The sequence below is a fragment of the Flavobacterium aquicola genome, assembly GCF_003385115.1.
Taxonomy (GTDB): domain Bacteria; phylum Bacteroidota; class Bacteroidia; order Flavobacteriales; family Flavobacteriaceae; genus Flavobacterium; species Flavobacterium aquicola.
The window spans coordinates 1-230686 of sequence record NZ_QUNI01000001.1 but is presented as its reverse complement, the minus strand read 5'-3'; the positions used below and the strand labels follow the sequence as shown (position 1 = coordinate 230686).

Here is a 230686-nt window from a genome sequence, read left to right as displayed (position 1 = left end):
GTACAAACGCGGCTTTTTACAAATAAAAAACTAAAAAAGATTGTAAATATTAGAAAGAGTAAGCATTATCAGCAACTAGTTTTGAGGTGATTGTTTCCCTCAAACCAACAACATTCGGCATGTTGGTGTATTTTGTGTAACGGCGTAATCCCATCAACATCATGCGCTGTTCATCGCCTTCGGCAAAAGAAATAATACTTTCTTTTCCTTTTTGTGTAATGATGTCAATGGCTTGATACAAGTATAATTGTGCCATTGCAATTTGTTCTTTGATCTTGTCGGCACTGTTTGTTTTGGCTAATTTTTCAGTTCTCAAAATAGCACTTTCAGCCATATAGATTTCTATTAAAATATCCGAAGCAGCCATTAGCAATTGCTGGTGTCCTTCTAAATCCGGTCCGTATTTTTGAACAGCTCCGCCGGCAACCATAAGGAATGCTTTTTTCAATTTACCGATCATTTCTTTTTCTTCGGCAAACAATTCAGAATAGTCAGGAGAGTCAAATGACGGAATTCCCATTAATTCTTCCTGTACTTTAGAAGCAGGTCCAAGTAAATCAACATGGCCTTTCATGGCTTTTTTGATTAGCATACCAACCGAAAGCATTCTGTTGATTTCATTTGTTCCTTCGTAGATACGAGCAATACGCGCGTCTCTCCATGCACTTTCCATCGGAGTGTCTTCTGAGAATCCCATTCCGCCAAAGATTTGAATTCCTTCATCAGCGCAGTGCTGAACGTCTTCGGAAACTGCTACTTTTAAGATAGAACACTCGATAGCATATTCTTCAACGCCTTTCAATTCTGCTTCTTGATGTGATGCACCAGTGCTTTCACGTTCGGTGATGCGGTCTTCAATGTCTTTTGCAGCGCGGTAAGTAGCACTTTCACCAGCATAGGCATTAGTTGCCATCTCGGCTAATTTTGAACGAATAGCACCAAACTGAGAAATAGCAGTATTAAACTGAATTCTTTCGTTAGAATAATGTACCGCACCTGTGATTACTCTGCGTTGTGCATCTAAACAGGCTGCAGCCAATTTGATACGGCCTACATTCAAAGCATTCATAGCGATTTTGAAACCATTTCCTCTTTCAGAAAGCATATTTTCAATTGGAACTTTTGTCTCATTAAAGAAAACCTGACGGGTAGAGGAAGCACGGATACCTAATTTATGCTCTTCTTCTCCAAAGGAAATTCCGTTATCGGCAGTGTTTTCCAAAATGAATCCAGTAATGTTTTTATCGTCTTCAATGCGTGCAAAAACGATGAAAACAGAACAGAAACCTGCATTCGAAATCCACATTTTTTGTCCAGTGATTTTATAATGCGTTCCATCTTCTGATAAAACCGCTTTAGTTTTACCTGAATTAGCGTCTGATCCTGCTCCTGGTTCAGTTAGGCAGTAAGCACCAAACCATTCACCAGTAGCTAATTTTGGTACATATTTTTGCTTTTGCTCCTCAGTTCCGTAAAGTGTGATTGGCATTGTTCCAATTCCGGTGTGAGCCCCAAAAGCAGTCGAGAATGAACCCGTAGCTCCCGAAATATAATCACAAACTAAAACGGTATTGACAAATCCCATTCCCATTCCGCCATAAGCCTCAGGCACAGCTACGCTTAAGAAACCAAGATCTCCAGCTTTACGCATAGATTCTTCGGTAAAAGCATAGTCTTTATTTTCGAAACGGTTTTTGTTAGGCCAAATCTCTTTGTCCACAAATTCTTTTACAGAGTCACGCATCATCAGCTGCTCTTCATTGAAATCTTCTGGGGTGAAGATGTCTTCACATTTTGTTTCTTTTACGATGAATTGACCACCTCTTGTTTTGTCGCTCATGACTTTATTTTTTTAAATTTTGAATTATAAATTTTAAATTATTTTGCTTCTTGTGATGTTTTAATTATTTTGGTTATTATGTTAATTATGTGCTCAACTTCAATTAAATAGTCATTAATTTCAATTGTTGTTAAATCAGATTTGTCTAATAATCGCAACCAATATTTTGTTTCTCTGGCTTCTTTTGAAGCAATTGACATTTTATGAATAAAATCTTTTCTTGATTGGGCAGCAATTGCTTCTTCAACATTCGCTCCAATACTTGTGGCTGATCGTAAAATTTGTTTAGAAATTATGAATTCATTTTCTTTTTTAAGCTGAACAAAAAGGTTTACTATGGATAGTGCAAAATCGAATGTCTTTGTTGCAATAATATTTTCCTTCATGAGTATTCATTTAAAATTTATTAATTCAAAATTTAAAATAAAATTAAAGCACCTCGTAAATCCCTGCAGAACCCTGTCCAGTCCCAACACACATACTTACGATTCCATATTTATTACCTCTGCGTTTCATTTCGTCAAACAATTGAACAGAAAGTTTAGCACCAGTACAGCCTAGAGGATGACCTAAAGCAATTGCACCACCATTTACGTTAATGATGTCAGGATTCAGGTTCAATTCGCGGGTAACGGCCAATGCCTGTGAAGCAAAAGCTTCGTTCAATTCAATTAAATCGATATCATTTAGCGTCAATCCAGCTTGTTTCAAAGCTTTCGGAATGGCTTTTACTGGACCAATTCCCATAATTCTTGGTTCAACACCTGCAGATGCGAAGTTTACCAAGCGGGCGATAGGTTCAAGGTTTAATTCTTTTACCATTTCTTCACTCATAACTAGGACAAAAGCAGCGCCGTCACTCATTTGTGAAGAGTTACCTGCAGTTACACTTCCATCAGCAGCAAAAACAGCTCTAAGGCCGGCTAATGCTTCCAGTGAAGTTCCTGCTCTTGGTCCTTCGTCTTTGTTTACGACATATGATTTGGTTTCTTTTTTACCATTTTCATTGATGAAAGTCTGCTCCACTGTGATTGGCACAATTTGTTTGTCAAATTTACCTTCAGCTTGCGCTTTCAATGCTTTGTTGTGCGATTGGAAAGCAAATTCATCCTGATCAGCACGTGAAATGTTGAATTGTTTAGCAACCGCTTCAGATGTCAGTCCCATTCCCCAGTAGTAATCCTCGTGTCCCGCTTTTGCGACAGCATAATCTGGAGTAGGTTTGTAACCTCCCATCGGAATATAACTCATGCTTTCGGCACCTCCGGCAATGATACAATGTGCCATTCCAGATTGAATTTTGGCAGTTGCCATTCCTATCGTTTCTAATCCTGAAGCGCAATAACGGTTTACGGTAACACCTGGAACATCATCAACTTTTAATCCCATCAGAGAGATTAAACGTCCTACGTTCAAACCTTGTTCTGCTTCCGGCATGGCGTTTCCAACCATAACGTCGTCAATACGCGTTTTGTCAAAATCAGGCAGTTCATTCATCATGTACTGAATGGTTTCAGCAGCCAATTCATCAGGTCTTTTGAATCTAAAAAGTCCCTTTGGCGCTTTTCCAACTGCTGTTCTATATGCTTTAACTATATATGCTGTTTTCATTTGTTCTATTTTAAATTTTGAATTATAAATTTTAAATTAATTTTGAATTTCGTCGACTGAGGATCATTTAAAATTCAACATTTATAATTTAAAATAATTAATTACGAAGCGGTTTCCCTTTAGTTAACATATACTGAATTCTTTCCAATGTTTTTCTTTCGGTACAAAGTGATAGGAAAGCCTCTCTTTCAATATCCAATAAATACTGCTCAGATACCAAAGTAGATTCAGATAAATCACCGCCTGCCATAACGTAAGCCAGTTTGTTAGCGATTTTTTTGTCGTGCTCAGAAATGTATTTTCCAGCTTCCATTTGATCGGTTCCAACTAGGAACATTCCTAGTGCTTGTTTACCTAACACTTTCACATCGGTTCTGCGGATAGGCTGTGTGTAACCTCCTTCGGCCATTAATAAAGCATGTTTCTTAGCTTCGGCAATCTGACGGTCTTTGTTTACTACGATAATATCTTTACCGTGCTGTAAAAGTCCGGTGTCAAAAGCTTCGTAACCGGAAGTTGATACTTTTGCCATTGCGATTGTCAAGAAATATTCCTGCAGTACATTCAATTCCACGTCATTTTTGCGGAACAAATCAGAAGCTCTCAAAGCCATTTCTTTGGAACCGCCTCCGCCAGGAATAACTCCAACACCAAATTCAACCAATCCCATATAAGTTTCAGCCGCAGCGACTACTTTATCTGCATGCAGACTCATTTCGCATCCGCCTCCAAAAGTCATTCCGTGAGGTGCAACAATAACTGGAATTGAAGAATAACGAACGCGCATCATCGTGTCCTGGAACATTTTGATCGCCATATTCAGCTCATCATATTCCTGCTCAACAGCCATCATGAAGATCATTCCGATATTGGCACCGACTGAGAAATTCGCTGCCTGATTTCCAATAACCAAGCCTTGGTATTCTTTTTCGGATAAATCTATCGCTTTATTGATCGCTTGTAAAACATCACCGCCAATGGTATTCATTTTGGATTGGAATTCTAAGTTCAAAATTCCGTCTCCCAAATCCTGAATAATTGCACCACTATTGCTCCAAACTTTTTTGCTTTCGCGAATGTTGTTCAGGATGATAAAAGAATCTTGTCCCGGAACTTTAGTCTGTGATTTTGTCGGAACATTGTAGAAATAAGTCGCTCCTTCTTTTACAGTATAAAAACTGCTGCTTCCAGATGCAATCATTTCGGTAACCCAAGCAGCAGGCTCAAGACCTTCGGCTTTCATGATTTCGATTCCATTGGCAACACCAATCGCATCCCAAATTTCGAATGGACCATTTTCCCATCCAAAACCAGCTTTCATGGCATCATCTATTTTATATAATTCATCAGATATTTCAGGAATACGGTTAGAAACATAAGCAAACATTCCAGCGAAACTTTTTCTGTAGAATTCACCTGCTTTGTCTTTTCCTTTAACCAAAACCTTAAATCTGTTGATAGGTTTATCGATTGTTTTTGTTAATTCCAAAGTAGCAAAAGAAGCTCTTTTAGCAGGACGGTATTCAAGAGTATCCAAATCCAAAGAAAGAATGTCTTTGTCTACTTTTTTGTAGAAACCTTGTCCCGTTTTGCTTCCGTACCATTTGTTTTCCATCATTTTGCTGACGAAATCTGGAAGTTTGAACAATTCATGCTGTTCGTCTGAAGGGCAGTTTTCGTAAATTCCGTTGGCAACATGCACCAAAGTATCCAATCCAACCACATCCACAGTTCTGAAAGTAGCTGATTTTGGACGGCCGATAACTGGCCCAGTCAATTTATCAACTTCTTCGATAGTTAGTCCCAATTCTTTTACCAAGTGAAACAAACTCTGGATTCCGTAAATACCGATACGGTTTCCGATAAATGCCGGAGTATCTTTGGCAACAACCGAAGTTTTACCCAAGAATTTCTCTCCGTATATGGTTAGGAAATCTAAAACTTCAGAAGAAGTTTGTGGCCCCGGAATAATTTCAAATAATTTTAAGTAACGCGCTGGGTTAAAAAAGTGAGTACCGCAGAAATGTTTTTGGAAATCTTCGCTTCGTCCTTCGCTCATAAAATGAATCGGAATACCAGAAGTATTTGATGTTACCAAAGTTCCCGGTTTTCTGAATTTTTCAATTTGTTCAAAAACTAGTTTTTTGATATCCAAACGCTCCACAACTACTTCGATGATCCAATCTACATTGGCAATCTTAGCCATATCATCCGTAGTGTTTCCAGTTGTGATTCGGCTGGCGAATTTTTGGCCGTAAATAGGAGAGGGCTTCGATTTCAATGAATTAGCCAAATGCTCATTTACCACACGGTTGCGGACAATTTTGCTTTCAAGCGTAAGTCCTTTTTTGGTTTCAGCATCAGTAAGCGCATTTGGAATGATGTCCAAAAGCAAAACTTCAACCCCAATGTTGGCAAAATGACAGGCAATCCCAGAACCCATGATTCCGGATCCGATTACTGCTACTTTTTTAATGCTGCGTTTCATATAATGTTACTATTTAAATTTTGTAAATATGTTATCGCCATTCTTCATTAATTTTTAAGGCTTGGCGATTTCATCATTACTGTTTTCTGTTTGGTTGAATATGTCTTTATTCTGAATTAATTCGTTGATGATTTCGGCTACTTCCATGAAATTGTTGAGCTTTTCTTCCGAGATATGTTTTCGTACCGATTCGTTAAATCTCAAAACGGTATTTTTCGAAAGCTCTCTTTTTTCTTTCCCAAAATCGGTCAGATAAATCAAAACGCCTCTGCCGTCTTCCGGATTTTTCTTTCGGATGATCAGTCCTTTTTCCTCCATCGATTTTAAGGTTCTGGTCAAGCTCGTAGCTTCCATCCCCATTCTTGGCCCCAATGCAGTCGAAGGTGTTCCTTCTTCTCTGTCGATGCTTAATAAAGCAAATCCAGTTGCCATTGTTGCATCATATTTATTGGCCTCTTCGTTGTACATTCTGGATACGGCCTGCCAAGTTGCTCTTAGGATATAATCTATTGTTTTGTTTTTCATAGTACTACTATATCGATTTCAAATGTAATAAAAAAAATACTATGCATGCATAATATTTTATCTATTTTTTTTATTTTTTATAAATATAGATAAAAAACTCCTTTGAAATAGGGAGTTTGCAAAATATTATGCATGCGTTGTATTTTGTTACAACGGTATTAAATATTTTTTAGCGGTCAACTAATAAAAAGATTAAAATTGTGGTTATTTATTTGTTTTTGGGAGGTTTTTATGAAGTATAATTTCGCTGGCTCATCGTTTTTGGATATAAAAGAATATTACAATACGATGAATATCTTGTTATGTTTATTTTTCTTGTTTAAAAAAAAAAAACAGTGAATAATTATCATTTATTTATTAAAAATAATCTTATTTTTGAAAGCCAAAATAAACGAATATACTTCAATGAAGAAACTTTACTATTGCTGCATTCTTTTTGTATTTATCAATGCCTTTTCAGTTTACGGATTCTCTAGTTCCGATACAAATCGGGATGAAACTTTTGAAAAATTAGTTTCACCACCCAATGTCAGCTTTAGTTTTACCAGTGATGCAAGCTGTTCAGGAACTCCTATTATATTTACTTCAACGGTGAGTGGGAGTGGTCCTTTTAAGTATGCATGGGATTTTGGAGATGGAACAACTTCTATAGACAATAATCCTAATCACATATTTAGTGCAACTGGATGCGGATCTCAAAATTTTACTGTAAAATTAACGGTTACTGATAAAAATGGTGAAGTTAACAGCGTAACAAAAACTGTTGCAGTAAAGCAGAAGCCAGACTTGAAATTTACCAATTTAAATGCGGCAGCTGGTTCTGCTACGCCTTTTGAAAAATGCGGTGATAATAATTCAGACCCTAAATATACTATTAAGTTAGGTAACCTTTCCAGCTCAGTTTCTTGTATTGGTTCTTATAATGTAGATTGGGGAGATGGTAATATAGAAGCGAATGTTATTTTTCCTAAAGTGCATACCTATATGAAATTGGGATCTTTTAATATGGTTATTACGGGAGTTGGAAATAGCAGCTGCGAAAATTCAGTTACTTATATTGTTAAAAATTCTAATAACCCAATAGGTGCATTAATAGCTCCAGGAAACACAACAAATCTTTGCGTTCCATTAGCTCCGATGGATTTTGCAATAGGATCATGGGCACTTAACCCTTCTGATACCAATTATCAGGTTAGTTATGGTGATGGCACTGTTCAAAACTACACTCAAGCACAGTTAGAAAGTTCTCCATACTATAATGCTTCTAATCCTGCATCATCACAAAATTTTCCGGTACCACATACATTTAAGCAGTACAATTGTCCTAGTGGAAATACTGTTACATTAACGATATCCACTTCTTGCGGAAGCACCTATCTAACAGCTGGCCCTATTGTTATTTTGGATGTTCCTACGGTGAGTTTTAGTGTAAATCCTATTGCATGTGTTAATACGGCTGTATCTTTTAGTAATACTACAAGAGCTGGATATACAAATGACTGCAGTACTTATAATGTCTATACTTGGGATTTTGGCGATGGAAGTTCAAAATCAAGGGATGTGTATCCAAGTCATGTTTATACAAAACCTGGTACATATACGATTAAGTTATCTGCCGAAACACCATGCGGAATAGGAAATTCGTATACCCAGACTATATGTGTAGAACCGGTACTGCAACCACAATTTACGTATTCAAAAGCATGTGCTTCAGAAAATGTTCAGATAAAGAATACTACCAATACCAGTTTGAGCTGCGGAACTGAAAGCTATTACTGGGAGGTAATTAGTTATTTCGAAGGTTTCTGTGGAAAAGGAAAAGGGCAGTGGTCATTTGCAGATGGAACGGGGGCGTACTCCAAAGATCCAGTTATTAATTTTGGTATGCCTGGAACGTATCAGCTGCAGCTAAGAACCTTAAATTCATGTGGAGTATATCAGTATACTTCAAGAGCGATAGAAGTAAAGAAAAAACCAGTAATTACATTAAGTCCAATTTCGGATTATTGTAATTCAGCAACAATAAAACCTGTGGGGACTGTGGTTGAAAGCTGTTCTCCTGTATCGGAACTCACTTATCTTTGGAGTTTTCCAGGCGGTACACCATCATCTTCTACATCGCTCAATCCAGGTTCTATAAATTATACTAAAAGCGGTAATTATCAAGCGACTTTTAGTGTTACAAATAGTTGCGGTACGGCAACTCTATCAAGAAATTTTTCGGTAGATTTAGTACTTTCACCAGTTATCAAACCTAAAACTGAAAAAATCTGCAGCGGTAATAGTTTTTCAGTAATACCAGTTAGTAACGGGACAGATAATGTCCCGGCAGGAACAACATTTGTATGGTCAGATCCAGTTATATCGCCTGCTGGAGCAGTAAGCGGGGCTTCTGCACAGTCATCTCCGACAACCAGTATTAGCCAGACATTGACAAACAATACTCCTAATCGAGCAACTGTTGTCTATACTGTATCACCAATATCGAAAGTCTGTCCAGGTCCCGATTTTACAATCACAGTTACTGTCGATCCATTAATAGATGCTGGAGAAAGTATAAAAAAAATCACATGCTATGGCTTGAGTGACGGCGCAATTAATTTAAATGTTAAAGGAGGAATTCCTTTTACAACAGGAAAGCCGTATACTTTTTCATGGACAGGTCCTAATGGCTTTACAAGTAATAATGAGGATATATCAAATTTAAAATCAGGGTATTATAATTTAGTCATTTCGGATAACGGTAATTGTCCATTTTCACAAAGCTATTATGTTGATGAGCCGGATTTATTTCAATTTTCGGGTTATAGTACTGATATATCGTGTTATGGACTAAATGATGGGCGTATAGATATTACTACAATGGGAGGAAATCTGCCGTATAAATATGTTTGGACAAAAGATGGAAACCCTTATGCGGCATCTAGCGAAGACCTCAGGAATTTGAAACCAGGTGTTTATGGAGTTACTATTACCGAAGCCAACAATTGTAATATTCTCAAAGAGACTTATACTATTCATGAACCGCCGCTTTTGGAGCTGAGTTTTGTGAGTCAAGTTGATATTCTCTGTTACGGATATTATACTGGAGAAATTAATGTGAAAACAGTAGGAGGAAGAGCTGCAGAAGTAAGCCCAGGTGTTTTTAACTATGATTATAGCTGGACAGGACCAAATGGATTTAGCAGTAATGTTCAGAATCCAAGAAATTTGGCCGCAGGAATCTACAATTTAACCGTTACAGATAATTCTGGCTGTACTGATGAATTACAGGTTACACTTCATCAAAATGATGAAATTAAACTAGATTATACCAAAACCGAAATAGCTTGTTACAACTATTCAGACGCTTCGATAACTATCAATAGTATAACTGGTGGCGTACCATTTGCAACAGGAGATCCTTATATTATAAAATGGAGTAATTTAGGTTCTGGGTTAGTACAAAAGAATTTGACTGCAGGCACATATATAATAACAATTATTGATGCATTAGGCTGTCCAAAAGAATTTACCATAATTATTGATAATGCTCCGGTTTTTAAAATAGATCCAGATGTAAGGCAGATATCCTGTTTTGGAGAGAAGGATGCTCATATCAGGTTAAATCTTGTAGGAGGTCAGGCACCAGTTTCTTTAGTATGGGATGATGATGCGACTGCAGGAATTGAAAGGAATAATCTAGGTCCAGGCAAATATTCGGTAACAATTATCGATGCTAAATCCTGCGTAATTAAAGAGACATATCTAATTATAGAACCCCAATTACTGGAATTGAAAGCTACTGTTTCAAATCCGTTAAATTGTACTGCGGCCGATACAGGAGCTATCAATTTAGTTGTTACTGGAGGCACCCAGCCATTTTCTTACTCATGGTCTAATGGTGCTAAAACCGAAGATCTCGAGAATCTTACACCTGGAAATTACACCGTTACTGTAATAGATGCAAATGGCTGTAAAAAAGAAGAAACCTGGAAGATTGTTCGGTTTGAGCAGTTAACACCTTCGATAGAAGTTTTAACGGATTATAATTGTGATACCAAATACGTTCGGCAGACATTTGTTGGTCATGTAAAAGGCGGCATTCCTCCTTATACTTTAAGCTGGTCCGATGGGGTTGTTACGGGAGCAAATGGAGAAATCATGAACACTAACAATAACGGATTAATATTATTTAGTGTGACAGATAGTTTTGGATGTAAAGCTGATTATCCTTATAACGTAAATACGCCGGTACTTGGAAAAGCCGACTTTTCTACAAGTTCATATGGTAAAGATGTTTACGATCTGTATTCGATCTACGATCCTATTTTGTTTTCCAATCTGGCGACAGGCGATTTTACATCAGTTTCATGGGATTTTGGAGATGGAAATTTTTCTGATGAAGAAAGTCCAAAGCATATTTATACAAGGGAAGGAACTTATATCATAAAACAAGTGGTAACGTATCCGTTCGGATGTCAGTATAGTTTCACTACCACATTAGTTGTAGAAAAAGGATATAGTTTAGTTATGCCAAATGCGTTTACACCAAATGATGATAGATTTAATGACACTTTTGCCCCCGTGTTTCTTGGGTTAACGAATATAACTCTAGAGGTTTTCGATACTTGGGGAGGAATCATTTACTCCGAAAGCGGAGAAAATATTGGTGGCTGGAACGGGAAAATAAAAGGTTCAGATGCCGAAAATGGGAATTATTATTTTAAGATTACCGCAAAAACTTTTTACAATCATACAGTAACCGAAAAAGGAGCACTTACACTAATTAAATAAAAGCAGCATATTTACAATGAGATTAAAACTATTTATTATAATTATTACATGTTGTTTTTACAATGAGACACGGGCGCAAGACCCTATTTTTACGCAGTATTTTTTAGTTCCTGAAACATTAAACCCAGGTTTTTCTGGTTTTATGGAAACAACCTATACAGGTATTATTCATAGAGAACAATGGCCGGATTTAGATTTGAAAATCGCTACAGATTATGTTTTTGTGAATACCTGGAGCGAAAAAATGAACAGCGGATTAGGTCTTAGTATACTAAATCAAAGAGAAAATCTTACTAATTACAATTTTACCCAGATAAATGGTAATTATGCATATAAAGTCAAGATAAGTGATGACTGGGATTTTAGACCTGCTGTCGAAGTAGGTTTTGGTTTAAAGTCTTTTGCGTTTCAAAATTTATTGCTGGAAGATCAGATTAATATTAAATCTGGTAAAAACAATTCCAGTTCAGTCGATCCATTATTGAAAAATGATAAAATTACCTTTTTTGATATTTCCGCAGGGATGGTTTTTAATACCGATGATCTTTGGATTGGTTTATCTGTAAAACATCTCAACAGACCCAATATTGCATTTAATGAAACTGAAAATCTGCCATTAAACACTTTTTTTTCTTTAAGTGCGGGTTATGAATTTCTTTTGGCTGATTACATAGATGTACAGCTGTTTCCCTATGCAACAAAGCTGTTTGTAACATCTAATTATATGCAGCAGGGATATTATAATCGTCTGGATATAGGTGGTTCCATCTTATTCGAAAAAATGTTTTTTGGTTTCACTGCGGTTACAAACCCAGCAAAAAACACTATAAATAACAATGACTTATTGACCTCAGTTAATGTTTTTACAGGATTGCAGTACGAACATTTACGCTTAGGTATATCTTACGACTTTAATACATCCACCATTGGAAGAACGGGAGGAACCTATGAATTATCATTGACCTACCAATTCAATCTTGATAAAAAATGTTTTGGATGCCCTAACTATGTTGGAAAGTAGGATAAAGTTCTTTTTTAAATAAAAGTTAGTATTGCTATAGCTTTTAATATATCAAAAAGTCTATATCTGAAGTTTTTTTACCAAGGTCTGATACTTAATTTTAAAGGGTCTGCAGCAGCTATTTGGAGTTACTTTCTATAAAAAAAATATAAGTCTTATTTGTTATTAAAAAGTATAGCTCTCTTGAAATAAGAAGTTTAGGAAATTTGAATCTTTTTTTTGATTTCAATAATAAAGTATAAAGCATTGGTTTTTGTGCTTAATGTCTAAATGTTAATCTGGATCATTTTCATAACGCATCAGTCCTTTTTGAAGAATTGACTTCATGCGGTTGCGCAAATATTCTGGGCGAAGCACTTCCAGACTGTCCCCAAATCCCAATAAAATACGTTCCAATTCATAATTTTGGATAACGAAAAGATGGATAATAATACTGCCGTCTTCATTTTCCTTAATCAATCGCTGGGATGAATGTAAAGGTTTTGTAATAACATAAGGAGCATTATTGGCATCAATCCAAAGTTCTATCCGTCTAGGCTGTAAACCGGTGTTCACGGTAACACCAACCACGTTTTTGTAATACACTTCGGGATTGAAGTTTTGCTCCAAGTATGGTAAATTCAAATTGTAATCAATCGAAATGATTCGGTCGAGCGCGAGATTTGTAATCGGCTGGTTTTCCTTTCTTTTTCCAATCAAAAACCAGCGATTATTGAATTCCTTCAAAATAAAGGGATGAAAGTCGAAAACTTTTTCTTCAGCCGATTTGAATGATTTATAAGTAATCACCAAAACCACTTTTTTTACAATCGCCTGATAGATTTCTTCCAAAAAATGCAGACCCTTCAAATGCTCATTTTTATCCAAATGAATCACGGGCTGTGTATGCGATTTCTCGGCATAGATTTTATCCTCCAACCGCTGTAAAATATCCGAAACATCATTAAACAAAGAGAAATCCTTAAACTGTTTCAGCATCGAAACCGTTTCAGTCAAAACATTCATATCCGTTTCTGTCAGCGGAATATCCGTTATCGAAAAATCTTCGTCTTCATATCGATAATACTTTTTATCGTACACAACAATTGGCGCATTATACCCCAGTTTTTCACTCCGCATCAGCTGAATATCCATCTGAATCGTTCGTTTACTGATCGGATTATCGCGCCCTTCGTATTCAAACAAGGCTTCCGAACAACATTCGATTAAATCTTCCAAAGTCCATTGCCTGTACTTATTCTGCAGGCATTTGTCAATCGTTTTGTAGCGGATCAAGGCGTTTTTATTTTGTGACATAGTTTTGTTTTATAGTGGTCAGCAAAGTATGTGTTCGTAAATTTTTTGCCACTGATTTCACAGATTTCCACAGATTATTTTTTATAAATCTGTGAAAATCTTTATAATCTGTGGCTTAATTTATCATTTTAAATTTATTTATGATAGTCAGTTTTTTGGGCGTGCTCCAAGGGTCGGGCTGTACACTATATCTTTTGTGGCGAACCCCGCCACAAAAGGATGCCGTTTCCATCCCTCACGCAGTTAAGTGGTTAATAAGGAGATTTCCTTTTCAATATTAGTTCTGGCTTTCTTTTCATATAAACCTCTGAATTCATTAGTTTTAAAAATAAATTCATTTTCCAAAAAATGCTTCAAAGCTTTTGCACGGCCGGGTTTGTACAGAAAATTAGGATAGATGCGGTATTCTTTTCTAATCTGTTCAAAATAGATTTTGTAATCGTACCAATCCTTCGTCAAGATTTTTAAATCAAAATCGATTAACCAATTAATATCTTCAATAGAATTGTGAGCATGAAGCTGTGTCGCACAAATAGCATCAAAAACCAATTGTTTATCAAGCTTTGCGTTTTCGGGTAAAATCGACAAAGCAAATTCGGCGCTTTTCAGTTCATTATCCTTTCTCGAACTGGAATAAACAAAATCATGGTAAAAAATGGAAAACAATATTTCATTCGGACTTTTAAGCTGATTATGATAGCTTTCAAAACTCTCAATCATTTCTTTTAGATGCGTGAGATTGTGATAATGTCTTGATTTTTTGGAATATGCCTTTTCTAAATCAGTCCAGTTCTGTTGAATTTCATTCTCCTTAAAACCTATATTCAGAAGTAAATCGGTATAAATTTTCATCAAATCCATGTTGTTTTTTACCCAAATTTAAAATTCTTTTTTTACTGCGCAAAATAATTGCGCAGTAGTTCTGAAATCTTTGCTCAAGAAATAAAACAATAACCAATTGTCTAATTTTAAAAATCAGAGATTATGAAATTCAATTTTTTATCAAAAGAAAAAACTGCTATAGTTAATCACGAAAAGGCAAAAGCTTTTCCATTAACAGCAGAATATGAATTGTACGCAGCAGTTGTAACTACAAGTTTAAGTGCTTCGTTTTATGAAAAAGAAGATACACGTTTGGAGCGAATAAAAGCTTTAATCCAAAAAAGTAATCCAGTATTTGTAGCCAAGCTTGCGGTTTATGCACGTAATGAAATGCACATGCGTTCGGTTCCGTTAGTTTTGATTGTTGAGTTGGCTAAGATATATTCAGGCGATTCGTTAATCAGCAAAATGATTGTAAACGTAATGCAGCGTGCTGATGAAATAACAGAACTTTTGGCTTATTACCAAATGGCTAATGATCGAAAAGGTGTTAAAAAATTAAACCGTCTGTCGAAACAAATACAGAAAGGTTTGGCAGTTTCTTTCAATAAATTTGATGAGTATCAGTTTGCAAAATACAACCGTGACGGTGCTGTTAAATTAAAAGACGCTTTGTTTTTGGTTCATCCAAAAGCAAAAGACGATTCGCAGCAAGAATTGTTTAACAAAATTGTGAACGATACTTTAGCAACGCCTTATACTTGGGAAACCGAGTTGTCACAATTGGGTCGGTTCAAATACTCGAATGAAGCCGAAAAACAAAAGGCATTCACTCAAAAATGGGAGGAATTGATCGATAGCAATAAAGTAGGTTATATGGCTTTGATGCGAAATCTGCGAAATATATTGGAAGCCAATGTTTCCGGTTTTCACGTAATGAAAGTTTGTGAGTATCTTTCGAATGAAAAAGCAGTTTTGAATTCAAAACAATTGCCTTTCCGATTTTTAGCAGCTTACCGCGAAGTGAAAGAAATGAATTTCAAGTACACTACTATGGTTTTAGATGCTTTGGAAGATGCTGTAATGATAAGTGCTCGAAACATAAAAGGTTTTGATGTAAATACTTCGATTGTGATTGCCTGTGACGTTTCCGGTTCAATGCAAAAAAACATTTCGCCAAAAAGCAAAGTAATGCTTTACGATATCGGTTTGATGCTGGGCATGTTAATGCAAAACCGCTGTCAGAATGTGGTGAGCGGTATGTTTGGTGATACTTGGAAAATAATTAATATGTCAAAACGAAACGTATTGTCAAATGTAAACGAATACTACAGACGCGAAGGTGAAGTAGGTTACGCTACCAATGGTTATTTGGTTTTGGAAGATTTGATAAAGCGAAAACAAATTACTGATAAAGTAATGCTGTTTACCGATGTTCAGATGTGGAATAATGCTTATACCAAAGATAGTTTTGCCAATTCTTGGAACCGATATAAAAATATCGCTCCAAATGCTAAATTGTATTTATTTGATTTGGCTGGTTACGGTCAAGCGCCAATAAATATTCAGAAAAATGATGTTTATTTAATAGCCGGCTGGTCGGATAAAGTGTTTGATGTACTGCATGCTTTAGAAGATAATGGCAGTGCTTTGAATTACATCAACCGAATAGAATTGTAAATTAAAATCTGCTGCGCAGAATAATTGCGCAGCAGTATTTAAATCTTTGTAAAAGATAAGTTCATTGAAAATAAAAAATAAGTGTCGTAGAAAAGAATTTCTTCGTGTCATGAGTTCGAATCTCATTTTCTCTAAAATTAAATTAAAGATGTAGCTCAGTTAGGTAGAGCAGAAATATAGATTCTTTTTGAATGTTATCTTGTTTTAAAAAATAAAAAGAATGTCGTAAATAAGAGTTACTTCGTCTCCATTTGGGGAGGAATAGCGAAGTTGTAAAAGCAGCAAGGCTATCCAGTTCGACTCTGGCAAGACATGCCCCGTTTCTCTTATTGCTTTTTACTTCTTTTTAAAACTGAAAAATGTCGTGTGCCTAGAGTTACTTCGTTTAAGGAATCAAAAACTCTTGCCAATTATTACTTTTTCAAATTATAAGATGCCGTTTATAAAGTGCTACTTCGTTGGTTGATTTCATTAGGTTCGAATCCTAAATTATCACTTATAAGCTATTGCTCTTTAAAAAAGAGTGTCGTCAGGAAATGGTTCCTTCGACCAAAATGAAATTTAAACCATTTCTACATGTAACCTCTTTTAAAAAAATGTATCGTTCCTATGGAACTCTTGATAATGATCGGTTCTTTTGTTCAACGGATTAAAATCCGTTGCTACAACATAGGTCGTTCCTCTGGAACTTTTCTAAAAGAATCAGTACTGTTTTATTATAGAAAGTATATCAAGTTTCGTAGAAACGATTTCATTTTGTAGTAACGGATTTTAATCCGTTGGATTATAAAAATTATCAAAAAGCAAAGTTTCGTAGGAACGGTGCAAATTTTACAAAATGATTTATAAAGAATAAAAATATAAGAAAGCATGACAATCAAAGAAATAAAATATAAAGCTGAAAAAATCTTTGAAAAGAATAAACTTCAAAATGACGTTTATGGATTTCAAATACAGCCAAATACCAAATTTTTAAAGGGCATCAGCAGAAAAGAGATTGATAAATTAGAAACAATTTTTGGATTTGATTTTCCTTGGGAATACAGAGAAATGCTTTTAAATATTGGTGGATTAGATACCCAAGAGATTTCAATCGATCCAGATGGAGAAGTTGAAGTTGAATTTCATAATTTTTTTTATCAGTACCCAAGAGATATTGAAAAAGTACAACATTTGTTTGAGGATATAAATGCAAATATGATGTTTGTAGAAGAAGCTTTAACTGAAGCTGGATTTGATGTTTCTAAAGTTGTGGGATACATACCAATTTATTATCATAGGATACTTGTCGTTTTTAAAAATAAATATCTGTCTCCCGTTATTTCAGCTTGGGGGGCTGATATAATTATATATGGTAATAATTTGGAAGAATATTTAAAGAATGAGTTTTTGAGATATTAGAAACTACGCAAAATAATTACGCAGTACAAAACAACCTTTGTCCCTTAAAAAAATAACAAAAATGAAAACACAAATAAACGGTACAGATATAATAGAATTAGGCTATCCTGAAGGAAAAATAATTGGAATTGCCTTAAAAATAAATAACAAAAGAAACGGATTTACAAGAGACGAAATGATTGCCAATTATAAAAACGTTTTAGAAGCTCCGGAAAATTTTATAGACGATAAAGTTTTCAGCCCATTAGTAATAGCACTGATTGAAAAAGCGAATGAAAAACCTGAAGATTTCATTGCTTTAAATCAAAATCCGAATGCATATTCGGCTTATGGATTAGATCATATCGAAGACGGTGCCAGAAAACAAATGGAAGTGGCAATGAAACTTCCTGTTACGGTCGCAGGCGCTTTAATGCCCGATGCGCATCAAGGTTACGGACTGCCGATTGGAGGCGTTTTGGCAACCAAAAACGCTATTATTCCTTATGGAGTGGGAGTTGATATTGGATGCAGAATGGCTTTGTCGGTTTATGATATTCCTGAGAATTTTTATCTCGAAAATGAGGCTAAATTCAAAAGAGAATTAATTGCGCATTCCAAGTTTGGAGCGGGTCACGGATTTCACGGTCAGTACAAATCAAATCATGCGGTTTTGGAGAATGATGCTTTTAATATGAATCCGTTTGTCAAGAATTTGAAGGATAAAGCCTGGTCGCAATTAGGTTCTTCAGGTGGCGGAAATCATTTTGTCGAGTTCGGAATTATGGAATTTGCCAAAGACGATGCTGTTTTGAATATCCCAAAAGGAAAATATGTCGCTTTATTGACACATTCCGGTTCACGCGGAATGGGTGCTACCATCGCAGGACATTATACCAAAATTGCCAAAGACGTATGTAAACTTCCAGAAGTAGCGAGAAATTTAGCCTACTTGGATATGAATTCACAATTAGGTCAGGAATACTGGATTGCGATGAACCTTGCGGGAGATTATGCTTCGGCCTGTCATGAGATTATCCATAACAAAATGGAGAAAGCTTTGGGCGCATCGATTTTAGCCAAAGTAGAAAACCACCATAATTTCGCTTGGAAAGAAATCTGGAATGGCGAAGAAGTGATCGTGCATAGAAAAGGAGCTACACCAGCCGGAAAAGGCGTGATGGGAATCATTCCGGGAAGTATGACCGCACCGGGATTTTTGGTGAGAGGAAAAGGCGAGGAGAACGCGATTAATTCGGCTTCACATGGAGCTGGAAGACAAATGAGCAGAACCCAGGCAATAAAGACTATTACTCAAACCGAGATGCAAACTATTCTGAAAGACTACGGAGTTACCTTAATTGGTGCTGGTCTCGATGAAGCCCCAATGGCGTATAAAGATATCAATCTTGTGATGGAAGCACAACAGGATTTGGTAGACGTAGTCGCCAAGTTCACACCAAAAATGGTTAGAATGGCTGATGATGGAAGCCGTGAGGATTAATAATCAGTAATCGGTGTAGAGACGCACTGTAGTGCGTCTAACTAACACAACGTATTCTTATTTTATGTCATTCCGACGTAGGAGGAATCACATTAGAGACTCAACAAAGATTGGGAATTTTGATTGCGGAATTACTTGATGAGATTCCTCCTACGTCGGAATGACAAAACAGGGTGTAAAAAACTAGTGCCCCAGCGCCTTAATGGCCAAAAAATAAAAAAATAATTTAAGCTAAATGAGAGCAAAAAAACTTAGAATCTCAGCCTCTCAGAACCTTAGAAACTTTAAAAAAAATGAATACATATATAGATATCGGAATTAATTTAACGAATAAGCAATTCCAAAACGACATAGACGATGTCGTACAAAACGCTTTAGATGCCGATGTATCGCAGATGATACTGACAGGTACAAGCGTAAGAAACAGCGAAGAATCCGCTAAAATAGCGAGGCAGTATCCAGGCGTATTATATGCCACGGCGGGAATCCACCCGCATGATGCGAAAAGTTTTGACGCACAGAGCATTTCAAAACTGCGGAATTTACTAACGCAGAAACACATAGTTTCAGTAGGCGAGTGCGGACTCGATTTTGACCGTGATTTTTCGCCCAGAAATATTCAGGAAGTGTGTTATAAAGCCCAATTAGAATTGGCCATCGAAGTTCAGAAACCTTTGTTTTTACACGAAAGAGCTGCTTTTACACGATTTATGAGTATTACAAATGAATATTTGCCGCAATTACCCAAAGCCGTTGTGCATTGTTTTACAGGAAGTCTGCAGGAAGCGAAGATGTATCTCAATAACGGCTTGTATCTTGGTTTTACTGGAGCCATTTCAGACAGTAAACGTTTTGATCATTTGAAAGAAGTGATTCAATACGTTCCGCTTGACCGAATAATGATCGAAACCGATGCGCCTTTCATGCTCCCGAAAAACACACCGAGTAATCTGTTGAAAAAATACCACGAACGCCGATGCGAACCTGCTTTTCTGCCTTTTGTAGCGGGAACTGTTGCTAAATTTAAAGGAATTTCTTTAGATAAAGTGGCAGAAGAAACAACTGGCAATGCTAGGAAGTTTTTTGGAATTTAGTGCTATTCAATTCGGTTGGCTGGATTGAAAGAAATTATAGAAAGTGTCCATTTTTTTATAGCAGTATAGAACAGGACATGTATATATTTCTTACTTTGTCAAAAAAAACAAATCCATGAAGTTTATATCAAACAGAACTATAATCCTAAAGTCATTTATTGCCGCACTAGCCATATTGGGAATCAAAAATTTTATTTTTAAGCATCTTTCGCTTTATGGGCAGGATTTTCATGACTTGATAGAACTGTCTGATATTACGATAATTTTCACTGGAGCGTTTTTTGTATTCGGGTTATTGCTGGCTGCAACAATGACAGATTTTAAGGAAAGCGAAAAGATTCCAGGGGAAGTGGCTTCTAATCTGGAGGCGATCAAAGATTGGATTTATCTGGCTTTCCGTGCACCGAGAACTGGAACTACCGATTTATGCAGGGAAGAATTAAACAACACTTTTCTGCGTCAGGAAATGCTTGCGATTACCGATGGTATTATTTCATGGATTTATTCCAGCGGCAAAGATTCTACGGTTATCTTTCCGCTGATTCGTAAGTCGAATGAAATTGCCTACTATTTTGCCGAAAGAGGTGTCGATAAAGAAGCCATAAAAGGTATTCAGGAAAACACCAATGCCATGCGGAAACAGCTCACGCGTGCCTATTCGATTTCGAGAAACAACTTTATAAAGCCTGCGTACACTTTGCTTCAAAGCATATTGTTTATAGTGATGTCGCTGTTGCTGATTACTAAATTCAAAAGCCCGTCTGCCGATTATCTGGTGACCTCGGCCATCACTTTTATATTTTGCTATCTGTATTTATTGATTAGCGGTCTGGACGATCCTTTTGATATTTTCAATGGCGAGACCAATGTCGATTTGAAACCCATTGACCGATTCAAACAGCGTTTGGTTTCGGATTTTTTGGTTTGAAAATGAGGTAAGAATAGAATTTGTTTTCCTAACAGGTTTCGAAAACCTGTTAGGTCTTATTTGGATTAATTTGAAAAGAATATGGAAAAGAAAATACTCGATAAATTAAAGGAAATAGAAAAACAGAAAGATGTAGAAATACTTTTTGCTGTAGAATCAGGAAGCCGTGCCTGGGGATTTGCTTCTCCGGACAGCGACTATGATATCCGTTTTATATACAAACACAAACCCGAGTATTATTTATCACTTTGGGAAAAGCCCGACGTAATCGAGTTCATGACCGAAGACGATCTTGATGGTTCCGGTTGGGATTTACGGAAAGCCGTAAAATTGTTAGCAAAATCAAACGCACCTTTGATGGAATGGCTGTTTTCGCCTGTGGTGTATTATGAGAATGAAGTTTTTGCAAAGCAAATGCGGGAATTAGCCACATCGTGTTTTTCGCCAATAGCGGTTTTGCACCATTATTTGGGAACGACAAAGAATTTCATGGAAGTCTGCGAAATGGAAGAAGTAAAATTAAAAAGTTATTTCTACGCCTTACGCACCGCATTGGCTGGAAAATGGATTATAGAAAACAATACATTTCCGCCTGTAGCTTTTGCCGATGTATTGCCAATCGCACCGACAAACATACAGAAAAAAATACTGGAATTACAACAAATAAAAGCCACTCAAAACGAAAAATACCTGCACCCAAAAGAAAACCTAATTACTGATTTTTTACCGGAAACAGTACAATTTAATCACGAGAATGCAAGTAAGTTAGGAATTGGGAAGAAGATGGCTGAGGAGTTGGATTTGTTTTTTAGGGAGATGATAAAATAAAAAAATATGAAAGATTCTTTTGATTTAATTATAGAAGACACAAAAAGATTTAAAGATTATTTCTTAGGTGAAGAAGAACAAAATATATCTTTTCTTCCAAGCTTTAATTCAATTAATATAGTAGTTGGAACAAATAATAGTGGTAAGAGTAGATTTATTAGGAATTTAATGGAATTTGATAAATTTAATGCTGTTGATGACCTTTTAAAAATTAGAGAATTTGTTCCTATTTATAATATGGAGGTAGAGGAAACGAATGTAAAAATCTATGATGCAATATCAAGATTTCAACAAAGAGTCAATAATACATATTATTCTGAATCAGAATATTATAGGGAAAATGTGAAGGTTTTGGTTGCTAATAAATTAATAAATTTGGAAATGACTTCATTAGACAGTTTTTTGACAATTGTAAATAGGAACATTTCAAATCTTCAAAATATAAAACATTTGGGTGTAGAAAATGATTATTTATCTAATTTTAATAAAATTGATAAGAATTTTTATAAAGAATATGAAAATTTTAAAAGTTACTACATTCCTACTTTAAGATCGGCTCATTCATTATTTAATTTCGACTCCGATTTAAATAAATATTCTAAGATTGAAGATGACGTTTATTTATATACTTATTTAAAGAATTACAAAATAAATAATAAAGTTGAAATATTTACTGGTTTACATTTATATAGAGAAATTCTAAATGCGAGAAATTCTAAAAGAGAAACTAGAAATAAATTTGAAAAATTTCAAGACTTTGTTGGAGAGAATTTTTTTGATGGAAAAAAAATAGATATTGTTGCAGAATTTAAGAAAGAATATAATCTTGATGGAAAAAATGATAATGAAATAATAAGTGTCGATATTGAAGGTGAAATAAAATCTAGGGATCTTTGTGATTTGGGAGATGGAATTCAAGCATTAATAATCTTAATGTATAAGATTTTTATGGCTGAGGATAATTCATTTATGTATATTGATGAACCTGAATTAAATCTTCATCCAGGAATGCAGAGATTATTTTTAGAACAAATAACTAATAATAAAGATTTGAAAAAGAAAAATATCACTTATGTTATAACCACTCATTCAAATCATTTTTTAGACTTAACAATTGAAAAAGATAATATTTCTATTTATTCATTTTCAATAAGAAATAATGACTTAGGCGACAATCAGTTTACTATAAGAAATGTAAATAGAGGAGATAATTCATTACTTAAAGAACTTGGTGTAAATAATTCATCAGTGTTCATGGCAAATTGTAGTATTTGGGTTGAAGGAATATCAGATAGAAATTATATAAAAGCATTTTTAAAATCATACTGCGATTCGATTGGAAAATCCTATCCAAAAGAGGATATCGATTTTGCATTTTTTGAATATGCAGGTTCTAATATTGATCATTATATTTTCGAAGACGAAATAGAAGATGAAAAAAAAGAATTCGTTATTAATGATATTAAAGCTCTATCCCTTAGTAACAAGATATTTTTGCTAGCAGATTCAGATGCAGTAACAAAAACGAAAAATAAACAAAAGTTTGAAAGATTAGAAGCTTTACAGAATGCTGAATCGGATAATTTTAAACCTAAAATTATTTGGAATATTAGAGAGATTGAGAATCTTTTAACAAATGAAATGTGGAAAGAAATTCTCATTGAGTTCTGCAATAAAACCTTGGTTAAATCAAATGAAGCTGAAGTTTTATTAAAAATTGAAGAAGCATTGTCTGACGTAAAATATTCAGATTATGAAAAAAAATATGTGGGAGAATTTCTAGAAGTAATAAGAACGAAAATGGGAAAAAGCTCTTCATCATTTATACTTAACCAATCTGCTTATGAAGTTAAGTCAGATGGTTCTTTTGGGACTATAATTAACAAAAGAGAATTAAGTGAGTTAGTTTTTAATAAAAATTTTTCATGGGACATTTTATCTAAAAACAAAGAAATTGAAAAATTAACAAAAGATATTTACGATTTTATTACACAAAAATAATGACCATCCAACACCTAAAATCCCAAAACCTAATCCTCTTCGAAGTAATCTCGGGAAGCCGGTCTTTTGGATTAAACACACCAACATCTGATACCGATATAAAAGGCGTTTATTATCTGCCAAAAGAAAAATTCTTTGGGTTGGATTATATTCCGCAGATTAGTAATGAAACCAATGATGAGGTATATTACGAAATTGGTCGTTTTACAGAATTACTGCTCAAAAACAATCCTAATATTTTGGAGATTCTGGCTTCGCCGAAAGATTGTATTTTGTACAAACATCCGTTGATAGAGCGTTTAAAGCTAGAAGATTTTCTGTCGAAACTCTGCAAAGATTCTTTTGCGGGTTATGCTGTAACGCAGATCAAAAAGGCTAGAGGTCTGAATAAGAAAATCCTAAATCCGTTGCCAAAGGAAAAGAAAAGCCTTTTGGATTTTTGTTATGTTTTGGAAGGTTATAAAACCATTTCGGTATTAGAATTTCTAAAGGAAAATAATTTAAAGGGAGAACAGATTGGTTTGGTCAATCTGCCCAACTCCAAAGGAATGTTTGCGATGTTTTACGATCAGAAGAAAACATTAGGTTACACAGGAATAATTCAGAAAGACAACTCCAATGAAGTTTCGCTTTCGTCTGTTCCCAAAAACGAAAAATTAATCGGTTATTTATCCTGCAATCAGGATGGTTACTCCAAATACTGTAAAGAATACACCGAATATTGGAATTGGATAGAAAAGCGCAACGAAGAGCGTTACAACACCAATCAACAGCACGGAAAAAATTACGACAGTAAAAACATGATGCATACCATTCGGCTTTTGCAGACCGCTGAACAGATTCTCTTAACCGGAAAATTAAACATCAGGGTTTCAAATCGAGAGGAATTACTCGATATAAAAGCAGGAAACAAGGAATATGATGATTTACTTGAAATGGCGGATAATCTAATTGCTTCAATCGAAAACTTTTATAAAACATCGACTCTGCCCGAAAAACCAAATGAGCAAAAAGCCATTCAGACTTTGATTGAGATTAGGGGAGAATTATACAGATAAAAAATGGCTGCTCTTAAAAAGGCAGCCGTTTTTCATTGGTTTATATTTTCTGAATTCTCTTAGGAAACCATCATCTTCACTCCCAGAATATGCTTGCAGATCCCGCGTTTCCCCTGATAGGCCGTAAACCAGTCACAAGTGCATCTTTGCGAATTATGATCTATAATGACCTTGTGTACCACACCGGAACCTTTTACTTTGGCCTCAATATAATTTGATTTTCGAACTACAATTTCAATGTCTTCATTGTCGATTAATTTTTTAGCATTTTTTAATCGGGGATTTAAACTTAAAATTCGTTCGGTTTTAAAAGGCAGTCGTCTGTAAAAATGAGTCCGCTCCGCTACATCATAACCTAATAATCCCATTGAAGACAAGCTGGCGGTAAGGTTTTTCATGGTTCCAAAGTCGATGTCGTTTTCTATTGATAGCATTGTGGGATCAAAAGTTTCATTCGATTTTAGCAGGCTGTTCAAACCGTAAACCCATTCGACAGGAACATTCTCAGACATATTTTCTAATGCTTTTCCCTCCCCCGAAAAACCTCTGTAGGCATCTGGCGAAAAAGCCATGAGTAATTGCATTTTTCCAAATTCACAGACTATAGCACAGGTTTCTTTATCTGATGATTCGTAAACGTAAATTTTATCTACAATTGCCAAAACACCTTCTAATAACCGCAATCTGTGAATGCCTCCAATTCTGGCACTATCCGGAGTCTGAAGCGTTGAAAACATAAATTTACCGGCTCTTTTGGTTATGTAAAATTCGCCTTTCACATTTCCTTTTGGTAAACTTTGAAACAATTGAATGGTTTGTATTTTTGTCAGTTCAAATTGCATTTCCATATCGGCAAGATACAATTGAACGCTTGTTAAACCTTTAATCCAGCGCATTGGCAAGGTTACTTTCTTTTCTACTACTTTGGTTTTGGGGGTAATCACTTGTACTTCCTGATGTCCAACAGCAAGTGTTACTTTTTCATTCTTCTGAATTGCATTCAGGGCATTGAGCATTGGGTCATTAAAATCAACATTGGTCGTTCCGTTGGCAATAAATTCGCCATCAATAGACTCGGGTTTCATATCCAATCGAACATAAACGCCATTGCAGGAAGAAAAACCTTCAAAACGAAGTCTTTCAGCTCCAGCCGAAACAATTGGGTCACGAAGACTTGGTGGAATTGGCCCAAAACTGGAGCGGACCACTTTTGCGATGATGCTCCAGCATTTTGCAGTGACATACGGATCGGTCAAACTTCCCCAAAAAAAGCAGGGAATGTTATTTACTTCTTCTATTTCGGTTTGATGTGCCATAACCAAGCTGTTAATTCCTTTGGCTTTGCTGAGGGTTGAAATCCCTTGATATTTATATTGTAAATCGTTCATTGCAATTAATTTAAAATTTGTTTAACCAATGCTTTCAAAGCGGTATTCTCTTTTAGTTTTTCAAAAAATGCTTTGGTTTTGGCAGTAGGTTTTTGATTTGTTTTTGACAGTACATCAACATAATTCTCGACCATTTTTTTGAAATTCACTGGCAGTTTTTCTTTTAGTTCCAAGTTTTGGAAAATACCGTCTAAAAGTAAAAATAAAGCTGAATTGTGTAATGGTGATATGTCTTTTAAAGTAATTATGGATTCTACAAGTCTGAGTAAAACTCCGTATTTATTTGAAATTAAAAAAGCATTTTTTTCTGCAAATGAATGAATGTCGATAGATTGGTATTCGACTAAATTTATCAAAACTTCTGAGGCTAATAAACGGATATCTTTCTTTTCCTGAAAGAAACAGCAGGCAAAAACGAGTAAGGAAATATCCGAAAACTGAAATCCAGACCGATTGACAATAGTTAAAAAACCTTTTAATTCGTTATTTGTTCCATCCGTTACATGACAGCATTTTTCCAATAGCAGGCAGGCTAAAGGATCGTTATTCTGTGGCATCAGGCTGTTCCAGTGATAGACATTTTCAGCTGAATGCAGTTTGTAATTTCCTGACCACACATTTTTTTCAACTTTTATGAAGGTGTCTAAACTGTAAAGCAAATGAGCTGGTATAGTCTTTTCTTCGGATAGATCAAATCGAAGTTCAGTCCACGAGGGAGATCGAACCATTTCTTTGGTATTATAGTCCTTCCATTCATTCCATTTTTCTTTAAATTCCATTTTAGGTAAAAATGGAGAAGTTACAAAAGGAATGCCGTTCAAGTATGTTTTTTCAAATTCTGCAAAGGTTTCTGTTGGATAAAAAGTCCTTGCTGCCACCGCCCATAATCCAATTTTTTCTGTGTTTGCAGTTGAACCGACTGCTTTTTGAAATAATTTGGTTAGTACTGAACTCGAATTGATGCTTATTTCTTTGGTAACTCCCAGACAAAAAGACAATAATTGTTTCATGTCAGTATCTAATTTTTCCAGTAATGGAAGAGCTTCTTCTACATTTTCGCGTGGCATTCTGCTTATAGCAATACTCAAATCAACAGGGTCGATGCTTTCATTTGCTTTTTGATAAGCAATAATTCTTTCGAGTAAAATTTTCGGAGCAATCCAATGCGGTTTATGAGTAGAAAATGACAATAGTGGTAAAATCGAATTGTCTTTGTTCTTCTGCATCACTTTTTCAATCATTGGCTTTATGGACCGCAGTGTTTTTAGGGTGATATAATCTTTATCGTTTAGTGTATAGACTAGGTTTTTATTTGCAATTTTATTGATTAATAAATTTTTTGTGTAGTTTTTGAGAACGCTTTCAGTATAATTTTTTTGCAGCTGATTCAGATAGGGCTGTAATTGTTGCTCGTAATCACTTGGGAATAAATTTCTCTGAGCTATAAATACATTCAATAAAATTTCAGAATCGAGCACATCTTCTGATGAAAGAAATCGTCCGTAAAGGAATAAAATTTCGTTCCAGTCTTTTGGAATTTGAACGGGTTCAACTAAAAAGTTTACTTTTTCCGGATTGAATTCATAGCTTTTTAATGATGATTCATTTACAATTAATACATCCTCATCCAGAAAATTACTCAGACTGGATTTGACGCTTCCCTGCATATACGAAGCATACTCTGATAATTTTTCTCTCAAAACAGCATCTTTGACATTCCCGATTTTCAGAATTAATTTTGTTACTTTTTCCTGAAGACTCAAATCGGAAATCACATAGATATCAGCCAGTAAAACAGCAATTGGTTTGTTAAGTTTTGAATTATTTTTGCTTAATTTTTCCAAAACCATGATGCTGTTTTTTATCGCAGCTTTGCAGTCACTTCGCATCATTAATGCTTCAAGCCATTCAAAATAAGATTTTGTTTTAAACTTTGGATGATCGTATATTTTCTTAATTAATTCCGATCCGTAATTGGTAATTGTTGGGTTCGAATTATGGAAAAAGGTGAAAATATTTTCTTGAAAAGCTATTAATTCATCAGCTGAAGGCTGTAATTCTTCTATGTTTTTTCTGAATAGCAGTTTCAGATTATTATTCCACTCTTTGGTCTGTATAAGAATGGCATTTTCTAGAAAAGTCTTTTTATCTAATTTGTTTTCAGATATTAACAGCTGAAATGCAATAGACCAAGTATTGTGTTCTCTATAGCTTGCATTTTTATTTTCTCTAAAAGTGCTATTCTGAATATTGGTTTCGTAATTGTATAATTGAGGAATGTCTCTTTCATAAGCGATTTTATCTTTCGACAGAGAATCGATGAATTCACGAGGTTTAATAGTACCTGACCAGCTATTGAATCGGGACAGACACAATGCAGATAATTCCGGATTAAAATTGACAAAATTATTTTCTTCAAGAAAGCGCAAAGATTGATAATCAAAATTGAGCCAATCCGATTTTCTAAATCGATCCAGAAGGTAAAATTCAATCCAATTGGGTTTTGCCCAAAGTAAGATTTCTAAAATTTGAGGATTGTTTTTTGCTCTTTCAAGAAAATTTAAAGCTTCGTCAAAAGATAAAATATCAGTTTTATCAAATATTGCAATGGCACTTAACGTAATAATTTCTTTGATTTTTTCACCACCTCGGATTCCCCAATCCCAATTATTCTTGGTTGTTTTTTTATAACCAGGTTCTAATGACAGATCGATATAAGTCATCCAATAACGCTTGTTTTTTTTGATATGCTTTCGAAGTGAATCTAAATTTCCTTTTGAGTTTTTTATCAAAAAAGGTAAAAGTAATTCTGTTTTTCTCTGTTGTAGTAAAGCATCATATTCATTTAAAATTTCATTGATATTGGAAATTTTACCTGTCTTCGGATCTATTTTTTCTGTAACAATTACTTCACCGCTTTCTGAATACCCTTTTTTTGTTTTTTCTGCCAAAATCTTTTCTGCAGCTTTCAAACATTCTTCAGTACTATTAAAGGTTTTAGTCTGCGAAGTGCCTGAAGTTCCATTTTTACCATAAGTTACGGTATAATTAATTTCAGAAACTTCAATCTGCCAGAATTTATCAGAAGTGCCGTCAATGTATTTTAAGTGCTTTTTCATGTTGAATGATAGATTTGATGCTATATATTGTTCAAAAAACAAATTAAATTTTGATTTCAGAAAGATAAGTATTTTCTGAAAATGACCAAAAGTTTTTAAAATTTTATTACTGATTTTACTTAAAAAAATAAGACAAGACAAACCCATAGATAAAGCATAGCAAAGGCATAGATAGTGTATGAGTAATGTATGAATACAAAATCAGGAATCACGGCTCACTAGTCGTGGTTTTATGTTTATTGCAGTATGTGTTTTTTATAATTCGTCATTTACTGTTCAAGAATTAGATTCTTTTGCGGTAGTAATTTAAGTCCATAAATCATTATAAATAGTGATTTTAATAGTAGGAAAAAGTTGTAATATTGTGTTTGCTTTATTTACAAATCAATTTATAAAAGATGAAAAAATTATTATTAGTAATAGCCATGACACAATTAATGGTTTCCTGTTCCGATGATACATCAGAAACAAAAAAAGAAGAAGAAACTAACAGCGGAAAATATTATGTAGTAGGCAGTAAATATGACCGTAACAGTGAGAATAATTATTCATGGCTTGCAGCTATTTGGGTGGATGGTGTTCCTACGGTATTATCCAATGAAGGATTATCTGAAGCTAATGCTGTTGCCATCTATAATAATGATATATACGTTGCTGGAACCCAGTCTTTGAGTAATGGCAATGATGTACTTAAATTATGGAAAAATAATGCAGCTGAAAGCTTAACTGATGGGAAGTATCGTGTCGAAGCACGAGATTTAGCTGTAAGTGAAGGAAATGTATACATTGCTGGAAACGAATATAAAGGATCGCTGAATACTTCAATTGCAACTGTCTGGAAAAATGGACAAGCTATCCATTTGAGTGATGAAATTTCAGAAGTGAATGCTATTTGTCTTTATAATAATGATGTCTATGCTGCAGGTTATAAAGAGATTGATGGCAAAAAAACAGCAATAATCTGGAAAATTGGTAAAGAAGAAACTATTTTATATTCTGGTGACGATGATTTTGAGAGTATTGCCACAGATATTTATGTAGATGACAAGGGAGTTTTTGCATCAGGAAATATAAGAAATTCGACAAAATCGACTGCCATGCTTTGGAAAAATACTATTGGCACTGCGCTGTCAGATGTGGAGAATTATTCACAGGCTAATGCTTTATTCGTTAATGGTTCAGATGTTTATGTATGCGGCACTGATATCAACACACGCGTGTATACTTTTATAGGTAAAGTATGGAAGAATGGTAATCTTATCAAAGAAATTAGCGGCTATAATTCATTGAATATTAATATTGCTGATAATAAAATTTATATAGCATCATTTGGATTGGACGGCAATGATATTAATTCGGAACACAAGGTTTTTGAGTCAGGACTCGATAATTTAAATTTTACTGAAAAATATAAATTTACTAACGATAAAATAAATGCTGTTTTGGTAAAATAGACGGATTAAGGATGAGATAATTTTGCTTACTTTTCAAATAAAAAAACCGCTCTAATGTTTATAATTAGAGCGGTTTTGATTTAATTATTGTTACCGTATATTTTAGCATAAAGATCTTTGTAAATTTCTTTAATGATCTTTCGTTTCAGTTTTAAAGTAGGAGTGAGGTGTCCGCCGTTTATAGACCATACATCCGGTGTTAATTCGAAACGTTTGATTTGTTCCCAATTTCCGAATTTGGTGTTTAAATGATCTACTTCTTCTTTGATTCGGTCAATTACCTTTGGATTAGAAATGATTTCCTCATTGGTTTTTCCAGCATCAATTCCGTGTAACTTAGCCCATTCTTTAACGAATTCAAAACTCGGCTGAATGAATGCGCCAGGCATTTTTTCGCCATCCCCAATTACCATTATCTGTTCTATAAAACGGGATTGTTTCATAGTGTTTTCAATAAGCTGCGGAGCAATATATTTTCCTCCCGATGTTTTGAACATTTCTTTTTTTCTGTCGGTAATTGATAAAAATCCGTCTTTATCCACATTCCCGATATCTCCCGTATGGAAATAACCATCAATTATAGCTTCGGCAGTTTTTTCAGGATCTTTAAAATACCCCATCATAACATTAGGGCCTTTACAGAGAATTTCGCCGTCTTCGGCAATTTTTATCTCTACATTATTAATGATTTTACCGGCAGTTCCTATTTTAAAACCTTTGTTTCTAAAATCATTTACAGAAATCACAGGTGAAGTTTCAGATAATCCGTAGCCTTCCATAATGTATATTTCTGCAGCGGCAAAAACTCTCGCTAATCTTGGCTGGAGTGCAGCACTTCCATTTACAATTAAATCTAAATTACCTCCTAAACCCGTTTTCCATTTACTGAAAATTAATTTACGGGCTAGTTTTAACTGCAGTTCATACCAAAAACCGTTAACGCCGTAAGGTTCGTATTTTAAGCCGACACCAACAGCCCAAAAGAAAAGTTTCTTTTTGATTCCTGTAAGTTCAGTTCCTTTGCCAATAATTTTTTCGTAAACTTTTTCAATAAGCCTTGGCACACCAGTCATTACTGATGGTCTTACTTCTTTGATATTATCAGATATTTTTTCGATTGATTCTCCAAAATAAATAGAACAGCCGTAAAATTGATAAATGTAAGTCACCATTCGCTCATAAATATGGCAGATAGGCAGGAAACTCAAAGCACGGCTAACACCTGCATTAAAAGGAATTCTGTCGGCACTGTCCAAAACATTCGAAACAATATTTTTATGCGAAAGCATGACACCTTTCGGTCTTCCGGTTGTTCCTGATGTATATATGATGGTGGCTAAATCTTCTGGATTTACACTGTTTTTTCGATCTTCGACAGCATCCTGATTGCTTGTGTCTTTACCAAGTTCCAATAATTCATTCCAGTTTTTGCATCCGTCAACTTCATTAAAAGAAAATACATCTTTCAGAGAAGGAACTTTCGCTTTTATGCTGTTGATTTTATTTACTAATTCTGCATCCGAGACGAATACATATATGGCCTCCGAATGATTTAGGATATACTCATAATCATCTTCGGTAATGGTTGGGTAAACAGGAACATTCTGCGCACCAGTTTGTAAAATACCAACATCCATAATATGCCATTCGGTTCTGTTGTTACTGGAGATGATGGCTATTTTATCATTTTTCTGCACACCCATTCTCAGCAATGCTCTAGAAACTGCATTGGCTTTATCAATATATTCTTGAGTTGAAGTTGCTGTCCAAACCCCATTTTGCTTTGTTACTAAAGCATCTGGTTTATTATAATTTTCTAGCTGATAGTATGGAAAATCAAAAAGACGATTGATGGTTATCATTATGAGATTATTAAATTCTATCGCAAATTAAATAAAAATTAATAATAATTTTTACTTTCGAAAGATTTATTATTACCAATATGATTACAATATTGGTAATCAGCGAAATCGTTTTCTTGAAATTAGCAGATTTGAATGAATTAGATTAATAAATAGAACAAAACGGCTTTAATTATTTTGCTGAATAATTATAAAACAGAAGTGTTTCAAGGTTTTACAGTGTTTTCTTCTTCGGCTGTTATTCTACATATTCTTTTACCCGTTCACCCGAAATGTATATTTTCTTTTTGTCATAATGAATAGAAAATGACTGGGAAGACCATTGGTTTTCGTCTGCAGCTTTAGAATTTGAAGTACTGCTTTTTTTATACCAAAAAGAATAAGAAGCACTATTAAAACCTTCTTTGAAAATAGGAATTCCAGATTCGGAACATTCTATTCCCCAAATAATATTCTCTTTAGTTAGATCTTCATTTTGCATAATTCCGGTTCCATCTTCATTAAGAATTGTTGTAGGCGCTAATTGATTTACATAAGTGTATAAACCTGTAATTGGGTAGCCGATAACCGTTGCGATATAGTGATCTTTTTTGTCACTTTTAATCTTTGTCACTTTGATTTGGGCAAAAGAATGTGCCGCACTCAATACAAGTGCAGTAAGCAGTAAGGTAAAGTTTTTCATGGATGTAGGTTAATTTTAGAAAAAAATTAAAGAGCAATGGGAATTACTTTTTAATTGTGGTTATGTATTTATTGTTGAATTGTAAGCTAAGATAAAACAGAATTTGGAATTAAAAACTACAAATAAGTGTAATTGTACAGATATAAATAGCCTTCCATAAATTCTTTGGTTCCTTTTGGAGAATACTGATAATTTTTTATTTTTTTCTCAATTGCATTTCCATTAGAATCAAGTTTATAAGTGATAACTGTTTCTTGATTTGGAAACTTAGTTGTATTGCCTGAATTGATAGTTATCATGTTAATGACTCTGTTGTTGCGGTCATACTTGTAAATTGTTTTGTAAGCTGCAACTCCCGATTTTGAAGTTAATGATTCTTTTATCAGTCCGTTAGAGTCATAATTGTATTGGCTTACCAAATCGGTAGTTTGGTAATCGATCTGAAAAATTTGATTATAATCATTAAAATGATAAAAATATTCCTTTCTGGCAGTTACTTTTTTAGGCATCCCTTCGAGTAAATCTTCTCCTTTAAACAGAATATTTTTCTTTTGAACATATTTATAATCCACCGCAGAAAATATCGGATCTTTTTCTTGGGCGTTTCCAGTTGTATCTGTTTCGTTTGTTAAAATAGTTGTCTCAATATCGATATGCGATACAAAACCTTTGTTAGTGTAACTGAAGAAACTCTTTTTTGTTAATGAATTTTTAAATGTTTCCTCTATTTCTTTAATTAAGCCATTCTGGTCAAATCTATATTGATTACTTACAGATGCTGAATCGTTTGTTGTACGGCCTTGAATATCCGTTGTGAATTTATGTTCCTGCATTTCTTTTACAGATCCTTTCAATCGCAGCAGCTGGGCGTTTACACCCAATTCAAGCAGAGGATTTGTTCGGATTGAGAAATCAGCAGACTGTGCTGATACAGCATTGATAAAGAGCAGAAAACTTAAAACTAAAAGAGTTTTTTTAAAAAAAATCATTGGGGGCTTTTTTAAAATTATTTTTTTGATTTGAAACTGAAATCCTTAATAAAAAACCCATCTCAAGTGTTACAGAAGGCGGGTTGGCTTGCAAATAAAAATTTAATAGTAAAGTCTTATTTGCTTGTGATACCTTTTCTTTTTTTGGCGAATATAGTTCAAAATTTAATAAAAAAACAGAATAGAATTTATAACGCTGGACTTTTTTTGAACATATTTATATTCGGAATACTAAAATGAATTTTGGAAATATTGCTGTAGATTATTTTTTATATTTCTTTATAAAAAATGTCTGCAAATTCGAGGTCAGAAGCAAGTTTTCTATACTGCAGACTAGCAGTTATAATACAAGTTTGGAGGTATTTTTTCTAGGAAAAAAAAGTTTAAATTTGCTTATGACTAGAAATTTATATTTGCTTTTTGCCTTTTTTTTCATTGGATTTGTAAATGCATCTCCGCTTAAAACGTATGTGTATAATAATGATTATCATCATCTGTCGCATTATTATCAGTATATAGAAGATTGCAATTCGTTTTCATTATCAGAAGTACTTCAGAATTTTAAGGCAGGAAAATTTCAGCATCCTGAACCAGAGAAAGCGTTTAGTTCTGGAATTTCTACCTGCAGTTACTGGCTGGCTGTTGCTGTTAAAAATGGTTCAGGGATAAACCAAAAAATGCTTTGGAGTTTTTATAATAATGCTTTGTCTTTTTCGCTCTACGAATTCAAAAATAATAAACTTGTTTTTCTGGATCAGGCCTCTATGCATGAGGATCTAGATGCGCGTGCTTATCCGGTAAGAAGTATTTCGTTCCCTTTTTATTTAGATGCAGATCAAAGTAAAATTTTGTTTGTCAAAGTAACACCGACAGTTAATAAAAACATTTATTTTCCCACAGGTATTAAAACCGTCGAGGAATTTTTAACCTTCGAACTGGAATTCAGCTACTTGATGGGTAAGTATTTTGGAATTTTATTATTAATTGTATTCATCAATCTGTGTCTGTTTGTAATCTTGAGAAGGAGAATATATTTATACAATGTTTTTTATATTTTCTTTGTTGTACTGTTTCAATTATCCGATTTCCACTTTGATTCTCTCGAAATTCCGAACGCCTTTTTTACTTTTTGGAGTTTCATCAACAAAGATTTTTATATAGCAGTTTCGATATTTTTTTATGTCAAGGTCTTTCAGATTTTTGTAGAGTTTCCTAAAAATTTTCCAAAACTGAATTTGATTCTGAATTATTTAAATTACACATTACTGCTGAGTGCAGTTTTAGTTTTTGTAAATAGTTTTGTATTCCGTCAAAGCTATTATTTTATTCAGTTTGTGAACGTTCTAATCAATTCTATGATATACGTAATAGTTGGATTTATGATGGTCTCAGTTATCATTGGGATTCGATTTAAAATTAAATTTTTCTTGTTATTTGGATTGTCGTTTGTATTCCTGTTTTATGGTTTTCTTGGTTATTTACTGAATACTTTAAATCTAGCAAGTCTGCCAATATTCAGACCGGGAAATCTGATAAACGGTGCGGTTATAGAAGTTTCATTTCTTACTATTTTCTTTATCTACAAGTTTAAACTGGATAAAGAAAAAGCTGCTTCGAAAATAATTTCCGAGATTAGAAAAAACGATGATTTGTCTAAAAAAATGCTTACGATTGAATCAAAAGAGCAGGAAAGGCTTGCACGAAATATTCATGATGAAATTGGTAGTGACATAACTGGTCTTAGACTGCAGCTTGAAAATCATCTGCTGGAAAGTAATATACCTTTGCTGCAGCAGGAACATATACTTGAAAATGTAAAAGCATTATACGAAAAAGTCAGAGATTTAAGTTACTTTATGAAGCCGACAGAATTTAATGTTAATTTTATTGATACAGTAGAAAATCAGGTTTCTTTTTATAGAAAAAATGTAAAAAATGTTGAATTCGAGCTGTTTACAAACGTTAGTGACTCCGATGTTTTTCTGCCCGAAATTCAGACGCAGCTGACCAGAATTATTAAGGAAGCGTGTACAAATGCATTGAAACACTCTATGGCTTCAAAGATTTCAATACAATTAATTTCCGAAAACGGCTCGCTCCTGCTAATGATTGAAGACAACGGTATTGGTTTTAATACTGAAAAAGAGTTTAAGAGCAGCGGTCTAGAAAATATGAAGTCCAGAGTTGCATTTTTAAAAGGAATAATTACTTTGGAAAGCAATAAAAAAGGGACTTCAATAATTATAGAAATTCCATTAATATGACAGAACTGAATTATAATATTGTTATTGCAGATGATCACAAGCTGATCATTTCGGGTATAAATCACATTATTGCCACTAATAATTTGGGGAAAATAATCAGTGAAGTTTATAACGGAGTACAGCTCCTTCAGTTTTTGCAGAATAACACGGTTGATTTAGTGATAATCGATATAAATATGCCCGAATTAAACGGAATTGATGCTGCAAAAAAAATTATAGAACTATATCCTGCTGTTTCAATTTTGATGCTCAGCCAATATGAAAATATTGAATTAATAAGAAAATTAAAAAATATTGGTGCAAAAGGATATTTGTCTAAAAATTTCGAAATCACTGAATTGATAGAAGCGATTAAAACGATAAAGGAAAATGATGTTTTCTTTCCTTCGCTGGATGCAGCTGGAGATATTGTAAAAAAAGATAAGTTTCATCTGAGTGCACGCGAGGTTGAAATTATATCTCTTATTGCCCAAGGAAAAACATCAAAAGAGATTGGTAATGAGCTTATTTTGAGCGAATATACGATTGAAACGCATCGAAAAAACTGTATGCGCAAATTAGAAGTCAATTCTATTGTTACTCTTCTTAATAAAGCAAAAGAATTAGGTTATATTTTTTAACTGCAACGGCTTCTGAATGTAATCAGTACATTTTGTTTAATTTTAAAGATATTTTAGACGCAAAAAAAACCGCCTCTAAATAATAAGAGACGGTTATTGGATAATAATAATTTAAATTATAATACTATTTGTTTGTATTTTCAATCCATTTTTTAGCATTCACAAAAGCTTCGTGCCAAGGCGTAACCTCGTCATTTCTGTCTTTTGGATAATTCGCCCAGTTCCATTGGAAAGTCGAACGCTCAAAGTGAGGCATTGTAACCAAATGTCTTCCGGTTTTGTCACACATCATAGCAGTGTTAAATGCAGAACCATTCGGATTAGCTGGATATCCTTCGTAACCGTATTTCCCAACGATGTTATAATTTGCTTCTGCTTCTGGTAAATTGAATTTTCCTTCTCCGTGAGAAACCCAAACTCCCAAAGTACTTCCCGCTAAACTAGATAACATAACAGAATTGTTTTCCTGAACTTTCACAGATGTGAAAATACTCTCGTGTTTGTGGCTGTCGTTATGAAGCATTTTGCCGTGAATTTCGTGTTCAGGATTAATTAATTCTAGTTCCATAAACAATTGGCAGCCATTACAGATTCCGACAGATAAAGTGTCTTCTCTTTTGAAGAAGTTTTTCAATGCTGTATTTGCTTTTTCATTGTATTTGAAAGCTCCGGCCCATCCTTTTGCAGAACCTAAAACATCCGAATTAGAGAATCCTCCAACAGCTCCAATGAACTGAATATCTTCCAGATTTTCACGTCCCGAAATCAAATCGGTCATGTGAACGTCTTTTACATCAAAACCTGCCAAGTACATAGCATTAGCCATTTCACGCTCGGAATTACTTCCTTTTTCACGAATAATCGCTGCTTTTGGTCTTGGTTTTGAACCGTCAATAATTGGTGCTTTTCCTGTGAAATGAGAAGGGAAAGTATAGTCTAACGGCTGATTTTTATAATTATCATAACGTGCTTGTGCAGTTCCGTTTTTGGCTTGTTTTTGGTCTAATAAGAATGAAGTTTTAAACCATATATCTCTATATTTAGCAATATCCAATTTGCATGGGCCAAAGTCCAAAGTCGCTTCGCTAGTTGCATTTCCTAATTTGAAGAAAGAAACATTGTTGGCTTTCAATTTTGCTTCAACTACTTCGTCAGAATTCGCTTGGAAAACCACAGCGATATTTTCAGAGAAAAGATATTTAATGATGTCTTTTTCTTCAAAAACAGAGAAGTCAATTTTTGCTCCCAAATTCACATCAGCAAAACACATTTCTAATAAAGTAGTAATCAAACCACCGCTTCCGATGTCGTGTCCAGCCAAAATCTGATTGTCTAAAATCAATTCTTGAAGTGTATTAAATACATTTTTGAAGAAAGCAGCGTCTTTGATTGTAGGAGCTTCGTTTCCGATAGCATTCAGTGTTTGTGCTAATGAAGAACCTCCTAATTTAAATTCATCCTGAGACAAATTGATATAATAAATAGAACCTCCGTCTTTTTGTAAAACTGGTTCCACTACTTTTTGAATATCGATACAATTTCCACCAGCTGAAATAATAACCGTTCCCGGCGCAATTACTTCGTCATTTGGATATTTTTGCTTCATCGAAAGTGAATCTTTTCCTGTTGGAATGTTGATTCCTAATTCGATGGCAAAGTTAGAACAGCTTTCAACTGCAGCGTATAAACGAGCATCTTCACCTTCATTTTTACAAGCCCACATCCAGTTAGCAGAAAGGGAAACACCTTTCAATCCGTCTTTAATCGGAGCCCAAACGATGTTGGATAAAGATTCGGCAATTGCAGTTCTTGTTCCCGCAACAGGATCAATCAAAGAGGCGATAGGAGAGTGCCCGATTGAAGTTGCAATACCTTCTTTTCCTTGGTAATCCAATGCCATTACACCCACATTATTCAATGGTAATTGTAATGATCCAGCACATTGCTGTTTTGCTACTTTTCCGCCAACGCAGCGATCTACTTTATTAGTTAACCAGTCTTTACATGCAACAGCTTCCAATTGTAAAACAGCCTCTAAATAAGTTGAAATGTTTTTTACGTCATAGTTCAAACCGCTATAGTTGTAATCAATAGTTTTGTCTGTCATTACAGTTTTTGGAGAACTTCCGAAGAAATCTTCCAAAGCATAATCCATCGGTTTTAAACCTGTAGTTTGCGATTCGAATGTAAAACGGTGGTCGCCTGTAACGTCACCAACCTGATACATTGGAGAACGCTCTCTATCAGCGATTCTTTGTAATGTGTCAATATCTTTCTGGCCAATAACCAATCCCATTCTTTCCTGAGATTCATTACCAATGATTTCTTTTGCAGAAAGAGTAGGGTCACCAACAGGCAGTTTATCCAAATCAATCAATCCTCCAGTTTCTTCAACCAATTCAGAAAGACAGTTTAAGTGTCCACCCGCACCGTGATCGTGAATAGAAACGATTGGATTGTTATCGCTTTCTACCAATCCACGAATGGCGTTAGCAGCACGCTTTTGCATTTCTGGGTTCGAACGCTGGATAGCATTCAATTCAATTCCTGAACCAAAAGCTCCTGTATCTGCAGAAGAAACCGCAGCACCGCCCATTCCAATTCTATAATTTTCTCCTCCAAGAATAACGATTTTGTCGCCTTCTTTTGGTTTATGTTTGATAGCTTGGTCTAGTTTTCCGTATCCAATTCCTCCCGCTTGCATGATTACTTTGTCGTAACCAACTTTGCGGTTGTTTTCTTCGTGTTCGAAAGTTAAAACGGAACCAGTAATCAACGGTTGTCCAAATTTATTTCCAAAATCTGAAGCTCCATTTGAAGCTTTGATCAAAATGTCCATTGGAGTTTGATATAACCATTTTCTTTCGGCTACAGCATCTTCCCAAGCTCTGTTTTCTTCTAATCTTGAGTAAGAAGTCATATAAACTGCTGTTCCCGCCATTGGCAATGAACCTTGTCCACCAGCCAAACGGTCACGAATTTCTCCTCCAGAACCTGTTGCAGCTCCGTTGAAAGGCTCTACTGTGGTTGGGAAATTATGGGTTTCTGCTTTTAATGAAATAACCGAATCAAATTCTTTTACTTCATAAAAATCAGGTTTGTCGGCAGTTTTTGGAGCAAACTGCTGTACTCTTGGTCCTTTTACAAAAGCAACGTTGTCTTTGTAAGCCGAAACAATATCGTTAGGGTTTTCTTGTGATGTTTTTTTGATTAATTTAAAAAGAGAAGTCTCTTTTTCCACTCCGTCAATAACAAAAGTTCCGTTGAAAATCTTGTGACGGCAGTGCTCTGAATTCGCTTGTGAGAAAGCAAAAATCTCAGAATCAGTTAATTTTCTGCCTAATTTGGCTGATAAATTATCTAGATAATCTACTTCTTCCTGACTCAAAGCCAAACCTTCAGCTTTGTTATATGTGGCAATATCATCGATGTCCAGAATTGATTCCGGCTGTATGTTGATAGTGAAAATTTCCTGATCTAACTGATTGAATTTTTGAGAAAGCATCGGATCAAAATCATTGAAATCTGCTGTTGCTGGATGAAATTCTTCAATTCTGATAATGCCTGGAATTCCCATATTTTGGGTGATTTCCACAGCATTGGTGCTCCAAGGCGTAATCATAGTGGCGCGTGGTCCAACAAAAAAATCCGTCAATGCGGATTTCTCTATTTTATTTGCGTCGGCAAAAAGCCAGTTAAGTTTTGAAATGTCTTGAGCTGAAATTTCGTTTTGCGTTTGTACTGCAAAAACAGTTTTGCTTTGGTTTTCAAAGAAATGGATCATTGTTGTGTAGTTTGTTGTATTTAACGGTGCAAATTTAGTTTAAATAAATAGTAAGAGCAAATGCGAAATGCAAACTATTCGGCAAAATGAAATAATAGAAAAAAAGGCCGCAAATTCGCAGATTATATCCATTTAAAATTCATAAAAAAATTTGCGAATTTGCGGTTAATTAAAGTATTACTTTGGAAACGGTTTGCTTTGATATGCTCCCAAATCTGGCGGAAGTGTTCTAGTGATTCCCAAAATATCAAGCGGAATTAAGTAAGCCGAATTTCCTTTCGCGAAAGCAGAAGAAGTATCGTCAATGTTGAAATTATTAATATTTGGGTTAAAGAATTTCGGATCTTTATTAAGTATAATTTCATTGTAATGTAAAGAATCACTATCGAATTGATAAAGAGGATCAGAAGTGTATTTGTTATTAGTGTTGTTGAATTTGAGCAAACAATTGTTGAATTGATAATTAAAAAGCGATTCGGTTTTTTTATCCAAAATCAGTTCATTGGAATATGATCCATAAATAATACAGTTGTTGAATGTGGCTTCAGTTAAGTCTTTTGTTTCTGGAATTGAACCCGCACTATAATTGCTGATGTAGACTGCAGACTGTCCCGGACTCGACCAATTGTTGTTGAAAGTACTGTGTGTAAATTTGTAATTTCCTCCATAAGTACAGGCTAAACTTGCTTGGCCTGTGTAGTTGATTACAATGTTTTCTCCTTCAATCATCGCGTTTTTGGCTTGGATTCCGTAGTGTGTGCAATTGTAAATTTGGGTGTTTTTTATTGAAGTTGTTGTGCCATTATTGCCATCAATCAATAATCCAACTGTTGCGTTTTTTAGCGTAAGATTTTGAATTTCATTATTAGTGCTTCCATTCTGCAACCAAATTGTTCCCCACTGTCCTGGGATGTAAGCGAAATCGGGCTGCTGACGATCACTGCTAAAAATCACTTCGTTTTCCAGTTTGTCTGTAGCAGATTTTGTTCCATTGACATTAATGGATGAATTTTTGGAAACAATAAGACCAGAATTTGCGTGGAAATATACTCGGGATCCTGCGTCAAAAATGACGGTTTCACCTTCGGGAACGGCTGCATATCCGTAAATAACATACGCCTTTTTGTTAGTGAAATGAAGCTCATTGCCATGCAGAGGGTCATTTTTGTCTAAATAAAAACCGCTGATTTTTTCATCACCGATCGGAAGCGTTTCTGTGGTTCCGTCAGCATTTCGTTTCGGATATAACAAAACAGCGTCTTGAACTAAAGTCACCAATTCTACTTTTTGAAGATTGGCGCCGCTGTCAAATTCAATTTGGTCGGTATATAGAAATTCGGCTGGAGTTGTGTTGTCGCTTTCAACTGTCGTTTCTATAAAAATGTATAGACTGTCTTTGGCTAATAGCGTAACATTTTCGAATGTTTTTCCTTGATTTCCCTGAGCACCGTCAATGCTCATTCTGTATTTTGAATTTAAGCCTTTGGCAAATTTTATCTGAGGAATGTTAATATCGTTTTTGGAATGGTTATAGACTTTCAAGGCGTAAGTACTAGAACTCAAATTGGTAAAAACAGTGTCCAAATAAACTGTATCCTTAGAAAAGGTTAAGTCACCTGTACTGGCAGTAGTTTCAAAATCACTGCGGCAGGAGCAGAATGAAAGCAGTATTCCGGCTAGAACTAATAAGCTGATGCGAGGCATTTGGTTTTATTTTTTGTAAAAATATAAAAAAACTTGTACGTATTTGGATTTAATTCGATTGTTGATTTAGCAAATATTCTATTCTTTAAAGATGAAAAAAAAAGCCAGTATAACTTCTGCGGGTTATATCTGGCTGTACCGTATAGTTCTTAAGATGTTACCTATTTCTTGGAGACTCTTACTTTAAAAGCAAAAGTTCCAGTTATTTTTTTAATCGTTTCAGGTGTGTTAATTAAGTATGTTTTCATTTCATATTTACACTGCACTCTAAAAACTGCATAATTAGACTCACTTTTTAAGTATTTTACTGCTACAACTTGGTTATACTCAGTGTCTGACTGCCCTTCAGAACTTACCAGTCTTTTTGTAGTGTCATCGATGCTATTGCCATCTAAGGGAAGTTTTTGCGAAAATTGAAAAGGCTCATTATTGCTTCCATATTCCATTATTTTATGTTTGGATAATATTTTTGCTTTAACAATTTTAGAACTGTCTTTTGGGTACGAAAAATAAAAAGTTTCTCTAGTTGATTCTGATGAAGCAGAAACAGTATATGTGGTATCATTTACTGCATTTGGAAAAAGATCTAATCTATCGCAGTTGATGTAGCGTTCCCAATCGGGTGTTTTAAATGCTAAATGCAGTGTTTCATTGACTTCGGGAGTTGTGCCAGATTCGTCTTTGCCTTCATCACTGCTGCAGGAGCCAAAAAGAATGATTAGGCTGCAAAAAAATAATTTATAAAATTTAGAATTAGATGTAAAGTTTGTCATTGCAGATTTCGTTTTTGTTTAAAATTTAATTTTTATAAAAATAGAGGAATATTTTAAGTCGTAAAATACTCTAAAAGGGGTATTTTCTATTTTTCTGCAATAATAGCAATTTTTGAGTAAAGGCAAAACAGTGCGGGATAAACTGTTTTGTGCCATCTTTTCTATAAATTTACATTTTTAAAATAAAGACACATGATATTCGATAAAGATAAAGTACTCGAATTTTGCAATGCATTTTCCAAAAACACTTTAATGGAAACCCTTAAAATTGAATTCATAGATGCTGGCGAAGGATTCTTATCTGCCAAAATGCCTGTGAATTCAGCCGTTCATCAGCCAATGGGCTTACTGCATGGAGGGGCTTCGGTGGCATTGGCAGAAAGTGTTGGAAGCGCAGCTTCGCATTTTTTTATTGATGCTAAAAATCAAGAAGTGCGCGGTATAGAGATTTCGGCTAATCATTTAAAAAGTATTAGAGAAGGGGTTGTTTTTGGTACTGCACGAATTATCCATAAAGGGAAAAGTATTCACCTTTGGGAAATTAAAATTACAGATGAAGATGGAAATTTAATTTCGCTTTGTAAATTAACAAATATGGTTTTGACCAAAGAGAACAAGTAATGATGATTGATTTTTTTTCTAAAATAAAACTTCATAAAGAACAAAATCTGCCTTTTGTACTTTATTCTAAACCCAATTCCATCGCAGCTATTTGTTTTTTGCAGCAGAATGATGTTTTATATACCGTATCCGATTTTACCGAAAATGGTTTTGTTTTTGCTTCTTTTGATGAAAAACAATTGGTTTTAATTCCCGCAAAGGAATCTGAAATAATAACGGCTGAACTGGAAAATATTGATATTGAGCCAGTCGAAATAGATGATTTGGTTTTTGATGAAGAAGCCAAAATACAATATGAAGATTTAGTTGCCAAAGGAATTCAGGCAATTGAAAACGATGAATTTAAAAAAGTTGTTTTGTCCCGAAGCGAAACTATTGATTTAACTGTCTTTGATTTTACAGTGACTTTTCAGCAGTTAACTCAATTGTATCCAGCCACCTTCAGGTATTGTTTTTATCATCCAAAAATTGGAATGTGGATGGGAGCAACACCAGAACAATTGTTAAAAGCAAATGGTAGTGTTTTTGCAACCACTGCTTTGGCTGGAACACAAAAAGCTAATGATGAAGCTTCCATTTCGTGGGAGCAAAAAGAAAAAGATGAACAGCAGTATGTGACTGATTTTATTGTAAAAAAACTCCATGAGATAGCACTGTCTGTAAAAGTAACAGAGCCATACAATATAAAAGCGGGATCTATCTGGCATATAAAAACCGATATTTCTGGAGTTTTAAACAAAAACTCAACGTTAGGACAGGTAATTGGTGCTTTGCATCCAACTCCTGCGGTCTGCGGTCTGCCCAAAAAGAAAGCAATGGCTTTTATTATAGAAAATGAGAATTATTACCGAACTTTTTACAGCGGTTTTTTAGGTGAATTAAACAGCGGTCTGGCATCTGCTGCCGTAAGTTCTGATTTATTTGTGAATTTACGAAGCATGCAGATTAAAAATAATAAAGCTGTTTTATATATGGGATGCGGTATTACGAGAGAAAGTATTCCAGAAAAAGAGTGGGAGGAAAGTGTCAATAAATCAATGACAATGAAAAGAGTCCTAAATAGAAATTAGAAAACAGCAAATATAAAAAGTAAATAAATTTTTGATGAAATTAGATATACTAGCATTTGGAGCACATCCTGACGATGTAGAATTGGGATGTTCAGGGACTATCTTGAAAGAGATTTCTTTGGGGAAAACAGTAGGAATTGTTGATTTAACTAGAGGCGAATTAGGAACTCGCGGTTCTGCAGAGATTCGCGACAAGGAAGCAAGTGCTGCTGCTGAAATTTTAGGAGTTTCGATTAGAGAGAATCTTAATATGCGCGATGGATTTTTTGTAAATGACGAAAAACACCAATTGGAAGTTATAAAAATGATTCGGAAATACCAGCCAGAGATTGTCCTTTGTAATGCGATAGATGACAGGCATATTGATCATGGAAAAGGGAGTAAGCTGGTTTCGGATGCCTGTTTTTTGTCAGGACTGCTAAAAATTGAAACAGTACATGAGGGTGAAGTTCAAAAACCATGGAGACCCAAGTTGGTATATCATTACATTCAGTGGAAAAATATAGTACCTGATTTTGTTGTTGATATAACAGGATTCACTGATACTAAAATCGAAGCTATTTTGGCATACGGCTCTCAGTTTTATGACCCAGATTCTAAAGAACCAGAGTCGCCAATTTCCAGCAAAAACTTTTTGGAAAGCTTAAATTACCGCTCTAGGGATTTAGGAAGATTAACTGGAGTTGAACATGCCGAAGGTTTTACTGTTGAAAGGTATTTGGCTGTCAATAGTTTAGGAGATTTGAAGTAAAAAAGCTGAATTTTTTTTAATTTTTTGTTTGCAGAAGTAAACATTTGTCTTATATTTGCAACCGCTAAGCACAAATGGTGGTTGTAGCTCAGTTGGTTAGAGCATCGGTTTGTGGTACCGAGGGTCGCGGGTTCGAGCCCCGTCTTCCACCCAGAAAGTAAAAGCCTTGAAGAAATTCAAGGCTTTTTTTGTGGAATAAAGTTTCGTGTAAAATTGTACTGTACTCTTTGAATTCAAATTTTAGTTTTATACTTTAGGTGTGCATTAGAAATTATATCTTTTTAATCCTTAAATCAATAAAATTTAAAATCTATGGGAACATTTTTAATTAGTAAAAGAAGTAATGACGAATTTCAATTTGTTTTAAAAGCAGGTAATGGTCAGGTTATTTTGGCGAGCGAAGGTTATTCGACAAAAGCTTCTTGTGAAAACGGAATAGAATCTGTTAAAAAGAATTCACAAGACGACAATCGATTTGACAAATTAGAAGCTAAAAACGGCAAGTTATATTTTAATTTAAAAGCTGTAAATGGTCAAATTATTGGTTCGAGCGAAATGTATGAATCATCATCAGCTAGAGATAATGGGATTGAATCTGTAAAGAAAAATGCTCCTGATGCCGATGTGAAAGAGGATTTGTAAAAGTATAGCTGTAAAGCAAAAAGCTTCGGATTTATTCGAAGCTTTTTTTGTGGAATAGGTTATATAATTTCTTTTTTAAAGGAAATAGTAAATGTTGTCCCTTCATTAATTTTGCTTTCTACATCTATTTTACCTCCAAGGCTTGTGATGTGATCGTTTACTAAATAAAGGCCGATTCCTTTACTGTCTATGTGATTGTTGAACTTTTGGTGCAGACCAAATATTTTGCCCTTTACAAGTTCCATATCGAAGCCAATACCATTATCTGAAAAAATTAACTGATTTATACCGTCAATTTTTCTGGAACTGATGGTGATAATTGGCGGATATCCAGGATTGGCATATTTGATCGAATTAGTTATTAAATTCAGAAATATACTCTCTAAGTAAGTTTTATTGAAATTTATTTTTTCTAGTTGCGAAAAGTCAGTATTAATTATTGCTTTTGAGGTTTTAATTAATGAGTTTACAGAAAAAATTACCGTATTTAGAGATTCTGCAAAATCTATTTTTTCAATCTGGGCTGTCGACTCATCTTCCTGAATCAGAATGTTTACATAATCGTTTAAAGTTTCTTTTAAGCTTTCGGTAACCAGCTTCAGCATTTCTATAAGATTAAGAGTTTCAGGATCTTCAATTTTGGAAACATCCATAATAGAAAAAATAGCAAGAAGATTGTTTACTGGTGATCTTAAATCGTGAGATGTTGTGTAATTTAATTTCTTAAAATGATTATTTACTTTTGTAAATTTTGTCAGAAGCAGATTTCGTTCATCTTCGAGTTTTTTACGATGTGTGACGTTTTTGGCAACAGCATAAACTAATTTTTCGTCAGGTATAGGCATTGATGTCCATGAGAGCCATACAATTTCACCATTTTTAGTAACGTATCGATTTTCGAAATTAAAAAGGGGGTGGTTTTCAAGTACTTTTTTTCGTGATTTTGATGTGTATTCCCTGTCATCAATAAATTGGAAGTCACTGATAGGTTTTGAAAGCAGTTCTTCATTTGTGTAACCTAATAATTTAGAAACGGCGGGATTAATTTTTCTGAAAAAACCATCATATCCAGCTATACATAACAAATCGCCTGATAACTCGAAAAATTTTTCGAATATGTATTTGCTGTCTGAATTTACAATTGAATTATGATTTCCTGTCATTATCTAAAAATGTTATTGTTTTAAATCTTCGCTGCTAATAGCAGAAAAAAATATCGAAGCATCTTTGATTTCAGCATTGGTTTGTGCTTAAACGGCAATGTATCGCGGGCTAATGTACATATCGTTTAATAGAACTCCAAATATATCTGTCAGTGTTTGGGTTAAGGCAGTTTTTTTAGGGAAACAGATTATTAAAAAAGGAGCTTTAAATTTCTTTTAAGCTCCTTTTTTAATAAAATAGGTGATGTGTTTAATTTATTGGTTTATCCACTACAATTCGTTCAGGCCTATTTGCTAAATCCCAGGCAATTGTAAATGCCAATTGTGTTCTTTTTGCTAAGGCATCAAATTCGATTTTTTCAACTTCATCCGTTTTTTGGTGATAATCAGCATGAACTCCGTTGAAGAAAAATACTGCGGGGATACCAAACTTGGCAAAATTGTAATGATCAGAACGCTCGTAAAAGTGGTTGGGATCTTTTGGGTCATTGAACTTGAAATCCAGATCTAGTTTGGTGTATTTATTGTTTTGAGCAACTGTAATGTTATGTAAATCGGTGGACAATCTGTCTGCACCAATTACATATACATAATTATTAGTATCTGGATGGTCAAAATCACGACGGCCAATCATATCGATATTTATATCTGCAATAGTATTTGCGATCGGAAATAAAGGATGTTCAGAGTAAAAGCGGGATCCATGCAGACCGTGTTCTTCACCAGTTACATGAAGAAATAGTATAGAACGTTTTGGCCCGTGCCCTTCTTTTTTGGCTTTTTGGAAAGCTTCGGCAATCTGCAGAACAGCTACAGTCCCTGATCCATCATCATCGGCACCATTATAAACATCTCCGTTTTTAACTCCTACGTGGTCGTAATGTGCAGAAATTACCAATACTTCATCTGGTTTTTCTGAGCCTTCAATGTATGCCCAAATGTTCTCTGAATCAGGCAGGTTTTGATTACGTTTGGCATTTAAGTAGGAGGCAGGTACTGGCTGGTAGTAACTAACAGCTCCTGTTGGATACGATATTTTACTTTTTTGGTATTGTTCTATAAGATATTTTCCAGCTTTTTTTTGTCCTTTGGATCCAGTATCACGGCCTTCCATTTCATCGGAAGCAATAACATAAAGGCGTGTTTTTAATTTTTCAGCAGTTATGGTATTCATAAATTTAGTTGGATCGTCATTATTGACGTTTTTCTTTTGTGCGAAACAGTTTATAGCAGCAACGAATGCAAATAGAATTGAGGCTTTTTTCATTTATAATTGAGAGTGTTTAAATTTTAAATTGTTATTTTTTCAAAACTTCGTTTAAGAAAAGTATTAAATGTTCGAAAGATCTTTTTGCGGCTTTTTCATTATAAGCAGCCCCTTTTGAATTATCATTGCCTGATTCAGGATTGGTAAAGGAATGAACAGCATTGGCATAATAAATCATTTGCCAATCTGCTTTTGAGTCTCTCATTTCTTTTTGGAAGCTTAAAACTTCTTCGGCCGGCACAAAAGGATCGTCAGCGCCATGACATACTAATATAGGTGTGTTAATTGCTTCAGTTGGTCTTGCAGCATCTTTGCTTAAACCGCCGTGAAAAGAAACAGCCCCTTTAATATTGAGATGAGCACGAGCAGTTTCAAGTGCTCCCGTTCCCCCAAAGCAATAACCAATAACTACAATATTATCTGGATTGGCTCCCGAATCGATAAGCTGCTGTAAAGCTATCGAAATTCTTTTTTGATAAGCTTTGAAATCTTTTTTATAAAATCCTGCAATTTTTCCAGCTTCTGCATTGTCTTTAGGGTAATTTCCTTCTCCGTAAATATCAGCGATAAAGGCATAATAGCCTAATTTTGAAAGACGCTCAGCAGTGTCTTTAGATAGTTTGTCAATTCCATACCAAGCCGGTAATATTAGGATTCCTGGTTTTTGATCTGTCTTTTTTACAGGAGCGATCTTAAAGCCGTTCAAAATTTGGTTTTCATCTTTGTATTGTACCGGTTTTAATTGTCCAAACGCTTGAACAGTAATAAAAACCATTCCGAAAATTATAAGCCCTAAGTTTTTCATAGCTGTATTTTTTACAAATATCTGAATTATTAATTGATAAAAAAAAACCACAAAAAAGATTTATTTTGTGGTTTCCGCAGAAGCATGCTGTATTTTGAAATTATTTATAGACTGATATTCCGCTTAAAAGCACAGCCTAATTCGATTAAGGATTCCGTTTTAGAAATACCGGCAATAGAATCGATTTTTTCGTAAAGTAATCTTCTCATGTGTTCGTGGTCCTTGGCAATCATTTTTATATAAAGAGTAAAAGAACCTGTTATATAGTAGCATTCGGTTATTTCTGGAATTAGTTTTAAAGCTTCAATAACCTTTGCAGAATCTTGGTCTTTTTTTAGAGTAATTCCTGTAAATGTTCCCCAGTCATAACCTATCTTTTTTTCGTTTAAAACAGGTTTGATTCCAGAAATGATTCCCTGTTCCATCAATCGGTTGATACGCTGATGCACCATGGTGTTTGAAATCTTCAGATTATTAGCTATCGCAGAAAAAGCCATTCTTCCATCTTTTTCCAATTCTTTTATGATATTGATGTCAAATTCATCTAATATGTCCATATTCTGCTTTTTTTTAAGTTAAAATCACTTTTTTTAGGGTAAAAGTAATTGTTTTTTATTTATTTTTCCTGTAATGGTTCTTGAGAAGTATTAAAATAACAAGATGACTTATTTTTGTTATATATAATTTATTATTTTTTTTTAAAACGAATATAAAAGTCAAATTTAGCTTTTTATTTGGTTAATAAAAAACATTTGCTACTTTTGTGAGGATATTTTAATAAAATACTTAACAATGGAACATACAGCACAAATGCTTTCTTCAAAATCGGAAGTTTTAATTGAAAAAGAAAATAAATACGGCGCTCATAATTATCATCCGCTTCCTGTTGTTTTGGAAAAAGGAGAAGGTGTTTTTGTATGGGATGTTGACGGTAAGAAATATTTTGATTTCCTATCGGCTTATTCAGCCGTAAATCAAGGTCATTGTCATCCAAAAATTGTTGGAGCAATGGTAGAACAAGCCCAAAAACTAACATTGACTTCGCGTGCATTTTACAATGACCAGTTAGGGGTCTATGAAGAATATATAACCAAATATTTTGGTTTTGATAAAGTACTGCCAATGAACACAGGAGCTGAGGCTGTAGAAACTGCTTTGAAACTGTGCAGAAAATGGTCGTATGAAGTAAAAGGAATTCCTGAAAATCAAGCTCAGGTTATTGTTTGTGAAGGTAATTTTCATGGAAGAACAACTACTATTATTTCTTTTTCGAATGATGAAAGTGCTAGAAAAAGCTTCGGACCTTTTACCGAAGGATTTATAAAAATACCGTATGATGATATTGAGGCTTTAGAGAATGTTTTGAAATCATCGGCAAACATTGCTGGTTTCTTGGTTGAGCCTATTCAGGGCGAAGCTGGAGTTTATGTTCCTAGTGAAGGTTATTTGGCGAAAGCCAAAGCACTTTGCGAAGCACATAATGTTTTATTTATTGCCGATGAGGTTCAGACAGGAATTGCCAGAACTGGTAAATTATTAGCAGTACATCATGAAAATGTACAGCCGGATATTTTGATTTTGGGTAAAGCAATTTCGGGCGGTGTTTATCCAGTGTCGGCTGTTTTGGCTAATAACGAAATAATGGATGTAATCAAACCGGGACAGCACGGATCTACTTTTGGAGGAAATCCTATTGCTGCAGCTGTAGCTATTGCAGCTCTTGAAGTGGTTCGTGATGAAAATTTATCTGAAAATGCACAAAAATTAGGTTTAATTTTAAGAAAAGGACTGAATGAAATTGCGCAGCGTAATCCATTGATCGAATTGGTTCGAGGAAAAGGATTGCTGAATGCCATTGTGATTAATTGTGGTGAGGATTCGGATTTGGCTTGGGATATATGTCTTCGTTTTAGAGATTATGGATTATTAGCAAAGCCAACTCATGGTAATAAAATACGTTTTGCACCGCCATTAGTAATCACAGAAACTCAAATTCAGGAGTGCCTCGCAATTATTGAGAAAGCTTTAAATGATTTTAAATAAGCAGCGAAAGTAGCTGTGAGATATCAAAGTTTCTGATATTTTAAGTTTTATCTTAGAATATCAGAAACTTTGATTCTTTAGAGACTAAAACATTTCAGATTTGATAGGATGACTACTGCTTTGGCTGTCAATTGAATGTGTTTTATATTATTAAGCAAAATTCTAGATTAAAGTCTTTAAGTTTTATACTTGGAGACTTTTTTTGTATTTCAGTATTTTTTTATTCTCCTTTCTTTTTGTTAAATTAATAAAAACATGATTATCGTTATGTATTTGCATTCCAATTATTCTAATAATTCAAAATAATGAACCTATTTTTAGCATTCTAATTATATTGAATGTAAACAGTAAAATAAAACTAGTTTTATACGTATTAATACGTAATTATTACTTATTTTTGTCAACGTACAGTGTTACAAATGGTTCTTAGCTGAATACTTTATAAATAAAGAGATACATAAATGCAAAATACAGAAATCAAAACTACGTGTTCCTATTGTGGAGTAGGATGCGGAATTATTGTAAAAAATGATTCTAAAAATGGAGTGACGGTTACAGGCGATAAAGATCATCCCGTAAACAGAGGAATGCTTTGTTCCAAAGGGATGAATCTGCATTATGTTGTCAATGACACTTCGGACAGGATTTTGTATCCCGAAATGAGATGGAGTAAATCACATCCAAAAGAAAGAGTAAGCTGGGATGCCGCTCTTGACCGTGCGGCAGCTGTTTTTTCTTCTATCATAAAAAAGTACGGACCGGACAGTGTTGGTTTTTACATCTCAGGTCAATGCTTAACCGAAGAATATTATCTGGTTAACAAATTAGTAAAAGGTTTTCTAAAAACTAATAATATAGACACTAATTCCAGACTTTGTATGAGTTCGGCAGTGGCTGGATACAAAAAAACATTTGGCGAAGACTCAGTTCCAATCGCTTATGCTGATATTGAACTGGCTGATACTTTTATGATAACGGGTGCGAATCCAGCTTTTTGCCATCCAATTCTTTTTAGAAGACTGGAACAGCACAAAGAGAAAAATCCTAAAGTAAAAATAATTGTTGTCGATCCTAGAAAAACGGATTCAGCGCTTACTGCTGATTTACATTTGCAGATTCTTCCTGGAACAGATATTGTTTTGTATCACGCTATTGGAAAACGATTAATCGAAAAAGGATATGTTGATTCTGATTTTGTGAAAAACCATACTGAAAATTATCAGTTATATAAAGATCTTGTATCCAGCAGTTCATATGAAAACGCATCTAAAGTATGCGGGGTTTCAGTAAATGAAATCCACTTAGCAGCAGAAATGATTGGCAGGGCCAAAGGATTTATTTCTATGTGGGCTATGGGACTTAATCAAAGTGTTATTGGTGTCGATAAAAATACCGCTTTATTAAATCTTTCGCTGGTTACTGGTCAAATAGGAAAACCCGGATCAGGACCATTCTCATTAACAGGACAGCCCAATGCAATGGGAGGCCGTGAAGTCGGAGGAATGGCTAACTTATTGGCAGTTCATAAAGAATTAAGCAATCCAGAGCATCGCAAAGAAGTTGCTGATTTTTGGGGAGTAGAATCTATTTCAGAAAAACCTGGACTGACAGCAACCGAAATGTTTGATGCTTTAGAATCTGGAAAAATGAAAGCGGTTTGGATTATCTGCACCAATCCGATGGTAAGTTTGCCTGATTCCCGTAGAGTTGAAAAAGCATTGGCTAATGCCAAATTTGTTGTCGTTCAGGATATTTCTCACAGTGCAGATACGGCAAAATTTGCCGATTTATTATTGCCTGCAGCAGGCTGGCTTGAAAAAGAAGGCACGATGACCAACTCTGAGCGCCGTATATCATATCTGCCAAAAGGTATTAACCCTCCAGGAGAAGCGTTATCTGATGTTGAAATCTTATTGAATTTTGCCAAAAAAATGAAATTTTCAGGTTTCAATTTTGAAAATACCGAAGCTGTTTACAAAGAATACTGTCTGATGACAAAAGGCACTAATATTGATGTTTCGTATTTGAATTATTCAAGGCTGAAAAACGAAGGAACTTTTCAGTGGCCAGTTCCAGATTATGGACATTCGGGAACACCGCGTTTATTTTCGGATAAAAAATTCTTTACACCTACAAAAAAAGCCATTTTCAATATTCCGGCTAGCATCAAAAATACATCAGAAGAACCTTCACAGCAATATCCATTTATATTAACTACAGGCCGAATTCGTGATCAATGGCACACTATGACCAAAACTGGAAAAGTGTCGCGATTAATGACACATACTCCAAGTCCTGTACTTGAAATAAATCCTATTGATGCCTATAAGTCAAAAATAAAAAACGGCGATATCGTTGTGGTTTCCAGCAAAAATGGTGAAGTTCGGGTTAAAGCCAAAGTGACCGATACTATAAAAGAAGGTGTTCTGTTTTTGCCGATGCACTGGGGAAAACAGTTGGATAATGATTTGAACAGAACTAACAATCTGACCAATACGCTTGTTGATCCAATTTCTAAAGAACCTGATTTTAAATACACAGTTGTTTCTGTGAAAAAATACGTTAAGCCTTTCCAGAAAATTGCTGTAATTGGTGCCGGAGCTGCTGCTTTCCGTTTTATTCAGAATTATCGTGAAATTAATAATACCGATGAAATTATTGTTTTCTCAAACGAGGAAAATCCATTTTATAACCGTGTTTTATTACCGGAATATGTTACTGCAGAATTGTCTTGGGAAAGTCTTTTGAAAATAAAAGATGATGCCTTAGGACAATTGAACATCACAATGAAATCGGGCGTTGCTATTGAAAATGTAAATGCAACCGATAAAATTATAACAGACAGTCAAGGTATAAAACATCAGTTTGATACCTTGATTATGGCAACGGGAAGCCGTCCTTTCATTCCTGAAAATGCTCAGCTTCATCTGCCAGGCCGTTTTACCATAAGAAAGAAAAATGATGCCGACCGATTAAAAGATTACTTAGACGGAACCAGACTTCCAGCCGAAGAACAGCATGTTGTAATTGTAGGTGGCGGTTTGTTGGGTCTTGAGCTAGCTGCGGCGCTTAAACATAAAAAAGTTAAAATTACAATTATACAAAGAGCTTCCAGATTGATGGAGCGCCAGTTGGACCGTATTTCCAGTAAACTATTGGCTGAAGAAGTACAGTTAAGGGATATTCAGATTTATTTTGATAATGAGGTAAGCACTGTATTTGAAACCGAAAATGCGAACGAAATAGAAATCGCTCTAAAAAGCGGGCGAATCCTAACCGCAAATGCTATTGTTTATACGATTGGAACAATTCCGAATATTGAATTGGCCAAAGAAACAGGATTAGCCTGCGGACGCGGTGTAAAAGTAAATCAGTATTTACAAACCTCCAATCCTGATGTGTTTGCGATAGGTGAAATTGCCGAATTCAATAATCAATTATTCGGAATCACCTCAGCTGCAGAAGAACAAGCTGACATTTTAGCGAACTTTATTGGAGGCGATATCAGCAGTTTTTACAAAGGATCAGTATTGATGAATATCCTGAAACTAGAAGACATCAATCTGTGTTCTATAGGTGAAATTGAAGTGCCGGAAAATGATGATTCTTACGAAGAAATTGTTTTCGCCGATTTAGGAAAACGTTATTATAAAAAATGTATCGTTAAGAATGATTTACTTGTAGGTGCTATCCTGATGGGAGATAAAAACGAATTTGCCGAATTCAAAACAATGATTGAAAGCAAAATCGAATTGGCCGACAAGCGAAATACTTTATTAAGAGGAAGCGGATCAGAAGCTAAACCTGTGATAGGAAAATTAGTTTGTTCCTGCAGTCAGGTTGGACATGGTAATATTGAAGAAACCATCAAAAGCGGTGTAACCAATTTTACAGAATTATGCAAAACCACTGGTGCGGGATTGGGCTGTGGCAGCTGTAAAACCGAAGTTAAAGAAATATTGGCTAAATGTAAATAGGCAGCAGATTTCAGATTTTAGAAAATAAAATTTACAGATTTCTGATTTGTAGCTTTTGAAAAGAGAATGATAGTGGACTATTGTAAAGACGCACTGCAGTGCGTCTCAACTAGTAAAGAAACTATAACTAAAAACTAAAAAAATGGAATTAACGAGACTCATTGTAAAAGGCGGTGTAATTTCTCCAGGAGAATTACGTGAGATTGTAAATATGGGACTAGAACAGGGACTTGATGCCATCTCTTTTGGTTCGAGACAAGATATTATATTTCCAAAAGGATTTCAAGGTAATATTGCCGAAAAAATTGGAAAACATCATTTTGTATATCCAAATGAAAAGAGCGGCAACAATATTGTTTCTTCTTATGTAGCAACCGATATTTTAAGCAATACACCTTGGCTTACGGGAAATAAATTCCTTTATATACTTGAACAATTTAAGGAAAACCCAAAGTTAAAAGTCAATATAACCGATCCCAAGCAGCAAATCGTTCCGTTGTTTACTGGGCACATCAACTTTATAGCCTCACATCACGAAGACTATTGGTTTTTGTATGTCCGCTTACCAAAATGGGACAAAATGGAACTTTTTCCTGTATTGATTTACAGTTGGGATATTGGAAAAATTTACTACGAAATAGAAAAAATACTTCAGGAAGAACCCGATACAATTGACATGATTTTTCAGCTTGTTAGTGAATTGGATACCAATAACAGAACCATCGACCAGCCGTTAAACATTTCGTTTTATCCTTTTCCGTATTACGAAGGGATGAACAGGCTCGGAATCGATCAATACTGGCTTGGACTTTACTGGCGCAACAACCTGTATGATCTGCAGTTTCTGAAAGAAATGTGTGATTTATGTTTTGACTGCAAAATTGGTAAAATATGTATCACTCCTTGGAAATCTTTTATTGTAAAAGGAATTCCAAAAGAGCGAAAACTAGACTGGGAAAAGTTTTTAGGAAAAAAAGGAATCAATGTACGCCACTCACTTCTTGAGCTTAACTGGCATTTGCCTGTGGCAATGGAATGGGCACTGAATTTAAAAACTTTCCTAGTGCGCACGCTTGACCAGTTCGACATCAGTACGTATGGTCTTACCTTCGGATTGTCTGATTATAACCGTGATGGGCATTATTTCACCTCAATAGTAATTGAAAAAAATGATCCGCCAAAAGATCTCGAATCGATTAAAATAAGAGATACTTTCAACGTTTTGCATGCCAAAAGTTTTGACCCGAATACGCGCGAATACATTGTTCACGCACAAGATGTCGATAAACTGGAATTACCCAATATTCTTATCGAGTTAAGTAAAAAATACTTTGAAGAACTAGGAACCAGCGTGCTGGAATTCCAAAATGCAAAAGCTAAAAAAGAGACCAAAACATTAGATATCCATCAATGTCAAGAATGCTTGACTGTCTATAATTCAGAATATGGAGATGTTATTCAAGGCATCGAAAAAGAGACGCTTTTCAAAGATCTTCCAGAGAATTACTGCTGTTCTTTATGTGAAGCACCAAAAAGCAGTTTTATTCCTTTGGAAAAAGCTAAGATTTAATTAAAAAATTATAAGGACTAGTCAGCAGGAGAAGGAGCCAATTCATTGTGAATTAGCTCCTTTTCTTTTGGCTGTCTTGCTGCTTAATCAAAAGCAAAATTCGATAGTTTATAGAGGTGTTGTTTGGAAATTTAAGATTAATAAAATACCTCATTAAGTAATTTTATTTCTTGAAAATTCAATTTTAGAATTTATTTTCAAAAAATACGTACCTTAGCGAACAAATTAGATGAATCTACGTAAGAAATAGAATTGAACAATAAGTATAGTATGAGTGATAAAATTCAAGTAGTTCTCGCGGACGACCACGTTTTTGTGAGAGACGGTATAAAATCATTATTAGAAAACGAAGCTAATATTACTGTTATTGGTGAAGCTACAGATGGTGTTGAAGCAATAACAGCAATAGAGGAACTTAAACCTGATTTGTTGATTCTTGATATAAGGATGCCAAACTTGACAGGTATAGAAGTAGTGGAGCAATTGAGAGGCAAAAATAATTTTGTAAAAATTATTATGCTTTCTATGCACGAATCTGAGGAATACGTATTAAAGTCTATTCAAGCTGGAGCTGACGGATACTTACTTAAAGGATCAAGCAAAGAGGAATTCTTGAAAGCAGTGCATACAGTTTCCAATGGCGGAAAATACTTTAGCGGAGATATATCCTCTATCTTAATTGGACAGCTTACACATTCTTCTATCAATACTGAACCTAAACAAACATTAGGAGAAGAACAGGTAATCACTAAAAGAGAAAAAGAAATCCTCAAACTTTTACTTAGCGGAAAAGGAAATAAAGAGATAGCTGAAGCCTTAGACATAAGTAAAAGAACTGCCGAAGTACATCGTTTCAACCTGATGAAAAAATTAAAAGTAAAAAATCTGATGGAGCTGTCAAATAAAGCTGCAGAATACGCTCTTTTGTAGAATAGGACAATCCTTTTTTAGTAAAAACAAGTGCGTAACAAAAAAAATACGTATAAATACTTAATTATTTTTCAAAAGCTGCGTTTAAGCAGCTTTTGTATTTTACATACTACTTATTTTTGTGTAAAAATTATAAGTATTATGATAGTAACAAATTCCCTTTCATTATCGCACCGAATTTCATTCTTAAGTACTTTATTTGCAGCATCATACTTAATTTGGATGCATGTTATAATGACTAAAATTATTAATGAAAGACAGCCAATCTTATCTAAAGAAAAGGATAAAAGAAATAATACCTTTTAATTACTTGTGTATAACTGCTCTCTAAAACTCTTTAATGGAGAACAGTTTTTATTCCAGTCCAAATTTATATTTTCAAAATAACGGCCTCGAAAAGTGTGGTCCAGAACAATTATGTCCATTATTCAGATATTTTAAATTTTCAACTCAAATCCAATCGCATAGCATTACAAAACAAATCTTGTCAGCATTCTAATAGCTATTGCAAAATAACCAACTGACTTAAGTATTAACTGCCAAAACCAAAGACTATGAGAAAACTAGCCTCAAACTTAATTACACTTTTAGTAATAGTATTTACTGTTACCGGTTTTAGAAGCCCAGAAACAAAGAATCCAATTTTAAAAAAGAAAACGGTATATTGTGGAAGGCGCACGGATGAAATAAATCCCCCAAAAACAAAAAAACTGCCTGTAGAAAAAGCCAATCTCACCATTGGTTTTATAAAACTTACCGATATGGCTCCGTTAGCTATAGCAAAATTCATGGGATATTTTGAAGAGGAAGGACTTATTGTAAACTTAGAAGCACAAGCTAATTGGAGAGAAATTTTAGATAAAGTAATAGACAATCAGCTTGATGGTGCTCAAATGCTTGCCGGACAGCCTATAGCAGCCGCAGTAGGATGTGGCCGTCAAGCACAGCTTGTTACTTCGTATTCTATGGATTTGAATGGAAATGCAATTACAGTTTCAAATGAAGCTTGGGCGAAAATGAAAGACAGTATTCCTCAAGAATATGGAAAACCGGTACATCCCATACCTTCTTATGCTTTGAAACCTGTTTTAAATTTTTATAAGCATGCGAATAAGCCTTTTACATTCGGGATTGTAGGAGCTTATTCAACCCATAATTATCAATTGCGCTATTGGTTGGCAGCAGGCGGAATAAATCCAGGATTTTACAGTAATAGTACTATTCAGGGAAGCATGGGTAATGCTGGTGCAGATGTTCAATTAAACATTACTGCGCCTCCGCAGATGCCGGGAACATTAAAAGCAGGAACCATCAACGGTTATTGTGTAGGTGAACCATGGAATCAGCAGGCAGTTGAAGAAAGCATTGGAGTTCCAATAGTGACCAGTAAAGAAATCTGGAAGAATCATCCCGAAAAAGTGTTTGTAATGACTAAAGAATTTGTTTCTAAATATCCAAATACAGCAACTGCTATTACAAAAGCATTAATAAAAGCTGGGAAATGGCTGGATAATCCAGAAAACCGAAAAGAAGCTACCCGTATTTTATCCAAATCGGCATATGTAGACGGGAGCAAGCGGGTAATTGACAATTCGATGTTAGGCACTTTTGAATTTGAAAAAGGCGATGTGCGTTTAGTACCCGATTTTAATGTTTTCTTTAGATACAATGCTACCTATCCCTATTATTCAGATGGAATTTGGTTTATGACCCAAATGAAACGCTGGGGACAAATAACCGAATCAAAAACTAATGAATGGTACATCAGTAAAATTCAAGAAGTTTACAAGCCGGATATCTGGTTTAGAGCTGCAAAATTATTATTAGAAGAAGGTTTTATTACCGAATCAGATATTCCTGTAACGGATGGTTTTAAACCAGCAACTAATGAATTCATTGATGATATGTTTTACGACGGAAGAAAACCCGTTGAGTATATTAATGGTTTTAAAATTGGTTTAAAAAACTAAATTCTGCTTATCTTTTTTACAAAATACCACAAAACAAATTTCAATTCATTAAAGGCCTGATGTGTTTTTACAAATGCATCAGGTTTTTTGTTTACTATCTCAAAAGAATAAATAATTGTAGAATCATTGACTTGGTTATAATTTATCCTAGGTCATAATGTGCTGTTTTTTAGTATAAAAGAAGAAAAAGATCCATTGTCTTTTCAGAATTAAAAAAATTGCTTTTTACTTTTCAATAATTTTTATTAACGAAAACGATTGATTATGTACTACTTATAATTGATTTCTTCCAAAAGAGTTAATTTTTTCATTAATTTGAATTTTACAAACTGTCATTAGAAAAAATACTTATATTTGTATAAGTATTAATACTTAGTTAAAATAAAAGTAACCTTAATATTTTGAATTATGACAACAGCAAATAAACCAAAATTGACGATAGTAGGAGCAGGGCCTGGTGATTTAGAATTGATTACTTTGAAAGCAGTTAAAGCGTTAGAGAATGCTGATGTTGTTTTATATGATGCTTTGGTTAATGAAGAGTTATTACAGTATGCCAAACAGGCAGAAATTATATTTGTTGGAAAACGTTTTGGATGCCACGCTTACAGCCAAGATCAGATTAATGATTTAATCGTTTCTATGGCTAAAAGTAAAGGACATGTAGTTCGTTTAAAAGGCGGAGATCCTTTTGTTTTTGGAAGAGGAAGCGAAGAAATAGATTTTGCCAGTCAATTTGGAATCGAAACAGCAATTGTTCCTGGAATTTCATCAGCAATGGGAGTACCTGCTTCAAACGGAATCAGTTTGACACAAAGAAAAGTTGCCGAAAGTTTTTGGGTAATAACAGGAACTACTTCGGAACATAAATTATCCAAAGATGTTAGTTTGGCTTCACAGTCTTCGGCTACAGTTGTTATTTTGATGGGAATGAATAAACTGGATGAGATTGTTGCTTTGTACCAAAACAATAGAAACGATGATCTGCCTATTGCCATTATACAAAATGGTACCAAAACCACTCAAAAGAAAGTAATTGGAACTATAAGCACGATAACAAAATTAGTTGAAGAGAACCAAATTGCTTCTCCGGCGATTATCGTTATTGGTGAAGTGGTTAAAAATGCTTCAAAATTGACTTCTTATATGGAAGAGGAGCTATGTTTTGATTCATTTTTGGAAGAAGAATTTATTTTGCAAAATCTAGATGAAGTGATATGATTAAGATAAAATATTTTGGTGCTCTCGTAGCCCGGACAAGACGACGCGGTGAAAAAATTGATTTTTCAGATCTGCCGTTAAGCAGATTATTGTTTGAGCTGGAAAGAAAATATGAACTCGCTCAGTTTCCTTTCAGCGTAGCAGTTAATCAAAAAATAATTGATAAATTTTCGAATCAGATCTTAAAGAACAACGATATCGTTGCTTTGCTTCCTCCTTTCATCGGAGCGTAGCTTTGGTGTTTTTTTTGAAGGATTCTTAAGGATTGTAATTTTTTAGTGTTTTTTCTATTTAAAAATTCATCTTTACAGTATTATTTTATAAATAAATGACATACTTTTGGTTTAGTTAAGCTCTTATTTATAAAAGTAAAATATGAAAAAAAGTATTGTAAGTATTTTTGTTTTAGGTCTGTGTTTCAGTGTACATGGGCAATCTATTGATAAGGTTATTACTTCCAAAGAAGTTTCCCGTATTGAAAAAGTCTTATCTGCAGATGATATGCAGGGGAGAAGAACTTTTACTCCCGGAATTGATAAAGCATCAGCTTTTATAGAATTGGAATTCAAAAAAGCGGGACTGCAACCTTTTATGGGAGCAGCCAACTTTAGACAGGAATTTTCAATGACAGCCTCCAAAGCTGTTTCTTCTAAAATAATTATCGACGGAAAAGAAATTGACAACAATCAAGTCGTTGCATTCTCTTATCAGCCTCAAGTTTCTTTGACAGAGAAAAGCGATATTACCGTTGTTAAAATCAACAAAGGTGATAATCTAGGAAAGAAATTCAATGAATATTACAAGAGTTCTAAGAGTTATCTGGTATTAGTTGATGCTTCTTTTAATAATGTGCTGCCAAATCTTCAGCATATTGACAGAATCACTTCAGAACCTGGAACCAATACTGTTTTGTTTGTTTTTGGAGTAACAGATGCTGCTGCTTTTTCAGTTGAATTGTCTAATACCATTTCGAAAAAGAACCTGAATAATGTGGTTGGAGTACTGTCTGGAAAAAGCAGGCCAAATGAATATGTTGTCTTTTCCGGACATTATGATCACCTTGGAGTGGGTTCGCCGGAAGAAGGTACGCCGCATCCTGCTAATGATTCTATTTACAATGGTGCCAATGATGATGCAGCGGGAAGTACAGCAGTGATTATGCTGGCTAATTATTTCAAAAAACTGAACAACAACGAACGCACTATCATTTTTACAACTTTTACAGCTGAAGAATTGGGAGGTTTTGGTGCTAAATATTTTTCAAAACAGCTTTCTGCCGATAAAGTAGTCGCGATGTTCAATTTAGAAATGATTGGTACGGAATCCAAATGGGGAAAAAATTCAGCTTATATAACAGGTTTTGAAAAATCTGATTTTGGAAAAATACTGCAGAAAAATTTGGAAAAAACGACTTTTAAGTTTTATCCGGATCCATACCCTGAACAGCAGTTGTTTTATCGTTCAGATAATGCTACTTTGGCTAAACTGGGAGTGCCTGCGCATACTATTTCGACATCAAAAATGGATAATGAGCCTAATTATCACACAGCCGATGATGAATTTGAAACATTAGATATTAATAACATGACCGAAATTATTAAATCTATAGCATTAAGTTCTTCTTCTATTATCAGCGGGAAAGATACACCGTCAAGAGTTGATACTACTCAGCTAAGATAGAATTCCGAGATATAAATTATTAAAAAGCAACTCTATTTTGGAGTTGCTTTTTTGTTTATTGTATTAAAATTAATTTACTCATTCAGGAATGTAAAAATGTAGTCATTAATTTCTTTTCTCTGTTCGTTGGTTGCATGGTCGTCCATATTATTGTGAATAGTATTTGGCAGTCTAATGATTTTTATTCCAAATTTTTTCTTTTCGTCTTCAGTGGGTAATACTCCTTCATCTGCTGGCAGATCACTTGAACGCAGTGAATAAACTTTGGGATGATTTGTTCTTGGTAATGCCATTCTTCGATTATCCAAGGTGATGATTTTGTCAGCTGTCTTTGGATATTTTTGAGAAAATAATGCTGTCATATCTGCTCCATTTGAGTGTCCAATTAGTGTTATGTGTTTGAAATCTAAATTTGGATTCGATTTTTTCAGCTCATTTATAACAAACAATATATTATCTGCTCCTCTTTTCCAAAATGGCATTCTGACAATCTGCGGAATTCCAGTTTTAGGAATTAAACTGTCCGTTGGTAATTCGTGCTGTATACTGGCAACGAAATATCCTTTTGAAGCGAGAAAATTTGTTAAATAGGAATATTTTGTATTTGAATTTCCTTTGTTTTGATAATATCCATGACTAAAAATTACAACTTTTTGTTTCTCAATTTGATGATCCGATTTTGGTTTATAAATCACCACTGGAACTTTCCTGTTTCTGGATGTATCAAACAAGTCTGTACTATCCAATACAACTTCAAATGTTTTGTTTTCGGTTGTAACAACCAAAGTTTTTTTATTAGTGAAACAGCTTGTCAGCAGTAGACAAATTAAAATCTGAAGGCAAATATTTTTGTTCATTTTCTGCTAATATTTTCTAATTTGGACACAGGAAACACTTTTTATTTTCAGTTCCTTGCCTACTTTTTTAAGTAATCCTGTCTTTGCATTTCGTTTAAAAACAAAAACATTTCCGCTTACGGCATTCGTTACAATCAGAAATTTTCCAGTTTCATCAATAGCAAATACTCTGGGATGATTTCCTAAAGTAGATTGGTATCCAATCGCTTTTAGTTTTCCGTCATTTTCGATCGAAAATATGGCGATATTGTTTTTCTCACCACGATTGGAGGCGTATAAAAATTGGCCGTCCGGTGAAATATGAATATCGGAACTTTCAAAATTTCCTTTGTAATCTTCTGGATGTGCCGCTATTCTTTGGATACTGTCTAATTTTCCGTTTTCATAGCGATATGCATCTATATGACCTGCAATTTCTTCAATGCAATAAGCAAATTTACCATTCGGATGAAAGGTAAAATGCCGTGGTCCGCCTCCTAAAGTGATTTGGGTAAATGGTTTTTCAGCAGTTACTAAAGGCTCTTTTTTATCTTCTTCAAATTTATAGCATCTGATTTTGTCTGCGCCTAAATCAGGTAAAAAGAGATAATCACAGCTGGGTGAAAAAACGGTGGAATGAATGTGCGAACGCTTTTGTCTTTCGGGGTCGATACTTCCCTCGGGATATTGAAAGTTCTGAGCAACTGGATTTATCATTCCGTTATCGGCAATTGGATAAACCGAGACGCTTCCTTCGGTGTAATTACCGTTAACCAGCCATTTTTCGTTTTTATGAACCGTTATATATACAGGATTTTCCCCGCCGCTGCTTTGACTGTTTATAAAAGTCAGTGTTTTCTCTTCGGGTTTAAACTCAAAACTGCTCACTTTTCCTCCGTTTGGAGTTTTACTTTCGGTACAGGCAAAAACAAACTTTCCGTTTGGCGACAAAGTCAGATAAGATGGGCTTACAATATCTTTTACGGTTGTAATTTTTGATAATTTTCCTTTAATGGTATCCAATTGATAAACATAAATTCCGTCGGTAGTTTTGTCTCTGTTAAATGAACCGAAAAAGACGTAAGTGTTTTGTGAAAATAGATGTTGATAAACGAAAAATGTGATGAATAATAATATTCTTTTTTTCAATTTTTACTGAAGTTTTGTGAGTTTTTAATGCAGTTTATTTGCAGACGAATATAGGAAATAAAATGCAAGTTCAGAAAGGAGTATTATTCAGAATCAGAAAAAATGCCGTTCAGAATTATAAGTTTAATTCTAAACGACAGTGTTTTCAATCGATTTGCATTATGCTTTTTTTCTTTTTGCCTGTTCCGTTAAGATAGTATTCAAATAAGGCGTAATGACTTCTTTAATTTCACTTTCGGAAATGACTAACGCTTTAGGATTTTCTACGAGCTGTAACCAAGGTTTTGGAGCATCAAAATTATAACTTCCAAAAACAATTACCGGCGTTCCTTTGAATTTTACATTTTCATCGTCGGCCAAAACCCATTGATCTGCCCATTCGTATAAATATTTAGCATCTTTTTCCTGTAATCTCATGCAAGAATGCGATGCTGGATAACCAGGTAACTCGTATTGATGGAATCCAATTCCTTTTTTGTTTTCGACATTGAAATTCCATTTTAATTCCCATTCATCATTGAATGTGCTGGTTGTTTCTTCGGCTTTCCAATTAGTAAAGAATAACCCTGTTGGAGTTGGATCCTTTTTTTTGCCCATATTGGTTGGACCGGTACGCATTAAAATTCCATTTTCATAAACAGCAAAAGTTTGAGTTGGGTAAGAAAATAAAATTATTTTATCTATTTCTTCCAACGAAAGTACCTGCAACGGAAAAGGCATATAAAATACAATATCTCCGTTAAGATCTGTCGGAATAATTACAGAATCCATTTTGATGAAATTTTCTTTATCTGTTCTATTTACGGCTAAGGCAATTTCCAGATTCTCTTCGTTTTTGTTTTTTGTAAGCCATTCTTTAGGATTTTCTAAAGTGTAAGAAATACTTTTTGGCTTTTTCCGAATGGGCATTTTTTTGACAGCAGTTGTTACGTCGGTTTTATTTTCGTCCCCATTTTTACAGGATAAGAATGACAGTGTAATGATTCCGAAGAGTAAAATCAATTTTTTCATAATGTTTTTGTTTTATGTAAAAATGATTTAAAAAATGAAACAGAACGTTATATAATTATTCGGAATTATTGTGTTTTTTACATTTTGATTATTGTTGTTTAAACTATTAAATATGGTTTGTTTATTACAGTTGTTTGTAAAAAGTTAAATTTAATTATTGGTTTTCGGAAATATTAATTTCTGCTTTTGAAGCTCAAAAATCAATTCAATAAAAAGATTAAGTAATGATTTAAGTTTTTCAATATCCGCAATTTTTCCTTCTTGATAGTATAAAAGTTGGTATTCGTTTTTAGGGAGCATAGGTTTCCAGATACTATTATGCTGAGAAATTTCAAGATTGCCTTCGATTTGTTTTTGTATTAGTTCTCTGATTTTTTTGTTTTGAAGGAGGCTTTTAACTTTTAATTCATTATTTGATTTTATTATAAATAAATCATCAAATTCTTTTATATCAATTTTTATGTCTTGAGCTCCAAATATTTTTTCAATTGAACTGAGTATATCATTGCGATAGATTTCAAATGTGAAATTATTACGGGAAATAAATGGAACTACAACTCTAGTAAATTCTTGGCTATATTTTCCTGACCATAAAGTATAGTTGTCGAATATAATTTTAAATTCGGAATAGTTGATTTCAGCTCTGTCTGAATGCCAAGATTCACCTTCAATAAATTTACCAGAATGTTCATTTGCAAATATTTCCCAAATATTTATTTTTTTAGGATCGAATATGTTTTGCATACTTTAATAAGTGAAGGTTAAAGGTGATAGCAATTGTTTCGGGGCTTCGAGAAGGAAGTTTTGTGTGCTGATTTACTTTTTATAAATCATAGTCGGAGCCGACTGAGACTTAGCATAAATAGTCACATCGGCAATCGTTACACGATCTGGAGCATTAACTGCATAAGCAATAAAATGAGCAATGTCTTCGGCTAATAAAGGGTCGTAGCCTTCATAGACTTTTTGGGCTCTTTCGGTATCTCCTTTAAATCTGACTTCCGAAAATTCTGTAGCAACTGCACCGGGAGCTATATTTGTAATTTTAATTCCATGCTGGGTCAAGTCTAGGCGCATTCCTTCGCTGATTGCTTCTACTGCTTTTTTGGAAGCACAATAAACTGCTCCGTTGGCATAGGTTTGCTTACCGGCAACTGAACTTAAATTAATGATATGCCCTTTTTTTCTTTCCACCATTTGCGGAATTACGGCTTTTGAAACATATAACAATCCTTTTACGTTTCCGTCAATCATAGCGTCCCAGTCTTCGATATCGCCATTGTCGATAGTAGAAAGTCCGTGGGCATTACCGGCACTGTTTACAAGAACGTCGATATTTTTCCAGTCATTTGGCAATGAATTAAGCTGTAGTTCTACTTCTTTTCTGTCTCGGACATCAAAGATTAAACTGTACGTTTTTATATTTTCTGCTAATGTGCTTTTTAATTCTTCGAGTTTTTCGGCACGGCGTCCGCAGATGATTAAATCATATCCGTTTTCGGCTAATTTGATTGCTGTGGCTTTTCCAATTCCTGAAGTTGCGCCTGTAATTAAAGCTATTTTAGTCATACTTCTTTCTTATAATGGTCTATAAAAGAGTTTAAATTTAAATACTCTTTTGAGTTATATTTATTAAATACAAAGATAAGTTATATGTTGTCAAATAGTTTATTGTATATTAATCGATTATACTACTTGTGTAATTTTGCTTTGTCAGATTAACTGCCGTTTTTTTGATACTTAAGTTTTTGCCATTTGGTAAGCCAATTCTTTTCTACGATTCTTTGTTCCACTATGCTGGCATCAAATTGAGGTGTCGGCTTGATAATTAAGCTGAATAAATCTTCTAAACCATAAGGAGCAATCAGGTCAAGATTGTCAAATTTATCTATTTTTATTGCGATTGAAGTCGCTGTTTCGGGCCAATGGGAAATGGCTTCAAATACATCTTTATAATTTTTGTGCCCGTTTTTTATATGCATACGGGCTTGATTTTTGGCAGACCAGTTTACGTGAGGTATTTTAGATAAGAGTTCTTTTTCTAATCTTTCTTCGTAACTTTTATTGATATTTTCGGGATAATAAAATACAACATCTATATCATAATCAATTTCAGTGTTTTTTATTCCGTGCAGTGAATTCCAAACAGCGTTTCTTATGAAACCTGCACCAATCCAGCAATCATTTAGTTCTAAATCGCGTACAGTTTTTAATATTTCAATATGTTCAGGCTGTTCTTTTATAATTGAAAACAATTGATTTTTGAATTTCATTTTAAAGGATGATCAAGTTTTTAGAATGCCAAAAGTAGTAGAATTAAAGGATGACAGCATCAACAGTAATTATTTAAATAGGAACGTTAAAGGTAATTCTGGTTCCTTCATTTGGGATTGAGTTAAAGAAAACGCGGCCGTTTATGTATTGAATGCGTTCTTTCATGAAGAGCATGCCCATTCCAGATTCGCTGTTTCTTTTTTTCTCTACGGCATTAATATCAAATCCTTTTCCGTTATCATCGACTATGATGCTCAAAAGGGTAGCGCTGTGTGAAAGCTGCACGATAATATGAGTAGAATCTGCATATTTGATAGCGTTGTTTATGGCTTCCTGCGTTAATCGATAAATATTTATTTCGATCAAAGAGTCCAGTCGAGAGTTGAAATCGGTTTTATTGTAGAATAAAATGTTCTTTCCTGTGAGTTTGGAAAGTTCCTGAGTGAGTTTTGAAAGTGCTGAATTTATCCCGTGATCACTCAGTTCAGGAGGCATTAAATTGAAAGTAGCCGTACGAACACCTTTTATGATATCTAGCGATAATTTCTTTAGATATTCTATTTTGACAGCTGCTTTTTCTTTATCGTCCAGATTTATGCTTTCAAGACTGAATTTTAATCCAGTCAGCATCTGGCCTATTCCATCATGAATTTCTCTGGCGATTCTGTTTTGTTCATTTTCTTGATTTTCGACAATTTTGCTCGAAATTATTTTTTGCTGGTTGAATTTGTTTTCAATATTGGCTGTGTTCAAACGTTCTACTTCCTGAACGGCTTTTTTACGTTCGGTAATATCAAAACAGATTATCAACAGTTCTGATTCGTCTTTTTTTATCGTAACCGGAATCATTGATAAATCCAGCCAAAGGGACTGTTCAGCTCGGGTAGTTATGTTTAATTCGCCTTGCCAGCCCCGACGGTTGTTTTGGAGTACGATGCGATCGATAAAAAGCTGTTCATTCTCGATTGGGGACAGGACTTCTCCAAATTTAGTCCCTGTCTGAAAAGGATTATACTGAAGCAGTTTTGAAAATTTTTCGCCAATGTGAATAATGGTTCCGTCGGTTGCAATTCGGCAGTAGAGAAGGGTATTCTCCATTGCGTAATTAAGTGATTTTAATTCTTTGACCGAGTTTTCTTTGGCTTCACTAATAATTTCACTGTTTTGTGCTAATTTTAATGCCTTTTTTTCTGAAGATAAAAGGTTAGAAATAAGGGCTTCGATTTTTTTGGTTGTAGGTTTGAAAATGAATACAAATTCCAGCAGCAAAACAAATAAAGTGAAAGCAAGAATAATGTATTCAGTTTTGCGCTGCAGCGTTACTTTTTCTAATGCTTCACTGTCATATTCGCTGACAATCTGATTCATTTCCGAAAGGAAAACCTTTTCATTGGCGAGCAGCGTTTGTATCAGTTTTATGTTTTCTGGCTCGTTTATATTTTGTTTTTTATTAGCCAAAAACGTATTGGTAACCTTAATAATAGTATCAAAATTAGGTTTTATGTTTTTAAAATATCGGGTAAGGATCGGGTTCTTTTCTTTTGGAAATCCCAAACGATCGCTGCCGTTTACTAAAGCGTTATGGTTTGATTTCCAAAGCAAAATGGTTTTAGAAATCTTGTCGATCTGTGTTGTTTTTTGTAAAGAATCAGTTGCGAAATTGAGGACTAAAATTTCTTTTGTCAATTTTTGGCTGAGCATTCTTTGCTTTCCTGATATGTTTATGATTCGGGAATCGCTAAGCTGGCTGTAAAGATTGTATTGTATAAGGAGCTGGCTTAAAATTACAGTTATGGCAATAGTAATTAAGGCGAAGATGTACATTCGCCTTAATTTTTTGAAAGATATTTTATCAAAAGATACTTTGGATTTTTTTTTCATAGAAGAAAAGTATCACCAATTATAACTGATTTTTCAGGATGGGGATTAAAAATAGTAGTTAATTATAATCCCAAAGCGTCTTTTATTAATTGAAGATTTTCCGGTGTGTAATCAATTTTTAATGCTTCCTGATGCCCTTTTTCGGACATTTTATTCCAAGTTTTCAGAATAATATTTTTTAATTTTTCTTCATCATGTTTGTGAACGAATGGGTCTAAATAAAATTCTAAAAAGACCAGACAGATTACATCTTCCAAAAGCTGTGTTTCTTCGTCTTTTTTAAGTAATTTTTTTTCAATCAGAAAAGAAACACGGTCTATAAATGTATCTTCATATCCTGCTTTTTTTAAGATTTCAGCAGTGGTTTTTGCGTGGAATTTTTTTAGATCTTCTCTCCATTTTAAATAACCCACGCGGTCCATAGGATAGGATTCTCTAGCTACTTTCCAACGGCAGATATGCTGTGCTTTGGCAGCTATCTGTACAGCTTCTGAAGCATTAGGCTCAAAGGTCATTAGCCTTTCGTACATTCTATCCGAATATAATAATTCTTTTGGATAGGTTATCTCTTGGTATATTTCGCTGTTTGGATCGGCTTCGTTTTCGGCATCAATCCATGCGCTGGCATTTAAGAAGGGTATGGTTTTCATTTAAAATAGTGTATATATTCAAAGATACATACATTATTCTAAAAAGCCAACGAATACTTCATCTCCTTCAATTTTTACAGGATAAGTAGCTATTGAAAAGTCGTCACCATTTAGGTTAGATCCATCTACTAATGAAAAAGTCTTTTTGTGCATTGGACAGGCAATTTTTGGAACTCCATCTGCAGAACCTGTCATTCCTCTTGATAAAACCATTTCCATTTTGTGAGGGCATACATTTTGACAAGCGTACCATTCGTTTCTTCTTTCGAAGTTAAAAATTGCGATTTGTTTTGTTTTGTATTTGATGCAGCCGCCTCTATTACTAGGGAAATCTTTAATATTTCCGGCTTTAAACCAAACTTTTACAGCACTTAGATTTACGGTTTCGTATTGAGTTAATAGATCTTCCATGACATTTCGTTTTATTTTTTCTGTTCCCGGCCCCACCATGAGGATTAGCAGAGCCGAGAGCGGAAAAGTTATTTTTAATTTTTTTATTAGTTCTTTAGTACCTCTGCAAGCTGCAGAGGTGGCGGGTTTTTACCAAGGTCTCGGCATTTTTTGATCTCTCAATGATACATATTCAATGTTATCATCTTTTTCATCTGTGTTTACAAAATGGCTGAAACGTTTCATTAATCTTGGTTTTTCAAGTACTTGTTTCCATTCGCATTCAAAAGTTCCTACAAGTTTCTCCATTTCAGCTTCCAATGCTTCGCAGATTCCGATACGGTCATGAATGATTACTTCTTTAAGATAATCTAAACCGCCTTCGAGTTTTTCTAACCAAGTAGATGTTCTAACCAATGGTCCGGCAGTACGGATGTAATACATTAAGAAACGATCCATATATTTGAAAACAGTAGCTTTGTCTATTTGTTCAGCTAATAAAACCGCATGTTTTGGGTTTGCTCCACCATTACCGCAGATGTAAAGATTCCAGCCGCCTTCTACAGCAATCACTCCAAAATCTTTTCCTCTGGCTTCTGCACATTCTCTGATACAGGCAGAAACACCACCTTTTAATTTATGCGGAGAACGAATACCTCTATAACGGTTTTCTAATTCGATGGCAAAAGTTGTACTGTCATCCATTCCGTAACGGCACCAAGTATTACCAACACAGCTTTTTACAGCTCTTAATGATTTTCCGTAAGCGTGTCCGCTTTCAAAACCATTGTCAATTAGTACTTTCCAGATCTTTGGCAGGTCATCTAATTGCGCACCAAATAAATCAACACGCTGTGCTCCGGTTATTTTAGTATATAAATCAAATTGTTTAGCAACTTCCCCGATTACAATCAGTTTTTCAGGAGTAATTTCACCACCAGCTATTCTTGGTACAACAGAATAAGTTCCGTTTCTTTGAATATTAGCTAAATATCTATCGTTTGTATCTTGTGTGGTTACGTGCTTATTTGCAGTATCATTATAGATGCTTGAGAAAATTGAAGCGACAACTGGTTTACAGACTTCACAGCCGTCACCATTTCCGTGATGGTCGATTACTTCGTAATAATTAGTGTATTTATTGATTTTTACAAGATCAAATAATTCTTGTCTGGTATAATTAAAGTGTTCGCAGATGCTTTCTTTTACTTCTTTACCAATAGATTTTTGAGCTGCTTTTACTAAGTCGGCTACCATTGGTTTACAGCCTCCGCAGCCTGAAGTGGCTTTGGTTAATTTTACTACATCGCCAAATGTATTTGCAGTTCCGTCAAGAATTGAACAGCAGATAGCACCTTTGGTTACGTTTTCGCAAGAGCATATAACGGCTGTATCAGGCAGGTCAGATGCGCTTCCCAGTGTTGAACCTTCGCCACCGCGGGAACCTAAAATCAAATCTTCAGGGTTTGCAGGTAAAGCCATTGCATTGGCATAAATTTGGAACAATCCATTGTAATCAGATGAATCACCTACAAGAATTCCGCCCAATAATTTTTTTCCGTCTTTGGTAACATTGATTCTTTTGTAAATACCACTGAATTTGTTTTCGTAAACAATTGCAGTAACATCTTCATTTTCAATAAAAGGATCACCAAAGCTCGCAACTTCAACTCCAATAAGTTTTAATTGAGTTGACATATCGATGGATTCTCTCATCGTTTTATCCCCCTTAAGGATTTGTTCGGCTACAACATCGGCCATTTCGTAGCCAGGTGCTACAAGGCCATAAATCATTTGATTGTATAAGGCAACCTCGCCAATCGCATAAATATTAGGATCTGATGTTTGCATTTGATTGTTTACTACGATTCCGCCTCTAACACCTACCTCAAGTCCAGAAACTCTTCCTAGTTCGTCACGAGGTTTTATCCCAGCAGATATAACCAACATGTCTACTTTTAACAATTCATCATTGGCAAACATCATTCCCTTTATACTTTCTTCGCCATCTATATATTGTGTTGCTTTATTTAGATGGATTCCGATATTCAGTTCTTCTATTTTGGATTGAAGCATGTCACTGGCACCTTGATCTAATTGTCTTGGCATCAGTCTTGGAGCAAATTCCACTACATGTGGGTTAAGTCCTAAGTCACGTACTGCTTTAGCAGCTTCCAATCCTAACAAACCGCCACCAAGAACGGCAGCTTCAGTAGAACCATTCGCTTTTATTTTTTTGGCGTAAGCCATAATAGCATCTAAATCCTCAATTGTTCTATAGACAAAAACGCCTTCTTTTTCTACCCCGTCAATTGGCGGTACAAAAGCAGCAGAACCTGTCGCTAGAACTAAGTAATCATACTCATATGTTTTTCCTAAGTGAGTATGTATCGTTTTTTGCTCTCTATTGATATCTGTAATTAACTCCGAAGTGTTTAATATAATATTATTTTCTTCGTACCAATTTGCTGTAGACATAGATAAGTCATCAGCTGTCTTTCCCGCAAAATATTCACTTAAATGAACTCTGTCATAAGCCCGTCTTGGTTCTTCCCCAAATACTGTAATTTGATAATTTTCCTGCCCAGATTTCGAAACGAACTTCTCGCAAAATTTATAACCTACCATGCCGTTTCCGACTACTATTACATTAATCATATCCTCTTTAATTAAGTATTACTACGCAAACATACGTATAAATACTTAATTGTAATACTTAATTTAGATATTTTTTTCTAAAATAGAATGATTTTTAATAACGGTAGGTGTAATTATACGTAAATCCGTACTTAGAGTTGTTATTTGCTAAAGACCTTATTTGTTACAGAATTTGATTTATATACTGACTGATTTTGGTTTCCTGTTGCGTCCTCGATTATAAATGGCTAGTCTAGAAGTCGTTGTTTTTTTAAATCAGCAATTTGGCTTTTCTTATTTTATAGATTTCTGAATAAAAGAAAGTTTATATTAGTTTTTAAATAGTGTATATACGTATTTAAACTTAGTGGGTTAGGATACTATAGAATTTGAAATTTTTAAATTGAAATATATTTTTAATAGAGAAATGGTTGAAAAATGATTTTTTACTGCTTTTTGCAGTTTTGTGTATCATTTGAAAATGACTAAAAATATTTTGGGAAGACAGTTTTAAAAAAAGTTAAGGGTGACTAGCAATAAGTAATAGAATGAAGTCATTAAAAATATATGTTTTAGTTTTTACAAAATAAATTCCCCTTCCAATACAGTAACAGCTTCTCCATAAATATAAACTTTGTCTTCAATTATTTCGGTGCTCATTATTCCTGTTCTTGCAGATGATTGAAATGCATTCAGCTTTGTTTTATCCAGTTTTTCAGCCCAATATTTTGTCAAAAAAGTTTGGACTCCACCGGTTACTGGATCTTCATTGGTTCCTGCCCAAGGCCAAAAATAGCGGTAATGAAAATCAAAGTTTTCATCCTCGGAAGGACAGGTTATTAAAACACCGTTGATTCCAGTATATGAATTGATTAGTGCTGAAAAATCAGGCTTTAAATTTGCCAATTTGGATGAATTTTTAATTTCGATTAAAATAATTTTGTTTTTAGGGCTGTATCTTTTATCCACGATTTCAGAAATTCCTAGAGCATCGAGCATTTTTTTTGGGACTTCTGTTTCTTCAGTATCATAAACTGGAAACTGCATTTGGATTTTATTATTTACTTTTTCAATTAAAAGTTCGACATTCTCACAATTGATAAATTTTATGTTTTCTAATATTGTAGTGTCGAAAATAATTTTAGATGAGGCTAATGTAGCGTGACCGCACAACGGAATTTCAATTTTTGGTGTAAAAAAACGAATACTATAATTATTGTCTTTTATTTGTTGTACAAATGCCGTTTCTGAAAAGCCAATTTCCATCGCAATTTTTTGCATGGTTTCAGTGTTCAAGTTTTCGATAGGGAAACAGACAGCCGCTGGATTTCCTTTGAATTTTTGATTAGTAAATGAGTCAACAAAGTAGGTTTTCATTCTTTATGTTTATTGATTAAATTGGTTTTCTGTTTTCTGAACTTCGAAATGGTAAAAAGGATGCAAGCAGCGTCGTGGGCAAACATTTTTTTTTCCAATTCATTTCACATTTTTATAATTAGAAGGTGATATAGCTCCAAGAGGGAACTCCAAAATTGTTTAAAATTTTTGACTTCCAGAAAAATTATAGTATTCTATATGAATCTTTTAAATTTATAGACTCATCAGCTTACGATCTTTTTCTTTCTTCATTTTCTTTTACTCGAAAGATGACAATCTGTTCTATGAGCCAGTACGGAATAGGATGATCAATAGGGAATTGAACGGAACCTTTTCCTTGTTTGTAATTCGAAAGTTCGTTGGCAAATTCACTGTGTCCTGTTGGTGTTGCATAAAACCCGATGTGTTTTTTATAACCTGCAAAATACACCAATGGTTTTCCGTTTGTTTTGTACGCTGGCATTCCATAAGATATACTTTCAACTGCCTCTGGAGCTTTTTCTATAATAGTTTTGCGAACTTTTTCTAAAATCAATTGAACTTCATTTGGAAATGTCTTAATGTACTCATCTACCGATTTGTAATTAATTTTCATGCTGACTTTTTTTTGGAGGATTTAATACATCTAAATTACAAATAAAATTTGGGTGAATGCGGAATTATTCTAAACTAAGCTTTTAGAGTCGCGCTATAATTTTTATCTATTAAAAAAATAATTTAGATAAAGATAATTTTGGTAAATTGGTCTAAGTTTTTAAAAATCATCACATTATGGAAAATAACGCAAATCAGAATTCAAACGGAGAAAGTAAATGTCCGTTTTCGGGAGGAAGTTCAAAACAATGTACTGGATCAGGTACAAAAAATACTGATTGGTGGCCAAAGCAGCTACAAGTAAAAATCCTTAGACAAAATTCATCTTTATCCAATCCGATGGGGGAAAGTTTTAATTATGCAGAAGCATTTAAAAGTCTGGATTTAGAAGCGGTAAAGAAAGACCTTCACGACTTAATGACCGATTCCCAAGATTGGTGGCCCGCTGACTTTGGTCATTATGGCGGACTATTTGTTAGAATGGCCTGGCATAGTGCAGGAACATATCGTGTTCATGATGGCAGGGGAGGTGCTGGGGCTGGTCAGCAGCGATTCGCACCGCTTAACAGCTGGCCTGATAATGTAAGTCTTGATAAAGCGAGAAGACTTTTATGGCCTATTAAACAAAAATATGGACGAAAAATCTCGTGGGCAGATTTGATGATATTAACCGGTAATGTTGCATTGGAATCGATGGGATTTAAAACCTTTGGTTTTGCTGGAGGACGAGCTGATGTATGGGAACCAGAGGATGCCATTTATTGGGGTTCTGAAACTACCTGGCTTGGGGGAGATGAACGTTACAAAGATGGTTCTGAAGGTGTGCCGAAAGATCATGGAGTTGTTTCATCTGATGATGATGCAAATGGTCAAATTCACTCTAGAAATTTAGAAAAACCGCTTGCAGCTGTACAAATGGGACTTATATATGTAAATCCTGAGGGACCTGATGGTAATCCTGATCCTATCGCTGCTGCAAAAGATATAAGGGATACTTTTGGGCGCATGGCTATGAATGATGAAGAAACAGTAGCATTGATTGCTGGCGGACATACATTTGGGAAAACGCATGGAGCGGGACCTTCAGACCATGTAGGTAAAGAGCCGGAAGCAGCAGGTTTAGAATTGCAGGGTTTTGGATGGAAAAGCAGTTTTGGTTCAGGAAAAGGAGCTGATACAATTACAAGCGGATTGGAAGTAACATGGACAAAAACGCCAACGCAATGGAGTAATAACTTCTTCGAAAACTTATTTGGTTTTGAATGGGAACTTTCTAAAAGCCCAGCTGGTGCCCACCAATGGATTGCTAAAAATGCCGAAGCGATTATTCCTGATGCTTTTGATAGTTCTAAAAAGCATTTGCCAACAATGCTTACAACAGATTTATCACTAAGATTGGATCCTGCTTATGAGAAAATATCACGCCGTTTTCTTGAAAATCCAAACGAATTTGCTGATGCTTTTGCCCGTGCATGGTTTAAGTTAACACATCGTGATATGGGACCACGCTCTCGTTATGTTGGAAATGATGTTCCTCAGGAAGTATTGTTGTGGCAGGATCCTATTCCAGCAGTAGATCATCCGCTAATTGATGAAAATGATATCATACAATTAAAAGAAAAAATATTAAACACAGGTTTAACTACTTCGCAATTAGTTGGAACAGCGTGGGCTTCAGCGTCAACATTTAGAGGGTCAGATAAACGTGGAGGAGCAAACGGAGCTCGTATAAGACTGGCACCGCAAAAAGACTGGAAGGTTAATAATCCTACTGTACTAAAACAGGTTTTAGATAAGCTTGAAAGTATTCACACAGAATTTAACAATTCGCTGCAAAGCGGGAAAAAAGTTTCATTGGCTGATTTAATTGTTTTGGCAGGTAATGCTGGGGTTGAGAAAGCGGCAAAAGAAGCAGGATTTTCAGTAACTGTTCCTTTTTCACCAGGTCGTACGGATGCATCTGCAGAACAGACTGATGTTGAATCTTTCGGATATCTGGAGCCAAAAGCAGATGGTTTCCGTAATTATCGCAGTACAAAATCAGTTGTGTCTACAGAAGAACTTCTTATTGATAAAGCAAATTTATTGACACTAACAGCCCCAGAATTAACCGTACTTTTAGGCGGATTGCGTGTACTTGATATTAATTCTGATGAATCAAAGAATGGTGTTTTTACCCATCGCCCAGGCCAGCTAACTAATGATTTCTTTGTAAATCTTTTGGATATGAATACCAAATGGCAGGCATTGTCTGATGATAAAGAACTTTATGCAGGAAACGATTATAATACAGGACAGCCCAAATGGATAGGAACCAGAGCTGATCTTGTTTTTGGATCGAATTCAGAATTAAGAGCTGTAGCGGAAGTATATGCTAGCAGTGATGCAAATGAAAAATTCATCAAAGACTTCGTAGCGGCTTGGACCAAAGTGATGAATCTTGACCGTTTCGATTTGGTCTAAAGACTTAGTTTTTTTGAATGTTATTTAACCGCAAGGATCGCAAAGTATTACACAAAGCTTTGCGATCTTTGCATTTTTTCTTTTTTTGTTCTTTGCGGTTAAATTATTTAAATCACGAATTTAAACTGGAATTTTCTCGATTAAAATTTCGTTTTCCGTGGTGTCAAAATAAGTGCAGGTCATATCGATGATATCAACACGCCATTTTGCGATGCCGCATTGACCGGCATGATTGCAAAAGGTTAAATAATCGGTTTGACCATCTTGGTGCATCACTAAAAATTCGATAAATCGTTCCTTATTGGCCGATGGAGCAATCGCTATTGCATCATATTTTTCATCAGAAGTAACATTGAAATTATTTACCCCGTAATAGGAAACATGCCCGTCATTCACGAATGTATCATATCCTTTTACACCCAAAATAATTAAATCTTGTATGTAATTTGGAAAATCGGCACCGCTTTTAACTTTGGAATGCGCTTCTTTAATTTGTTCTATTGTAAACATATAGCGATATATTAAGATTAAATTTATTCATTCAAAAATACGATTAAAGGTTTTAAAGAACAATAAAATCATCGCTTTTAGGAAAAACGTTTAATGCATCTACCACAATCTGCGGTGTTGGAGAGGCTAGCTTTCGTAATTTAGTATCCATCCAAGCGCCATCTACCGTGATAGTTGCACACAATGTATCGTCTTTATAAAACTGATGAATAATTGACCATCTTGATGCATCGGCTTTCATTTTTGACATTTTGGTCTGCATGATGATGACATCGGACAGATTTATTTCTCTTCTAAAAACACATTCTTCCCTAAATAATATTGGACCAATATGCTCTGTCTGCATGACTCTTAATGTTATTCCCAATTGCTCAAGCAGTTCCACACGATGCTGTGCGCCAAAATCATAATAGGCACTATGGCGCAGGTGAAAATTAGGATCTAAATCAGACCAGCGGAAAGATAATTGTTTGCTAAATGTAGCCATGGATGTATATGTTTATTATGTTTTTTTGGCTAAGATAGTAAGGATTTTCTATCTGCCATTATAACTTTTTGCCAAAATTATTCAAAAAAATCAGGTTGGTTTGCTCTTAAATTTTGGTGATTTGGTTTTTAAATTCTTATCTTACATTCTAATTGATAACTATTAAAAGAAGTATTTTGAATCTGCAGCATAACTATAATTCGGAGGACTATGAACAATTTATTTTTTGCCTAGAAGGTGTACCTGATGTTGAGGTAATGACTGTTACATCGGTAGTCAAAAATTTAGAACAGCTGGCTGTTGAGCACGGAATTGCAAGTATTTATAAAACCTGCGACACTATTGAAGGGCTGGAGGAAAGCTTGAATACACTACTGTATGATGACCACAACTTTAAGGACTACGAAATTATTTATTTGGTAATGCAGGGCAAAAGAAATACAATTTGTCTCCATGATTATTACTATAGTTTCGAAGAAATTGCTGAAATATTTGAGGGTAAGATGAAAGGTAAAATTTTGCATTTTGCCAATACCAAAGTACTCGATTTAAAAGAGGAAGAGGCGCAATATTTTCTTGATATCACTGGCGCATTGGCAGTTTCGGGTTATGGCGTGGCTCACAAGAATATTGACAGCAATTTATTAGACAAGGCCTTTTTCAGTTTGTGCCAAGAAATAGACGATGTTGTGGATATTGTAGAAGAATTGCATCAAAAGCATTATGCACTTTGTAAATTGCTCGATTTTAGATTGTATTACTAACTGATTTAATTAACCGCGATAATCCATTTTTTTACGAATTTCTTCCTGTGCATTTTGTCCAGCCCATTTTTCGCATAAATAAAGTCCAAGATCAATAGAGGCAGAGACTGCCCCAGCGGTAATTACATTGCCATCTTCAACTATTCTTGAGTTTACTACTTCCTTGCAATAGGGTTTGAGTGCTTCATATTCTTGGAAGTTTGTAGTTGCTTTTTTATCGGTTAAAAAACCTGCCGCTCCCAAAATCAGACTGCCAGTGCAGATTGAAATTTTAGTGGTATCAATCCCAGCAGTTTTTATCCACTCTATAAATTCGGTGTCAAACTGTAATTCCCTCGTTCCGAAACCACCCGGAATAATTATTGCATCATAATTTGCCAATGAACTTTTAATTTTAGCGGGAACTATTTCCAAGCCAAAAGAATCAGCTATCTTTTTATCCGAATAGGCACAAATGTCCCAACTCATGTCAGGCAAATACCCCATTGATTTCAATCGGCTAATTGGATCGTAAATTCCAATAAAATCCAGCCAGGTTATGTTGTCAAAAAGGATATAGGCAATTTTCATTTGTTATGCAGTTTTTTGTTATTTGACTTTTTTTCGTTTAGTACTAACTGATTGATTATAAGATTTCGGTATCATTCCAAATACAAAACTATCTTTCCATTAAGCCAATTGCTTAAATCCGTTTGGAGCTGTTATGTGTAGTTTTTAGGCATACCATTTTCCAACTTCATTAATTATAGTCCATTTTCCATCAATCTTTTTTAAGATATAGATTGCCCCAAAGCCACCCATTAAATCCATATTTACAATTGCAATATTTATTTCCGAAAAAATAATTGGTTTACTCACAAAATAAAAGGGTCTTTTTTCTCGGATAAATTCACTTTGATTATTTTTTAAAGCGTCAATTATTGAATGATAATCATAAAATTTGAAATGACTTAATTCAGATCTGTTAATTAAAATTCCAAAATCTTTTTTATCTCCTCTTTTTAATATTCGTTTTTGCTGTCTATTAAAACTAATTTTATTTTCAATTTGTTTTCTCAAAAACTTACTTTTAAATGAAGTTGTACTAAGCGTATCAACAATTGGTATTTCAGGATTAACATTATTAATAACAGTATTTATAATTTCATAAATTTCACTTTCATTATTTTTTTGTCCATACGTTAGACAGCTAAAAGTCATTAAAAAGAGTAATACAATTATTTTAGGTTTCATTTTAATCGTTTTTCTGGAAAAAATTACACATAACTATCAAATATCGGAATTTTGTTTAATAAAAAACCTCTCTGCATTCATTTGTTGAATACAGAGAGGTTTTTCTAATTGATTTTTGCTTCGAAATTATTTTGCAACTTGCATATTGGTACTGATAGCAATCCTGTTCCATGCATTTATGGTAACAACTGCCATTATCAGTTGTGCAATATAATTTTCGTCAAAAAGCTGTGTTGCTTTTTTGTATGTTTCATCAGATAATCCATGATTGTGGATTAATGTAATTTCTTCGGTAATTGCCAAAATCACTTTTTCTTCCTCGGTAAATAAATCCGTTTCCTGCCAAGCATTCAGCAAAAAGATGCGTTGAAGTGTTTCCCCGTATTTAATGGCATCTTTTGTATGCATATCGATACAAAAGGCACATTTGTTAATTTGTGAAGCACGGATTTTTAGTAATTCCTTATGCGTTTTTGATAATTGTGTGGTTGCTAAATAATTTTCCAATGCAAACATTGCTTTGTAGGCTTGTGGGGCAATTTCGTTGATGTCGATTCTCTTTTCCATTGTTTTATGATTTAAATTTTGATACGACAAAGTTCAAAATCATTGAGCAGAAAAAACTTAAACTGGTTTAAGAACGTTTTTTATTTCTGATTTCGCTTAGATATTCGGGAGTGAATCCCAAGAAAGATGCAATAAGATATTGCGGAATCCGCTGTACAAATTCGGGATATTTGCTGTTTAGCTGATGGTAAAAATCTTCTTTGGAAAAACTGTACAAATACTTTATCCGCATTTGTGAGGCACCGTAGGCTCGCTGATAAATGAATCGGAAATAGCGTTCCATCTTTGGAAATTCAATCAATAACTTTTGTTGTGACAGATAGTCGATGACTAAAATTTCCGAATTTTCGACAGCCTGAATATAAAATTCGGAAGTCAGTTTATTTTCAAAAGCGATATTATCTGTAATCCACCAATTTTCGATGGCAAATTCGGTTGTTTGCTCAATGCCTTTTTCGTTAACAAAAAACTTTCTCAGACAGCCGTTAAGAACAAAATAATGGGATTTGCATATTTGTCCTTCGACAAGAAGATTCTCTTTTTTTCGGACTTTTATAGCCTGAAAAAAAGCCAAAATATCGAGGAATTCACTTTCGTTTATTTCGATAAATTTTTCCAAATGTTTTTTGAATATTTCAGACATATTTTTTCAGACGGTTTTGCGAATGGACAGAGGAGGAGTGTTGTTTTTTATTCAGAATAATTAACGATTGCGTTATTCACTATCATATTGCTGTTGAGACTCATTACTTCAACCGCTTTTTTGTTTGTTGCGGTATTGATATAATAAATAGTAAGACTATTTACGCCAATTAATATATCCAGAAGTTCAAATTTCAAAGTTGGATTATTTTCCAATCCTAATGCCCAATATTTTCTAACATTTTCTTTTCCGATTACGATTCCTTTGGTTTCAGGAAGCCTTTTTAATGCTAAGGGGCTTTCGATAGAAAAATCTTCTGAATAATGTGATAATATTTTGTCAAGATTATGTGAGTTCCATGATGCTATCCACTCTTTGGCAAATGCTGTTGCAAATTCTTTTGTCATTATTATGTGTATTATGTGTCTTTTATGATTGGTTGTCGTTTTTCGCTTCAACAACGGCCAGATTGTGTATTATTTTCCATTCGTTGTCAGTATCCAAAACTAATGAATTATATGAAACAAAATGATTCTCGGAGCTTTCTATACGAAGTTTAACCGAAGCAATTGTTCCACATTCGTCAACATTTTCAATAGTCATAATTCTTGGCAGTCCGCCAAAAACTCCTGCCTGAATATTGGATAAATATTTTTCTCTGTCAATTATTGTTACTCCAGCTGTTCCCATGAAATTATTGCTCGTAACCCGAAAATCCTTATGTAAAACTTTATCTAAAAGTACAGTGTCGCTATTGTCTCCGCCTTTTACAAAATCGGTTATGGTTTGTTTTATTTTATCGGTCATTGTTGTTTTGAATAAAATTGATAGTGTAGATTTTGATTAGTTTAAATTTTGAACTCAGCCAGTTTTTGAACGATTTCCTCTCTTTGGTACCAATCATTATAGACTAAGTCTAATGTACTAATTTTTGAAGTTCCAAAATCATAGTCCCTGTATTTTTCGATGCAATTCATGAACTGATTGACATCATTCAGTTTTTCTCTGAATCTAAGTACCGTAATATGTGCGGTAGTCAAAGGATATCTTTTGTCAATGCTTTTTTGAAGACTGGATTTTCCAAAATTTCCCCTTAGATTTTCTCTAATTTGATTCAAGGTTTCCGTTTTTGGAAACCCCTGAACCATTATCGCCGAGTCGGAAGCGGTGATTCCCTTGAATTCAATTTCAAATTCGGTGATAGATTCTAGACTTTTGCTTATGATTTCAGCATATTCATTAACATTAATGTCTGCTAAACTAAAACCTTCGTAGCAAGAGATAATGGACAGCGTGGTTACATGTAAATCAGGATTGGAGTAGTAGTATTGCTCAGGTTCCAGACTTTTTAATTCGGTAAGGAAGTTTTGAATTCTCTTTTGGGTTTCAATTTCTGGTTTGATCACGAGCGTCATTCCAAATCTTTTATCCAATGGATTATCTATGTTTAAATCAATTGAATATTCATTGTTTAGAATTTTTTGTGAAGACTCATTATATAATTCGTGGTAGAGTTTATGTAGGTTTTTGTTGTGCATGGAAAGTTTATTGGACTCAAATTTAGTCTAAAACTATGGATATTAGTTTTTAGATGCTAAAAAAAGTTGCCACAAATTGCACAAATTAATTACTGATTTACTTCGTCAGTTGCTGTCTCTCGTGTACAATTTGTAGCAAATAAATAAGTTGACAGAGTTTTAGACTTATGTTACTTATGAAAAACCAATGCCCTAGCCCTGACAGAAATGGAAATCCTTGTTGGGCGGGGTTCGCCCAACAAGATTGTAATGTATGGCAGGAAATAGCTCCTAATAATTACAATTAATTTAATTGGCAATATTCCATTTTTTGATGTTCTCGGCATTGATTTCGTTGGTTCCATCTTTTGGATTGGGTTGTCCTTTGCCCGTATTGATTAAACTTTTCAGGCTGTTTTGAATGAATCCAGTCCAGGCATCGTTGCATATATTGTAGCATTCGTCTTTTGGGGTTAAACCTTCGTGGGTTAATTTCACCTTGGTTTGCTCACCTTCTTTTGAAATCTCAAAAATCATCTTGGTGTTTACCCATTCGGTTTTGTCTTGGGTGAAGCTAAATTCATTTGCCAGTACTTGATAAACTAATTTCTGATCCTGAATCTTTTCAACAAGTTTTATTTTGCACAGGTGAATGTCTTGGTAATGATAGAAAAAAGTTTCGCCAAGCTGGTCTGTTTCGCCTTCGATGTCTTCGCTCCACCAGCCTCTAAAGTTTTGTATGGCGTTGAAGGCCTCGGCTGGTGTTTTATCAACCAAAATGGTCGATGTAAAATCCTGATTTTTCATATGATTTGTTTTTATTTATTTCAATTTTTCTGCCAGTATTTCCAAGTATTGTGTCCAAGCACTAGAACAATCATTATAGCATTCAAATTTTGGAACTAGGCCGTAATGTGTAAAGGTGACTTTGCTTTTGTCTCCCTCTTTTGAAATCTCAAAACCAAATTTGGTATTGGTCCATTCATCTGTTTTTTCAATAAAGGAGTGATAGCTTTCGGTTACCTTCCAAAAAACCTTTTGATTGTGTATTAAATCATTTAGTTGCTGTCTACTGTAATGTATTCCGTCACCTGCTCTGAACGTAAATTCTTCGTAGAGTATATCGCTGTTGCCCTGAATGTCTTCGTCAAACAAACCAACCCACCATTTGCGGACGTCGATTAAGGTTTCAAAAATGGTTTGAGGAGTTTGGGAAGATTCAAAGCTGAATGTATAATTTTTAGTTTCTGTTTCCATTTATAGTTATTTTAAGGTTGAACTAAAGTTACCAAGAAGGTGAGTACTGAATTCTTTTGTGTTTGTTAAGTTTTTGTTTTTCAGTTTGTTAAAATTGTTTAAAATGTTGGTTTGACTATTGAAGCCATAGTGTGAAAATATTTTTTTATAAAGGTACATTGTAATAATAATAGCGAAAGGTTGTAATTCAGACATTATAGCGGGTTGATTTGGACATGATTAAATGGTATCTTTACTAAAAAGAACTTGCGATGAAACATCTTACCATAATTGTTCCGGACGGTGAAAATAATTTGAGCAGTATTGTTGGCGCTTACAAAATATTTTCGCGAGCAAATGCCTATTGGAAACAAACAAAGAATACCGAATTGTTTACGATTCAGCTGGCTGGTATTTCTAAGGAAGTCGAATTTTATGAAGGATTATTTTCCGTGAGGCCACACGTCAATATCGCTGAAATAGCCAAAACGAATCTAATTATTATTCCGTCACTGAATCACAATTATACCAAGGCAGTGCAAGAAAATAAAGTCTTGATTGATTGGATTGAGAAACAATATAAAAACGGGGCAGAGGTCGCAAGTATATGTACAGGTGCTTTTATGCTGGCGTCATCGGGATTGTTGGATGGTAAAAACTGCTCAACCCATTGGGCTGCTGCCGATAATTTCAGAAAAATGTTTCCAAAAGTGAATTTGGAAACAGATAGGCTGATTACTGATGAAAATGGAATTTATACCAATGGCGGTGCTTATTCCTTCTTAAATTTAATTATTTATCTAATTGAGAAATACTTCGATAGGCAGACAGCAATTTATTGTTCCAAAGTTTTTCAGATTGAAATGGATAGGAACAGCCAGTCTGAATTTGCCATTTTTACAGGGCAAAAACTGCATGAAGATGATACAGTGAAAAAAGCGCAATCCTACATTGAAAGCAAACTGCATGAAAAAATATCTGTTGATCATTTGTCTACGACTTTCTCGGTAAGCCGAAGAAACTTTGACAGGCGATTTATTAAAGCCACTGGCAATACGCCTGTAGAATACATGCAGCGAGTAAAAGTGGAATCGGCAAAGAAAGCGTTTGAGTCCACCCGTAAAAATATTACCGAAGTCATGTATGATGTGGGATACTCGGATGTAAAAGCATTTCGGGAAGTGTTTAAAAGAATAACCGGTATGTCACCAATTGATTATCGAAACAAATACAATAAAGATGTTATGGTTTGATAAATAAGAGGTCTTTTTATTTAGAAATGCATAGAAACATCAAAACCGATTAAATTACCTTAATCGGTTTTTTTTGATATTGAAATAAATCTGTTATTAAAACAGCATTTGTGCCAATGGTGTAAGCGATTGCGCTGATTTTGGAAGTAAAGGAGTAAGTGCCTGTAATTGAGCAGGCGTGATTAATTTTTTTATTTTGGTCAAAAATGATTCTCTTGTGGCTGTCATTTTAGAATTATAACCAGCAACATCTGTTTTCTTTGTTGGCAGAATGTTTTTCTTTTTATTCAGTATTTCATTTACTAATGAAGTGACTCCGGGTTTTTGAGTATTGGTTAATTTCAGTTTTGGTCCCAAAAGTCCCATAACCTGATTAGATATTGCAGCTACGTCAAATGTGCTTGCTGAAGTGGCTGTTTTAGTCGCTGTATTGGCCGCTTTTGTAATGTCTCCCATGCTTTGGGCGTTGGCAAATGTAAATGTCCCCAAGAGAAGAGCCGTAATAATGAGTTTCTTTTTCATAGTATTAAAATTTAAGTTGCTTGATGATAAAGGTTTGTAATAAAATCTTTAGCTAAAGTTATAAAAAAAACTTTAAAATAGGTTACAGTTATTATTACCGGCATGAAGTTGCTGCTTCAGGTGTTTTTGATTTTAATCAGTAGAGGAAAAACTGTTTTGTAAAGCAGTGGTAAAAATATTCTTGCATAATTTAATTATTAAATAGATAGTATGTAAGTGTAAGATTACTTGTTGGTTACTATTTGTTTTGTTCTTGAAAACTGACCTCTATGATGTTTGATTCCCTTAAAAAAAACAGTAGTTTTGTTCGAATAATAATTCGAAAGATAAATCCCTAAAATAAACATATGAAAGGAAAAATTACTCTATTAACTATTATGATAGTTGCTTTTGGCTGGAATTTGCGCGCTCAGTATACGCCTGAATTGATTCAGAATATAAATGAGTTTAATCTCGGCAGTTATCCGGATGACTTAATTATTATTAATCATAAACTATTCTTTACTGCAAAAGATCAGGATCATGGCTATGAACTAAGAGTATATGATGGCAGTCCTGAAAAACCTGGCGGAGTTTCTTTGGTTAAAGATATTACACTTGCTGATGATCCCGCTTACAATGAATATTCTGGCAGTGATATAACTAATATTGTTGATGTAGATGGAGTGGCTTACTTTATTGTAAGAGGCGGTGGATTATGGAAATCGGATGGTACAGAAGCGGGGACACAATTAGTAAGTCAGTTTACATCCCATACAATTATGGCTGATCGTTTAATGACAAATGTTAATGGTACTTTGTATTTTATTGCGGGAACTCCTTCATCCAGTGCATTGTGGAAATCTGATGGGACTAAAGATGGAACACTTTTTTTACACGCAATTGATCCAGATCATTATGGCGATGGATTTGAGATTACCGAAATGATTGCTCTGAATGATTTATTGATTTTTGTTGCTGAGGGAAGTGCTGGAAATACTGAGCTTTGGGTAAGCAATAGTACTTCTGAAGGAACATTTATGCTAAAAGAAATCAAAGAAGGTCTGGATGGTTCGTATCCTAAAGGTCTAACCTATCATAACGGATTAATTTTCTTTTCTGCTGATGATGGTGTAAATGGCAGGGAGCTCTGGAGAACTGACGGAACTCCCGAAGGCACGCAAATGGCATTTGATTTGGAGGCAGGGCAATGGGGAAGCAATCCTGAACAAATTACAAGTGTTAACGGGAATTTGTATTTTTCCGGTAATCATGATAATCTTGGAGGACAATTATTTAAAAGCGATGGTACGCTGCGCGGTACCGAATTTATTGAGATTAAACCAGAATATAAAGACCCTTTTTATGAACCATATCCTCGAAATTTTGTGAATTTAAATGGACAAGTTGCCTTTAGTGCCGAAAATTCCAGTACAAATAGCAGAGATCTTTGGATAACAAATGGAATATCAGATGGTACTCACCTGATAAAACAGCCTGCTTACTCGAATCGTTTTTATCAGCCTGAAGAAATGGTTTCGGATGGAGCCAATCTTTTTTTTAGAGCAAGGAGTTCTTCTGAAGGTTCTGAGCTGTGGATCTCAAATGGAACTGATTTAGGAACGCTGAGAATGAAAGATATATATCCAGGCGAAAAGGGAAGTAATCCTCATAACCTTATTTTAATGGGCAACGGTGTTTTCTTTGCTGCTGAAGATGATGTTTTTGGTGTTGAATTATGGAGAAGTAATTTATTTACGGAAGCACAGTTAAGTGTTTCTGAGAATAAAATAAATAAAAATGCAGCTGTAATTTATCCAAATCCTACTAGTGATGTTATTAAGGTAAAAATAGATCTTAAATTAGTTGGTTCAGATTATTCGATTACCAATCTGGCAGGACAAACGGTATTAACGGGAAAATTAAATTCAGAAATAACCAATATTGATATAAATAAACTGGCTGGAGGGTTATACTTGTATAAAATTGCAGGAGAAAAAGGAGATGGATTTAAATTTTTAAAAAAATAAAAGGGCACAATACTATTGTGATAATTAATTAGTGATATTTCAGTAGTTTATATTCTATGCTGTTGGCTGGACTTCTGTTGAGGCATTATTAAAAAAACAGAGTGTAGTTAGAGGATTGTTATTGTAATTAATTGATTTTTGCGAACAAGGATATATTTTTTTAAATCCCCATTTCAAGCTGTATATTTGTTTCAGAAAAATGTAATTTCGCGCACAGCAATCAGCGAAAAAAATTAATGTATGAGTGAAAAGTTTACTGTCGGCAGTTTATATGCAGGTATCGGAGGTATATGTCTGGGTTTTAGAAATTCAGGTTTTGACATAAAATGGGCCAATGAATTTGATAAAAATGCCTGTATCACTTATCGAAATAATTTTGAGCACCAGCTTATCGAAGGTGATGTTCTGCAGTTAGATATTGATGCTATTCCAAAAATACACATACTCACCGCTGGCTTTCCCTGCCAGCCGTTCTCGGTAGCCGGTTATAGAAAAGGTTTTGATGACAATAGGGGAAACCACTTCTTCCGAATACTTGATTTTGTTGATACCATGAGGCCAAAAGTGGTGTTTTTAGAAAATGTAAAAAACCTTTATACTCATGATCACGGCAAAACAATGAAAGTGATTGAGCAGTCGTTAAGAGATAGAAATTATTCCTTTCAGGCTAAGGTTCTTAATACAAAAGACTACGGGAATATCCCTCACAATAGAGAACGGATCTTTATGGTAGCTTTTGATAAAGATATATATCCTGATGCCGAAAATACTTTTGAATTTCCCCAAAAAGAAGAACTGACAAAAACCATAAAAGAGGTTATCAGTAAAGAAAAAGTCGAGGATAATTTCTACTATGGCGAAGACAAGTATATGTACAATATGCTCAAAGAAACGATGAGATCTGAAGATACTGTTTATCAATTCAGACGTCAGTATGTAAGGGAAAACAAATCGAATGTCTGTCCGACTCTAACAGCAAACATGGGAACTGGCGGGCATAATGTACCGCTGATTAAGACTGAATTTGGTTTCAGAAAATTAACTCCAAGAGAATGTCTGCGTTTTCAGGGGTTTCCTGATACCTTCAAGATTCCGGCAAAAAGTGCCAATTCGAGTATTTATAAACAAGCAGGAAATTCTGTGAGTGTTCCCGTGATTCAGGCTGTTTCAAAGAATATTTTGAAGGTGCTGAACGGTATTAAATAGCTTTCAATTCCTGAACTAAATCTTTTATGCATTTCATATCACCGCTTTGAATGTAGTAGTTGCAAGCGTCCATTTTGGTATACTGGTTCAGCATTGCATTTTGAGGCAGAATATAGTTATTTGCTATAGTCGTTATAACATCAGCATTGGTGCAGTAACCTGCAATGTCAAAATTCCAAGTCCTTGCAAAAAGTATTTCGTCTATAGTTTTTCGGGAAATTTCATTGCTAAATAATAATCGGTCTGTTTTAAAAAGTTTTTTAATATCGGGTTCAATTCTAACCAAAATAAAATAGTCATACGAAACCGCAGAGCCGTTATTGAGCAAGATATTCGGGATGTATTGTGCCTGTGCATTCCAGTCTTTAGTTTCAAGCAACAGTAAATTCGATTGTGAGGCAGCAGATTTTACATTGATTTTTTTGCCCTGAATTTCTAAATCTGAGTCATCCCAGATTCCTTCTTTATAAATCCCGAAATCAGGTTCCTTAACTTCTAGACCTTCTGATTTGAAATAGTTATACAATACTATTTCGGCAAGTTTTCCCTGAAATGTGTTGCAGAATTTTTCACCCCCTTTTCGCTCATACTGTCCGCCAGTCCTACAGTTTCTATGATGTCCTGCACCAAAACACATTTCATAAGCAAAATCTATAACGGTCTGAACGGCTTCTCTTGGAACTGGAATTCCTGCAAATCCTTTTTTATGACTTACATAATAATAATTGGAACCTTCAGCGTTTTCTAACTTCATGAAATGTAAAATTTCGGCTTTTCTTTTTTACAAATAATTCTATTTTAAATTAAAATCTAATATTTAATTTCTATATCTAATTGTCTGCCTTCTTCTAAAGCTTTTTTGTCCATTGCTGAACCTACCAGAGCTCCAATTCCCATTCCAATAGGTAATCCTATAGCAAGTAATCCTAAATTGCCAATGCTTATTCCAAAAGCAATACCCAGCGGAATGCCAAATGCCGACATTCCCACAGCCAGCCAAAACGTGGTGTAATATTTTTGAGGTACAATTTTAAGTTCTTTTTCGACCAGTTTTATGATTTTGGATTGCTTTTTCTTAACTGTTTTCCCAAAATTAGTATCAAAAACCGGAATAGAATTTAATTCTTCGATATCTTGATTAATTGATTGAATGATGTGACTTGGTAATTCTTTTTTTGACAGTTCTTTTAGAAATGCTCCCAGCTGTTCATATACTTTAATTGCTTTATCGTATTCTGGCAAACCTTGTCTTTCTTTTAGTTCAATAAAATTCATGGATTGTTTTATTAAGTGTTGATGAAGTTCTGTTGTTTGTGTTTGAAGCTATTTATAAAAATAGTAAAAATAAAGTTACAAGTTTTTAAATATTTTGAAAGAAACTATTTTTCATCTATTAAAATAAAGTTCCCTGTACTAATTGCTGTTTCGGATTATTACCAAAAACAAAAGTATCAACTACAAAAAACTGTTTTACATTCTCATCAAATTGACGTAAAACCACACTGTCACAAACAAAATGCAAATCGATTTTGGTAAATAACTGATTTGCTTTTATTAAGTTTTCTGGACTAAGTCTTCGAGCGATTGATAGATGCGGATTGTCACTTTTCTTCATATCTTGGACTTGAAGTGATTTATTAAAATGTTTCATGATGTGCTTCAAATCCTTTTTTGAATCGTTGTCGGGTGCTATAAAAAATGCACCGTTTGAAGGGAAAGACCCAAACTCATTCAGATGTACATCGATAGGAACTAAAGGATCGCATAGTTTTTTTATTTGCTTTTTGATGGTTTCAATTGCAGTTTCTGTTGCTTTGAATTCGCAGATGGTAATATGACCAACGGAGTTTCTGCTATTGAACCATTTCACTTCAGAGTACAATTTATCTTTCATAGATTTAACTAAAAGGAGAATTTCTTCAGAAGGATGAATAACGAGAGAATATAATTTTTCCATGGATTTTTTTAAATGAGTAAAAGTAAGTTTTCTATTTAAACTGGAAATTAAGAAAATTCGAAGATTAATTTTACATGCTTGGCAGTATTCTTATAAAACACAGAGTATAATTACGAAATTGATGTTTAAAGCCTGATTTGTTTGTTTTTAACTCAAATACCAATTAACTTAGCATGCTAATTTTAAAAAAGCGAACAATTTTAAATTATTTTGTTTCGCTATTTCTATTTGTTATTGGTAAATTTGGCCTGTTTAAATGTGTTTTTTACACGTATTTAAAAATAATACTAAAACCAGCTTTCTTGAAGAACTTTATCCTGCATTTCATACTTCTACTCTCTTTTTGTTTAAACGGTTTTTCGCAAGAATACGCCGTTAAATTTCTCGATATTTCTGATGGGTTGTCTAATAATTCGGTGACTACTATTTATCAGGATAGCGATGGTTTTATGTGGTTTGGTACTTATGACGGTTTAAACCGTTATGATGGTTACAATTTTAAGGTGTACCGCAATAAGATTAATGATAAAAATTCATTGGCATTCAATACTATCTATAATATTGAAGGTGATTCCAAAAAAAACATATGGGTTGGGGGAGCAAATGGAGCCTGCGTTTTTGATAAAAGAGAAGCCGTTTTTCATCCTCTTGCATATGTTTCAAAGAGCAATACCACTCAGATTTTAAAAGATGTAGTGCATCAGATTCGTTCAGTTTCGAAAGAACAGGTATTGGTTGCTTCCCAAAATTTCGGAGTGCTTATTTATGAGAACGGATCTTATACAGGAAAGTCTGCTGGTCTTGAACGATCCAATAAACTGCTGTTTAATTATAATGCTACGGTCCTTGAAAACGATTTAAAAAATAACAGCTGCTGGGTGTATGTCAGAAATGTTGGTATCTGCCAGTATAATTACAATTCAAAAAAACTGAAAGTTATATATCCATTAAATATGGAAGTAAAATGCATGAGACTTTCTGCAGATGCTGTTCTTTGGCTGGGAACAGATGAAGGACTTTATTCATTCAATACACGTACTAATTTTTTATCGTCTAATTATCTGCCGGTTAACAGCACAGTTTCGGATATTCGTATCGACAAGAAAAAAGAAATGTGGGTAACTACCGATGGACGCGGTATTTATAAAGTAATTGGCCAAAGTAAAAAAGCAGTTCCATACAGTTTGTCCAAAGGCAGACAGCTTGTAAAAAGTAATTCAATATGGAGTCTGCATGAAGATACTTCTGGAAATATGTGGATTGGAACGCTGCGCGGCGGTATCAGCATGATAGGCAACAGCCCGAAATATTTTAGAAACATCAGGTATAATGTAAAAGACAGCGATCCTGCCGAAAATTTCATATTATCTTTTTGCGAAGATGAAAAAAAGAATCTTTGGATAGGAACAGATGGAGCAGGTTTAAAATATTGGAACAAAAAAAACAATACTTATACCATTTACAGCACTACGGCAGCTTCCTCTCATAAAATCAGCAGTAATTTTATTACTGGAATAATCAGGGATAATAATAATGATATCTGGCTGTCAACTTGGGCTGGAGGCGTTAACCGCATCAATCCTGCGACCAATACTATTACCCAGTTTTCATGTTACAACCCATTTACAAAACAGATTGAGAAAAATATCTGGTTTGTGTATAAAGACAATGAGGGCGATATATGGGCAAGTGCGACAAATGAAGGCTCACTGTATTTATTTGACAGGGCCAAAAACAGTTTTGTGCTTTTTAATAAAACCATTGATAATCTGCAGTGTCTTGTCGAGGCAAGTGATGGTAAATTTTGGGGCTGTAATTATACGTCATTATTAGCTATTGATAAAAAGACTAAAAAATACCAAAAGTTTCTAATTGGGAATCCTATACGATGTATACACGAGGATAAGGACAAAAATCTTTGGCTGGGAACGCAGGAGGGAGGACTGGTACTTTTTGACAGAAAAACAAATACTTTCAAGAGGCTGACTACAGATGACGGCCTGCCTTCCAATACGATTTTGAGACTGCTGGAAGATAAATCCGGAAATCTATGGATGAGTACGTACAATGGAATCTGCCGATTTGATAAAAAGACCAAAACATTCAGGAATTTTTCGGTAAATGACGGACTGCAGAGTAATCAGTTTAGTTTTAATGCTGGTTTAAAATTGTCTACCGGTGAATTTCTTTTTGGAGGAATAAATGGTTTCAATTCCTTTTTTCCGCAAGATATCAAAGAGTTTAATCAGAAGAATAATTTACTGCTGACCGATTTTTATTTAAACAATCAGCCAATTGAAGAAAGTAAAAACGAGTTGATTACCGAATGGGATTCCGGCAGAATCAAAGAAGTAAAACTGCCTTATGACCAGACTGCCTTGTCAATAGAATTTGTAGCATTGGATTATAATAATGCTGATAAAATTAATTACGCTTACTATTTGGAAGGCTGGGACGACAGCTGGAATTATGTGGGTCAGGCTCGAAAAGCAAATTACGCCAGATTAGCCGAAGGAACATATGTTTTTAAAGTTAAAACAACCAATTTTAGAGGAGGCTGGAACAAAGAAAAAAGCCTTATTACAGTCATTGTTTCACCGCCATGGTACAGATCATGGTGGGCATACAGTTTTTATTTATTGGCGGGAGCCGGAATGATTTATGGCTATATTCGATATAATAAAAATAAAGAAAAATTAAAGTTTCAGGTAAAAATTGCCGAATTAGAAAGAGCGAAAGAAAAAGAAGTTGCCGAAAAGCAGTCATCAATGTTTACCTATATTTCTCATGAGTTCCGTACGCCTTTGTCTTTGATTATAAATCCATTAAAAAAGGCGATTAAAAAAGGCAATGTCGAGAATAGTTCTTCGGTGAGTGATTTAGTAATTGCACATCGAAATGCAAGAAGGCTTTTGAGTTTAGTAGATCAGCTTTTGCTTTTCCGTAAAGCGGAGAATGATGCTGATGAACTCAAAATGTCTGTTATAAATGTCAATAACCTCTGTTATGAAATACATCAGTGTTTTGTAAATCAGGCAAAAGATAAGAATATTGACTATACTTTCCAGATACCTGAAAATAATATTGAAATAATTGGAGATTATGAGAAAGTTGAAATATCTCTGTTTAATTTGATTTCAAATGCATTCAAATTTACTCCGGTTGGGGGAGAAATCAGTCTTCATTTATCCGAAAATCAAACAGATGTAATTATCGAAGTTTTAGACAGCGGTACAGGTATTGCACCAGATGATTTGGAAACTATTTTTGAAAAGTTTAAAAGAGTAAATTCTAAAGTGCCGGTTGGAGGCAGTTCCGGATTTGGAATCGGTTTGTTTATAGTTAGGTATTTTGTCGAAAAACATAAAGGAACTGTAAGCTGTACCAGCGAAATTGGAAAAGGAAGTACTTTTAAGCTCACGTTTTTAAAAGGTCAAGATCATTTTGAAGATTTGCATATAAGTATTGTTGTTCCAAAATTAAGTCCATTAGTTGAAGAATTAATGACTGATGATGTAGAAGATATTGTAGAAGTTTCAGCTCAATCTGTTCCGGATAATGAATTGCATAAAGTGATGCTTACCGAGAAGCGCACACTTTTAATAGTAGAAGATAATACAGATATTAGAAATTATTTAATTCAGCTATTTTCAGAAACTCATATAATATATAGTGCCGATAATGGTGAAGAAGGTTTAAAACTGACGAAAAAGCACATGCCTGATTTGGTGATCAGTGATATTGCGATGGATGTTATGGATGGTTTGGAATTGTGCCGAAAAATAAAAGAAAATAGTAGTTTATCCCATATACCGGTCATATTATTGACAGCATCCAAGAATCCGGAAACACACTTGCAGGGAATAAGTGATGGCGCCGATGATTATATAACAAAACCATTTGATGATGATCTGCTGGTAGCCCGTGTAGAATCACTGCTGAAAAGCCGAAGCAATTTAAGAACTTACTTTTTAGATAGTATTACGCTTAAAGAGAATACTCAAAAAGTTCCAGCCGAATATCAGGAAATTCTAAAGAAATGTATTGCTGTTATTGAGGCTAATATTCACAAACGTGACTATACGATTAAAAATTTTGCCGCCGAAATGGGAATGAGTCACAGAACGCTTTACACCAAAATTAAAATCATTTCAGGGCAGACATTAAATGCATTTATACGTTCCATCCGAATAAGGAAAGCCGCGATGTTAATGCTTACCGAAAATATGAATATTGCTCAGGCGAGTGTTGAGGTAGGTTTTGAAGATCCTAAATATTTCAGGCAGCAGTTTGTTAAACTCTTTGGAATGACACCATCAGAATATATCAAAAAATACAAAAACTCTTTTAATTCTGATTTGAATATTATCAAATAAATTTTGGCTGTTTACACTTGACTTTTGTATCTAAGACGGTATTCGCGGGGTGATATTTCCATTACTAATCGGAACGATTTTGAAAAGTGAAACGGGTCGTAATAGCCCAATTGATATGCTATTTCTTTAATTTTCATGTTGCTGAACTGCAAAAGGGAGCAGGATTTCTGCACTTTTAACTGATTATAATAATCCATTGGGGTAAATGATGTTTTTTCTAAAAACAATGCCCCAAAATAGGAACTCGAATAACCGACATATTGAGCAATATCATGAAGCGTTATTTTATTCGTCAGGTTATTTTTCATGTAAATGATACTCATCGGAATTATATCTAAGACTTCAGTATCTGCCGTTTTTATTTTTAAAAACTGATCCGTGTATTTTATGCTGGCAAGAAAATGCTGCAGGCAGATACTGGAATACTCGAGGTTATCAGGGTTAAAACCCATTTCCAGATTCTGGTAAATTTCTTCGAATAAGTTCAATCTATCTGCTGATCGGCTGTCATTTAGATTTAGAATTTTTCCAGAAACTGCACTGTGTAATGAGTTTGAAGTTCCTTTGAAATGTAACCAATAAATGCTCCAAGGCTTTGAGATTTCAGCTTCATAGCTATGCGCTTTATGTGCTGGAATAATAAAAGCCTGATCTTTTGTAAGCGAGAATTGTTCGTTTTCAAGAGTTATGAACCCTTTTCCGCTTTCGCAATAAATAAGAATGTTTTCAAGTGCGCCTTTTGACCGTTTTCTAAAATGATATTTTGCATTTGGGTAATAGCCAATATGTGTAATGAAAGCATTTTTTGTCAGTTCATTTTCAGATTGAAAATGCCGTACGCTATATGGAACAACGATTGCTCTTTCGCCTTTAAATCCATCTGCTATTTGGTCCATAATAAGGTTAGATTAGTTTTAAAAAAAAAACTTCAGAAATAATTTAATACCAAATTTATGAAATAATACTGTACAATGTCAAATCATGGTAATATACATATTCTGAGGAAATGGGGTTTGAAAATTGTTGATTTAATGTGTCTGATATTTTTTAGTCAGATATTTTATCTATTATAAAGTGTGAATTCATTAAAATATAGTTTAAAAAAGTATGGTTGCTGTAAAAAAAACGTTTTTTTATTTTTAGTATGATAAATAAAGTATTAAAATCTATGTTTTATACATGTTTTATATAAATATTACATTTTTGCAACTGTAATATCTGACGACATTTGTAATGTTAAATTATTTAAAAAAAATAAAATTTATGAAAAAGTATAATTCTTCCTATCTGCTTTTCATCGCATTGGTTTCGGCCATGGGTGGGCTGCTGTTTGGATATGATTGGGTTGTAATTGGTGGAGCAAAGCCATTTTATGAGGTCTTTTTTAATATTGCCAATTCGCCTTCTATGCAGGGATGGGTAATGGGAAGCGCTATTTTAGGATGCCTCTTGGGTGTAATGATTTCGGGAAGTTTATCTGATAAATACGGCAGAAAACCGCTGATGATTGTCGCTTCAATCTTTTTTACGCTCGCAGCAGTTGGTACCGGAATAGTCGATACTATTGAATGGTTTATAATATGGAGAGTTGTTGGCGGTATCGGAATTGGAATCGCCTCGAATCTTTCACCGATGTATATAGCCGAAATCGCTCCAAGTGAATCCAGAGGGAAGTTTGTTTCGATAAATCAGTTAACGGTTGTAATAGGGATATTGGCAGCGCAGATTGTGAATTGGTTAATTGCAGACCCGATTGTAGAAGGACAGGATATTTTGAATTCTTGGAACGGTCAATGGGGCTGGAGATATATGTTTTGGGCTGGAGCCATTCCATCAGTAGCCTTTTTTGCTTTGATATTAATAATACCCGAAAGTCCAAGATGGCTTGCAAGTCAGCGTAAATATTCAAAAGCTGAATCTATTTTTACTAAAATTGGCGGAAATGATTTTGCAAAAGAACAAATTGAAGAACTGAAAGCAAGTGCAGGGGATGTCAAAGAAGAAGCCAATTATAAAATGCTTTTTGAAGGTAAAATGCCAAAGATTCTTTTGTTAGGAATTGTGATTGCAGCATTTCAGCAATGGTGCGGTATCAACGTGATTTTTAATTATGCTCAGGAAATATTTTCAGCAGCCGGTTATGGCGTTTCGGATATCTTATTCAATATCGTAATTACTGGTGTTACAAATGTAATCTTCACTTTCGCAGGTATGTATTTTGTTGACAGATGGGGAAGAAGAACGCTGATGCTTATCGGTTCAATTGGATTGTTTTTCATCTATGCAGCACTTGGCGCCTGCTATTATTTTGAAATAACAGGACTTGCAGTTTTAGGACTTGTAATCGCAGCAATTTCCTGCTATGCAATGACATTGGCACCTATTACTTGGGTCGTTTTATCTGAAATATTTCCGACCAAAATACGAGCAATGGCAATGGCAGTTTCGACTTTCGCCCTTTGGACGGCCTGTTTCATACTGACTTACACTTTTCCGATATTAAATAACAGTCTGGGGTCTTACGGAACCTTCTGGCTTTACGGTGTGATCTGCCTGTTAGGATTTGTTTTCCTTCGCATTTCGCTGCCGGAAACCAAAGGAAAGTCCTTAGAGGAAATTGAAAATGAATTGACAAAATAATAGCATATAATAAGATGGAAAATATAATTGCAGAAAATCTGCATTCAAAACAATCGGTAAACGAAACAGCTCAGGACGAAAAAATAACAGCTTATTTAATTCAGTCTACTGTTAACGAAGATGGCGTAGTTCGTGTTTGGGAAGAGGATATTTTATTACCGACTTACCAAATTGGCGAAGAAGAAAAGAACCCTATTTTTCTTGAAAAACGTGTATATCAGGGAAGCTCAGGAGCTGTTTATCCTTATCCTGTGGTCGAAAAATTATCAGATGAAAAATTCGATAAGTCATATAACGCGGTATTTTTAGAAAATAAATACATCAAGATAATGATTCTTCCGGAACTTGGAGGGCGTGTTCACATGGCGTACGACAAAGTAAAACAGCGTCATTTTGTTTACTATAATCAGGTGATAAAACCTGCTCTTGTAGGACTTACAGGGCCTTGGATTTCTGGCGGAATTGAATTCAACTGGCCACAGCACCACCGTCCAAGTACTTTTTTGCCTACGGATTATAATATTGAAGAAAATGAAGACGGAAGTAAAACAATTTGGTGTAATGAAGTAGAAAGAATGTTCAGAACCAAAGGAATGCAGGGGTTCACGCTGCATCCTGACAAAGCCTACATTGAGATAAAAGTAAAAATCTACAATCGTACCGCTTTTCCGCAGACATTCCTTTGGTGGGCAAATCCTGCTGTGGTGGTGAATGATGGCTATAAATCGGTTTTTCCACCTGATGTGAATGCCGTATTTGACCACGGAAAAAGAGATGTTTCAAAATTCCCGATTGCAACTGGAGAATATTACAAACAGGATTATTCTGCAGGAGTTGATATTTCAAAATATAAAAACATTCCGGTTCCAACATCCTATATGGCGGTGCAGTCCAAATATAATTTTGTGGGTGGTTACGAAGATAATGTGCAGGCTGGATTATTACATGTGGCGAATCATCATGTGTCTCCAGGGAAAAAGCAATGGACTTGGGGTAACGGAGATTTTGGTTTGGCTTGGGACAGAAATCTAACAGATCAAGACGGTCCGTATATTGAATTAATGACGGGAGTTTTCACAGATAATCAGCCTGATTTTTCTTGGCTTCAGGCTTATGAAGAAAAGTCATGGGTACAATATTTCATGCCTTATGCCGAAGTAGGTTACGTTAAAAATGCAACCAAAGATGCCATCATAAACATCGAAGTTGAAGGAAACGAAGCGGATCTGATTTTGTACACAACAGGTCTTTATGAAAACTTAAAAATTGAATTAAAAGACAAGCAAAACAAGGTATTGTTTGAGGATGAAATTACGATTTCTCCTGTAAATCCATATAAAAAACGAGTTTCGATCGGAGAAACAGCTTCTGAGGATTTGATTTTTACCGTTTATACTTCAAATGGTAAAATTCTGGTTCAGTATCAGGAAGAAAAAGCCGAGATTAAACCAGTTCCTGATCCTGCAAAAGCGGCTCTTGATCCAAAAGATATTGCTTCAATGGAACAATTGTACCTGACAGGACTGCATTTGGAACAATACAGACACGCAACTTACAATCCGCTGGATTATTATTTTGAGGCTTTAAGCAGAGATTCAAGGGATGTGAGATGTAATAATGCTGTCGGACTTTTGATGCTTCGAAGAGGTCAGTTTGAAAAAGCAGAAACCTATTTCAGAACCGCAGTTGAAGTTTTAACAGAAAGAAATCCAAATCCGATTGATGGCGAGCCTTTATACAATCTGGGCTATTGCTTGAAATTGCAGGGGAAATTCGATGACGCTTATAATTCTCTTTTCAAATCGACTTGGAATGCAGCGTGGCAGGACGCCGGTTTTTATGCATTGGCACAAATTGACAGCATAAAAGGTGAATGGTCAGAAGCGTTGGAAAGAGTCGAATCGTCATTGATCCGCAACTGGCACAATCACAAAGCGCGCCAGCTGAAAGCTTCTATTTTAAGAAAATTAAACAGAAATCAGGAAGCTTTGGCATGGATAGAAGAATCGCTCAAAATTGACCGTTTCAATATGGGATGCCGTTTTGAGAAATACCTGCTGACAAAAGACAAAACAGTATTGGACGAAATGAATACCATCATGCGCCAGTGGTCACACGGTTATATCGAGTATGCGTTGGATTTTGCAGGAGCGGGACTATATGCGGAAGCTTCTCAATTATTGCAGGAATCAATTAATGATACCGAAGAAGTTTATCCAATGGTGTATTATGCTTTGGGTTATTTTGCTTCAATGGCTGAAAATAAAGACGAAGCTTTAGAATGGTACAAAAAAGCGGCTATTGAGTCACCCGAAAAGTGTTTTCCAAACCGTATTGAAGAAGTGAATATTCTGCAGGACGCCATTCGTTTAAATCCAAAAGATGCAAAAGCACCTTATTATTTGGGGAATTTTTGGTATGCTTTCCGCCAATATGATGAAGCTGTAAAATGCTGGGAACTGTCATACAGTATAGACGAAAAATTTCCTACCTTGTTAAGAAACCTTGCACTTGCTTATTTCAATAAGACAAATGACAAAGTTAAGGCTCAGGAAATGTTAGAAAAAGCATTTGCATTGGACACAGCCGATTCAAGAATTTTTATGGAATTGGATCAGCTGTATAAGAAAATTGGAAAAACTCCTGAATTCCGTTTAGAAGTTTTAAACCAGTATCCAAATTTGGTTGAAGAGCGTGACGATTTGTGCATCGAACGCATTACACTTTATAATCAGACAGGTAAATACGCTATTGCAAAAGAATTAATTTCACAGCGAAAATTCCATCCTTGGGAAGGCGGTGAAGGAAAAGTAACTGGTCAGTATACTTTATGCAGAGTAGAATTAGCCAAAATTGCAATTGCAGAAAACCGATTTGCAGATGCGGTACAATTACTGAAAGAAACCGAAGTTTATCCGCATGATTTAGGCGAAGGAAAATTGAAAAATGCTGAGGAAAACGAGGTTTTTTATTATAAAGGTTTAGCATACAAAGGACTTGGAGATTTAGAAAATGCAACAGCAAATTTTGTTGAAGCAACTTTGGGATCATCAGAACCGGTTCAGGCATTTTTCTATAACGATCAGCAGCCGGATAAGATTTTCTATCAAGGACTGGCTTGGCGCGAATTAGGTGATGAAGACAAAGCCCGAAGCCGTTTCAATAAACTGCTGGCTCACGGAGAAAAATATCTATTCGAAAAATCAAGAATAGATTATTTCGCGGTTTCACTTCCGGATCTTGCGATTTGGGATGATGATTTGAATGTTAGAAATCAGGTGCATTGCTACTATGTGATGGCTTTAGGTCACAGCGGATTAGGAAATGAAAACGAGTCTGAGAAATATTATCAGAAAGTAAAACAATTAGATATCAATAAACAAACCTTTCGTAAATAGAAAGGTTTTGTTTCCGATATCATAATTATAAAATTTAATAAAATGAAAATCAAATATATCATAACAGCAGTTATTTGTTTGCTTTTTCTCTCTTCATGGGATTCAAGAGAGAAAATGGTAATAGATATTGCCGGGGAATGGTCCGTACAGCTCGACAGCACAGATAGCGGACAGAAAAACGGCTGGCAGAACATGAGTTTTAAGCAATTGATGAAACTGCCGGGAACTACAGATGATGCGGGTCTTGGAGTTCCTAATAAACTAAAACCAAGTTTAGAGAAACTTCAAATGAGTCATCTAACCCGAAAAAACAGTTATCTGGGTGCTGCTTGGTACACAAGAGAGATTACGGTACCAAATAATTGGAAAGGAAAAGAATTTATTCTAAAACTGGAGCGTGTTATTTGGAAAACCAATGTCTGGATTGACGGGAATGAACTTCCATCTGAACAAAACAGTCTGATAGCACCGCATTATTTTGACCTTACAAAATATATTACCGCCGGAAAAACACACCGCATAACTATTCGTGTAGACAACCGAAAACTGTTTGATATCAGTGTTGATAATATGGCGCATTCTTATACTAATGAAACGCAGATTATCTGGAACGGAATTATTGGCAGAATGGAAATCGAAGCTTTCGATGCTGTCCGAATTGCGAATCTTCAGGTAAAACCGGAAATAAGTACAGGAAGTGCAAAAGTGAAAGTGACGCTTAACAACAGTTCAAAAAATACAAAAGGAATTTTGAGCATTACTGCTGTAAATAAAAAGACCAAGATTTCAGTTGCAGCGCTACAAAAGGAAATCCAGATAAAAACAGGAGAATCCGTTGTTGAGGTCGATTATAATATGGGTAAAGACATAAAGCTCTGGAGTGAATTTTCACCTGAGTTATATGAATTAAAAGCCGAATTAAAAGCAGGAAAAAATCAATCGAATTCTTCAGTTGATTTTGGAATGAGAAGTTTTTCTCGAAAAGGTTCTGTGCTGACTAACAATAATGAGCCTGTATTTTTGAGAGGAACATTAGAATGCGATATTTTTCCGCTTACGGGACATCCGCCAATGGATAAAGAAGGCTGGAGAAAAGTTTTTGGCACTGCGAGAAACTGGGGATTGAATCACCTGCGTTTTCACTCTTGGTGTCCGCCACAGGCAGCGTTTGAAGTAGCAGATGAAATGGGTTTTTATCTTCAGGTGGAATTGCCGGTTTGGAGCCTTAAAATTGGTCAGGATCAAAAAACAACCGACTTTCTATACGCCGAAGCGCAGCGCATGATTAATGAATATGGAAATCATCCATCTTTCTGTATGTGGTCGATGGGGAATGAACTGCAGGGCGACATGACAGTTTTGACGAAATTGATGAATAGTTTAAGAGCTAAAGATGACAGGCATCTTTATACTACAACTTCGTTTACTTTCGAAAAAGGACATGGCGACTGGCCGGAACCCGAGGATGATTTTTTTATTACACAATGGACTAAAAAAGGCTGGGTTCGCGGACAAGGTGTTTTTAACAGTGAATCTCCAACTTTCAATAAAGATTATGTTGCCTCTGTAGAAGGGATGACGGTTCCTTTGGTGACGCATGAAATCGGTCAGTATGCGGTTTATCCTAAAATTGATGAGATTTCGAAATACACAGGAGTTTTGGAACCCATCAATTTTAAATCGGTTAAGGAAGATTTAGAGCGTAAAGGTTTAATAAGCAAAGCTGCTGATTATACAAAAGCTTCTGGTAAATTGGCGGTGATTCTGTATAAAGAAGAAATCGAAAGAGCGTTGAAAACAGCAGGGATCAGTGGTTTTCAATTATTGGATCTGCATGATTTTCCAGGTCAGGGAACGGCATTGGTCGGGCTTTTGGATGCTTTCTGGGATAGCAAAGGTTTGATTTCGGCGGAAGAATTCAGACAGTTTTCAGCTCCAGTTGTACCGCTCTTGCGTTTTGCTAAAGCGACTTATACAAACGATGAATCTTTTACGGCTTCTTTGGATATAAGTAATTATTCGGATGCAGTTTTAAAAGATCAGGAAATAGAATGGAGCATTAACGACGGAAATACTGTAGTTGCTTCTGGAAATACAAAATCTGCAGTTTCTATTGGTTACAATCATAAAATATTGGATATAAATGAAAGCCTTCAGAAAATTACAAAAGCAGCCAAATTAACAGTTACTGTAAATCTGAAAGGAACAAACTATAAAAACCAATGGAATATTTGGGTATACCCGCAGAAGCAGACTTTAGATTACGGAAAAGTAGTTTACACCAGAAGTCTTGATGAAGCCTACAAATTTCTGAAAGCCGGTAAAAAAGTACTGCTAAATCCTGATTGGAAAAAAATAAAAGGTATCGAAGGAAAATTTGTTCCTGTTTTTTGGAGTCCTGTACATTTTCCGAAACAAGCTGGAACAATGGGAGTGCTTTGTAATCCTTCGCACAAAGCTTTGGCCGATTTCCCGACGGATATGAATACCGACTGGCAATGGTGGGATTTGAATGTGAATTCGACAACACTCATTACAGATGGTGTAGAAGGAGGAAGCCCGATTGTAGAAATGGTCGATAATTTTGCCAATAACCGCAAACTGGCATCGCTTTTTGAAGGAAGCGTTGGAACTGGAAAATTGGTAATCGCATCTTTTGATTTGGCAACCGATTTAGATAAACGCCCAGTTGCAAAACAAATGCTGATTTCAATCTTAAAATATATGAACAGCGAATCCTTTAATCCAGAAGCTATAAAAAATCCTGATGTTTTAAAATCAGTTTTGACAGAGCAGAAGGAGAAAGGCAAGGAGGACGCGAAGAGTATTTATTAAAAAAAAATAATTAAAGTTAAAGCAAATCTATTTTTAAAGGATTATCATTTTGAGATAGGTTTGCTTTGATTACAATTAAGCTTTAAAAAGCTTGAAAGAAGCAAAAGAAAGCATTTGAGATGTGATTTTAAGCTTCAATTTTCGGTCGAGGAAAGGAAATTATTAAAATTTCAATCATTTTGGATTTAAAAATAAAATAAGGTAATAATTATATTTTGTTTAAAAATCTGTAAGTATTTTTTAATAGTCGGTATTTTTTAATGATCAAAATTCGATAATTACCATTTTGACCTCCTTTTTTTTCCATTTTACCCCTCATAAAAATTTTAAAGTAACCATTACTTTGCACTTATAGTTACTACAACGTTATATATTTATTAATTTAATAAAAAGCGTCAAGTTATTTTTTTGAATTAAAAAAGAAATCGTTTTCGTAGTTATGATTTAGAATTTGGTTTACTGTATGTCCATCGTTTTTGATTAAGAATTTAGTATTAATAAAAGGATATATATTATGAATAATTATTTGTTTGATTACTGTTACAACTTGTTTTTGACAGCGATGGCAAATAATTTTTTTTCACCAAATTTTTAAAATGTATAATAAACACTTATAAATAACCACAATCTAATTAATTAACTTAAAAAAAACCTATGACAAAAAACCAAAAAGCATTTTCTAACTGCAGTAGTCTACTGCAAATGATGGAGGAACATTTAGTGTAAAAAGAGCTTTAGAACCCCATTCGAATTATTTGATATATTAAATGTGACAAAAAAACTGTCTTTTTAATGTTCAAGTAGTTTAAAAAAAACTAATTGATATTGAATAAATTTCGATATTTTGAAAACCACAAAAAAAAAATAACCTTAAAATTAAAGAGATGAAAAAAATTAAATTTTTATTTTTTCTTGCTTTTTTTGCAGTCCTTTTTATAGGATGTCAAGATAATGAAGATGATTTTCCAACTTCTGAAAAACCTACTCTTGCTCTAGGTTCAACAGAAATATACGGTGCTCCTAGCAGAAAATTTGAAATTAAAGCTGCTTTAGCAGATGATTTAGGATTGAAAAGTGTTCGAATTCAAATCCCAGAATTATCATTAGATAAAGTAATCGCATTTGGAACAGAACCTTTAGTAACTGCTTATGATTTAAGTTACTTCTTTGAAATTCCTGCAGATAGAGGAACATCGGAAGCTTTCAAAATAAAATTGACTCTGACAGATGTTTCAAATAATTCAGTAGATCAGGATATTAATTTACGATTAGATGGTGAGTTTACGCCGCCAGCCGTAGCAATGGACACTCCAAAAGAAGGAGCGGTAATTTTATTGCCTTCAAGTAATATAATGAAGGTAAAATTTATGGTAAATGATGACTCAGGAATCGATTTTGTACACGTTACTTGTACAGCTCTTTTAATCGATGATTTGGTTGAAGTTAATGGTGCGCAGTCTTACACTTTTGATAAAGAGTATATATTGCCAAGAACAGATGCGAGCTATGTATTGACAATTACTACTAAAGATAAATTTGTTCAGCCAAATACAGGTACTACAGAAATCAATGTTATTGCATCTAATGACTATCCGGCAATCTATTTATGTGACCAGCCAAAAGGAACAAATCTTACAACTGATGCAGTGGGTGTACCAATGTACTTCCATGATAAAAACGGACAAGATTTCGAATTCAAATATTATGCAGATAAAGATAATAAAGAAATTTATTTCTTAGGTCAAGAAGGAGATTTTGCTCCACATTGTTTTGGTGCAGATGGTACTAATTTGGCTTACGGTTCTAGTGTTGCCCCAATCAAATTGCCTACAAAAGGGTATTATAAGATTAAAATGAATCCAAAAGCATTAACTTTTTCTTTTGAAAAATATACGCCAACAAGCAAAGTTTGGGCAGATATTGCAAATGGACAATGGCATGATGACGAAGCACTTAGAAGACCTTTCGTAAGTGTTTGCGGAGGCGGAATCAAAGATGCAAGCTGGGATACTTGGAATGGATGGGTTCAAACAGGACTTCATTTAGCAAACAATCCTAACAATCCATATCAGTTAGTGGGTGAGTATACGCTTACTGGAACTATGGAAGCAACATTTACAGGACAATGGTGGAACCCATCATGGAGACTGATCAAAAATGGTATTGCAACTATGTCACCAGGTGAAAATGGAAATGCTAAATATCCAGCAGCTCCAGGTGTGTATAAAGTTATTGTTGATACTGAACTGGAAAGAGCTTTCATAACAAAAAAATAGTTTGTTATCAGCTTGTTATAACATTTAATAAATAAAATATCTGAATATGAAATATAAATTTATATGGTTATTTATAGCCGTGTTGTGCAGTAGTGCAGCATTTGCGCAGATAACAGTAAAAGGATCAGTTAAGGATAAAACAGCCTTACCGATTCCAGGAGCAAACATCATAGTGAAAGGATCAGGAGTATCAGCTTCTACTGACTTTGATGGTAAATATACTATAGTGGTGCCAAATAAAGACGCACAGCTTTTATTTTCTTTTATGGGTTTTACCACTAAAACCATAACTGTGGCAGATAGAACAACAATTGACGTTGTTTTGGAACAAGCAGGTCAAAGTTTAGAAGAGGTAGTAGTTGTTGGATATGGAACTATGAAAAAGAAAGACGTAACCACTTCTATTTCATCTGTAAAAGGGAAAGACCTTCAAACAATGACAGTTGGTAATGCTACCGAATCACTTCAGGGGAAAGTTTCTGGAGTTCAGGTAACAGGACAAGGTGGTCCTGGAGCACAGCCAAGAGTATTAATCCGTGGTATTTCTACTCTTAACCTTAGTACAGATCCTCTTTATGTTGTAGATGGTGTTCCAATGGGAAATAGCATTAACTTTTTGAGCAACAATGAGATTGAGTCTATGGATGTACTTAAAGATGCTTCTGCGAGTGCTATTTATGGTTCTCGTGCGTCAAACGGGGTTATCCTTATTACTACAAAAAGAGGTAAAATTGGAAAACCAAAATTCAATATTGATTTAAGCAACGGTTTCCAAATGATGGATAATCCTTATAATATGGCTGATGGTGAAACTTATGCTAATATTATGAGTACTGCTGGACATTCTGATTATTTTCCAAATACTGGGCAGTACAGATACAGAGGACAAACTACCGATTGGTGGGGAGCAGGAATGAGAAAAGCTTCACCAGTACGAAATGCTTCTATTGGAGTAACTGGAGGTTCTGAGAAAAATACCTATGCAGCAAGTTTGAACTACTATAAATCTGACTCTTTTTACGGAGTAGGAGGATGGGAAAGAATCACGGCAAGAATTGCTAATGATTTCAAATTTTCAGATAAGGTTTCTGTGGGGATTACTTTAAATCCGCGTTTCGAGACTTGGGGATCACCGGGAAACTGGGCCGATTTTGACAAAATTGATCCACTTACACCAATTTACAAACCAGCTGATCAATTAAACGGTACCGAAAACGAATACAGCATCTATGCGCGTTCTCCTTCGTATGTATGGAATCCAGTTGCTGCTGTAGCTAGGTATGATGATTATACAGATCAGTATAATTTAAATACTAATGCTTATTTACAATATGAACCAATCAAAGGTTTAGTTTTACGTACACAGGGATCTATTGAAGTAGGTGATAAAACACAAAGTATTTTTAAACCTGATTTTATAATTGATGCGGCTCACGAAAAAGAAGAAATTAATAGTGTTCAAAGAAAAAACACTACTAATCATGACTGGACATGGCAGACAACAGCAACTTACACTAAAACATTTGCTCAAAAACACAATATGTCTTTGATGGTAGGTGCTACAATGGAAGAATACAATGGGAATGATGTTTGGGGTTATGGAGAAGGCGTGCCTAATAACTCAGACCTAATGAGAGAACTAAAGGCTGCTACTAAAAACCGTAGTAGCGATGGTAACAGCTGGTCTAGTTCTTTACTGTCTTATCTTTCCCGTCTTTCTTATAACTACGATGGTAAATATTATTTGACAGGTTCATTCAGACGTGATGGTTCTTCAAAATTTATGGCTGATAATAAATGGGCAAATTTCCCTGCCGCCTCAGCTTCTTGGAGAATTTCAAATGAAAGTTTTATGGAAAACACAAAAGACGTTATCAATAATCTTAGTTTAAAAGCGGGCTGGGGTAAAGTAGGTAATCAAGGTTTACCAGATGCTGTTTACCAGTCAAACATTGGACAAGGATACTACGTTATCGGAGGTGAAGTTGTAAATACTTCTTTCCCTTCTTCTATGGCAAACAGAGACATTAAATGGGAAACTGTTGAAGATGTGAATTTTGGACTTGATTTTGGCTTGTTTAGAAATAAGATTTCAGGTACTATAGAATATTATGAAAAAACAACAAAAGATATGTTGTTTTTGAAACAATTTCCAACTTCCAGCGGGTTTCCTGAGAATGCAAGAATGTGGACGAATGTAGGTTCTATGAAATCGAACGGTATTGACTTGATTTTGTCTTATAAAGATAAAAAAGGAGCTTTCTCTTATGGTGCTGATTTTACTTTTACAACAGTAAATGTTGAAATGATTTCATTGTCAGCTGACGGTGAAAAATTATATGGATCAGACAGCAGAACTTTAACTGTTGAAGGTGATGTGCCTGGATATTTTTACGGATATGTAGCTGATGGGTTGTTCCAAAATCAAACAGAGTTGAATTCACATACAGATGAGCATGGAACTAAATTACAGGATAAAGCTCAGGAAGGAGATATTCGTTTCAAAGATTTAGATGGTGACGGTAAACTGACTGATAATGACAGAACAAAAATTGGTTCTCCATGGGCTGATTATACAATGGGTTTAAACTTTAATTTTGCTTATAAAGGTTTTGATTTAATTGCGAACTTCTATTCAAGTATAGGAAATGACATTGTAAACCAAAATATTTCGGATCTATACAATGCAGCAAGTTTGACAAACAAAGTCGCAGGGCTTCAGGATATGGCTTGGCATGGAGAAGGAACTTCTAATTATGTTCCTCGCTTGTCTAGAAATGATGATAACCAGAACTACATTAAGTTCTCTTCTTTATATGTTGAAGATGGTTCATTTGTTCGTATGAAAAACCTTCAGATTGGTTATACTTTCCTTAATCAATTTGGATTGGATAAACTTAGATTATCGTTATCAGGACAGAATTTATGGACATGGACTAATTATACTGGTGTTGACCCTGAAGTTGCAGGAGGAGATGCTAACAAAGGGGACAGAGTTAAAGGAGCAGGTTTTGGAGGATGGAATTATCCAGTACAGCCAACAATCTTGATAGGTCTTAATGTAGGATTTTAATTAAAAAGAACATGAAAAAAATAATATTATCAGTAGTAGCTTTTGCTTTAATTGCGGTTTCCTGTGAAGATTTTATAGAGAAAGACCAAAGAGGAAAGCAAACCTTAGAAAACTACTTTCAAACAGCAACAGAATGCGAAAACTATGTAAATGAGTTAACTCACAGATTATTGCTGTCAAACGAATGGTGGGCATTGGTTGCTCCTAGAGCGACAAATGAAATGGCAACAGATGATGCTTGGATGGGTAATACGGGGCAGGATAACTCTTCTCACAGATTTTGCGCCCAATACATGGTTACGCCAGAAAATATGGGAAATATCAACGGTATCTATACAGCTCATTATTATACCATTCAATCAGTTAATATCGGTTTGGAGAAAATGGCTTTATCACCGCTTTCTGATGCACAAAAAAATCAATATGTAGGTGAATCACTATTTGTTCGCGCTTATTGCTACTATGAGCTGGTAAATAATTTTGGAGCTGTTCCGTTATATACAACTTCTCTTTCAACTGGCGATTTGAAACTAGAGCGCAGTCCTGCTAGTACTGTTTATGCACAAATTGAAGCTGATCTTAAGGAATCTGCTGCAAAATTAGAAGGTATTACAGTAAACAGAAATGGACGAGTAAACAAATGGGCAGCTTATGCTTTATTAGCTCGTGTGTCTTTGTTCCAAGAAAAATGGGCAGAAGCAAAACTATATTCTAACAAAGTTATTGCTGAAGGACCTTATGCTCTTGAAGCAGATTTCTTGAATATCTGGAATGTAAACAATCATAATGGTGTAGAGTCAATTTTAGAAGCTCAGTCATCTTCTGCTCAGGATAGGAATTTAGGTTCTATGCTTCCTACTTTCTCAGGAGCTAGAGGTGAGGACAAGAAAAATTTCCCTAGCAATGATGCAGGAGATGTTCTTGACGGCTGGGGCTGGTGTATGCCAACCAGTGATTTGGAGAATGCTTACCTTACTGAAGGTGATGTGGTACGCCGCAGAAGCACAATCACTAAATGGGGTGAAGCTGCTTATGGTGACGAGGTATTGAATCCAACTCACAAATTCAGCTTGAACGATAACAAATCAGGACGTGTCTGCCGTAAATATTATATTCCTATTGCGACTCGTCGTTCTTTGGATAAAAGAGACAATAAACTGCCTCTAAATGTGCCGTTGATTCGTTTGGCTGAAATGTATTTGACCAGAGCAGAAGCTGCTTATCAACTAGGTGATGCAGGAGGAGCGTTGGCAGATATCAATGTTATTAGAGCCCGTGTAAAACTTGATCCTAAAGTAGGTTTGGCTGGTCCAAGTTTATTGAGACAAATTTACAAAGAGCGTCGTTTGGAATTGGCTTTCGAAGGATTGCGTTTATTTGATATCCGTCGTGAGAAAGATCCAAGCACAGGAAGACCAGTTATTGAGTCTTTGATGGGACCAAACGGAAGTTTTGTTAAATACAACTTGAGTTCTGCTGATCCTTATGAAACTACGAATTTAAAAGAAGCTCAAGATAAAGGAATTAATTTTAATCCTGCTAAACATTTATTATGGCCAATTCCTCAATTGGAAATAGATATAAGTGGTGGACTAATTTCACAAAATCCTGGTTACTAATATGATTAGTTTTAAAAACTATAAAGCAAGCCTGCTATTTGCGGGCTTGTTTTTAATCTCCTCGCCGTTCATTAGTTGTAGTTCTTCGGATAGTACAGATGAGTCAGCGCCTGTTAATTCGACAACAAGGGAATTAAAAGTAAATCTTGATGCCAATCTTCAGACAATGGAAAGTTTTGGTGCATCTGATGCTTGGCAGTGTAATTTCATTGGTAAAAACTGGCCTTCTGAAAAAAGAAACCGCATTGCTGATTTATTGTTTAGCAAAGGAGTTGATGCACAAGGGAACCCAAAAGGAATTGGTTTGTCATTATGGCGTTTTAATCTGGGATCAGGAAGTGCTGAGCAGGGAGAAGCCAGCGATATTGGTGACGAATGGAGACGTTCAGAATGTTTTACAGCCGATGGTGTTACTTACAATATGAGTAAACAAGCTGGTCAGGTATGGTTTATGAAAGCCGCTAAGGAACGAGGTGTCGAAAAATTATTGGCTTTCGCAAACAGCGCGCCTGTTTATTTGACAAACAACGGTAAAGCTCACGCAACTATTAAAGAATTCTACAATCTGAAAGATGGGAAAATGCCAGAATTAGCCGATTTTTGGGTGAATTCACTTGATAAATTGAAAACAGAACACGGTCTGACAATAGACTATATAAGCCCTTTCAACGAACCGCAATATGAATGGGACGGGACAAGTCAGGAAGGTTCGCCGGCGACTAATGCCAATATATACAGTTTAGTATCTGTTTTATCTCCAAAATTGCAGACAAAAGGACTTAGTTCCCAGATTGTAGTTGGTGAAGCAGGAGCTTACGAACCATTGTATAAAACAGTGACTGGTTCAGCAAGCAGATCAAATCAGATTGATTATTTCTTTGGAGTTAATTCTACAAAAAATATTGCTTCAATGAGCAACGTGAAAAAAACAATATCTGGTCACAGTTATTGGCAGGCTTGGCCTTTGAGTTCACTTATTTCTTCAAGACAGGCAGCAGCTTCAAAAGTACTAACGGCTCCAGGTCTTAGTCTTTGGTCTTCAGAATATTGTGTTCTTGAAAGCCCAGGAACGGCTGAATTGCCAGGCGGAGCAGGTCCAGGAAGAGACTTAGGTATGCAGCTGGCTCTTTGGACAGCTCGTATTATCAGTACTGATATTGCTATTGGAGGAGTTACTTCATGGCAATGGTGGACAGCAATAAGCCGTGGCGACTATAAAGATGGTCTTATTCATGTAGATGATGGAGCAAGCAATGGAGCAGGAAATGCTGATTATTGTAAAAATGACGGCTTCGTTAGAGATTCTAAAACACTTTGGGCATTAGGAAACTTTTCATTCTTTGTAAAACCGGGAATGGTGAGAGTGCAGATACCTGGTTTGGATAGTGCAGCAGCTGCAACAGATGTAATGCTGACTGCTTATAAAGACGATACTAATAAAAAATTGGTGATTGTAGCTGTTAATTACAGCAAAACTGCCAGAACATATAAATTAAACCTTTCGGGTGGAGCTTTAGGGAACAATAAACTGACTCCTTATACTACTTCAGATACCAAAAATCTGGCAAAAGGAACTGATGTAGATGCCGCTAATTTTGAAATACCTTCAAGAGCAGTGGTAACCTATGTAGGTACCTACAAGTAAAATATTTTTTGGATAGAACTTTGTTTTGCTGAAATAGCAAAAGCTTTTTTACCCCTAATTTCATGAATTAGAGTTATTAGGGGCAAAAAAGCTGTGCAAAAATTGATCTGATGTAATTTATAATAAGTGAAAAACAACTGACAATCATGAGACAAAAATATTTCCTATTAGGAGTTTTATTGTTAGGATTTGGAATAATAAACATAAATGCACAATCTAGCACAAGTGATAACTTAGTAGCTCAGCCTATTACAGATAACACTGTACCATTTAGTGTTTCGGATAGTGGTATTTCCTCTCCTGTTACATGGGGACTTGATACCGCTTGGCCTGATGAAAATAATATGCGAAGAGGCGTATCTTTTATGGGCAAAGAAAATGTTGATATTGTAAGAATATCATTTCAGCCTACTCGTGAACTGATTAATGGTGAATTTCAAAGCGGCAGCTATGTAGGAGCTGATGGAAATACATACAGCAGTCAAACAGATTGGCTGGACAGACGTCTTGCTCTTGTGGATTTAACAGGAGATAAAACAAAAGTAGCATTCAATTGCGACCATCCTTTTGTAGCTTCTTGGTTTAGTCCTGGAGATCGTGCTATTTATGCCCAGCGCTGGGAACAGCTGATTTATGCAAGTACAAAATATGCTCAGGGAAAAGGGAGAACTGTAGTATCTGTAGCACCCTTTAATGAACCAGATAATGGATGGGGGCAGGGTACTGTTACGAACTTTAATGATATTGCTGCTCGTATTAAAGCTAATCCTTATTTTTCTGCTATCCGCGTGTCGGGTGGAAATACTCTGAATTGCGATCTGGCTCATAATTGGTATGACCAATTAAAGTCTAATTTAGATGAAGGAAACACCCATCAGCTTGCTGGTGGATTTGATGGTTATGCAAGTTTTTTTGAGAAAGTCCGAGCTGATGGCAAGCATGCTACTGCAGATGAATTACACAATGTAATGGAAGCAATAGTTGGTATTCAATACGGTATGCAGACTGGAATATGGTGGGGTACTGCAGAACTTGCAAGAGGCGAATTTGTAAAAGCAAGCCGAAATGGAAAACGATTGGCTTATGCAGAAAATCGCCCAAAATGGACAGCCGCAGCAGTTTATAAAACAAGCCAAGGCAGCGTACAGGCATTTGGAGGAACTTCTGAAAGACAGGCTGAAGCCACTTCGTACCGTTTTATATCAAAAGACAAAGAGGTTTATTTTGATGGTTATGGCCCGCAGCGTGAATATACGATGCAATTACCTGGAGGTACTGGCTACCAAAAGGGACAAACTAATGCCGAAAGAGTTGTTAATATTACTTGGGGTCATGATATCCAGCCGGTTATTAATGGCCGTTATATATTGGTAAATCGCAAAAGCGGAAAAGTATTGGAAGTCGAGAATGGCGCTACATCAGCAGGTTCAAGCCTTCGTCAATACAATTATAATTCAAGTGCAGCATATCAGCAATGGAACGTAACTCATGTCGATTCTAGGATTGGCGGTGATTTTAGCTATTTTACAATAACTGCACAGCATAGCGGCATGTCTCTGGATATCTATAATTATTCATTAGAGGATGGAGGAAATATTGTCGTTTGGAATGATCTTAAATCAGCAAACCAGCAGTGGTTTTTGGATTATGCCGAAGATGGCTGGTTTTATATCCGCAGCCGATTCAGTGCAAAATGTTTACAGGTTGCTAGTACAGGCGATAATATTGAACAATTCGAAAAATCTGGCGGGACGCAGCAACAATGGCGTTTAATCCCTATTGGTACTCCTATAGATTTTGTATCCCCAAGTGCTCCGAGTAATTTAACAGCCACAGCTAACGCAGCATCTATTAGGTTAGACTGGGCGCCTAGTACGGATACAGATGTTGCTGGATATACAGTTTTTAGAACCGAAACACAAGGCGGATCTTACAATACAATAGCCCGAAATGTAAAAACAGTTTCTTTTGTTGACAATACGACTGCTGCAGGGAAGTCTTATTTTTATGTAATCAAAGCAGTAGATAATTCGTTGAATCGTTCTGTTTATTCAAATGAAACTTCGGCTGCAGCCACAGGAAACAAAGATCTTATCGCACATTTTCTATTTGATGATACTACATTAGACAAAAGCATTCAATTAAACCACAGTGCTTCATACGGTGATATTGCTTTTGTTGACGGAAAAATTGGCTTAAAAGCAATTTCGCTGAAAGGTACCAATGGTTTCCTGCAGCTTCCAGCAAATGTGGCTAATCATGATGACATTACCATTGCTGCATGGGTAAATTGGAAAGGCGGAAATCAGTGGCAGCGAATTTTTGACTTTGGAAATGGCGTGGATCAAAATATGTTTTTAACTGCCAATGCTAATAGTGGGAATTTACGTTTTGTAATCAATAATGGAAATGGTGAGATTCAACTGGAGACTGATAAGTTAGCTACTTCAACTTGGGTGCATGTTACTGTAACAATTAGTAAAACGCAAGGTTTAAAAATGTATGTCGATGGTAAATTGGTAAAACAGCTGGATAACTCGACTGTCAGCCCGAATGATTTTAAGCCAATTCTTAATTACATCGGTCGCAGTCAATATACAGCAGATCCATTATTCAACGGCTATATAGACGATTTTAGAATTTACAATTATACATTAACTGAAAACGAAATAGCAGCTCTTGTTTCTAGCACTTTAGGTGTAGATGAGAAGAACGAAAGCGGGTCTGGGAAGGTTTCATTATGGCCAGTTCCTGCTAATGAGGTGCTGCGTATGGGGCTTGCCGAAATGAATAGTACTGCATCAGCTCTTGTTGTATATGATTTACAAGGAAAAATTGTGATGAACAGAACATATAGTGATAGTAAAAATATTGAACTGGATACTTCTGATCTCCCAACTGGAACTTATATACTGAAATTGAAAAATGACAAAAAATCAGTTGTTAAACAATTTATTGTAAGACATTGATTTTAGTTCAGATTATGATATTTTTTACAGATTCTCCCGCAAGTTAATAAGCAAAATCTCTTGCGGGGTTATCGTAAAAGCTGATAATAGTTAAAATATTAATATACAAAGAATAAAAAAATGAAAAAGGTATATGTCTCGCTTGTATTGCTAATGAGTATGCACTCTTTTGCGCAGCGAACAATCAGCATTAGTACCGATAATGTTGTACAGACAATGGACGGTTTTGGAGGTTCAGATGCTTGGAGATGTCAATTTGTTGGCAAAAACTGGCCTGAGCAAAAAAAGAACGCTATCGCCGATTTGCTGTTTAGCAAAGAAATTGATGCCGCAGGAAATCCTAAAGGAATCGGACTTTCTATCTGGAGATTTAATCTCGGGGCAGGGAGTACTGAACAAGGGGAAAACAGCAGGGTATCTGATGAATGGAGACGAAGTGAATGTTTCCTTAATGCAGATGGAACCTATGATTTTTCAAAACAGGAAGGGCAGAGATGGTTTTTGCAGGCAGCTAAAAAACGCGGAGTGGAAAAATACTTGATTTTTACAAACAGTCCACCGGTTCATATGACAAACAACGGATTGTCTTTTGCAACGCAAAAAAATAAACTGAATCTGAGGGAAGGAGCTATTCCAAAATTTGCCGATTTCTTTGTTAAAAGTATTCAGGGACTGGAGAAAAATGAAGGTGTTAAGTTTGATTATGTGAGCCCTATCAATGAGCCTCAGTGGGAGTGGATGCCTAATAATGGCGACAAAAACAGTCAGGAAGGAACGCCGGCGACCAATCAGGAAATATACGATTTGACAAAATCACTTTCAGAAAAACTGAAAGCTCAAAAAATGAATAACAAAATTGTTATCGCCGAAGCTGGACAAATTAATTTTCTGTATGAAAATGTAAATGGAGAAAACCGCGATAATCAGATAGATTACTTTTTTGGAAATACAAAAACGAATATTTCTAAACTTTCCAATGTTGAGAATACAATTTCAGGACATAGTTATTTTACAACATGGCCTGTTGACAGACAGGTTTTAAGCCGAAAATTAATTGATGTTAATGTAAAACAAAAACCAGGTCTGAAATACTGGCAGTCAGAATACTGTATTTTAGAAAATCCAGGAGAAGCTGAAATCCCAGGCGGTGGAGGTGGCGGAAGAGATTTGGGTATGCAGACGGCTTTGTTTGTGGCCCGCTTAATACACAATGACATTGCGCTTGCCAATGCTGCTTCATGGCAGTGGTGGACATCACTTACGAGAGTGGATTATAAAGACGGCTTGATTTATCTGGATGATGGAAAAAGCAAAGGAGGAACATCTCCTGATTATGTTCGAAATGACGGAGAATTCCATGATTCGAAACTGCTTTGGGCTTTTGGAAATTACTCGTTGTTTGTACGTCCTGGGATGTTAAGAGTTGATGTTCCAAATCAGGATGAATTGGGTGCTGCAAATGATGTGATGATAACTGCTTATAAAGATTCAGCAAACAAAAAACTGATTGTAGTTGCTGTAAACTGCGGAAAATCAGATCAGAAATACAAATTCAATCTGACAAAAGGAACTTTAAAAAACAATGAAGTAGCTCCTTATGTTACCTCCGAGAATTCCAATTTAAAAAGAGCTGCTATTCAGAAAATAGATGCGATTGAAATTCCGGCCAAATCAGTTGTCACTTTTGTTGGCGAACTGCAATAAAATTAATTGAGATAATTCCGCATATTAATTGTGGGCTATTATTAAAAAAAACATGAACAATAATTCAATAGTATTCACCAAAGAAAAGAACATTTATAAATGGGCTGTTTTGGTATTGGCCGTAACCATTTTTGGTACTGCTGATGCACAGCAGGTTTCTAAGAAGAAATTATCCAAGCCTAATGTAAAGACTGCCGTTATAAAAACGAATGCTTATCTGTTTGCCTATTTTACAGGAAATTCAGGTAACGAAGAAGCAATCCGTTTTGCGGTTAGCAACGATGGTTATAATTTTCGAGCATTAAATAACAATCAGCCGGTAATCGATTCTAAACAGATTAGTTCCACTGGCGGAGTACGGGATCCTCATATTCTGCGCGGAGCTGATGGTAAAACATTCTATATGGTTGCCACCGATATGGTTTCGGATAAAGGCTGGGATTCTAACAGAGCAATGGTTTTATTAAAATCCACTGACTTGACAAACTGGACTTCAAGCATTATTAATATCCAGAAGAAATATCCAAATCAGGAAAATCTAAAACGTGTCTGGGCGCCTCAGACAATATATGATGCACAAAAAGGCAAGTATATGATTTATTGGTCAATGCAGCATGGAAATGGTATTGACATAATTTATTATGCTTACGCCAATGCAGATTTTACCGATTTGGAAACCGAACCTAAGCAATTGTTTTTCAGCCCGACAAATGGTGCTTGTATTGACGGCGAAATTATTTTTAAAGACAATAAATATCATTTGTTTTTCAAAACTGAAGGAGCAGGAGCGGGTATAAAGGTTGCAGTTTCTGATAAACTTACTGAAGGTTATGTTTTGAAAGATAAATATGTACAGCAGACCAAATATCCTGTAGAAGGAGCAGGCGTCTTCAAACTGAATAATTCTAAAGATTACATCCTTATGTATGATATGTATACCAAAGGAAAATATCAGTTTACAAAAACTAGTGATTTAGAAAATTTCTCAGTGATAGACAATGCTGTTACGATGAATTTTCACCCGCGCCATGGAACGGTTATGCCAATAACGGCAGATGAACTGGCACGTTTAGAAAGTAAATGGGGAAGTGCAAAGGATATTATGAGTTCTACTGAAGCGAAAGAAATTAAGAAAACAAATATCAAAGCGGATGCTGATGCAAAACATGTACATCTGCCAGTAAAATGGGGAACAAATCTAGCTTCATTCAAACCTGATTTTACAAAATTTGCAGGTGTTACTGTTGAACCAAAAACGGCTCAGGATTTTACAAAAGGAGCTGTAAAATATACAGTTACAATAGATGGTCAGGCTGCTGAAACTTGGTCTGTAACGGCTTCGGTTGCAAATAATCCTGCTTTGAACGGTTTTTATGCCGATCCTGATGTAATGTATTCTGAGAAAACTTCTAAATATTATATCTACCCAACAAGCGATGGATTTGATGGCTGGTCTGGAACGTATTTCAAAACATTCTCTTCACCTGATTTGGTAAATTGGACTGATGAAGGAATTATTTTGGATCTGGAAAAAGATGTTGCATGGGGAAATAGAAACGCTTGGGCTCCTTGTATCACTGAGAAAAAAATTGGAAACTCTTATAAATATTACTTCTATTTTACTGCAGCTCAAAAAATCGGAGTAGCAGTTGCTGATAAACCAGAAGGACCTTTTACTGATTCAGGAAAGCCATTGGTAGACAAATTACCTGCTGGAGTTTCAGGAGGTCAGCAGATAGATCCGGATGTTTTTACAGATCCTAAAACTGGGAAAAGTTATTTATACTGGGGTAACGGTTATATGGCCTGCGCCGAATTGAATGACGATATGATTTCGATTAAACCAGAATCGGTTACGGTAATGACACCAGATGATACTTTCCGTGAGGGAACTACGGTCTTTTTTAGAAACGGGAAATATTATTTTTTATGGTCTGAAGAAGATACGCGAAGCGAAAATTACCGCGTGCGTTATGGAACATCCGATTCTCCAACTGGTAAAATTACTGTTCTTAAAGACAATTTAATTCTTGCCAAAAATAAGGAAGCAGGCATTTATGCAACAGGCCACAATTCAATCCTTCAGATTCCTGGTAAAGATGAATGGTACATAGTATATCACCGTTTCAATTATCCAAAAGGAATTACAATGGGCGATCCTGCAGGATTTAACAGAGAAGTCTGTATCGATAAAATGGAGTTTGACAAAGACGGAGCAATACTAAACATTATACCGACACACGAAGGAGTTAAACCTTTGAAGAAATAGCTTTTAAAAAAGGGAGCAATCAAAAAAATGAATGAATAATTAAAATTAATACACAATGACTATTAAAAAACTCGCATTGCCAATTCTTATTTTTTCCTGCTTATCGGCATTTGGCCAGATATCGTTTGGGGATTCCAAAAAAATTAATGACAACTGGAAGTTTACTCTTGAAGATGCTTCAAATGCACAAAATGCGGTCTACGATGATGCTAAATGGCAGTCAGTCAATGTTCCGCATGACTGGAGCGTTGAAGGGAGATTGAGCCCAACTTTATCCAGCTGTACGGGATATCTGCCAGGCGGAATTGGCTGGTATAGAAAAGCATTGAATATTCCTCAAAATAAAAAAGGCGAAAAAGTATATTTATATTTTGAAGGTGTTTACAACAGAAGCGAAGTTTTTATCAATGGTCATTCGTTAGGAAAACGACCTAACGGATATATTTCTTTTGCTTATGATGCGACTCCTTTTGTAAAATATGGCGAAGACAATATCATTGCAGTACGTGTAGATCATAGCAAAAGTGCAGATTCACGCTGGTATACTGGTTCAGGAATTTATCGTAATGTGTGGTTAGTTTACTCCAATCCAGTGCATATTGCGCAATGGGGTGTTTACACTTATCCAGAAGTTAAAAATGGAGCAGGAACTTTGAATGTAGAAGTAGCTCTGGAAAATGGTTCATCTGCAAAAACAAATCTTACAGTTGTAAATGAACTTGTAGACAACAGCGGAAAAACAGTGGCCAAAAGTTCTCAAAATGTAGCTGTTGATGCTAACAAAGAAAACAAGACTGCAGTCAAAATAAATGTAAAAAATCCTCAGTTATGGGATTTAGAGCATCCAAATCTGTATCAGTTAAAAACAACTGTTTTAAAAGATGGAAAAATTATCGATAAAACGGTTACGTCAACAGGTTTCAGAAATTTCACTTTCGATGCAAATAAAGGTTTTGCTTTGAATGGCAAATGGATGAAAATGAAAGGAGTTTGTCTGCACCATGACGCTGGAGTTTTAGGATCGGCAGTTCCAAAAGATGTTTTGAAATCAAGATTAAAAACATTAAAAGAAATTGGAGTAAATGCAATTCGTACAAGCCACAATCCGCAGGCACCAGATTTTTATGTTCTTTGCGATGAATTAGGAATCTTAGTTCTTAATGAGGCGTATGATGAGTGGGAATTTCCAAAACGTAAATGGTTAACAGGATGGAACGTAGGAACTCCAGGTTTTGAAGGTTCTAATGATATATTTGTTGAATGGGGCGAGAAAGATTTGGAAGACATGGTTCGTCGTGACCGAAATCACCTTTCTGTTTTTGGATGGAGTATTGGTAACGAAGTTGATTATCCAAATGATCCATATTCACACCCTGTTCTGGATAATGGAAAAGACGGCTTTGGACAAGCAAATTATGGCGGTTACAAAAAAGATGCACCAGATGCTATGCGTCTTGGAGGAATAGCTAAACGTCTTGTTGCAGCTGTAAAAAAATATGACAAATCCCGTCCTACAACTGCAGGTCTTGCAGGTGTTGCAATGTCTAACGAAACAGAATATCCAGGAGCTTTAGATATTACTGGATACAATTATACTGAAAGTAAATATCTGTCTGATCACAAAAAATACCCAAACAGAGTAATTTTTGGAAGTGAGAATGTTCATGATATGGAGCCATGGTTAGCAGTAAAAAATAACGAGCATATATTTGGACAGTTTTTATGGACAGGTATTGATTATTTGGGTGAGTCTAATGCATGGCCATCAAGAGGATTCTACTCAGGATTGGTAGATCTTGCTGGAATTATTAAGCCAAGAGGTTATTTCCGTCAGTCATTATGGTCAGAGAAACCAATGATTTATGCAGGAACTTATATCAGTAATAATGAAAAAGAACTTTCTAAAGATGCGTGGCCAATTTGGAATAACTACAATGAGGGACAAATAATCAGAGTGGTTTGTTACACGAATGCTGCCAAAGCCCGTCTAGAATTAAACGGAAAAGTTATTGGAGAAGAGAAAAAATACGACGAAAAAACAGGTGTAATTTATTGGGATGTTCCATATACTGCAGGTAAGTTAGAAGCAATTGGACTTAGCAATGATAATAAAATCGTAAGCAGATACGCAATTGTTTCTTCTCAGCAGCCTTATGCTTTAGTGGTTAACGAAAAAAATATCACTGTAGATAAAGAAGGAGTAGCCAAAGTAATCGTGCAGATATTAGATGAAAAAGGTTTGCCAGTAATGCTTTCAGATAATGAAATTACTTGCACGATTAATGGCTCAGGTACTTTACTAGGTTTAGAAGCTGGAAATAATGCAGACATGGGCGATTATACTGACAATGTTCAAAGAGCATTCCACGGTCACCTTGTAGCCTATATTCAGGCAACGGGTAATGAGCCTATAAAAGTTAATTTTACCAGTACTTGGTTAAAATCGACTGAGGTTACTATTCAGGTAAAATAAGCTGCAGAGAATAAAAAATAATTTTAAGTTTGGTTAGTTAGTAAAGGCTGTTTCTCATGTGAGGAACAGCCTTTATATTTTCTAATTGTATATAGAAATCGAAAAACATTCTATTCACTTTATTATATTTGTAATCCATTTCATTTAGCTGTTATTAGTTTGAAAAATTATCTTCTGTTTCTTTTATTTTTTACGATGAGTTATTCAGGTTATTCATCTGACGCTGATTCTATTTTTGATAAATTAAATGATGCCGTAAAAAATAAACAGAAGTATGTTCAATTAAAAGAAGAACGTATTTTAAACTTCAAAAAAATTAAATCCGAAGATTTATCTAAAGAACAGGAGTACAATTACAATAAGACTTTATACAGAGAGTATCAAAAATTCAATTCTGATTCTGCAATTTTATATGTCAAAAAAAATCTTGTAATTGCTTCAGAACTCAAAAACAAAGATTTAACAGATTTAGCCCAGCTCCAACTAGCCAACTTATATTCTTCATCGGGAAAATACAGAGAATCGGAAGCTATTTTAAAAAGCATCAATAAAAAGACATTATCCAAATCACTGCTTCCCAATTATTATACAGTTTATAGAGAGTTTTTTGAGCATTATAATGCAAATAGTACCAGTAAAATTTACATTGAGCAAATAGTAAAATATCGTGATTCATTGTTGGGCATATTAAATCCTAAAACATTGAATTTTAGAATTAACCAGATTCAGAAAAATATTTTTGACAGAAAGTTTACTGTTTCTCTAAAACAGTTATCGGTTTTATTGAAAGATACAAAAGTTGAGGATCCGCAATATGCGATGCTTACCTACCTTTTTGGGAAAATTTATGAAGCTGAAAATAAATTGGAATTAAGAAAAAAATATTATGCGCTTTCTGCCACTGCAGATATTATAAACGCAAATAAAGATAATGCTTCACTGCAGGAATTGGCTTTGGTTTTTTATGAAATTGGTGATGTTGATATGGCATATAAGCTCACACAATCGGCAATTGAAGACGCGCTTTACTGCAATGTTCAGTTTAGAACAGTGCTAATGTCACAAATCTATTCGATTATTAATACATCTTATTTAGAACAAGAAGCCAAGCGAAAAACCGAATTGCAAATGTACCTTTTATTCATTAGTGTGCTTTCCGGATTTCTAGTTATAGCAGTTATTTATGTGTACAGACAAATGAAAAAAGTATCCAGAATTCGAGGAGAACTTTTTACAACCAGTCAAAAATTAGCCGAATTAAACAGAGATATTACCGAAACAAACGGCCAGTTACAGGAACGAAACGCTCAATTATCTGAATCCAATCATATAAAAGAGGAATATATTGCACATTTTTTCAGTCTGTGTTCGAGTTATATCAATAAGTTAGAAAATTACCGCGTTATTTTAAACAAAAAAGCGGCTCTCAAACAGTTTGATGAGATTTATAAAATGCTAAAATCGACTACTCTAGTTGAAAAAGAACTTGAAGAACTGTATGAGAACTTCGATGTAATTTTTCTAAACCTGTATCCAACTTTTGTAAAAGACTTTAATGCACTGCTTATTACCGAAGAGCAGATTGTATTAAAACAGGGAGAATTGTTAAATACAGAACTCCGTATTTTTGCACTCATCCGATTAGGAATTACTGACAGCGTAAAAATTGCGGCATTTCTTCGCTACTCTTTAAGTACGATTTATAATTATCGTACCAAAGCACGAAACAAATCGGCAGTTTCCCGAAATGATTTTGAGGAAACAGTGATGAAAATTGGATTATTCGCTGCGAAAGCGTGATTTTTTAATTTAAAATCACTACTTTTTTTAATCTTTTTTTTGTTTTAAGTATTTGGTATTTAATGTTTTAGTTTTTTATTTCACTACTTTTTTTGTTTAGAAATTCAACATTTACTCTAACGTTTTAGCTTTACAATATTATTGAGATATGCTTAAGTGTCTTGATACTATTTTTAATGATTTAATAAAAAAAGTGGTATGTTTAAAAATGTTAAAACAACTGTTCTATTACTGTTGTTAAGTTCATTCGGAATGAATGCACAAAATAAAGTTCCTGTTTATCTTGATGATAAAAAAACAATTACTGAACGTGTAGAAGATGCACTTTCGAAAATGACAACCGAAGAAAAAATTGCCATGATTCATGCGCAGTCAAAATTCAGTTCGCCAGGTGTTCCGCGTTTGGGAATTCCAGAAAACTGGATGACTGACGGACCGCACGGAATTCGTACCGAAGTGAAGTGGGACGAATGGGATCAGGCAGGATGGACAAATGATTCGTGTATTGCATTTCCTGCACTTACTGCTTTATCTGCTACCTGGAATAAAGAAATGGCTTCTCTATACGGAAAATCTATTGGCGAGGAAGCACGTTTTAGAAACAAAAATGTACTCTTAGGACCTGGTGTAAATATTTACAGAACACCGTTAAACGGCCGTAACTTCGAATACATGGGCGAAGATCCTTTTCTTACTTCAAAAATGGTGGTGCCGTATATTAAAGGCGTACAGTCAAACGGAGTTGCTGCCTGTGTAAAACATTTTGCTTTAAATAATCAGGAGACAAACCGTAATGCGGTAAACGTAAATGTTGATGACCGTGCGTTATATGAGATTTACCTGCCTGCATTTAAAGCTGCTGTCCAAGAGGGTGATGCTTGGGCCATTATGGGATCATACAATAAATACAAAGGACAGCATTGCTGCCATAATGAGTTTTTATTGAATGACATTCTTCGTGGCGAATGGGGTTTCAAAGGTGTAGTAATTTCAGATTGGGGAGGAGTTCATGATACAAATCAAGCTATTCATAATGGTTTAGATATGGAATTTGGTTCATGGACCAATGGACTTTCATGGGGGACAAGTAATGCGTATGATAACTATTATCTGGCGAAACCATATTCAACCATGATTGCGAAAGGTGAAATTGGAACAAAAGAATTAGATGAAAAAGTACGCCGTATTCTGCGTTTGTCTTTCTTAACAACAATGAATAAAGAAAGACCTTTTGGATCATTTGGAACAAAAGAACACGCTGACGCTGGTCTAAAAATTGCCGAAGAAGGAATTGTACTTCTTCAGAATAAAAACAATATACTGCCAATTAATCTTTCAAAAACAAAGAAAATTGCTGTTATAGGGGAGAATGCTATCAAAATGATGACTGTTGGAGGAGGAAGTTCTTCATTAAAAGCAAGATATGAAATTACACCGCTTGAAGGATTAAAGAAAAGAATTGGCAGTCAGGCTGAAATTGTTTACGCCCGTGGTTACGTAGGAGACCCTACAAGTAATTACAATGGAGTAATAGCCAAAGTGAGTTTAGAAGACAAACGTTCTTCAGCTGAATTAACGGCAGAAGCTTTGAAAGCGGCCAAAGATGCCGATATTGTTCTTTTTATCGGAGGATTAAATAAAAGTGATAATCAGGATGCAGAAGGAGCTGACCGTAAAGATTTAGGACTTCCGTACAATCAGGATAAATTAATCAGTGAATTGGTTAAAGTAAATAAAAATGTGGTTTTTGTAAATATTTCAGGAAATGCTGTGGCTATGCCGTGGGTAAATGAAGTTCCGGGAATTGTGCAGGGATGGTTTTTGGGAACTGAGGCTGGTACAGCTTTGGCTAATGTTTTGGTAGGAGATGTGAATCCATCTGGAAAACTGACTTTTACTTTCCCAGTGAAATTAAATGACAATGGAGCCCACGCTTTAGGTGAATTTCCAGGCGGTGACGAAGTTACATACAAAGAAGGAATTTTTGTTGGGTACCGCTGGGCTGACAAGCAAAAGATAAAACCATTATTTTCTTTTGGTCACGGTTTAAGTTACACGACTTTTGAATATGGTAAAGTAACCGCTGATAAAAAGCAATTGTCGGGCGGAGATCAAATTACATTTTCGGTTAAAGTAAAAAACACTGGAACTCGTGAAGGTTCAGAAGTAGTTCAGCTTTACATCAGCGATTTAAAATCTTCTTTGGTTCGTCCGATAAAAGAATTAAAAGGTTTTGATAAAATTTCGCTTAAAGCAGGAGAAGAAAAAACGGTAACTTTTACTGTTGACAAAACTGCCTTAAGTTTCTTTGACGATAAAAAACACGACTGGGTCGCTGAGCCTGGAGCTTTTGAAGCTTTAATTGGAGCATCAGCTGCAGATATAAAATCTAAAGTGAGCTTTTCACTTCAATAAAATAGTTTTTAAAATTGGTTTGGTTGTAAACCTGTAACTGTCAAAAGTTACAGGTTTATTTTAAAATTAAATTTTTATTTTTTACCATTAAGATATTACGTATCATTAAGTCATAAAGGCTTTATTTCCTTAATCTCTTAATGGTTCAAAAAAGAAAACACTTTATTGTTTAAAATTTAAATAACATGAAAAAAATAGTACTATTTGCCGTTGTCTGTTTGTCATTGCAAAACCTTTCTGCTCAAAGTTTAAACAAAATGCAGTGGTTTAATGAACCTGAAAAGTGGGAAATAAAAAACAATGCATTGATTATGAACGTTACCGCCAACAGTGATTATTGGCGTATATCGCATTATGGATTCACCGTCGATGACGCACCATTTTATTATGCTAATTACGGTGGAGAATTTGAAGCGAAGGTAAAATTGACAGGCAATTATATTGCACGCTTTGACCAAATGGGATTGATGATTCGGGTTGACGAAAAAAATTATATTAAAACGGGAGTTGAATTTGTAGACGGAAAATTTAACATCAGTACGGTTGTAACGCATGATAAAAGCGATTGGAGCGTAACAACTCTGGAAAAAGCGCCACCTTTTGTTTGGATTAAAGTCGTGAGAAGATTGGATGCTGTTGAAGTGTTTTTTTCGTATGATGATAAAACATATATCATGACGAGAAACGCTCCGTTACAAGATAACACCCCTGTTATGATTGGTTTGATGGCAGCTTCCCCTGATGGAAAAGGTTTTGAAGCCAAATTCGAAAACTTCTCGGTAAAACATTTACCGGACCAGCGCAGGACAGAATGGCTTAAAAATCACCAAGAGTAAATTTTAATTATTGATTATTAATTGTTAATGATGAAATTTAAGTGATTAAATGTATTTTGAGTTACATTAACCATCAACTATCAACAACCAACCATCAACCATTTTTTATGACAGATATTAAACCCAAAAAACATTATGAAATTTTAGACGGTTTACGTGGAGTAGCCGCAATTTTAGTCGTTGCATTTCACATTTTTGAAGCTTTTAACGGCGGAAACCGCTTCAAGCAGATTATCAATCATGGCTATCTGGCTGTGGATTTCTTTTTTCTGCTATCAGGATTTGTTGTCGCTTACGCATATGATGACCGTTGGGGAAAAATGACACAATGGGAGTTTTACAAACGGCGTTTAATCCGTTTACAGCCTATGGTTATTATGGGAATGATTATTGGAGCTATTTTCTATTACTTTCAGGCTTCGGATATTTTGTTTCCGATGATTGCCAAAATGGAAGTTTGGAAAGTGATTTTGACCATGGTAATTGGTTTCACATTGCTTCCAGTTCCGCCTTCAATGGAGATAAGAGGCTGGGGCGAAATGCATCCGCTTGACGGTCCTGCCTGGTCGTTGTTTTTTGAATATATAGCCAATATTTTATACGCATTAATCTTTAGAAAATTCTCAAATAAAGTACTTTCTATTTTTGTTCTGATTTTTGCCGGTCTGCTTGTCAATTATACTGTTTTTGGCTCAAAAGGCGATGTAATCGGCGGATGGTCATTGAATTTAGAACAGATGAATATTGGTTTTACCCGTTTGCTGTATCCGTTTTTTGCAGGAATTCTACTTTCTCGTTTAGGAAAACTAATTCATGTAAAAGGTGCTTTTTGGGTCTGCAGTTTAATGGTTGCGATTGTTCTTAGTGTGCCAAGAATTGGAGACGAAAATAGTTTATGGATGAATGGTTTATATGAATCTTTCTGCATTATTCTTGTTTTTCCTTTGATTGTTTCAATTGGTGCCGGCGGTGAAATTAAAAATCCGTTTTCGCTTAAAATATGCAAATTGTTAGGCGATATTTCATATCCAATTTATATCACGCATTACGCGCTTATTTATTGGTATACCGCCTGGGTTGTAGACAATAAAGTTTCGTTAGAAGATGGTTACGTATTGGGAATAGGAGTTTTAATTGCCAGTATTTTAATTGCCTATTTGTGCTTGAAACTGTATGATGAACCAGTACGCAACTGGCTTCAGAATAAATTTCAAAAACAAAAAATAATTACTGTAGAATAATTTATACCATTTTTTTATTTTTTTACCATTAAGATATTAAGAGAATTTAGACTTAACTTTCTTAATATCTTAATGGTAAAATAAATTTTTGATGCATCAAAAGCTATTTCATTTTGGGCTTCGGACCCATGTAAAAAGTCACTTTTGAACCATTTGTAATTGCCGAATGGTTGATGAATAAATCAGTTACAGGTTTTCCATCTAAAAGTACTTTTTGAACATATACATTTTTAGGACTTTGCTTAATAGCTTCAACTGTAAATGTTTTTCCGTTTTCTAATGTAAGTTCGGCTTTGTTTACTAATGGAGATCCGAGTGAATATTGATCAGATCCCGGCGCCACGGGATAGAATCCTAGTGAAGAGAAAATATACCAAGCACTCATTTGTCCGCAGTCGTCATTACCTCCAAGACCATCTGGAGCGGGTTTATACTGCATATTTAAAATCTTGCGGACCTGCGCCTGAGTTTTCCAAGGCTGGTCTGTCCAATTATAAAAATACGCCACATGATGCGCTGGCTCATTGCCGTGAACATAGCCACCAATAATTCCTTCTCGGGTAATATCTTCTGTTTCGGCAAAAAAGGAATCGGGTAAATGCATCGTAAATAAGGTATCTAATCTTGAAGCAAATAGCTTTTTACCGCCCATTAAATTTATTAAGGCTTCCGGATTATGCGGTGCAAAAAAGCTGTAATTCCAGCTGTTGCCTTCAATAAATCCCTGACCATTGGTACTCAAAGCATCGAACTCTTTTTTGAAAGTACCGTCTGCTAATTTAGGTTTCATAAAACCAGTTTTTGGATCAAAATTATTTCTCCAATTTTCAGAGCGTTTTATAAACTCATTGTAGATTTCAGTCTGATTTAGTTTTTTTGCTAATTGGGCAATACACCAGTCATCATAGGCATATTCCAAAGTATTTGATACCGAGATACCGCTTTTTTCGGCAGGGATGTATCCCAAATCCATGTAATATCCAATTCCTTCATAATCTCTATGCTTTGCAGTAGCCACACAGGCTTTTAAAGCTTCGTTTTGATCACCGTTATAAACTCCTTTTATAATTGCATCAGCAATTACAGACACACTGTGATAACCGGGCATGCACCAGTTGTCGTTTGCATAATGTGACCAAATAGGCAGCATATGAAGACTGCTTTGATCGTAATGTGCCAGCATCGATTTCACCATGTCATTGTTTCGTGAAGGCTGGATAATATTGAAAAAGGGATGCAGTGCTCTATAAGTATCCCATAACGAAAAGGTGCTGTAATTTGTAAAACCGTCAGCTTTATGAGTGCCTTGATCCAAGCCTTTATATTCGCTGTTTACATCAGTATAAACAGTAGGATTTATAAAAGTGTGATACATGGCGGTATAAAAATTCACTTTGATATCATCGGGAGCTGTGATTTTAATTTTGTTTAGTTCTTTGTTCCAAATGGCTTGTGCTTGGTTTTTTACTTTGTCAAAATCCCAGTCTTTTATTTCTTCCCTCATATTTTGCAGCGCATTTTCTTGGCTGACTGGAGATATTGCAAATTTTATTTTAATTTTTTCAGCTTCATCAGTTTTAAAATCAAAATACATTCTGATTTGTTTTCCTGCTATTTCAGGGAAATTCTTTGTTTGGTTAAATTTCCCCCAGAATCCTCTGTAGGTTTGCTTGGTTTCATAATTCTTTTGCCCGTATTGAGTGAACGGTTTGGAAAAAGTCATCGCAAAATAAACTGTTTTTGTTCTAGCCCAGCCGTTAGTTTGTCTGTAGCCAGTAACTAGCGTGTCGTTTACAACTCTAACATACGTCCAGACATTTTTATCATTATAATTATAAATTCCAGCCATCAAATCCAATATAATATGACTTTCATCCGATTTTTGGAAAGTATATTGGTGCATTCCTACACGGGTTGTCGCAGTCATTTCGGCCAAAATATTCTCATCATCTAATTTGACTTTGTAATAACCTGCTTCGGCAGTTTCATTAGCATGAGAAAATGCCGAACGGTAACCGCTTTTTGGATTAGAAGCAGTGCCAGGATTTAACTGCAGTTTTCCCTGCGTTGGCATAATCAAAAAATCACCAAGATCGGAATGTCCCGTTCCGCTTAAATGGGTGTGGCTAAAACCGACTATGGTTTTGTCTTCGTATCGGTATCCTGCACAATATTTATATACTTCGCCATTGTATTTTCCATTTTGTTCATACGAAATTGTATCGGTTTCTGGGCTAAGCTGTACGGCTCCAAACGGAACTGTTGCGCCAGGATATGTGTGTCCCATTTTTTCAGTGCCAATAATTGGTTTAACATATTGAACTAAATTCTGCTGCGCATTGCTACACCAGAAACTTAAGAATAAAACAGAGAGAAAGATTTTTTTCATCAGATGCGTATTGGATTTAAAAAGATAAAATTTTCAGCGTAAAAATAAAGCATAATTTGTTTTACTTAAACCAAAAATCAGATGTTTTAGATGTTTCAATTGACACTATTTCACCTAATTTCGGCACGATACATTTTATATTTTGTTTATTGGCAGCTTCTATAAAACGTTCGACTGGTTCTGTCCAGCTGTGTTGTGCCAAAGCAAATCCTGCCCAATGTACAGGCATAAAAGTTTGTACATTAGCATCAATAGCCGCTTGTACACTTTCTTCTGGAAACATGTGTATCTGGCTCCAATTTTCATTGTACTGTCCGCATTCCATAAAAGCAAAATCAAAAGGTCCTAATCGTCTGCCTATTTCTTTAAAATGCTGTCCATAACCGCTGTCACCGCTAAACCAAATTTTTTCTTTGGGCGTCATCAAACTCCAGCCACCCCACAAAGACTTGGCTCTATCTCTCAGACCGCGGCCTGAAAAATGCCTTGTAGGAGTAAATGTGATTTGTATTGTATTAAAGTCGGCTGTGTCCCACCAATCAAATTCAGTTATAATTTCGGCATCAATTCCCCATTTTATAAGATGACGTTTGACACCCAAAGCCACGTAAAATTGCTTCACTTTCGGTTTTAATTTTTGAATACTGTCATAGTCTAAATGATCGTAATGATCATGAGAAAGCAGTACCAAATCAATAATTGGCAGTTCATCAATTATATCTAAAGTATTTTCGGAAAACCGTTTTATTGGAAAAGGAGAAATTGGAGCAGCATTGCTTCCAAACATAGGATCGATTAAAATTGTCAAGTCATTCATACGTAATAAAAGCACTGAATGTCCAAACCAGATAAAATGAGCAGTTTCAGAAGATTTTGAAAAAGCTTCATTATTAAAAGGAATTATGTTTAAGGGAGCTTTTGGCGCTCGGTCTTTTTTCTCGCAAAATTGTTTGTATAAAAGTTTAGGCATCGTTCGAATGCTAATATCCATTGAAGTGTTTTCAATGTTTAAGAATTTTTCGCCATCCCATTGTTTTGATTTAGAATAGTTTTCAACGTCTGATTTTGTCGGTTTTGCACCAAATTGTTTTCGCATAGTGTTTGAAAGTAAAGCGGGATTTTTATCAAGTTTTTATCATATAAATGTATGAAACATAATGGTATAAAAACGATGATTTAAAATTGGTTTTGCGAAGCTTTTAACATAAATCAAATCCAATGAATTATTAATTAAGGCATACAATTAATCAGCTTTTAATGATATTGGGAAATTATACCGAAGGTTTGTTATTAAATGTGATCAAACTATGCATTAAAATTAGTCCTATTAAAAGATTTGTCCATTTACAAATAAATATTTTGATTACTGTATTATTGTTGTAATAATTAGTTGCTTCTAGGTGATTTTTGATAAAGTCAACAAAACGGCTTAAAATGTTAATTAAAAGTTAATATTGAGTACTATGTGATACACAATACCTTTTTAAAGATATATATTTGCATAGGATATTATTATATGAATCAAATTATTTAATTAAAAAAACAATCATCAATCAAAAAATTAATTATCATGAAAAAATCAATCATTTATTTAGGAGTTGCTTTAATCGCTGCAACAAGCGTTTTATCAGCATCAAATCTGCCTTCATCTTCAAATGCATCTTATGAAGCTATTCCATCTTCTGAAATCGTTTCTCCGCTGAGTATTGCCATCTGGAAAGGAGATTTGAACAGTGTCAAAAAATTTGTGGAATATGGCACAGATGTAAGTGAAAAGTCAAACGGAATGACTCCGCTAATGGTAGCTGCCCGTTATAACAAAGTTGAAATTATTAAATTTTTACTATCAAAAGGAGCTGATGCTAAGACTAAAAATGAATACGGACTTATAGCATTAAAATATGCAGAATTATCAAATGCTAGGGAAGCCATCGAATTATTAAAACAATAAATAATATTTAATCTTAAATGAGACATCATTATGATGATGTCTCATTTAAAAATCAATCAATCAATCAATCAATCAATCAATCAATCAATCAATCAATCAATCAAAAAATAACATTATGAAAAATTCAGTTTTAATTTTAGGAATAGCGTTAGTATCATTTTCAACAATTGGTAATGCAAAAAATACAGTAAATTTATCAGACAAATTATTTCAAAATATCATTTTATCAGATGATACTGCGAAAACAAAAAATAATGAATCAGTAAAATTTGAAAAACCGTCTCTAGCAGAAAATCTAGAAGTATTCAATCCCGAAACTGTAATTGCAGCTGTTCCAAAAACAATTAAAGAAATAATTGCTGAGGGCGATAAAATTGTTGAGAACACAGTCTCTGATGATTTAGCACTTATGGAATATGAAGAAACAATGAGACAAATTGTTGCTCAATCAGATTTAATTACTGAAAACTCTGTTTCAGATGTTGTTTATCCTCTTCAAATCGAAAGAACATTGTCTGATGAAATAGCAGAAATGGAATTAATTATCGATAGTAATGTATCCAGTGAGGCAAAGCCATTAGACTTTAAAAAAATAAACAGTGAATCTATTATGATTAATTCTATTAATACTAAAAAATTTGTTGGGATGAATTAATAATAAGAGCGAAATATATATGCCAAAAGGCTTAGGGGATTATAAAAAAGGGCACCATTATAAAAGTATAATGATGCTTTTTTTTATGCATAGAAATGCGGCTAAGGGCTGATTATTTGGTCAATTTGATCACGTTATAGGGTAATCCATTTTATGTGCACAGATTTAATACCGTTAAATTACAAGATAATGATTGATTTTATTTGTCTAAAAAAGAAAAACTCCAGATTGGAAAATTAACTGTTTTTATTTGTATATTTTTTTTGTAGTGTATGTAAACAAAAACAAAATTTCTTACATTTGAAACCTATTGATTATTAATACTAACACAAATTATTAAATGAAAAAAATTGTTTTTGCACTGTTATTTGTTTCTTCAATTATGACCGCTCAAGACATGAATGTTGTAAAAGGAGATTTTGGATTCTTAAAGGACCAAAAAGAGGTAAATGTCGAATTTGATTATTCTAAATTAACTTTGTTAAAGGAGAAACTTACTGAGGAAAAGTATGTTGCAAATAGAACGAAGGAGTTAAATGAAAAGTCTAAAAGTACTGGTGATATTTGGAAAAAGAAGTGGGTTGCCAGTAAAGATCAAATTTGGAATCCTAAATTTTTGGAATTAATAAATGTTATCTATAACAAAGAAAATAAGGACGTTACTTTTCAAGAAGGGCTGACAGCTGCAAAATATACGTTGATTGTTGAAGCTATTTGGGTTTATCCAGGCTGGGATGCAGGAATAATGAAGCAGGCGGCAAAAGTTACGACTAACTTGAAGTTCGTTGAAACTGCTAATAAATCTAATGTTTTGTTAGAAATATCCAGTGAAGAGGCACCTGGAGACCAATGGGGAAATAATTTTAGTAATGAATCCAGAATTGGAGAAGGTTTTGCAAAAACAGCAAAATCACTAGCGAAATTGCTTTTGAAAAAAGGCTATAAATAATTTTTTAGTATATACTATTGGGGTAGTCTCTAAATTAATGAGATTACCCTTTTTTAATTGATAAAAATGAACAAAATAACAATTTTACTGTTTTTATTTGCTGTAACAAATCTCTCTGCCCAGCGTTTTAAACTTATATCTGGCAAATTGGAGGATTTAAAAGATATTTCGGAGTATAATGTTACATTTGATTATTCGAATCAAGAAGTTAATGGATTTGAATCAGAAGAGGCTTTTTTAAAAGAGAAGATGGATAAAAGGATGCATAAACCTGAAAGTGCTGATCGTTTTAAAAAAGATTGGTTTGATGACAGGGAAAATAAATACGAACCAAAATTCATTGAGTCTTTTAATAAAAGATTTAAGGCAGGAGAAATAAAAGCTGCCAAAAATCCCGAAACAAAATATACACTAATCGTTAAAACCACATGGATTTATCCTGGTTATAATGTTGGTGTAGGTGCTGAACCGGCAAAAGTTAGCGCTATAATAACTGTTGTTGAAACCCAAAATGCCAGTAAATCATTATTGAGTATAGAGTTTGATAAGGTAATTGGAATAGAACAAGGACAATTTGAATTTGATCAAGGATTTCGTATTGCTGGAGCGTATGAAAAATTGGCAAAAAATTTGGCTATGCAGCTAAAACGTTTCTTGTAAATGTAAATCAGTACGGTTTTTATTTAATATAAAAAGCCATACTGATTTTATCTTTTTTAGAATTAATGTACTAACTGCTTTTTTTCGTTTTTTTACTTTCCATTTCGAGTATATGGGCCATGTTTTTGATTAGATTATCATGTTTTTTTACAAAAGGATTTTCTTCATCCCAAACATAACCTGCGAGTACAGCGCATATTTTTCTTTTTACATCGGGATTTTCAGGTTGATGAAAAAACAAAGTCTGAAGGTTTCCAGTGTACCATTCTTTTACATAAGTGGTAAATACCGCAATTCCGCGTTTCATGTAAGCCGTAAATTCTTCTTCCCAATCCACTGTTATGCCTTGTGATTCTTTTAGAAATAATTTGGCAGCAAGCATACCAGATTCTGTTGCAAAAGCAACTCCAGATGAAAACACTGGATCTAAAAATTCTGAGCTGTTTCCAGTTAAGGCAAAACCATCGCCATACATTTTTTTGACAGAACGAGAGTAATTCTCTAATTTAATTGGTTCGAATAAAAAATCGGTACCGGCAAAGCGTTTAATATAATAATCTGAAAGTTGAATAGCTTTTTTCAAGGCTTCGGCGTTGTCTTTATTAGTAGAAAGCGAATTGATAAACTCAGTTGGGCCTACAACCCCCAAACTGGTATTTCCATTGGAAAAAGGAATAACCCATAACCAAACCTCAGTTTCGAGAATATCAAATGAAATCATTGTTCCTTCTTCTCCTTCTGGACGATTTTTGTCGACAACGTGGGTAAAAATAGAGGAGTGCGGATCTAGTTTTGAAGGAGTATCCAAATCTAATAATCTAGGTAATACTCTTCCGTATCCACTGGAATCTATAATGAATTTGGCATGAATTTCTTTTAAAACTCCGTTTTTATCTTTTACGACCGTGGTTGAATTTTTTCCTTCAAAAGCAACCGAAATTACTTCTGACTCAAATTCCAGATCAATGCCTTTTCGAATTACTTCCTGAGCCATGGTGTTGTCAAAATCGGCTCTGGGTACTTGCCAAGTCCAATCCCAGCCTTCGGAAAATTTATTGCTAAAATCGAAAACACAAATTTGTTCTCCTCTAATGAATCTGGCGCCCAGCTTTTTCTCAAAGTTCATGGCGTCGAGACTTTCAAATAATTCGGCTTCGTCAAAATGATCCATTACTCTGGGAATAAGGCTTTCGCCTACAACAATTCTAGGGAATTTTGTTTTTTCGACAACCTTGATTTTGATTCCTTGTTTATGAAGATAAGAAGCAGAAACACATCCAGATGGTCCGGCTCCAATGATTAAAACATCTACGAATTCTTGTAACATTTATTATTTTGGAATTAAAATTTCTAAAAATAAAAGATACTATTTTTATTAATAGCATCTTTGAATTGTGCAAATTTAAATATTTATCATTCTATACGATTCTTTTTTTACATTTAATCAAGGTATGGCTCATTCCGATGATTTGATGTATTTCGTCTACCACAAAACCTACTTTTTCGATTATTTTTAAAATATCTTTCGAATGAAACATTTGACTGTTTCCGTTGGCAACAGCTGTGAAATATAGTGAAGTTGCGTGCAAACTATATGTGGAAGATTGGAATCTTTGTAAATCCCAAAAGGTTTCCAGGATATAAAAACTGGTGTTATCAGACATTGCAGCATGCGCCTTGCTGAAAATTTTTTCTATTTCTTCCAAAGAAAAGCAATCGATGAACTGACTCATCCAAATGACATCAAAATCCTTTGGTAAAACGCTGGAAGGGTCGAGTAGATTAATGTCCTTGGTAAATATTCTATCTTCGAGATTGTTTTCGGCGATATTTTTTTGAGCCATTATGGTCTGCCCCGGTAAATCTAGAATAGTAATTTTTACTGTTGGATTGTATTTCGCGCACAGCATTGCAAATTTTCCGGTATTCCCTCCAACATCCATAATGGTTTTGGGATTGGAATTGAATAGAATTGGCAATACATCTGGAAATGTATAATCGGAATAAAAATGATCAAAATCGAACCAGCTTTTTTTAGCTTTTTCAGGTAACTCCGATAATCCTATATAAACGGTGTCCCAATTTCCCAGTTCTTTTAATCCTTTTGGCTTGCCCTCTACTATAGATTCCTCGAGATGATTCATGGCAAAATAGTTGACATCCTGCGTGAAATCCATATTAATATTGGTTGCTTCATCCCTTAGAATAAAGTAGCCTGTTTTTGTCAATATAAATTCATTGTCCCTTAGATAAACCAATTCTAAGCTTAGACCTGCTTCGAGCAGTACTTTTACGCCGTAAACAGATAAGTTTAATGATGTAGCAATGGTTTCTATATTTGCTTTTGTATGATGAAACAAATAGTCTAAAATTCCTAGATTTCTAAGCGATTTTGCCGCCTGAAACATTATGGGAGCAAAAGCAATTTTTTGGGCATCTAAGTTAGCTTGAATAACGGTTTTTTTATCAGAACCAAAATCTTTCATTTATTTTGATTTAAAATTAGTTGTATGTATTTGTTTTAGTTATAGTTAGGTGTTTTTTTAAACGATAATTGTAAAATAAAACATCGTTTTGCAAAATTTAGCGATATTATGCTACATTTGCTCCTTCAAATTAAACACATTAAATTCTAAATAAAAACAAAATTGTAATATATTTAGTGTAAAAAAACAAATACAAGTTAATGAATACTATAAAGGAATATTTAAGTCTAAAAGAGTTTGAATCTGTAATTTTTGATAATAATAAAATAGATATCAGTCAGGATGTTTTAGATAGAGTTAATGAAAGTTTTGATTTTTTAAAGGAATTTTCAGTCAACAAAATTATTTATGGTGTGAATACCGGTTTTGGTCCTATGGCTCAATATCGTATTAAAGATGAAGACCGCATACAACTACAATATAATTTGATTCGCAGTCATGCTTCCGGCACAGGAAAACCATTGAACGCTGCTTGTGTAAAAGCGGCAATATTGGCTCGATTAAACACGCTTTCCTTAGGTAATTCAGGGGTTCATCCGTCAGTAATTCATTTGATGAAAGAACTAATTAACAAAGATATTACCCCTTTAATTTTTGAACATGGTGGAGTAGGAGCAAGTGGCGATTTAGTGCAATTGGCTCATTTGGCTTTGGTTCTTATTGGTGAAGGAGAGGTTTTTTATAAAGGAGAAAGAAGGGCTACGGCAGAAGTTTTTGAAATAGAAAAACTAGAACCTATTCAAGTAGAAATTAGAGAAGGTTTGGCGTTAATGAACGGAACTTCGGTTATGACTGGAGTAGGAGTCGTAAATGTGCACAATGCTAATAAACTATTAGATTGGTCTATAAAATTCTCGGGTGCTATTAATGAAGTTGTACAAGCGTATGATGATCATTTCTCCGAGGAATTAAATAATACAAAACGTCATGAAGGACAACGAGAAGTTGCTTCCAGAATGCGTTCGAATCTTGCCGATAGTGCCTTGATTAGAAAAAGGGAAGATCACCTATATTCTGGCGAAAATACCGAAGATGTTTTTAAGGAAAAAGTGCAGGAGTATTATTCGTTGCGTTGTGTTCCTCAAATTTTGGGGCCAATATTGGAAACAATAAATAATGTGGCTTCTATTCTCGAAGAAGAATTTAACTCAGCAAACGACAATCCTATTATTGATGTGAAAAATCAGCATGTATATCATGGCGGAAATTTTCACGGAGATTATATTTCGCTGGAAATGGATAAATTAAAAATTGTTATTACCAAATTAACAATGCTTGCCGAAAGACAGCTGAATTATTTATTGAACTCAAAAATTAATGAACTTTTGCCTCCATTTGTGAATTTGGGAACCTTAGGATTTAATTTCGGAATGCAGGGTGTTCAATTTACGGCGACTTCAACCACTGCCGAAAATCAAATGTTATCGAATCCTATGTATGTTCACAGTATTCCAAACAACAATGACAATCAGGATATTGTAAGTATGGGTACAAATGCTGCCGTGATTACTTCTAAAGTTATAGAAAATGCCTTTGAAGTTTTGGCAATCGAATTGATAACAATTGTTCAGGCTATTGATTGTTTAGAACAAAAAGATCAGATTTCATCTGTAACCAGAAAAATATACGATGATGTTAGGGTAATAATTCCAAGGTTCGAAAAGGATCAGGTTATGTATCCTTTTGTACAAAAGGTAAAAGACTATTTGATTAATAATTAGTAATTTGGTTGTTTTTAATATTTTAAAATTATAAAACATGAAAAAATTAGCATTGTTTTTTATTCTATTTTATCAATTTATAAGTGCTCAAGAACTGGCTTTAGTGAGAAAAGGCGATAAGTTTGGTTATATTTCAAAAACGGGGGAATTTAGTATTCAGCCAAAATATAAAACCGCTAAAAACTTTTCAGAAGGTTTAGCTGCTTTTGAAGATAATGGAAAATGTGGTTTTATAAATGCTAAAGGAGAAATAGTAATACCAGCAACATTTGATGATGCCAAATACTTTAATAGTGGAATTTGTATGGTATCCAAAGATAAAAAATGGGTATTTATTAATAAAAAAGGAGAAGTTCAAACACCTCCAATTACTGAAAAATTATATGATTTTGAAGATGGAGTTGCATTCATCAGACAAGGAAATAAAATTGGCTTGATAAACAATAAGATGGCAATTGTTCTTGAACCAAAATACGATATGATTAAATCATTCGAAAACGGTTTTGCAAGAGTTAAAAACAATGATCGTTGGGGAATAATTGACAATACTGGTAAAATTGTTGTAGAAATAATTTATGACGAAATTGGAAATTATTTTAAAAATGTTACTTGGGCAAAAAATGGTACTGCTTTTGGTTTAGTAATATCAGGGAAATTCAAAGCAATTGATGGAGTAGATAAAATTTGGGATTTTTTGGTTCAAGACATTACTTATGCTAGAAAAAATGACAAGATAGGATTTATTGACTTAAAAGGGAATTGGGTTATAGAACCTAAATTTGATAAAGCCAAAGCTTTTAATAAAAATCTAGCCCCAGTATTAATTGGTAAAAAATGGGGATATATTGATATGAAGGGAGTTTTAGTTATTGATCCTGTTTATAATGATGCAGAAATGTTTAGTGCAGATGGTTTGGCACCGGTTAAAGATAAAAATTGGGGCTTTATAAATACAACCGGAAAATTGGTAATTCCAACGCAGTACGGTATTACAGCTGGAGGTATTTTTTCGATTTTTAAAGATGACCAAAAAGGATTCATTAAGGGAGTAGCAAGAGTTAAGAACGAAAATAAATGGGGGTTTTTAAAACCAGATGGTTCTGTTTTAGGAAATCAATGGTTTGAAAACGCAGAACCTTTTCAAAAGTAATTTTAATTTTAGATTGAAAATTACTTTCTGAAACCAAAGGGTTAATTGACGTAGCAATCTAAAATCTACAATTTAAAATTTATATATGAAGTGTGCATTGGTAACAGGAGGTTCGAGAGGAATTGGTAGTGCTATTTGTGAAAAATTAGCTGAGGATAGTGATTATCATATTTTAATTAATTACCATTCCAATAAAAAAGCTGCTGAAGAAACCTTGGAAGCCGTAGTGGCAAAAGGTGCTACCGGAGAAATTCTGCAATTTGATGTTGCCAATTTTAACGAAGTTCAATCGGTATTGATGCAATGGCAAGAAGCAAATCCAAAAGCGGTTGTCGAAGTGATTGTAAACAATGCAGGAATTACAAAAGATGGTTTGTTTATGTGGATGAGCCAAGAGGATTGGTCAAGTGTTATAAATACCAGTTTGAATGGTTTTTTTAATGTGACTAACTTTTTTATGCAAAAAATGCTTCGTAATAAATATGGCCGCATTGTAAATATGGTGTCTTTATCGGGAGTAAAAGGAACGGCAGGGCAAACCAATTATTCGGCAGCCAAGGGTGCAATAATAGGAGCGACCAAAGCTTTGGCACAAGAAATTGCCAAAAGAAATATTACTGTAAATGCCGTTGCTCCAGGTTTTATAAAAACGGATATGACCAGCGGACTTGATGAAACAGAATTAATAAAAATGGTGCCATTAAATCGTTTTGGAGAAGCTGATGAAGTAGCGGATTTGGTTAGTTTTCTTGTTTCCAAGAAAGCCAGTTATATTACTGGTGAAGTGATTAATATTAATGGTGGAATTTATTCATAAAAATAAAAGGTATCAATGAATAATAGAGTAGTCATAACAGGAATGGGAATTTATTCCTGTATTGGAACTTCGCTTGATGAAGTAAAAGATTCTTTATTTGAAGGAAAGTCTGGAATTGTATTTGATCCAGAACGCAAGGAATTTGGTTTTAGATCAGCTTTGACGGGTACCGTTCCTAAACCGGATTTAAAAAATTTACTTTCCAGAAGACAAAGAATAAGTCTTGGAGAGGAAACCGAATATGCATATATGGCAACTATCGAGGCTTTAAAAAATGCTAATATTGATGATGAATTTTTTGAAAAAAATGAAGTCGGTATTATGTATGGTAATGATAGTGTATCCAAAGCTATTATTGAAGCGACAGACATTATCAGGGAAAAAAAAGATACGGCGCTAATCGGTTCAGGAGCTATTTTTAAGTCTATGAATTCAACCGTTACGATGAATCTTTCGACAATATTTAAGTTAAGAGGGATTAACTTGACAATCAGCGCAGCTTGTGCCAGTGGCTCACATTCTATCGGAATGGCATACTTTTTGATCAAGAGTGGTTTTCAGGATTTAATTATTTGTGGTGGAGCTCAGGAGATTAATAAATATGCTATGAGTAGTTTTGATGGTTTGGGTGTTTTTTCTGGAAGGGAAAATGAGCCAACGAGAGCTTCAAGACCCTTTGATGCCAATCGCGATGGATTAATTCCAAGCGGTGGTGCTGCCACTTTGGTTTTGGAGTCTTATGATTCGGCAATAAAAAGAGGTGCTGCTATTTTGGCTGAAGTAATTGGTTATGGATTTTCATCTAATGGAGGCCATATCTCTACTCCTAATGTTGAAGGGCCTTCTACAGCGATGCAGAGAGCCTTGAATGATGCGGGAATAAAGTCAAATGAAGTAGATTATATTAATGCGCATGCGACATCTACTCCAGTGGGAGATGATAATGAAGCAAAGGCTATTTTTGAAGTTTTTGGAGAGAATAATCCTTATGTTAGTTCAACAAAATCAATGACTGGACACGAATGCTGGATGGCGGGAGCCAGTGAGGTAATTTATTCTATTTTGATGATGCAGAATGATTTTATAGCACCAAATATTAATTTGGAAACTCCAGATGAGGATGCTGCAAAATTAAATTTAGTGAAAACTACATTAAATAAAAAAATTGATATATTTTTGTCGAATTCCTTCGGTTTTGGAGGTACAAATTCCGCATTAGTAGTTAAAAAGTATAAAAAAAGTAATGAATAAAGAAGCAATTATTGAGAGAGTAAATGGGTTTTTAATTGATGAATTTGAGGTGGATAGCGATGATATCCAGTTTGAAGCAAATTTAAAAGACACTTTGGGACTGGATAGTTTGGACTATGTAGACCTTGTTGTATCTATCGAATCAAACTTTGGAGTAAAATTAGTTGAAGGAGATTTTGTAGGAATAGATACATTTAAAAGTTTTTATGATCTTATAGAAAATAAAATTAAATCAAAGGCTTAATTTAATGAGTCAGTGGGATGGAAAATCCAAAGGCACTGTTCTTGGATACAAAATTTTTGTTTTCTTCATTAATAAAATTGGAGTAAAATCGGCATATTTTGTACTTTATTTTGTAGCAGCGTATTATTTTATTTTCCTGAAAAAAAGCAATGCCTCAATCTTTTATTATTTCAGAAAAAGATTGGGGTATTCGTATTTTAAATCAAAAACGATGGTTTTTAGAAGTTATTATACTTTTGGACAAACCATTATTGATAAAATTGCAATTGGTGCTGGTCTAAAGGATAAGTTTACTTACGAGCATGACGGCAAGGAATTCATTATAAAGTTGTTAAAAGAAAAAAAAGGTGGCGTATTAATTAGTGCCCACATTGGAAATTTTGAGATAGCCGAACATTTTTTTAGCGAAGTTGATTTTAATCTGCAAATAAATTTAGTTACTACCGATTTAGAGCATTCTGCAATAAAAAAATATCTTGAAAGTATTACTGATAAACCAAGAATCAATTTTATACTAATCAGTGACGATTTGTCTCATATTTTCGAAATTAACTCCGCTCTTGCCAGAAATGAATTAGTTTGTTTTACTGGTGATCGTTATTTTGAGGGTGCAAAATCGTTGAATGAAAAATTACTGGATCAGGAAGCACTTTTTCCTGCAGGTCCATTTCTTATTGCGTCTAGATTAAAGGTGCCTGTTCTTTTTGTTTACGTAATGAAAGAACCAAATCTGCATTACCATCTGTACACTAGAGAAGCCAAAGTAAAACACCGTGATGAAAAGGGATTGCTAAAAGAATATACCCAAAGTGTTGAAGGTATGGTAAAAAAGTATCCACTGCAATGGTTTAATTACTTCGATTTTTGGAATCAGCTAGATAAATAATGAGATATAGAAATTAAACAAGGAAAAAATAGTACTTATTTTTTGATAATTAGATTGCTTTTTTAATCTATTGATTATTAATATTTTGTTAAGTATTTTAAAAAATAAGTTGCTTTTTTTTGGAAAGATATAAGTGACAATTGGTTTTAATTAGAATTTTGGTTTAAATTCGTTTTCTCTAAAAAAAACTTCAATGAAAAATGTCCTTGTAATCTATTATTCTCAGTCAGGACAATTAGAAAATATTGCTAGAAATATAGCAAAACCATTTTTAAATTCTGAAAACATAAATGTTGTGTTTCATGAAATTAAAATGGAGGAGTCATTTCCATTTCCTTGGAATAATGATGCTTTTTTTAATGCTTTTCCAGAATCTTTTTTGCAAATTCCCGCTCCTATTAAATCCGTTCCAAATGAGATAATGGAAATGAAGTTTGATTTGATTCTTTTGAATTATCAAGTTTGGTATTTAACGCCTTCAATTCCTATAAATTCCTTTTTGAAAAGTTCTGAAGCCAAAACGTTATTTAATAATACTCCAGTGGTAACCATAAATGGTTCAAGAAATATGTGGTTTATGGCTCAAGAAAAAGTCAAAGTCTTATTGAAACAAAATAATGCTTTATTAAAAGGGAATGTGGCTTTAGTAGATAGAGTAGGGAATTTAATAAGTGTGATTACAATTGTTGAGTGGATGTTTTCTGGAGTGAAAAAAAAATATCTTGGAATTTTTCCATTACCTGGAGTTTCAGATAAAGATATTAATGAATCAACAAAATTCGGTGATGCAATTCTGTCGAGTTTTAAGGAGAATGATTTAGATCATTTACAATCAAAGTTAGTTCAGATTGATGCCGTAAAAATTAGTTCATATTTGGTTAAAGTTGATAAAACAGCTAATAAGATTTTTTCAAAATGGTCTAATTTCCTTATAAAGAAAGGTGAGTCTAGAAAACTTTGGACAAAAATATTTAAAATGTATTTAATAGTGGCTATATGGCTAGTTTCGCCAATAGTTTATATATTACACGTTCTTACGTATCCATTGAAAATAAAAAAAATAAAGCAGGAATTAGAATATTATAAAGGGGTAAATTAGATTATATGTTTGATGTATATATTACAAAAGCGGCAAAGTGCTTGCCAAATGAAGCTGTTTCTAATGATGAAATGGAATTGCATTTGGGATTGATAAACGAAACCGCATCCAAAGCCAGAAGGTTAATATTAAGAAATAATAAGATTGTAAGCCGTTATTATGCATTAGATAAAAATGGAAAAAGCACTCATAATAATGCCGAATTAACCAATATTGCTATTCAGGGACTATTTGATGATAATTTTACTGCTCAGGATATGGAATTGCTTTCTTGTGGTACTACAACACCAGATGTACTAGTTCCTTCGCATGCATCAATGGTACATGGTTTATTAAAAAATAAAAATCTTGAACTCAATTCATCAGCTGGTGTTTGTTGTTCAGGTATGAATGCTTTGAAATTTGGTTTTCTTTCTGTAAAATCTGGTAATACAAAAAACGCTGTTTGTTCCGGTTCAGAAAAAGCTTCATCATGGCTGTCATCCAATAAGTATGAAAGTGAAGTTGTGAATTTAAAGAATCTGAAAGAACATCCTATATTAGCTTTCAAAAAAGATTTTTTAAGGTGGATGTTATCTGATGGCGCTGGAGCTTTTTTATTAGAAAATAAACCAAATGACAATATCTCTTTGAAAATTGAATGGATGGAAGCTTATTCCTATGCCTACGAACTTGAAACATGTATGTATACGGGGGGAGATAAATTAGAAAATGGAGAAATAAAAGCATGGAGTGATTATGATCCTAATCAATGGCTTAAGGAATCTATATTTTCTGTAAAACAGGATGTTAAGTTATTAGATGAATTTATTTTAGTTAAAGGAGCGGAAAGCATGGCCGAAGCTTTATCCAAAAATAATGTTACAGCCGACCAAATCAATTTCTTTTTGCCTCACGTTTCTTCCTATTTTTTTGTGGAAGGTTTAAGTAAATCTTTAGCAGAAAAAGGAATGATTATACCAATGGAAAAATGGTTTATGAATTTAGCCAATGTCGGAAATGTTGGTTCAGCTTCAATTTATTTGGCTTTAGAAGAATTAATGAATTCGAGTAAACTAAAAATAGGAGATAAAATTCTTTTGTCTGTACCTGAAAGTGCTCGTTTTTCATATGCTTATGCTTATTTAACGGTTTGTTAATGACAACTAATGACCCAATAGGAAACAAAGATTTTGTGGAGACTTTAATTCCCCAAAAAAAACCGTTTGTAATGGTGGATACTTTGTATTATTATTCTGAAAATGAATTGGTGTCTGGGTTTACCATTCAGAATGATGCTGTTTTTTTGAAAGATGATTCTTTTGTAGAATCGGGGATTATAGAACACATGGCACAGTCTGTAGCTTTGCATACAGGATATCAATTTTACCTAAGAAAGGAACAAGCTCCCACTGGTTATATTGGCTCCATAAATAAATTGGAAATAAAAGTGCTTCCCAAACTTCATGACGAAATAAGGACAACAGTTACTATTATACAGGAATTTGGAGGAGTTACTTTGGTAGATGTTGTTAGTAAATTGAACAATGTAGAAATAGCCAAAGGACAGATGAAAACTGTTTTGGCTAAATAATTAAAAACAGTGAATAAGAAAGAAACATCAAAACATATAAATAGTAACCATTATTTGCCTCATCGTGCTCCCATGCTGATGGTAGATTTTATTTTAGAGATTGATGATGAAAAAGTAGACACGGTTTTTGAAATTAAAACAGAAAATATATTTCTAAAGAATGACTTTTTTACAGAATCGGGTTTGATAGAAAATATGGCGCAAACCTGTTCGATGATTGTAGCCAAAGATTACTTTGTTGATGAAAATAATAATGATAAGACAGGAGCAAATGTGATTGGCTTTATTAGCGGAATTAAAACCTTAAAAATATACTCACTGCCAAAAGTTAATTCAACTCTTGTTACTAAAGCAGTGTTAATTTCGAAATTTATTTCGGATTCATACAGTTTATGTACTATAAAATGCAAAACTTTCAAGGGAGACGAAATGTTGTTAGAAGGAGAAATTACGTTGTTTATTCAAAATAATAATTCCTAGAGAAAGAAGATGAAAAAAGAAGATGTACCTCAGGATCAAGGCAATCTTTCCAGAACAGACCTGAAAGAACTGGTTTATGCTACGGATGAAAACGGCAAATATACAACGGCCTTAAGTTCGGGTTGGGAACCAAAAAGTATTGCTCTTTCTAATTCGATTGAAGAAATTAGCGAGCGAATTGCTATTGCCAAAGCTCAAGTAGTAAACAACGAAATAAGTCCTATTAGTTATTATATGGAGTTCTGCAGAATGGATATTGGAGTACTTTCCAGTTATGTAGGAATGTGGCAATGGCGCGTTAAAAGACACTTTAAGCCTAAAGTTTTTGCAGGATTGAGTGATAAAATATTAAAAAAATATTCAGATGCATTTAATATAACTGTAGAAGAATTGAAAAACTTTAAAGTAAATTAATGGAGACGAATTTTACACATCATCAATCTGCTCATTGTGAAAACGGAGTGGCTTCCAATTTGTTAAAACATAACGGATTGAATATTAGCGAACCAATGGTTTTCGGAATTGGTTCGGGACTTTTCTTCGTTTATCTTCCATTTTTAAAGGTAAATTATGCTCCTGCAATAAGTTACAGACCTATGCCAGGACAAATTTTTAATAGACTGGCGAAACGTTTAGGCTTGAAAATTAAAAGACAAAAATTTTCCAGCGAAGCTAATGCCATTAAAGCATTAGACGAAAATTTAAAAAATAATATTCCTTCAGGATTACAGGTCGGTGTTTATAATTTAACTTATTTTCCAGACGAATATCGTTTTCATTTCAACGCTCATAATTTGGTGGTTTATGGAAAAACAGAAACTGATTATCTAATTAGTGATCCTGTTATGGAAAATGTAACTACACTAACTCATGATGAGTTGAAAAAAGTGCGTTTTGCCAAAGGAGCTTTTGCACCAAGAGGTCAGATGTATTATCCTATTCAAGTTCCTGCGAATGTAGATTTGAAAGGAGCTATTATAAAAGGAATAAAAAATACCTGTCGGGATATGCTTGCGCCAATGCCAATAATTGGTGTTCGTGGTATTCGGCTTGTGGCTAGGCTAATTAAAAAATGGCCAGTGAAAGAAGGGACAAAAAAAGCCAATCATTATTTGGCACAAATTGTCAGAATGCAGGAAGAAATCGGAACTGGCGGTGGTGGTTTTAGATTTATATATGCTGCTTTTTTGCAGGAAGCTGCAGTTATTCTGAATAATGACGAATTGCAAAAACTGTCGCTGGAAATGACCGCTATTGGAGATTTATGGAGAGATTTTGCTGTCGAAGCTTCACGGGTTTATAAAAATAGAAGCACGAAAGTGGATGTTTATAATTTACTTTCCGATCAACTTTTAGGTATTGCTGATAAAGAAGAAGTGTTTTTTAAGAAATTAAAGAGAGCAATAAGCTAAATAAAATCATATTGAAACCAATTATCGAAATATCACATCTGTCGAAATTATACAATGATGCCGAAATGTATTCATTGAATGATTTCTCTATGGATATAAGCGAAGGAGATATTTTTGGATTGCTTGGGCCAAACGGAGCAGGGAAAACAACATTGATTTCGATTCTTTGCGGTTTGGTAAAACCTACTTCAGGATCTTTTACAATTGATGGATTAAATTATGCTGCCAATGCTAATGAAATAAAGAATAGGATGGGTGTTGTTCCGCAGGAATATGCTTTATATCCAACTTTGACTGCCAGAGAAAATTTAATGTATTTTGGAAGCATGTATGGACTGAAAGGTGCTGTTCTAAAAGAAAAAGTGATTGATAGTCTTGATCTTTTGGGATTACTAAAATTTGCCGACAAACGTATTGAGACTTTTTCGGGTGGAATGAAACGCCGTGTCAATTTGATTGCTGGGATATTACACAATCCTAAAGTACTTTTTCTTGACGAACCTACAGTAGGAGTCGATGTACATTCAAAAAATGTAATTATTGACTATCTCAAGGAACTTAATAAAAAGGGCACAACCATAATTTATACTTCGCATCATTTATCCGAAGCGCAGGATTTTTGCACTCATATTGCCATAGTCGACAGAGGAATAATTTATAGTCAGGGGACACCCAAGGATTTAATTGCGGCTACCGGCAATGCTAGAAATCTAGAAGATGTTTTTATTTCATTAACGGGAAAAGAATTGAGAGATGCTATATAAACTTTGGATGTCTGTTTATAAAGAATTCTTGTTGCTTAAACGAGATATGGGAGGTGTAGTAACACTGTTTTTAATGCCATTGGTGTTAATTATTACCGTTACACTTATTCAAGATAGCACATATAAAAAAGGAGAACAGGTAAAGATTCCAATTCTTTTGGTTGATTATGATAATGGAAAAGTTTCTAAGACGCTTTTTGATAATTTAAAAAAGAGTGATGTTTTTAGTGTTGTTACCGCTTTTAATAATAAAAAAATTACTGAAGCTGAGGCCAAAGAAGCCGTTTTTAGCGGGAAATATCAAATGGCAATTATTATTCCGTCCCATTTAAGTAGGGATTTACAAGCTAAAATTGATCAGAATGTTCAAAAAATTGTAAGCAGTTTAGGTTTTTCAGATTCAATGGCTACTAAATCAGTTGCAAAAATTGTTAATCAAAAAGAGGTTAAATTGTATTTTGATCCCGCCGTACAATTGAGTTTTAGAAGCGGCGTAATGAATGCTATCGATAAAATGATTTCTCAGATAGAAACCAAATCGATTTATACTTCTTTTCAGGATGAACTGGGTGGCGAGAATGCTCAGTTTGAACAAAAAAGTTTTATCACATTCAAAGAGATTATTCCAAAAATAAACGACAAAGAAATACTTCCAAATTCGGTGCAGCATAACGTACCTGCGTGGACACTTTTCGCCGTGTTTTTTATAGTAATTCCGTTGTCAATCAATATGGTAAAGGAAAAAACACAAGGTACTTTTGTTCGATTGCGTACTAATCCTGTTTCTAATAGAATTGTCTTGGCTGGAAAAACAGTGATGTATTTAATCATTTGTCTGATTCAGTTTTACATGATGATTGCGGTAGCAATATTTCTATTTCCGCATTTAGGGTTACCACCTTTAAACGTTGAAGGAAATTTAATTTTAATGAGTATTGTAGCGCTATTTTCAGGTTTGGCGGCAATTGGTTTCGGAATATTATTGGGAACTATTGCCAAGACCCAAGAACAATCGGCTCCGTTTGGCGCTACGTCTGTAATAATTTTGGCGGCTATTGGCGGTGTTTGGGTTCCTGTATTTGCAATGCCCAAAGTGATGCAGGTTATTGCACAATCCTCACCAATGAATTGGGGTCTGGAAGCCTTTTATGACGTACTTTTGCGCAACGGATCTCTATTGGATCTGCTGCCGGAATTATTTTTATTGTTTTTATTTTTTATAGTTACCACAAGTTTAGCATTGCTATATGATAAGAAGAAAAGAGCTGTATAAAGAAGCGGCTGCCTTGACCGTTTCACATGAAATTCGTGTTCGATTCAACGAAACAGATTCGCTTGGAATAGTGTGGCATGGTCATTATATTACTTATTTTGAAGATGGAAGGGAAGCTTTCGGGCGCAAGCATGGTCTTGCGTATCTGGATGTTTTTGCCAATGAGTTTACAACTCCCATTGTAAAAACTACTCTCGAACATAAATTGTCATTGCGTTATGGCGATGTAGCCCGCATAGAAACGACTATTGTAGATACGCCTGCGGCAAAAATGATATTCAGGTTTACCATTTACAATGCAAAAAATGAAGTAGTCTGTACAGGAGAAACCGTTCAGGTTTTCTTGGATAAAAAAGGTGAATTAATGTTGACAAATCCTCCGTTTTACACAGAATGGAAAAGAAAAGTAGGCTTAGTAAAATAGCATGATAAAAGAAGTCTTTATAACCGAAACGAACTGTATTACACCCATTGGGTTTGATGTAGCTGTCAATATAAAAAATATAGGCAAAGCCGTTTCGGGTATTCAATTGCAGAATAATCCAAAGTTGCTGAATACACCTTTTTATGCAGCAGTTATTAATGATGCAGAATTGGATTTGGCTTTCGCCAAAGTGACTTCGGCAGAGGGATATTCGAGATTGGAGAAAATGATGATTTTGGCATTGGAACCAATTATTAAAAAGTCCAATATTGATCTGAATGAAAGAACCGCTTTCATCCTTTCGACTACCAAAGGGAATGTAACTGCTTTAGAAAATCAAGAAAATATAGACCCTGCATATTTGAATGTATTAGCGAAAAAGGTTGCTGATTTTTTTGGTTTTAAAAATGAACCTATTGTTGTTTCTAATGCTTGTGTTTCGGGAATTTTGGCGGTTTCAGTTGCTAAAAGATTAATTCAGGCGAATTTATATGACAATGTATTTGTTGTAGCGGGTGATGAAGTTTCAAAATTTGTTTTGTCAGGATTCAATTCTTTTCAGGCAATGAGTAATTTACCCTGCAAACCATATTCGGTTAATAGAACAGGAGTAAGTTTAGGAGAAGCCACGGCGGCTGTTTTGGTTTCTTCAAATAAAGAAAATGCAAAAATAAAAATTATAGGTGATGGTTCAATCAATGATGCCAACCACATCTCAGGTCCTTCCAGAACAGGAGAAGGACTTTACAGAAGTATTCAAAGTGCTTTGGCGGAAGCCAAAATAGACAGTAATCAAATCGATTATATTTCCGCTCATGGTACGGCTACGCCTTATAATGACGAAATGGAAGCTATTGCATTAAACAGATTAGGACTTGAAAATGTACCAGTGAATAGTTTTAAAGGCTATTATGGTCATACATTAGGTGCTTCGGGACTGCTGGAAACGGTTATTGGCATAGAATCGGTTAACCAAAATACCTTGTTTACATCATTAGGATTTGATACCATTGGAGTGAGCCAGTCAATTAAGGTTATTGAAAAAAAGGAAAATGCAGATATTCGTTATTTTCTAAAAACGGCTTCAGGTTTTGGAGGCTGCAATACAGCTGTTTTATTTGAAAAAGTAAATTAATGACAGTAAATAAAAATTATATTCATTCATTTTGTACCATTCAGAAAAATACAGTTTTTTTGAATGGAGAAGTGGTTTTTACTACCGAAGAGAATTCATTTGCTGATTTTTCAAAGAAAGTCTACAAGCATTTTGAAATCAATTATCCAAAATTTTTTAAAATGGACAATCTGAGTAAATTGGCTTTTTTGGGAGCTGAATTACTTTTAACAGCAGCCGACGAAAATTCTGCAGAAAACAATACAGCATTAGTATTTGCCAATAAATCGTCAAGTTTAGATACTGATGTAAAGTATCAAAGCTCTATTTCAGATTCAGAGGATTATTACCCAAGTCCGGCAGTTTTTGTTTATACATTGCCTAATATCTGTTTAGGAGAAATAAGTATTAAACATCAATTGAAAAGCGAAAATTCTTTCTTTATATTTGCTGATTATGAACCGGAATTTATGGAAAATTACTGCAATATACTTTTGGAAAACCAAAAAGCAGACAGAGTTTTATGTGGCTGGGTGGAATATTATAATGAAGAATACAAAGCCTTTCTTTGTTTGGTAGATAAAAAAGGTGAAACAGAACACAATCACGAACAATTAAAAAAACTATACAATAAATAATTATGGAAGCATTAAAACAAGAATTAAAAAGTAAAATAATAGAAGTTTTAAACCTTGAAGATATCACTGTAGCAGATATTAACGATGAAGATGCTTTATTTGGAGATGGTTTAGGACTTGATTCTATTGATGCGTTGGAACTTATTGTGATGCTTGATAAAGATTACGGTATTAAATTAGTAGATCCAAAAGAAGGAAAAACTATTTTTAAATCTATCGAAGTTATGGCGGATTATATTGCTAAAAATAGGGTTAAGTAATTTTAGATTTTAAAATTAAACTAAGCATTTTTTAAGTTCATTAAAAAAGGTTAATGCAGATTAAGTATTCCACAATCTAAATTTTAAAATTTAAAATATAAAAATGAGTATAGGTGTCGCCATTACTGGAATGGGTATTATTTCTTCAATTGGAAATTCAGTTGAGGAAAATTATAACGCATTACTGAATAGCCAGGTGGGAATTACAACAATCGAAAATATTGTGACCGTTCATGCCGATGTTATCAAGGTGGGTGAAATTAAAAAAACCAATCAGGAATTAATGGATGAGCTGGGTTTAGGGAAAGACAATAATTTCTCCCGAACTGCCATGCTTGGAACCATTGCAGCCAAACAAGCGGTAAAAGATGCTGGAATTACTTCTATAAACGAATATAAAACAGGATTAATCTCGGCTACGAGCGTGGGCGGAATGGATATGACCGAACGCTATTACCACGAATATTTTGAAAATCCCGATATTGTAAAATACATCAGCAGTCATAATGCAGGCGACAATACCGATAAAATTGCAAAGGAATTGGGTTTGGAAGGTTTTGTAACGACCATCAGCACTGCCTGTTCTTCGGCAGCGAATGCCATAATGCTGGGAGCCAGAATGATAAAATCCGGTAAATTGGATCGTGTTATTGTAGGTGGAACAGATGCGATGTCTAAGTTTACTATCAATGGATTTAAAACGCTGATGATTTTATCGGATGGCTATAATAAACCATTTGATGATAATCGAAAAGGATTAAATCTGGGGGAAGCAGCTGCTTTTTTGGTTTTGGAATCAGAGGAATTGATTAAAAAGGAAAACAAAAAAGTTTTGGCAAGAGTTTCGGGTTATGCCAATGCAAATGATGCTTTTCATCAAACTGCTTCTTCAGAAAATGGAGATGGAGCTTTTCTGGCAATGGAAAAGGCATTTAAGGCTGCCCAATTGAAGCCAGAGCAAATCGATTATGTAAATGTTCACGGTACTGCAACTCCTAATAATGATTTATCCGAAGGTCGGGCAATGATCCGGTTGTTTGGTGAAAATAAGGTTCCCGATTTCAGTTCTACTAAGCCTTTTACAGGACATACACTGGCCGCAGCTGCCGCTATTGAAGCGGTGTATAGTGTGCTGGCGATTCAAAATAACGCCGTTTTCCCAAATTTGAATTTTGAGACACCAATGGCCGAGTTTAATTTGGTGCCACAAACGACTTTAAAACATAAAAAAATAGAACATGTGCTTTCCAATTCTTTTGGATTTGGAGGAAATTGTTCGACACTGATATTTTCTAAAAGCGAATAATACATTGATAATGAATAAGATTTATATAAATGGATTAGGCTGCATTTCTACTCAAAAGACTTTTGATACTCTTTTCCTTGAAGAATCGGCAGTAAATGAAGTGGATACTATTTTATCTATTCATCAGCCTGTTTATAAGGAATTTATATCTCCGGTAGCCAGCAGAAGAATGGCAAAAGGAGTCAAAAACGGTATAGTTGCTTCGACTCTAGCTTTGCGGGAAGCCCAGCTGGAAACCGTTGATGCTATTATCACTGGAACCGGAATGGGCTGTATTGAAGATTCTGAGAAATTTTTGAAGGCCATTTTGGATAATAACGAAGAGTTTTTAACTCCTACTTCTTTTATTCAATCGACACATAATACTGTTGGTGGTCAAATTGCTTTGGGACTGCAATGCAAAGCCTATAATCTGACGTATGTAAATGGTTCTATTTCTTTTGAGTCGGCACTTTTTGATGCCAAAATGATGATGGAAGAAAATGATGCTTCTTCCGTATTGGTTGGTGGAATAGATGAAACTGCCGATTATACAATGTCCCTTTTCAGGCTTGCAGGTTTTATAAAAAATGAAAACCAAGGACTTGATTCATTTTTAAAAAGTACAACCAAAGGTGTTGTTTTTGGTGAAGGAGCCACCTTTTTTGTAGTTGAAAAAGAAAAGAAAGCAACATCAATAGCTGCTGTTTTGGATGTTGAAATTCTGAATGCATTAGAAATTGATAAAATTGAAAATAAAATCGGTTCTTTTTTGGCCTCCAACAATTTGAAATTTATCGATATTGATGCTGTAGTTTTGGGTTATAATGGAGATATGGATTCCGATGCATATTATAAAATTTTATCAGAAGTGACTTTTGCAAACACACCACAGGTTTATTACAAACATTTGAGTGGCGAATACGATACTGCTTCGGCATTTGGATTGTGGGTTGGAACTAAAATTATTCAGACTCAAAGTATTCCCGATATTGTAAAAATAAATACAATAGATAAAGAAACATATAAAACGATTTTGTTGTACAATCAACGCAACGGAATAGACCATAGTTTTACTTTAATTTCAAGCTGTTGAAGCATATTTTAACAAATATATTTTTTATTGTACTGCTTTTGCTTCTTGCTTTGGCAAGCTTTTATGAAGTAATCGATTTCAAGTATTTTGTATTTGTTAGTTTTTTGTGGTTTACCATTGTGTTTATCGGGTCTTCCTTTATTGGCTCAAATTACCATGTAAAAACCTTTTGCAGTAATCCTTCGATAACTGAAAGAAAAATTGCAATCACCTTTGATGACGGTCCAAATGAAATGACAATTGCTGTTTTGGAAGTTTTAAAAAAGTATAATGCCAAGGCTGCATTTTTTTGCATTGGTAAAAATATCGAATCACATCCTGAAATTTTAAAAGAAACCATAAAGCAAGGGCACACAATAGGAAACCATTCGTACAGTCATTCTCCTTTTTTTGATTTTTACAATAAAACAAAAGTCATCGCCGAAATAGAGAAAACAGATGCTTTGATCGAAGCTCTTTTAGGAAAGAAAACTACTTTGTTTAGACCACCTTATGGCGTTACTAATCCTTCCATTCGTAAAGCATTAGCAGTAACCCAACATAAAACCATTGGATGGAATATCAGGTCTCTTGATGGAATTATTAGAAACAGAAAGTTTTTATTGGACAGAATAATTAAAAGAATTAAACCGGGAGGAATCGTACTTTTGCACGACACTTCTATCGAAACGGTGAATGTGCTGGAGCAGTTGCTCTTTTTTTTAGAAAAAAACAATTACAGTGTTGTTCCTTTAGAAGAACTCCTGAATATAAAAGCGTATGAAAACTAAAATTTTTATAATAGTATTTTTTTTAAATGTTTGTCAATTTCAGTCTTGGTCTCAAGAGCAAAAGATGAGTGACGGTGAAATTACTGCTTTCAAGCAATCTGTGGCTGTTGTGTCAAAAAAAATAAAGACTTTGAGTACTGATTTTGTGCAGTACAAGCATCTTGATTTTCTGTCGAAAGATATTGAAACTTCAGGAAAAATGATTTTCAAGGAGCCTTATTCCTTGCTTTGGCAATATAAAAAGCCATACAATTATTCAATCGTTTTTAAGAACGGAAAGATACTTATCAATGACGAGGGAAAGAAAAGTGCCGTGGATATTGGAAGCAGTAAATTGTTTGGGAAAATCAACAAATTGATTGTCGGAAGCGTTAGCGGGGATTTATTTGATGACAAGGAATTCTCTATTTCATATTTTAAAAATAAAGAGCAAAACATCGCTAAGTTTATTCCGAAAGATGCGACTCTAAAAAAATATATCAAGCAAATCGATTTAACTTTTGACAAAGAAGATGCGACTGTGATTCAGGTTAAATTATTGGAATCCTCCGCAGATTATACCCGAATTGTCTTAAAAAATAAAGTAATCAATGCCAAAGTCGATGAAGCTTCTTTTTCGAATTAGTATCATAGCTTTTTTATTGGCATCATGTGCCGGTAATAAGATAGTTAAGGATTACAAAGCCGTGCCTTTGGAAACAACCGTTTTCGAAGTTCCCTATTTTTCAAATCAGGAAATAGATTATGTGTATAAAGCTAATATTTCAGTCTATGGAAATGAGCTGACAGGCATTTTTATTGCAAAAAAAATAAACGATACTACTCATAGAATTGTTTTTACTACCGAATTTGGCAATAAGCTGCTCGATTTTGAAATTTCCGAATCAGATTATAAAGTCAATTTTATTCTGGAAGAATTGGATAGAAAGTTATTGATAAATACTTTGGTAGCGGATTTCAGATTGCTTTTACGAAGTCATTATACCACAAGCAATCAATTTGATAACGGCGAGGAAAGCGTTTATGAGACTTTGGATAAAAATAAAATGAATTATTTATACGTTTCGAAAACGACAAATAAATTAAGTAAAATTGTACACGCTACTAAAAGAAAAGCAAAAATTAACCTCTATTTTACTTCTAAAAATGATATTTTTGCCGATAAGATTATCATCGAACATAAAAACATAAAATTAAAAATTGAACTAAACTATTTTAACCAATAACTGAAATTATGAATAAGAAAAATCAACAAAACAAAGGGATTCTTGTTTTACTTTTTATTCTTTTTGGAATATTAAATTCTCAAGCACAAGTGACTTTTAAACCTGGACTTAGAGCAGGAGCCAATTTTTCTCACTTTACAGAGGGAGATGACTATTATTATGACGGCGAAAATAATTCGGATACCAGACGTTTTGATAATTATTCTTCAATAACAAATTTTTATGTAGGTTTTTATGGTGCTTTAAAATTAGCAAAACACTATACTTTGCAACCCGAAATCAACTATTCAGCTCAAGGTTCTGATTATTCAGCACCAGATATAAGTAAAAAATTTAAAGTTGATTATTTGTGTTTACAGGTGATGAATAAATTTACATTTGCGGATAGGTTTAATATTCATTTAGGTCCAACTCTTGAATTTGTTGTTGATAAAAATTTTAATGTAGAATCTGATGTTGATTTGGCGTTTGTATTAGGAACAGGTATTAATATAACTCCGAATTTTGGAATTGAATTAAGAGCAAAAAAAGGAATTGTTCCAGTAATCGATTTTTGGGATAATAATAGTCATACGAATGTTGTGTTTTCAGTAGGTGCGACATATACATTTGATGTAAAATAAGGTAAGATATGAAAAGAAGAGTAATTACTATTATTTGTTTGGTGCTAATTGGAATTTTTCAATCAAATGCACAGGTGACTTTAAAACCAGGAGTAAAAGGAGGTGTTGTTTTTTCCAGACTAACAAATTTTGATTCGGATTTTAAAACAGGTTTTTATCTGGGAGGTCAATTAGCTATTAAATTTAATAAGTTATATACTTTACAGCCAGAAATAGTGTATTCACAACAAGGGGCAAATTCAAATTATAGTGCTTTACTTATAGATGATTATTACAATCCAAACATAATGACTGTAAATAATTCTGTAAAGCATTCACTTGACTATCTTTCATTAAGTGCTATCAGTAAATTTTCTTTTGGAACTGGATTCCATGTTATTGTTGGGCCTTCATTAGATTTTAAGGTTCATGATAATTTTGAAAAAAGCTATTTTTATAACGATTCTCCAATAGGATTTGATTTCGCTATTGTTGGAGGATTTGGATATTCATTTTCTAATGGTTTGTCTTTTGATGCTCGTTTTAAACAAGGTATGGTAGATATTTATGGTAATAACTATAATACAAATGTCGATAACAATAATAATGGTAATTATGACGAAGTTGTTTTGAATCAATCATTTCAGCTTGGTTTGTCTTATTCATTTGATTTAAAATAAAGTATGTTATTAAAAGATTTTTATAAAATAATTTCATTAGAAAACACTGCTGATTCTAAGTATAAAGCACAAATCATAATCAATGAAAAACATGATGTTTTTCAAGGGCATTTTCCTGGAAATCCTGTTATGCCAGGCGTTTGCATGATTCAGATTATAAAAGAGTTAACTGAGCAAATTACTACATGTTCATTGTTTATGGAATCTTTGAGTAATGTTAAATTTATGGCTTTAATTAATCCATTCGTACATCCTGATTTGCTTTTAGAATTAGATATAATTACAACGTATGATAATATGGTTAAGGTTAAAAATGTTAGCTATTTTGACCAAACGGTTGCCTTGAAATTAAGTTGTGTTTATAAAAAAGTTTAATAAATACTGTACCTGTTTTTAATTTTGTTGTCATGAAGACTACTTTTCTGTTTATATTCTTTTTTTTCGCAAATCCTTCGGTTACCGAAATCAGGAAGTTATATAAGACTGCAGCTACAACGGAAAGCGTTGCTAAAGATATGGCTGCAAAGCTGGCAGATGTTACTAAAGAGGACAACAATAAAGTATTGGTTGCCTATAAGGGAGCATCAATAATTATTCTTTCTAAACTGGAAAAAAAAGTAGCCGATAAATCTAAAAAATTCAAGGAAGGAGCAGCCTTATTGGAATATGCAATAACAGCTGAGCCTAATACGATTGAGATTCGAATGATTCGCTTGAGTATTCAGGAGAATGTTCCCAAAATAGTTAATTATAGAGGGAATAAAAAAGAAGATAAAAAGTTTTTATTGGATCATTATAAAGAGCAGACAGGAGCTTTAAAAGCATATGTTGGTGATTTTATTTCACAGTCCAATAGTTTTACCGCTATTGAAAAACAATTGGTTGAATAGCTTAAGAATTAAAAAATGAATACTAGTTTTTTAGAAGCAAAACGTATGGATCAGCATAAGGTTTGTGTTATTATCCCAACGTATAATAATCATAAAACCTTAAAAAGGGTTATCGATTCGGTTTTGCAATATACTGCTGCTATTATTATTGTAAATGATGGTTCTACAGATAGTACCGTTGAAATTCTGAAGGAGTATTCAAACTTGGTTCAAATTCACCATCCTAAAAATTCAGGAAAAGGATTGGCACTTCGAAATGGCTTTAAGAAAGCTTTGACATTGGATTACGATTACGCTATTACAATTGATTCCGACGGTCAGCATTTTGCATCTGATATTCCGTTTTTTTTAAATAATCTAGAAACAGATCCAGATGCGCTTTTGATTGGTAGCCGCAATATGGTTCAGGAAAACGTCCCTAAAAAGAGCAGTTTCGGAAATAAATTTTCAAATTTTTGGTTTTGGTTCGAGACCGGAAATAAATTGGAAGACACTCAATCGGGTTTTAGATTATATCCTTTGCGAAAAATTCCGGTTCATTATTACACAAACAAATTTGAGTTTGAAATCGAGGTTATTGTTCGCTCTGCTTGGAAAGACATACCTGTAAAGAACATTCCAGTTCAGGTTTTGTATGATCCGAAAGAACGGGTTTCGCATTTTAGACCCTTTAAAGATTTTACCCGAATTAGTATTCTTAATACAGTTTTGGTTATTATCGCTTTGGTGTATATTAAGCCTAGAGATTTTTTTAGAAAACTAAAAAAAAAAGGACTTAAACAATTTTTTCTAGAAAATGTACTCGAAAGCAATGATTCGAAAACCCGAAAATCGGCTTCAATAGCATTGGGAGTTTTTATTGGAATCTGTCCTTTTTGGGGATTTCAAACTATTTTGGTATTGTTTTTGGCTGTTTTGCTAAAGCTTAATAAAGCTATTGCTTTCGCATTTTCCAATATAAGTTTTCCTCCTTTCATTCCTTTTATTATTTATGGTTCACTCAAGATTGGAAGTTATTTTATTAGCAGCAGTAAGCCATTGGTATTAGACATGGGTATTACTTTTGAGGATATCCAAAAAAATATTGCTCAATATCTTGTTGGAAGTTTTATTTTAGCGACTTTTATGGCCGCCTTTTTTGGTCTTACAAGTTATTTGTTATTGACTTTGGTTGATAACCTAAAACATAAAAAACAGCTGCATGCAAAATAAGTTATTCGATTTATATTCATTTATTACTTCCAGAAAACTCCTTTCGTTTGGTGTAGCCATTTCGATTGTACTTGTTTTGGGATTCTTGGCTTTTAGAATCTCTTTTCAGGAAAATATAAATCAATTAATACCTTCCAATGACAAGTCCGGTATAACTTCTAAAGTGTTGGATCAGGTTAATTTTGCTGATAAGATTACAATTATAATTTCTACCAAAGAAAATGGTTCATCGGAGAATCTTACCGAGTATGCTAATGTCTTTTTAGATAGTCTGGAACCTTGTAAACCTTATATTTCCAAAGTTCAGGGCAAGATTGAAGAAGAAAATATTCAGGAAACTTTTGATTTTGTATATGATAATCTGCCACTATTTCTGGATCAGAAGGATTATGAGCATATCCAAAGTAAACTGCATAAAGACAGCATTGCCAATACTGTCGCTGCCGATTATAAATCGATAATTTCTCCTGCCGGACTGGTATCCAAGGATTTTATTTTGAAAGACCCGCTGGGTATTTCTTTTATTGCCCTAAAAAAAATGGAGCAGTTAAGTGTAGGTGATGACTTTGCTATCCAAAACGGATTTGTTTTAACCAAGGACAAGAAAAATTTATTGCTTTTCATTACGCCCAAATTAGCGACGAATGAAACGGATCAAAACACATTTTTTATCAGTAATTTGAATAAAATCAAGGCAAATTTAAATCGACAGTTTAGAGGTAAGGCAGAGATGAGTTATTTTGGGGCGACACCTGTAGCTGTTGCCAATGCTACGCAAATTAAGTCGGATGTTCAAAACACATCTATATTTGCGGGAGTTACCTTGATTTTGATACTGGCTTTTTTCTACAGAAGCATCACTACTCCAATAATCATTTTTATTCCGTCATTGCTCGGGGCCTTGTTTGCCTTGGCGGTTTTGTACGTCTGCAAAGGAAGCATATCAGCTATTTCTTTAGGAATAAGTTCTATTTTACTGGGAGAAACCACGGATTATTCGATATATGTTTTAACCCATTTGAGAAACAACAGGAATGTAAAATTGGTTTTTAAGGATATTACAAGGCCGTTATTGCTTTGCGGAATTACTACGTCAATTACGTTTTTATGTTTGTTTTTCATCAAGTCGGAAGCATTGCAGGATTTGGGTATTTTCGCAGGATTGAGTGTAGTTGCTACTACTGTTTTTTCTATAATCCTAATTCCGGTTTTGTATAAGTTTGATTCTAAAAAGCTTATTCAAAAACCAAATTTGATTGATAGTTTAGGCGCATTTTCGTATCATAAAAGTAAGTTTCTGATAGGTTTAATGTTGGCATTGCTAATTGTCTCGCTTTTTACGTATTCAAAAGTTACGTTTAATAATGATCTTTCGGATTTGAATTTCATGACTCCCGAGTTGAAAGTGAATGAAAAGAAATTAGATAAAATTGCCAATAGCAATGATTCCAAATCTATTTATTTGGCTACTTACGGTAAAAGTTATGATGAAGTTATAGCCAAGAATAATACTCTTTTTAAAGTACTGGAAAAAGATAAGGCAGGGAAGGGTATATTGAATTTCAGTTCAATCGGTGGAATTGTTTTTTCTGCCGATGTTCAAAAGCAAAAAATCAATGAATGGAATTCTTTTTGGGATTCGCAGAAAAAAGCAAATTTGAATCAGGCATTAATTAGCGAAGGAAGTCATTATGGCTTTAAGGCTGATGCTTTTTCAGGTTTTTTTGATTTGCTTGACAAAAGCTTTAAGCCAGTTACAATTGATGAATATCTTAGAGTGAAATCTTTTTTTCTGGATGAATTTGTGGCACAAAAAAATGGATTTTTTACTATTTCCACCTTAGTGAAAGTCACCAATGAAAAAAGAGATGTTTTTGTAAATCAAATTAAAAAACAGTCCAATTTGGTTGTGATTGACAGACAGGAAACTAACGAAACATTTTTGGCAACGTTAAAAATGAATTTCGAAAATCTCGTTGATTATTCTTTTATCGCGGTATTTTTAGTTCTCATAATAGCTTTTAGAAGAATAGAATTGGCTATAATCAGTATCATTCCAATACTTATCAGCTGGATTTTTACGACAGGTCTTATGGGGCTTTTCGGATTGCAGTTTAATGTAGTTAACATCATCGTTTGTACGTTGATTTTTGGAATAGGAGTAGATTACAGCATTTTTATGACTACGGCGTTACAAAAGGAATTTACATTCGGAAAAATTGAATTACCAAGTTACAGAACCTCAATTTTACTATCGGTAGCAACCACGATTTTGGGAATGGGAGTGCTTGTTTTTGCCAAACATCCTGCACTAAAATCGATATCATTGATTGCCATTATCGGAATATTTTCGGCGCTGATGATCACATTTATTATTCAGCCGTTGGTTTTTCATTTTTTTATAACCAATAGAGTAAAAAAAGGAAAAGCTCCGTATGAAATTAAGCGATTGGTACACTCCGCTCTGTCATTTACCTATTTCGGATTAGGATGCGTAGTATTGTCATTGGGAAGTGCCATTTTGATGGTAATTTTGCCTTTTTCAAAAAAATCAAAACTGAGAGGATTTCATTTTTTGATGTCAAAATTTATGAATTCAGTCTTGGCAAGTTATCATTCGATAAAAAGAAAAATAGATAATCCTTCACAAGAAACCTTTGATAAACCTGCCGTAATTATTGCCAATCATAGTTCTTTCCTCGATATTTTGGCTGTTGGAATGTTGAGTCCAAAAATTATTTTCTTGGTAAGTGATTGGGTTTATAATTCTCCGGTTTTCGGGAAAGGAGTCCGTTTGGCTGGATTTTATCCCGTGTCAAATGGTGTGGATAATAGCGTAGAACATTTGCGAGCCAAAGTGCAGGAAGGCTTTTCCATAATGGTTTTTCCAGAGGGTACACGATCTGAGGATAATGCGATTAAGCGATTTCATAAAGGCGCTTTTTATTTGGCAGAACAATTAGAATTGGATATAGTTCCAGTGCTCATTCACGGATATTCCGAAGTTTTGCCCAAAGGTGATTTTGTTATCAATGGTGGAAATACGACGGTAACTATTTTGGATAGAATTAAGTTTGATGATACTACTTTTGGCACAAATTCAGCCGAGAGAACTAAAAAAATAAGCAGTTTCTTTAAACTACATTATAAAAATCTGCGTTTGGAATTAGAAGGCGTAGATTATTTTAAGGCTAAGCTGATAAATAGTTATGCTTTCAAGGAAATTCATATAGTAAAAGCGATAAAAGAGAATATTAATCAAAATTTACAACTATATTTTGATCTAAATAAATGGATTGATTCTAAAGCTAAAATAGTTCATTTTGCGAATGATTATGGACAATTGGATATACTTTTGGCATTACAGGAAGCTCAAAGAAAAATTGATTCGGTTATTCTTTCAGAAGAAAATAGAGCGATTGCAAAAACCAATTATATACTAAAGAAAAGAAAGATTCATTATTTGGTTCCAGATAAATTGAGTATTCTAAAAAATTATGATGTAGTATTGATTTCGAATGAAGAGGCAGTAACCAATTTGGTTGGAGTATGTAATTTGGCAAGCACTATAATCATATTGAAAAATAAAAACTTAAAAGAATTAATAGCGTCGTTTGGTTTCCAAATTGAACATGAAACTGAAGAAATGATTGTACTAAAGAAAGTGATAGGATGAAAAAGCATTATGATGTTGTTATAATCGGAAGTGGATTAGGTGGGCTTGTTTCGGCTATCATTTTAGCTAAAGAAGGTTATAGCGTTTGTGTGCTGGAAAAGAACAATCAGTTTGGAGGCAATTTGCAGACGTTTGTTCGCGATAAAACGATTTTTGACACAGGAATCCATTACATTGGAGGATTAAGCGAAGGGCAGAATTTATATCGATATTTCAAGTACATTGGAATTATGGATAGCCTTAATCTCAAAAAAATGGATGAAGACGGATATGATATAATTTCTTTTGAAGATGTAGATATGGAATTTCCACATGCCCAAGGGTATGAGAATTTTACGAATCAGTTAATTAAGTTTTTTCCAGACGAAAGGGAAGCTATAAATAAATATTGTGAAGCAATTATTAACACTTGCGATACATTTCCCCTTTATAATTTAAGTGCTGAAGGACGTTATGACAACGATATCCTTTCTGTAAATGCAAAAGACTTTATAGCAAGTCTTACTGACAATAAAATGCTGCAGGCCGTTTTTGCGGGATCCAATTTTTTATACGCAGGAAGTGGCGAAAAATCCCCTTTTTATGTACATGCTCTCACGGTTAATACCTATATGCAGAGTTCGTGGCGCTGCATAAACGGTGGCAGCCAAATTACAAAACAGTTGATAAAACAGCTTAAAAACTATGGTGGAGTTGTTTTCAAATACAAAGATGTTAATCAGTTGGTTGTCGAAGACAATTCTATTACCACGGCCAAAATGAAAGATGGCACGAGTGTGGCAGGAAAATATTTTATATCAAATATAGATCCCAAGATTACCTTGAAATTAGCAGGAGAGAACCATTTTAGGAAAGCCTTTGTCAATAGGATTTCGAGTTTGGAAGGCAGTATTTCCGCTTTTAGCTTATACGTCGTTTTTAAACCAAAAACCTTTAAGTACTTAAACAAGAATTATTACCATTGTAAAAATAGCAGTGAAGTCTGGGATGCTCAAAATTACAATGAGGAAAATTGGCCAAAAGCTTTTATGGCTTCGATGAACGCTTCCAAAAAAGATGATGGATGGGCAGAGGGAATGACTTTTATTACTTATATGAAGTATTCTGATTTGCAGCCATGGAAAGATACCTTCAATACCGTAGCCGATGTTAATGATAGAGGCGAAAGCTATGAGGATTTTAAAACTCGTAAAACGAATCGTTTCCTGGAGGAAATAGAGAAAAAATTTCCTGGAATAAAAGACTGTATAAAATCGGTTCATACTTCTACGCCATTGTCATACAGGGATTATATTGGAGGATATAATGGAAATATGTATGGATATGAGAAAGATTGTGAAAATCCAATGAAGACATTTATTCCATCAAAAACAAAGTTGGATAATTTATATCTAACAGGTCAAAGTATCAACATGCATGGCGTTTTAGGCGTTACCATTGGTGCGGTTGTTACGTGTTCAGAGATTTTAGGGAAAGATTATTTGATAAACAAAATTAATCAGGAAGTATAGTGAAATAAACGGAACATTGTCATAATGTTTATTAACCAATCGAGAATCAAGAATAGTAGAATATGAAAAAATTGATAGTATATATTTTTTTCCTTGCCTTATTCCTTGCTTCTTGCGGTACTTCAAAGTCGATGCGTCATCAGCCAGAAATAGGGTCGTATAATAATACAATACCTGTTGTTAAAAAACAATCCGATACCGTTTTTTATACTGGAAATAATTTTTTGCTCAAAAATAAGCAAAACTTATGGGAGCTTTATGTCGAAGGCGATCCATTGGAAAGAGGATTGGCTATTGGCAGTCTGACGGATTCTTTGTTAAAAAAACAAGAGCATATCTTTTTTGATAAGATAAATGAATTAATCCCTTCGAATTTTAAAAAATCATTACTTCGAAATTTCCTAAAATGGTATAATCGAAAATTATATCTCAATGTTGATAATGAGTTTCAAACGGAAATTTATGGGATTTCCCAATATGCGCCTAAGGATTTAAACCATATTGCTCCCTCTTTTCTGAGAGACTTATATCTACATGGTGCTCATGATATAGGTCATGCGGTTCAGGATTTGGCAATGGTAGGCTGTACGTCATTTGCAGTTTGGGGAAATAAATCGGATGATGGAAGTTTGATTTTGGGCAGAAATTTTGATTTTTATGCAGGAGACGATTTTGCAAAAGAAAAAATTGTAGCCTTTATTAATCCAAAAGATGGGTATCCATTTATGATGGTAACTTGGCCTGGAATGATAGGTGCCTGTTCTGGAATGAATGCCGAAGGATTAACAGTAACTATAAATGCGGGTAAATCCAAGATTCCATTAATAGCCAAAACGCCTATTTCTATAGTAACTCGTGAAATTTTGCAATATGCCAAAACCATTGATGAAGCTATTGCTATCGCCAAAAAAAGAAAAGTGTTTGTTTCCGAATCAATTATGGTTGGCAGTGCCAATGATAATAAAGCGGTTTTAATTGAAATTGCGCCAGACAATTTAGGTGTTTTTGAAGCTCCTAATGGTAATGAAATAATTTGTTCCAATCATTTTCAAAGCGAGGGTTTAAAAGATAATAAGAGAAATTTAAATCAAATAAAAGATAGTCATTCCCAATATCGTTTTGACCGAATGACACAATTACTGAATGAGAATCAAAAGATAACACCACAAATTGCTGCCAATATCCTTAGAAATAAGGAAGGAATTGATAATGTACCATTGGGATATGGCAATGAAAAAGCCATTAATCAGCTATTGGCTCACCACGGAATTGTTTTTAAACCAGCCCAGCGATTGGTTTGGGTATCTGCCAGTCCGTATCAACTGGGGGAATTCGTCTGTTATGATTTGAATACAATTTTCAAAAGCAAAAAAGAAGAGACTGTTCCTTTTGTTTCATTAGAAAATCAAGCAATGAATATTTCACCAGATTCATTTTTGAAAACAGAAGCTTATAGAAACTATGTTCAATTTCGCATCGAGGACAAAAAAATGGATTCTTTTTTGGCTAAAAAATCAAATTTGCCTTCAGATCAATATCTGGGTTATTATCAATCTTTAAATCCTGATTATTGGGTTGTTTATTATAAAGCAGGATTGTACTTTTATAAAAATAAAAAATATGATTTGGCTCAAGAACAATTCGAGATAGCATTGACAAAAGAAGTTACTTCACGTGTTGAAAGAGAAAAGATTAGCAATTACTTAAAAAAAACAAAAAGAAAACGATAATGATTCCAAAAATAGAATTAGCTGCCAAAGCCGATATAAAAGCGTTTCAGGAACAAAAACTACAGGAAGTGCTGCAGTATGTAAATGCAAATTCGCCTTTTTACAGCTCTATCTTTGCTAAAAATGATATTGATATTACAACTATAAAAACAATAGAAGATTTAGCTTTATTGCCAGTTACATCAAAGGAAGATTTACAAAAGTATAATGATGATTTTTTATGTGTTCCAAAGAACAAGATTATTGATTATGCGACTACATCTGGTACTTTAGGTGATCCGGTAACTTTTGGATTAACAGATAAAGATTTAGATCGTTTAGCTTATAATGAAGCCATTTCATTTGATTGTGCAGGAATAAAAGAAGGCGATGTGGTACAATTAATGACAACAATTGACCGACGCTTTATGGCTGGGCTTGCTTATTTTCTTGGGCTTAGGAAAATGAAAGCTGGTATCATTCGTGTAGGTGCAGGAATCCCGGAACTGCAATGGGATTCCATCTTAAAATACAAGCCGACTTATTTAATTACCGTTCCTTCTTTTTTGCTGAAAATGATTGAATATGCTGAACAGCATCATATTGATCTTAATAATTCTAGTGTAAAAGGAGCCATTTGTATTGGTGAATCTGTCCGAAATCAAGATTTCAGTGACAATGTGCTGTCTAAAAAAATCACAGATAAATGGAATATTAAATTGTTCTCCACCTATGCATCTACCGAAATGAGTACGGCTTTTACCGAATGCAGTCACGGAATAGGAGGGCATCATCATCCAGAACTAATTATTGTTGAAATATTGGATGAAAACAATATGCCGGTTCAAAATGGTGAATCTGGGGAATTGACCTTTACCACTTTGGGAATTGAAGCTATGCCTTTAATACGTTTCAAAACGGGTGATATTGTGCAATTACATTCTGATTTATGTCCATGCAGCCGAAATACACTTAGGGTAGGTCCGGTTATTGGTAGGAAACAGCAGATGATTAAATACAAAGGAACAACCTTGTATCCGCCGGCAATGAACGATATTCTGAATGACTTTGCTGTTATTGAAAACTATATTATTGAAATAACAACCAATGAAGTAGGTACCGATGAGATTTGGATAAAAATTGCAGTTAAGAATCCCGATTTAAATTTTTTGCAGGAATTAAAAGATCATTTTAGAGCCAAATTACGTGTAACTCCCAAGATTGAATTTACTTCCAATGAAATTTTACTGCCTTTAATTTTTAATCCAATGAGCAGAAAACCAATCCGCTTTTTTGATAATAGAGATTACATCAGTAATTTAAAACAATAACTTTCCTTTTTATGATTTTTTCTACTTCTACTCTAAAATTGAAGAATTTAAGATAAGAAATATCTCTTTAAGAGTAGTTTAATCCCGATAAGATACATTTAGAGCAGGATATTTTAAGATTTATCGCACTAAATAATAATCTTTTATAATATTGAGGAGGTTAAAAGTCTCTTTTTGTCTCTAATAATCATGTTTTTAGGTGTTTATAAAATATTTAACATCATTAGATGGGAATTATATAAGTTTTCTATATAATTTTGTAAAACCAAAAAAAGGATTTTAGGATCTAATTAAAAATCAATTAGCAAATAGCTTATGAAAAAAGTTTTAATTGTTTTGTTTATTTGTCTGAGTTCGTTTACTACCTATAATGGTACTAATAAAAAAGTAACATTAGATGAGCTCGAAGTTCTAAAACTTACTGATCATGTCAATGAAATCAAGTCAATGATAGGAGCTGATCGTAAATACAGTTCCAAAATTGCATTTTTGGTTGACATGAAAATTAAATCCGGGAAAAATCGTTTTTTTGTTTACGACCTTCAAAATAATAAAATATTGGATCAGGGACTCGTTGCAAACGGAATCGGTTCTGAAACGGCTATACGCGGGGATTTAAAATTTAGCAATGTACCGAATTCAAAATGTACTTCGCTGGGAAGATATGCTGTTGAGAAATCTTATGTAGGTATGTTTGGTAAGGCTTTCAGGCTTAATGGTCTGGATGAAACAAATAACAATGCTTTTAAAAGAGCTATAGTATTACATCAATATTCAGCTGTTCCATATGAGGAACAGGATCATTATATTGTTAACAGTCAAGGCTGTCCGATGGTCAATGAAGTATTTTTTAAAAGACTTGAAAAAATAATAGAAAGTTCTGATTCAAAAATCGTACTGTCTGTATATTATTAGTAATAGACATATTGATATAAAATATAAAGGAGAGCTCTTATGAGCTCTTTTTTTATGATACCAAGAGATGGAATACATCGGTACTACTTTGCTGATTTTTGCATATAAACAAAGCGGAAAATGTCTGTTATGAAGTGATGATTCTGCCTAATTCAGCTGTAATTTATTTCTAAAGACTTTTCAGCATGAATTAAAAGCAGTCCTAAGAAAAAAGAACCCGAAGCTGGAAGGTATTGAAAAGTAATTTATCTATTTTTGAAGATGAATTCGAATCAAATATAAAATGAAAGCAGCGCTCTTTATTCCCTGTTACGTCGACCAATTTTACCCCAAAGCAGCTATTGCGGCTTATGAATTATTGCAAAAGTTAGGCTGCTATGTTGATTTTCCGATGAAACAAACCTGTTGTGGACAGCCTATGGCCAATAGTGGTTATCAGCATTTAACCGAAGGCTGCGATGCTAATTTCATTGCCAATTTTGCCGGTTTTGATTACATAGTCTGTCCTTCCGGAAGTTGTGTAATGCATGTCAAAGAACATTTACACAGCGATACCAACAAAGAACTGGCAGCAAAACTTCGTTCGTCTGTTTATGAGTTGACCGAATTTATAACCGATATTTTAAAAATAGAAAGTATTGAGGGCGATTTTCCGTTCAGAGTTGGAATGCATCAAAGCTGTCATGGGCAGCGTGGATTAAAGCTTTCGCAGATGAGTGAATTAAACGCTCCTTTTTTTTCAAAACCTGGACAATTATTGACCAAAATAAAAGGAATAGATTTAGTTTCCTTATCCCGAAAAGATGAGTGCTGCGGTTTTGGAGGTACTTTTTGTGTGACCGAAGAAGCTATTTCTGTTAAAATGGGTCAAGACCGTATCAAAGATCACGAAAAACATCATGTTGATTATATAACTGGTGTAGATATGTCTTGTTTAATGCATTTAGAAGGAATTTTGAAAAGACAAAAAAGCCCGATTAAAACAATTCATATTGCTGAGATTTTGAATACATTCAAAGTGTAGTTTTATCATTTATAAAGAAATAATGAGTTCAAATAAAACAATACCGCATAGCGAAGCTGCAGCCATTTTTAATAAAAATGAGGAGCGTGTCAATTGGCATGACGAAACACTTTGGTTTGTTCGTGAAAAAAGAGATAAATCGGCACATCAGATTCCGGAATGGGAACTGCTTAGAGAAACGGCTTCACAAATAAAACTCAATGTCCTTTCAAATATCCATGATTATTTGGTAGAATTTGAAACCAATGCTCAGAAAAACGGAATTATAGTTCACTGGGCAGCTAATGCCGAGGAGCACAATGTTATAGTTCATTCGATATTAGAAAAAAACAACATCAAACAAATGGTAAAATCTAAATCGATGCTTACCGAAGAATGTCATCTCAATGATTATTTGACAGAACGCGGCATTGATGTTATCGATTCAGATTTAGGAGAGCGTATTGTTCAGCTTCGTAATGAACCGCCAAGCCATATTGTTCTGCCGGCTATTCACCTTAAAAAAGAAGATGTCAGTGAAACTTTTCATGAACATCTTGGTACCGAAAAAGGAAATATTGATCCGCAGTATTTAACAGAATCGGCCCGTCATCATTTAAGAGATGTTTTTTTGACACGTAAAGCAGCTTTAACAGGAGTAAATTTTGCAGTTGCCGAAACTGGTGAATTCGTGGTGTGCACCAATGAAGGGAATGCTGATATGGGAGCGCATTTAGCTGACGTTCATATTGCCTGTATGGGATTTGAAAAATTAATTCCGAAGCGGGAACATTTAGGTGTTTTCCTGAGATTATTAGCAAGAAGTGCCACAGGACAGCCAATAACAACTTTTTCCAGTCATTTTAAAAAACCAAGAGAGGGCAAAGAGATTCATGTCGTTATCGTTGATAATGGAAGAAGTGAGCAGTTAGGGAGAGAAGAATTTAGGAATTCATTGAAATGCATCCGTTGTGGCGCCTGTATGAATACCTGCCCAGTGTACAGACGAAGCGGAGGACATAGTTATCACAATGCCGTTGCTGGACCAATTGGTTCGATTTTAGCTCCTAATCTGGACATGAAAAAGAATGCCGATTTGCCTTTTGCCAGTACTTTATGTGGTTCCTGCACAAATGTCTGTCCTGTAAAAATTGATATTCATGATCAGCTGTACAAATGGAGACAGGTTTTGGTAAAAGAGGGTTATACTCCAAAAGCCAAAACGATAGCGATGAAAACTATGGCAGCAGTTTTAGCCAATCCAATGGTGTTTGAAATTGTTGGTAAATCCGGCCGTTTTGCAATGAAAAATCTGCCTGGTTTGGTAAATAATAAACTGAATAAATGGTACGACCAGCGTGAAATGCCTGAAGTGCCTGAAGAATCTTTTAAAGAATGGTACAAGAAAAACAGTAAATCAGCGAAAGGGAAAAATGATGAGCAGTAAAGAATCTATTTTACAAAAAATAAAACAAAATCAGCCAAAAGATCTGAACGAACTTCCAAATTTAGAACCTTTGAAAGAATCTAATTTAGATGTTTTAGAACAGTATAAAACGATTTTAAAAAGCATTGGAGGAGATTTTGCAGAAGTATCAAGTTATGCTGAAATTGTTGCTTTTGTTAAAGAAAATTTCGATATCAGTAAACGTATACTAACCACTCTTCCAGAACTTTCTGAAGTGGCAAATCTGGAATGGACCAACGATGATCCTCATTCTTTGCAGAATGCCGAACAGATTCTAGTTAAAGCGCATTTTGGCGTAGCCGAAAATAGTGCACTTTGGGTCACAGATGAAATTATGGGACAAAGGGTTTCGACTTTTATCCCGCAGTATTTAGCAATAATTGTTAATAAAAAAGATATTGTTGCCAAAATGCATCAAGCTTATGACCGTATTGGAAATCAGGAATATGGTTTTGGAACATTTATCGCCGGGCCTTCAAAAACTGCCGATATTGAGCAGTCATTAGTTTTAGGAGCACACGGAGCAAGAGGATTAACCGTTTTTATATTGGGATAATGTATTTTTAGAATTCAAATGTTTTCCTTAAAAATGTAACTATATTCAATTGCTTTCCATGATATAGGAATTCTTGAGTTCTCGAAATAATACACAAAAAAAGCCTATAAATTTTGTTATTTACAGGCTTTCTGTTTCATTTAAATGATTTTGTAGAAGACTTTCTGCGACATCTGGATATATGGCTTTATTGCTTCCTGCACTTTTATTTGTTAGAACTTCTATAAGATGCTTATCACTTAAAAAAGCATACTAAATTTCTTAGGTAACATTAATTTGACAATACAATAAAGACTTGTTAAGGATTTCTTAAAATCAAAAAGTTTACATATGGTAAAATTTATTTCACATTTGTGTTGTAAAAATTTACTAATAGTAACTATTTGAATAGCTAATGAAAAACTTAAAAACTTTAATGATTTTTGTAATGATGTTCTCCACATCATTAATTGTGGCTCAAACAAGCACTTTTAAAGGGAGAATAATTGATGAACTCGGTATGCCTTTGCCCTTTGCATCGGTGCTGATTAAAGGAACTTCTACTGCAGTTAATGCAGATTCCAATGGGAATTTTGAAATTGAATTAAAAAAAGATAATGAAGTATTACAAATCTCTTTTCTGGGTTATGTAACTGCAAATTTTGAAACTGCAGGCAAAACTTCTGGCGTATTCAAACTAATTCCTGATTCTCAAAAACTGGACGAAGTAGTGGTAACTGCTTTAGGAATTAAAAAGGAAAAGAAAAAATTAAGTTATTCGGTTCAGGAAGTTGAGGGAGATTTAACTAAAGGTAGAGATGCTAATATTATGAACTCACTTTCAGGTAAAGTATCGGGTTTGATTGTTGCTGCATCACCTGAATTTTTTACCAGTCCTAAAATGTATTTGAGGGGTAAAAGCCCTTTAATCGTGGTAGATGGAGTTCCTTTGGGAACTGATACGTGGAATATTAGTCCAGATGATATTGAAAGTGTCAATGTTTTGAAAGGAGCAAATGCCGCTGCGCTATATGGTTCAGTTGGAGGAAACGGTGCGGTGCAGATCACAACTAAAAGAGGTGCCAGTAACAAAAAAGGTTATGTGGTAGAATTTAATCATAACTCAATGATCCAAGGTGGGTTTAATGCTGTTCCAACAACTCAAAATGCATATGGTCCGGGTTCTTATGGGAATTATGCTTTCGTTGATGGAAAAGGTGGCGGTATTAATGACGCGGATTATGATCAGTGGGGACCAAAGTTTGAAGGACAGCTAATTACACAGTATGACAGCCCGCTTGATGCCAATGGAAAACTTATTCCGACGCCTTGGCTTGCAAGAGGAGCAAACAATTTTGATAATTTCATGACAGATGGACTGCTTTCGACTAACAATTTATCTTTAGCTTCTAATTTTGATAAAGGGAATATCCGCTTTTCATTATCAAATACCCATCAGGACGGAATTAATCCAAATACCAAATTAGATATTTATAATTTCAATTTAAGCGGAAAATACAATCTGAGTGATAAAACTTGGGTTGATGCCAGTTCAAATTTCAATTTTCAAACTTCTCCAAATAACCCGAACGTACAATACGGACCAAATAGTTACATCTACAATATGCTGATCTGGGGCGGAGCTGATTACGATATTAGAGATTTAAGAGATTATTGGCAGGAAGGTAAAGAAGGTCTTCAGCAAAAAAACTTCGAATATACTAGATATAACAATCCTAATTTCATGGCTCATGAATGGCTGAGAGGGTATTATAAAAATGATTATTCTGGTCAGATAAGTTTAAATCATCAGTTTAATGATAGTTTTTCAGGATTGATAAGAACAAATATGTCAGTGAGTAATTTATTCAGAAATGAAAAATTTCCTTATTCCATGACTACTTATGATAGGGAAAAGGCTGAAGGAGATTACAAAGAACAATATGATTACAGATTCAAAAATTACTCTGATTTTATGTTGAACTATGATAAAACGATTAGCGATTTTGAAATTAAAGCTACTCTTGGTGCCAATATAAATATTGAAAAATATAGAAATTCTTACGCTACAACTAATTATTTGATTATACCTGGTTTGTACACGTTGAGCAATAGCCAGACTCCAATGCAGCCAACAAGTTATAACAGCCATTATCAAACCAATAGCTGGTATGGTTCAATGGATTTGTCATACAAATCATTCCTGTTTTTAGGTGCTACCGGAAGATTTGATACCGATTCGAGATTACCTGAACAAAACAATACTTTCTTTTACCCATCTGTTGGTTTAAGTGCTGTTATAAGTGAAATTGTAGATATTCCTTTAGTAGATTTTCTGAAAGTAAGAACTTCGTTTGCAAAAGTTGGTGGCTCATTGGATATTTACAGTAATCTTGACACTTACAGATTAAGGGATCCTTTTACTATCGATGGCGTTACATATAACGCAGCTTACGTAGGAGAAATTTTGAACAACGACCAATTAAAACCAGCATTCAACTCCTCAGCAGAATTTGGTATGGAAACAAGAATGTTTAAAAGCAGATTTGGCTTCGATGTTACTTATTACCAAAATACAAATGGACCACAGATTTTTGATTTGAAATATTCTGAAACTTCAGGTTATCAAGGAAGTAAACAAAATGGTATAACAACTGAAACAAAAGGATTTGAATTATCTGCTTTTGTGAAACCAGTAAAAAGTGCCAATTTCAATTGGGATTTCAGAGTGAACTGGTCAACGTATAAAGAATATCTAAAAGAGGTTTATCCAGGTATTGATAATAACGGATTAATAAACATTGGGGATCGTGTTGATGGTTTTTTCATTAATGATTTTATGAGAACCAATGAAGGGAAATTAATCGTAGGTAATGACGGAAAACCGCTTATTAATCCTTATAAAACTAAAGTTGGTTACAAAGCACCAGATTGGTCAATGGGTATTACAAATAATCTGAATTATAAAAATCTGGCATTGAATTTCACATTTGACGGACGTTATGGCGGAAAAATCGAAAACTATGTAAACCAAAAAATGTGGCAGAGCGGACGACATGCTGATAGTGATACGCCCGAAAGAGCTAATGATGTGAAAGGAATAAAGTCATACGTGACTGATGGTGTTGTCATAACAGGTGGAGAATTAATTACTGACGGTCAGGGAAATACTATTACTGATACAAGAACTTTTGCTCCAAATACAACCAAAATGTATTATCAGGATTATGCAAAATCATACCACGGAAATTATGCAGCAAATATTATAGAAAAAACGTTTTTTAAATTAAGAGAAATAAGCCTGACTTACAGTTTTCCGGATTCTTTCATAAAAAATTCATTTATGACGTATGCCTCTATTTCTCTTGTGGGGAGAGATTTACTGTACTTCTCAAAAAATAAAAATATTGATTTAGATCAGTTTTTAGACGAAAGTGCTTCGCCATTGCAAACTCCAACTGTAAAAAGTTACGGTATTAACTTAAACTTTAAATTTTAAAAACGAGCAAAAATGAAAACAATACAACTATATAAAAGCGTACTAATTATTGTAATGGTTTTTATGGTGGGAGCGTGTACTAATTTTGAAGATTTGGCCGATGATCCAAATCGTGCAACAAGTGTTCCGCCATCGATGTTATTGACAGAAGTTTTACGGGTAATGAATAATGTCGATGATGAAGGTCCGTGGTCCAGCGCGCAGAGAGACAACCAGTTTTGGGCAATATCTTTTGACTATTACGGGGAGCAGGATTACAACTGGGGCTCAGCACCATTGCGTTACACGACTATGTCTAATGTTCAGGCAATGGTAAAAGAAGCAGAGAAATTAGATACAAAAAATAAATATGCAGCTTTAGCAAAATTTTTCGATGCTTACTTTTTAGATTATATGTCTAAAAGAATGGGGGACATCCCAATGACTGAATCGCTAAAAGCTAAAAGTGATGATCCAATTACAAAGCCTAAATACGATGCCCAGAAAGATGTCTATATTGAGATTTTGAGACTTTTAGATGCTGCAAATGATCAGATTACAGCAGCAAAGGCAGAAGTAGGGACAGGCGCTGTTCAAGGTGATTTTTTATATAAAGGAGACTTGGATAAATGGCAGAGAGCAATTAATTCATTTCACTTAAGAGTGCTGATCAGTTTAAGTAAAAAAACAGCAGATATTAATGTTATCAGCCAATTTAAAGGGATCATTAGTAACCCATCAAAATATCCATTAATGAGAGGGATTGAAGATAATATGACACGTAATTTTTCAGATGAAAACGGTAATAATTATGCATTAAACCCCGGTAATTTTGGACGTAATAGAAACAGAGATATCATGGCAGGTACCTATTTGAATATTCTTAAACAAAACAATGATCCAAGAATTTATAAAGTTGCAGATCCTGCTGCCTTTTATTTTAAAGCAAACGATCCTTTGAATTTAAATGCGTATATCCCAGCAAATACGGGAGACGAACAAGGTTCTATGCAAGTGGCTTCAGATGAAGGGAAATTATCATATCCTAGCGAGAAAAGATACTACAGTAATTATGTTGGTGAAGGATATATCTTATTTGGATACGCAGAACAGCAGTTTGTAATTGCCGAAGCCATAAACAGAGGATGGATCGACGGCAGTGCAGCAGCTTATTATAACCAGGGAATCAAAGCTTCTATGGACTTTTACAATGTTTCCAGTACTGATATTTCCAGTTTCTTAAGCAATGCAAATGTTGTTTATAAAGGAAATAATACTGCTGGCTTGGAACAAATTCTGACTCAAAAATATGTTGCCTTTTTCCAAAATTCCGAAAGAGAAGCTTATTTCAATTACAGAAGAACAGGGATTCCAAAATTTGATGTTGGACCAGCAAATAAAAACAATGGTAAAATACCAATGAGATGGAAATATCCGCAGAGTGAATTCGAAACAAATTCTGAAAACGTGAAAGCTGCATTAGCTAGCCAATACGGAGGAACTGATGATATTAATGCAGTTATGTGGCTTTTAAAATAAGAGCATAATGAAACATACCAAAAATTTAATCATGATCATAGCGATATTCTCGCTATGGTCTTGTTTTTCACAGAATAAAAAAGATTTTTCAGCAGTAAAACATGTTGTAGTTATTGGTTTTGACGGATTGAGCCCAAATGGAATTGAAAATGCCAAAACCCCAAATTTTGATAAATTAATAAAAGAAGGTGCTTCGACTATGCATGCAAGGTCGGTACTGCCATCAAGTTCAAGTACCAATTGGGCGTCAATGATTATGGGAGCAGGACCAGAGCAGCACGGAATCACTTCAAACGACTGGGAGAAAAATAATTTTGTTCTTCCTGCAGTTGTGCAAGGTGAGGATTTTCTTTTTCCAACCATTTTTAAATTAATTCATGATCAGAAAAAAAATGCCGAAATAGGAGCGATTTACCATTGGACAGGTTTTGGAAGACTCTTTGAAAAAAGCGCTGTTACCTATGATATTAATCCTGAAACAGAAGACGAAACTGCACTTAAAGCCAGCAGTTATATAAAATCAAAACAGCCTGTTTTTACATTTGTGCACTTTGATCACGTCGATCATGCCGGACACGAATACGGTCACGGCAGTCCCGAATATTATAAAGCTGTAGAAAAAGCAGATGTTTTATTAGGTCAAGTGATGCAGGCAATAACAAGCTCAGCAATGGCAGGCGAAACGATAGTGATTGTGAGTTCAGACCACGGGGGCATAGGCAAAGGTCATGGCGGTGAATCATTGCAGGAAGTGGAGATTCCGTTTATTGTCTGGGGAAAATCAGTGAAGAAAAATTATACGATTGATTTTCCTGTTTACCAATATGATAATGCTGCAACTGTGGCTTTTACTTTAGGCTTAAAAATGCCGATTGCCTGCATTGGCAGACCAGTAAAAAATGCTTTTGAAGGATACAGCGATCAAGACAATTATCCGATGACAAAAAGAGTTAAAGCGCCTGTCATTTTACCCAAAGCAGTTTTAAGCAAAAGAGCCGGCGGGCTGTTTACCAATCAAGCTGAAGTGGTAATCGAAAATCCAAGCAGTGAAGGCGAAATTAGATATACAACCGATGGATCCATGCCTTCGGGTAAATCTCTTTTGTATAAAACTCCTTTTAAAACAGATAAAAATGCAGTTGTAAAAAGTGCTGTTTTCAAAAATGGAAGTATAGCCAGTCTGGTAAGTGAAGCTTTCTTCAGAGTAATTCCAGCCGGTTTTCAGCCTCCTGTTTCTTATGAAATATTTTATCTGTCAAATTTAAGCGGTATTCCTTTTTTAGATAATCTGGTTCCGAATGAAAAAGGAAATTGTTTTGAAATAAGTTCCGAAGAAATCAATTCAAAGATTAAAGATAATACCGCAGTGCGGTTTAAAACTACAATTACTATCGAAAAAGAAGGAGTTTATAAGTTTTACACCAGATCTGATGACGGCAGTATTTTGAAAGTCAATAATGAAATCGTGGCAAATAATGACGGAGATCACGGTATAATAGAAAAATCAGGCGAAATTAAGCTGAAATCGGGAGTTTATCCTTTAGAAGTTGTTTGGTTTAATGGCGGAGGAGGAGGCTGGTTAGACGTTTACTATGAAACAGCAGGAATTCCAAAACAAATTATTCCTTCTTCGATTTTTAAGCAGTAAGGTAAAATAAAAGCAGTAAAAGAACCAAATTCGATTGCATGAATAATCTCAATACCAATAAAAAAACCGAAGGAGATATTAACTCGACCTCGCAAAGAGCACTCTGGAATGCATCTGAAAATAATGAGCAGACAAAGAATCTCTTAGAAAAAGATGCGCGTTATTTTTTGCATCAATCGATGTCAACGCCTTGTTTAGATGTTTTAGAATCTTGTGAAGGTGCTCATATTACAAACATTTCTGGTAAAAAATATTTGGATTTTCATGGAAACAACGTACATCAAATTGGGTATGCAAATCCCAAATTGATTGAAAATTTAATCGAACAGCTGCAAATACTTCCTTTTTCACCAAGACGTTTTACAAATAAACCAGCAATTGATTTTGCAGAGAAATTAGCATCCCTATGTCCGTCAGATTTAAATCGCGTACTGCTTACACCCAACGGAAGTTCAGCCATTGGCATTGCGCTAAAACTGGCAAGAGCGATTACGAAAAAGTTTAAAGTAGTTTCTTTTTGGGATTCCTTTCACGGAGCTTCTTTAGACGCAGTGAGTGTGGGAGGAGAATCTGTTTTTAGGGAATATATGGGACCGTTAATGCCGGGTGTAGAACGCATTCCTCCACCGGTAACGTATCGCGGTATTTTTGAAAACAATGAACAAAAGTGTTTAGAATATTTAGAATATGTTTTTTCTAAAGAAAATGATATTGGCGCTTTTATCGCTGAAACGATCAGGAATACCGATGTTCAAATTCCATCAAAAAACTTTTGGAAAGAAGCCCGCAGACTCTGTTCTCAATATGGCGTTTTATTGATTTTGGATGAAATCCCGATAGCTTTAGGCCGAACAGGAAAAATGTTTGCTTTTGAACATTATGATATTGAGCCCGATATTCTCTGCATAGGCAAAGGTTTAGGCGGTGGTATTATGCCGCAGGCTGCAATTATTACAAGAGATGAGTATAATGTTTTTGGCGACATTTCTTTAGGACATTATACGCATGAAAAAAGTCCGCTGGGAGCTGTTGCTGCTTTAACCACCATTTCATTTATTGAAGATGAAAATCTTTTGAAGAAAGTAAATGACGATGCTCTTTTTATGGAAGAAGCATTGCAAAAACTAAAAACCAAATATGCGGTTATTGGCGATATCCGTGGCAGAGGTCTTTTGTGGGGAGTAGAATTAGTAAAAAACCGCATAACCAAAGAAAAAGCTGTAAACGAAGCAGAAAAAGTAATGTATGCTTGTCTTAAAAAAGGATTAAGCTTTAAAGTTTCTGCGGGCAACGTTTTGCAGTTATCACCAGCGCTGACCATTACAAGAGAAGAGCTACAGACTGCGTTAAAGATACTAGATGAAAGTCTGAGCGAACTTTCATTGGAAGATTAAAAAGAAAAGTTCATTTGGTATTTGTGTAGAATTTAAAGATGAAAACCATTTTTAAAGATTTGAACAATTAAGAATATTAAGTTTTTTATCTGTATCTTAATGGATGTTAATGTGTTAATGTGTAAAAAAAAAATAATGTTTACTATATTTCAGTAGAACCAAAAGAAAAATATTTAAAAATTAAAAACAAATAAAAATGAAAAAAATAATTATAGCAGTTATATGTGTTTTTAGCTTTTTAGGAGCAGAGGCACAGGAAAAAAAAGCAGTAAAAAATCCAAAAATAGTCCTGATTACTTTAGACGGATTTCGCTGGCAGGAACTGTTTACTGGAGCCGACAGTAAGCTAATTACAAAAAAGTATGCAGAAGATACAACAGCTTTGAAGGAGAGATTTTGGAGAAATACGCCACAGGAAAGAAGAACTGTTTTAATGCCTTTTTTCTGGAATGAAGTTGTTAAAATGGGACAATTACACGGTAATAGAAACTTAGGAAGTAATGTGAATTTGACCAATAAAATGTGGTTTTCATATCCGGGTTACAATGAGATTTTGACTGGTGCGGCTGATGATAAGCGAATTAACAGCAACGATAAGTTCAATAATCCTAATACTACGGTTTTAGAGAAAGTCAATTCACTTTCTAAATATAAAAATAAAGTTGCCGCTTTTGGGAGCTGGGATGTTTTTCCCTTTATTATCAACGAAGAGCGTTCAGGAATACCTGTAAATGCTGGTTTTGAAACTGTAAAGGGTGATAAAATTTCTGCTAGAGAAGTGTTTTTGAATGAGCTGCAGCCAAAAGTGCCGTCACCATGGGATTCTGTTCGATTTGATGCTTTTACTTCGAATTATGCAGTAGAGTATATGAAAAGAGAGCACCCGGAACTGGTTTATATATCTTATGGAGAAACAGATGATTTTGCACATGATGGCAATTATCAGGCTTATTTAAAATCAGCAAATGCAGCCGATGGCTTAATTGAAGACTTATGGAAATTTACCCAAAAAGATTCTTTTTATAAAGACAATACTCTTTTTATTATTTCGACAGATCACGGGCGCGGAACAGAGCCGTTGGATCAGTGGAGAAGTCACGGTTCTAAGATTGAGGGAGCTGATCAGGTGTGGTTAGTTGTGTTTGGAAACGGCATTCAGGCTCTTGGCGAGGTAACGGCAAAAGAACAGCTGTACAGCAATCAGATTGCACCAACAGTTCTGCAATTTTTTGATACTGCAAAAGATGATCAAATGAAAGGACAGCCTTTAGAAATACTTAAAAAATAGTTCAATGAAAAGTAAAAAGTCGGATATACTCTTTGTTTTGAATGCGTCACTGGCTTCTTTTGGAGTGTATTTTTGTATGTATGCTTTCAGAAAACCTTTTTCAGTCGCCACTTTTGAAGGTTTAGAAGTATTCCATATCGATTATAAAATCCTTTTAATTATTGCGCAGGTGGTTGGTTATGCAATTTCTAAATTCATCGGAATTAAAATCATTTCAGAACTAAAAGCAAGCCAAAGACTATTTTATCTGCTGGGATTAATAGGCATTGCAGAGATCGCTCTGGTACTTTTTGCTTTGGTACCAAAACCATATAATATCTTTTTTATGTTCTTGAATGGAGTGCCTTTGGGTATGATCTGGGGAATTGTTTTCTCGTATCTGGAAGGAAGAAAATTTACCGAAATATTAGGTGTTGCATTAAGCACCAGTTTTATTGTTTCTAGCGGAGTAGTAAAATCGGCTGGATTTTATGTGATGAATTCGTTGCATTTTTCAGAGTTTTGGATGCCGGCGATTACAGGACTTTTATTTATAGGACCCTTACTATTTTTTAGCTGGATGTTAGAAAGAATTCCAAAGCCTTCTCCAGAAGATATTGTTTTGCGTTCGGAGCGCATTCCAATGAGTAACAAAGACCGGAAAAAGGTGTTGCTGCAGTTTTCATTTCCGATAACTATCTGGGTTTTATTTTATACATATCTCACTGCTTTTCGTGATTTCAGGGATAATTTTGCCCGCGAATTATGGGACAGCCTTGGTTATAAAGATGATATGGGTGTTTACACAAGTTCAGAAATAATAGTGGCTTGTATTGTACTGCTGGTTTTAGGAGCTGCATTCTATTTTAGAGACAATATGAAAGCATTATTTTTTTATCATACGTTACTATTATTGGGTTCAATAGCGATTGGTTTTTCTACTTATTTGTTTCACAACCAAGCTATTAGTCCATTTAGCTGGATGGTCGTATCAGGATTTGGTTTATACATTTGCTATGTTCCTTTTAACTGTTTGTTTTTTGACCGCTTTATAGCCGCTTTTAAAATTAAAGGCAATGCAGGTTTTTTTATTTACATCGCAGATGCATTTGGATATTTGGGAAGCGTTACCGTTTTATTGTACAAAAATTTTGGACAGTCTAATGTGTCCTGGCTGGATTTTTTTATGAGTAGCGCCTACCTAATTGCAGTTATGGGAATAGCTGTAACTGTGAGTTCTATGGTTTATCTGAACAACAAAAAGAAGAAGATTAAAAAACAAAATATAAATTATCAATTCGTTTAAATGAAATGAGCATAGCTCAATATTGGTAGCAAACACCAACGAAGATATGCGAACTACATATGACCAATAAAAAACAATAAATATCTTCATATGAAAACACAATATGATTTGATCGTTGTAGGCGGTGGTGTTTTGGGAACTTTTCACGCATATCATGCATTAAAAGCGGGAATGAAAGTTGCCGTAATTGAAAAAGATAAAATGCCCAAAAGTGCTACAATTCAAAACTTTGGACAAGTAGTACCTTCTGGAATGGATTCAAAATGGCAGGCTTACGGAAGGGAAAGTTTAAATATTTACAAAGAAATTCAAAGTCAGTTTGATATTTCTGTTAGACAGAATGGTTCTGTTTATTTGGCTTCAAATGATGAGGAAGTACAGCTTATTGAGGAGTTGTCCCAAATTAATAAAGTCAATAATTATTCGTCAGTTTTATTGAATAAAAAAGAATGTTTAGATAAATATCCGGGTTTAGATACTGGTTACGTAAAAGCAGGATTGTTTTTCCCTGAAGAAGTTACTGTCGAACCACGATCGATGATTTACAGACTTCAGGAATATATGATACAGCATTTGGGACTAATATTAATCATGAATACGGCTATTTTAAATTGCGAAAATTTACCTGAAGGTATAATCTTAGAAAGTGCATCAAAGGAACATTATTTTGCTAAAAAAGTAATTATATGCAATGGCAGTGAATTTAAAAATTTATATCCTGAGTTGTTTTTCAGGAGTGATTTAGAGGTTTCAAAATTGCAGATGCTGCAGACTAAACCTCAGAAAAATTACAAATTGGACGGATCAATTTTGACCGGTTTGTCGATTAGGCGTTATGAATCGTTTTATGAGTGTCCGTCTTTTAATGAAATAAAAGCAAAAGAAAATCCAGACTCTTTAGAGAAAAAATGGGGAGTACATATTTTATTTAAACAGGCTGCGGACGGATCAGTAATTTTAGGAGATTCACATCAATACGCATCGGCGGAAAATATAGATGATTTAGGTTTTAACCTGGATATGGATATTGATAAATTTATGATAAAAGAAGCCAAAAAAATTATTAATCTGCCTAATTATGAAATTCAGAACAGATGGTTTGGCATGTATTCGCAATGTAAAACTAAAGATGTTTTTGAGCATACAATTGGAGAAAACATTCATATTATTACAGGAATTGGAGGCAAGGGAATGACTGGAAGTGCAGGTTTTTCAAAAGAAAATATAATTAAAATTTTTAATAAATAATGAAGCAAGAAATACAACTGGTGGTATTTGATATGGCCGGAACTACTGTTGATGAAGGGAATCTAGTATATAAAACAGTTCAAAAAGTGATAAATGATGAGGGTTATAATGTATCGCTGGATAATGTTTTGAATTACGGCGCTGGTAAAGAAAAATACCAGGCCATTTATGATGTTTTAAAAGAATGTACCAATTCAGAAACTGTTGAAGTAACTGCTCAAAAGGTATTTTCTAATTTTAAGCCGGCATTAGAAAAAGCATACGCTGATTTAGAAGTAAAAACTTTTGAAGGAACTGAAGCACTATTTAAGGATTTAAGAAATAACAACATCAAAGTCGTTTTAAACACAGGCTATGATTTTATTACGGCTAATAATTTACTCTTAAAACTAGGCTGGTCAGTAGGAGAAACTATTGATGCTTTGGTTACCTCCGATGATGTTAAAAACGGAAGACCTGACGGCGATATGATTGTGAAAGCTATGGAACTTACAGGAATAAATGATCCTAAAAAAGTTTTGAAAGTTGGTGATTCAGCTATTGATATTGAGGAAGGTAAAAGTGCTAATTGCGGTATGACAGCAGGAGTTTTAACTGGTGCACAAACCAGAGAACAAATACAGAATGCAAATCCAACGATTATAATAAATAATTTGACAGAATTAAGAGCAGTACTCTTGTAAAGATTAGTTATTTCTTCTCCTTCCTGATACTTTAATAGGGAGGAGTTTTTTTCTTTCATGAATTATGCATGTGATAAAATTTTAAAAAATCGCAATAGCTTTATTCTCTTTGTGTGTTGAAAAAGAAATAAAGAACCAGCATCTTTGCCGAACTGTTACTGCGATTTATAGGAACATGTGGAATTCTGCCATCAAAAAATATGGAGTCGCCTTCTTTTATAAGCACTTCATCGTCTCCAATAACATACACGCATTCTCCAGAGAGCATATATTTGTATTCAAAAGCGTCAGTTTCCACTTTTTCTCTTTTAGAATTGGGTTTCACTTCCAGCAAGACCGCTTCAAAACCGATTGATGAAAGCTGTTTTCCAAAAATGTACTCATAAGTAAAACCTTTTGCATCGTCTTCTTTTTCTATAATTGAATTGTCCTTAGCGCGCGAAACAATGTAATTTGCTCCTGTAGGTTTTGGCATTCCTTCAAAGAAATCCGAAACCTCAATTTCTAAAGCATTTATAATATTCAATAAAACAGGCAGCGACGGTATTGTTCTTCCGTTTTCAATTCTGGATATCAGACCATTACTTACATCAGCAGCATTGGCTACTGTACTGATTGTTTTTTTATTTTTTTTCCGAATATCTTTTATTCTTTTTCCTATTCCAATTAAGTAGTCATTCATTAGATATTGTATTTGTTACGAATATGCAATTTTTACTTGGTATAAAAAAGCAGTTTTTATACCAAAATTGTATAAAAAAAGCCTGCAAATTTTTAATTTGCAGGCTTTTAAAGGATTTCGAGACATTTTGTATGTTTTGTCAACTTCGAGAAGCTGGCTTTAAACGGTCCCAGTTGAGTCACTGGAATCTCAATCGAACACCTAATTCCCTTACTAATGTTTATAGATCGTCTAGGAAAATGATGTTTAATCTCTTTATTTATAAGGGTTTTGTCTTTTTTTTAGTTTTTGTCGAATTGTTTTCTAAAAATCAATAATGTGTCTTTTTTTAGATTTTTTCGAATCAAATTGGTTATTTAAAAATAGAAAATATCGCTTCCAGAATATGTCAAGGTGTTCGACAGTCGAATACCTGATTTTTGTCTGTAATATACCAATGAAAATAGCAGATGCTTCATCCAGAATAGATGTATAATAAACTTCTTCTATCACTATTTTTTATTGTATAATAAATATTTAGGAGTATTTCTGGCAGGATCTTTTATAGCATGTTAAGTAACTTTGTATAAAACAGATTTATTAATTTAATCATTGTTTATTTTATGGAAAATATAAAGATGGCGTATTTCGCAGGTGGCTGTTTTTGGGGAATGGAAGACCTGTTTCGCACAAGGACGGGAGTAATAGACACAGAGGTAGGTTATATCGGTGGTCAGAATGAAAACCCGACTTATGAAAACCACCCTGGACATGCGGAGGGTCTTAAAATTATTTATGACAATACTAAAACTTCCTATAAGGAACTGCTTGACTATTTTTTTAGAGTACACGATCCTACCACTCTGGACAGACAGGGAAATGACAGGGGTTCAAGTTACAGGTCAGCTCTTTTTATACAGGATGAAGAGGAAAAGAAAACGGCAGAGGAAGTTATCAAAATAGTTGACGAATCAGGACGCTGGCAGGGTAAAGCAGTAACTACCCTTGAGCCGTTCTCTATTTTTTGGCCTGCCGAAGATTATCATCAAGACTACCTCGTTAAAAAACCGAATGGATATACCTGCCATTTTGAAAGGTTTGGCACATTTTTGTAAAAAACTTTTTTAATTGTACGAGAACCTCGCACTCTATTTCAATACAAATTATGGGATTTCTAACTATGCAGAGATTCCATAATTTCTAATAACTTTGATAGTATCAAACTTCTGCTCAATTAATACATTCAAATGAGATTAAATTAATTTGTAATGCCGTTCCCAATTTTACAAATTTTCTGAAATTGAAAAACAAATTATACATGAAAAGTGTAATCATATTACTATTATATACCTACAATAGCATACAACTTTACATTAATAAATTACATCAGCCTTTTAGTTAAAAAGCGATGAATAACATTGCGGATGTTATTTAGGATCTTACGATACTTTCGAATTATATCGTCAAGCAAAAAAGTTTTTAACCTATTTTATTTTTTTTGAAAAATCTAAGCTTTTGTCAAAATCAGAGGCAGCTCAGTTTCAAATTTTACTTTTAGCAAAATACAAAAAGCTTTTTTAAAGCATTATTTGTGGCACCTAATTTAATATATTTAGTTTTGAATTATGATTTTTTTATTTTAATAATTTGATAATAAGCAGGTTGTGTTTGTAGAATATTTTAAAATAGTTTTTTTGTAAGTATAAGATTATTTTAATTTATTTTTTATTTTTACGTAATCACCTGTAATACAGTTTAATATATTTTTTTTGAATGAAAAATATTTAAAAAAAGGCACGTATAGAGTAGCAAATTGTAAATTAAAGTGTACATTTAATGATGCATAACGTTTTGAAAATGACTTTTTAATGGGATTTTGAGTTCACGCACCACAGGCAGAGAAAAAGTGGCAAAATCCGTATAATTTTAAATTTTGCAAACATGATTAAATCGCTATCTAACTTTATCTGCCGGATATTTGCTGGCTTTGTGACATTGTTATTTGCTGTTTCTGCAAATTCACAATCCACTGCAACGGTCTTCAGTGCTGATTTTACAGCTTCTGCCGGAACTGGTTATACAACTACAGCGGGCTTTGTTGGTACAAGTACAGTTTGGAGCCATTCTACGAGTGGAACTGATTTTGGTGCGCGCATCAACGGCGGAACGGCAACGCTTTCAAACGATGCTTCTGCGGCTGCAAATGCCAATGGCTGGAATATGATTTCCACCAGCACTTCAAGTTTTACAGCACCTTATAATACAGCGTTAAGTTCAAATCCGGGTATGGTCACCTGGACATTCAACATGAGACAGCTACGGGCCAATCCCAGTGGTTTTACTTCCGGTCTTTATGGCGCTGCTTTTATTTTAGCAGGAACCTCGGGAACTACTAATTCCGTCGGGACAGGCTATGCAGTTATACTTGGTAATTCTGGAAAAACGGATCCTTTGAAATTGGTAAGCTATTCAGGCGGTCTTCAAACAACAACACAGATATTGGCATCGAATACTTCAGGACTAGCTGATTTTGGAAATACTTATTTGAGTGTAAAAGTAACCTATACTCCAAGCACAAATACCTGGCAGCTATTTGTCAGAAATGATGGCAGCGCTTTTTTAGACCCCAATAGCGGAAGTTTGACTTTACAAGGGACTGCAATAAACAGCACCTATGCCTCAAGTGTTTTGCCTATAATGGGCGCTTTTTGGAATTCAAGTACAAGAGCCAATCAAACGGCGGTCTTTGATAATGTAAAGGTGACAGTAGCAGTTCCAACAATTACAAGCATATCGCCACCTTCTAAAGTAGCAGGAACCGGAGCTTTTACACTGACGGTTAACGGGACTGGTTTTGTCAGCGGTACTAGTACAGTCCGTTGGAACGGCAGTAACCGAACAACTACTTTTGTTTCGGCTACACAGCTTACTGCTGCTGTATTGGCAGCCGATATTGCTTCTGCAGGAACAGCTGCCATAACGGTAGCTAATGGTGTAGCCGTTTCTAATGGACAAACATTTACTATTGACCCTGCAGGAGTGCCAAACATAAGTCTTTCCACTAGTGGTTTAACTGCAATGACTACGATAACCGGGACTGTTTCTGCAGCACAAACCTACACAGTAAGCGGCAGTAATTTAACAGCTGACGTTATTGTTACAGCTCCCGCTAATTTTGAAGTGTCAACAAATAACAGCACTTATTCAGGGTCTGTAACGCTTCCCCGAACTGGAAATGTACTTACGCCAGTAACAGTTTATGCCCGGGTTAAAGCTTCAGCACCATCAGGATTATATTCGGCGGCTATCGACAATAGTACTACTGGTGGAACTACGAAATCTGTCGCAGTTGCAGCTACAGTTATTGCCTCGAAACCAACAGTACAAGCCACAGCAGTTACTTTTACAACGGTTACTTCAACTACTTTTAATATCAATTGGACGAATGGTAATGGTGCCAATCATTTGGTTTTAATCAAAAGTGGCAGTGCTGTTAATTCCAATCCGGTAGATGGTATTATCTATACTGCCATAAACTCTTTTGGAGCCGGCTCTGAAATTGGTACAGGGAATTATGTAATATATTCAGGCAGCAGTAATACCGTTAATGTAAGCGGATTGCAACCTAACACCGCTTATTATGTTGCTGTATACGATTATAACGGTTCAGGAGGAACCGAAAGTTATTTAACTACAAGCCCGGCATCCGGAAACAGAACAACACTTAATGCACCGGTGGGCTGGCAGATATACAATACTAATGTCACCAATACAATTACATTTGACACTACGGTTGATGGTGTTAATGAAGGAACGTATCAGGCTGCAGGATTGTCACCAACATTAACTAGTGGCGAGTTAAACTCCAATGCATGGGCAATCACAGGATTTAGTGATGGTGCGATTGCTTTTGGAGGAACAAGCAACGATGGTGAGGATTATGACAGAGGAACCGCAACAGAAGGAGTTACGGTGGGCGGAGTCTATGCTTTTGACACTGCAGCCAATAATTTTGCTTTGGGAATACAGCCAGCAACCGGGGATTTTGTACCGGGTTCGGCAACGCTTCGCTTTCAGAACCAGACAGGAGCAGCGATAACTTCGGTAAGTATAGGATATAAAGTATATATCTATAATGAGCAGGCAGCATCGAGTAGTTTCAATTTCAGTCATTCGGCAGACAATTCCACTTACACCAGTGTTTCCGGATTAAATGTAATCTCACCAGCAGCTGCCGATGTGTCACCCCAATGGAAAGCATATTATCGTGTAGTAACGTTAACAGGTTTGAATATAGCTAATAACAGTTATTACTATTTCCGATGGACAGGAGCCACCGTTTCAGGTACTACAGATTTTGATGCGTTTGGATTGGATGATATCGTTATGGTCGCTAATCCTTCAACCAATTATGCTTCATTTAACGGAACAGCTGAAAACTTTGTTGTTTTAGGAAATACCACTTTATCAGGAAGTACGACTGTTACCAGTGATTTGACTCTTAACGGAGGTAAAGTTGATATGAATGGCAATACATTAACCCTCAATGGAACTGTAACAAACACTACTTCGGGAGGATTAAAAGGCAGTGCATCCAGTAACCTGATTATAAGCGGTGCAGTCAGCCCTTCATTGAGTTTTGACCAAACTACTTTGGGAACCACCAATCTAGTGAATAATTTAAGCATCAATACGACTGCTTCTAATACCGTGACAATTTTAAATCCAGTGGTTGTCAATGGTACATTGACAACCGCCGTCGACCAAACATTGAATATGGGAACCAACGCCTTAACAGGGACTTTATCTGCTATTGCCAATAATGGAACTATTGCTACTCAAAATACCACAAGCATCCCGATACCAACAGGAAAAACATGGGGCGGAACAATCAATTACAATGCTGCGTCGGCACAGCAGACTGCAGTAAGTGGCACCTACAATAATTTTACTGTTTCAACTACAGGGGGTGCCATTGCGACCAGTTCGCTTACAGTAAATGGGATATTAAACCTTCCGCAGCCCAATCCGTCGGCTACTATCGGAAGTTTCTCAACCGGAGCATTTACAATGACTATGGGGGGAAGCGCAACAAATGCAGGTGTTGGAGATGTTACTGGGATAGTAACCAGAACTTCAATTGTTGCCAATACCCTTTATACATTTGGAAACACCTATACTTCAATTATCTTTCCTAATATTGGAACATTACCAACATCCCTGAGTCTGAAAATTGCCATTGGAACAGCCCCGAGCTGGAGAACAGGAGCCATTAACAGAACTTATGACTTTATACAAACTGGAGCTTCAGGAACGAAAGCAGTAATTCAGGCCCATTATTTAGATACTGAATTAAACGGAAATAACGAAATAAAATTAGTGGATTGGGCCCATATAGTAGCCTCAAGTACAACATTGGAACAGGGAAGGTCAAATTATAACACCACCGAAAATTGGGTGGAACTAACTAACGTGAATGTTGGTTTGTATTTCACTGGAACTTTTGGACAAGTTTTACTAACATTAGATGAATCGGCAACCGGGTCACTTACCTGGAATGGGTCGTCTAGCAATTCCTGGACTACCGCTGCTAATTGGACTCCAAATGCCACCCCATCTGACTTTACCGTGGTGTATATTCCCGATGCCACCACAACGCCTAATGACCCGATATTAAACCCATCAGTTCTATTGGGTTCCTTAAATATCGATGCGGGAGGAATACTAAATGCGCCGGTCAATTCCCAATTTACCATTAATAATGGTGCTGGAGCTTGGATTAATAATGGAATCTATAACCCAGGAACTGGGACAAGTACTGTTATTTTTACCAGTCCCGATGCTACGATGGCAGGTTCCACAAATTTCAATAATATTACCATTAATTCAGGAGCCACTCTGCGTCCTTTAACGGATAATGTGATGCAAATTGCGGGTACTTTTACACTGAACGGAAGTTTTAGTTCAGGAGCCATTGAAAACACGGTAATCTATTCAGGAACCAACCAAACGGTTGTTAGCCCCAATACAGGTTTGCTAGCCTATCACAACTTAATCATTAACGGAACCGGAGCTGTTTTTCCAAGTTCTTTGAATATTACCGATAATCTTACGCTCAATCAGTCTGTTGATTTTACTGGAAAAACCATAGCTATGACAGGTATGGAACCACAAATTATTTCAGGTGCAGCAGCTCCAGCATTCAATAACTTAACCATCAATAATACCTTTGGTGGTGTTAGTTTAGCGACTAATGCCACTGTAAACGGAACCTTAACGCTTACTTCAGGGATTTTAGATTTAGGAAATTATAATTTGCTGTTAGGAGCTAATGCTGTTTCCGGTAGTTTTTCTGTATCCAATATGATAGTTGCTAATGGAACAGGAGAGCTGCGCAGAAGCTATACAGGAACGGGTTCCTATACCTTCCCAATAGGAGATATGACAGATACAGCGGAGTATTCACCAATTACAGTAAACATAACCGCAGGTACTTTTTCGAGTGCCTATGTGGGGGTTGCTGTTGTTGACGCCATTCACCCAAACAATTCAAGTGCTTCTAACAACATCACGCGGTATTGGAAAGTTAAAGAATCTGGTATCACAGGAGCTGTGGCTACCATTACGGCTAATTATCTGGCAGCTGACATTGTAGGAACTGAAGGTGATATCAGTGGCGGTCAGCTAAATGGTGTTTTCAATCAGGTCTCTAATCCCTGGGTAAAGTACACGGCTTTAGCAAGTAATAGTTTTACAGCTACAGGAGCAACATTAACAGCTGGTCAAACTTCTGCATTCACAGGAATCAAGGGAGGTTCATTTTCGGTTATACTTTCAGGATTCGGTTCATTCTGCCTTAATGCTTCTGCCACATTAACCGCTGACATAATTGGTGGCGATGCTCCTTATACTTATTTGTGGTCTGGGGGTCTTGGAACTGGGCAGACTGCAGCACCTCCGACTTCATCTGTTGGAACGATAAATTATACGGTTACTGTAAAAGATGCCAATGGGATTACGGCCTCAGATAATAATAATGTCACTGTCCTTCAGGATGTTCTTGGAGGAACCGTTTCATCAAATCAGACTATTTGTGCCGCAAACACTCCTGCAGACCTTACATTGACCGGTCAAACGGGAAGTGTAATTTATTGGCAAAGCGCATCCGATTTGGGTTTTACAGCGCCGGTAAATATTGCCAATACCACAACTACGCTTACTGGAGCTTCAATGGGGCCTTTGACAGCAACTACTTATTTCCGTGCTGTTGTTCTAAATGGAACCTGTCCAAATGTCTATTCGTCTGTTGCGGCAATTTCAATTAACTCAACCACCTGGACAGGAAGCTGGAGCAACGGTGTGCCGAACAGTACTGCTTCGGTCATCATTTCAGCTAATTATACGCCAGCAGCTTCTTTTGAGTGCTGTTCTTTAACGGTTAACAATAATGCAGCTGTTTTGATTCCATCGGGGATTAATTTGACTTTAAACGGAATACTTACAGTGGTTTCAGGCAGCAGTTTTACATTACAGAGTAATGCCAATTTAATACAGACTACTGATACAGCCAATTCCGGAAATATCACTGTTTTACGGGATTCTGCACCCATTAAGCGTTTGGATCACACCTTATGGTGCAGTCCTGTATCGGGCACGCAAACCCTGCAACAATTTTCTCCCAATACGCTCTCCAACCGTTTTTATGTCTATAATATTCTAAATAATACCTATACGGCAACACCGGCAACAGGTTATTTTCCATTGGCGAAAGCTATTGCTGTACGCGCCCCGAATAATTGGCCTGCGGCAGAGTCGGCATGGGGAGGAAGTTTTACGGGTATTCCCAATAACGGAAATATTACAACACCATTGGAAAATACTGGTGCGGCCTACAACGGAATTGGTAATCCATATCCATCAACAATCAGCGGAACTGAGCTGGTAAATGCCAACAGTACAATGATAACTGGTACGCTGTATTTTTATGCACACACTTTAGCAATGGATGCAACGGGGCAATTCCCGCCCGGGACTAATTATGCCCTCTGGAATCCCGGCACAGGAGGAACGCCTGCAACAGCTGGCGGCGGCGGTACTGGCAGCAGTCCTGTAACTCCAAACGGACTCATACAAACCGGTCAGGGATTTTTGGTAAAAGCTACAGCTCAGGGCAATATGATTTTTACCAACAGTATGAGAAAAACAAATACAGCTAATCCCTTTTTTAAGCAAAGTGCATTAAAATCCAATACAGCAGAACCTGATATTGAGAGACACCGTATATGGCTCACCCTCGGTGACAGCAATGGTTCTTTAAATACCATATTAGTGGGTTATGCGGAGGGAGCAACCAGTGGCATTGATTATGGCTATGACGGATTAAAGTTTGGAGGCTCAGGAAGTGAGCTGTATTCGATTATAGAGGGAGATGCATACAGTATTCAGGGCAGAGCTTTACCTTTTACAGCTGGCGACAATGTGCCATTAGGTTTTAAAGCTACAGAATCGGGTACTTTCACTATTGCTGTTTATAAAACAGATGGATTATTTAGCGGAAATCAGGATATACTGATCAAAGATAATCTGACAGGAACAACAAACAGCATCAAAACAGCATCATATAATTTCACCAGTGCCATTGGAACTTTTGACGGGCGTTTTGAAATAGTTTACACAAAAGGCAGCTTAGGCATTGACCCGCAGACAGCAATTGAAAACAGTGTAATAATATTCACAAAAAATAGTACACTATTTGTTCAAAGCAACAGTGTTATAACAACAGTGAGAATTTTTGATACACTCGGAAGATTACTTTCCGAAAATAAAAATATAAATGATAGACGTTTCCAGCGTGACAAATCAAGTTTTGCCAGACAGGCTGTTCTTATTGAGGTCACAGATAACGAAAATAAAAAAGTTGTCAAAAAAATAATCCTTTAAAATACCGCTGGGTTTTCTAAAAGCCTTGGATTTAATGTTTAATGTCAAAATGTTTGCATGCCAATAATACTTGATATATGAAAAAGATGCTCTATATTTTTATACTGTTTTTTTTATCCACTGCCGCATTTTGTCAGGATCCTCCAGATTTTGGCGACCCTAATGACCCAAATCCCACGGATGCAACTTTGCTTACACATGACCAAGTACCCATAATTGTAATTGTTGCCGTTTTTTTTGGAATATACATGATTGCGGGAAAAAAATACAATCCTTAAACTGTTTACAAGTTAGTATAAATGTGCCAGCCAGGATTCTTATGATTTAATGATGATTTTTGTAAGCAGTAAAAACAAAAAAGCCTTTAAATCCCAAGATTTATAGGCTTTTGATTTCATTTGAAAATGAATTTGTGGAATCGAAGGGTTCTCAATCGAACACTTAATTCCCTTATTAATGTTCATATATCGGGTAGGAAAATGATGTTTAATCTCTTTATTTATAAGGGTTTTGTCTTTTTTACAAAATGGTCATTTAAAAGTAGAAAATATCGCTTCCAGAATATGTCAAGTTGTTCGACAGTCGAACACCTGCTTTTTGTCTGTAATTTTTCAAAATAACAAAGTTATATAGTTTGTTCTAATCATAATTTGACGTGAATCAATAATTATAGTGCAGCAGGTCACACAATACTGAATAATCCATTCCTTAAAAAACTTGAAGAACAAATTAAAGATAATATCTCTAAAGAAAAATTAAATTTTGGTGGTGCTGGAAGAAATGAAAGTTCTGATGGTTATAAGCTCAAAAGCTAAACTTCAATTATAAATAATAAACCAGTTAATTTAAAAAACGTTGATTTAAAAACCAAATCCACAGTAGAACACGATCAATATTATTTTGGGAATATCGGGCAAGATGTAATTGTACAGTTTTCAGAAATGATAATCAATTTCAAATATCTGTATATTGATTTTGTGAAATAAAAATAGAATTTATCCTAATTTTTACTTCATCATAGATGCGACAGAATCTTTCTGTAAGCGGTATTAAAAATTAATCAAAACATCATATTCATAAATGAAAGATTTACAAAGCTACTTATAGCTTTGCAGTAATTATAAATTTATTTTTTGAATATGACACATAATACTTTCATAAATAAAAAACTTGTTTTCAATAAGGTTTATGAACAAAATTGGAAAGCATTGTATGTTTTTGCTTTTAATATTCTGAGAGACAAACAATCGGCTGAGGATATTATCCAAGAGATATTTATTGATTTTTGGCTGCGCATGGGCGAAACTGATATACAAAATTTTACGGCCTATTTATTTCAGGCTGTTAGAAATCAGTGTGCAAAAAAGCTTAAGTCTAAAAAATTGACGGCTTTTGAGCTAGAGATTTTTGAAGAGGCGCTGCAGTTAATTGAAGATGAACAAACCATTGAATTTTCGAAAGAAATTTTAATGGAGGAAGTAAAACAAAAGGCTCATGAAATTTTACCAAAAAAATGTCTTGATATTTTTACGCTTAGGTTTTATGATAACATGACCATTAAAGAAATTGCAGAACAAAAGAGTTTATCGATTAGTACTGTTGAAAATCAGATAAATAAGGCTCTTAAACTGTTGAAAGCTGGAAATAATTACTACATTAAATTATTAGGGATACTTATTGTGTGTTCATAATTGTATTTCTTTTGTTTCTCTTTTGTTAAGAATGTTAACAAATTGTAATCCTTGTTATATTTTATAGGTGCTGGCTCTTTTTGGTGTACTATACTAATAAAGAACTTATTTAATATAGTGCACATGGGTAAACAATACAAGCATCTTTTTAAAAGATACAGCGAAGGCAAATCTTCTGAAAAGGAAACAAGAGCGGTAAATACTTATTTTACCAAAATGCAGGATCATGGTATTAAAGAATCCAAAATTGATACTGATGTTCTGGGACAGCGCATTCTATTGAAAATTGAACAAAGATTAGGACGAGAAAAGAAGACTGATTTTTACAGAATTGCTGCATCTGCCGCAGCAGTTATTCTTTTGGGAACTTTGTGGTTTTCTTTCAATTCTATTTTTAATACAAACCACTACATTACTGTTGCTGCCAAATTTGGTGAACAAAAAAGAATGATGCTGCCCGATTCGTCAGTTGTTTATTTAAATTCAGGAAGCAGCATTGTCTATCCTGAGCACTTTGGAGAAGATTCTAGAGCTATTAGCTTAAAAGGAGAAGCTTACTTTGAGGTAGTGCATAAAGAAAAACACCCTTTTATTATTTCATCAAATCATTTTAAAACTCAAGTTTTAGGAACCCGATTTATCGTAACAAATTACGAAAAAGGAATTCCTTCGGTAACAGTAGTTTCAGGAAAGGTTCAAGTTACAGATCTGCATTCTTCAAATTCAGAAATTATCACTAAAAATCAAAGAGTGATTTATGATGATAAAACAAGTTCTTTAGTTAGGAGCAATACTATAGAATCTTCAGATTATCTGGCATGGAAAAACGGCAGAATCTTTTTTGATCATGCTGACATATATCAAGTTTTACTAACACTTCAAAGAAAGTATAACGTTGTTTTGAAACTAGATTCGCCTCTTTATCAGTGTAATACTATTAGCGGGAATTTCTCTGGTGATAATATAGAAAAGATCCTAAGTGCCATTCGTTTCATTAATGATATGGATTATACCAAAATTAAAAAGGACACTATAAATATAAGACTTAAACCCTGTAAAAACTGATGCCTATGAAAAGATGAAAGACTACTTAACAGCATAAGAATAAAAAACCCGAACATGGCGGCCACCAATTATCGGGTTGTATTAATTGCAAAATAATTAACATAAAACAAATATATTCAAATTATGTATCTTGTAACAAAAAAAATAGCAGCAAAAAGAAGATTTTATTCTTTTTATTGGCTGCTTTATTGACACAGCTGACATTTGCGATAACATTAAAATCGCAAAGTACAGAATCTACCCAAATATTAGTTTCAAAAAATGTTTACGAACTTAAAACATTATTTAAGACTATTGAAAATCAAACAGATTTTTCTCTTCTTTATACAGATGAAGTAGCAAAACTAAAAGCGCAGACTCCTATAAGTTCTGGAACGCATACATTAGCCGAATTGCTTAAAGAGGCGGCTATTAAGTTTAAAGTTGTTTATCAAATAAATGACGGTTTAATTACTTTTAAACCAAATACTGCCGCTAGAGATAAAACAATATCTGTTTTAGCAAAACAGATAAAAATTTCTGGTAAGGTTACAGATAATTCGGGTAAGCCAATACCCGGAGTCTCAATTCTTGTTGAAGGAACATCATCTGGTGTTCAAACCGATTTCGATGGCAGTTATACCATTGAGGCAGAAGAAGGACAAACGCTCGTTTTTTCTTGTATTGGATTTAAAACAACTAAGCAGATTATTGGACAGGAAAAGAAAATTAATGTAATTCTTACCGAAGAGGCAGAAATGCTGAAAGAATTGGTAATAACTGCATTAGGTATTAAGCGAGAAGAAAAAGCCCTTGGTTATGCTATGCAAAAAGTAGAGGGAGGTTCTGTTCAGACAGTTAAAGGGGTAGATGTTGCTACTTCTTTGACAGGAAAGGTTGCAGGTTTAATGGTGAAAAACAGTACTGAATTTGCCGAAGCTCCAACAGTAGAGCTGCGTGGGGAAAATGCGCTGCTTGTTATAGACGGTGTCCCATATGGAAATATGACACTTAGAGATATTCCTGCTGATGATATAGAAACTCTGAACGTGCTTAAGGGAGCAACCGCATCTGCTCTATACGGTTATAGAGGAGCAAGTGGTGCTATCATAGTAACAACAAAAAAAGGCAGGGACAAGAAAGGGTTTATAGTCTCAATTAATAGCAGTACAATGTTCACTGCTGGTTATTTAGCAATTCCTAAAACGCAAACTGTTTTTGGAAGACAGATAGATGCAGTTACCAATATCTATAAAGGAACTGGTTCTTGGGGGGTGCCGATGGAAGGTCAAGATGTTATCCAGTGGGATCCTATTACAAAAACAAATAAGTCTATGCCTTATCTTGCAACAGGAAAGGATAATTTTGAGAATTTCCTAGAGCAAGGTTATATTCTTAACAATAATGTTAGCATTACCCAACAAGGCGAACACGGCAGTCTGCGAGCCTCTGCTGCTTGGGTGTCCAATAAAGGACAATATCCTAATTCTCAGCTTGATAAATATACTTATACCTTGGGTGGTGATATAGATTTGGATAAGTTCAAATTATCATCATCAGTATCCATAAATAAGCATACTTCTCCAAATATTGGATTTAATGGTTATAAAGGTTACGATCCAATGTACAGCATATTAATTTGGTCTTCTCCAGATTATGATTTAAGAGATTACAAAGATTATTGGCTTGTTAAAAATGAAACACAAAATAATAGTTATACAGGTACAAATAATAACCCTTATTTCGACAGATATGAAAGACTGCATAGTATTGATCGTCAGGTTTTCAACGGTTTTGTTTCGGGAACTTATGAGTTAGCGCCAGGGTTTAATGCTGTTTTAAGAACGGGTTTTGATACTTACAATAATAAGCAGGTTGTTCGTATATCTAAAGGATCGCTTCAAGGAGCTGGTAATTCTACAGTTATTTTAAATGGTTCTGAGATTTGGGGAGAATCTTTAAAAGGCTCATACAATGAAGGTATGGGAAGCGGTTATAGTTCAAACACTGATTTCATTTTTACAGGAAATAAAAAAATTAAGGATTTTGATATTGAAGGTCTCTTTGGTGGAACTATTTATTATACCGAAGATCAGGGTATTGAAGCCAGAACTCAGGGAGGACTTACGATACCAGGTTTTTATTCCTTAAAATCATCAGTTACCAGTGCAGTCGTAAATTCGACAATTTATAAGAGGCAAGTTAATAGCTTGTATGGAAGGCTTGCTGGATCATGGAAAAGTATGCTGTTTCTTGAAGGTACTTTAAGAAATGACTGGAGTTCAACTTTACCAGAATCTACTCGTTCATATTTATATCCATCTATATCCAGCAGTTTTTTGGTCTCTGAAATTTTGCCGAAATATGACTGGCTTTCTCTTTGGAAATTTCGTGGTTCTTGGACGTCTTCAAAAACACCGGCAGGTGTTTACGAGTCGAATTCGGTATACAACATAACAACAAATGCGTGGGGCAGTGCTAATTCGGCCTCATATCCAGACACGGTAAGAGGAAATGAAGTTGCACCAGAGTCTTCAAGTACTTGGGAGGTAGGAACAGTGGCAAATTTGTTCAAAAAACGAGCTTCCTTAGATTTTACCATTTACTCGAAAAGAATGTTTGACTTTTTAAAAGCAACAAGTGTAAGCAGTGCATCTGGTTTTAGTTCTAATTATACTAATATTGACGAAGAAATTACCCGAAGAGGCTTAGAACTTACACTAAGTGTCACACCCGTAAAAACTACTGATTGGCAATGGGATTTAACGGCAAACTGGTCTAAATATGCTCGTTATTATACAAAACTCGATAGTCAGTTTTCTGCTGATAAACCTTGGGTAAAAGTAGGTAAGAGAGCAGATGCATTTGTTTTGAATGAGTTCCTTAAAGACGAAAAAGGTAATATGATTTATGAAAACGGACTGCCAGTTTATTCATCATATGAATCAGTACATGGATATGCTGATCCAGACTGGATATGGGGTTTAACATCATCGCTTCGATATAAAGACTTTACATTAAATATTTCTATGGACGGGAGAGTAGGCGGTTTAGCGCAAACAACTACCGAAATGTATATGTGGCAGTCTGGGAATCATCCGGATTCGGTAAATGATATTCGATATAAGGATGTTACTACAGGTACTAGTAATTATTTGGGTGATGGAGTAAAAGTAGTTTCGGGGAATGTTGTTTATAATTCTTATGGTGAGATAACCAGTGATACCCGTCAATATGCCCCAAACGATGTATATGTAACTTATGAAAACTATGTTAAAAGAGTTCATAAAGGGAATGCTTGGGGCGGGACACCTTCTCCTTACGATACTTACAGTACAACCTTCCTAAAATTAAGAGAGCTTTCTTTGACTTATGCAGTTCCGCAGGGAGCATGCCATTTTATTAGAGCTAAGAGTGCTTCTATATCTGCAATAGGGCAAAATTTATTTCTTTGGGCTAAAGATTTTAAATATTCTGACCCTGACGGAGGTTCTGATAATTTTAGCGATCCATCTCAGCGATTTTTAGGCTTTAATGTTAAGCTTGAATTTTAAATTGATTAAAAGCAACATAATTTAAAACTATAGATATGAAAAAAATTATCACCGCCATAGCCGGGATACTTATATTGGCAGGTTGCAGTAATTTTGATGAAATTAATACAAACCCCAATACTCCAACTCAAGTAAGCGCTTCTTTGTTATGCACAAACATTATTCTGAGCATTGCTAAATATCAAGGTGCTGATTCGAAAGAATATATTTCTGAAAATGCCTTGCCAAAATATGTTGGTTATGCAAATGAAGGGCAATTAGGAACCCAATATAATTTCATAACAAATTCAAGTTTCAATAAGATGACAATTTTGCCGGATATTGACAAGATGCTCGAATTTGCAAAAGGAGACCCTGCTGAAAATTCTTATAAAGGAGTAGCTCATTTTATGCGGGCATATACTTTTTACCTGCTTACCATGAAAATGGGCGATATTCCATACAGTCAGGCTAACCAAGGGAGTCAGGGGAACTATAAACCTAAGTATGATCTGCAAAAAGATGTATTTATTGGTATTCTTACTGAATTAGAATTAGCAAATGCTAATTTTTCTGAAGGAGCTTCTTTTCAAGGAGATCCAACTGTTTTTCAAGGAAATCCAACCCAATGGAAAAGAGCCTGTAATGCATTTGAACTTAAGGTTCTGATGAGTTTAAGTGCTAAAGAAAATGATGTTGATTTAAAAATAAAACAAAGGTTTGCGGCTATTGTTAATAGCAATGTTCTATTGGAAAAAGCTTCTGATTATTTTGGTCTTGAGTACAGCAGCGTAAATTCACATCCGCTATATAGTACCAACGATATGTTTACAGGAAGAACTCTTTTGAGTAAAACGATTGTTGAGAATCTTAAAGACCTTAAAGACAAACGTCTGTTTTATTTTGCAGAACCTTCGGCTTCTCAATTGCTTGCCGGATATGCATCTAATGATATGGGAGCATACGTAGGCGTAAAAACATCATTAGATTATGGTCTAATGAATGCAAATTATAGTAAAGGAAACTATTCTAAAATAAATTTGAGGTATCAGACAAAACAAAATAGTGAGCCAAGAAGAATGCTTACTTATGCGGAGCAGGAACTTATTTTGGCAGAAGCACGTATTAAAGGATGGATAAGTATTGGCAGTGCACAGCAGTATTACGAAAATGGAGTTAGAGCGGCTCTAACAAATGTTATGAGTATAGATGCTTCTTTTGCCCACGGGAATCCAATTGTACAAACTGATATAGATAATTATTTTACAGGAAAAGCAGTATTTGCTTTGGATCAAGATAGTCAGCTCAAACAAATTTGGTTACAGCGTTACCTGCTTAATTTTTTGGTTGATGCAGAAACTGCTTATTTCGAATATAGAAGAAACAAGTATCCGGACTTTGAGATTGATCCAGCTACTAATCTAAATGTTAAGAGTCCTAATGATTTACCAGTACGGTATTTATATCCATCTTCGGAGTTGAATTATAATAGTCAAAATTTGACCGAAGCTTTGAACAGGCAGTATGGCGGTTATGATGAAATTAATAAAAAGATGTGGCTTTTAGCCAATTAGTTGTTAGTTAGGTTTTTTTTTTGACGCCACTCTCATTTGTTTGGAGTGGCGTTTTTTAAATTATTAAAAGTTTTTTTGATAAGCAGTCTTTTTTTTGATGTGCCTATCGATATTTATTAAATTTATGAGAATCAAGCGAAGTAATAATAAAACCAATAAAATGAAAAAAATAAAATTACTGATATTATTCATTTGGGCATTCCAGATTAATGGTCAGAACATAAAAATAATGACTTACAATATTCGTTTGGATATAGCAAGTGACGGGGAGAATGATTGGACACACCGCAAGGATTTTTTTGCGTCCCAGATTCAGTTTTATGATCCAGAGATATTTGGGATTCATGAAGCATTACCAAATCAGGTAAATGATATAGCTGCAGTGCTTTCTCAATATGATTTTGTTGGTATAGGAAGAGATGGTGCGGGAAAAGGCGAATCATCGAATATTTTTTATAAAAAAGAGCGTTTTAAAATGCTAGAAAGCAATACTTTTTGGCTTTCGGAAACGCCCAATAAAATTTCTAAGGGCTGGGATGCGGCTTATCCAAGAGTGTGTACCTATGCTTTGTTTAAAGAATTGAAAATGAAGCGGATTTTCTGGGTTTTTAATACTCACTTAGATCATATTGGAGTTCAGGCAAAAGCAAATGGAATAAGGCTTATTCTTTCCAAAATAAATGAGCTGAACGAAAAAAAATATCCAGTTGTTTTTATGGGAGATCTTAACTCTGAGCCAGCATCTGAAGTAATTGCAATTTTAAAAAAGGAGATGAGAGACACCCGTGATGTTTCAGAGGTAAAAGCATTTGGACCTTCTGGCACATTTAATGGTTTTAAGCACAATGAACCAGTGGTCCTTTTACTTGATTATATTTTTATATCGGATGAAAGTAAATTTAAAGTGAAAAAATTTGCTGTTTTAAGTGATTCAAAAGATTTAAAATATCCGTCAGATCACTTACCAGTTTATATTGAGCTGGATTATAAATAGTCTTATAAAAACATGCCGGTATTCTGTGGCAGACCGATTTCACTTGACTAAATTTCTCTGTTACTGAGTTTCTTTTATAATTGGTAATTTATAAATATAAAAGATTGGGTCTTTAAATTATGCAGTCAGTGAAAAAGATATATTTTTGAGTCCTACGTAGTCAAGTCAAAAAGTTTTAGTTGCCAATAGGAGTGGGCGAAGAATGCAATTCTTCGCTATCAGCTTACAAGTTGTACATATCTGAACGATCGGGGATGCATTGCGATAAAAGGCGAAATTTAAGTTTATATCGAACACCTTACTAAAATGCGTTGTTTTATTGGGCATATGATGTTCAATTCCCGCCAGCTCTTATTTTTATTTCTTTAATGATTTTGTTTTTATAAAAAATAAGGTAATAAAAGTAATAATTGTACTGTAAAAACATTGATTTTAGTGAAATAAATAAAAAAGGAAGGTGTTCGACACCTTCCTTTTTGTGGAGTCGAAGGGTTCTCAATCGAACATCTAATTCCCTTATTAATGTTCATCATAGATCGTCTAGGGAAATGATGCTTTATCTCTTTGTCTTTTTTTAATTTTTGTTGAATTGTTTTCTAAAAAAAAATAATGTATCTTTTTTTAGATTCTCTTTAATCAAAATGGTCATTCAAAAATAGAAAATATCGCTTCCAGAATATGTCAAGGTGTTCGACTGTCGAACACCTGATTTCCTATTGAAAAATAAACCAATATGGTGAAAAAAACGTTGTTGGTCGAAATAGTGTGAAGTAGAATGTTGATTTACTTTAAATTTATTATTTTAATTAGTCTTACTGGCAAAACATTAAATTTAGATCTAATGAAGAATATTTTTTTACTGCTTAGTTTTTTTTCAATAATAACACCAATTTGTTCTCAAGAATTGGTAAAGTCTCCTGAATCATTTGGTCCAGTACCAACACAAAAACAAGTTGATTGGCAAGAAATGGAGTTTTATGCTTTTGTGCACTTTTCATTAAATACATTTACAAATAAAGAATGGGGGTATGGAGATGAGTCTCCGCAGCTGTTCAATCCGACTAATCTTGATGTTCGTCAATGGGCTCGGATTGCTAAGGAAGCGGGCATGAAAGGAATTATATTAGTAGCCAAACACCATGATGGTTTTTGTTTATGGCCATCAGCTTATACAGAACGATCTGTGAAAAATTCTCCATGGAAAAAAGGCAAAGGAGATTTGGTTAAAGAATTAGCTGCAGCCTGTAAAGAGTACGATTTAAAATTAGGTCTATATCTTTCTCCATGGGATAGAAATCATGCTGAATATGGTAAACCGGAATATATTACGTATTTCAGAAATCAGCTGAAAGAATTGTTTACAAATTATGGCGATGTTTTCGAAATGTGGTTTGATGGAGCCAATGGTGGTGATGGTTATTATGGCGGTGCAAATGAAACCCGAAAAATAAATACTCTCGAATATTACAATTGGGATGAAACCTATAAATTAATTTATAAAACAGCACCAAAAACTTTGGTATGGGGAGTTGGTCCTTCAGAAGCCAGGTGGATTGGAAATGAAGAAGGCCGTGCCGGAAAAACAAATTGGAGTCTTTTACGTCAGAAAGAGGAGTTGGCAGGAAAAGTACATTATACCGAGTTTATGTCCGGCCATGTGGATGGAGAAAAATGGGTTCCTGGTGAAGCCGACGTATCAATAAGACCCGGATGGTTTTACCACGCAGTTGAAGATGACAAGGTTCGTTCTCTTGATGAAATGGTCGATATTTATTATGAATCTATTGGGCGTAATGCTAATTTATTATTGAATCTTCCGGTTGACAAAAGAGGTTTGGTTCATGAAAATGACAAAGCTAGACTAAAAGAACTGGTTGCAGTAATAAAAGAAGATTTTAAAACCGAATTATTAGCATCAAGCAAAGTAACAGCTGATAATAGCAGGGGTAACAGCAATGAATTTACAGCTAAAAATGTAACTGACGGAAATAAAGAAACTTACTGGGCAACGGACGATAATGTAAAAACAGCTTCAATTGTATTTGATTTTGAAAAACCTACAGCCATCAATCGTATTCTACTTCAGGAATATATAAAATTAGGCCAGCGTGTTAAAGTTTTTACTGTAGAAGCTAAAATTGAAGGACATTGGAAAACTATTGCCAATGAAACTACAATTGGTTATAAAAGAATTTTAAGAATAGATAGAGTAATAGCTTCGGTACTTAAAATAAATATTACCGACTCAAAAGCGAGTATTGTAATTTCGAATATTCAGGCCTATAATGCACCAACTTTTGTAAGGACTCCAGAAATTCAGCGTGATAAAAATGGAAATGTATCTATGAAATCTGAAGAAGGAAATAATATTTATTATACTATTGATGGTTCTGACCCGTCTGTAAAAAGCACATTATATAAAGATGTTTTTAAATACAATAAAGCTGTTCAGATTAAAGCCATTGAAGTCAATAAAAATGAAAAGATCAGCAGTGCAGTAATAACAGCAAAATATGGCATTTCCAAAGAAAAATGGAAAGTTATTACTGCATCAAACGGCGATATGAATTTAGTAAATAGAATTATAGACGGAAATCCAATTACAGACTGGAGTTTCAGAAGCGATAGCAATAACCAATCACAAGAAGTGGTTATTGATATGGGAGCTATTCTAAAAATAACAGGGTTTACTTATGTTCCGCGGCAAGTGGGCAACAATCTTAATTTAATATCCAAATATGAATTCTATACAAGTTTAGATAATATAAAATGGACAATACAATCTCAGGGAGAATTTTCAAATATTAAAAATAATCCCATAGAACAAGTAAAAACATTTGCTGAAACTAAAGCAAGATACCTGCGCTTTGCAGCTAAATCAACTGAAGGAAAAGGTCAGACATTTTCCATTAGCGAAATAAATGTGATCGAAAAGTAAATATAAACGAATCTTAATTTGGTGTCGATTTTTTTAAAGTTTCCACTTTTGTCTTTTGCCGAAGTTAAAAGGTTATTAGTCGAATTTTTAATTCTGCAGATGGACTAATTCTTAATTTTATAATATAATTATAAAGGAATGGTCAAATGATTAAAGAAAGCATAAATTTTAAAGAAGCTGGGAAATTTGAAGAAACACGTTTTGAGAAAATTCATAACGTAATTTTCGGATCATCTAAAGAGGCTTCCTTATTAGTTGCACAAGAAATAGCAAATATAATCCAGAGAAAAGAAGAACTAAATGAACCTTGCGTTTTAGGATTAGCAACAGGATCCTCACCTGTAAAAGTTTACGAAGAACTCGTAAGACTGCATAAAGAAGAAGGTTTAAGTTTTTCCAATGTAGTAACCTTCAATTTGGATGAATATTATCCGATGGATAAAAATAATATCCAGAGTTATTGGCATTTCATGCATGAACACCTTTTTGATCATGTTGATATTCTTCCGGAAAATGTTAATATTCCTGACGGAAATATCAGTAATGAAGATTTACAGCAATATTGTATCGATTATGAAATGAAAATTAAATCATACGGCGGTTTAGATTTCCAGCTTTTAGGAATTGGAAGAACAGGCCATATTGGGTTTAATGAGCCGGGATCACACGTTAATTCGGGAACAAGAAGCATTACGCTTGATCATTTGACACGTATTGATGCAGCATCTTCATTTTTAGGTATTGATAACGTACCCCGAAAAGCTATTACAATGGGAATTGGTACTGTAAAAACTGCCAAAAGAATCGTACTTCTGGGATGGGGAATCAGTAAAGCTGAAATTATAAAAAAAACAATAGAAGGAGAAATTTCTTCACAAGTGCCGGCAACATATTTACAACAGCACAGCAATGCAACATTTGTTTTAGATACTGAAGCTTCATCAGAATTAACGAGAGTAAAAACACCTTGGTTAGTAAAATCAATTATATGGACAGACGAATTAAAACTTAAGGCAGTTGCCTGGTTAAGTGAACTGACTAAAAAGCCTTTCCTTAAACTTACAGACAAGGATTATAATGAACACGGGATGTCCAGTTTGTTGACAGATGAAGGAACTGCTTATGATTTAAATATTAAAATGTTTAATAAAATGCAGCAGACTATTACAGGCTGGCCTGGAGGAAAACCTAATGCGGATGATACTTACAGACCGGAACGAGCTGCTCCGGAAAGAAAGAGAATTATCATTTTCAGCCCGCACCCTGATGATGATGTTATCTCGATGGGAGGAACTTTTGACAGGCTGGTAGAACAAGGACATGATGTGCATGTTGCCTACCAGACATCTGGAAATATTGCAGTTTCTAATGAAGAGGCTTTAAAATTTGCTGAAATTTCGATGGCATTAAATAAAAAATCCATTGAATCTGAAGATATTATCAACTTTTTAAAGAATAAAAAAACTAATGATATTGATTCATTAGAAGTTAGAAAATTGAAAGGATTAATTAGAAGAAGCGAGTCTTTGGCTGCTATGAGATATTTAGGTTTACCGGATTCTAATGTTAACTTTTTGGATTTGCCTTTTTATGAAACGGGCACAGTTAAAAAAAATAATCTGGGTGAAGCCGATGTAGAAATTATGTGTGATATTATTGAAAGGATAAAACCGCATCAAATTTATGCAGCAGGAGATTTAGCTGACCCGCATGGAACGCATAAGGTTTGTTTAGATAGTTTATTTGAGGCTTTAAAAAGATTGAAGCATAAAGATTTCATGGATGACTGCTGGGTCTGGTTGTATAGAGGAGCGTGGCATGAGTGGGAATCATTCCAAATAGAAATGGCGGTTCCAATGAGTCCTGATCAGGTTCTTAAAAAACGTCATGCTATTTTCTATCACCAATCTCAAAAAGACGGAGTAATGTTTCAGGGAGATGACAGCAGAGAATTTTGGGTAAGAGTTGAAGATAGAAATAGATTGACAGCAGAAAAATATAATGCATTAGGACTAGCTGATTATTCCGCTATTGAAGCATTTAAACGATATCATTTTTAGTTTGTTTTTATCGAATAATAAATTATTTCATGTAATTTATTTTTGTTAGTTAGTTACCTGTTTGTTGAAAATGCAACCGTAATAGTTGCATTTTTTTTATATGATTAAAACTTATTTTGATATAAAATAATAATCTTGAGTAAAAGCGTTTTTGTGCTTTGAAAGGGTTTCGACTCGGATCAGCCTGAAACCTATCTAAATTATACCTAAAATAAGTATAATGGAGGAAGAAAATTTAAAACAGTCTCTTCTTTAGCAAAGTTTAAGATCTTTTGCATTAAATTACTCCTTTGACTTTGACCAGATATTAAATAGAAGAATTTAAAATTCTTTGTTTTACGTGATCAATATAAGATCTTCCAATTACGTATCTAAGTCCTTCAATTTCAATACTATTTCCTTCAACGGCATCAATTTTATCAATTGCAATAGTGTATGATCGATGTATTCTCAAAAAATTCCTTTCGGGTAATAAATCGGTAAAGTCAGATAATGTACTGTGTATTATGTATTTACCGCTTAAAGTGTTGATTTTTAGATAATCTTTCAAGCTTTCAATAACTAAAATTTCATTAAAAAATATTTTTTTCATTCTCTTCTTATCGATCTTAACAAAAATAAAAGGGCTTTCTGGATTACTTTCCTGCGTAGAATTACTGTTATTGTTAAGTCTTTTGCTAATCTTGTTTAGGGTTTTCATTAACCTTGGAAATTCGATTGGCTTTACCAGATAGTCCAGAACATCTAATTCATAAGTTTCTATAGCAAACTGACTATACGCACTTGTAATAATAAGTATTGGAGGGTTTTCTAGACTTTTTATGAAATTTATACCATCTAGAACAGGCATATTAATATCAAGAAAAATTACATCAACTTTATTGTTTTTCAAAAAATTTAGGCCTTCAATTGGATTACTAAAAGTGTTTATTACCTCAAAATTTTCAACAGGCTCTAGGTAATTTTTAATAACATTAATTGCTAATGGTTCATCATCTATGATTAAACAATTTATTTTCATTACTATATGTTTTTGAGAGAAATAAATTTAATAGTTGTAAAAAGAGAAAATGGTTTTTAGGATACTTTAATTACAAGCTTTGCAACAAAAATATCCTTTTTATTTTTAAATGAAAGCTTATAATCGCTTTTATTATAACCTAATTCAAGCCTTTTTTTAACATTTTCTAAACCTATACCGCTAGACTTGTTAAAAATATCCTTATGTTCAGTGATTTCGGGCATTGGATTGGTAATTGTGAAATGCAGAAAATCACCTTTAATCTTAAAATTAATATCGATTATAACTGGTCCAGTGTTCTTGTTAACACCATGTTTAAATGCATTCTCAATAAAGGTAAGCAGTATAATAGGACTGATTTCTTTGTCATGAATGTCTCCGGTAATATACATATTAACTTCTAATCGGTCATCATTTCTAATTCTTTCTAAGTCTAGATAATTTTGTATACAAAGTATTTCGTTTTCTAAAGTTTGTTTCTTAATTTTTGTTTCGTACAGCATGTAACGCATTAATTCAGATAGTTTTAGGACTATTTTTGGAGTTTTATTTGATTTTTCTACCGATAAAGAATAAATATTGTTAAGCGTATTGAAGAAAAAATGCGGAGAAATTTGAGATTTTAGGAAAAGTAATTCTGTTTCTAATTGAGATTTCTCAAGATCGGTTACCCTTCTTTGTTCATTCAAAAAATCGAATGTAATCTTAATTGCTGTTACAAAAGTGATTACATAGAGTTCTCCCATCATCATGTCTATAGTATAATTGAGTGTTAATTTATCTATAGTTTCGGGGCCTTCAGGCCATACATTATGCGTTATTAATAAGTATGTTAGATTAAATTTTATAAATACCATTATAAATATAGAGGAAAAAACTGCAAATACATATAGCAGATATTTTTTTCGATAAACAAGATAGGGCATAAATATTAAAATATTGAGATAACACAATGTCATGTGAATAGGAAAGCCTAATAAGTTTGTTTTTAATGAATACTGATAATCATTAAAATAGCTCCCCCAACGGAATGTGTTAAATAAAAAGTAAATAAGCCAAAAAAATATGTGATAATGTAATGGTAATCGATATAATTTGCTGGAATTTAAATTCATAATAATGATATTCTTTTGTGAATTTTTTGATGTTTATCTTAGTTTATATGTTGTCCGTCTAAATTACGATTAAATAAAAGTTGAATTTGTTTAATTTTAAAGTTAAATCAAGATTATTATATGAAGAATTTTACCCTGCTGGTTTTGCTTGTTATTTTAGCTGCAAGTTGCAAAATAAATGTAAACAAAAATCACAATGACAAAACACTTTTTGTTAACCACGTTGATCCTTTTATTGGTACTGGCGGTCATGGGCATACTTATCCGGGAGTAACAGTTCCATTTGGAATGCTGCAGGTGAGTCCAGATAATGGTATTTCAAACTGGGATTGGTGTTCGGGTTATCATCATTCTGATTCTATTGTTGCTGGTTTCAGTCATCTGCATTTAAGCGGAACTGGAATTGGAGATTTGGCAGATATCTTATTCATGCCGACAAATAAAAAAGTCGATTTAACAGCTAAAACAGCTTCACGCGATCAATTGCCTTATAAATCAAAATACAGTCATGTTAACGAAAAAGCAGTACCGGGCTCTTACCAAGTTTTTCTTGAAGACCCTAAAATCAATGTAGAATTAACGTCTTCAAAACGTATCGCCTTTCATAAATATACATTTGCTAAAAATGATAAACAATCAGTTATAATTGATCTTGGATTTGCTATTAATTGGGACAAAACCACGAAAACAGGAATTATAATTGAAGATGAATATACCATAAGCGGGTATCGTTTTAGTACCGGATGGGCAAAAAATCAGAAAGTATTTTTTGTGGCAAAATTTTCAAAACCAATTTCAGAAACCATTTTACTTGCTAATAAACAGGTTGTTACAGGAAATAAAGCTGATGGAGAAAATACAGCAGCACAATTGTTTTTTAATGCAAATAATACAAATGAATTATTTGTAAAAGTAGCCCTGTCATCTGTAAGTTTGGATAATGCAAAAGACAATCTGGACGGAGAAAAATCAACTTTCGAAAAAACAAAATCTGAGGCAGCCACAATCTGGAATACAGCTTTGAGTAAAATTACAGTAGAAACACCAGTTGATTCATTAAAAACAATGTTTTATACTGCAATGTATCATACACAATTAGCACCTGTAACTTATAGTGATAAAAACGGTCAGTTTAGAAAAGAGGATGATCAGATTGTTACAGCAAAAGATTATACAGCTTACTCGACCTTATCACTATGGGATACTTTTAGGGCAGAAAATCCTTTACTTACTTTAGTAGCTCCTGACAGAGTTTCAGATATTGTAAACTCAATGTTAACCTATTACGATACCAAAAAAATATTACCAGTTTGGACTTTATATGGTAACGAAACCAATACAATGACGGGGTATCATTCAATTCCCGTAATTGTTGATGCGTACCAAAAAGGAATTAAAGGTTTTGATGCTGAAAAGGCATACGAAGCTATGAAAGCCACAATGATGCAGGACGAACGCGGGTTGAATTTCTACAAAAAATACGGCTACATTCCTTATAATTTACTGGATGAATCAGTAACAATTACTTTGGAGTATGCTTATGATGATTGGTGTGTGGCACAGATGGCCAAAGCTTTAGGCAGAAACGAGGATTATCAATTTTTTCTAAAACGTTCTCAGGGGTATCAATATTTATTTGATCCAAAAACTGGGTTTATGAGAGGAAAAGCAGAAGACGGAAAATCATGGAATGAGCCTTTCGATCCCAAACATTCCAACCACAGAGAACATACAGATTATACCGAAGGAAACGCCTGGCAGCACAGCTGGTTTGTGCCGCAGGATGTTGACAATTTAATTTCGCTTCACGGAAGTAATGAAGTTTTTACAAAACGTTTAGAACAGCTTTTTACCGAGAGTTCAGAAATTACAGGAAGCAATGTTTCTGCAGATATTTCAGGATTAATTGGGCAATACGCACACGGAAATGAGCCAAGTCATCATATTGCTTATATGTTCAATCATGCGGGACAGCCTTGGAGAACGCAATATTGGGTACGTCATATTTTAGACACACAATACAATACAACGCCAAACGGATTGAGTGGCAATGAAGACTGCGGACAAATGTCGGCCTGGTATGTTTTCAGTTCGATGGGACTATATCCTATGAATCCAGCATCGGGGGAATACGAAATTGGAAGTCCAATTTTTGAAAAAGCAACAATCAATCTTGAAGACGGAAAAACTTTTGTAATTGAAGCAGAAAATGTCTCTAACAAAAATTTTTACATACAGTCAGCAACACTTAATGGTGTTCCATTTAATCAAACCGCAATCTCACATCAGCAAATACTGCAAAGCGGAATTTTGCATTTTGTAATGGGGGCACAGCCAAATAAAAGCTGGGGATTAAAAAAATAATAAACCACATAAACTAACCTAACAAAAATAATTAATGGATATTATTGACGTATCGATCATCGTAGCCTATATTCTGCTCTCTGTCGGAATAGGAATTTGGATTTCAAGAAAAGCATCAAAAGGATTAGATGATTATTTCCTTGGCGGAAAAACAATAAAATGGTATCTTTTAGGTCTAAGCAATGGATCAGGAATGTTTGATGTTTCGGGGACTTCCTGGATGATTGGGGTTCTGTTTTTATATGGTGTAAAAAGTTTTATGTTTATGTGGCTTTGGCCGATATGGAATCAGATTTTCGTGATGATGTTTCTTGCAGTATGGATCAGAAGATCAAAAGTAATGACGGGTTCTGAATGGATTTTAACCCGCTTTGGAAGTGACAGAGCTGGTAAAGCATCCCATATCATTGTTGCGATTTTTGCAATTATATCTACCATTGGTTTTATCGCTTACTTTTTTGAAGGAATTGGGAAATTTGTAACCATTATTCTTCCTTGGGACTTAACACTTCATTACGGTGATTTACTTTTGCTGACTTCAGAGCGTTCTTATGCTTTGATTATTATTTTCTTAACCACAATTTACACTGTAAAGGGCGGAATGTTTTCTGTAGTTGCAACAGAGGTTGTACAATATTTAATTATGATTGTTGCCAGTGTTTTAATTGCTAGTTACGCTTTTATTAACTATACAGATATTCAGATAAATTCGGTTATTACCGAGGAATGGAAAAATGTTTTCTTTGGATGGCAGTTTGAAACCCAGTGGAGTGATAAATTTCAGACTTTCAATAGTTTAATCGATTCTGAAGGGTACAAAATGTTTGGCGCTTTTATTGGAATGACTTTGTTTAAAGGTTTTTTTGCCAGTATTGCAGGTCCAACACCAAGTTACGATTTACAAAGAGTGCTTTCTACCAAATCGGTAAAAGAAGCGGCTTATATGAGTGGTTTCACGAACTTAATTTTATTCATTCCGAGATATTTGTTAATTACTGGAATTGTGGTAATTGCTTTGGTAAATATGGCGCCAGAGCTGAATGCGAATATAGGATTAACTGGAGCTGATTTGGAATTATTAATGCCAAAAGTGGTCAATTTATACATTCCGGTTGGAATTAAAGGAATTTTATTGGCTGGCTTATTGGCGGCTTTCATGTCTGGATTTTCAGCTTTTGTAAATGCAGGACCGGCGTATATAGTGAATGATATTTATAAAAAATACTTCAAACCCGCAGCTACAAATGCTCATTATATTAAAGTGAGTCAGATTTCCTCTTTCCTTGTAGTTGGTTTAGGCGTTTTTATGGGATTTTTTGCAGATTCAATTAATTCATTGACATTGTGGATTACCAGTGCTTTGTATGGAGGTTACGTAGCAGCAAATTTTTTAAAATGGATTTGGTGGCGTTTTAATGGCTGGGGTTATTTCTGGGGAATGTTTGCCGGATTAATCATTGCTTCTTTACAATTTGCTTTGGGTCAGGCCAAAGGAAGTTTAACAGAAGGAACATTTTTATATGATCTAGCACAAGTACAAGCCATTTATCTGTTTCCATTAATTTTTGGTTTCTCAATTTTTGGTTGTCTTTTAGGAACTTTTTTAAGCAGTCCTACAGATATGGAAGTTTTGAAATCTTTCTATTCTAATGTGAGACCATGGGGATTCTGGAGTCCGGTTTATAAATTATTAAAAACAGAAGATCAGGCTTTCGAAAAAAATAATGATTTCTGGAAAGATATGCTGAATTGTGCGATCGGTATTGTATGGCAGTCAAGTATGATCCTGCTTCCGATATTTTTCATCATCAGAGATTATCCAAAGGCAATTATGGCATTAGTTGTGTTTTTAGTAACGACTACGATCTTGAAATTTACTTGGTTGGATAAAGTTAGAAAAATAGAAGATTAATTAAAATATAGCTGTTACAGTTTGTCATTCCGAGGAACGAGGAATCTCAGCGAGAAACTCTGCAAAGATCCGCAACTTAGATTGTCGAGCTTCTAGTGTGATTTTTTCTCCGTCAGGATGATAAGATTGAGCAAACAAAAAACAAAAAAAACGAATTATAATAAAAACGTAAGATATTATGAGTACAATTCCTTGGCAAGACAAACCCGAAAACTGTAATGACGTAATGTGGAGATATTCTGAAAATCCAATTATTGACAGATACGCCATACCATCATCAAACAGTATTTTTAATAGCGCAGTAGTTCCTTTCGGAGACGGATTTGCAGGTGTTTTCAGATGTGATAATAAAGCGGTTCAAATGAATATTTTTGCTGGTTTTAGTAAAAATGGAATCGATTGGGACATTAATCATGAACCAATCATTATGCGGTCAGGTAATACCGAAATGATCGAATCGGCTTATAAATATGATCCCCGTGTAGTTTTTATCGAAGACCGCTATTGGATAACCTGGTGTAACGGATATAACGGACCAACAATTGGTATTGGGTATACATTTGACTTTAAAGAGTTTTTTCAATGTGAAAATGCCTTTTTACCGTTCAATAGAAATGGGGTTTTGTTTCCACAAAAAATAAATGGAAAATATGCCATGCTAAGCCGACCAAGTGATAACGGTCATACACCTTTTGGTGACATCTGGATCAGTTATAGTCCAGATATGAAATATTGGGGAGAACACAGACTCGTGATGAAACCAACTCCTTTTGAAGACAGTGCCTGGCAGTGTACCAAAGTTGGAGCAGGACCAATCCCAATTCTTACTGATGAAGGCTGGTTAATGATTTACCACGGCGTTATTAATACCTGCAACGGTTTCCGTTACGCAATGGGATCAGCGCTTTTGGATGTCGATTCACCAGATAAAGTAAAATACAGAACACAGCCTTATTTATTAGGTCCTGCAGAAATTTATGAAATGGTTGGAGATGTTCCAAATGTAGTTTTCCCATGCGCCGCCTTACATAGTGTAGAAGAAGATAAATTAACCGTATATTATGGTGCAGCCGATACGGCAGTAGCAATAGCTTTCGGGAAATTAAGTGAAGTAATTAGGTTTACAAAAGAAAACAGTTTATAGAAAAAGTATGCGTTTAAAATTTAAATGGTTAACAGTTGTTTTAGGTTTTCTTTCGATTGGAGGATATTCACAATCGAAAAATACAATTATACCTAAAACCTATGTGGCCGCTAAAACTTCAAATCCGATTGTAATTGACGGAGATGAATCTGATGTTTCCTGGAATAAAGCAGATTGGACAGATCTTTTTGAAGATATATCCAATAATGAAAAACCAAAATACGCAACAAAAGTTAAAATGCTCTGGGATGAAACCAATTTTTATATATTGGCTAAAATTGATGAACCGCATGTTTGGGCAAATTTAAAACAACGTGATACCATTATTTTTTACAACAACGATTTTGAAGTTTTTATAGATCCCGATGGCGACACTTTTAATTATTATGAATTAGAGATTAATGCTTTAAATACAGCCTGGGATCTGTTTCTTTCAAAACCATATAGAGAAAATGATAATGTTGTATTAAATGACTGGAATATTCCAGGCCTGAAATCAGCGGTAAAAATCAACGGAACGCTTAATAATCCAAACGATCTTGATGAAGGTTGGGTTTTAGAAATGGCGATTCCCTGGGCATCTTATAAAACGTCTTACTTTGACAAAAATGTTCCCGCAGATAAATTCTGGCGTGTCAATTTCTCAAGGGTAAACTGGCAGCATACGGTAACAAACAACAGTTACGAACGTAAAAAAGATACTGATGGAAAGTTTTTGCTCGAATACAATTGGGTCTGGTCGCCAATGGGCGTAATCAATATGCATGAACCCGAAAAATGGGGGTATGTTTATTTTTCTTCAAAAGAAGGGAAAGACAGCTTTACAATTCCGCAGGACGAAAAAGTAAAATGGGAACTTTACAATTTATACAGAGCTCAGAAAGAGTATTTTCAAAAGAATAAAGTCTGGGCAAAATCGCTGGTCAATTTAACAAAAGAAACCATCACCGTAGAGAATAAAATTTTAAAACCTATTTTTGAAAATCATTCTTCAGGATACAATATTTCAGTAAAAAGCCCTTTCTCAAATCAAATTTTTACTATAAAAGAAGATGGTCAGTTTTTAAAGTAAAAAAGCAATTAGACAATTTATCAGCAATGATTCATTTTAAACAACATAATATGGCAATTAAGTCAGTTTTTTCTATCCTGATTATCAGCGTTTTTTTTGGTTGTTCTTCATTAGAAAAAAAACAAAATCAATCCAAAGAGGATTTTAAAATAATTGGATATGTTGCCGGCTATGAGAATTTTGATCCGTCAAAAATTGATGCAGGCAAGCTGACTCATCTTAATTATGCCTTTGCTAATATTGTTGATGGTAATGTTCAGTTTGAGCTGGCTATAGATAAAGCGAAAATAGAAAGTGTAATGGCGCTGAAAAAGCAAAATCTTAGTTTAAAAATATTGTATTCTATTGGTGGCTGGGTGTGGTCAGATCAATTTTCAAATATAGCTGCTTATGCCCAATCTAGAGAAAAGTTTGCTAAAAGTGCTGTTAAACTAATGAAAACTTATGGTTTTGACGGGATTGATATTGACTGGGAATTTCCAGGGCAGCGTGCAGAGGACAATGTTTTCAGGCCTTCAGATAAAGAGAATTTTACGCTGCTGTTAGGCGAATTGCGTAAACAATTAGAAATTGAAACTAAAATAAATAATCAGCATTATTTACTCACTATTGCAGCAGCAACAGATCAGGAATATATCAATCATACTGATTTGAAAAAAGCACATCAATATCTTGATTTTATAAATTTAATGTGTTACGATTTTTACAATGGCTGGTTTTATCAAACCGGACATCACGCTAATTTATATCCTTCAAAAGAAGAAAAATTTGGAGGAAACAGTATTAGTGAGTCAGTCGATAAATTCTTAAAAGAAGGTGTTCCTGCTAACAAACTTATTTTAGGAATCCCCTTTTATGGAAGAAAGTGGGAAAAAGTAACACCAATAAATAACGGTTTATACCAGTCAGCCTTAACAGGAAGTGCTATTGTAGCATCCTGGGAAATTGCTGTGGCATTAAAATCAGGAAAATTTCAGGAATTATATGATGATTCGGCAAAAGCATCTTATTTATGGAATGCTCAGGACAATATTTTTATTTCTTATGAAACTCCAAAAGAAATTGCTTTAAAAGCAGTATTTATTAAACAAAAAAAATTAGGCGGCGCTATGTTTTGGGAATACAGTTTAGACAATAATCAGGAGTTATTAAACAAGCTGTATGAAAGAGCAGGTAAAACTAAAGAAACGAATTAAATATGAAATATATCACACTATTGCTATTAGGATATTTTTTTATATCCTTCAATGCCACAGATTATCAAAATAATACTGCTGAAAAAGTTAAAAATACAACAGCAAAAAGAGGATTTAAATTTGGAGTCTGGACATCTGCAGATGCTAAAAAATCTGACGCAGATTATACAAAAGAATTTAAAAAATACAAAGAAGGAGGAATCGATGAAGTATTAATCAATACAGGAGCAGACCCAAAACTCTTAAAAAGAATAGTGCCTCTTGCAACAAAAGAAGGACTGAAAGTGCATGCCTGGATTATGGCAATGAACAGACCCGGAGATTCTGTTGCATTACAGCATCCAGACTGGTATCAGGTAAGTAAAGAAGGGAAATCATGCTTTGATAACCGCCCTTATGTTGATTATTATCAATGGCTGTGTCCAACCAGAAAAGAGTCTAGAGAGCATGTTTTACATTTAGTTGAAGAATTAGCAAAAGTTGAAGGAATCGAAAGTGTTCATATGGATTATATTCGTTTTCCGGACATCTTTTTACCAATCAGTTTATTGCCAAAATACAACTTAGTTCAGGATGCAGAATTACCTCAATTCGATTTTTGTTATTGTGACGAATGTATAAAAGCATTCGAAAAAATCCATCATAAAAATCCAAAAGAAAGTCATAACACTTCGATAGACATGGAGTGGAAAAACTTCAGACTAAATGCTATAAAAGCCGTTGTTGATGATGCATATAAAATTGCTCACAAGCATAATAAACAATTGACTGCTGCCGTATTCCCTTATCCAGAAATGGCAGACCACATGGTACGCCAGCGTTGGGACAAATGGAATATTGACGAAGTTTATCCAATGATTTATCATAGCTTTTATGATGAAGAAATTGACTGGGTAGGTTACGCTACAAAACAAGGTGCTGCCGATTTAGAACATAAAAAAACGAAAATCAACACGGGAATTTATATCCCGGGATTAAAAAACGATGAAGAATTAAAAGAAGCTATTTTGTTAGCAAAAGAAAACGGGGCAGTTGGTGTTTCATTTTTCGACGGAAATGCATTGTCTGACAGTAATTTAAAGACCATTAAAGAAACAAAAGCAAGTTTAAAATAATTCCGATGATTTACATTTAAAACCAAAATATCATGTCAAACAGGAGAAATTTTATAAAAAAAGCAACTCTTGGCACATTAGCAGTAAGTTCTGTTGTAGGATTTAGCGGATTTGCTAATAATTCGGAAGAGGAAAAAGTTTTTGCAATAGAAGACTTAGGAAAAAAACAAAAAAAGCCTATTATCATTTCGACCTGGAATCATGGTCTTCCTGCCAATGAAGAAAGCTGGAAACAGTTAAAAGCTGGAAAACCAGCCTTAGATGCTATCGAAGCCGGTATGAAAATTCCCGAAGCAGATCCCAATGTCCGCAGTGTCGGTTATGGGGGATATCCGGATCGCGAGGGAAAAGTGACTTTGGATGCCTGTATTATGGATCACAACAGTAATTGCGGTTCGGTTTGTTTTCTGCAAGGTATTATGCATCCAATTTCAGTAGCAAAAAGAGTACTGCAAAATACGCCGCATGTCATGCTAGCCGGCCAGGGTGCATTGCAGTTTGCTTTGTCTGAAGGATTTAAGGAAGAGAATTTATTGACACCCGAATCTGAAAAAGACTGGAAAAAATGGCTGGCAGATTCAAAATACAAGCCAGTGATTAATATTGAAAATCACGATACAATAAGTATGCTGATGTTAGATCAGGATGGAAATCTTGCAGGAGGCTGTACCACAAGTGGCGCTGCCTGGAAGATGCACGGCCGTGTCGGTGACTCCCCAATAATCGGCGCGGGGCTTTTTCTGGATAATGAAGTCGGAGCCGCTGCTGCAACAGGTTTAGGCGAGGCGGTTATACGAACTGCAGGAAGTGCTATGGTTGTTGAATTGATGCGTCAGGGAAAATCTCCTTACGATGCCTGTAAAGAAATTACAGAACGCATTTATAATAAGCATAAAAACCACAAAGACATGGAGTATCTTCAAGTTGGTTTTATTGCCTTAAATAAAAATGGCGAATATTCAGGCTACAGCCTAAGATCAGGTTTTAACTATGCCGTTTCTGATGACGAAAAAGGACATAGAATGGAAGATGCAAAATTTAAAATGGCTTGGGAAAAATAGCCATGACTGAACTTTGGATTGAGCATAATTTTTATGCACATAGAAAGGTAGTTTTTTGTGTATAAAAAGAAAACCCAATGTGAATAAAAAAATGGCTCTAAACAAATGGAAGTTGGAGGTATCGACAGCTGAGAGGCTTGGTATATGGAAAAATATTTGCAAAGAGATAAAACCTATCAATATCAATTTAAAATTGCACCATCTATAAAATAATTTATTATGAGGGTATTAAAATCATTACTTGTTGTAATCCTCCTAACTGTTTTAAGTTCTGGTTACAGTCAAAAAATATATAAAGAAAAGGATATTCAGATTATTCCGAAACCAAATCAATTACTTATTCAGCTGGGAACTTTTGAATTTTCTAAAAATACCGTTTTTGTTGCCAATACAGATTTTCAAAAAGAGATTTCAAATGCCTTAATCAGTAAGTTTGAAATTGCCGCTGGCTGGCGTCCTGTTTTGGGCGTAAAAGCACCGAAAAGTAATTTTATTCAGTTTAAAGTAAATCCTGATCTTCATAAAGAAGCATATAAAGTTGAAGTACTCAATAATACGATTACGATTTCAGCTAACGGAAATGCAGGTTTTATTTACGGATTAGAAACTATCAGACAATTGTTACCAGCAGCTATAGAAAGCAAATATGTCATTAGAACTGAAAAATGGCAGATCCCGAATATAACGATTAGTGATGAACCTCGTTTTCAATGGAGAGGATTAATGCTGGATTTGTCGAGGCATTTCTTTGATAAAAATTACATTCTGGCTACAATTGATCGTTTGGCCATCCACAAAATGAACGTTTTGCATTTGCATTTAGTTGATGATCAAGGCTGGAGAATTGAAATTAAAAAGTATCCAAAATTAACTGAAATTGGTGCTTGGAGAGTTAATCAGGAAAATGTGTCATGGAATGCAAGATTGACCACAAATCCTGATGAAAAAGGAACGTACGGAGGTTTTTTAACGCAGGAAGAATTAAAAGAAATTGTAAAATACGCAGCCGCAAAAAATATCGAAATCATTCCAGAAATCGAAATGCCTGCACACGTTAGTTCAGCCATTGCTTCTTATCCTGAATTGGCTTGTTTTAATCAGAGAATTGGTGTTCCGTCAGGCGGACTCTGGCCAATTACCGATATTTATTGTGCGGGAAAAGAATCAACTTTTGAGTTTTTACAGCATGTAATAGACGAGGTGATAACAATTTTTCCGTCAAAATACATTCATATAGGCGGAGATGAAGCTACCAAAACCAATTGGGAAAAATGTCCGAATTGTCAAAAAAGAATAAAAGACGAACACCTGAAAGATGTCAATGAACTGCAGAGCTATTTTGTCAAAAGAATGGAGAAATACATCAATTCTAAAGGTAAAAAAATAATTGGATGGGATGAAATTATAGAAGGTGGTTTGGCTCCAGAAGCTGCAGTAATGAGCTGGAGAGGTGCAAAAGGCGGTATTGAAGCAGTAGATCAAGGTCATGATGTTATTATGACTCCGGAGTCACCCTGTTATTTTAATTTTTATCAAGGACCACAAAACGAAGAACCGTTGGCTTTTGACGCTTATAATCCTTTAAATAAAGTTTACGAATTTGATCCTGTTGTGCCTGAGATGACACCGCAGGAAGCTGCGCATGTATTAGGTGGTCAAGCCAATTTATGGGCTGAATACCTCTCAGATCCGAAAGATTCGGAATATTTGATTTTTCCAAGATTAGCAGCTATGTCCGAAGTTTTGTGGAGTTCGAAAGAAAACCGTAACTGGAATGATTTTACAATGAGATTGAAAACCTTATTAAGCCGTTATGATTATTTAGAAATCAATTATGCAAAAAGTGCTTATTTGGTAACAGCTTCTTCAACGGCAGATTTAGAAAAAAAGCAAATCAATGTGGTACTGAAAAATGAATTTGCAAATCCTGATATTCGTTATGTTTTGGGTAATAAAAATATCGATCATAATGCTGTAAAATATGAAAATCCAATTCCGTTTAAAGAAACAACAATCTTAAAAGCTTCTTTATTTCAAAATGATAAACCAGTTGGTAAAGTTTTTACAGATACAATTCAATTTCATAAAGCCGTGGGTAGTAAGTTGAATTTTAAAAAGCCTTTCAATAAGAATTATGAAGGAGATGGATTTTTAAGTTTGGTAAATGTAGTAAGAGGCAGCAAAAATTTCCATGATGGGCAGTGGCAAGCTTGGCTGGTTGATGATATGGAAACGGTAATTGATTTAGATAAAACACAAAACATTCATCAAGTAGTTTTGGGTTCATTAGAAAACCAAGGGTCGGGGATTTATTTTCCTACCGAAGTAAAAGTTTTTGTTTCTACAGATGGTGTGGTATATAGTGAAGCTGGAAAAGTAACTCGACCGTTTGCAGTCAATTCTAAATCCGAATTAAAAGACTTTACAATTAATTTTAATGCCATCACTGCTAGATATGTAAAAGTGATTGCCACTAATTTAAGAAAAAGTCCTAGGGGAGATAGTTCTTTTATGTTTTTTGATGAAATTTTAATTGATTAAAACATGAAGTACATAAAAATTATAGTGGTTTTGTTTTTATTCACCCAAAATCAAATTATTGGTCAAGCTGATGAACTTCCAAAAGAACAGCGATTGGAATGGTTTAAGGATGCCAAATTGGGAATTTTTATTCATTGGGGAATCTATGCTGTAAATGGCATAGATGAATCTTGGTCGTTTTATAATGGTTATATTTCCTATCCAGATTATATGAAACAATTAGATGGATTCACTGCTAAAAATTATGATCCTGAATATTGGGCAAAATTAATCAAGGAAAGTGGAGCAAAATATACTGTAATTACCACAAAGCATCATGATGGAGTGGCACTTTGGGATACAAAATTTAGTGATCTTAATGTAGTTAAGAAAACGAAAGCAAAAAGAGATTTAATTACACCTTTTGTCAATGCTGCTCGAAAAGAAAATTTAAAAGTGGGTTTGTATTATTCATTATTAGATTGGTCAAATCCCAATTATCCCAATTTTACCAGAAAGGAGAAAAAGTATGAAAACGACAGTAAAAAGTGGGAAGATTTTACCAAATTCAATTTTGGACAATTAGGTGAATTAACCAAATTTAATCCCGATTTGTATTGGTTTGATGGAGATTGGGAACAATCAGCAGAGAAATGGAAGGCTAAAGAAATAAGAAAGTTGTTATTAGAAAAAACACCTACAGCCATTATCAATTCTAGATTGCAAGGTTATGGAGATTATGCAACTCCAGAGCAAGGAGTGCCTATAACCAAACCAGATAACGATTATTGGGAATTGTGTATGACTATAAATAATTCTTGGGGTTATCAGCCTAATGATAAGAACTATAAAAGTGCGAATCAACTGATTCGAATTTTGGTTGATTGTATCAGTATGGGAGGAAATTTGCTTTTGGATATAGCACCTAAACCCGACGGCACTATTCCTGAAGAACAAGCTGCTGTTTTAAAAGAGTTAGGAAGATGGACAAATAAGCATGAAACAGCTATTTATGGAACTAGGACAGGTATTCCTCAAGGCCATTTTAATGGATATACTGCATTATCTAAGGATAAAACGATTTTGTATTTATATGTAGATAACAAACCAAATGGTTCTTTATTGATCAAAGGTTTAAAAAATCCAGTCAATCGAATTTGGGTAGTTGGTAACGGTACTAAATTAAATTATAATGTGGTTGGTAAACAATATTGGAGTGATGTTCCAGGCTTGTTATATATTGATCTTCCTGAAGATGTTCAAGATAAAGAAGTTACAGTGATTGCTATTCAATTAAATGGAGCGGTTGATTTATATAGAGAAAAAGGACAGGTTATAGAGAATAATTAATTTATTGGAAATTTAATTAAAAAACATTCAAAAGTTGAAAATAACAAATAAAATAAGGTTCCTTAGAGTGATTGGTTTTGTATTATGCCTATCGATCAATCAAGAAGTAATTGGTCAGCAAAAACAAAGTTTAGTCGATTATGTTAATCCATTAATGGGAACTGACTCCGATTATAGTTTGTCAAATGGAAACACCTATCCTGTAATTGCTACTCCTTGGGCAATGAATTTTTGGTCTCCAATGACTGCCAAAATGGGAGATGGCTGGACTTATAAATACCATGATAAAAAAATTAGAGGCATCAAGCAAACGCACCAACCAAGTCCTTGGATTAATGATTATGCCGCTTTCTCGTTGATGGCAGTAACTGGAAATTTGAAATTTCAAGAAGATGATCGTGAATCTTGGTTTTCGCATAAAGCAGAAACGGTTAAACCGTATTATTATTCAGTTTATTTGGCTGATTATAATGTAACTGCGGAATTTTCTCCAACAGAAAGAGCGGCTCATTTTAAATTTACTTTCCCAGAATCTAACAGATCATATATTATGCTGGATGCATTTTTTAAAGGATCTATGGTCAAAATTATTCCGAGAGAGCGAAAAATAATAGGTTATTGTCGCAATAATAGCGGAGGTGTTCCAGAAAATTTTCATAATTATTTTGTAGCCGAGTTTGATAAAGATTTTGAGATAAACTATACTTGGGCGGATGGATGGAAATTAATTCCTAATACTACTGAAAGTAAAGGAGAGCATGTAGGAGCGATTATTGGTTTTAATATATATCATCGATGTAATTTAATATGATGCAGCAGTATTTTAAAAAAGAAAAAATGAAGCAGATTTTATTTAGGTTAGGAATTTTAGTATTTTGTTTATTGCCCTTTAGTATTCTAGGGCAGTCAAAGATATTTACTATTTCTGATGGAGAATTTCGTCAGGATGGTAAAGTTATAAAAATACACTCAGGAGAGATGCATTATGAACGTATTCCAAGGGAGTATTGGAGGCATAGGTTACAAATGCTCAAAGCTATGGGCATGAATACTGTTGCTACTTATGTGTTTTGGAATTATCACGAAATAGAGCCAGGAGTTTGGGATTTTAAAACTGGAAATAAAGATTTGGCCGAGTTTATTCGTATTGCAAAAAGTGAAGGATTGTTTGTAATTCTTAGGCCTGGGCCATATGCATGCGGTGAGTGGGAATTTGGCGGATACCCTTGGTGGCTGCAAAACAATCCAGATTTAGTGATTCGTACAAATAACAAAGCCTTTTTGGAGGCTTGTAAAACTTATCTGGAACATTTGTATGCAGAGGTTAAGGGACTTTTTGCTAGTGAGGGGGGACCAATTATTATGGTTCAAGTTGAAAACGAATTTGGGTCTTATGTTTCGCAAAGAACAGATATTAAAGCCAGTGATCATAAAGATTATAAAACTACTATTTATAATTTACTTAAAGAAATTGGTTTTCAGGGGCCATTTTTTACTTCAGATGGGAGTTGGTTATTTGAAGATGGTGCGGTTGAAGGTGTTTTGCCAACTGCAAATGGTGAAACAAATCTTGATAATTTAAAGAAACAGGTTAATAAGTATAACAAAGCTCAAGGACCTTATATGGTTGCAGAGTTTTATTCGGGTTGGTTGGATCATTGGGCAGAACCATTTGTTAAAATAGGAAGCGATGAGACTGCAAGCCAAACAAAAAAGTATATAGATGCAGGAGTATCTTTTAATTATTATATGGCCCACGGAGGTACTAATTTTGGATTTACTTCTGGAGCGAATTATAATGCAGAAAGTAATATTCAGCCAGATCTTACGAGTTATGATTATGATGCCCCCATTAATGAAGCAGGTTGGGCAACACCAAAATTCATAGCCATTCGCGAAGTGATGCAGCGGTTTTCCAAAACAAAATTAGCTCCTATTCCTGAAAAGATTCCATCTGTTAAATACCCTGATCAAGCTGTAAAAGCCAGTATGGATATTTTGAGTTGGATTAAAAAAGAAAAAGCAATAGTTAGTGATCAGCCATTAACATTTGAAAAATTGGGTCAGGGAAATGGGTATGTTTTGTATCGAAAACGGTTCACTCAACCCATCGCAGGCGCTTTAAAAATAGAGGGATTGAGAGACTTTGCTGTAGTTTATGTTAATGGAGTAAATGTTGGCGAATTAAACAGAGTTTTCAATAAATATGAATTGGCTGTTTCTATTCCTTTTAACGGTATTCTAGAAATCCTAGTCGAAAATATGGGGCGTATTAATTACGGAGCTGAAATAGTACATAACACCAAAGGAATTATTTCTCCAATTTTCATAAATGATTATGAAATTAGCGGTGGATGGGAAATGTATAAAATGCCTATGAGTGAAGCTCCAGTTGTTAAAAATGAAACGGTCAAGCTTGGACGGCCAGTTTTATATGAATCCATAGTTACCATAGATAAACCTGCCGACACATTTCTTAATATGACAGATTGGGGAAAGGGTATTGTATTTGTCAATGGACATAATCTTGGAAGATATTGGAAAGTGGGACCACAACAAACGCTTTATGTGCCTGGCTGTTGGTTGAAATCTGGTCAAAATAGCATTATAATTTATGATCAGCTAAATGAAAAAATGCAAACTCATATCACTTTTACTAATGAGCCAATACTAGAACAATTAAGGAAATCAGAAAATTAAGAAGTTACAGTATTGCATTAACAAGATTGGTTTAATTATCAAATTTTGACTAACCATATATCCTAACGAAGCAGGATATTTAATTATGAGATCCATTTTAAAAAAGGAATTAAAAAATAGTAATTTAAAAAATTAATAAAAGGAAAATGAAAAAAAGAATAGCAATCATAGCCTTATTATTTTCGGCACAATTGTTCTCGCAGGCCATTTATGAAGATGAGCGCTATGTACCGGAAACGGATCCGTTAGTGTTGAAAAATTTAGAAGAGTGGCAGGGAAAAAAGTTTGGTTTGTTAATGCATTGGGGAACTTACAGTCAATGGGGAATTGTAGAATCCTGGTCAATTTGCCCTGAAGATTATGGTTGGTGTGAACGAAAAAAAGAAAGTAATCCAGCTAATTATAATGATTATGTGAAAGAGTATGAAGGCTTAAAAAAAACATTTAATCCTGTGAAATTTGACCCTTCGAAATGGGCAAAAGCGGCGAAATATGCCGGAATGAAATACATGGTTTTTACCACAAAACATCATGATGGCTTTAATATGTTTGATACCAAATATTCAGATTATAAAGTAACTGACAAAGATTGTCCTTTCAGCAGTAATCCCAAATCAAATATTGCTAAAGAAGTTTTTAATGCTTTTCGAAATGAAAATTTAATAGTTGGTGCCTATTTTTCTAAACCTGACTGGCATAACGAAAATTACTGGGATCCTTATTTCCCTCCATTTGACAGAAACGTAAATTATGATCCGACATTATATCCTGAAAAATGGAAAAAATATGTTGATTTTACACACAACCAAATTCTAGAATTATTGACAGATTACGGTAAAGTTGATATTTTGTGGTTAGATGGCGGATGGGTAAAAAAAAGAGATCTGCAAAACATCAAAGAAAACTACGAAGAAAAGTTTGCAGAAAACGAATCTAAAAACGGTTTCATTAAGCACAGAGTTGTAGATCAGGATCCTAAAATGGATGAATTGGTTGTAGAAGCACGCCAAAAGCAGCCAGGTTTAATCGTAGTTGACAGAGCTGTTCACGGTAAAAACCAAAACTACTTAACTCCGGAAAACAGAGTTCCTGAAAAAACATTACCTTATCCTTGGGAATCCTGTATTACATCTGGTGGTGGGTGGTCTTATACACCGGATGCTACTTATTTAACTGGCAGACAAGGTATTCATATGCTGATTGATGTTGTAGCAAAAGGGGGGAATTTATTATTAAATGTGGCGCCAAGCCCGGAAGGTGAATGGCAGCAAGGCGCTTATGATTTATTGACAGCCTACGGTGACTGGATGAAAGTAAACAGCACAGCAATTTACAATACAAAACCAATTGCTCCTTACAAAGAGAACAACATTTGTATGACTCAAAATAAAGAAGGAAATGTTTTCTTGTTTTATTTGGCTAAAGAGGGAGAAACTAGGATTCCTGCAGAAGTTGTGGTAAAATCCATCAGCCCTAAAAAAGGAACAAAAATCACCATGTTGGGTTCAAAAACATCATTAAAATGGACAAAAGAATCAGAAGGATTTAAAGTTATAATTCCGGAAAGCTTGCGACAAAATTTACCAGCAAAAGAAGCCTGGACTTTAAAAATTGAAGCTGTTAACAGATAGATAAAATAATATGTTTTTAGATAAAAGGATGACCATACAAACTGCATGTTTATTTTGCATGCTGTTTTTTAGCGTAACTATTTTTGCACAACAGCCAGCTGATTATGTGAATCCGTTTATAGGGACATCTAATTACGGAGCCACTTTTCCGGGGCCGATTGCACCAAGAGGAATGGCGAGTATCAGTCCGTTTAACGTTGCCGGACCCCAAAACTTGCCCTTAGAAAAAGACAGTCGATGGTTATCTAATCCATATGTTAATGAAAATACATTTTTAACAGGTTTCAGCCAGGTAAATTTAAGTGGCGTTGGCTGTCCTGAATTGGGTGTTGTTTTATTGGTCTCAGATTCGGGTTTAAAACCCTGCAATTTATTGCAGTACTTTAGTAATGCGAAAAAATCTTTACCTTTAGATTATGAGCACAGATTTAAGAAAAGGTTCGCAT

General features: G+C 34.6%; 170 protein-coding genes, 1 tRNA gene and 2 pseudogenes. 118 read left to right on the top strand and 55 right to left on the bottom strand.

Annotated elements, in window-relative coordinates:
* Positions 1 to 49: 49 nt before the first annotated feature.
* From C8P67_RS00870 to C8P67_RS00850, 5 genes are all read right to left on the bottom strand, one after another.
* Positions 50 to 1840, bottom strand: a complete 1791-nt coding sequence (locus C8P67_RS00870; RefSeq protein WP_115809407.1) for an acyl-CoA dehydrogenase family protein — start codon at positions 1838 to 1840, stop codon at positions 50 to 52.
* A gap of 38 nt (positions 1841 to 1878) precedes the next feature.
* On the bottom strand, positions 1879 to 2226 hold the full coding sequence (locus C8P67_RS00865) for a four helix bundle protein (RefSeq protein ID WP_115809405.1): 348 nt from the start codon (positions 2224 to 2226) through the stop codon (positions 1879 to 1881).
* Positions 2227 to 2269: 43 nt separating this feature from the next.
* Positions 2270 to 3451 carry an acetyl-CoA C-acyltransferase gene (locus C8P67_RS00860; protein WP_115809403.1) on the bottom strand — a complete coding sequence of 394 codons (1182 nt, stop codon included), beginning with the start codon at positions 3449 to 3451 and terminating at the stop codon, positions 2270 to 2272.
* 97 nt (positions 3452 to 3548) lie between these two features.
* A complete protein-coding gene (locus tag C8P67_RS00855) occupies positions 3549 to 5939 on the bottom strand; it encodes a 3-hydroxyacyl-CoA dehydrogenase/enoyl-CoA hydratase family protein (protein WP_115809401.1) in 2391 nt (796 codons plus the stop codon).
* A gap of 54 nt (positions 5940 to 5993) precedes the next feature.
* Positions 5994 to 6464 (bottom strand): MarR family winged helix-turn-helix transcriptional regulator, encoded by a 471-nt coding sequence (locus tag C8P67_RS00850; protein ID WP_115809399.1) that lies wholly within the window; start codon positions 6462 to 6464, stop codon positions 5994 to 5996.
* A 405-nt stretch (positions 6465 to 6869) separates the two neighbouring features.
* Here C8P67_RS00850 and C8P67_RS00845 point away from each other — a divergent pair, with 405 nt between their 5' ends.
* Complete coding sequence (locus C8P67_RS00845; protein WP_115809397.1) at positions 6870 to 11240, top strand: PKD domain-containing protein; 4371 nt, start codon at positions 6870 to 6872, stop codon at positions 11238 to 11240.
* Between the two features lie 16 nt (positions 11241 to 11256).
* Positions 11257 to 12261: a PorP/SprF family type IX secretion system membrane protein gene (locus C8P67_RS00840; protein ID WP_115809395.1), complete on the top strand. Its 1005-nt coding sequence runs from the start codon at positions 11257 to 11259 to the stop codon at positions 12259 to 12261.
* A gap of 273 nt (positions 12262 to 12534) precedes the next feature.
* On the opposite strand, the gene C8P67_RS00835 is transcribed toward C8P67_RS00840, so the two are convergent.
* Together C8P67_RS00835 and C8P67_RS00830 are read right to left on the bottom strand one after the other, a co-directional pair.
* Complete coding sequence (locus tag C8P67_RS00835) at positions 12535 to 13557, bottom strand: helix-turn-helix transcriptional regulator (RefSeq protein ID WP_115809393.1); 1023 nt, start codon at positions 13555 to 13557, stop codon at positions 12535 to 12537.
* A 243-nt stretch (positions 13558 to 13800) separates the two neighbouring features.
* Positions 13801 to 14418: an HD domain-containing protein gene (locus C8P67_RS00830; protein WP_115809391.1), complete on the bottom strand. Its 618-nt coding sequence runs from the start codon at positions 14416 to 14418 to the stop codon at positions 13801 to 13803.
* 123 nt (positions 14419 to 14541) lie between these two features.
* Here C8P67_RS00830 and C8P67_RS00825 point away from each other — a divergent pair, with 123 nt between their 5' ends.
* The 8 genes from C8P67_RS00825 (at position 14542) to C8P67_RS00790 (ending at position 24852) form a co-directional block, all read left to right on the top strand.
* Complete coding sequence (locus tag C8P67_RS00825; RefSeq protein WP_115809389.1) at positions 14542 to 16059, top strand: TROVE domain-containing protein; 1518 nt, start codon at positions 14542 to 14544, stop codon at positions 16057 to 16059.
* 870 nt (positions 16060 to 16929) lie between these two features.
* The gene (locus C8P67_RS00820; RefSeq protein ID WP_115809387.1) at positions 16930 to 17460 is read left to right on the top strand and encodes an SMI1/KNR4 family protein; all 531 of its coding nucleotides are present in this window, start codon (positions 16930 to 16932) and stop codon (positions 17458 to 17460) included.
* Between the two features lie 61 nt (positions 17461 to 17521).
* The gene (locus C8P67_RS00815; RefSeq protein WP_115809385.1) at positions 17522 to 18943 is read left to right on the top strand and encodes an RtcB family protein; all 1422 of its coding nucleotides are present in this window, start codon (positions 17522 to 17524) and stop codon (positions 18941 to 18943) included.
* A 293-nt stretch (positions 18944 to 19236) separates the two neighbouring features.
* Entirely contained in the window at positions 19237 to 20037 is an 801-nt protein-coding gene (locus C8P67_RS00810; protein WP_115809383.1) for a TatD family hydrolase, read from the top strand.
* Between the two features lie 115 nt (positions 20038 to 20152).
* Positions 20153 to 20965 (top strand): hypothetical protein, encoded by an 813-nt coding sequence (locus C8P67_RS00805; RefSeq protein ID WP_115809381.1) that lies wholly within the window; start codon positions 20153 to 20155, stop codon positions 20963 to 20965.
* An 81-nt stretch (positions 20966 to 21046) separates the two neighbouring features.
* On the top strand, positions 21047 to 21793 hold the full coding sequence (locus C8P67_RS00800) for a nucleotidyltransferase domain-containing protein (protein WP_115809379.1): 747 nt from the start codon (positions 21047 to 21049) through the stop codon (positions 21791 to 21793).
* A gap of 6 nt (positions 21794 to 21799) precedes the next feature.
* Positions 21800 to 23794, top strand: coding sequence for an AAA family ATPase (locus C8P67_RS00795; RefSeq protein WP_115809377.1), 1995 nt, complete (start codon positions 21800 to 21802; stop codon positions 23792 to 23794).
* Positions 23794 to 24852: a nucleotidyltransferase domain-containing protein gene (locus C8P67_RS00790; protein WP_115809375.1), complete on the top strand. Its 1059-nt coding sequence runs from the start codon at positions 23794 to 23796 to the stop codon at positions 24850 to 24852. The genes C8P67_RS00795 and C8P67_RS00790 overlap by 1 nt, the downstream gene beginning before the upstream one ends.
* 59 nt (positions 24853 to 24911) lie before the next feature.
* Here the strand turns inward: C8P67_RS00790 and C8P67_RS00785 are convergent, their stop codons facing one another.
* Together C8P67_RS00785 and C8P67_RS00780 are read right to left on the bottom strand one after the other, a co-directional pair.
* Positions 24912 to 26240: an SWIM zinc finger family protein gene (locus C8P67_RS00785; RefSeq protein ID WP_115809373.1), complete on the bottom strand. Its 1329-nt coding sequence runs from the start codon at positions 26238 to 26240 to the stop codon at positions 24912 to 24914.
* 5 nt (positions 26241 to 26245) lie between these two features.
* On the bottom strand, positions 26246 to 29359 hold the full coding sequence (locus tag C8P67_RS00780; protein WP_115810082.1) for a DUF6493 family protein: 3114 nt from the start codon (positions 29357 to 29359) through the stop codon (positions 26246 to 26248).
* A gap of 398 nt (positions 29360 to 29757) precedes the next feature.
* On the opposite strand from C8P67_RS00780, the gene C8P67_RS00775 reads away from it, so the two are divergent.
* On the top strand, positions 29758 to 30813 hold the full coding sequence (locus C8P67_RS00775; RefSeq protein WP_115809371.1) for a hypothetical protein: 1056 nt from the start codon (positions 29758 to 29760) through the stop codon (positions 30811 to 30813).
* Positions 30814 to 30893: 80 nt separating this feature from the next.
* Here C8P67_RS00775 and C8P67_RS00770 read toward each other — a convergent pair whose 3' ends face one another.
* The 3 genes from C8P67_RS00770 to C8P67_RS00760 all read right to left on the bottom strand — a co-directional run bounded on the left by C8P67_RS00770 (position 30894) and on the right by C8P67_RS00760 (position 34346).
* Positions 30894 to 32675 carry an AMP-dependent synthetase/ligase gene (locus tag C8P67_RS00770; RefSeq protein WP_115809369.1) on the bottom strand — a complete coding sequence of 594 codons (1782 nt, stop codon included), beginning with the start codon at positions 32673 to 32675 and terminating at the stop codon, positions 30894 to 30896.
* A 238-nt stretch (positions 32676 to 32913) separates the two neighbouring features.
* The gene (locus tag C8P67_RS00765) at positions 32914 to 33357 is read right to left on the bottom strand and encodes a hypothetical protein (protein ID WP_115809367.1); all 444 of its coding nucleotides are present in this window, start codon (positions 33355 to 33357) and stop codon (positions 32914 to 32916) included.
* 116 nt (positions 33358 to 33473) lie between these two features.
* Positions 33474 to 34346 carry a hypothetical protein gene (locus C8P67_RS00760; protein WP_115809365.1) on the bottom strand — a complete coding sequence of 291 codons (873 nt, stop codon included), beginning with the start codon at positions 34344 to 34346 and terminating at the stop codon, positions 33474 to 33476.
* Positions 34347 to 34741: 395 nt separating this feature from the next.
* Between C8P67_RS00760 and C8P67_RS00750 the strand changes: the two genes are divergently transcribed.
* Positions 34742 to 36610: a sensor histidine kinase gene (locus C8P67_RS00750; protein WP_170141383.1), complete on the top strand. Its 1869-nt coding sequence runs from the start codon at positions 34742 to 34744 to the stop codon at positions 36608 to 36610.
* Positions 36607 to 37230, top strand: coding sequence for a response regulator (locus C8P67_RS00745; protein WP_115809359.1), 624 nt, complete (start codon positions 36607 to 36609; stop codon positions 37228 to 37230). Before C8P67_RS00750 ends, C8P67_RS00745 begins: the two co-directional genes overlap by 4 nt.
* Positions 37231 to 37354: 124 nt before the next feature.
* Here C8P67_RS00745 and purL read toward each other — a convergent pair whose 3' ends face one another.
* The 3 genes from purL to C8P67_RS00730 all read right to left on the bottom strand — a co-directional run bounded on the left by purL (position 37355) and on the right by C8P67_RS00730 (position 43491).
* Complete coding sequence (purL, locus tag C8P67_RS00740) at positions 37355 to 41014, bottom strand: phosphoribosylformylglycinamidine synthase (RefSeq protein WP_115809357.1); 3660 nt, start codon at positions 41012 to 41014, stop codon at positions 37355 to 37357.
* A 177-nt stretch (positions 41015 to 41191) separates the two neighbouring features.
* Entirely contained in the window at positions 41192 to 42718 is a 1527-nt protein-coding gene (locus tag C8P67_RS00735) for a hypothetical protein (protein ID WP_115809355.1), read from the bottom strand.
* A 161-nt stretch (positions 42719 to 42879) separates the two neighbouring features.
* Positions 42880 to 43491: a hypothetical protein gene (locus C8P67_RS00730; protein ID WP_115809353.1), complete on the bottom strand. Its 612-nt coding sequence runs from the start codon at positions 43489 to 43491 to the stop codon at positions 42880 to 42882.
* Between the two features lie 192 nt (positions 43492 to 43683).
* Between C8P67_RS00730 and C8P67_RS00725 the strand changes: the two genes are divergently transcribed.
* From C8P67_RS00725 to C8P67_RS00705, 5 genes are all read left to right on the top strand, one after another.
* Positions 43684 to 44112 carry a PaaI family thioesterase gene (locus C8P67_RS00725; RefSeq protein WP_115809351.1) on the top strand — a complete coding sequence of 143 codons (429 nt, stop codon included), beginning with the start codon at positions 43684 to 43686 and terminating at the stop codon, positions 44110 to 44112.
* Positions 44112 to 45182, top strand: coding sequence for a chorismate-binding protein (locus tag C8P67_RS00720; protein ID WP_394338621.1), 1071 nt, complete (start codon positions 44112 to 44114; stop codon positions 45180 to 45182). The genes C8P67_RS00725 and C8P67_RS00720 overlap by 1 nt, the downstream gene beginning before the upstream one ends.
* Before the next feature lie 34 nt (positions 45183 to 45216).
* Positions 45217 to 45933, top strand: a complete 717-nt coding sequence (bshB1, locus tag C8P67_RS00715) for a bacillithiol biosynthesis deacetylase BshB1 (RefSeq protein WP_115809349.1) — start codon at positions 45217 to 45219, stop codon at positions 45931 to 45933.
* 76 nt (positions 45934 to 46009) lie between these two features.
* A tRNA-His gene (locus tag C8P67_RS00710) sits at positions 46010 to 46085 on the top strand.
* Between the two features lie 160 nt (positions 46086 to 46245).
* Positions 46246 to 46575: a YegP family protein gene (locus tag C8P67_RS00705; RefSeq protein WP_115809347.1), complete on the top strand. Its 330-nt coding sequence runs from the start codon at positions 46246 to 46248 to the stop codon at positions 46573 to 46575.
* A gap of 59 nt (positions 46576 to 46634) precedes the next feature.
* Here C8P67_RS00705 and C8P67_RS00700 read toward each other — a convergent pair whose 3' ends face one another.
* From C8P67_RS00700 to C8P67_RS00685, 4 genes are all read right to left on the bottom strand, one after another.
* Positions 46635 to 47738, bottom strand: coding sequence for a PAS domain-containing sensor histidine kinase (locus tag C8P67_RS00700; protein ID WP_115809345.1), 1104 nt, complete (start codon positions 47736 to 47738; stop codon positions 46635 to 46637).
* Between the two features lie 250 nt (positions 47739 to 47988).
* Positions 47989 to 49005 carry a M28 family metallopeptidase gene (locus C8P67_RS00695; RefSeq protein ID WP_115809343.1) on the bottom strand — a complete coding sequence of 339 codons (1017 nt, stop codon included), beginning with the start codon at positions 49003 to 49005 and terminating at the stop codon, positions 47989 to 47991.
* Positions 49006 to 49036: 31 nt separating this feature from the next.
* The gene (locus C8P67_RS00690; RefSeq protein ID WP_115809341.1) at positions 49037 to 49810 is read right to left on the bottom strand and encodes a dienelactone hydrolase family protein; all 774 of its coding nucleotides are present in this window, start codon (positions 49808 to 49810) and stop codon (positions 49037 to 49039) included.
* A gap of 104 nt (positions 49811 to 49914) precedes the next feature.
* Positions 49915 to 50367, bottom strand: coding sequence for an Lrp/AsnC family transcriptional regulator (locus tag C8P67_RS00685; protein ID WP_115809339.1), 453 nt, complete (start codon positions 50365 to 50367; stop codon positions 49915 to 49917).
* A 235-nt stretch (positions 50368 to 50602) separates the two neighbouring features.
* On the opposite strand from C8P67_RS00685, the gene rocD reads away from it, so the two are divergent.
* The 4 genes from rocD to C8P67_RS00665 all read left to right on the top strand — a co-directional run bounded on the left by rocD (position 50603) and on the right by C8P67_RS00665 (position 58330).
* A complete protein-coding gene (gene rocD / locus C8P67_RS00680) occupies positions 50603 to 51853 on the top strand; it encodes an ornithine--oxo-acid transaminase (RefSeq protein WP_115809337.1) in 1251 nt (416 codons plus the stop codon).
* Positions 51854 to 52314: 461 nt separating this feature from the next.
* On the top strand, positions 52315 to 55830 hold the full coding sequence (locus tag C8P67_RS00675) for a nitrate reductase (RefSeq protein ID WP_115809335.1): 3516 nt from the start codon (positions 52315 to 52317) through the stop codon (positions 55828 to 55830).
* Positions 55831 to 55972: 142 nt separating this feature from the next.
* Positions 55973 to 57400 (top strand): rubredoxin, encoded by a 1428-nt coding sequence (locus C8P67_RS00670; RefSeq protein ID WP_115809333.1) that lies wholly within the window; start codon positions 55973 to 55975, stop codon positions 57398 to 57400.
* A 270-nt stretch (positions 57401 to 57670) separates the two neighbouring features.
* Complete coding sequence (locus C8P67_RS00665; RefSeq protein WP_115809331.1) at positions 57671 to 58330, top strand: response regulator transcription factor; 660 nt, start codon at positions 57671 to 57673, stop codon at positions 58328 to 58330.
* Between the two features lie 302 nt (positions 58331 to 58632).
* On the opposite strand, the gene C8P67_RS22400 is transcribed toward C8P67_RS00665, so the two are convergent.
* A complete protein-coding gene (locus tag C8P67_RS22400; RefSeq protein WP_262511443.1) occupies positions 58633 to 58755 on the bottom strand; it encodes a hypothetical protein in 123 nt (40 codons plus the stop codon).
* Positions 58756 to 58884: 129 nt separating this feature from the next.
* Here C8P67_RS22400 and C8P67_RS00660 point away from each other — a divergent pair, with 129 nt between their 5' ends.
* The 4 genes from C8P67_RS00660 to C8P67_RS00645 all read left to right on the top strand — a co-directional run bounded on the left by C8P67_RS00660 (position 58885) and on the right by C8P67_RS00645 (position 63201).
* Positions 58885 to 60300, top strand: a complete 1416-nt coding sequence (locus C8P67_RS00660; RefSeq protein ID WP_115809329.1) for a CmpA/NrtA family ABC transporter substrate-binding protein — start codon at positions 58885 to 58887, stop codon at positions 60298 to 60300.
* A gap of 408 nt (positions 60301 to 60708) precedes the next feature.
* The gene (cobA, locus tag C8P67_RS00655) at positions 60709 to 61521 is read left to right on the top strand and encodes a uroporphyrinogen-III C-methyltransferase (RefSeq protein WP_115809327.1); all 813 of its coding nucleotides are present in this window, start codon (positions 60709 to 60711) and stop codon (positions 61519 to 61521) included.
* Positions 61518 to 61754 carry a MoaD/ThiS family protein gene (locus tag C8P67_RS00650; protein ID WP_115809325.1) on the top strand — a complete coding sequence of 79 codons (237 nt, stop codon included), beginning with the start codon at positions 61518 to 61520 and terminating at the stop codon, positions 61752 to 61754. Before cobA ends, C8P67_RS00650 begins: the two co-directional genes overlap by 4 nt.
* A 142-nt stretch (positions 61755 to 61896) precedes the next feature.
* Positions 61897 to 63201 carry a M28 family metallopeptidase gene (locus tag C8P67_RS00645; RefSeq protein WP_115809323.1) on the top strand — a complete coding sequence of 435 codons (1305 nt, stop codon included), beginning with the start codon at positions 61897 to 61899 and terminating at the stop codon, positions 63199 to 63201.
* A 74-nt stretch (positions 63202 to 63275) separates the two neighbouring features.
* Here the strand turns inward: C8P67_RS00645 and C8P67_RS00640 are convergent, their stop codons facing one another.
* The 12 genes from C8P67_RS00640 to C8P67_RS00585 form a co-directional block, all read right to left on the bottom strand.
* A complete protein-coding gene (locus C8P67_RS00640) occupies positions 63276 to 64058 on the bottom strand; it encodes an alpha/beta hydrolase family protein (RefSeq protein WP_115809321.1) in 783 nt (260 codons plus the stop codon).
* A 6-nt stretch (positions 64059 to 64064) separates the two neighbouring features.
* Positions 64065 to 65186 (bottom strand): lactonase family protein, encoded by a 1122-nt coding sequence (locus tag C8P67_RS00635; protein ID WP_115809319.1) that lies wholly within the window; start codon positions 65184 to 65186, stop codon positions 64065 to 64067.
* Positions 65187 to 65345: 159 nt separating this feature from the next.
* On the bottom strand, positions 65346 to 66197 hold the full coding sequence (locus C8P67_RS00630; RefSeq protein WP_115809317.1) for a L,D-transpeptidase: 852 nt from the start codon (positions 66195 to 66197) through the stop codon (positions 65346 to 65348).
* Between the two features lie 150 nt (positions 66198 to 66347).
* Positions 66348 to 66941, bottom strand: a complete 594-nt coding sequence (locus tag C8P67_RS00625; RefSeq protein WP_115809315.1) for a hypothetical protein — start codon at positions 66939 to 66941, stop codon at positions 66348 to 66350.
* 72 nt (positions 66942 to 67013) lie between these two features.
* Complete coding sequence (locus C8P67_RS00620) at positions 67014 to 67766, bottom strand: SDR family NAD(P)-dependent oxidoreductase (RefSeq protein ID WP_115809313.1); 753 nt, start codon at positions 67764 to 67766, stop codon at positions 67014 to 67016.
* Positions 67767 to 67915: 149 nt separating this feature from the next.
* Positions 67916 to 68470: a nucleotidyltransferase family protein gene (locus C8P67_RS00615; protein ID WP_115809311.1), complete on the bottom strand. Its 555-nt coding sequence runs from the start codon at positions 68468 to 68470 to the stop codon at positions 67916 to 67918.
* Between the two features lie 73 nt (positions 68471 to 68543).
* Entirely contained in the window at positions 68544 to 70295 is a 1752-nt protein-coding gene (locus C8P67_RS00610) for a sensor histidine kinase (RefSeq protein ID WP_245980351.1), read from the bottom strand.
* 119 nt (positions 70296 to 70414) lie between these two features.
* Positions 70415 to 71002 (bottom strand): DUF4202 domain-containing protein, encoded by a 588-nt coding sequence (locus C8P67_RS00605; RefSeq protein WP_115809307.1) that lies wholly within the window; start codon positions 71000 to 71002, stop codon positions 70415 to 70417.
* Positions 71003 to 71035: 33 nt separating this feature from the next.
* Entirely contained in the window at positions 71036 to 71413 is a 378-nt protein-coding gene (gene nirD / locus C8P67_RS00600; RefSeq protein WP_115810078.1) for a nitrite reductase small subunit NirD, read from the bottom strand.
* Between the two features lie 129 nt (positions 71414 to 71542).
* The gene (nirB, locus tag C8P67_RS00595; RefSeq protein ID WP_115809305.1) at positions 71543 to 74050 is read right to left on the bottom strand and encodes a nitrite reductase large subunit NirB; all 2508 of its coding nucleotides are present in this window, start codon (positions 74048 to 74050) and stop codon (positions 71543 to 71545) included.
* Positions 74051 to 74608: 558 nt separating this feature from the next.
* Positions 74609 to 75406, bottom strand: a complete 798-nt coding sequence (locus tag C8P67_RS00590) for a PhzF family phenazine biosynthesis protein (RefSeq protein WP_115809303.1) — start codon at positions 75404 to 75406, stop codon at positions 74609 to 74611.
* A 229-nt stretch (positions 75407 to 75635) separates the two neighbouring features.
* Positions 75636 to 76001, bottom strand: a complete 366-nt coding sequence (locus tag C8P67_RS00585; protein ID WP_115809301.1) for an iron chaperone — start codon at positions 75999 to 76001, stop codon at positions 75636 to 75638.
* Between the two features lie 176 nt (positions 76002 to 76177).
* Between C8P67_RS00585 and katG the strand changes: the two genes are divergently transcribed.
* Complete coding sequence (gene katG, locus C8P67_RS00580; RefSeq protein WP_115809299.1) at positions 76178 to 78463, top strand: catalase/peroxidase HPI; 2286 nt, start codon at positions 76178 to 76180, stop codon at positions 78461 to 78463.
* 120 nt (positions 78464 to 78583) lie between these two features.
* Here katG and C8P67_RS00575 read toward each other — a convergent pair whose 3' ends face one another.
* Entirely contained in the window at positions 78584 to 78973 is a 390-nt protein-coding gene (locus C8P67_RS00575) for a DUF1398 domain-containing protein (protein ID WP_115809297.1), read from the bottom strand.
* A 52-nt stretch (positions 78974 to 79025) separates the two neighbouring features.
* Positions 79026 to 79460 carry an acyl-CoA thioesterase gene (locus C8P67_RS00570; protein ID WP_115809295.1) on the bottom strand — a complete coding sequence of 145 codons (435 nt, stop codon included), beginning with the start codon at positions 79458 to 79460 and terminating at the stop codon, positions 79026 to 79028.
* Positions 79461 to 79612: 152 nt separating this feature from the next.
* Here C8P67_RS00570 and C8P67_RS00560 point away from each other — a divergent pair, with 152 nt between their 5' ends.
* A complete protein-coding gene (locus tag C8P67_RS00560) occupies positions 79613 to 80224 on the top strand; it encodes a DUF6642 family protein (RefSeq protein ID WP_317125435.1) in 612 nt (203 codons plus the stop codon).
* A gap of 9 nt (positions 80225 to 80233) precedes the next feature.
* Here C8P67_RS00560 and C8P67_RS00555 read toward each other — a convergent pair whose 3' ends face one another.
* The 9 genes from C8P67_RS00555 to C8P67_RS00515 all read right to left on the bottom strand — a co-directional run bounded on the left by C8P67_RS00555 (position 80234) and on the right by C8P67_RS00515 (position 85441).
* The gene (locus C8P67_RS00555; RefSeq protein ID WP_115809294.1) at positions 80234 to 80794 is read right to left on the bottom strand and encodes a DJ-1/PfpI family protein; all 561 of its coding nucleotides are present in this window, start codon (positions 80792 to 80794) and stop codon (positions 80234 to 80236) included.
* 144 nt (positions 80795 to 80938) lie between these two features.
* A complete protein-coding gene (locus tag C8P67_RS00550; RefSeq protein WP_115809292.1) occupies positions 80939 to 81457 on the bottom strand; it encodes a hypothetical protein in 519 nt (172 codons plus the stop codon).
* A gap of 126 nt (positions 81458 to 81583) precedes the next feature.
* On the bottom strand, positions 81584 to 82024 hold the full coding sequence (locus C8P67_RS00545) for a carboxymuconolactone decarboxylase family protein (RefSeq protein WP_115809290.1): 441 nt from the start codon (positions 82022 to 82024) through the stop codon (positions 81584 to 81586).
* A gap of 67 nt (positions 82025 to 82091) precedes the next feature.
* The gene (locus C8P67_RS00540) at positions 82092 to 82667 is read right to left on the bottom strand and encodes a Crp/Fnr family transcriptional regulator (RefSeq protein WP_115809288.1); all 576 of its coding nucleotides are present in this window, start codon (positions 82665 to 82667) and stop codon (positions 82092 to 82094) included.
* A 47-nt stretch (positions 82668 to 82714) separates the two neighbouring features.
* Positions 82715 to 83074 carry a YybH family protein gene (locus C8P67_RS00535; RefSeq protein ID WP_211319877.1) on the bottom strand — a complete coding sequence of 120 codons (360 nt, stop codon included), beginning with the start codon at positions 83072 to 83074 and terminating at the stop codon, positions 82715 to 82717.
* A 22-nt stretch (positions 83075 to 83096) separates the two neighbouring features.
* Positions 83097 to 83474, bottom strand: coding sequence for a nuclear transport factor 2 family protein (locus C8P67_RS00530; RefSeq protein WP_115809286.1), 378 nt, complete (start codon positions 83472 to 83474; stop codon positions 83097 to 83099).
* Between the two features lie 41 nt (positions 83475 to 83515).
* Positions 83516 to 84205, bottom strand: a complete 690-nt coding sequence (locus tag C8P67_RS00525) for a 2'-5' RNA ligase family protein (RefSeq protein ID WP_115809284.1) — start codon at positions 84203 to 84205, stop codon at positions 83516 to 83518.
* A 288-nt stretch (positions 84206 to 84493) separates the two neighbouring features.
* Positions 84494 to 84991: an SRPBCC family protein gene (locus C8P67_RS00520; RefSeq protein WP_115809282.1), complete on the bottom strand. Its 498-nt coding sequence runs from the start codon at positions 84989 to 84991 to the stop codon at positions 84494 to 84496.
* Between the two features lie 15 nt (positions 84992 to 85006).
* Entirely contained in the window at positions 85007 to 85441 is a 435-nt protein-coding gene (locus tag C8P67_RS00515) for an SRPBCC family protein (protein ID WP_115809280.1), read from the bottom strand.
* 251 nt (positions 85442 to 85692) lie between these two features.
* Between C8P67_RS00515 and C8P67_RS00510 the strand changes: the two genes are divergently transcribed.
* Positions 85693 to 86673, top strand: coding sequence for a GlxA family transcriptional regulator (locus C8P67_RS00510; RefSeq protein ID WP_115809278.1), 981 nt, complete (start codon positions 85693 to 85695; stop codon positions 86671 to 86673).
* Between the two features lie 96 nt (positions 86674 to 86769).
* On the opposite strand, the gene C8P67_RS00505 is transcribed toward C8P67_RS00510, so the two are convergent.
* Positions 86770 to 87195, bottom strand: coding sequence for a hypothetical protein (locus tag C8P67_RS00505; RefSeq protein WP_147298181.1), 426 nt, complete (start codon positions 87193 to 87195; stop codon positions 86770 to 86772).
* A gap of 347 nt (positions 87196 to 87542) precedes the next feature.
* Between C8P67_RS00505 and C8P67_RS00500 the strand changes: the two genes are divergently transcribed.
* Complete coding sequence (locus C8P67_RS00500; RefSeq protein ID WP_115809274.1) at positions 87543 to 89204, top strand: ELWxxDGT repeat protein; 1662 nt, start codon at positions 87543 to 87545, stop codon at positions 89202 to 89204.
* Positions 89205 to 89444: 240 nt separating this feature from the next.
* The gene (locus C8P67_RS00495; RefSeq protein WP_115809272.1) at positions 89445 to 90410 is read left to right on the top strand and encodes a DNA cytosine methyltransferase; all 966 of its coding nucleotides are present in this window, start codon (positions 89445 to 89447) and stop codon (positions 90408 to 90410) included.
* Here the strand turns inward: C8P67_RS00495 and C8P67_RS00490 are convergent.
* From C8P67_RS00490 to C8P67_RS00480, 3 genes are all read right to left on the bottom strand, one after another.
* Complete coding sequence (locus tag C8P67_RS00490) at positions 90403 to 91164, bottom strand: hypothetical protein (RefSeq protein WP_115809270.1); 762 nt, start codon at positions 91162 to 91164, stop codon at positions 90403 to 90405. The genes C8P67_RS00495 and C8P67_RS00490 overlap by 8 nt on opposite strands.
* A gap of 56 nt (positions 91165 to 91220) precedes the next feature.
* Positions 91221 to 91685: a hypothetical protein gene (locus tag C8P67_RS00485; RefSeq protein WP_245980350.1), complete on the bottom strand. Its 465-nt coding sequence runs from the start codon at positions 91683 to 91685 to the stop codon at positions 91221 to 91223.
* Between the two features lie 118 nt (positions 91686 to 91803).
* The gene (locus C8P67_RS00480; protein ID WP_115809268.1) at positions 91804 to 92367 is read right to left on the bottom strand and encodes a 2'-5' RNA ligase family protein; all 564 of its coding nucleotides are present in this window, start codon (positions 92365 to 92367) and stop codon (positions 91804 to 91806) included.
* 302 nt (positions 92368 to 92669) lie between these two features.
* On the opposite strand from C8P67_RS00480, the gene C8P67_RS00475 reads away from it, so the two are divergent.
* Positions 92670 to 96743, top strand: a complete 4074-nt coding sequence (locus tag C8P67_RS00475) for a hybrid sensor histidine kinase/response regulator transcription factor (protein ID WP_115810067.1) — start codon at positions 92670 to 92672, stop codon at positions 96741 to 96743.
* Between the two features lie 11 nt (positions 96744 to 96754).
* Here C8P67_RS00475 and C8P67_RS00470 read toward each other — a convergent pair whose 3' ends face one another.
* Positions 96755 to 97639: an AraC family transcriptional regulator gene (locus C8P67_RS00470; protein WP_115809266.1), complete on the bottom strand. Its 885-nt coding sequence runs from the start codon at positions 97637 to 97639 to the stop codon at positions 96755 to 96757.
* Between the two features lie 367 nt (positions 97640 to 98006).
* Between C8P67_RS00470 and C8P67_RS00465 the strand changes: the two genes are divergently transcribed.
* From C8P67_RS00465 to C8P67_RS00395, 15 genes are all read left to right on the top strand, one after another.
* The gene (locus C8P67_RS00465; RefSeq protein ID WP_115810063.1) at positions 98007 to 99383 is read left to right on the top strand and encodes a sugar porter family MFS transporter; all 1377 of its coding nucleotides are present in this window, start codon (positions 98007 to 98009) and stop codon (positions 99381 to 99383) included.
* A gap of 14 nt (positions 99384 to 99397) precedes the next feature.
* A complete protein-coding gene (locus tag C8P67_RS00460) occupies positions 99398 to 102781 on the top strand; it encodes a DUF5107 domain-containing protein (RefSeq protein WP_115809264.1) in 3384 nt (1127 codons plus the stop codon).
* A 42-nt stretch (positions 102782 to 102823) separates the two neighbouring features.
* Complete coding sequence (locus C8P67_RS00455) at positions 102824 to 105616, top strand: sugar-binding domain-containing protein (protein ID WP_211319876.1); 2793 nt, start codon at positions 102824 to 102826, stop codon at positions 105614 to 105616.
* An 884-nt stretch (positions 105617 to 106500) separates the two neighbouring features.
* Complete coding sequence (locus tag C8P67_RS00450; RefSeq protein ID WP_115809262.1) at positions 106501 to 107892, top strand: hypothetical protein; 1392 nt, start codon at positions 106501 to 106503, stop codon at positions 107890 to 107892.
* A gap of 46 nt (positions 107893 to 107938) precedes the next feature.
* The gene (locus C8P67_RS00445; protein ID WP_115809260.1) at positions 107939 to 110965 is read left to right on the top strand and encodes a SusC/RagA family TonB-linked outer membrane protein; all 3027 of its coding nucleotides are present in this window, start codon (positions 107939 to 107941) and stop codon (positions 110963 to 110965) included.
* Between the two features lie 11 nt (positions 110966 to 110976).
* A complete protein-coding gene (locus C8P67_RS00440; protein ID WP_115809258.1) occupies positions 110977 to 112584 on the top strand; it encodes a RagB/SusD family nutrient uptake outer membrane protein in 1608 nt (535 codons plus the stop codon).
* Position 112585: 1 nt separating this feature from the next.
* A complete protein-coding gene (locus tag C8P67_RS00435) occupies positions 112586 to 114229 on the top strand; it encodes a glycoside hydrolase (protein WP_115809256.1) in 1644 nt (547 codons plus the stop codon).
* A 146-nt stretch (positions 114230 to 114375) separates the two neighbouring features.
* Positions 114376 to 117198 (top strand): RICIN domain-containing protein, encoded by a 2823-nt coding sequence (locus C8P67_RS00430; protein ID WP_115809254.1) that lies wholly within the window; start codon positions 114376 to 114378, stop codon positions 117196 to 117198.
* Positions 117199 to 117318: 120 nt separating this feature from the next.
* Entirely contained in the window at positions 117319 to 118902 is a 1584-nt protein-coding gene (locus tag C8P67_RS00425; RefSeq protein WP_115809252.1) for a glycoside hydrolase, read from the top strand.
* A gap of 52 nt (positions 118903 to 118954) precedes the next feature.
* Positions 118955 to 121171, top strand: a complete 2217-nt coding sequence (locus C8P67_RS00420) for a family 43 glycosylhydrolase (RefSeq protein WP_115809250.1) — start codon at positions 118955 to 118957, stop codon at positions 121169 to 121171.
* A 55-nt stretch (positions 121172 to 121226) separates the two neighbouring features.
* Positions 121227 to 123644 (top strand): sugar-binding domain-containing protein, encoded by a 2418-nt coding sequence (locus C8P67_RS00415; RefSeq protein ID WP_115809248.1) that lies wholly within the window; start codon positions 121227 to 121229, stop codon positions 123642 to 123644.
* 195 nt (positions 123645 to 123839) lie between these two features.
* The gene (locus C8P67_RS00410; RefSeq protein WP_115809247.1) at positions 123840 to 125444 is read left to right on the top strand and encodes a DUF6377 domain-containing protein; all 1605 of its coding nucleotides are present in this window, start codon (positions 123840 to 123842) and stop codon (positions 125442 to 125444) included.
* A gap of 198 nt (positions 125445 to 125642) precedes the next feature.
* Complete coding sequence (locus C8P67_RS00405; protein ID WP_115809245.1) at positions 125643 to 127859, top strand: glycoside hydrolase family 3 C-terminal domain-containing protein; 2217 nt, start codon at positions 125643 to 125645, stop codon at positions 127857 to 127859.
* Between the two features lie 185 nt (positions 127860 to 128044).
* Positions 128045 to 128695, top strand: a complete 651-nt coding sequence (locus tag C8P67_RS00400; protein ID WP_115809244.1) for a DUF1349 domain-containing protein — start codon at positions 128045 to 128047, stop codon at positions 128693 to 128695.
* Between the two features lie 107 nt (positions 128696 to 128802).
* Complete coding sequence (locus C8P67_RS00395; RefSeq protein ID WP_115809243.1) at positions 128803 to 129936, top strand: acyltransferase family protein; 1134 nt, start codon at positions 128803 to 128805, stop codon at positions 129934 to 129936.
* A 103-nt stretch (positions 129937 to 130039) separates the two neighbouring features.
* Here C8P67_RS00395 and C8P67_RS00390 read toward each other — a convergent pair whose 3' ends face one another.
* Both C8P67_RS00390 and C8P67_RS00385 read right to left on the bottom strand, forming a co-directional pair.
* Positions 130040 to 132325 (bottom strand): GH92 family glycosyl hydrolase, encoded by a 2286-nt coding sequence (locus C8P67_RS00390; protein WP_115809241.1) that lies wholly within the window; start codon positions 132323 to 132325, stop codon positions 130040 to 130042.
* A gap of 61 nt (positions 132326 to 132386) precedes the next feature.
* Entirely contained in the window at positions 132387 to 133421 is a 1035-nt protein-coding gene (locus tag C8P67_RS00385; protein WP_115809239.1) for an MBL fold metallo-hydrolase, read from the bottom strand.
* Positions 133422 to 133895: 474 nt separating this feature from the next.
* Between C8P67_RS00385 and C8P67_RS00380 the strand changes: the two genes are divergently transcribed.
* From C8P67_RS00380 to C8P67_RS00365, 4 genes are all read left to right on the top strand, one after another.
* Positions 133896 to 134276 carry an ankyrin repeat domain-containing protein gene (locus C8P67_RS00380; RefSeq protein ID WP_115809237.1) on the top strand — a complete coding sequence of 127 codons (381 nt, stop codon included), beginning with the start codon at positions 133896 to 133898 and terminating at the stop codon, positions 134274 to 134276.
* 115 nt (positions 134277 to 134391) lie between these two features.
* Positions 134392 to 134931 (top strand): hypothetical protein, encoded by a 540-nt coding sequence (locus tag C8P67_RS00375; protein WP_115809235.1) that lies wholly within the window; start codon positions 134392 to 134394, stop codon positions 134929 to 134931.
* A gap of 340 nt (positions 134932 to 135271) precedes the next feature.
* A complete protein-coding gene (locus C8P67_RS00370) occupies positions 135272 to 135880 on the top strand; it encodes a hypothetical protein (RefSeq protein WP_115809233.1) in 609 nt (202 codons plus the stop codon).
* A gap of 66 nt (positions 135881 to 135946) precedes the next feature.
* Complete coding sequence (locus C8P67_RS00365; RefSeq protein ID WP_115809231.1) at positions 135947 to 136540, top strand: hypothetical protein; 594 nt, start codon at positions 135947 to 135949, stop codon at positions 136538 to 136540.
* Positions 136541 to 136610: 70 nt separating this feature from the next.
* On the opposite strand, the gene C8P67_RS00360 is transcribed toward C8P67_RS00365, so the two are convergent.
* Positions 136611 to 137867, bottom strand: coding sequence for an NAD(P)/FAD-dependent oxidoreductase (locus C8P67_RS00360; protein WP_115809229.1), 1257 nt, complete (start codon positions 137865 to 137867; stop codon positions 136611 to 136613).
* A 91-nt stretch (positions 137868 to 137958) separates the two neighbouring features.
* Positions 137959 to 139026, bottom strand: coding sequence for a class I SAM-dependent methyltransferase (locus C8P67_RS00355; RefSeq protein ID WP_115809227.1), 1068 nt, complete (start codon positions 139024 to 139026; stop codon positions 137959 to 137961).
* Between the two features lie 200 nt (positions 139027 to 139226).
* Between C8P67_RS00355 and C8P67_RS00350 the strand changes: the two genes are divergently transcribed.
* From C8P67_RS00350 to C8P67_RS00135, 44 genes are all read left to right on the top strand, one after another.
* A complete protein-coding gene (locus tag C8P67_RS00350) occupies positions 139227 to 140747 on the top strand; it encodes an HAL/PAL/TAL family ammonia-lyase (RefSeq protein WP_115809225.1) in 1521 nt (506 codons plus the stop codon).
* A 37-nt stretch (positions 140748 to 140784) separates the two neighbouring features.
* A complete protein-coding gene (locus tag C8P67_RS00345) occupies positions 140785 to 141897 on the top strand; it encodes a WG repeat-containing protein (protein ID WP_115809223.1) in 1113 nt (370 codons plus the stop codon).
* An 85-nt stretch (positions 141898 to 141982) separates the two neighbouring features.
* A complete protein-coding gene (gene fabG / locus C8P67_RS00340; RefSeq protein WP_115809221.1) occupies positions 141983 to 142714 on the top strand; it encodes a 3-oxoacyl-ACP reductase FabG in 732 nt (243 codons plus the stop codon).
* Between the two features lie 15 nt (positions 142715 to 142729).
* Complete coding sequence (locus C8P67_RS00335) at positions 142730 to 143965, top strand: beta-ketoacyl-[acyl-carrier-protein] synthase family protein (RefSeq protein ID WP_115809219.1); 1236 nt, start codon at positions 142730 to 142732, stop codon at positions 143963 to 143965.
* Positions 143958 to 144209, top strand: coding sequence for an acyl carrier protein (locus C8P67_RS00330; RefSeq protein ID WP_115809217.1), 252 nt, complete (start codon positions 143958 to 143960; stop codon positions 144207 to 144209). Before C8P67_RS00335 ends, C8P67_RS00330 begins: the two co-directional genes overlap by 8 nt.
* A gap of 4 nt (positions 144210 to 144213) precedes the next feature.
* Entirely contained in the window at positions 144214 to 145095 is an 882-nt protein-coding gene (locus C8P67_RS00325) for an LpxL/LpxP family acyltransferase (protein ID WP_115809215.1), read from the top strand.
* A gap of 193 nt (positions 145096 to 145288) precedes the next feature.
* The gene (locus tag C8P67_RS00320; RefSeq protein WP_115809213.1) at positions 145289 to 146194 is read left to right on the top strand and encodes an NADPH-dependent FMN reductase family protein; all 906 of its coding nucleotides are present in this window, start codon (positions 145289 to 145291) and stop codon (positions 146192 to 146194) included.
* A gap of 5 nt (positions 146195 to 146199) precedes the next feature.
* Positions 146200 to 147333 carry a beta-ketoacyl-ACP synthase III gene (locus C8P67_RS00315; protein ID WP_115809211.1) on the top strand — a complete coding sequence of 378 codons (1134 nt, stop codon included), beginning with the start codon at positions 146200 to 146202 and terminating at the stop codon, positions 147331 to 147333.
* A complete protein-coding gene (locus tag C8P67_RS00310; protein WP_115809209.1) occupies positions 147333 to 147767 on the top strand; it encodes a hypothetical protein in 435 nt (144 codons plus the stop codon). The genes C8P67_RS00315 and C8P67_RS00310 overlap by 1 nt, the downstream gene beginning before the upstream one ends.
* A 9-nt stretch (positions 147768 to 147776) precedes the next feature.
* Positions 147777 to 148247, top strand: a complete 471-nt coding sequence (locus tag C8P67_RS00305; RefSeq protein WP_245980349.1) for an ABC transporter permease — start codon at positions 147777 to 147779, stop codon at positions 148245 to 148247.
* A 9-nt stretch (positions 148248 to 148256) separates the two neighbouring features.
* On the top strand, positions 148257 to 148661 hold the full coding sequence (locus tag C8P67_RS00300) for a hypothetical protein (RefSeq protein WP_115809205.1): 405 nt from the start codon (positions 148257 to 148259) through the stop codon (positions 148659 to 148661).
* Complete coding sequence (locus C8P67_RS00295) at positions 148661 to 149659, top strand: BtrH N-terminal domain-containing protein (RefSeq protein WP_115809203.1); 999 nt, start codon at positions 148661 to 148663, stop codon at positions 149657 to 149659. Before C8P67_RS00300 ends, C8P67_RS00295 begins: the two co-directional genes overlap by 1 nt.
* A 65-nt stretch (positions 149660 to 149724) precedes the next feature.
* Positions 149725 to 150423: an ABC transporter ATP-binding protein gene (locus C8P67_RS00290; RefSeq protein ID WP_170141394.1), complete on the top strand. Its 699-nt coding sequence runs from the start codon at positions 149725 to 149727 to the stop codon at positions 150421 to 150423.
* Complete coding sequence (locus tag C8P67_RS00285; RefSeq protein ID WP_170141382.1) at positions 150413 to 151696, top strand: ABC transporter permease; 1284 nt, start codon at positions 150413 to 150415, stop codon at positions 151694 to 151696. Before C8P67_RS00290 ends, C8P67_RS00285 begins: the two co-directional genes overlap by 11 nt.
* Positions 151671 to 152120, top strand: coding sequence for an acyl-CoA thioesterase (locus tag C8P67_RS00280; protein WP_115809199.1), 450 nt, complete (start codon positions 151671 to 151673; stop codon positions 152118 to 152120). Before C8P67_RS00285 ends, C8P67_RS00280 begins: the two co-directional genes overlap by 26 nt.
* A 1-nt stretch (position 152121) precedes the next feature.
* Positions 152122 to 153255 carry a beta-ketoacyl-[acyl-carrier-protein] synthase family protein gene (locus tag C8P67_RS00275; protein ID WP_115809197.1) on the top strand — a complete coding sequence of 378 codons (1134 nt, stop codon included), beginning with the start codon at positions 152122 to 152124 and terminating at the stop codon, positions 153253 to 153255.
* Positions 153255 to 153872: a 3-oxoacyl-ACP synthase gene (locus tag C8P67_RS00270; protein WP_115809195.1), complete on the top strand. Its 618-nt coding sequence runs from the start codon at positions 153255 to 153257 to the stop codon at positions 153870 to 153872. The genes C8P67_RS00275 and C8P67_RS00270 overlap by 1 nt, the downstream gene beginning before the upstream one ends.
* Positions 153873 to 153874: 2 nt before the next feature.
* On the top strand, positions 153875 to 154132 hold the full coding sequence (locus C8P67_RS00265; protein ID WP_115809193.1) for a phosphopantetheine-binding protein: 258 nt from the start codon (positions 153875 to 153877) through the stop codon (positions 154130 to 154132).
* A gap of 103 nt (positions 154133 to 154235) precedes the next feature.
* Positions 154236 to 155438: a beta-ketoacyl-[acyl-carrier-protein] synthase family protein gene (locus C8P67_RS00260; protein WP_170141381.1), complete on the top strand. Its 1203-nt coding sequence runs from the start codon at positions 154236 to 154238 to the stop codon at positions 155436 to 155438.
* Positions 155439 to 155448: 10 nt separating this feature from the next.
* Entirely contained in the window at positions 155449 to 156513 is a 1065-nt protein-coding gene (locus C8P67_RS00255) for a beta-ketoacyl synthase chain length factor (RefSeq protein ID WP_115809189.1), read from the top strand.
* Entirely contained in the window at positions 156510 to 157283 is a 774-nt protein-coding gene (locus tag C8P67_RS00250; RefSeq protein WP_245980348.1) for a polysaccharide deacetylase family protein, read from the top strand. The genes C8P67_RS00255 and C8P67_RS00250 overlap by 4 nt, the downstream gene beginning before the upstream one ends.
* The gene (locus tag C8P67_RS00245; RefSeq protein ID WP_115809185.1) at positions 157273 to 157908 is read left to right on the top strand and encodes an outer membrane lipoprotein carrier protein LolA; all 636 of its coding nucleotides are present in this window, start codon (positions 157273 to 157275) and stop codon (positions 157906 to 157908) included. The genes C8P67_RS00250 and C8P67_RS00245 overlap by 11 nt, the downstream gene beginning before the upstream one ends.
* Complete coding sequence (locus C8P67_RS00240) at positions 157886 to 158509, top strand: hypothetical protein (RefSeq protein WP_245980347.1); 624 nt, start codon at positions 157886 to 157888, stop codon at positions 158507 to 158509. The genes C8P67_RS00245 and C8P67_RS00240 overlap by 23 nt, the downstream gene beginning before the upstream one ends.
* 8 nt (positions 158510 to 158517) lie before the next feature.
* Positions 158518 to 159132 (top strand): outer membrane beta-barrel protein, encoded by a 615-nt coding sequence (locus C8P67_RS00235; RefSeq protein WP_115809181.1) that lies wholly within the window; start codon positions 158518 to 158520, stop codon positions 159130 to 159132.
* Between the two features lie 8 nt (positions 159133 to 159140).
* Entirely contained in the window at positions 159141 to 159791 is a 651-nt protein-coding gene (locus tag C8P67_RS00230) for an outer membrane beta-barrel protein (RefSeq protein WP_115809179.1), read from the top strand.
* A gap of 3 nt (positions 159792 to 159794) precedes the next feature.
* Positions 159795 to 160166: a 3-hydroxyacyl-ACP dehydratase gene (locus C8P67_RS00225; protein ID WP_115809177.1), complete on the top strand. Its 372-nt coding sequence runs from the start codon at positions 159795 to 159797 to the stop codon at positions 160164 to 160166.
* A 32-nt stretch (positions 160167 to 160198) separates the two neighbouring features.
* Positions 160199 to 160681, top strand: a complete 483-nt coding sequence (locus tag C8P67_RS00220) for a hypothetical protein (RefSeq protein WP_115809175.1) — start codon at positions 160199 to 160201, stop codon at positions 160679 to 160681.
* A gap of 15 nt (positions 160682 to 160696) precedes the next feature.
* Complete coding sequence (locus C8P67_RS00215; protein WP_115809173.1) at positions 160697 to 161893, top strand: DUF2062 domain-containing protein; 1197 nt, start codon at positions 160697 to 160699, stop codon at positions 161891 to 161893.
* Entirely contained in the window at positions 161883 to 165569 is a 3687-nt protein-coding gene (locus C8P67_RS00210; protein WP_115809171.1) for a 1-acyl-sn-glycerol-3-phosphate acyltransferase, read from the top strand. Before C8P67_RS00215 ends, C8P67_RS00210 begins: the two co-directional genes overlap by 11 nt.
* Positions 165566 to 167080: a phytoene desaturase family protein gene (locus C8P67_RS00205; RefSeq protein ID WP_115809169.1), complete on the top strand. Its 1515-nt coding sequence runs from the start codon at positions 165566 to 165568 to the stop codon at positions 167078 to 167080. The genes C8P67_RS00210 and C8P67_RS00205 overlap by 4 nt, the downstream gene beginning before the upstream one ends.
* A gap of 62 nt (positions 167081 to 167142) precedes the next feature.
* The gene (locus C8P67_RS00200) at positions 167143 to 168810 is read left to right on the top strand and encodes a C45 family autoproteolytic acyltransferase/hydolase (RefSeq protein ID WP_115809167.1); all 1668 of its coding nucleotides are present in this window, start codon (positions 167143 to 167145) and stop codon (positions 168808 to 168810) included.
* Entirely contained in the window at positions 168810 to 170120 is a 1311-nt protein-coding gene (locus C8P67_RS00195) for an AMP-binding protein (protein WP_115809165.1), read from the top strand. Before C8P67_RS00200 ends, C8P67_RS00195 begins: the two co-directional genes overlap by 1 nt.
* A gap of 315 nt (positions 170121 to 170435) precedes the next feature.
* The gene (locus C8P67_RS00190) at positions 170436 to 171035 is read left to right on the top strand and encodes a murein L,D-transpeptidase catalytic domain-containing protein (RefSeq protein ID WP_115809163.1); all 600 of its coding nucleotides are present in this window, start codon (positions 170436 to 170438) and stop codon (positions 171033 to 171035) included.
* Between the two features lie 283 nt (positions 171036 to 171318).
* A complete protein-coding gene (locus C8P67_RS00185; RefSeq protein WP_115809161.1) occupies positions 171319 to 172059 on the top strand; it encodes a (Fe-S)-binding protein in 741 nt (246 codons plus the stop codon).
* A 22-nt stretch (positions 172060 to 172081) separates the two neighbouring features.
* Entirely contained in the window at positions 172082 to 173485 is a 1404-nt protein-coding gene (locus C8P67_RS00180; RefSeq protein WP_115809159.1) for a lactate utilization protein B, read from the top strand.
* Positions 173475 to 174062 carry a LutC/YkgG family protein gene (locus tag C8P67_RS00175; protein ID WP_115809157.1) on the top strand — a complete coding sequence of 196 codons (588 nt, stop codon included), beginning with the start codon at positions 173475 to 173477 and terminating at the stop codon, positions 174060 to 174062. The genes C8P67_RS00180 and C8P67_RS00175 overlap by 11 nt, the downstream gene beginning before the upstream one ends.
* Before the next feature lie 394 nt (positions 174063 to 174456).
* A complete protein-coding gene (locus tag C8P67_RS00170; RefSeq protein ID WP_115809155.1) occupies positions 174457 to 177540 on the top strand; it encodes a SusC/RagA family TonB-linked outer membrane protein in 3084 nt (1027 codons plus the stop codon).
* Positions 177541 to 177552: 12 nt separating this feature from the next.
* Positions 177553 to 179058: a SusD/RagB family nutrient-binding outer membrane lipoprotein gene (locus C8P67_RS00165; protein ID WP_115809153.1), complete on the top strand. Its 1506-nt coding sequence runs from the start codon at positions 177553 to 177555 to the stop codon at positions 179056 to 179058.
* A 7-nt stretch (positions 179059 to 179065) separates the two neighbouring features.
* Positions 179066 to 180706, top strand: a complete 1641-nt coding sequence (locus C8P67_RS00160; protein ID WP_115809151.1) for an alkaline phosphatase family protein — start codon at positions 179066 to 179068, stop codon at positions 180704 to 180706.
* 38 nt (positions 180707 to 180744) lie between these two features.
* Entirely contained in the window at positions 180745 to 182100 is a 1356-nt protein-coding gene (gene pbfA / locus C8P67_RS00155) for a (R)-1-hydroxy-2-aminoethylphosphonate ammonia-lyase (RefSeq protein ID WP_115809149.1), read from the top strand.
* Between the two features lie 196 nt (positions 182101 to 182296).
* Entirely contained in the window at positions 182297 to 183388 is a 1092-nt protein-coding gene (locus C8P67_RS00150; protein ID WP_115809147.1) for an alkaline phosphatase family protein, read from the top strand.
* A 4-nt stretch (positions 183389 to 183392) separates the two neighbouring features.
* Positions 183393 to 184673 carry a DUF5690 family protein gene (locus C8P67_RS00145; protein WP_245980346.1) on the top strand — a complete coding sequence of 427 codons (1281 nt, stop codon included), beginning with the start codon at positions 183393 to 183395 and terminating at the stop codon, positions 184671 to 184673.
* 90 nt (positions 184674 to 184763) lie between these two features.
* Positions 184764 to 185921, top strand: a complete 1158-nt coding sequence (locus tag C8P67_RS00140; protein WP_115809143.1) for a TIGR03364 family FAD-dependent oxidoreductase — start codon at positions 184764 to 184766, stop codon at positions 185919 to 185921.
* Positions 185921 to 186604: a phosphonatase-like hydrolase gene (locus C8P67_RS00135; RefSeq protein WP_115809141.1), complete on the top strand. Its 684-nt coding sequence runs from the start codon at positions 185921 to 185923 to the stop codon at positions 186602 to 186604. The genes C8P67_RS00140 and C8P67_RS00135 overlap by 1 nt, the downstream gene beginning before the upstream one ends.
* A 100-nt stretch (positions 186605 to 186704) precedes the next feature.
* On the opposite strand, the gene C8P67_RS00130 is transcribed toward C8P67_RS00135, so the two are convergent.
* Positions 186705 to 187286, bottom strand: coding sequence for a helix-turn-helix domain-containing protein (locus C8P67_RS00130; RefSeq protein ID WP_115809139.1), 582 nt, complete (start codon positions 187284 to 187286; stop codon positions 186705 to 186707).
* Positions 187287 to 187888: 602 nt separating this feature from the next.
* Between C8P67_RS00130 and msrA the strand changes: the two genes are divergently transcribed.
* From msrA to nagB, 10 genes are all read left to right on the top strand, one after another.
* A complete protein-coding gene (msrA, locus tag C8P67_RS00125; protein ID WP_115809137.1) occupies positions 187889 to 188380 on the top strand; it encodes a peptide-methionine (S)-S-oxide reductase MsrA in 492 nt (163 codons plus the stop codon).
* Between the two features lie 826 nt (positions 188381 to 189206).
* Positions 189207 to 196205, top strand: a complete 6999-nt coding sequence (locus tag C8P67_RS00120) for a hypothetical protein (protein WP_115809134.1) — start codon at positions 189207 to 189209, stop codon at positions 196203 to 196205.
* A gap of 77 nt (positions 196206 to 196282) precedes the next feature.
* Positions 196283 to 196483, top strand: a complete 201-nt coding sequence (locus tag C8P67_RS00115; RefSeq protein WP_115809132.1) for a hypothetical protein — start codon at positions 196283 to 196285, stop codon at positions 196481 to 196483.
* Positions 196484 to 197344: 861 nt separating this feature from the next.
* The gene (locus tag C8P67_RS00110) at positions 197345 to 197896 is read left to right on the top strand and encodes an RNA polymerase sigma factor (protein ID WP_115809130.1); all 552 of its coding nucleotides are present in this window, start codon (positions 197345 to 197347) and stop codon (positions 197894 to 197896) included.
* A gap of 123 nt (positions 197897 to 198019) precedes the next feature.
* A complete protein-coding gene (locus tag C8P67_RS00105) occupies positions 198020 to 198961 on the top strand; it encodes a FecR family protein (RefSeq protein WP_115809128.1) in 942 nt (313 codons plus the stop codon).
* 176 nt (positions 198962 to 199137) lie between these two features.
* Entirely contained in the window at positions 199138 to 202494 is a 3357-nt protein-coding gene (locus tag C8P67_RS00100; RefSeq protein WP_211319874.1) for a SusC/RagA family TonB-linked outer membrane protein, read from the top strand.
* A 35-nt stretch (positions 202495 to 202529) separates the two neighbouring features.
* Positions 202530 to 204047: a SusD/RagB family nutrient-binding outer membrane lipoprotein gene (locus C8P67_RS00095; protein WP_115809126.1), complete on the top strand. Its 1518-nt coding sequence runs from the start codon at positions 202530 to 202532 to the stop codon at positions 204045 to 204047.
* 160 nt (positions 204048 to 204207) lie between these two features.
* Positions 204208 to 205041, top strand: a complete 834-nt coding sequence (locus C8P67_RS00090; protein WP_115810055.1) for an endonuclease/exonuclease/phosphatase family protein — start codon at positions 204208 to 204210, stop codon at positions 205039 to 205041.
* An 841-nt stretch (positions 205042 to 205882) separates the two neighbouring features.
* Positions 205883 to 207979, top strand: a complete 2097-nt coding sequence (locus tag C8P67_RS00085) for an alpha-L-fucosidase (RefSeq protein WP_115810053.1) — start codon at positions 205883 to 205885, stop codon at positions 207977 to 207979.
* Positions 207980 to 208125: 146 nt separating this feature from the next.
* On the top strand, positions 208126 to 210039 hold the full coding sequence (nagB, locus tag C8P67_RS00080) for a glucosamine-6-phosphate deaminase (RefSeq protein WP_115809124.1): 1914 nt from the start codon (positions 208126 to 208128) through the stop codon (positions 210037 to 210039).
* A 307-nt stretch (positions 210040 to 210346) separates the two neighbouring features.
* Here nagB and C8P67_RS00075 read toward each other — a convergent pair whose 3' ends face one another.
* Both C8P67_RS00075 and C8P67_RS00070 read right to left on the bottom strand, forming a co-directional pair.
* Complete coding sequence (locus C8P67_RS00075; protein WP_115809122.1) at positions 210347 to 211060, bottom strand: LytR/AlgR family response regulator transcription factor; 714 nt, start codon at positions 211058 to 211060, stop codon at positions 210347 to 210349.
* Positions 211061 to 211116: 56 nt separating this feature from the next.
* Positions 211117 to 212175 (bottom strand): sensor histidine kinase, encoded by a 1059-nt coding sequence (locus tag C8P67_RS00070; RefSeq protein WP_115809120.1) that lies wholly within the window; start codon positions 212173 to 212175, stop codon positions 211117 to 211119.
* Between the two features lie 120 nt (positions 212176 to 212295).
* Between C8P67_RS00070 and C8P67_RS00065 the strand changes: the two genes are divergently transcribed.
* The 13 genes and pseudogenes from C8P67_RS00065 to C8P67_RS00005 all read left to right on the top strand — a co-directional run.
* Positions 212296 to 214539, top strand: a complete 2244-nt coding sequence (locus C8P67_RS00065; protein WP_115809118.1) for a GH92 family glycosyl hydrolase — start codon at positions 212296 to 212298, stop codon at positions 214537 to 214539.
* 34 nt (positions 214540 to 214573) lie between these two features.
* The gene (locus C8P67_RS00060) at positions 214574 to 216451 is read left to right on the top strand and encodes a sodium:solute symporter family protein (RefSeq protein ID WP_115809116.1); all 1878 of its coding nucleotides are present in this window, start codon (positions 214574 to 214576) and stop codon (positions 216449 to 216451) included.
* 178 nt (positions 216452 to 216629) lie between these two features.
* Entirely contained in the window at positions 216630 to 217595 is a 966-nt protein-coding gene (locus C8P67_RS00055; protein WP_115809114.1) for a glycoside hydrolase family 130 protein, read from the top strand.
* 7 nt (positions 217596 to 217602) lie between these two features.
* Positions 217603 to 218667: a carbohydrate-binding family 9-like protein gene (locus tag C8P67_RS00050; protein ID WP_115809112.1), complete on the top strand. Its 1065-nt coding sequence runs from the start codon at positions 217603 to 217605 to the stop codon at positions 218665 to 218667.
* Between the two features lie 50 nt (positions 218668 to 218717).
* Positions 218718 to 219863, top strand: a complete 1146-nt coding sequence (locus tag C8P67_RS00045; protein ID WP_245980345.1) for a glycoside hydrolase family 18 protein — start codon at positions 218718 to 218720, stop codon at positions 219861 to 219863.
* 2 nt (positions 219864 to 219865) lie between these two features.
* Entirely contained in the window at positions 219866 to 220978 is a 1113-nt protein-coding gene (locus tag C8P67_RS00040) for a putative glycoside hydrolase (protein ID WP_115809107.1), read from the top strand.
* Between the two features lie 32 nt (positions 220979 to 221010).
* Positions 221011 to 222039, top strand: coding sequence for an isoaspartyl peptidase/L-asparaginase family protein (locus C8P67_RS00035; RefSeq protein ID WP_115809105.1), 1029 nt, complete (start codon positions 221011 to 221013; stop codon positions 222037 to 222039).
* Positions 222040 to 222258: 219 nt separating this feature from the next.
* Entirely contained in the window at positions 222259 to 224580 is a 2322-nt protein-coding gene (locus tag C8P67_RS00030; RefSeq protein WP_115809103.1) for a glycoside hydrolase family 20 protein, read from the top strand.
* A gap of 3 nt (positions 224581 to 224583) precedes the next feature.
* Positions 224584 to 225909 (top strand): alpha-L-fucosidase, encoded by a 1326-nt coding sequence (locus C8P67_RS00025; protein WP_115809101.1) that lies wholly within the window; start codon positions 224584 to 224586, stop codon positions 225907 to 225909.
* A gap of 94 nt (positions 225910 to 226003) precedes the next feature.
* Positions 226004 to 226690: pseudogene (locus C8P67_RS00020) on the top strand (GH92 family glycosyl hydrolase); the annotation flags it as partial.
* A gap of 56 nt (positions 226691 to 226746) precedes the next feature.
* The gene (locus C8P67_RS00015; protein WP_115810051.1) at positions 226747 to 228609 is read left to right on the top strand and encodes a glycoside hydrolase family 35 protein; all 1863 of its coding nucleotides are present in this window, start codon (positions 226747 to 226749) and stop codon (positions 228607 to 228609) included.
* 146 nt (positions 228610 to 228755) lie between these two features.
* On the top strand, positions 228756 to 230240 hold the full coding sequence (locus C8P67_RS00010; protein ID WP_115809099.1) for an alpha-L-fucosidase: 1485 nt from the start codon (positions 228756 to 228758) through the stop codon (positions 230238 to 230240).
* 28 nt (positions 230241 to 230268) lie between these two features.
* Positions 230269 to 230686 (top strand): annotated as a pseudogene (locus tag C8P67_RS00005) (hypothetical protein); the annotation flags it as partial.

What these genes read in the sequence shown, in the direction of transcription:
- C8P67_RS00870 (WP_115809407.1), bottom strand. Translation starts at nt 1,840, where the DNA reads ATGAGCGACAAAACAAGAGGTGGTCAATTCATCGTAAAAGAAACAAAA.
- C8P67_RS00865 (WP_115809405.1), bottom strand. Translation starts at nt 2,226, where the DNA reads ATGAAGGAAAATATTATTGCAACAAAGACATTCGATTTTGCACTATCC.
- C8P67_RS00860 (WP_115809403.1), bottom strand. Translation starts at nt 3,451, where the DNA reads ATGAAAACAGCATATATAGTTAAAGCATATAGAACAGCAGTTGGAAAA.
- C8P67_RS00855 (WP_115809401.1), bottom strand. Translation starts at nt 5,939, where the DNA reads ATGAAACGCAGCATTAAAAAAGTAGCAGTAATCGGATCCGGAATCATG.
- C8P67_RS00850 (WP_115809399.1), bottom strand. Translation starts at nt 6,464, where the DNA reads ATGAAAAACAAAACAATAGATTATATCCTAAGAGCAACTTGGCAGGCC.
- C8P67_RS00845 (WP_115809397.1), top strand. Translation starts at nt 6,870, where the DNA reads ATGAAGAAACTTTACTATTGCTGCATTCTTTTTGTATTTATCAATGCC.
- C8P67_RS00840 (WP_115809395.1), top strand. Translation starts at nt 11,257, where the DNA reads ATGAGATTAAAACTATTTATTATAATTATTACATGTTGTTTTTACAAT.
- C8P67_RS00835 (WP_115809393.1), bottom strand. Translation starts at nt 13,557, where the DNA reads ATGTCACAAAATAAAAACGCCTTGATCCGCTACAAAACGATTGACAAA.
- C8P67_RS00830 (WP_115809391.1), bottom strand. Translation starts at nt 14,418, where the DNA reads ATGGATTTGATGAAAATTTATACCGATTTACTTCTGAATATAGGTTTT.
- C8P67_RS00825 (WP_115809389.1), top strand. Translation starts at nt 14,542, where the DNA reads ATGAAATTCAATTTTTTATCAAAAGAAAAAACTGCTATAGTTAATCAC.
- C8P67_RS00820 (WP_115809387.1), top strand. Translation starts at nt 16,930, where the DNA reads ATGACAATCAAAGAAATAAAATATAAAGCTGAAAAAATCTTTGAAAAG.
- C8P67_RS00815 (WP_115809385.1), top strand. Translation starts at nt 17,522, where the DNA reads ATGAAAACACAAATAAACGGTACAGATATAATAGAATTAGGCTATCCT.
- C8P67_RS00810 (WP_115809383.1), top strand. Translation starts at nt 19,237, where the DNA reads ATGAATACATATATAGATATCGGAATTAATTTAACGAATAAGCAATTC.
- C8P67_RS00805 (WP_115809381.1), top strand. Translation starts at nt 20,153, where the DNA reads ATGAAGTTTATATCAAACAGAACTATAATCCTAAAGTCATTTATTGCC.
- C8P67_RS00800 (WP_115809379.1), top strand. Translation starts at nt 21,047, where the DNA reads ATGGAAAAGAAAATACTCGATAAATTAAAGGAAATAGAAAAACAGAAA.
- C8P67_RS00795 (WP_115809377.1), top strand. Translation starts at nt 21,800, where the DNA reads ATGAAAGATTCTTTTGATTTAATTATAGAAGACACAAAAAGATTTAAA.
- C8P67_RS00790 (WP_115809375.1), top strand. Translation starts at nt 23,794, where the DNA reads ATGACCATCCAACACCTAAAATCCCAAAACCTAATCCTCTTCGAAGTA.
- C8P67_RS00785 (WP_115809373.1), bottom strand. Translation starts at nt 26,240, where the DNA reads ATGAACGATTTACAATATAAATATCAAGGGATTTCAACCCTCAGCAAA.
- C8P67_RS00780 (WP_115810082.1), bottom strand. Translation starts at nt 29,359, where the DNA reads ATGAAAAAGCACTTAAAATACATTGACGGCACTTCTGATAAATTCTGG.
- C8P67_RS00775 (WP_115809371.1), top strand. Translation starts at nt 29,758, where the DNA reads ATGAAAAAATTATTATTAGTAATAGCCATGACACAATTAATGGTTTCC.
- C8P67_RS00770 (WP_115809369.1), bottom strand. Translation starts at nt 32,675, where the DNA reads ATGATAACCATCAATCGTCTTTTTGATTTTCCATACTATCAGCTAGAA.
- C8P67_RS00765 (WP_115809367.1), bottom strand. Translation starts at nt 33,357, where the DNA reads ATGAAAAACTTTACCTTACTGCTTACTGCACTTGTATTGAGTGCGGCA.
- C8P67_RS00760 (WP_115809365.1), bottom strand. Translation starts at nt 34,346, where the DNA reads ATGATTTTTTTTAAAAAAACTCTTTTAGTTTTAAGTTTTCTGCTCTTT.
- C8P67_RS00750 (WP_170141383.1), top strand. Translation starts at nt 34,742, where the DNA reads ATGACTAGAAATTTATATTTGCTTTTTGCCTTTTTTTTCATTGGATTT.
- C8P67_RS00745 (WP_115809359.1), top strand. Translation starts at nt 36,607, where the DNA reads ATGACAGAACTGAATTATAATATTGTTATTGCAGATGATCACAAGCTG.
- purL (WP_115809357.1), bottom strand. Translation starts at nt 41,014, where the DNA reads ATGATCCATTTCTTTGAAAACCAAAGCAAAACTGTTTTTGCAGTACAA.
- C8P67_RS00735 (WP_115809355.1), bottom strand. Translation starts at nt 42,718, where the DNA reads ATGCCTCGCATCAGCTTATTAGTTCTAGCCGGAATACTGCTTTCATTC.
- C8P67_RS00730 (WP_115809353.1), bottom strand. Translation starts at nt 43,491, where the DNA reads ATGACAAACTTTACATCTAATTCTAAATTTTATAAATTATTTTTTTGC.
- C8P67_RS00725 (WP_115809351.1), top strand. Translation starts at nt 43,684, where the DNA reads ATGATATTCGATAAAGATAAAGTACTCGAATTTTGCAATGCATTTTCC.
- C8P67_RS00720 (WP_394338621.1), top strand. Translation starts at nt 44,112, where the DNA reads ATGATGATTGATTTTTTTTCTAAAATAAAACTTCATAAAGAACAAAAT.
- bshB1 (WP_115809349.1), top strand. Translation starts at nt 45,217, where the DNA reads ATGAAATTAGATATACTAGCATTTGGAGCACATCCTGACGATGTAGAA.
- C8P67_RS00705 (WP_115809347.1), top strand. Translation starts at nt 46,246, where the DNA reads ATGGGAACATTTTTAATTAGTAAAAGAAGTAATGACGAATTTCAATTT.
- C8P67_RS00700 (WP_115809345.1), bottom strand. Translation starts at nt 47,738, where the DNA reads ATGACAGGAAATCATAATTCAATTGTAAATTCAGACAGCAAATACATA.
- C8P67_RS00695 (WP_115809343.1), bottom strand. Translation starts at nt 49,005, where the DNA reads ATGAAAAAAGCCTCAATTCTATTTGCATTCGTTGCTGCTATAAACTGT.
- C8P67_RS00690 (WP_115809341.1), bottom strand. Translation starts at nt 49,810, where the DNA reads ATGAAAAACTTAGGGCTTATAATTTTCGGAATGGTTTTTATTACTGTT.
- C8P67_RS00685 (WP_115809339.1), bottom strand. Translation starts at nt 50,367, where the DNA reads ATGGACATATTAGATGAATTTGACATCAATATCATAAAAGAATTGGAA.
- rocD (WP_115809337.1), top strand. Translation starts at nt 50,603, where the DNA reads ATGGAACATACAGCACAAATGCTTTCTTCAAAATCGGAAGTTTTAATT.
- C8P67_RS00675 (WP_115809335.1), top strand. Translation starts at nt 52,315, where the DNA reads ATGCAAAATACAGAAATCAAAACTACGTGTTCCTATTGTGGAGTAGGA.
- C8P67_RS00670 (WP_115809333.1), top strand. Translation starts at nt 55,973, where the DNA reads ATGGAATTAACGAGACTCATTGTAAAAGGCGGTGTAATTTCTCCAGGA.
- C8P67_RS00665 (WP_115809331.1), top strand. Translation starts at nt 57,671, where the DNA reads ATGAGTGATAAAATTCAAGTAGTTCTCGCGGACGACCACGTTTTTGTG.
- C8P67_RS22400 (WP_262511443.1), bottom strand. Translation starts at nt 58,755, where the DNA reads ATGGACATAATTGTTCTGGACCACACTTTTCGAGGCCGTTATTTTGAA.
- C8P67_RS00660 (WP_115809329.1), top strand. Translation starts at nt 58,885, where the DNA reads ATGAGAAAACTAGCCTCAAACTTAATTACACTTTTAGTAATAGTATTT.
- cobA (WP_115809327.1), top strand. Translation starts at nt 60,709, where the DNA reads ATGACAACAGCAAATAAACCAAAATTGACGATAGTAGGAGCAGGGCCT.
- C8P67_RS00650 (WP_115809325.1), top strand. Translation starts at nt 61,518, where the DNA reads ATGATTAAGATAAAATATTTTGGTGCTCTCGTAGCCCGGACAAGACGA.
- C8P67_RS00645 (WP_115809323.1), top strand. Translation starts at nt 61,897, where the DNA reads ATGAAAAAAAGTATTGTAAGTATTTTTGTTTTAGGTCTGTGTTTCAGT.
- C8P67_RS00640 (WP_115809321.1), bottom strand. Translation starts at nt 64,058, where the DNA reads ATGAACAAAAATATTTGCCTTCAGATTTTAATTTGTCTACTGCTGACA.
- C8P67_RS00630 (WP_115809317.1), bottom strand. Translation starts at nt 66,197, where the DNA reads ATGAAAAAATTGATTTTACTCTTCGGAATCATTACACTGTCATTCTTA.
- C8P67_RS00625 (WP_115809315.1), bottom strand. Translation starts at nt 66,941, where the DNA reads ATGCAAAACATATTCGATCCTAAAAAAATAAATATTTGGGAAATATTT.
- C8P67_RS00620 (WP_115809313.1), bottom strand. Translation starts at nt 67,766, where the DNA reads ATGACTAAAATAGCTTTAATTACAGGCGCAACTTCAGGAATTGGAAAA.
- C8P67_RS00615 (WP_115809311.1), bottom strand. Translation starts at nt 68,470, where the DNA reads ATGAAATTCAAAAATCAATTGTTTTCAATTATAAAAGAACAGCCTGAA.
- C8P67_RS00610 (WP_245980351.1), bottom strand. Translation starts at nt 70,295, where the DNA reads ATGTACATCTTCGCCTTAATTACTATTGCCATAACTGTAATTTTAAGC.
- C8P67_RS00605 (WP_115809307.1), bottom strand. Translation starts at nt 71,002, where the DNA reads ATGAAAACCATACCCTTCTTAAATGCCAGCGCATGGATTGATGCCGAA.
- nirD (WP_115810078.1), bottom strand. Translation starts at nt 71,413, where the DNA reads ATGGAAGATCTATTAACTCAATACGAAACCGTAAATCTAAGTGCTGTA.
- nirB (WP_115809305.1), bottom strand. Translation starts at nt 74,050, where the DNA reads ATGATTAATGTAATAGTAGTCGGAAACGGCATGGTAGGTTATAAATTT.
- C8P67_RS00590 (WP_115809303.1), bottom strand. Translation starts at nt 75,406, where the DNA reads ATGAAAACCTACTTTGTTGACTCATTTACTAATCAAAAATTCAAAGGA.
- C8P67_RS00585 (WP_115809301.1), bottom strand. Translation starts at nt 76,001, where the DNA reads ATGAAAATTAATTACAAATCGGTAGATGAGTACATTAAGACATTTCCA.
- katG (WP_115809299.1), top strand. Translation starts at nt 76,178, where the DNA reads ATGGAAAATAACGCAAATCAGAATTCAAACGGAGAAAGTAAATGTCCG.
- C8P67_RS00575 (WP_115809297.1), bottom strand. Translation starts at nt 78,973, where the DNA reads ATGTTTACAATAGAACAAATTAAAGAAGCGCATTCCAAAGTTAAAAGC.
- C8P67_RS00570 (WP_115809295.1), bottom strand. Translation starts at nt 79,460, where the DNA reads ATGGCTACATTTAGCAAACAATTATCTTTCCGCTGGTCTGATTTAGAT.
- C8P67_RS00555 (WP_115809294.1), bottom strand. Translation starts at nt 80,794, where the DNA reads ATGAAAATTGCCTATATCCTTTTTGACAACATAACCTGGCTGGATTTT.
- C8P67_RS00550 (WP_115809292.1), bottom strand. Translation starts at nt 81,457, where the DNA reads ATGAAACCTAAAATAATTGTATTACTCTTTTTAATGACTTTTAGCTGT.
- C8P67_RS00545 (WP_115809290.1), bottom strand. Translation starts at nt 82,024, where the DNA reads ATGGAAAAGAGAATCGACATCAACGAAATTGCCCCACAAGCCTACAAA.
- C8P67_RS00540 (WP_115809288.1), bottom strand. Translation starts at nt 82,667, where the DNA reads ATGTCTGAAATATTCAAAAAACATTTGGAAAAATTTATCGAAATAAAC.
- C8P67_RS00535 (WP_211319877.1), bottom strand. Translation starts at nt 83,074, where the DNA reads ATGACAAAAGAATTTGCAACAGCATTTGCCAAAGAGTGGATAGCATCA.
- C8P67_RS00530 (WP_115809286.1), bottom strand. Translation starts at nt 83,474, where the DNA reads ATGACCGATAAAATAAAACAAACCATAACCGATTTTGTAAAAGGCGGA.
- C8P67_RS00525 (WP_115809284.1), bottom strand. Translation starts at nt 84,205, where the DNA reads ATGCACAACAAAAACCTACATAAACTCTACCACGAATTATATAATGAG.
- C8P67_RS00520 (WP_115809282.1), bottom strand. Translation starts at nt 84,991, where the DNA reads ATGAAAAATCAGGATTTTACATCGACCATTTTGGTTGATAAAACACCA.
- C8P67_RS00515 (WP_115809280.1), bottom strand. Translation starts at nt 85,441, where the DNA reads ATGGAAACAGAAACTAAAAATTATACATTCAGCTTTGAATCTTCCCAA.
- C8P67_RS00510 (WP_115809278.1), top strand. Translation starts at nt 85,693, where the DNA reads ATGAAACATCTTACCATAATTGTTCCGGACGGTGAAAATAATTTGAGC.
- C8P67_RS00505 (WP_147298181.1), bottom strand. Translation starts at nt 87,195, where the DNA reads ATGAAAAAGAAACTCATTATTACGGCTCTTCTCTTGGGGACATTTACA.
- C8P67_RS00500 (WP_115809274.1), top strand. Translation starts at nt 87,543, where the DNA reads ATGAAAGGAAAAATTACTCTATTAACTATTATGATAGTTGCTTTTGGC.
- C8P67_RS00495 (WP_115809272.1), top strand. Translation starts at nt 89,445, where the DNA reads ATGAGTGAAAAGTTTACTGTCGGCAGTTTATATGCAGGTATCGGAGGT.
- C8P67_RS00490 (WP_115809270.1), bottom strand. Translation starts at nt 91,164, where the DNA reads ATGAAGTTAGAAAACGCTGAAGGTTCCAATTATTATTATGTAAGTCAT.
- C8P67_RS00485 (WP_245980350.1), bottom strand. Translation starts at nt 91,685, where the DNA reads ATGAATTTTATTGAACTAAAAGAAAGACAAGGTTTGCCAGAATACGAT.
- C8P67_RS00480 (WP_115809268.1), bottom strand. Translation starts at nt 92,367, where the DNA reads ATGGAAAAATTATATTCTCTCGTTATTCATCCTTCTGAAGAAATTCTC.
- C8P67_RS00470 (WP_115809266.1), bottom strand. Translation starts at nt 97,639, where the DNA reads ATGGACCAAATAGCAGATGGATTTAAAGGCGAAAGAGCAATCGTTGTT.
- C8P67_RS00465 (WP_115810063.1), top strand. Translation starts at nt 98,007, where the DNA reads ATGAAAAAGTATAATTCTTCCTATCTGCTTTTCATCGCATTGGTTTCG.
- C8P67_RS00460 (WP_115809264.1), top strand. Translation starts at nt 99,398, where the DNA reads ATGGAAAATATAATTGCAGAAAATCTGCATTCAAAACAATCGGTAAAC.
- C8P67_RS00455 (WP_211319876.1), top strand. Translation starts at nt 102,824, where the DNA reads ATGAAAATCAAATATATCATAACAGCAGTTATTTGTTTGCTTTTTCTC.
- C8P67_RS00450 (WP_115809262.1), top strand. Translation starts at nt 106,501, where the DNA reads ATGAAAAAAATTAAATTTTTATTTTTTCTTGCTTTTTTTGCAGTCCTT.
- C8P67_RS00445 (WP_115809260.1), top strand. Translation starts at nt 107,939, where the DNA reads ATGAAATATAAATTTATATGGTTATTTATAGCCGTGTTGTGCAGTAGT.
- C8P67_RS00440 (WP_115809258.1), top strand. Translation starts at nt 110,977, where the DNA reads ATGAAAAAAATAATATTATCAGTAGTAGCTTTTGCTTTAATTGCGGTT.
- C8P67_RS00435 (WP_115809256.1), top strand. Translation starts at nt 112,586, where the DNA reads ATGATTAGTTTTAAAAACTATAAAGCAAGCCTGCTATTTGCGGGCTTG.
- C8P67_RS00430 (WP_115809254.1), top strand. Translation starts at nt 114,376, where the DNA reads ATGAGACAAAAATATTTCCTATTAGGAGTTTTATTGTTAGGATTTGGA.
- C8P67_RS00425 (WP_115809252.1), top strand. Translation starts at nt 117,319, where the DNA reads ATGAAAAAGGTATATGTCTCGCTTGTATTGCTAATGAGTATGCACTCT.
- C8P67_RS00420 (WP_115809250.1), top strand. Translation starts at nt 118,955, where the DNA reads ATGAACAATAATTCAATAGTATTCACCAAAGAAAAGAACATTTATAAA.
- C8P67_RS00415 (WP_115809248.1), top strand. Translation starts at nt 121,227, where the DNA reads ATGACTATTAAAAAACTCGCATTGCCAATTCTTATTTTTTCCTGCTTA.
- C8P67_RS00410 (WP_115809247.1), top strand. Translation starts at nt 123,840, where the DNA reads ATGAGTTATTCAGGTTATTCATCTGACGCTGATTCTATTTTTGATAAA.
- C8P67_RS00405 (WP_115809245.1), top strand. Translation starts at nt 125,643, where the DNA reads ATGTTTAAAAATGTTAAAACAACTGTTCTATTACTGTTGTTAAGTTCA.
- C8P67_RS00400 (WP_115809244.1), top strand. Translation starts at nt 128,045, where the DNA reads ATGAAAAAAATAGTACTATTTGCCGTTGTCTGTTTGTCATTGCAAAAC.
- C8P67_RS00395 (WP_115809243.1), top strand. Translation starts at nt 128,803, where the DNA reads ATGACAGATATTAAACCCAAAAAACATTATGAAATTTTAGACGGTTTA.
- C8P67_RS00390 (WP_115809241.1), bottom strand. Translation starts at nt 132,325, where the DNA reads ATGAAAAAAATCTTTCTCTCTGTTTTATTCTTAAGTTTCTGGTGTAGC.
- C8P67_RS00385 (WP_115809239.1), bottom strand. Translation starts at nt 133,421, where the DNA reads ATGCGAAAACAATTTGGTGCAAAACCGACAAAATCAGACGTTGAAAAC.
- C8P67_RS00380 (WP_115809237.1), top strand. Translation starts at nt 133,896, where the DNA reads ATGAAAAAATCAATCATTTATTTAGGAGTTGCTTTAATCGCTGCAACA.
- C8P67_RS00375 (WP_115809235.1), top strand. Translation starts at nt 134,392, where the DNA reads ATGAAAAATTCAGTTTTAATTTTAGGAATAGCGTTAGTATCATTTTCA.
- C8P67_RS00370 (WP_115809233.1), top strand. Translation starts at nt 135,272, where the DNA reads ATGAAAAAAATTGTTTTTGCACTGTTATTTGTTTCTTCAATTATGACC.
- C8P67_RS00365 (WP_115809231.1), top strand. Translation starts at nt 135,947, where the DNA reads ATGAACAAAATAACAATTTTACTGTTTTTATTTGCTGTAACAAATCTC.
- C8P67_RS00360 (WP_115809229.1), bottom strand. Translation starts at nt 137,867, where the DNA reads ATGTTACAAGAATTCGTAGATGTTTTAATCATTGGAGCCGGACCATCT.
- C8P67_RS00355 (WP_115809227.1), bottom strand. Translation starts at nt 139,026, where the DNA reads ATGAAAGATTTTGGTTCTGATAAAAAAACCGTTATTCAAGCTAACTTA.
- C8P67_RS00350 (WP_115809225.1), top strand. Translation starts at nt 139,227, where the DNA reads ATGAATACTATAAAGGAATATTTAAGTCTAAAAGAGTTTGAATCTGTA.
- C8P67_RS00345 (WP_115809223.1), top strand. Translation starts at nt 140,785, where the DNA reads ATGAAAAAATTAGCATTGTTTTTTATTCTATTTTATCAATTTATAAGT.
- fabG (WP_115809221.1), top strand. Translation starts at nt 141,983, where the DNA reads ATGAAGTGTGCATTGGTAACAGGAGGTTCGAGAGGAATTGGTAGTGCT.
- C8P67_RS00335 (WP_115809219.1), top strand. Translation starts at nt 142,730, where the DNA reads ATGAATAATAGAGTAGTCATAACAGGAATGGGAATTTATTCCTGTATT.
- C8P67_RS00330 (WP_115809217.1), top strand. Translation starts at nt 143,958, where the DNA reads ATGAATAAAGAAGCAATTATTGAGAGAGTAAATGGGTTTTTAATTGAT.
- C8P67_RS00325 (WP_115809215.1), top strand. Translation starts at nt 144,214, where the DNA reads ATGAGTCAGTGGGATGGAAAATCCAAAGGCACTGTTCTTGGATACAAA.
- C8P67_RS00320 (WP_115809213.1), top strand. Translation starts at nt 145,289, where the DNA reads ATGAAAAATGTCCTTGTAATCTATTATTCTCAGTCAGGACAATTAGAA.
- C8P67_RS00315 (WP_115809211.1), top strand. Translation starts at nt 146,200, where the DNA reads ATGTTTGATGTATATATTACAAAAGCGGCAAAGTGCTTGCCAAATGAA.
- C8P67_RS00310 (WP_115809209.1), top strand. Translation starts at nt 147,333, where the DNA reads ATGACAACTAATGACCCAATAGGAAACAAAGATTTTGTGGAGACTTTA.
- C8P67_RS00300 (WP_115809205.1), top strand. Translation starts at nt 148,257, where the DNA reads ATGAAAAAAGAAGATGTACCTCAGGATCAAGGCAATCTTTCCAGAACA.
- C8P67_RS00295 (WP_115809203.1), top strand. Translation starts at nt 148,661, where the DNA reads ATGGAGACGAATTTTACACATCATCAATCTGCTCATTGTGAAAACGGA.
- C8P67_RS00290 (WP_170141394.1), top strand. Translation starts at nt 149,725, where the DNA reads ATGTATTCATTGAATGATTTCTCTATGGATATAAGCGAAGGAGATATT.
- C8P67_RS00285 (WP_170141382.1), top strand. Translation starts at nt 150,413, where the DNA reads ATGCTATATAAACTTTGGATGTCTGTTTATAAAGAATTCTTGTTGCTT.
- C8P67_RS00280 (WP_115809199.1), top strand. Translation starts at nt 151,671, where the DNA reads ATGATAAGAAGAAAAGAGCTGTATAAAGAAGCGGCTGCCTTGACCGTT.
- C8P67_RS00275 (WP_115809197.1), top strand. Translation starts at nt 152,122, where the DNA reads ATGATAAAAGAAGTCTTTATAACCGAAACGAACTGTATTACACCCATT.
- C8P67_RS00270 (WP_115809195.1), top strand. Translation starts at nt 153,255, where the DNA reads ATGACAGTAAATAAAAATTATATTCATTCATTTTGTACCATTCAGAAA.
- C8P67_RS00265 (WP_115809193.1), top strand. Translation starts at nt 153,875, where the DNA reads ATGGAAGCATTAAAACAAGAATTAAAAAGTAAAATAATAGAAGTTTTA.
- C8P67_RS00260 (WP_170141381.1), top strand. Translation starts at nt 154,236, where the DNA reads ATGAGTATAGGTGTCGCCATTACTGGAATGGGTATTATTTCTTCAATT.
- C8P67_RS00255 (WP_115809189.1), top strand. Translation starts at nt 155,449, where the DNA reads ATGAATAAGATTTATATAAATGGATTAGGCTGCATTTCTACTCAAAAG.
- C8P67_RS00245 (WP_115809185.1), top strand. Translation starts at nt 157,273, where the DNA reads ATGAAAACTAAAATTTTTATAATAGTATTTTTTTTAAATGTTTGTCAA.
- C8P67_RS00240 (WP_245980347.1), top strand. Translation starts at nt 157,886, where the DNA reads ATGAAGCTTCTTTTTCGAATTAGTATCATAGCTTTTTTATTGGCATCA.
- C8P67_RS00235 (WP_115809181.1), top strand. Translation starts at nt 158,518, where the DNA reads ATGAATAAGAAAAATCAACAAAACAAAGGGATTCTTGTTTTACTTTTT.
- C8P67_RS00230 (WP_115809179.1), top strand. Translation starts at nt 159,141, where the DNA reads ATGAAAAGAAGAGTAATTACTATTATTTGTTTGGTGCTAATTGGAATT.
- C8P67_RS00225 (WP_115809177.1), top strand. Translation starts at nt 159,795, where the DNA reads ATGTTATTAAAAGATTTTTATAAAATAATTTCATTAGAAAACACTGCT.
- C8P67_RS00220 (WP_115809175.1), top strand. Translation starts at nt 160,199, where the DNA reads ATGAAGACTACTTTTCTGTTTATATTCTTTTTTTTCGCAAATCCTTCG.
- C8P67_RS00215 (WP_115809173.1), top strand. Translation starts at nt 160,697, where the DNA reads ATGAATACTAGTTTTTTAGAAGCAAAACGTATGGATCAGCATAAGGTT.
- C8P67_RS00210 (WP_115809171.1), top strand. Translation starts at nt 161,883, where the DNA reads ATGCAAAATAAGTTATTCGATTTATATTCATTTATTACTTCCAGAAAA.
- C8P67_RS00205 (WP_115809169.1), top strand. Translation starts at nt 165,566, where the DNA reads ATGAAAAAGCATTATGATGTTGTTATAATCGGAAGTGGATTAGGTGGG.
- C8P67_RS00200 (WP_115809167.1), top strand. Translation starts at nt 167,143, where the DNA reads ATGAAAAAATTGATAGTATATATTTTTTTCCTTGCCTTATTCCTTGCT.
- C8P67_RS00195 (WP_115809165.1), top strand. Translation starts at nt 168,810, where the DNA reads ATGATTCCAAAAATAGAATTAGCTGCCAAAGCCGATATAAAAGCGTTT.
- C8P67_RS00190 (WP_115809163.1), top strand. Translation starts at nt 170,436, where the DNA reads ATGAAAAAAGTTTTAATTGTTTTGTTTATTTGTCTGAGTTCGTTTACT.
- C8P67_RS00185 (WP_115809161.1), top strand. Translation starts at nt 171,319, where the DNA reads ATGAAAGCAGCGCTCTTTATTCCCTGTTACGTCGACCAATTTTACCCC.
- C8P67_RS00180 (WP_115809159.1), top strand. Translation starts at nt 172,082, where the DNA reads ATGAGTTCAAATAAAACAATACCGCATAGCGAAGCTGCAGCCATTTTT.
- C8P67_RS00175 (WP_115809157.1), top strand. Translation starts at nt 173,475, where the DNA reads ATGAGCAGTAAAGAATCTATTTTACAAAAAATAAAACAAAATCAGCCA.
- C8P67_RS00170 (WP_115809155.1), top strand. Translation starts at nt 174,457, where the DNA reads ATGAAAAACTTAAAAACTTTAATGATTTTTGTAATGATGTTCTCCACA.
- C8P67_RS00165 (WP_115809153.1), top strand. Translation starts at nt 177,553, where the DNA reads ATGAAAACAATACAACTATATAAAAGCGTACTAATTATTGTAATGGTT.
- C8P67_RS00160 (WP_115809151.1), top strand. Translation starts at nt 179,066, where the DNA reads ATGAAACATACCAAAAATTTAATCATGATCATAGCGATATTCTCGCTA.
- pbfA (WP_115809149.1), top strand. Translation starts at nt 180,745, where the DNA reads ATGAATAATCTCAATACCAATAAAAAAACCGAAGGAGATATTAACTCG.
- C8P67_RS00150 (WP_115809147.1), top strand. Translation starts at nt 182,297, where the DNA reads ATGAAAAAAATAATTATAGCAGTTATATGTGTTTTTAGCTTTTTAGGA.
- C8P67_RS00145 (WP_245980346.1), top strand. Translation starts at nt 183,393, where the DNA reads ATGAAAAGTAAAAAGTCGGATATACTCTTTGTTTTGAATGCGTCACTG.
- C8P67_RS00140 (WP_115809143.1), top strand. Translation starts at nt 184,764, where the DNA reads ATGAAAACACAATATGATTTGATCGTTGTAGGCGGTGGTGTTTTGGGA.
- C8P67_RS00135 (WP_115809141.1), top strand. Translation starts at nt 185,921, where the DNA reads ATGAAGCAAGAAATACAACTGGTGGTATTTGATATGGCCGGAACTACT.
- C8P67_RS00130 (WP_115809139.1), bottom strand. Translation starts at nt 187,286, where the DNA reads ATGAATGACTACTTAATTGGAATAGGAAAAAGAATAAAAGATATTCGG.
- msrA (WP_115809137.1), top strand. Translation starts at nt 187,889, where the DNA reads ATGGAAAATATAAAGATGGCGTATTTCGCAGGTGGCTGTTTTTGGGGA.
- C8P67_RS00120 (WP_115809134.1), top strand. Translation starts at nt 189,207, where the DNA reads ATGATTAAATCGCTATCTAACTTTATCTGCCGGATATTTGCTGGCTTT.
- C8P67_RS00115 (WP_115809132.1), top strand. Translation starts at nt 196,283, where the DNA reads ATGAAAAAGATGCTCTATATTTTTATACTGTTTTTTTTATCCACTGCC.
- C8P67_RS00110 (WP_115809130.1), top strand. Translation starts at nt 197,345, where the DNA reads ATGACACATAATACTTTCATAAATAAAAAACTTGTTTTCAATAAGGTT.
- C8P67_RS00105 (WP_115809128.1), top strand. Translation starts at nt 198,020, where the DNA reads ATGGGTAAACAATACAAGCATCTTTTTAAAAGATACAGCGAAGGCAAA.
- C8P67_RS00095 (WP_115809126.1), top strand. Translation starts at nt 202,530, where the DNA reads ATGAAAAAAATTATCACCGCCATAGCCGGGATACTTATATTGGCAGGT.
- C8P67_RS00090 (WP_115810055.1), top strand. Translation starts at nt 204,208, where the DNA reads ATGAAAAAAATAAAATTACTGATATTATTCATTTGGGCATTCCAGATT.
- C8P67_RS00085 (WP_115810053.1), top strand. Translation starts at nt 205,883, where the DNA reads ATGAAGAATATTTTTTTACTGCTTAGTTTTTTTTCAATAATAACACCA.
- nagB (WP_115809124.1), top strand. Translation starts at nt 208,126, where the DNA reads ATGATTAAAGAAAGCATAAATTTTAAAGAAGCTGGGAAATTTGAAGAA.
- C8P67_RS00075 (WP_115809122.1), bottom strand. Translation starts at nt 211,060, where the DNA reads ATGAAAATAAATTGTTTAATCATAGATGATGAACCATTAGCAATTAAT.
- C8P67_RS00070 (WP_115809120.1), bottom strand. Translation starts at nt 212,175, where the DNA reads ATGAATTTAAATTCCAGCAAATTATATCGATTACCATTACATTATCAC.
- C8P67_RS00065 (WP_115809118.1), top strand. Translation starts at nt 212,296, where the DNA reads ATGAAGAATTTTACCCTGCTGGTTTTGCTTGTTATTTTAGCTGCAAGT.
- C8P67_RS00060 (WP_115809116.1), top strand. Translation starts at nt 214,574, where the DNA reads ATGGATATTATTGACGTATCGATCATCGTAGCCTATATTCTGCTCTCT.
- C8P67_RS00055 (WP_115809114.1), top strand. Translation starts at nt 216,630, where the DNA reads ATGAGTACAATTCCTTGGCAAGACAAACCCGAAAACTGTAATGACGTA.
- C8P67_RS00050 (WP_115809112.1), top strand. Translation starts at nt 217,603, where the DNA reads ATGCGTTTAAAATTTAAATGGTTAACAGTTGTTTTAGGTTTTCTTTCG.
- C8P67_RS00045 (WP_245980345.1), top strand. Translation starts at nt 218,718, where the DNA reads ATGGCAATTAAGTCAGTTTTTTCTATCCTGATTATCAGCGTTTTTTTT.
- C8P67_RS00040 (WP_115809107.1), top strand. Translation starts at nt 219,866, where the DNA reads ATGAAATATATCACACTATTGCTATTAGGATATTTTTTTATATCCTTC.
- C8P67_RS00035 (WP_115809105.1), top strand. Translation starts at nt 221,011, where the DNA reads ATGTCAAACAGGAGAAATTTTATAAAAAAAGCAACTCTTGGCACATTA.
- C8P67_RS00030 (WP_115809103.1), top strand. Translation starts at nt 222,259, where the DNA reads ATGAGGGTATTAAAATCATTACTTGTTGTAATCCTCCTAACTGTTTTA.
- C8P67_RS00025 (WP_115809101.1), top strand. Translation starts at nt 224,584, where the DNA reads ATGAAGTACATAAAAATTATAGTGGTTTTGTTTTTATTCACCCAAAAT.
- C8P67_RS00015 (WP_115810051.1), top strand. Translation starts at nt 226,747, where the DNA reads ATGAAGCAGATTTTATTTAGGTTAGGAATTTTAGTATTTTGTTTATTG.
- C8P67_RS00010 (WP_115809099.1), top strand. Translation starts at nt 228,756, where the DNA reads ATGAAAAAAAGAATAGCAATCATAGCCTTATTATTTTCGGCACAATTG.